The 230,686-nt window shown below is 31.9% G+C and carries 244 protein-coding genes, 1 tRNA gene and 1 pseudogene (2 of these 246 running past the window's edge); 212 read left to right on the top strand and 34 right to left on the bottom strand.

Translation table 11 applies throughout. The features are described 5' to 3' along the window. Positions 1–21, top strand: the final stretch of a protein-coding gene (locus tag ACNMOQ_RS09470; protein WP_064204109.1) for a DUF4064 domain-containing protein. 963 nt of this gene lie to the left of the window's left edge; only the last 21 of its 984 coding nucleotides appear in the window; its start codon lies off the left edge, out of view; its stop codon occupies positions 19–21. 54 nt (positions 22–75) lie between these two features. Further along, positions 76–633, top strand: coding sequence for a DUF4064 domain-containing protein (locus ACNMOQ_RS09465; protein WP_416349764.1), 558 nt, complete (start codon positions 76–78; stop codon positions 631–633). 110 nt (positions 634–743) lie between these two features. Here ACNMOQ_RS09465 and ACNMOQ_RS09460 read toward each other — a convergent pair whose 3' ends face one another. Beyond that, positions 744–1,355, bottom strand: coding sequence for a YktB family protein (locus ACNMOQ_RS09460; RefSeq protein WP_070045691.1), 612 nt, complete (start codon positions 1,353–1,355; stop codon positions 744–746). A gap of 106 nt (positions 1,356–1,461) precedes the next feature. Between ACNMOQ_RS09460 and ACNMOQ_RS09455 the strand changes: the two genes are divergently transcribed. After that, positions 1,462–2,286 (top strand): inositol monophosphatase family protein, encoded by an 825-nt coding sequence (locus tag ACNMOQ_RS09455; RefSeq protein WP_147641258.1) that lies wholly within the window; start codon positions 1,462–1,464, stop codon positions 2,284–2,286. A gap of 50 nt (positions 2,287–2,336) precedes the next feature. On the opposite strand, the gene ACNMOQ_RS09450 is transcribed toward ACNMOQ_RS09455, so the two are convergent. Beyond that, positions 2,337–2,522 (bottom strand): DUF5325 family protein, encoded by a 186-nt coding sequence (locus ACNMOQ_RS09450; protein WP_064204105.1) that lies wholly within the window; start codon positions 2,520–2,522, stop codon positions 2,337–2,339. Between the two features lie 210 nt (positions 2,523–2,732). Here ACNMOQ_RS09450 and typA point away from each other — a divergent pair, with 210 nt between their 5' ends. Further along, positions 2,733–4,580 carry a translational GTPase TypA gene (gene typA / locus ACNMOQ_RS09445; protein ID WP_064204104.1) on the top strand — a complete coding sequence of 616 codons (1,848 nt, stop codon included), beginning with the start codon at positions 2,733–2,735 and terminating at the stop codon, positions 4,578–4,580. Between the two features lie 5 nt (positions 4,581–4,585). Further along, positions 4,586–4,924 (top strand): YlaH-like family protein, encoded by a 339-nt coding sequence (locus ACNMOQ_RS09440; RefSeq protein WP_064204103.1) that lies wholly within the window; start codon positions 4,586–4,588, stop codon positions 4,922–4,924. A 381-nt stretch (positions 4,925–5,305) separates the two neighbouring features. On the opposite strand, the gene ACNMOQ_RS09435 is transcribed toward ACNMOQ_RS09440, so the two are convergent. Beyond that, positions 5,306–5,446, bottom strand: coding sequence for a DUF2197 domain-containing protein (locus tag ACNMOQ_RS09435; RefSeq protein ID WP_082892480.1), 141 nt, complete (start codon positions 5,444–5,446; stop codon positions 5,306–5,308). Positions 5,447–5,454: 8 nt separating this feature from the next. Continuing rightward, on the bottom strand, positions 5,455–5,937 hold the full coding sequence (locus ACNMOQ_RS09430; RefSeq protein ID WP_064204102.1) for a hypothetical protein: 483 nt from the start codon (positions 5,935–5,937) through the stop codon (positions 5,455–5,457). A 139-nt stretch (positions 5,938–6,076) separates the two neighbouring features. On the opposite strand from ACNMOQ_RS09430, the gene ACNMOQ_RS09425 reads away from it, so the two are divergent. The 3 genes from ACNMOQ_RS09425 to ACNMOQ_RS09415 all read left to right on the top strand — a co-directional run bounded on the left by ACNMOQ_RS09425 (position 6,077) and on the right by ACNMOQ_RS09415 (position 11,206). Then, positions 6,077–6,352, top strand: a complete 276-nt coding sequence (locus ACNMOQ_RS09425; protein ID WP_017001262.1) for an Fpa/YlaN family protein — start codon at positions 6,077–6,079, stop codon at positions 6,350–6,352. 66 nt (positions 6,353–6,418) lie between these two features. Beyond that, positions 6,419–7,618 carry an FtsW/RodA/SpoVE family cell cycle protein gene (locus ACNMOQ_RS09420; protein ID WP_416349763.1) on the top strand — a complete coding sequence of 400 codons (1,200 nt, stop codon included), beginning with the start codon at positions 6,419–6,421 and terminating at the stop codon, positions 7,616–7,618. 138 nt (positions 7,619–7,756) lie between these two features. Beyond that, a complete protein-coding gene (locus ACNMOQ_RS09415; protein WP_064204100.1) occupies positions 7,757–11,206 on the top strand; it encodes a pyruvate carboxylase in 3,450 nt (1,149 codons plus the stop codon). A gap of 93 nt (positions 11,207–11,299) precedes the next feature. On the opposite strand, the gene ACNMOQ_RS09410 is transcribed toward ACNMOQ_RS09415, so the two are convergent. Continuing rightward, a complete protein-coding gene (locus ACNMOQ_RS09410; RefSeq protein WP_017001122.1) occupies positions 11,300–12,214 on the bottom strand; it encodes a COX15/CtaA family protein in 915 nt (304 codons plus the stop codon). A gap of 363 nt (positions 12,215–12,577) precedes the next feature. Between ACNMOQ_RS09410 and cyoE the strand changes: the two genes are divergently transcribed. The 8 genes from cyoE to ACNMOQ_RS09370 all read left to right on the top strand — a co-directional run bounded on the left by cyoE (position 12,578) and on the right by ACNMOQ_RS09370 (position 20,620). Next, on the top strand, positions 12,578–13,483 hold the full coding sequence (cyoE, locus tag ACNMOQ_RS09405) for a heme o synthase (RefSeq protein WP_026023743.1): 906 nt from the start codon (positions 12,578–12,580) through the stop codon (positions 13,481–13,483). A gap of 38 nt (positions 13,484–13,521) precedes the next feature. Continuing rightward, positions 13,522–14,589, top strand: coding sequence for a cytochrome c oxidase subunit II (coxB, locus tag ACNMOQ_RS09400; protein WP_017001120.1), 1,068 nt, complete (start codon positions 13,522–13,524; stop codon positions 14,587–14,589). 23 nt (positions 14,590–14,612) lie between these two features. Further along, a complete protein-coding gene (gene ctaD / locus ACNMOQ_RS09395) occupies positions 14,613–16,514 on the top strand; it encodes a cytochrome c oxidase subunit I (RefSeq protein WP_017001119.1) in 1,902 nt (633 codons plus the stop codon). Next, entirely contained in the window at positions 16,514–17,143 is a 630-nt protein-coding gene (locus tag ACNMOQ_RS09390; protein ID WP_017001118.1) for a cytochrome c oxidase subunit 3, read from the top strand. Before ctaD ends, ACNMOQ_RS09390 begins: the two co-directional genes overlap by 1 nt. Before the next feature lies 1 nt (position 17,144). Then, positions 17,145–17,498, top strand: coding sequence for a cytochrome C oxidase subunit IV family protein (locus tag ACNMOQ_RS09385; RefSeq protein WP_017001117.1), 354 nt, complete (start codon positions 17,145–17,147; stop codon positions 17,496–17,498). A 167-nt stretch (positions 17,499–17,665) separates the two neighbouring features. Continuing rightward, positions 17,666–18,619, top strand: a complete 954-nt coding sequence (ctaG, locus tag ACNMOQ_RS09380) for a cytochrome c oxidase assembly factor CtaG (protein WP_017001116.1) — start codon at positions 17,666–17,668, stop codon at positions 18,617–18,619. Between the two features lie 11 nt (positions 18,620–18,630). After that, on the top strand, positions 18,631–19,092 hold the full coding sequence (locus ACNMOQ_RS09375) for a DUF420 domain-containing protein (protein WP_064204099.1): 462 nt from the start codon (positions 18,631–18,633) through the stop codon (positions 19,090–19,092). A gap of 325 nt (positions 19,093–19,417) precedes the next feature. Then, positions 19,418–20,620 carry an IS110 family RNA-guided transposase gene (locus ACNMOQ_RS09370; protein ID WP_308291679.1) on the top strand — a complete coding sequence of 401 codons (1,203 nt, stop codon included), beginning with the start codon at positions 19,418–19,420 and terminating at the stop codon, positions 20,618–20,620. Between the two features lie 274 nt (positions 20,621–20,894). Here ACNMOQ_RS09370 and ytvI read toward each other — a convergent pair whose 3' ends face one another. Continuing rightward, complete coding sequence (ytvI, locus tag ACNMOQ_RS09365; protein ID WP_064211126.1) at positions 20,895–21,941, bottom strand: sporulation integral membrane protein YtvI; 1,047 nt, start codon at positions 21,939–21,941, stop codon at positions 20,895–20,897. A gap of 86 nt (positions 21,942–22,027) precedes the next feature. Continuing rightward, on the bottom strand, positions 22,028–22,399 hold the full coding sequence (locus ACNMOQ_RS09360; protein ID WP_017000501.1) for a YugN family protein: 372 nt from the start codon (positions 22,397–22,399) through the stop codon (positions 22,028–22,030). 169 nt (positions 22,400–22,568) lie between these two features. Between ACNMOQ_RS09360 and ACNMOQ_RS09355 the strand changes: the two genes are divergently transcribed. Next, on the top strand, positions 22,569–23,630 hold the full coding sequence (locus ACNMOQ_RS09355) for a CAP-associated domain-containing protein (RefSeq protein ID WP_017000502.1): 1,062 nt from the start codon (positions 22,569–22,571) through the stop codon (positions 23,628–23,630). A 16-nt stretch (positions 23,631–23,646) separates the two neighbouring features. After that, positions 23,647–24,084, top strand: coding sequence for a YlbF/YmcA family competence regulator (locus ACNMOQ_RS09350; protein WP_017000503.1), 438 nt, complete (start codon positions 23,647–23,649; stop codon positions 24,082–24,084). 45 nt (positions 24,085–24,129) lie between these two features. Here the strand turns inward: ACNMOQ_RS09350 and ACNMOQ_RS09345 are convergent, their stop codons facing one another. Further along, complete coding sequence (locus tag ACNMOQ_RS09345; protein WP_017000504.1) at positions 24,130–25,044, bottom strand: glycerophosphodiester phosphodiesterase; 915 nt, start codon at positions 25,042–25,044, stop codon at positions 24,130–24,132. Between the two features lie 159 nt (positions 25,045–25,203). Between ACNMOQ_RS09345 and ACNMOQ_RS09340 the strand changes: the two genes are divergently transcribed. Next, the gene (locus ACNMOQ_RS09340; RefSeq protein WP_416349762.1) at positions 25,204–25,470 is read left to right on the top strand and encodes a DUF2129 domain-containing protein; all 267 of its coding nucleotides are present in this window, start codon (positions 25,204–25,206) and stop codon (positions 25,468–25,470) included. 1 nt (position 25,471) lies between these two features. Here the strand turns inward: ACNMOQ_RS09340 and ACNMOQ_RS09335 are convergent, their stop codons facing one another. Next, positions 25,472–25,861: a DUF7147 family protein gene (locus ACNMOQ_RS09335; RefSeq protein ID WP_017000506.1), complete on the bottom strand. Its 390-nt coding sequence runs from the start codon at positions 25,859–25,861 to the stop codon at positions 25,472–25,474. A 65-nt stretch (positions 25,862–25,926) separates the two neighbouring features. Here ACNMOQ_RS09335 and rsmD point away from each other — a divergent pair, with 65 nt between their 5' ends. After that, complete coding sequence (gene rsmD / locus ACNMOQ_RS09330; protein WP_416349761.1) at positions 25,927–26,490, top strand: 16S rRNA (guanine(966)-N(2))-methyltransferase RsmD; 564 nt, start codon at positions 25,927–25,929, stop codon at positions 26,488–26,490. Continuing rightward, a complete protein-coding gene (coaD, locus tag ACNMOQ_RS09325; RefSeq protein WP_064204094.1) occupies positions 26,483–26,974 on the top strand; it encodes a pantetheine-phosphate adenylyltransferase in 492 nt (163 codons plus the stop codon). The genes rsmD and coaD overlap by 8 nt, the downstream gene beginning before the upstream one ends. Before the next feature lie 54 nt (positions 26,975–27,028). Here the strand turns inward: coaD and ACNMOQ_RS09320 are convergent, their stop codons facing one another. Continuing rightward, positions 27,029–28,171, bottom strand: a complete 1,143-nt coding sequence (locus tag ACNMOQ_RS09320; protein WP_017000509.1) for a nucleotidyltransferase — start codon at positions 28,169–28,171, stop codon at positions 27,029–27,031. A 125-nt stretch (positions 28,172–28,296) separates the two neighbouring features. On the opposite strand from ACNMOQ_RS09320, the gene ACNMOQ_RS09315 reads away from it, so the two are divergent. The 5 genes from ACNMOQ_RS09315 to pheT all read left to right on the top strand — a co-directional run bounded on the left by ACNMOQ_RS09315 (position 28,297) and on the right by pheT (position 33,666). Next, on the top strand, positions 28,297–28,845 hold the full coding sequence (locus tag ACNMOQ_RS09315; RefSeq protein ID WP_017000510.1) for a YceD family protein: 549 nt from the start codon (positions 28,297–28,299) through the stop codon (positions 28,843–28,845). Positions 28,846–28,883: 38 nt separating this feature from the next. Continuing rightward, positions 28,884–29,057 (top strand): 50S ribosomal protein L32, encoded by a 174-nt coding sequence (rpmF, locus tag ACNMOQ_RS09310; RefSeq protein WP_017000511.1) that lies wholly within the window; start codon positions 28,884–28,886, stop codon positions 29,055–29,057. Positions 29,058–29,164: 107 nt separating this feature from the next. Further along, positions 29,165–29,905, top strand: a complete 741-nt coding sequence (locus ACNMOQ_RS09305; RefSeq protein ID WP_017000512.1) for a TrmH family RNA methyltransferase — start codon at positions 29,165–29,167, stop codon at positions 29,903–29,905. Between the two features lie 297 nt (positions 29,906–30,202). Beyond that, positions 30,203–31,261: a phenylalanine--tRNA ligase subunit alpha gene (gene pheS, locus ACNMOQ_RS09300; protein WP_064204092.1), complete on the top strand. Its 1,059-nt coding sequence runs from the start codon at positions 30,203–30,205 to the stop codon at positions 31,259–31,261. Continuing rightward, a complete protein-coding gene (gene pheT / locus ACNMOQ_RS09295; RefSeq protein ID WP_064204091.1) occupies positions 31,261–33,666 on the top strand; it encodes a phenylalanine--tRNA ligase subunit beta in 2,406 nt (801 codons plus the stop codon). The genes pheS and pheT overlap by 1 nt, the downstream gene beginning before the upstream one ends. 211 nt (positions 33,667–33,877) lie before the next feature. On the opposite strand, the gene rnhC is transcribed toward pheT, so the two are convergent. Beyond that, complete coding sequence (rnhC, locus tag ACNMOQ_RS09290) at positions 33,878–34,807, bottom strand: ribonuclease HIII (protein WP_017000516.1); 930 nt, start codon at positions 34,805–34,807, stop codon at positions 33,878–33,880. A 178-nt stretch (positions 34,808–34,985) separates the two neighbouring features. Here rnhC and zapA point away from each other — a divergent pair, with 178 nt between their 5' ends. The 19 genes and pseudogenes from zapA (at position 34,986) to ACNMOQ_RS09195 (ending at position 51,343) form a co-directional block, all read left to right on the top strand. Next, positions 34,986–35,258, top strand: a complete 273-nt coding sequence (zapA, locus tag ACNMOQ_RS09285; protein ID WP_017000517.1) for a cell division protein ZapA — start codon at positions 34,986–34,988, stop codon at positions 35,256–35,258. Further along, positions 35,255–35,782: a CvpA family protein gene (locus ACNMOQ_RS09280; protein ID WP_416349760.1), complete on the top strand. Its 528-nt coding sequence runs from the start codon at positions 35,255–35,257 to the stop codon at positions 35,780–35,782. Before zapA ends, ACNMOQ_RS09280 begins: the two co-directional genes overlap by 4 nt. Positions 35,783–35,842: 60 nt before the next feature. After that, positions 35,843–37,546 carry a DNA polymerase/3'-5' exonuclease PolX gene (gene polX, locus ACNMOQ_RS09275; RefSeq protein WP_416349759.1) on the top strand — a complete coding sequence of 568 codons (1,704 nt, stop codon included), beginning with the start codon at positions 35,843–35,845 and terminating at the stop codon, positions 37,544–37,546. 26 nt (positions 37,547–37,572) lie between these two features. Further along, positions 37,573–39,921: an endonuclease MutS2 gene (locus tag ACNMOQ_RS09270; RefSeq protein WP_416349758.1), complete on the top strand. Its 2,349-nt coding sequence runs from the start codon at positions 37,573–37,575 to the stop codon at positions 39,919–39,921. Positions 39,922–40,040: 119 nt separating this feature from the next. After that, on the top strand, positions 40,041–40,784 hold the full coding sequence (locus tag ACNMOQ_RS09265) for an enoyl-CoA hydratase/isomerase family protein (protein ID WP_135020769.1): 744 nt from the start codon (positions 40,041–40,043) through the stop codon (positions 40,782–40,784). Positions 40,785–40,895: 111 nt separating this feature from the next. Beyond that, the gene (trxA, locus tag ACNMOQ_RS09260; RefSeq protein WP_017000523.1) at positions 40,896–41,210 is read left to right on the top strand and encodes a thioredoxin; all 315 of its coding nucleotides are present in this window, start codon (positions 40,896–40,898) and stop codon (positions 41,208–41,210) included. Positions 41,211–41,478: 268 nt separating this feature from the next. Then, positions 41,479–43,266 carry an excinuclease ABC subunit UvrC gene (uvrC, locus tag ACNMOQ_RS09255; RefSeq protein WP_064204085.1) on the top strand — a complete coding sequence of 596 codons (1,788 nt, stop codon included), beginning with the start codon at positions 41,479–41,481 and terminating at the stop codon, positions 43,264–43,266. A gap of 187 nt (positions 43,267–43,453) precedes the next feature. Beyond that, entirely contained in the window at positions 43,454–44,065 is a 612-nt protein-coding gene (locus ACNMOQ_RS09250; RefSeq protein ID WP_416349757.1) for a succinate dehydrogenase cytochrome b558 subunit, read from the top strand. Between the two features lie 32 nt (positions 44,066–44,097). Continuing rightward, positions 44,098–45,861 (top strand): succinate dehydrogenase flavoprotein subunit, encoded by a 1,764-nt coding sequence (gene sdhA / locus ACNMOQ_RS09245; protein WP_017000526.1) that lies wholly within the window; start codon positions 44,098–44,100, stop codon positions 45,859–45,861. 2 nt (positions 45,862–45,863) lie between these two features. Further along, complete coding sequence (sdhB, locus tag ACNMOQ_RS09240; RefSeq protein ID WP_017000527.1) at positions 45,864–46,673, top strand: succinate dehydrogenase iron-sulfur subunit; 810 nt, start codon at positions 45,864–45,866, stop codon at positions 46,671–46,673. A gap of 215 nt (positions 46,674–46,888) precedes the next feature. Continuing rightward, the gene (locus tag ACNMOQ_RS09235; protein WP_064204083.1) at positions 46,889–47,323 is read left to right on the top strand and encodes a MarR family winged helix-turn-helix transcriptional regulator; all 435 of its coding nucleotides are present in this window, start codon (positions 46,889–46,891) and stop codon (positions 47,321–47,323) included. Beyond that, complete coding sequence (racE, locus tag ACNMOQ_RS09230) at positions 47,320–48,117, top strand: glutamate racemase (protein ID WP_017000529.1); 798 nt, start codon at positions 47,320–47,322, stop codon at positions 48,115–48,117. Before ACNMOQ_RS09235 ends, racE begins: the two co-directional genes overlap by 4 nt. A 12-nt stretch (positions 48,118–48,129) precedes the next feature. Further along, positions 48,130–48,714 (top strand): XTP/dITP diphosphatase, encoded by a 585-nt coding sequence (locus ACNMOQ_RS09225; protein ID WP_416349756.1) that lies wholly within the window; start codon positions 48,130–48,132, stop codon positions 48,712–48,714. Beyond that, positions 48,711–49,217, top strand: a complete 507-nt coding sequence (locus ACNMOQ_RS09220; RefSeq protein ID WP_182093856.1) for a metallophosphoesterase family protein — start codon at positions 48,711–48,713, stop codon at positions 49,215–49,217. Before ACNMOQ_RS09225 ends, ACNMOQ_RS09220 begins: the two co-directional genes overlap by 4 nt. 209 nt (positions 49,218–49,426) lie before the next feature. After that, positions 49,427–49,642: a hypothetical protein gene (locus ACNMOQ_RS09215; protein WP_017000532.1), complete on the top strand. Its 216-nt coding sequence runs from the start codon at positions 49,427–49,429 to the stop codon at positions 49,640–49,642. A 140-nt stretch (positions 49,643–49,782) separates the two neighbouring features. After that, positions 49,783–49,856 (top strand) — tRNA-Arg (locus tag ACNMOQ_RS09210). Positions 49,857–50,290: 434 nt separating this feature from the next. Further along, positions 50,291–50,491, top strand: a pseudogene (locus tag ACNMOQ_RS09205) (halocin C8 precursor-like protein); the annotation flags it as partial. A gap of 343 nt (positions 50,492–50,834) precedes the next feature. Continuing rightward, on the top strand, positions 50,835–50,960 hold the full coding sequence (locus tag ACNMOQ_RS09200) for a hypothetical protein (protein WP_261797320.1): 126 nt from the start codon (positions 50,835–50,837) through the stop codon (positions 50,958–50,960). 50 nt (positions 50,961–51,010) lie between these two features. After that, the gene (locus ACNMOQ_RS09195; protein ID WP_064204080.1) at positions 51,011–51,343 is read left to right on the top strand and encodes a hypothetical protein; all 333 of its coding nucleotides are present in this window, start codon (positions 51,011–51,013) and stop codon (positions 51,341–51,343) included. A 193-nt stretch (positions 51,344–51,536) separates the two neighbouring features. On the opposite strand, the gene ACNMOQ_RS09190 is transcribed toward ACNMOQ_RS09195, so the two are convergent. The 3 genes from ACNMOQ_RS09190 to ilvE form a co-directional block, all read right to left on the bottom strand. Continuing rightward, on the bottom strand, positions 51,537–51,707 hold the full coding sequence (locus ACNMOQ_RS09190) for a hypothetical protein (protein WP_147640602.1): 171 nt from the start codon (positions 51,705–51,707) through the stop codon (positions 51,537–51,539). A gap of 189 nt (positions 51,708–51,896) precedes the next feature. Continuing rightward, the gene (locus ACNMOQ_RS09185) at positions 51,897–52,022 is read right to left on the bottom strand and encodes a hypothetical protein (RefSeq protein WP_261797321.1); all 126 of its coding nucleotides are present in this window, start codon (positions 52,020–52,022) and stop codon (positions 51,897–51,899) included. Between the two features lie 114 nt (positions 52,023–52,136). Continuing rightward, positions 52,137–53,168 (bottom strand): branched-chain-amino-acid transaminase, encoded by a 1,032-nt coding sequence (gene ilvE, locus ACNMOQ_RS09180; protein WP_416349755.1) that lies wholly within the window; start codon positions 53,166–53,168, stop codon positions 52,137–52,139. Between the two features lie 278 nt (positions 53,169–53,446). Between ilvE and ACNMOQ_RS09175 the strand changes: the two genes are divergently transcribed. Then, on the top strand, positions 53,447–54,340 hold the full coding sequence (locus ACNMOQ_RS09175; RefSeq protein WP_235854134.1) for a YdcF family protein: 894 nt from the start codon (positions 53,447–53,449) through the stop codon (positions 54,338–54,340). A gap of 164 nt (positions 54,341–54,504) precedes the next feature. On the opposite strand, the gene ACNMOQ_RS09170 is transcribed toward ACNMOQ_RS09175, so the two are convergent. Beyond that, the gene (locus tag ACNMOQ_RS09170) at positions 54,505–54,945 is read right to left on the bottom strand and encodes an N-acetyltransferase (RefSeq protein WP_017000538.1); all 441 of its coding nucleotides are present in this window, start codon (positions 54,943–54,945) and stop codon (positions 54,505–54,507) included. A 134-nt stretch (positions 54,946–55,079) separates the two neighbouring features. Here ACNMOQ_RS09170 and bshC point away from each other — a divergent pair, with 134 nt between their 5' ends. The 32 genes from bshC to ACNMOQ_RS09010 all read left to right on the top strand — a co-directional run bounded on the left by bshC (position 55,080) and on the right by ACNMOQ_RS09010 (position 89,863). After that, positions 55,080–56,696 carry a bacillithiol biosynthesis cysteine-adding enzyme BshC gene (bshC, locus tag ACNMOQ_RS09165; RefSeq protein WP_416349754.1) on the top strand — a complete coding sequence of 539 codons (1,617 nt, stop codon included), beginning with the start codon at positions 55,080–55,082 and terminating at the stop codon, positions 56,694–56,696. 144 nt (positions 56,697–56,840) lie between these two features. Then, a complete protein-coding gene (gene mraZ / locus ACNMOQ_RS09160; RefSeq protein WP_416349753.1) occupies positions 56,841–57,272 on the top strand; it encodes a division/cell wall cluster transcriptional repressor MraZ in 432 nt (143 codons plus the stop codon). An 11-nt stretch (positions 57,273–57,283) separates the two neighbouring features. After that, complete coding sequence (rsmH, locus tag ACNMOQ_RS09155) at positions 57,284–58,219, top strand: 16S rRNA (cytosine(1402)-N(4))-methyltransferase RsmH (RefSeq protein ID WP_416349752.1); 936 nt, start codon at positions 57,284–57,286, stop codon at positions 58,217–58,219. Positions 58,220–58,238: 19 nt separating this feature from the next. Next, on the top strand, positions 58,239–58,619 hold the full coding sequence (gene ftsL, locus ACNMOQ_RS09150; protein WP_064204076.1) for a cell division protein FtsL: 381 nt from the start codon (positions 58,239–58,241) through the stop codon (positions 58,617–58,619). After that, a complete protein-coding gene (locus ACNMOQ_RS09145) occupies positions 58,606–60,876 on the top strand; it encodes a penicillin-binding protein (RefSeq protein ID WP_416349751.1) in 2,271 nt (756 codons plus the stop codon). Before ftsL ends, ACNMOQ_RS09145 begins: the two co-directional genes overlap by 14 nt. A 29-nt stretch (positions 60,877–60,905) precedes the next feature. Further along, the gene (gene mraY, locus ACNMOQ_RS09140; protein ID WP_416349750.1) at positions 60,906–61,871 is read left to right on the top strand and encodes a phospho-N-acetylmuramoyl-pentapeptide-transferase; all 966 of its coding nucleotides are present in this window, start codon (positions 60,906–60,908) and stop codon (positions 61,869–61,871) included. A 1-nt stretch (position 61,872) separates the two neighbouring features. Further along, positions 61,873–63,222, top strand: coding sequence for a UDP-N-acetylmuramoyl-L-alanine--D-glutamate ligase (gene murD / locus ACNMOQ_RS09135; RefSeq protein ID WP_064204074.1), 1,350 nt, complete (start codon positions 61,873–61,875; stop codon positions 63,220–63,222). Between the two features lie 26 nt (positions 63,223–63,248). Further along, on the top strand, positions 63,249–64,193 hold the full coding sequence (locus ACNMOQ_RS09130) for a cell division protein FtsQ/DivIB (protein WP_064204073.1): 945 nt from the start codon (positions 63,249–63,251) through the stop codon (positions 64,191–64,193). A gap of 108 nt (positions 64,194–64,301) precedes the next feature. Continuing rightward, a complete protein-coding gene (gene ftsA / locus ACNMOQ_RS09125; RefSeq protein WP_017000548.1) occupies positions 64,302–65,681 on the top strand; it encodes a cell division protein FtsA in 1,380 nt (459 codons plus the stop codon). A 28-nt stretch (positions 65,682–65,709) separates the two neighbouring features. Next, positions 65,710–66,867 (top strand): cell division protein FtsZ, encoded by a 1,158-nt coding sequence (ftsZ, locus tag ACNMOQ_RS09120; RefSeq protein ID WP_017000549.1) that lies wholly within the window; start codon positions 65,710–65,712, stop codon positions 66,865–66,867. 60 nt (positions 66,868–66,927) lie between these two features. Further along, positions 66,928–67,719, top strand: a complete 792-nt coding sequence (gene pgeF / locus ACNMOQ_RS09115) for a peptidoglycan editing factor PgeF (RefSeq protein WP_017000550.1) — start codon at positions 66,928–66,930, stop codon at positions 67,717–67,719. Between the two features lie 8 nt (positions 67,720–67,727). Further along, complete coding sequence (locus ACNMOQ_RS09110) at positions 67,728–68,399, top strand: YggS family pyridoxal phosphate-dependent enzyme (RefSeq protein WP_017000551.1); 672 nt, start codon at positions 67,728–67,730, stop codon at positions 68,397–68,399. Between the two features lie 12 nt (positions 68,400–68,411). Further along, on the top strand, positions 68,412–68,990 hold the full coding sequence (locus ACNMOQ_RS09105; protein ID WP_017000552.1) for a cell division protein SepF: 579 nt from the start codon (positions 68,412–68,414) through the stop codon (positions 68,988–68,990). Positions 68,991–69,002: 12 nt separating this feature from the next. Beyond that, positions 69,003–69,299: a YggT family protein gene (locus ACNMOQ_RS09100; RefSeq protein ID WP_239706155.1), complete on the top strand. Its 297-nt coding sequence runs from the start codon at positions 69,003–69,005 to the stop codon at positions 69,297–69,299. Between the two features lie 78 nt (positions 69,300–69,377). Then, positions 69,378–70,151, top strand: coding sequence for a YlmH family RNA-binding protein (locus ACNMOQ_RS09095; protein WP_416349749.1), 774 nt, complete (start codon positions 69,378–69,380; stop codon positions 70,149–70,151). An 18-nt stretch (positions 70,152–70,169) separates the two neighbouring features. Continuing rightward, the gene (locus tag ACNMOQ_RS09090) at positions 70,170–70,754 is read left to right on the top strand and encodes a DivIVA domain-containing protein (protein ID WP_017000559.1); all 585 of its coding nucleotides are present in this window, start codon (positions 70,170–70,172) and stop codon (positions 70,752–70,754) included. A gap of 193 nt (positions 70,755–70,947) precedes the next feature. After that, positions 70,948–73,698: an isoleucine--tRNA ligase gene (gene ileS / locus ACNMOQ_RS09085; RefSeq protein WP_064204070.1), complete on the top strand. Its 2,751-nt coding sequence runs from the start codon at positions 70,948–70,950 to the stop codon at positions 73,696–73,698. A 174-nt stretch (positions 73,699–73,872) separates the two neighbouring features. Beyond that, positions 73,873–74,352 carry a signal peptidase II gene (lspA, locus tag ACNMOQ_RS09080; protein WP_017000562.1) on the top strand — a complete coding sequence of 160 codons (480 nt, stop codon included), beginning with the start codon at positions 73,873–73,875 and terminating at the stop codon, positions 74,350–74,352. Further along, positions 74,349–75,272 (top strand): RluA family pseudouridine synthase, encoded by a 924-nt coding sequence (locus ACNMOQ_RS09075; RefSeq protein ID WP_064204069.1) that lies wholly within the window; start codon positions 74,349–74,351, stop codon positions 75,270–75,272. The genes lspA and ACNMOQ_RS09075 overlap by 4 nt, the downstream gene beginning before the upstream one ends. Before the next feature lie 206 nt (positions 75,273–75,478). Then, the gene (gene pyrR / locus ACNMOQ_RS09070) at positions 75,479–76,000 is read left to right on the top strand and encodes a bifunctional pyr operon transcriptional regulator/uracil phosphoribosyltransferase PyrR (RefSeq protein ID WP_017000567.1); all 522 of its coding nucleotides are present in this window, start codon (positions 75,479–75,481) and stop codon (positions 75,998–76,000) included. 147 nt (positions 76,001–76,147) lie between these two features. Continuing rightward, positions 76,148–77,449 (top strand): uracil permease, encoded by a 1,302-nt coding sequence (gene uraA, locus ACNMOQ_RS09065; RefSeq protein WP_017000569.1) that lies wholly within the window; start codon positions 76,148–76,150, stop codon positions 77,447–77,449. An 18-nt stretch (positions 77,450–77,467) separates the two neighbouring features. Next, the gene (locus tag ACNMOQ_RS09060; RefSeq protein WP_218688521.1) at positions 77,468–78,370 is read left to right on the top strand and encodes an aspartate carbamoyltransferase catalytic subunit; all 903 of its coding nucleotides are present in this window, start codon (positions 77,468–77,470) and stop codon (positions 78,368–78,370) included. Continuing rightward, positions 78,358–79,641 carry a dihydroorotase gene (locus tag ACNMOQ_RS09055; protein WP_064204067.1) on the top strand — a complete coding sequence of 428 codons (1,284 nt, stop codon included), beginning with the start codon at positions 78,358–78,360 and terminating at the stop codon, positions 79,639–79,641. The genes ACNMOQ_RS09060 and ACNMOQ_RS09055 overlap by 13 nt, the downstream gene beginning before the upstream one ends. Beyond that, complete coding sequence (locus ACNMOQ_RS09050) at positions 79,634–80,734, top strand: carbamoyl phosphate synthase small subunit (RefSeq protein WP_017000576.1); 1,101 nt, start codon at positions 79,634–79,636, stop codon at positions 80,732–80,734. The genes ACNMOQ_RS09055 and ACNMOQ_RS09050 overlap by 8 nt, the downstream gene beginning before the upstream one ends. Beyond that, the gene (gene carB, locus ACNMOQ_RS09045) at positions 80,727–83,900 is read left to right on the top strand and encodes a carbamoyl-phosphate synthase large subunit (protein ID WP_416349748.1); all 3,174 of its coding nucleotides are present in this window, start codon (positions 80,727–80,729) and stop codon (positions 83,898–83,900) included. Before ACNMOQ_RS09050 ends, carB begins: the two co-directional genes overlap by 8 nt. A gap of 12 nt (positions 83,901–83,912) precedes the next feature. Then, entirely contained in the window at positions 83,913–84,671 is a 759-nt protein-coding gene (locus tag ACNMOQ_RS09040; protein WP_017000579.1) for a dihydroorotate dehydrogenase electron transfer subunit, read from the top strand. Further along, positions 84,668–85,594, top strand: coding sequence for a dihydroorotate dehydrogenase (locus ACNMOQ_RS09035; protein ID WP_017000581.1), 927 nt, complete (start codon positions 84,668–84,670; stop codon positions 85,592–85,594). Before ACNMOQ_RS09040 ends, ACNMOQ_RS09035 begins: the two co-directional genes overlap by 4 nt. Next, the gene (gene pyrF, locus ACNMOQ_RS09030; RefSeq protein ID WP_017000583.1) at positions 85,595–86,287 is read left to right on the top strand and encodes an orotidine-5'-phosphate decarboxylase; all 693 of its coding nucleotides are present in this window, start codon (positions 85,595–85,597) and stop codon (positions 86,285–86,287) included. A 5-nt stretch (positions 86,288–86,292) separates the two neighbouring features. Then, positions 86,293–86,901, top strand: coding sequence for an orotate phosphoribosyltransferase (gene pyrE, locus ACNMOQ_RS09025; protein ID WP_026023706.1), 609 nt, complete (start codon positions 86,293–86,295; stop codon positions 86,899–86,901). A gap of 28 nt (positions 86,902–86,929) precedes the next feature. Continuing rightward, positions 86,930–87,208: a hypothetical protein gene (locus ACNMOQ_RS09020; protein WP_064204064.1), complete on the top strand. Its 279-nt coding sequence runs from the start codon at positions 86,930–86,932 to the stop codon at positions 87,206–87,208. Between the two features lie 325 nt (positions 87,209–87,533). Next, the gene (locus tag ACNMOQ_RS09015) at positions 87,534–89,129 is read left to right on the top strand and encodes a DASS family sodium-coupled anion symporter (protein WP_416349747.1); all 1,596 of its coding nucleotides are present in this window, start codon (positions 87,534–87,536) and stop codon (positions 89,127–89,129) included. A 326-nt stretch (positions 89,130–89,455) separates the two neighbouring features. Further along, a complete protein-coding gene (locus tag ACNMOQ_RS09010; protein ID WP_194200836.1) occupies positions 89,456–89,863 on the top strand; it encodes a VOC family protein in 408 nt (135 codons plus the stop codon). A 68-nt stretch (positions 89,864–89,931) separates the two neighbouring features. Here ACNMOQ_RS09010 and ACNMOQ_RS09005 read toward each other — a convergent pair whose 3' ends face one another. Further along, a complete protein-coding gene (locus ACNMOQ_RS09005) occupies positions 89,932–91,623 on the bottom strand; it encodes an Rqc2 family fibronectin-binding protein (protein WP_416349746.1) in 1,692 nt (563 codons plus the stop codon). Between the two features lie 173 nt (positions 91,624–91,796). On the opposite strand from ACNMOQ_RS09005, the gene gmk reads away from it, so the two are divergent. The 4 genes from gmk (at position 91,797) to priA (ending at position 96,424) form a co-directional block, all read left to right on the top strand. Further along, on the top strand, positions 91,797–92,420 hold the full coding sequence (gene gmk / locus ACNMOQ_RS09000) for a guanylate kinase (protein ID WP_017000160.1): 624 nt from the start codon (positions 91,797–91,799) through the stop codon (positions 92,418–92,420). Next, positions 92,420–92,620 carry a DNA-directed RNA polymerase subunit omega gene (gene rpoZ / locus ACNMOQ_RS08995; protein WP_017000158.1) on the top strand — a complete coding sequence of 67 codons (201 nt, stop codon included), beginning with the start codon at positions 92,420–92,422 and terminating at the stop codon, positions 92,618–92,620. The genes gmk and rpoZ overlap by 1 nt, the downstream gene beginning before the upstream one ends. Positions 92,621–92,816: 196 nt before the next feature. Next, positions 92,817–94,019: a bifunctional phosphopantothenoylcysteine decarboxylase/phosphopantothenate--cysteine ligase CoaBC gene (coaBC, locus tag ACNMOQ_RS08990; RefSeq protein ID WP_070045131.1), complete on the top strand. Its 1,203-nt coding sequence runs from the start codon at positions 92,817–92,819 to the stop codon at positions 94,017–94,019. After that, the gene (gene priA, locus ACNMOQ_RS08985) at positions 94,016–96,424 is read left to right on the top strand and encodes a primosomal protein N' (RefSeq protein WP_218705430.1); all 2,409 of its coding nucleotides are present in this window, start codon (positions 94,016–94,018) and stop codon (positions 96,422–96,424) included. The genes coaBC and priA overlap by 4 nt, the downstream gene beginning before the upstream one ends. A 100-nt stretch (positions 96,425–96,524) precedes the next feature. Here the strand turns inward: priA and ACNMOQ_RS08980 are convergent, their stop codons facing one another. The 6 genes from ACNMOQ_RS08980 to ACNMOQ_RS08955 all read right to left on the bottom strand — a co-directional run bounded on the left by ACNMOQ_RS08980 (position 96,525) and on the right by ACNMOQ_RS08955 (position 100,792). Continuing rightward, on the bottom strand, positions 96,525–97,727 hold the full coding sequence (locus ACNMOQ_RS08980; RefSeq protein ID WP_239706160.1) for a tyrosine-type recombinase/integrase: 1,203 nt from the start codon (positions 97,725–97,727) through the stop codon (positions 96,525–96,527). A gap of 11 nt (positions 97,728–97,738) precedes the next feature. Further along, positions 97,739–98,200, bottom strand: a complete 462-nt coding sequence (locus tag ACNMOQ_RS08975; RefSeq protein ID WP_282461051.1) for an ImmA/IrrE family metallo-endopeptidase — start codon at positions 98,198–98,200, stop codon at positions 97,739–97,741. 19 nt (positions 98,201–98,219) lie between these two features. Further along, the gene (locus ACNMOQ_RS08970) at positions 98,220–98,591 is read right to left on the bottom strand and encodes a hypothetical protein (protein WP_416349745.1); all 372 of its coding nucleotides are present in this window, start codon (positions 98,589–98,591) and stop codon (positions 98,220–98,222) included. 94 nt (positions 98,592–98,685) lie between these two features. Then, entirely contained in the window at positions 98,686–99,789 is a 1,104-nt protein-coding gene (locus ACNMOQ_RS08965; RefSeq protein WP_416349744.1) for a hypothetical protein, read from the bottom strand. Positions 99,790–99,999: 210 nt separating this feature from the next. Beyond that, complete coding sequence (locus tag ACNMOQ_RS08960; RefSeq protein ID WP_416349743.1) at positions 100,000–100,239, bottom strand: hypothetical protein; 240 nt, start codon at positions 100,237–100,239, stop codon at positions 100,000–100,002. A gap of 193 nt (positions 100,240–100,432) precedes the next feature. Then, positions 100,433–100,792, bottom strand: coding sequence for a helix-turn-helix domain-containing protein (locus ACNMOQ_RS08955; RefSeq protein ID WP_416349742.1), 360 nt, complete (start codon positions 100,790–100,792; stop codon positions 100,433–100,435). Positions 100,793–100,926: 134 nt separating this feature from the next. On the opposite strand from ACNMOQ_RS08955, the gene ACNMOQ_RS08950 reads away from it, so the two are divergent. The 3 genes from ACNMOQ_RS08950 (at position 100,927) to ACNMOQ_RS08940 (ending at position 101,827) form a co-directional block, all read left to right on the top strand. Beyond that, on the top strand, positions 100,927–101,142 hold the full coding sequence (locus ACNMOQ_RS08950; RefSeq protein WP_416349741.1) for a helix-turn-helix transcriptional regulator: 216 nt from the start codon (positions 100,927–100,929) through the stop codon (positions 101,140–101,142). A 203-nt stretch (positions 101,143–101,345) separates the two neighbouring features. Then, positions 101,346–101,609, top strand: coding sequence for a helix-turn-helix domain-containing protein (locus ACNMOQ_RS08945; RefSeq protein ID WP_135032826.1), 264 nt, complete (start codon positions 101,346–101,348; stop codon positions 101,607–101,609). A 14-nt stretch (positions 101,610–101,623) separates the two neighbouring features. Beyond that, positions 101,624–101,827 (top strand): hypothetical protein, encoded by a 204-nt coding sequence (locus ACNMOQ_RS08940; protein ID WP_416349740.1) that lies wholly within the window; start codon positions 101,624–101,626, stop codon positions 101,825–101,827. On the opposite strand, the gene ACNMOQ_RS08935 is transcribed toward ACNMOQ_RS08940, so the two are convergent. Then, complete coding sequence (locus tag ACNMOQ_RS08935; RefSeq protein WP_416349739.1) at positions 101,810–102,109, bottom strand: hypothetical protein; 300 nt, start codon at positions 102,107–102,109, stop codon at positions 101,810–101,812. The genes ACNMOQ_RS08940 and ACNMOQ_RS08935 overlap by 18 nt on opposite strands. A gap of 87 nt (positions 102,110–102,196) precedes the next feature. On the opposite strand from ACNMOQ_RS08935, the gene ACNMOQ_RS08930 reads away from it, so the two are divergent. From ACNMOQ_RS08930 to ACNMOQ_RS08640, 59 genes are all read left to right on the top strand, one after another. After that, complete coding sequence (locus ACNMOQ_RS08930; RefSeq protein ID WP_416349738.1) at positions 102,197–102,892, top strand: BRO family protein; 696 nt, start codon at positions 102,197–102,199, stop codon at positions 102,890–102,892. A gap of 187 nt (positions 102,893–103,079) precedes the next feature. Next, positions 103,080–103,583, top strand: a complete 504-nt coding sequence (locus ACNMOQ_RS08925; RefSeq protein ID WP_416349737.1) for a helix-turn-helix domain-containing protein — start codon at positions 103,080–103,082, stop codon at positions 103,581–103,583. Positions 103,584–103,593: 10 nt separating this feature from the next. Then, positions 103,594–103,770, top strand: a complete 177-nt coding sequence (locus tag ACNMOQ_RS08920) for a hypothetical protein (protein ID WP_167751623.1) — start codon at positions 103,594–103,596, stop codon at positions 103,768–103,770. Positions 103,771–103,877: 107 nt separating this feature from the next. Beyond that, positions 103,878–104,069, top strand: coding sequence for a hypothetical protein (locus tag ACNMOQ_RS08915; RefSeq protein WP_416349736.1), 192 nt, complete (start codon positions 103,878–103,880; stop codon positions 104,067–104,069). A 72-nt stretch (positions 104,070–104,141) separates the two neighbouring features. Then, positions 104,142–106,118, top strand: a complete 1,977-nt coding sequence (locus ACNMOQ_RS08910; protein WP_416349735.1) for a hypothetical protein — start codon at positions 104,142–104,144, stop codon at positions 106,116–106,118. 24 nt (positions 106,119–106,142) lie between these two features. Then, positions 106,143–106,922 carry a phage recombination protein Bet gene (gene bet / locus ACNMOQ_RS08905; RefSeq protein ID WP_416349734.1) on the top strand — a complete coding sequence of 260 codons (780 nt, stop codon included), beginning with the start codon at positions 106,143–106,145 and terminating at the stop codon, positions 106,920–106,922. Next, positions 106,912–107,625, top strand: coding sequence for an MBL fold metallo-hydrolase (locus tag ACNMOQ_RS08900; RefSeq protein WP_416349733.1), 714 nt, complete (start codon positions 106,912–106,914; stop codon positions 107,623–107,625). Before bet ends, ACNMOQ_RS08900 begins: the two co-directional genes overlap by 11 nt. A 15-nt stretch (positions 107,626–107,640) precedes the next feature. Next, entirely contained in the window at positions 107,641–108,408 is a 768-nt protein-coding gene (locus ACNMOQ_RS08895; protein ID WP_416349732.1) for a DnaD domain protein, read from the top strand. Positions 108,409–108,417: 9 nt separating this feature from the next. Further along, a complete protein-coding gene (locus ACNMOQ_RS08890) occupies positions 108,418–109,212 on the top strand; it encodes an ATP-binding protein (protein WP_416349731.1) in 795 nt (264 codons plus the stop codon). Further along, a complete protein-coding gene (locus ACNMOQ_RS08885; protein ID WP_239706178.1) occupies positions 109,209–109,391 on the top strand; it encodes a hypothetical protein in 183 nt (60 codons plus the stop codon). Before ACNMOQ_RS08890 ends, ACNMOQ_RS08885 begins: the two co-directional genes overlap by 4 nt. Further along, positions 109,388–109,882: a single-stranded DNA-binding protein gene (gene ssb / locus ACNMOQ_RS08880; protein WP_416349730.1), complete on the top strand. Its 495-nt coding sequence runs from the start codon at positions 109,388–109,390 to the stop codon at positions 109,880–109,882. The genes ACNMOQ_RS08885 and ssb overlap by 4 nt, the downstream gene beginning before the upstream one ends. A gap of 39 nt (positions 109,883–109,921) precedes the next feature. After that, positions 109,922–110,083 (top strand): hypothetical protein, encoded by a 162-nt coding sequence (locus ACNMOQ_RS08875; protein ID WP_416349729.1) that lies wholly within the window; start codon positions 109,922–109,924, stop codon positions 110,081–110,083. Between the two features lie 137 nt (positions 110,084–110,220). Then, positions 110,221–110,517, top strand: coding sequence for a hypothetical protein (locus ACNMOQ_RS08870; RefSeq protein ID WP_416349728.1), 297 nt, complete (start codon positions 110,221–110,223; stop codon positions 110,515–110,517). 2 nt (positions 110,518–110,519) lie between these two features. After that, entirely contained in the window at positions 110,520–110,741 is a 222-nt protein-coding gene (locus ACNMOQ_RS08865; RefSeq protein ID WP_416349727.1) for a hypothetical protein, read from the top strand. An 11-nt stretch (positions 110,742–110,752) separates the two neighbouring features. Continuing rightward, positions 110,753–111,214: a DUF3310 domain-containing protein gene (locus ACNMOQ_RS08860; protein WP_416349726.1), complete on the top strand. Its 462-nt coding sequence runs from the start codon at positions 110,753–110,755 to the stop codon at positions 111,212–111,214. Beyond that, entirely contained in the window at positions 111,215–111,439 is a 225-nt protein-coding gene (locus ACNMOQ_RS08855) for a hypothetical protein (protein WP_416349725.1), read from the top strand. A gap of 11 nt (positions 111,440–111,450) precedes the next feature. After that, complete coding sequence (locus ACNMOQ_RS08850) at positions 111,451–111,831, top strand: hypothetical protein (RefSeq protein ID WP_416349724.1); 381 nt, start codon at positions 111,451–111,453, stop codon at positions 111,829–111,831. Continuing rightward, entirely contained in the window at positions 111,832–112,059 is a 228-nt protein-coding gene (locus ACNMOQ_RS08845; protein ID WP_416349723.1) for a hypothetical protein, read from the top strand. Between the two features lie 2 nt (positions 112,060–112,061). Continuing rightward, complete coding sequence (locus ACNMOQ_RS08840) at positions 112,062–112,346, top strand: hypothetical protein (RefSeq protein ID WP_416349722.1); 285 nt, start codon at positions 112,062–112,064, stop codon at positions 112,344–112,346. 133 nt (positions 112,347–112,479) lie between these two features. Next, complete coding sequence (locus ACNMOQ_RS08835; protein WP_416350400.1) at positions 112,480–112,782, top strand: MazG-like family protein; 303 nt, start codon at positions 112,480–112,482, stop codon at positions 112,780–112,782. A 72-nt stretch (positions 112,783–112,854) separates the two neighbouring features. Beyond that, positions 112,855–113,124 carry a hypothetical protein gene (locus ACNMOQ_RS08830; protein WP_416349721.1) on the top strand — a complete coding sequence of 90 codons (270 nt, stop codon included), beginning with the start codon at positions 112,855–112,857 and terminating at the stop codon, positions 113,122–113,124. A gap of 173 nt (positions 113,125–113,297) precedes the next feature. Then, on the top strand, positions 113,298–113,471 hold the full coding sequence (locus tag ACNMOQ_RS08825; protein ID WP_016998694.1) for a hypothetical protein: 174 nt from the start codon (positions 113,298–113,300) through the stop codon (positions 113,469–113,471). After that, positions 113,468–113,629: a hypothetical protein gene (locus ACNMOQ_RS08820; protein WP_416349720.1), complete on the top strand. Its 162-nt coding sequence runs from the start codon at positions 113,468–113,470 to the stop codon at positions 113,627–113,629. Before ACNMOQ_RS08825 ends, ACNMOQ_RS08820 begins: the two co-directional genes overlap by 4 nt. A gap of 150 nt (positions 113,630–113,779) precedes the next feature. Continuing rightward, positions 113,780–113,932: a hypothetical protein gene (locus tag ACNMOQ_RS08815; protein ID WP_416349719.1), complete on the top strand. Its 153-nt coding sequence runs from the start codon at positions 113,780–113,782 to the stop codon at positions 113,930–113,932. Continuing rightward, positions 113,904–114,134, top strand: a complete 231-nt coding sequence (locus ACNMOQ_RS08810) for a hypothetical protein (RefSeq protein WP_416349718.1) — start codon at positions 113,904–113,906, stop codon at positions 114,132–114,134. The genes ACNMOQ_RS08815 and ACNMOQ_RS08810 overlap by 29 nt, the downstream gene beginning before the upstream one ends. After that, the gene (locus ACNMOQ_RS08805; protein WP_135032728.1) at positions 114,135–114,629 is read left to right on the top strand and encodes a Holliday junction resolvase RecU; all 495 of its coding nucleotides are present in this window, start codon (positions 114,135–114,137) and stop codon (positions 114,627–114,629) included. Positions 114,630–114,655: 26 nt separating this feature from the next. Beyond that, a complete protein-coding gene (locus ACNMOQ_RS08800) occupies positions 114,656–115,093 on the top strand; it encodes a hypothetical protein (RefSeq protein WP_416349717.1) in 438 nt (145 codons plus the stop codon). Positions 115,094–115,375: 282 nt separating this feature from the next. Then, positions 115,376–116,200 (top strand): hypothetical protein, encoded by an 825-nt coding sequence (locus ACNMOQ_RS08795; RefSeq protein WP_416349716.1) that lies wholly within the window; start codon positions 115,376–115,378, stop codon positions 116,198–116,200. Positions 116,201–116,247: 47 nt separating this feature from the next. Further along, a complete protein-coding gene (locus ACNMOQ_RS08790) occupies positions 116,248–116,433 on the top strand; it encodes a hypothetical protein (protein ID WP_416349715.1) in 186 nt (61 codons plus the stop codon). A 133-nt stretch (positions 116,434–116,566) separates the two neighbouring features. Next, on the top strand, positions 116,567–116,998 hold the full coding sequence (locus ACNMOQ_RS08785; RefSeq protein ID WP_208143884.1) for a terminase small subunit: 432 nt from the start codon (positions 116,567–116,569) through the stop codon (positions 116,996–116,998). Then, positions 116,995–118,275, top strand: a complete 1,281-nt coding sequence (locus tag ACNMOQ_RS08780; protein ID WP_416349714.1) for a PBSX family phage terminase large subunit — start codon at positions 116,995–116,997, stop codon at positions 118,273–118,275. Before ACNMOQ_RS08785 ends, ACNMOQ_RS08780 begins: the two co-directional genes overlap by 4 nt. An 11-nt stretch (positions 118,276–118,286) precedes the next feature. Beyond that, the gene (locus tag ACNMOQ_RS08775) at positions 118,287–119,903 is read left to right on the top strand and encodes a hypothetical protein (protein ID WP_416349713.1); all 1,617 of its coding nucleotides are present in this window, start codon (positions 118,287–118,289) and stop codon (positions 119,901–119,903) included. 8 nt (positions 119,904–119,911) lie between these two features. Further along, positions 119,912–120,961 carry a phage minor capsid protein gene (locus ACNMOQ_RS08770; RefSeq protein WP_239706197.1) on the top strand — a complete coding sequence of 350 codons (1,050 nt, stop codon included), beginning with the start codon at positions 119,912–119,914 and terminating at the stop codon, positions 120,959–120,961. A 210-nt stretch (positions 120,962–121,171) separates the two neighbouring features. Next, positions 121,172–121,783: a phage scaffolding protein gene (locus ACNMOQ_RS08765; protein WP_416349712.1), complete on the top strand. Its 612-nt coding sequence runs from the start codon at positions 121,172–121,174 to the stop codon at positions 121,781–121,783. A 2-nt stretch (positions 121,784–121,785) separates the two neighbouring features. Then, on the top strand, positions 121,786–122,157 hold the full coding sequence (locus tag ACNMOQ_RS08760; RefSeq protein ID WP_135032833.1) for a hypothetical protein: 372 nt from the start codon (positions 121,786–121,788) through the stop codon (positions 122,155–122,157). Between the two features lie 39 nt (positions 122,158–122,196). Beyond that, on the top strand, positions 122,197–123,222 hold the full coding sequence (locus tag ACNMOQ_RS08755) for a major capsid protein (protein WP_416349711.1): 1,026 nt from the start codon (positions 122,197–122,199) through the stop codon (positions 123,220–123,222). 80 nt (positions 123,223–123,302) lie between these two features. Then, positions 123,303–123,656 carry a hypothetical protein gene (locus ACNMOQ_RS08750; protein WP_216683189.1) on the top strand — a complete coding sequence of 118 codons (354 nt, stop codon included), beginning with the start codon at positions 123,303–123,305 and terminating at the stop codon, positions 123,654–123,656. Next, on the top strand, positions 123,653–123,991 hold the full coding sequence (locus ACNMOQ_RS08745) for a hypothetical protein (RefSeq protein WP_416349710.1): 339 nt from the start codon (positions 123,653–123,655) through the stop codon (positions 123,989–123,991). The genes ACNMOQ_RS08750 and ACNMOQ_RS08745 overlap by 4 nt, the downstream gene beginning before the upstream one ends. Further along, positions 123,992–124,477 carry an HK97 gp10 family phage protein gene (locus tag ACNMOQ_RS08740; protein WP_416349709.1) on the top strand — a complete coding sequence of 162 codons (486 nt, stop codon included), beginning with the start codon at positions 123,992–123,994 and terminating at the stop codon, positions 124,475–124,477. It begins immediately after the preceding gene. Beyond that, complete coding sequence (locus ACNMOQ_RS08735) at positions 124,478–124,888, top strand: hypothetical protein (RefSeq protein WP_416349708.1); 411 nt, start codon at positions 124,478–124,480, stop codon at positions 124,886–124,888. 37 nt (positions 124,889–124,925) lie between these two features. Next, a complete protein-coding gene (locus tag ACNMOQ_RS08730; RefSeq protein WP_416349707.1) occupies positions 124,926–125,528 on the top strand; it encodes a hypothetical protein in 603 nt (200 codons plus the stop codon). 94 nt (positions 125,529–125,622) lie between these two features. Further along, complete coding sequence (locus ACNMOQ_RS08725; RefSeq protein ID WP_416349706.1) at positions 125,623–126,126, top strand: Ig-like domain-containing protein; 504 nt, start codon at positions 125,623–125,625, stop codon at positions 126,124–126,126. A 74-nt stretch (positions 126,127–126,200) separates the two neighbouring features. Then, positions 126,201–126,752: a hypothetical protein gene (locus ACNMOQ_RS08720; protein WP_416349705.1), complete on the top strand. Its 552-nt coding sequence runs from the start codon at positions 126,201–126,203 to the stop codon at positions 126,750–126,752. A 110-nt stretch (positions 126,753–126,862) separates the two neighbouring features. Continuing rightward, positions 126,863–127,120, top strand: a complete 258-nt coding sequence (locus ACNMOQ_RS08715; RefSeq protein ID WP_135032851.1) for a hypothetical protein — start codon at positions 126,863–126,865, stop codon at positions 127,118–127,120. 33 nt (positions 127,121–127,153) lie between these two features. Then, positions 127,154–131,773 (top strand): tape measure protein, encoded by a 4,620-nt coding sequence (locus ACNMOQ_RS08710; RefSeq protein WP_416349704.1) that lies wholly within the window; start codon positions 127,154–127,156, stop codon positions 131,771–131,773. Then, a complete protein-coding gene (locus ACNMOQ_RS08705) occupies positions 131,774–132,616 on the top strand; it encodes a phage tail domain-containing protein (protein WP_239706208.1) in 843 nt (280 codons plus the stop codon). Positions 132,617–132,626: 10 nt separating this feature from the next. Continuing rightward, positions 132,627–134,207, top strand: a complete 1,581-nt coding sequence (locus ACNMOQ_RS08700) for a prophage endopeptidase tail family protein (RefSeq protein WP_416349703.1) — start codon at positions 132,627–132,629, stop codon at positions 134,205–134,207. Next, entirely contained in the window at positions 134,200–134,727 is a 528-nt protein-coding gene (locus tag ACNMOQ_RS08695) for a hypothetical protein (protein ID WP_416349702.1), read from the top strand. Before ACNMOQ_RS08700 ends, ACNMOQ_RS08695 begins: the two co-directional genes overlap by 8 nt. A gap of 12 nt (positions 134,728–134,739) precedes the next feature. Continuing rightward, entirely contained in the window at positions 134,740–136,449 is a 1,710-nt protein-coding gene (locus tag ACNMOQ_RS08690) for a phosphodiester glycosidase family protein (protein WP_416349701.1), read from the top strand. Positions 136,450–136,460: 11 nt separating this feature from the next. After that, a complete protein-coding gene (locus ACNMOQ_RS08685) occupies positions 136,461–138,101 on the top strand; it encodes a phage baseplate upper protein (RefSeq protein ID WP_416349700.1) in 1,641 nt (546 codons plus the stop codon). Beyond that, a complete protein-coding gene (locus tag ACNMOQ_RS08680) occupies positions 138,101–138,472 on the top strand; it encodes a hypothetical protein (protein WP_416349699.1) in 372 nt (123 codons plus the stop codon). The genes ACNMOQ_RS08685 and ACNMOQ_RS08680 overlap by 1 nt, the downstream gene beginning before the upstream one ends. After that, entirely contained in the window at positions 138,459–138,683 is a 225-nt protein-coding gene (locus ACNMOQ_RS08675; RefSeq protein ID WP_416349698.1) for an XkdX family protein, read from the top strand. The genes ACNMOQ_RS08680 and ACNMOQ_RS08675 overlap by 14 nt, the downstream gene beginning before the upstream one ends. A 68-nt stretch (positions 138,684–138,751) precedes the next feature. Further along, positions 138,752–139,075: a hypothetical protein gene (locus ACNMOQ_RS08670; protein WP_016998727.1), complete on the top strand. Its 324-nt coding sequence runs from the start codon at positions 138,752–138,754 to the stop codon at positions 139,073–139,075. A 10-nt stretch (positions 139,076–139,085) separates the two neighbouring features. Further along, positions 139,086–139,529 carry a hypothetical protein gene (locus ACNMOQ_RS08665; protein WP_416349697.1) on the top strand — a complete coding sequence of 148 codons (444 nt, stop codon included), beginning with the start codon at positions 139,086–139,088 and terminating at the stop codon, positions 139,527–139,529. Continuing rightward, a complete protein-coding gene (locus tag ACNMOQ_RS08660) occupies positions 139,530–139,838 on the top strand; it encodes a phage holin (protein ID WP_416349696.1) in 309 nt (102 codons plus the stop codon). A gap of 50 nt (positions 139,839–139,888) precedes the next feature. Then, complete coding sequence (locus ACNMOQ_RS08655; RefSeq protein WP_416349695.1) at positions 139,889–141,241, top strand: N-acetylmuramoyl-L-alanine amidase; 1,353 nt, start codon at positions 139,889–139,891, stop codon at positions 141,239–141,241. Between the two features lie 372 nt (positions 141,242–141,613). Further along, complete coding sequence (locus ACNMOQ_RS08650) at positions 141,614–142,120, top strand: Panacea domain-containing protein (RefSeq protein WP_282861753.1); 507 nt, start codon at positions 141,614–141,616, stop codon at positions 142,118–142,120. After that, positions 142,113–142,736 carry a hypothetical protein gene (locus ACNMOQ_RS08645; RefSeq protein WP_282861752.1) on the top strand — a complete coding sequence of 208 codons (624 nt, stop codon included), beginning with the start codon at positions 142,113–142,115 and terminating at the stop codon, positions 142,734–142,736. Before ACNMOQ_RS08650 ends, ACNMOQ_RS08645 begins: the two co-directional genes overlap by 8 nt. Positions 142,737–142,813: 77 nt before the next feature. Then, the gene (locus ACNMOQ_RS08640) at positions 142,814–143,350 is read left to right on the top strand and encodes a GNAT family N-acetyltransferase (RefSeq protein ID WP_416349694.1); all 537 of its coding nucleotides are present in this window, start codon (positions 142,814–142,816) and stop codon (positions 143,348–143,350) included. 66 nt (positions 143,351–143,416) lie between these two features. Here the strand turns inward: ACNMOQ_RS08640 and ACNMOQ_RS08635 are convergent, their stop codons facing one another. The 3 genes from ACNMOQ_RS08635 to ACNMOQ_RS08625 form a co-directional block, all read right to left on the bottom strand. Continuing rightward, positions 143,417–144,040 carry a hypothetical protein gene (locus tag ACNMOQ_RS08635; RefSeq protein WP_416349693.1) on the bottom strand — a complete coding sequence of 208 codons (624 nt, stop codon included), beginning with the start codon at positions 144,038–144,040 and terminating at the stop codon, positions 143,417–143,419. 106 nt (positions 144,041–144,146) lie between these two features. Then, positions 144,147–144,881, bottom strand: coding sequence for a hypothetical protein (locus tag ACNMOQ_RS08630; protein ID WP_416349692.1), 735 nt, complete (start codon positions 144,879–144,881; stop codon positions 144,147–144,149). Between the two features lie 46 nt (positions 144,882–144,927). Further along, complete coding sequence (locus ACNMOQ_RS08625) at positions 144,928–145,344, bottom strand: YolD-like family protein (protein ID WP_416349691.1); 417 nt, start codon at positions 145,342–145,344, stop codon at positions 144,928–144,930. 319 nt (positions 145,345–145,663) lie between these two features. On the opposite strand from ACNMOQ_RS08625, the gene ACNMOQ_RS08620 reads away from it, so the two are divergent. Continuing rightward, positions 145,664–147,865 carry a CDP-glycerol glycerophosphotransferase family protein gene (locus tag ACNMOQ_RS08620; protein WP_416349690.1) on the top strand — a complete coding sequence of 734 codons (2,202 nt, stop codon included), beginning with the start codon at positions 145,664–145,666 and terminating at the stop codon, positions 147,863–147,865. Between the two features lie 260 nt (positions 147,866–148,125). On the opposite strand, the gene ACNMOQ_RS08615 is transcribed toward ACNMOQ_RS08620, so the two are convergent. After that, positions 148,126–148,839: a c-type cytochrome gene (locus tag ACNMOQ_RS08615; RefSeq protein ID WP_416349689.1), complete on the bottom strand. Its 714-nt coding sequence runs from the start codon at positions 148,837–148,839 to the stop codon at positions 148,126–148,128. 275 nt (positions 148,840–149,114) lie between these two features. On the opposite strand from ACNMOQ_RS08615, the gene ACNMOQ_RS08610 reads away from it, so the two are divergent. The 15 genes from ACNMOQ_RS08610 (at position 149,115) to ACNMOQ_RS08540 (ending at position 165,041) form a co-directional block, all read left to right on the top strand. Further along, positions 149,115–150,293: an FtsW/RodA/SpoVE family cell cycle protein gene (locus ACNMOQ_RS08610; protein ID WP_416349688.1), complete on the top strand. Its 1,179-nt coding sequence runs from the start codon at positions 149,115–149,117 to the stop codon at positions 150,291–150,293. Positions 150,294–150,318: 25 nt separating this feature from the next. Beyond that, positions 150,319–151,251, top strand: coding sequence for an LCP family protein (locus ACNMOQ_RS08605; RefSeq protein ID WP_416349687.1), 933 nt, complete (start codon positions 150,319–150,321; stop codon positions 151,249–151,251). Positions 151,252–151,361: 110 nt separating this feature from the next. Continuing rightward, positions 151,362–151,850 (top strand): peptide deformylase, encoded by a 489-nt coding sequence (def, locus tag ACNMOQ_RS08600; protein ID WP_017000140.1) that lies wholly within the window; start codon positions 151,362–151,364, stop codon positions 151,848–151,850. Further along, the gene (gene fmt / locus ACNMOQ_RS08595) at positions 151,843–152,775 is read left to right on the top strand and encodes a methionyl-tRNA formyltransferase (protein WP_064204059.1); all 933 of its coding nucleotides are present in this window, start codon (positions 151,843–151,845) and stop codon (positions 152,773–152,775) included. The genes def and fmt overlap by 8 nt, the downstream gene beginning before the upstream one ends. Beyond that, a complete protein-coding gene (gene rsmB, locus ACNMOQ_RS08590; RefSeq protein WP_218688529.1) occupies positions 152,772–154,082 on the top strand; it encodes a 16S rRNA (cytosine(967)-C(5))-methyltransferase RsmB in 1,311 nt (436 codons plus the stop codon). Before fmt ends, rsmB begins: the two co-directional genes overlap by 4 nt. A 1-nt stretch (position 154,083) precedes the next feature. Continuing rightward, the gene (gene rlmN, locus ACNMOQ_RS08585) at positions 154,084–155,175 is read left to right on the top strand and encodes a dual-specificity RNA methyltransferase RlmN (RefSeq protein WP_017000134.1); all 1,092 of its coding nucleotides are present in this window, start codon (positions 154,084–154,086) and stop codon (positions 155,173–155,175) included. 3 nt (positions 155,176–155,178) lie between these two features. Beyond that, positions 155,179–155,925 carry a Stp1/IreP family PP2C-type Ser/Thr phosphatase gene (locus ACNMOQ_RS08580; RefSeq protein ID WP_026023681.1) on the top strand — a complete coding sequence of 249 codons (747 nt, stop codon included), beginning with the start codon at positions 155,179–155,181 and terminating at the stop codon, positions 155,923–155,925. Then, on the top strand, positions 155,922–157,913 hold the full coding sequence (gene pknB / locus ACNMOQ_RS08575; RefSeq protein WP_416349686.1) for a Stk1 family PASTA domain-containing Ser/Thr kinase: 1,992 nt from the start codon (positions 155,922–155,924) through the stop codon (positions 157,911–157,913). Before ACNMOQ_RS08580 ends, pknB begins: the two co-directional genes overlap by 4 nt. Before the next feature lie 165 nt (positions 157,914–158,078). Further along, a complete protein-coding gene (locus tag ACNMOQ_RS08570) occupies positions 158,079–159,269 on the top strand; it encodes a S41 family peptidase (RefSeq protein ID WP_135020925.1) in 1,191 nt (396 codons plus the stop codon). A gap of 75 nt (positions 159,270–159,344) precedes the next feature. Then, the gene (locus tag ACNMOQ_RS08565; RefSeq protein ID WP_017000129.1) at positions 159,345–160,625 is read left to right on the top strand and encodes a cytochrome P450; all 1,281 of its coding nucleotides are present in this window, start codon (positions 159,345–159,347) and stop codon (positions 160,623–160,625) included. 155 nt (positions 160,626–160,780) lie between these two features. Continuing rightward, a complete protein-coding gene (locus tag ACNMOQ_RS08560; RefSeq protein WP_416349685.1) occupies positions 160,781–161,461 on the top strand; it encodes a response regulator transcription factor in 681 nt (226 codons plus the stop codon). Further along, entirely contained in the window at positions 161,451–162,833 is a 1,383-nt protein-coding gene (locus tag ACNMOQ_RS08555; RefSeq protein WP_416349684.1) for a sensor histidine kinase, read from the top strand. Before ACNMOQ_RS08560 ends, ACNMOQ_RS08555 begins: the two co-directional genes overlap by 11 nt. A 41-nt stretch (positions 162,834–162,874) precedes the next feature. Then, entirely contained in the window at positions 162,875–163,750 is an 876-nt protein-coding gene (gene rsgA / locus ACNMOQ_RS08550; RefSeq protein WP_135031948.1) for a ribosome small subunit-dependent GTPase A, read from the top strand. Continuing rightward, the gene (rpe, locus tag ACNMOQ_RS08545) at positions 163,750–164,397 is read left to right on the top strand and encodes a ribulose-phosphate 3-epimerase (RefSeq protein ID WP_017000125.1); all 648 of its coding nucleotides are present in this window, start codon (positions 163,750–163,752) and stop codon (positions 164,395–164,397) included. Before rsgA ends, rpe begins: the two co-directional genes overlap by 1 nt. 2 nt (positions 164,398–164,399) lie before the next feature. Continuing rightward, complete coding sequence (locus tag ACNMOQ_RS08540; RefSeq protein WP_416349683.1) at positions 164,400–165,041, top strand: thiamine diphosphokinase; 642 nt, start codon at positions 164,400–164,402, stop codon at positions 165,039–165,041. A 54-nt stretch (positions 165,042–165,095) separates the two neighbouring features. Here ACNMOQ_RS08540 and rpmB read toward each other — a convergent pair whose 3' ends face one another. Beyond that, a complete protein-coding gene (rpmB, locus tag ACNMOQ_RS08535) occupies positions 165,096–165,284 on the bottom strand; it encodes a 50S ribosomal protein L28 (protein ID WP_017000124.1) in 189 nt (62 codons plus the stop codon). 311 nt (positions 165,285–165,595) lie between these two features. Between rpmB and ACNMOQ_RS08530 the strand changes: the two genes are divergently transcribed. The 22 genes from ACNMOQ_RS08530 (at position 165,596) to rplS (ending at position 186,596) form a co-directional block, all read left to right on the top strand. Next, on the top strand, positions 165,596–165,970 hold the full coding sequence (locus tag ACNMOQ_RS08530) for an Asp23/Gls24 family envelope stress response protein (protein WP_017000123.1): 375 nt from the start codon (positions 165,596–165,598) through the stop codon (positions 165,968–165,970). 15 nt (positions 165,971–165,985) lie between these two features. Next, entirely contained in the window at positions 165,986–167,635 is a 1,650-nt protein-coding gene (gene fakA / locus ACNMOQ_RS08525; RefSeq protein ID WP_017000122.1) for a fatty acid kinase catalytic subunit FakA, read from the top strand. 130 nt (positions 167,636–167,765) lie between these two features. Next, positions 167,766–168,425 carry an L-serine ammonia-lyase, iron-sulfur-dependent subunit beta gene (sdaAB, locus tag ACNMOQ_RS08520; RefSeq protein ID WP_017000121.1) on the top strand — a complete coding sequence of 220 codons (660 nt, stop codon included), beginning with the start codon at positions 167,766–167,768 and terminating at the stop codon, positions 168,423–168,425. Between the two features lie 19 nt (positions 168,426–168,444). Beyond that, on the top strand, positions 168,445–169,317 hold the full coding sequence (gene sdaAA, locus ACNMOQ_RS08515) for an L-serine ammonia-lyase, iron-sulfur-dependent, subunit alpha (RefSeq protein ID WP_416349682.1): 873 nt from the start codon (positions 168,445–168,447) through the stop codon (positions 169,315–169,317). A gap of 254 nt (positions 169,318–169,571) precedes the next feature. Further along, positions 169,572–171,611: an ATP-dependent DNA helicase RecG gene (gene recG / locus ACNMOQ_RS08510; protein WP_239723699.1), complete on the top strand. Its 2,040-nt coding sequence runs from the start codon at positions 169,572–169,574 to the stop codon at positions 171,609–171,611. Between the two features lie 58 nt (positions 171,612–171,669). Continuing rightward, on the top strand, positions 171,670–172,290 hold the full coding sequence (locus ACNMOQ_RS08505; protein ID WP_082892475.1) for a class A sortase: 621 nt from the start codon (positions 171,670–171,672) through the stop codon (positions 172,288–172,290). A 156-nt stretch (positions 172,291–172,446) separates the two neighbouring features. After that, a complete protein-coding gene (gene fapR / locus ACNMOQ_RS08500) occupies positions 172,447–173,016 on the top strand; it encodes a transcription factor FapR (RefSeq protein WP_026023680.1) in 570 nt (189 codons plus the stop codon). Continuing rightward, positions 173,009–173,995 carry a phosphate acyltransferase PlsX gene (gene plsX, locus ACNMOQ_RS08495; RefSeq protein WP_064204048.1) on the top strand — a complete coding sequence of 329 codons (987 nt, stop codon included), beginning with the start codon at positions 173,009–173,011 and terminating at the stop codon, positions 173,993–173,995. The genes fapR and plsX overlap by 8 nt, the downstream gene beginning before the upstream one ends. Continuing rightward, positions 173,988–174,908, top strand: coding sequence for an ACP S-malonyltransferase (fabD, locus tag ACNMOQ_RS08490; RefSeq protein ID WP_416349681.1), 921 nt, complete (start codon positions 173,988–173,990; stop codon positions 174,906–174,908). The genes plsX and fabD overlap by 8 nt, the downstream gene beginning before the upstream one ends. Continuing rightward, on the top strand, positions 174,908–175,645 hold the full coding sequence (gene fabG / locus ACNMOQ_RS08485; RefSeq protein WP_064211536.1) for a 3-oxoacyl-[acyl-carrier-protein] reductase: 738 nt from the start codon (positions 174,908–174,910) through the stop codon (positions 175,643–175,645). The genes fabD and fabG overlap by 1 nt, the downstream gene beginning before the upstream one ends. Positions 175,646–175,709: 64 nt before the next feature. Further along, the gene (locus ACNMOQ_RS08480; protein WP_017000113.1) at positions 175,710–175,943 is read left to right on the top strand and encodes an acyl carrier protein; all 234 of its coding nucleotides are present in this window, start codon (positions 175,710–175,712) and stop codon (positions 175,941–175,943) included. Between the two features lie 176 nt (positions 175,944–176,119). Next, the gene (locus ACNMOQ_RS08475; RefSeq protein WP_017000112.1) at positions 176,120–176,731 is read left to right on the top strand and encodes a CHAP domain-containing protein; all 612 of its coding nucleotides are present in this window, start codon (positions 176,120–176,122) and stop codon (positions 176,729–176,731) included. Positions 176,732–176,934: 203 nt separating this feature from the next. Further along, positions 176,935–177,654, top strand: a complete 720-nt coding sequence (gene rnc / locus ACNMOQ_RS08470) for a ribonuclease III (protein ID WP_017000111.1) — start codon at positions 176,935–176,937, stop codon at positions 177,652–177,654. Positions 177,655–177,664: 10 nt separating this feature from the next. Then, positions 177,665–181,231 (top strand): chromosome segregation protein SMC, encoded by a 3,567-nt coding sequence (gene smc, locus ACNMOQ_RS08465; protein ID WP_064204045.1) that lies wholly within the window; start codon positions 177,665–177,667, stop codon positions 181,229–181,231. Next, on the top strand, positions 181,228–182,403 hold the full coding sequence (gene ftsY / locus ACNMOQ_RS08460; protein WP_064211534.1) for a signal recognition particle-docking protein FtsY: 1,176 nt from the start codon (positions 181,228–181,230) through the stop codon (positions 182,401–182,403). The genes smc and ftsY overlap by 4 nt, the downstream gene beginning before the upstream one ends. Further along, positions 182,390–182,725, top strand: a complete 336-nt coding sequence (locus ACNMOQ_RS08455) for a putative DNA-binding protein (RefSeq protein ID WP_017000108.1) — start codon at positions 182,390–182,392, stop codon at positions 182,723–182,725. The genes ftsY and ACNMOQ_RS08455 overlap by 14 nt, the downstream gene beginning before the upstream one ends. An 11-nt stretch (positions 182,726–182,736) precedes the next feature. Beyond that, entirely contained in the window at positions 182,737–184,101 is a 1,365-nt protein-coding gene (gene ffh, locus ACNMOQ_RS08450) for a signal recognition particle protein (protein WP_064204043.1), read from the top strand. Between the two features lie 210 nt (positions 184,102–184,311). After that, entirely contained in the window at positions 184,312–184,587 is a 276-nt protein-coding gene (gene rpsP, locus ACNMOQ_RS08445; RefSeq protein ID WP_064211533.1) for a 30S ribosomal protein S16, read from the top strand. Between the two features lie 12 nt (positions 184,588–184,599). After that, positions 184,600–184,827 (top strand): KH domain-containing protein, encoded by a 228-nt coding sequence (locus ACNMOQ_RS08440; protein WP_016910740.1) that lies wholly within the window; start codon positions 184,600–184,602, stop codon positions 184,825–184,827. Between the two features lie 62 nt (positions 184,828–184,889). Next, positions 184,890–185,390 (top strand): ribosome maturation factor RimM, encoded by a 501-nt coding sequence (rimM, locus tag ACNMOQ_RS08435; RefSeq protein WP_017000105.1) that lies wholly within the window; start codon positions 184,890–184,892, stop codon positions 185,388–185,390. Next, on the top strand, positions 185,390–186,112 hold the full coding sequence (gene trmD, locus ACNMOQ_RS08430; RefSeq protein ID WP_017000104.1) for a tRNA (guanosine(37)-N1)-methyltransferase TrmD: 723 nt from the start codon (positions 185,390–185,392) through the stop codon (positions 186,110–186,112). The genes rimM and trmD overlap by 1 nt, the downstream gene beginning before the upstream one ends. Before the next feature lie 133 nt (positions 186,113–186,245). Next, on the top strand, positions 186,246–186,596 hold the full coding sequence (gene rplS / locus ACNMOQ_RS08425) for a 50S ribosomal protein L19 (protein ID WP_064204040.1): 351 nt from the start codon (positions 186,246–186,248) through the stop codon (positions 186,594–186,596). 359 nt (positions 186,597–186,955) lie between these two features. Here rplS and ACNMOQ_RS08420 read toward each other — a convergent pair whose 3' ends face one another. From ACNMOQ_RS08420 to ACNMOQ_RS08410, 3 genes are all read right to left on the bottom strand, one after another. Next, positions 186,956–189,526 (bottom strand): YfhO family protein, encoded by a 2,571-nt coding sequence (locus ACNMOQ_RS08420; RefSeq protein ID WP_416349680.1) that lies wholly within the window; start codon positions 189,524–189,526, stop codon positions 186,956–186,958. 128 nt (positions 189,527–189,654) lie between these two features. After that, positions 189,655–192,249, bottom strand: coding sequence for a YfhO family protein (locus tag ACNMOQ_RS08415; RefSeq protein WP_416349679.1), 2,595 nt, complete (start codon positions 192,247–192,249; stop codon positions 189,655–189,657). A gap of 16 nt (positions 192,250–192,265) precedes the next feature. Beyond that, a complete protein-coding gene (locus ACNMOQ_RS08410) occupies positions 192,266–193,204 on the bottom strand; it encodes a glycosyltransferase family 2 protein (RefSeq protein WP_416349678.1) in 939 nt (312 codons plus the stop codon). A 71-nt stretch (positions 193,205–193,275) separates the two neighbouring features. Here ACNMOQ_RS08410 and ylqF point away from each other — a divergent pair, with 71 nt between their 5' ends. From ylqF to infB, 28 genes are all read left to right on the top strand, one after another. Further along, positions 193,276–194,160, top strand: coding sequence for a ribosome biogenesis GTPase YlqF (ylqF, locus tag ACNMOQ_RS08405; RefSeq protein WP_017000099.1), 885 nt, complete (start codon positions 193,276–193,278; stop codon positions 194,158–194,160). Continuing rightward, the gene (locus ACNMOQ_RS08400; RefSeq protein ID WP_017000098.1) at positions 194,141–194,932 is read left to right on the top strand and encodes a ribonuclease HII; all 792 of its coding nucleotides are present in this window, start codon (positions 194,141–194,143) and stop codon (positions 194,930–194,932) included. The genes ylqF and ACNMOQ_RS08400 overlap by 20 nt, the downstream gene beginning before the upstream one ends. 89 nt (positions 194,933–195,021) lie before the next feature. After that, the gene (gene sucC / locus ACNMOQ_RS08395) at positions 195,022–196,188 is read left to right on the top strand and encodes an ADP-forming succinate--CoA ligase subunit beta (protein WP_416349677.1); all 1,167 of its coding nucleotides are present in this window, start codon (positions 195,022–195,024) and stop codon (positions 196,186–196,188) included. Between the two features lie 19 nt (positions 196,189–196,207). After that, entirely contained in the window at positions 196,208–197,116 is a 909-nt protein-coding gene (gene sucD / locus ACNMOQ_RS08390) for a succinate--CoA ligase subunit alpha (RefSeq protein WP_416349676.1), read from the top strand. 231 nt (positions 197,117–197,347) lie between these two features. Then, a complete protein-coding gene (locus ACNMOQ_RS08385) occupies positions 197,348–198,253 on the top strand; it encodes a nuclease-related domain-containing protein (protein WP_416349675.1) in 906 nt (301 codons plus the stop codon). 180 nt (positions 198,254–198,433) lie between these two features. Then, positions 198,434–199,600: an IS256 family transposase gene (locus ACNMOQ_RS08380; RefSeq protein WP_416349674.1), complete on the top strand. Its 1,167-nt coding sequence runs from the start codon at positions 198,434–198,436 to the stop codon at positions 199,598–199,600. Positions 199,601–200,187: 587 nt separating this feature from the next. Beyond that, entirely contained in the window at positions 200,188–201,060 is an 873-nt protein-coding gene (gene dprA, locus ACNMOQ_RS08375) for a DNA-processing protein DprA (RefSeq protein WP_239724860.1), read from the top strand. 106 nt (positions 201,061–201,166) lie between these two features. Then, positions 201,167–203,239: a type I DNA topoisomerase gene (topA, locus tag ACNMOQ_RS08370; protein ID WP_064211587.1), complete on the top strand. Its 2,073-nt coding sequence runs from the start codon at positions 201,167–201,169 to the stop codon at positions 203,237–203,239. A 184-nt stretch (positions 203,240–203,423) separates the two neighbouring features. Then, positions 203,424–204,728, top strand: a complete 1,305-nt coding sequence (gene trmFO, locus ACNMOQ_RS08365) for an FADH(2)-oxidizing methylenetetrahydrofolate--tRNA-(uracil(54)-C(5))-methyltransferase TrmFO (protein ID WP_064211586.1) — start codon at positions 203,424–203,426, stop codon at positions 204,726–204,728. A gap of 63 nt (positions 204,729–204,791) precedes the next feature. Next, on the top strand, positions 204,792–205,670 hold the full coding sequence (gene xerC, locus ACNMOQ_RS08360; protein WP_016998605.1) for a tyrosine recombinase XerC: 879 nt from the start codon (positions 204,792–204,794) through the stop codon (positions 205,668–205,670). A 12-nt stretch (positions 205,671–205,682) separates the two neighbouring features. Continuing rightward, complete coding sequence (gene hslV, locus ACNMOQ_RS08355; RefSeq protein ID WP_016998606.1) at positions 205,683–206,225, top strand: ATP-dependent protease subunit HslV; 543 nt, start codon at positions 205,683–205,685, stop codon at positions 206,223–206,225. A gap of 36 nt (positions 206,226–206,261) precedes the next feature. Beyond that, positions 206,262–207,644: an ATP-dependent protease ATPase subunit HslU gene (hslU, locus tag ACNMOQ_RS08350; protein ID WP_369964561.1), complete on the top strand. Its 1,383-nt coding sequence runs from the start codon at positions 206,262–206,264 to the stop codon at positions 207,642–207,644. An 18-nt stretch (positions 207,645–207,662) separates the two neighbouring features. After that, positions 207,663–208,436: a GTP-sensing pleiotropic transcriptional regulator CodY gene (gene codY, locus ACNMOQ_RS08345; RefSeq protein WP_016998608.1), complete on the top strand. Its 774-nt coding sequence runs from the start codon at positions 207,663–207,665 to the stop codon at positions 208,434–208,436. A 160-nt stretch (positions 208,437–208,596) separates the two neighbouring features. Then, positions 208,597–209,373: a 30S ribosomal protein S2 gene (rpsB, locus tag ACNMOQ_RS08340; RefSeq protein ID WP_016998609.1), complete on the top strand. Its 777-nt coding sequence runs from the start codon at positions 208,597–208,599 to the stop codon at positions 209,371–209,373. Positions 209,374–209,473: 100 nt separating this feature from the next. After that, positions 209,474–210,358 carry a translation elongation factor Ts gene (gene tsf, locus ACNMOQ_RS08335; protein WP_016998610.1) on the top strand — a complete coding sequence of 295 codons (885 nt, stop codon included), beginning with the start codon at positions 209,474–209,476 and terminating at the stop codon, positions 210,356–210,358. An 81-nt stretch (positions 210,359–210,439) separates the two neighbouring features. Further along, a complete protein-coding gene (gene pyrH / locus ACNMOQ_RS08330) occupies positions 210,440–211,162 on the top strand; it encodes a UMP kinase (RefSeq protein ID WP_016998611.1) in 723 nt (240 codons plus the stop codon). 18 nt (positions 211,163–211,180) lie between these two features. After that, positions 211,181–211,735, top strand: coding sequence for a ribosome recycling factor (gene frr, locus ACNMOQ_RS08325; protein WP_016998612.1), 555 nt, complete (start codon positions 211,181–211,183; stop codon positions 211,733–211,735). 139 nt (positions 211,736–211,874) lie between these two features. Next, positions 211,875–212,624: an isoprenyl transferase gene (locus tag ACNMOQ_RS08320; RefSeq protein WP_016998613.1), complete on the top strand. Its 750-nt coding sequence runs from the start codon at positions 211,875–211,877 to the stop codon at positions 212,622–212,624. Between the two features lie 11 nt (positions 212,625–212,635). Beyond that, entirely contained in the window at positions 212,636–213,418 is a 783-nt protein-coding gene (locus ACNMOQ_RS08315; protein WP_064204030.1) for a phosphatidate cytidylyltransferase, read from the top strand. Between the two features lie 15 nt (positions 213,419–213,433). Next, positions 213,434–214,564 (top strand): 1-deoxy-D-xylulose-5-phosphate reductoisomerase, encoded by a 1,131-nt coding sequence (gene dxr / locus ACNMOQ_RS08310; RefSeq protein WP_416349673.1) that lies wholly within the window; start codon positions 213,434–213,436, stop codon positions 214,562–214,564. Positions 214,565–214,566: 2 nt separating this feature from the next. Then, complete coding sequence (gene rseP, locus ACNMOQ_RS08305) at positions 214,567–215,853, top strand: RIP metalloprotease RseP (RefSeq protein ID WP_416349672.1); 1,287 nt, start codon at positions 214,567–214,569, stop codon at positions 215,851–215,853. 17 nt (positions 215,854–215,870) lie between these two features. Continuing rightward, positions 215,871–217,574, top strand: a complete 1,704-nt coding sequence (locus ACNMOQ_RS08300) for a proline--tRNA ligase (RefSeq protein ID WP_064211583.1) — start codon at positions 215,871–215,873, stop codon at positions 217,572–217,574. Between the two features lie 98 nt (positions 217,575–217,672). After that, positions 217,673–221,992 (top strand): PolC-type DNA polymerase III, encoded by a 4,320-nt coding sequence (locus ACNMOQ_RS08295; RefSeq protein ID WP_016998618.1) that lies wholly within the window; start codon positions 217,673–217,675, stop codon positions 221,990–221,992. A gap of 121 nt (positions 221,993–222,113) precedes the next feature. Next, the gene (rimP, locus tag ACNMOQ_RS08290; protein ID WP_016998619.1) at positions 222,114–222,581 is read left to right on the top strand and encodes a ribosome maturation factor RimP; all 468 of its coding nucleotides are present in this window, start codon (positions 222,114–222,116) and stop codon (positions 222,579–222,581) included. 18 nt (positions 222,582–222,599) lie between these two features. Further along, positions 222,600–223,667 carry a transcription termination factor NusA gene (gene nusA / locus ACNMOQ_RS08285; protein WP_016998620.1) on the top strand — a complete coding sequence of 356 codons (1,068 nt, stop codon included), beginning with the start codon at positions 222,600–222,602 and terminating at the stop codon, positions 223,665–223,667. Between the two features lie 17 nt (positions 223,668–223,684). Then, positions 223,685–223,969 (top strand): RNase P modulator RnpM, encoded by a 285-nt coding sequence (rnpM, locus tag ACNMOQ_RS08280; protein ID WP_064204026.1) that lies wholly within the window; start codon positions 223,685–223,687, stop codon positions 223,967–223,969. Beyond that, entirely contained in the window at positions 223,966–224,292 is a 327-nt protein-coding gene (locus tag ACNMOQ_RS08275; protein ID WP_016998622.1) for a ribosomal L7Ae/L30e/S12e/Gadd45 family protein, read from the top strand. Before rnpM ends, ACNMOQ_RS08275 begins: the two co-directional genes overlap by 4 nt. Before the next feature lie 4 nt (positions 224,293–224,296). Continuing rightward, entirely contained in the window at positions 224,297–226,417 is a 2,121-nt protein-coding gene (infB, locus tag ACNMOQ_RS08270; RefSeq protein ID WP_416349671.1) for a translation initiation factor IF-2, read from the top strand. A gap of 815 nt (positions 226,418–227,232) precedes the next feature. Here the strand turns inward: infB and arsB are convergent. From arsB to ACNMOQ_RS08255, 3 genes are all read right to left on the bottom strand, one after another. Continuing rightward, positions 227,233–228,522: an arsenite efflux transporter membrane subunit ArsB gene (gene arsB, locus ACNMOQ_RS08265; protein WP_016998624.1), complete on the bottom strand. Its 1,290-nt coding sequence runs from the start codon at positions 228,520–228,522 to the stop codon at positions 227,233–227,235. After that, positions 228,519–228,839, bottom strand: a complete 321-nt coding sequence (locus ACNMOQ_RS08260; protein WP_016998625.1) for an ArsR/SmtB family transcription factor — start codon at positions 228,837–228,839, stop codon at positions 228,519–228,521. Before ACNMOQ_RS08260 ends, arsB begins: the two co-directional genes overlap by 4 nt. Before the next feature lie 188 nt (positions 228,840–229,027). Continuing rightward, entirely contained in the window at positions 229,028–229,171 is a 144-nt protein-coding gene (locus ACNMOQ_RS08255; protein ID WP_016998626.1) for a putative metal homeostasis protein, read from the bottom strand. 323 nt (positions 229,172–229,494) lie between these two features. Between ACNMOQ_RS08255 and ACNMOQ_RS08250 the strand changes: the two genes are divergently transcribed. Together ACNMOQ_RS08250 and ACNMOQ_RS08245 are read left to right on the top strand one after the other, a co-directional pair. Next, positions 229,495–229,893 carry a hypothetical protein gene (locus ACNMOQ_RS08250; protein ID WP_135020954.1) on the top strand — a complete coding sequence of 133 codons (399 nt, stop codon included), beginning with the start codon at positions 229,495–229,497 and terminating at the stop codon, positions 229,891–229,893. Between the two features lie 26 nt (positions 229,894–229,919). After that, a protein-coding gene (locus tag ACNMOQ_RS08245) for a glycosyltransferase (protein WP_416349670.1) crosses the window boundary here: on the top strand, positions 229,920–230,686 show its beginning. The gene runs 1,765 nt beyond the window's last position; the window shows 767 of its 2,532 coding nt (coding positions 1–767); its start codon is at positions 229,920–229,922; the stop codon falls past the right edge of the window.

The following is a 230,686-nucleotide window of genomic DNA, read 5'->3' as shown; positions in this document are numbered from 1 at the left end:
AAAAATGATAATAAGGGTTGAATATTATAAATATCATTGAGATAATAATATTTGACAAATTCTAGGAGGCAAATAATGAAAAGAACAGTAGAGTATACTTTAATGATTATTAGCGCAGCAGTATCATTAATAGGTATAATATTTGGTTTTGTTTTTAAATCCCTTGTAAATTCTCCGGATTTTGTAAACCAATTTAAATCAGAATTTGAAAATACTTATAATGAGCAAGTTGAACAAGCTGGAGGTACAGCACAAAATATTTCAGCTGAGCAAGCATTAGATACATTTGCAAGCGTATCAAATTATGGTTTAATCGTATTAGCTATTAGCTTAATTTTAACAATTGTAGCTATTATTTTTATTAAGAAACAAAGAATATTATCAGGAGTATTAGCTATCGTGGCAGGACTATTATCTATATTCACTCTTAACATTATTTCTTTCTTATTATTAATTATCGCAGCGATTATGTTATTCGTTAGGAAAAATAAATCTAATCAACAATTTGAAGATGTGAATTTTCAAAATGATGTAAATGATAATGAAAATAATTTAAATTCTAATCAAAATCAACAAACATTTGATGAACAACAAAATAAAAAGAACAAAGATGATGATCCATATATTTATTAATAACTGATATATAATCATATAGAATGAGTTGTTCTTAAGTTTAAAAGAAATCAGGTTGAGACATTATAATGTCTCAACCTGATTTTATTATATATACAGTTGTAGTATGATTAGCTATAAAACTTTATTAATTCATCAAATGTTTCATCTAAAAATTCTGTAAATGCTTTATCAGTTTTAAGTATTTCGGATTGTGGATCCAAAGTTCTAGCTACAAAGAATTCTGCTTTTTTAATTTCTTTTAAACGTTTGATATGATGTTTTATATCATCAGTGGATAGTTCATTTATAGGTGTCTTATCAATTTTATAGTGGTCAAAGCATAGTGAATAATCTTTTGGTAATGATTCTAATAAATTTATGTTTTTATTTAAGAATTCAGCCATTAAACCTTTATCTTTATTCTCATGCATTACACCAAACATGATGAATAATTGTGATTCAAATAGACCTATTTGAAAATGAGGCAGCATCTTATAGCCTCGTTGGTTTGTAGCAAAAGCAACCCATGTGTCTTTAGGGGGGTTAACAGTTCTACGTGCATGCTTAGCCACGTGGTAGAAAAACTCATCACCTGTTTGTTCTGTTAAGTATTTACTATATCTTTCCCCTAAAGCATTTAATTGCGGTCTTACTTGTTCATCTAGTGCAGCCATTCTATTTTCTAAGCCTTCAACACTAAAAACTTTAAAATCTTTTTGTTTAAACGTATACTTAGTCATAGTTGTCCTCCTTATAACGGTAATACTATATACATATTTTATCATAATTCTATTTGAATATATAAAGAACAATGCTAATATAAAAAATAAATTAGGGGGTATTGTGATGGAAATTTATAAATTTGCATATCAAATTATTATAGAAGCTGGAAGACACATCAGAGAAACAATTGATGAAGAATTAGAAATAGAAACAAAATCAAACCCAAACGATCTCGTCACAAACATGGATAAAGAAACTGAGGAGCGTTTGTTTAATAATATAAAAGCCACTTACCCTGAACATTTTATATTAGGTGAGGAAGGTCACGGTAAAGATATTGAAAATACAAAAGGTGTATTGTGGATTATGGATCCAATAGATGGCACTTTAAATTTTGTACATCAAAAAGAAAATTTTGCGATTTCAATAGGTATATATATTGATGGTAAAAAATACGCAGGTTTTGTATATGACGTAATGAATGATAAAATGTATCATGCATTAGTAGGTAAAGGGGCATGGCAAAACGACAAGCAACTTAAGCAGATAGAAAATACTGAATTGAAATCAAGTTTGATTTCAACAAACCCTCTATGGCTGACGAAAGAAAAGTTATCTAAAATTTATATGCCAATTATAGATGAAGCTAGAAGTACACGTGCCTATGGATCAGCTGCTTTAGACTTTGTGCATGTAGCAAGAGGTATTACAAGTGCTTATTTAACAATGAGGTTACACCCTTGGGATTTTGCTGGTGGATTAATTATTGCAGAAGAGGTAGGGGCAGTGGTAACAAACTTGCTAGGACAATCTTTAAATATTTTAGAAGCTAATTCAATTGTGGTCGGAAATAAACAAATACATGATGAATTACTGACTCAATATTTCTTACCACATAAAGCATTACTAGAAGAAATTCATACGGAAAGATTTAAGAAAAATGGCTAAAAAAAAGATGCGAAACAAAGTCGCATCTTTTCTTGATTGTGTCGGTAAATTTATAGCCATCCATTTTCGCGATATTTCTTTTTAAGTGTAAAACCGTAACCCATAGTTGCAATAATTAATATAACCGCTAGCAACATAAAGAGTATAGATCCCTCTGCTAAAGCAAAACTAAACACTAAAAGGAAAAATGTTACAATTAAAGCAAGTAAAACAAAAATTGCTTTAGATTTTTTCATTTATATCCACCCTTTAACCGTTTTCATTATTATATTATGCGTTACATTTCTAGAAAAATCAACTATCAGCAATTAATCCATTTTTATAAAATAAATGGAAATTTGAGTAAAAGTGTTCGATAATGGTTATTTTTCTAGTGATGTATGTTATAATTATCAAGTTATAAATATAAGCCGAATAAATTTAAATTGGAGAGGAAAATTTTTTGCATGACTAATTTAAGAGAAAATGTACGTAACATTGCAATAATAGCCCACGTAGACCACGGGAAAACAACACTAGTAGATGAATTATTGAAACAATCAGGAATATTTCGTGAGAATGAACATATAGCAGAGCGAGCAATGGATTCAAATGATATTGAGAAAGAAAGAGGTATTACAATTTTAGCGAAAAATACGGGAATTGAATATAAAGATCACCGTATTAATATATTAGATACACCAGGCCACGCAGACTTCGGTGGTGAAGTTGAACGTATTATGAAAATGGTAGATGGTGTTGTATTAGTTGTTGACGCTTATGAGGGAACGATGCCTCAAACTAGATTTGTATTGAAAAAAGCGTTAGAACAAAATTTAAAACCAGTTGTCGTTGTTAATAAAATTGATAAACCTTCAGCTAGACCAGAACAAGTGGTAGATGAAGTATTAGACTTATTTATAGAGTTAGATGCGAATGACGATCAATTAGAATTCCCTGTAGTATACGCTTCAGCAATAAGTGGTACTGCAAGTTTAGACGCTGATCATCAAGATGAGAACATGCAGTGTCTATATGAAACAATATTAGATTATGTACCAGCACCAATTGATAATAGAGATGAGCCGTTACAATTCCAAGTAGCATTATTAGATTATAACGATTATGTCGGACGTATTGGTGTCGGACGTGTGTTCAGAGGTACAATTAAAGTTGGACAACAAGTATCACTAGTAAAACTTGATGGTACAATAAAACACTTTAGAGTATCAAAAATATTCGGTTTCTTTGGATTAAATCGTGTAGAAATTGATGAAGCTTATGCAGGTGATTTAATTGCATTAAGTGGGATGGAGGACATCAACGTTGGTGAGACAGTTACACCACAAGATAATGTAGAAGCATTACCTGTATTGCGTATTGATGAGCCAACATTAGAAATGACATTCTCTGTAAATAACTCTCCATTTGCTGGTAAAGAAGGTACTTATGTAACAGCACGTAAAATTGAAGAAAGATTAGAAACACAATTAGAAACGGATGTTTCATTACGTGTAACACCAACTGACTCTCCAGACGCATGGGTAGTAGCTGGACGTGGTGAACTACATTTATCAATATTAATTGAAAACATGCGCCGTGAAGGATTTGAATTACAAGTTTCTAAACCACAAGTTATTATTAAAGAAGTTGATGGCGTCAAATGTGAACCATATGAACGTGTTCAAATCGATACGCCTGATGAATATACAGGTTCAGTTATTGAATCATTAGGTTCACGTAAAGGTGAAATGTTAGATATGCAATCTAACGAAAATGGACAAACAAAATTAATCTTTTTAGTACCTGCAAGAGGATTAATCGGTTATACAACTGAATTTATGTCTATGACTCGTGGTTACGGTATTATAAACCATACATTCGATTCATACCGTCCAAACATTAAAGGCCGTATCGGTGGTAGAAGAAATGGTGTACTTGTATCTATCGACAAAGGTACAGCAAGTACTTACGCTATCTTAAACTTAGAAGACAGAGGCGTAAACTTCATGGAACCTGGTACAGAAGTGTATGAAGGTATGATTGTTGGAGAGAATAACCGTGAGAACGATTTATCTGTAAACATTACAAAAGTTAAAGCAGCTAACAATATACGTTCTGCTACAAAAGAACAAACAACAACAATGAAGAAACCTAGAATTTTAACTTTAGAAGAAGCATTAGAATACTTGAACGATGATGAATTAGTTGAAATTACACCTGAATCTATTCGCTTAAGAAAGAAAATTTTAGACAAAGCTGAAAGAGAACGCGCTCAAAAGAGACAGAAAATGGCTGAACAAGAAGAGGAGTGATATAGATGCTCTTTATCGCTAAAAATGTAAGTGTTAATCCAGAAGAAAGGCTTTCATTTTTTGGTAAATTATTTAGAGTAGATGAAAATCCAGAACTTGGTATGTGGCTTTTATTATTAACAATATTTGTATTAAGCGCTATTGTATATAATTTAGGCTTCGCTAGAAAATTAAAGTTTTGGCAAAACATAATTATCTATATTTTACTGTTTTTAGGTTGTTTATTATTGACGTTCCTTGCGGTATTCTTACCAGTAGGAGAAAGCTTAATAATAGCAGCAATTGTATTAGGTCTATATCGCTACCGTCTTCATAAAGAGCGAAGTAGAGAAAATCAACAATAAAATTACCCCCTAATTCGTTAATTGGATTATTAATAAATTAGGGGTTTTTTATATGAAATTAAATTTTTAAAATAGATAAAAATTAATTCAATATCATCTAGGAGAGTTTAGAGATCGTAACGTGCAAGAGATTTGAGACAAGCTCGTTACATTTTCTAACGGGCTAGTGGTTTTAAACAAACACGTTAGAGCGATATATTCTATAATTTTGTAAAGTTCTGACGCCTTGGGTAATAGTATGAGCGAAAGACTACAGGATCGAGCCATCTCTAGGTATGCATGCACTTTCAAAATCAGCAAAATAAATTCTCCTAATCCATTAAATGAAAATCACTCGGATTAGGAGAATTATTTTTTAAACAGTAAACCTTGAATGATATTTTATGATTTCGGTTTATCTAGTTTTGATTTACAATCATCGCACATATACGTACGAATTGGATGATTTCTAAGTCTCTTAGCTTCTTTAGATTTTGAATCAAGATTGACTATAGCATCGCATATAACGCATTTAACTTTCATAACCAAAATTATACGACCTCTATTTCGTCGACATAACTAAATTTGTCTTTGTATCCGTTTTCTTGATCATATGTGAAAGCGTCAATTTTACCATCGCTATATATCATTTTTCCTTCTTTAGAGAAATGGAAAAATAGATAAGGCCAATCGTCGATTGAAATTTCTAAAGAATCTTTGTCATTTTTTAATACAACTTTTGTTGCATCTTCATTTGGTTCAGAATTTTTTATAAAAGGCATTGCATTAATAACAAAAGTTTCTTTTAAGAATGATTGTCTTTTATAATTTGTTTCACTATTTAAAGTAGGGGGCATAGTAGCACCTTCTAAAATAGCTCTGTTCCAAGCTACATTGTTTTCAAATTCAATTGGTTTTTCACCATTGAAAATACCTTGTTCTAAATCTTCAATTTTTACTTTGCGATCGTCAAATATCCAAGTTGTTGCGTCTAAAGTAATATTAAATTTACAATTTCCTTTAATTTGTATCAATTTTTTCACTCCTATCAATATCACAATTCAATTTTAACACATTTATATTGATGAACCTTCTGTTTTTACTTGCAATTTTAAGATTTCTAAGCTAAAATTTTATAAGTATAGAACCTAAAAGATTAAGGGGGAGTATGTCATGCATTACGATTCAGAAATTTGTCAGAAGGCATATGACCAATTATATAACGATTCTGAAAAGATTCTTCAGTTAATTAAGGTGCAAATGGACAACTTAACTATGCCCTCATGCCCGTTATATGAAGAAGTTTTAGATACGCAGATGTTTGGTCTTCAAAAGGAAGTTGATTTTGCAGTACAAATTGGACTTGTTGATAGAGAAAAGGGTCAGACACTTATGGCAAGTTTAGAAAAGGAACTATCTAAATTGCATGATGCTTTCACAAATGCTTAAATGATACAAAGTCTAGAGAGGAGAAATCTTTCTTTAGACTTATTTTTTTAGAATTGGAATGAGTAGATGGACTATATTAAAAGATTTTTTCGCTACATAAAAAATTATTCTAAATACATAGATTTTACGTTGTTAATCGCGTATATCATTTTATGTTTCATTGGTTTAGTGATGGTTTATAGTGCGAGTATGGTTGCTGCAACTAAAGGCTCATTAACTGGTGGCGTACCGGTTGCAGGTAATTACTTTTTTATTAGGCAATTAATGTATTGTATTGTTGGATTTGGAATTGTATTTTTTATGTCATATTTTATGCACATAAATATACTGAAAAATAAACGTGTTCAACAAATCATGATTTTTAGTGTTTTTGGTTTATTAGTATTAACATTACTAATCGGAACAGAAATAAACGGATCAACAAGTTGGATAAATTTAGGATTTATGAATTTGCAGGCATCTGAAATTTTAAAGGTAGTTATGATTTTATACTTATCATTTATTATTGATAAGAGAAGAAATCGATTAAAGCAATTCAAATTAGCTTTGATGATGCCATTATTCTTAATTGGAACATGTATTGGTCTTGTATTATTACAAAATGATACTGGACAAGCTTTACTATTATGCATGATAGTATTGTGTGTCTTTGCTTATTCAGGAATAGGTATAAAAGCTATTTTAAAATGGTCAGGTCCGATTTTAGCAGGTGTTGTGTTATTGATTGTATTTAGTATTGTCTTTAAAGGCGGTATTTTATCTCAGCACCAAGCTGATAGGTTCCATGTAATGGAAAATCCATTTAATTATGAAACTGGTATTGGTTACCATTTAGCTAATTCATTGCTTGCTATAGGTAATGGAGGATTATTTGGTAAAGGTTTAGGTAATGGCGTTATGAAATTAGGTTATTTACCGGAACCGCACACCGATTTTATCTTCGCCGTTATTGCAGAAGAATTAGGTTTAGTAGGCGTATTATTTATAATTGGTTTGTTAATGTTTATTGTATATAAAGGATTTCTATATGCAGGTTTAACTGATTCATTCTTCTTTAAATTAGTTTGTGTTGGTATATCTAGTTATATTGGTGTACAAACATTTGTAAACTTAGGAGGAATTTCAGGTGCTATACCATTAACAGGTGTCCCATTACCATTTATGACTTTTGGTGGCTCATCCATGTTAAGTTTAAGTATAGCTATAGGAATTTTGCTATTAACTGCTAAACAAATCAAAATTGATAACATTGAGAGAAGGCGCTAAACTGCATATTTACTCAATCTAATTAATAATTTTTATAAAAAAAGCGTATTACAGTAGAATGTAATGCGTTTTTTTTATATAATGGACTAATACATCGTTTTTTGAAAATTCAAATACATTGAGGGGAGCCTTCAAATTATGAGCAAAATAAATAAATTATTAGTAGCCAATCGTGGTGAAATTGCGATTAGAATATTTAGGGCTGCAACAGAATTAGATATTGAAACAGTAGCAATTTATTCGAATGAAGATTTGGGAGCTTTACATAGGTATAAAGCGGATGAATCTTATTTAGTTGATGAAGATCTAGGACCGACGGAAAGTTACTTAGATATTGAAGCAATTATTAAAGTAGCAAAGAAAGCAGAAGTTGACGCTATCCATCCTGGATACGGCTTCTTAAGTGAAAATAAAACATTTGCTAAAAGATGTGCTGAGGAAGGTATTAAATTTATCGGGCCAGAACTTAAACATTTGGATATGTTTGGGGATAAGGTTAAAGCGAGAGCAACAGCACTAGATGCAGATTTACCAGTCATTCCTGGTACAGATGGTTCAGTTGAATCATTTGAAGAAGTAGAAGCATTTGCAAAAGAAAGTGGTTTTCCAATTATCATTAAAGCTATCTCAGGTGGCGGTGGTAAAGGAATGCGTATTGTTAATAGTGAAAGTGAGTTAGAAGACGCATACCAACGTGCTAAATCTGAAGCTGGAAAATCATTTGGGAATAGTGAAGTTTATGTGGAAAAATACATAGATCAACCTAAACATATAGAAGTGCAAATTATCGGAGATGAACATGGTAATTTAGTTCATTTATTCGAAAGAGATTGTTCAGTTCAACGTAGACATCAAAAAGTAGTTGAAGTAGCACCATCAGTTTCATTGAGTGACGAGTTAAGACATCGTATATGTAATTCAGCACTACATTTAATGAAAAAGATAGGGTATGTAAATGCGGGAACAGTTGAATTTCTTGTATCAGGTGATGAATACTACTTTATTGAAGTTAACCCACGTGTACAAGTAGAGCATACAATCACTGAAATGATAACTGGTATTGATATTGTAAAAACACAAATTTTAGTAGCAGCTGGTGAATCTTTATTTGGCGATGAAATTGAAATGCCTAAACAAGAAGATATCAAAACGCTAGGATATGCTATACAAAGTCGTATTACAACTGAAGATCCATTAAATGATTTCATGCCAGACACTGGTAAAATTATTGCGTATCGTTCAAGTGGCGGCTTCGGTGTAAGACTGGATGCTGGTGATGGATTTGAAGGTGCTGAAATTTCACCTTACTATGACTCATTACTCGTTAAAGTATCTACACATGCTATGTCGTTGAGACAAGCAACAGAAAAAATGCTTCGTTCTCTTAAAGAGATGAGAATTAGAGGTATTAAGACAAATATCCCATTCTTATACAATGTAGTAAATCATGAGAAATTTGCTAAAGGTAGTTATACAACTAAATTCTTAGAAAATAACCCAGAGTTATTTGATATTACGCCTTCACGAGATAGAGGTACTAAAACTTTACAATACATTGGGAATATTTCGGTTAATGGTTTTCCAAGTGTTAGAAAGCGTGAAAAACCACACTTCGAAAAAGTTAGGCTAGAAGAAATCTCTAATGAAGAAATTGCATCTTTATCAGGTACAAAACAAATATTAGAGCAACACGGTCCTGAAGGCGTAAGTAAATGGCTTAAAGAACAAGAAGAAGTATTGTTAACAGATACTACTTTTAGAGACGCACATCAGTCATTATTAGCTACGCGTATGCGTACTTATGATATGTTACAAATAGCGCCAGAAACAGCTAAATATTTAAATGATGCATTTTCATTAGAAATGTGGGGCGGTGCAACATTTGACGTTGCCTATAACTTCTTAAAAGAAAACCCATGGGAAAGATTAACGAGATTACGTAAAAAAATCCCTAATATTCTTTTCCAAATGTTATTAAGAGCATCTAATGCTGTTGGATATAAAAACTATCCTGATAACGTAATTGAAAAATTCGTTAAAGAAAGTGCAGATGCAGGCATCGACGTATTTAGAATATTTGATTCTCTAAACTGGTTAGATCAAATGAAAGTAGCCAATGAAGCGGTTCAAAAATCAGGTAAAATATCTGAAGGAGCAATATGTTACACAGGTGATATCTTAAACCCTGAAAGATCAAACGTTTATACGTTAGATTATTACATTAATTTAGCTAAAGAACTACAAAGCGAAGGTGTACACATTTTAGGAATTAAAGATATGGCTGGATTATTGAAACCAAAAGCTGCACATGAATTAATCGGTGAATTAAAAACACATATTGATATTCCTATACATTTACATACTCATGATACGAGTGGTAATGGTTTATTGGTTTATCAGAGTGCTATAAGAGCAGGTGTTGATGTAATAGATACAGCAGTAGCTAGTATGAGTGGTACAACATCTCAACCATCAGCGAACTCTTTATATTATGCTTTAAGTGGTAATGAAAGAGATGTAAGAACGAATATTGATGGTTTAGAAAGACTTTCACAATATTGGGATACAGTTAGAAACTATTATTCTGACTTTGAAAGTGACATTCGTTCACCACATACAGAAATTTATCAACATGAAATGCCTGGTGGACAATATTCAAACTTAAGTCAACAAGCGAAGAGCCTAGGATTAGGTGAACGTTTCAATGAAGTTAAAGACATGTACAAGCGTGTTAATTTATTATTCGGAGATATTGTCAAAGTTACACCATCATCTAAAGTTGTAGGGGATATGGCATTGTACATGGTTCAAAACGACTTGGATGAGGAAAGTGTCATTAAAAGAGGTCGTTCATTAGACTTCCCTGAATCTGTTGTTTCATTCTTTAAAGGTGAAATTGGACAACCGGTAAACGGCTTTAATAAAGAGTTACAAAAAGTTATATTAAAAGGTCAAACGCCTATCGAAAAACGACCGGGTGAATTATTAGAACCAGTAGACTTTGATAGCCTAAGAGAAGAATTACAAGAGAAACAACAAAGTGAAGTAACAGAACAAGATCTTATTAGTTATGCTATTTATCCAAAAGTATATGAACAATACATTAAGACTTACGAAAGTTTTGGTAATTTATCATTATTAGATACGCCTACGTTCTTATTCGGAATGGCTAAGAATGAAACTGTTGAGATTACGATTGATAAAGGTAAGATATTAATCGTTAAACTATTATCTATCGGACACGTATATGAAGATGGACATCGTTGGGTTTATTATGAGTTGAACGGTCAACCACGTAAAGTATATGTTAAAGATGAACATGTTAAAGTATCTGATGCTGTTCTTCAAAAAGCAGATTTAAGTAATGAATCTCACATCGGTGCGCAAATGCCTGGAACAATTTCAGAAGTAAAAGTGAGCAAAGGTGATGAAGTTAAACAAGGTGATGCATTGATTATTACTGAAGCGATGAAGATGGAAACAACAATCCAAGCACCATTTGATGGAACGATTTCTAACATCTATGTTTCTTCAGGAGATAGTATTCAGACGCATGATTTAATCATTACAATAGATAAAGCTGAATAGCAAAATATTTATATACAAATAAAAAGCACGTACCATGAATTTCATAGGTACGTGCTTTTTTGTTTGCTTAAAATATAAAGCAAATTCTATTATTTATTGATTTCGTCGTTTAGAACGAAGTATCAACATTATGAAGTAACATAGTAATCCAAACAACATTGTGATGAACAATGCATGGAACAATGCTATAAATATATTAACTCTTGTAAATATAGACAACGCTCCTGTTGTAACCTGTAAGCAAATTAGTATAAATGCTAAAGTCCAACCGTACTTAATTACACGATATTTAGCATAATTTCTGAAAGCGTAAATGAATATATACAGTATCCATATAAATATGAAAAATGCTAGGGCTCGGTGAGACATTTGAACCCACTCATAAAATGTTTGTGGTAATCCAGTGCTACCGCTATGACACAGTGGCCAACTTAAGCATGAAAGACTAGCATTAGCATGTCTAACAAGCGCACCTGAATAAATAACAAAGTATATAAAGAAAGTTACGGCATACGTGTGTATTTTTAAGTGTTTATCTATCACTAAACTAGTTGCTTCGAATTTTTTATCTACTTCATAAATAATTAGTGTTAGTAATAGGACGGATGCGAAACTGATTAAAGATATTCCGAAATGTAATGAAAGTATAAAATCATTTTGTTGCCATATTACAGCGGCAGCTCCAATAAGTGCTTGTAATAATATAAAAGCTATACTTGTGATACATAAAGGTCTTACTTCTTTAATATGTCCTAATTTTATCCAACTAATAATAGCTAATAAAGCGACAAGAATAAGTGCTAAACCTGATACACCTCTATGGGCTAATTCAATTATCGTTTCAATTGGCCAGTCCGATGGTATAACAGATCCATGACATAATGGCCAAGAACTTCCACAACCATCTTCAGAACCAGTCTTGGTTACTAAAGCGCCACCTAACTGCACAAACAGCATAACAATTGTTGCTAATGTAGCTAGCCATTTTAAAAATTTGTCATTAAACAATAAGAACACCTCTAATAAAATTATAATCCATATTTAAACTAATATAAAATGGGCTTTATTCTAAAATAAACCTTATTTATATTAAAAAATATGATAGAATTTAAGAGAAAGACGTATTAACAATAATTATTATATTAATACGATTCTAATTTAAACACTAATATCTATAGTATAACAATGAATACCCATTGTAAATGTTACACAATAATGACTTTTTAATGAACTCAAATTTTAGGGAAGTATAAAAATGTCAAAATTTTGTTTCAAAAATGTATAGATTATGTGACAATTTTCATATATCATTGAATATATATGTGAGAGATAACGGAAGGAGGGACAAAATTGCAACAAAATCAATATAGTGTGACGTCCGAAAAAGATATAGATAAAAGTCGTCTAACGTTATATGAAATTAAAGCCATCATTAAAATGGGACTTGTTCAAGGGAATTTAATACCTGCGTTTGCGGGTGCTTGGCTTGCGATTGTATTTGGTGGTTTCAACTTCTTCCACAGCTTGCCAGTTGTGTTATTAATGATTGTAGGTTCTACACTCATTATGGGTGGCGCTTGTGCGATCAATAATTACTACGACCAAGATATCGACTCCATCATGCCATCTAAACAAAAAAGACCAACTGTTAATGGACGAATTAGTAACAATAATTTACTTAAATTAAGCTTTGGCTTAATGATAGTAGGTGAAATCTTATTATTTATGATTAACATTCCTACAGGTATTATTGGATTACTGGGGATTTTCGGATACGTTGTCTTATACTCAATTTGGTCTAAAAGACACACAGTTTGGAATACTGTAATAGGTAGTTTTCCTGGCGCGATACCACCATTGATTGGTTGGGCAAGCATTGATCAAACATTAAGTCCACTTGCTTGGACGCTATTTTTAGTATTATTTGCTTGGCAACCAGCGCACTTCTATGCATTAGCTTATCGTCGAAAAGACGAATATGCTTTAGCGAAAATACCAATGCTACCAGCAGTCAAAAGCTTTACTAGAACACGCTTAAGTATGTTGTTATGGGTAGTACTATTATTACCTTTACCATTCTTAATGGCGCAATTAGGTACTGTTTTTGTAGTTATTGCTTCATTACTTAATATAGCTTGGTTACTATTAGCTTTATCTGGATTTAAAAAAGAAATTAACAAATCAAAATGGGCTACGAGTATGTTTGTTTTTTCTTTAAATTACCTTGTTATTTTCTTTGTTATGACAGTCATTGTTACTGTCGTACAATTAATATAATTAAATATGAATGAATGCATGAAAGAGGGGTTAAACGAATGAAGACACGTTTAAAAAACACGAAAATGTTCGGTTTACTTATCGCCCTGCTGTTTGTTCTAGCAGGTTGTGGTCAACCACATTTATCAGTTCTTCGCCCGGCAGGGGAAGTCGCTGATAAACAATTCTTTTTATTAATGCTTTCAATAGGCATTATGTTACTTGTTATTATTGTAGTCGTTATTATTTTCTTACTTGCGATGATTAAATTCCGTCGTAAAAAATTAGGTGAAGATTTTGTTCCTAAAGACGTAGAAGGTAATCACAAATTAGAATTAGTATGGACAATCATTCCTGTTATTTTACTTATTATCTTAGCTATACCTACAGTGATGCTTACATTCTCACTAGGTGATACTAAAGCGATTGATAAAGTCGACGAAAAAGGTAAGAGTAAAGAGCTTGTTATTGATGTAACTGCTAATCTTTATTGGTGGGAATTTAGTTATCCAAATGAAAAAATTGTTACCAGTCAAGAGCTTGTTGTTCCAACTGATCAAAAAGTTTACTTCAGATTACATTCAGCTGACGTAAAACACTCATTCTGGGTGCCAGCAGTTGGTGGTAAATTAGATACTAACGTAGAAGGCGTTAATAAATTCTACTTAGAATTTAATAATGATAAAGCAAAAGAAGTTAAAAATCTATTCTATGGTAAATGTGCTGAGTTATGTGGACCTTCACATGCTTTAATGGACTTTAAAGTTAAAGCTCTACCAAAAGATGATTTTGATAAATGGGTTAAAGATATGAAATCTGTTGAGAAACCTGTAGCTGCGACATCTAGTCAAGCTAAAGAAGGTGAAAAGGTATTTAATAAATCATGTGCTGGATGTCATGCTGTTACGCCAACAGGTGAGAAAGCTAAAGGTCCTAACCTTACAAACTTTGGTGACCGTGATCTAATTGCTGGATATTTAGACCATGATGAAAAGAACCTTAAAAAATGGATTAAAGACCCTGAAAGCATTAAGCCTGGTAATAAAATGACTGATCAATATAAAGTTTCTGATGAAGATATCGATGCTTTATCTGCCTACTTAATGGAACGAAAAGTTGATAAGTAAGAATTGAAAGGGAGGTTACTCTAGTGTCTACTCAAAGTAAAAAGGGGTTTGGATCGACTATTTGGGACTATTTAACAACAGTCGACCACAAAAAAATTGCTATTTTATATTTATTAGCTGGAGGATTATTCTTTGCTATCGGTGGTATAGAAGCAATGTTGATTCGTATCCAGTTAGCAGTGCCAGAGAACGACTTTGTTTCAGCTGGACTGTTTAATGAAATCATTACGATGCACGGTACAACTATGATATTCTTGGCCGCAATGCCATTACTATTCGGTTATATGAACGCAGTTGTTCCATTACAAATTGGTGCTCGAGATGTTGCGTTTCCATTCTTAAATGCATTAGGTTTCTGGCTATTCTTATTTGGAGGAATATTCTTAAACTTATCATGGATTTTAGGTGGAGCTCCAGATGCAGGTTGGACATCTTATGCAAGTTTGTCACTTGAATCTGCAGGACATGGTATTAACTTCTATGCACTAGGACTTCAAATTTCTGGTGCAGGTACTTTAATCGCTGGTATTAACTTTGTTGCTACAATTGTTAATATGAGAGCGCCTGGTATGACATATATGCGTATGCCACTAATGACATGGACAACATTTGTTGCTTCAACATTAATCGTATTCGCATTCCCACCGTTAACTATCGGTATATTCTTATTAATATTCGATAGAATGTTTGGAACGTCATTCTTTATTGCTTCACAAGGTGGTAACACAATAATTTGGGAACATTTATTCTGGATATTTGGACACCCAGAAGTATATATTTTAGTATTACCAGCTTTCGGTATATTCTCAGAGATTATACCTGTATTCGCTAGGAAACGTTTATTCGGTTATTCTGCAATGGTATTTGCTACTGTTTTAATCGGTTTCTTAGGATTCATGGTTTGGGCTCACCATATGTTTACAGTAGGCCTAGGACCAGTAGCTAACGCTATATTCGCAGTTGCAACAATGGCAATTGCCGTACCAACCGGTGTTAAAATATTCAACTGGCTATTAACTGTTTGGGGTGGTAGTGTTGAATTTACAACGCCAATGCTATATGCATTATTCTTTATTCCATCATTCGTTATGGGTGGGGTAACAGGTGTCATGCAAGCATCAGCTCCTGCTGACTATCAATTACATGACTCATACTTTATTGTTGCTCACTTCCACTACGTAATTGTTGGTGGTGTCGTGTTTGCCATATTAGCAGCTTTACACTATTGGTTCCCATTAATAGCTGGAAAGATGTTAAATGAAACATTAGGTAAAATTGGATTCTGGTTCTTCTTCACTGGGTTCCACTTAACATTCTTAATTCAGCACTTCTTAGGACTATGGGGAATGCCTCGTCGAGTATTTACATACTTACCAGGACAAGGATATGATATTCCTAACTTAGTTTCTTCAATAGGTGCTTTGCTAATGGCAATCGCTGTAATTGTTGAAACAATAAACGTTATTACGACATTAGCTAAAGGTGAAAAAGTTGGAAGAGATCCTTGGGGCGACGGACGTACACTAGAATGGGCTTTACCACTTCCGACACCACATTATAATTTTGCGCAAGTACCTTTAGTTCGTGGTTTAGATGCTCTTTGGATTGAGAAAAAACAAGGCGATGGAAAAATATTACCTGCTGAATCATTGGATGATATTCACATGCCTAACAACTCATTCATACCATTTTTACAAGCTTTCGGTTTATTCGTAGCTGCATTTGGTGCAATGTACTTTGCTGATGGTAAAGAATGGGCATTAGAAGCAGTAAAAGGATTAAACGAAAAACCATGGGCAGTTTACGTGTTAATCTTCGGTCTGGCAATCACTGCAGGCAGCATGATTTACAGATCACTTAAAGATGACCACGGTCATCATATAACTAAACAAGAGTTAATTGAGTATGAAAGGGGTGAGCGTTAATGGCACATGAAGAAGTAAAATTTACAGCTGAAAATTGGCCAGATCATCCTGAAACAGCATCAATGGAAGGTAAGAATAAAATAGTTGGTTTTTGGGTATTCCTTGGTGGTGAGGTCGCATTATTCGCTTCATTATTCGCAACCTACTTAGCTTTGAAAGATGCTGTGCCAAGTGAAGATCACTTATTAGCTAAAGATTTGTTCCATCTTCCATTAGCGTTCGTAATGACGATGTTATTATTAACGTCTTCATTAACTAGTGTTTATGCTTTGTATCATTTAAGAAACTTTAATGCTAAAGGTGTATTTATCTGGATTGGTATTACTGTCCTTTTAGGTTTAGGTTTCTTAGGTTTAGAAATTTATGAGTTTGTTGAGTATGTTCAACAAGGTCATACATTCCGTTCAAGTGCTTTCGGTAGCGCATTCTATTTCTTAGTAGGAACACACGGTTTCCACGTAATAATTGGTTTAGTGTGGTTAACAGCACTTGTACTTAGAAACAGAGCAAGAGGATTAAGTATTTATAATGCACACAAATTTAATACTGCTGCTTTGTATTGGCACTTTATTGACGTAGTATGGGTGTTCATCTTCACAGTAGTATACTTGATGGGAGCGTTAGGATAATATGAATCAACAAGTTAATCATGACGCAGAAGCGCTAAGATCATACAAGAGACGTAAAAGTACTCAAGAAATGCGTATGCAAGTTACTAACTTTGCAATAATGATTTTTGTTACATTTGTTGCCTTCGCTTTAGTAGCTGCAGAATTACCAAAAGAATTTGTTATCCCTGTAATACTAGGATTAGCTGTACTTCAAGTAGTATTACAATTCTATTATTTCATGCATATGAAAGCTGAAAAACATGGTGTATCTAAACTGTTTATGGTTGTAGGTTTATTCTTCGGATTATCATTCGTTGTAACATTCATTTATATTGTTTGGATAGGCGATCCTATTTTCGTTAAAAATAAATAATATTTAAAGACCCAAAACTTTGTTATATAAGTTTTGGGTCTTTATTTTATAGTAAAAAGTATTATATTGGTCATATCATTGTCATAACTAATTTTTGAGTTGGGTTGTTTAAGCGGTTATTAAATCATATAATAAAGATAATGACTTAATGAGGAAGTGTATTAAAGATGGGTGGTTTAACTTCAATATCAATGTTTGGTTTTTGGGCGAATTGGACACCATTCTTTTTTATAGGCGTATTATGTGTAATTATCTTATACTTTTTGATTTGTGGTAAATGGTATAAAGATATTCCAGGGGGAAGACCTTTAAAAAAGGGTGAAGCAACATTATTTGTTGTACTTATGTTAGCAATCTATCTACTTGAAGGTGGGCCAATAGATTTACTATCACATATTATTTTTAGTTTCCATATGCTTCAAATGGCCATATTATTTTTAATTATTGCACCATTAATGTTTTATGCAATACCTGAGTATATTGTGAAATATGTAGAAGAATTACCTGTAGTAAATAAAATTGTAAGTTTATTTACGAAGCCTTTGTTAGCTATTTTCTTATTTAACGGGTTGTTCTCTGTCTATCATATTCCACTTGTTTTGGATACATTAAAGCAAAATATCGTTTTACATGACATGTATACTATTTTGCTATTTATAAGTGCTTGGTTTATGTGGCATCCAATTTTCAACAAGCATATACCAGATGCACAGCATATGACTAACATCAAAAAGATTCTATATATATTCTTTATAGGCGTTCTATTGACACCGTCATGTGGTTTAATTATATTTAGTAATAGCGCTATGTATGACACATATACTTCAGGAGAAGCATGGTTAGGAGCTATGACTCTATGTGTACCAGCAGATACTTTAAACAGTGTTGTTCAAGGGGCTGGTATTTCAGGGCCTGAATACTTTACAAACTTCTCACCATTAGAAGACCAACAAACTGGTGGGGTTATTATGAAGGTGATGCAAGAAATTGTATTTGGTATTTATTTATACGTTATCTTTGTAAGATGGTTCAGATATGAACGCAAAAATGAAAGTCAAATAACAGAAGATAGCTTAAGAAAATTAGAAGAACAAAAAGCGTTATACAATCAATTTAGATAGGATGTAAAAACATGAATTTACCTATATTACCAACAATTAGTACAACATTTATAGTATTGAGCGCAATTTTAGTAGCTATTGGCTGGTATTTTATTGCACAAAGAAAAATTGAAACACATAAAAAATTCATGCTTTCAGCAGCAGTAGCAGCAGTAATTTTCTTTACTATTTATGCTAGTAGAACAATATTTATTGGAAATACCTCTTTTGGTGGTCCAGACAATATTAAAATTTACTACACTTTATTTTTAATATTCCATATTACTTTAGCTACGATTGGAGCAATCATGGGGATTATTACAATTTATCTTGGCTTAAAAAATAAATTAGATCTTCATCGAAAATTTGGACCAGTAACATCCATTATATGGTTCTCTACAGCAATTACAGGCGTAGCTGTATATCTATTATTATATGTTTTCTATCATGGTGGAGAAACGACATCAATGATTAAAGCAATACTTGGTTCTTAAATTTAGTATAAGTCTAGAAATTGAATATTGATATGTAAACTAAAAGGGATTAAGCAATAAATCCATTAAAACAAACATACTAAGATTAGCTATGAAGAAATCTATGACGATAGATTTTTTCATAGCTATTTTTTATAGTTATAGAGAGGAGTAGACTGTGCGATCTCTTGGGTTTGAAATCCGTAAAAAAAACTAGTCAGCTTTACTCTCGCCTTTTGAAATTCGATTGTAGTATGTTGGGTTCTCGAAACCGTGTATAGGAAAGTGAAATGAGAAAGGTTCAGTAAAGTTACAACTTCTCAAATTTATTAAGGAGGTTTTATTTATCGATTACTTAGGCATTGATATTAGTAAAAGAGATAGTGTGATTGCACACTATATTGATGAAAAATTCCAAAAGGAATTTACTATTCAAAATAACAAAAATGGTTATAATTATTTATTAAATTATTTGAATCGTGTAAATCAGCCCAAATTAATTTTTGAATCCACAGGTATATATTCAAGAGCTATGGTTCGGTTCTGTCGAGTTAACCAAATTAATTATATTGAGTTGAATCCTTTAGAAGCAAAGTTCAAAACAAGCTCTTTAAGGTCTTGGAAAACAGATCAATCAGACGCACATAAGTTAGCCCAAATAGCACCTTTTTTAAATGATTCCGATAGTTTAAATAATACAAATGATGATATTTACTTTGAATTACGTGAGCGTGCTCGATTTCATCTAGAATTCGAAAATGAACAAAATCGATTGAAAGTTGAAATTATTGAGATACTTCATCAAACATTTCCTGGCTTAGAAAAATTATTTAAAAATCGTTATTCAATGATTGCCTTAAATATCGCTGAAATATTTACTCATCCTGATTTTGTTCAACAAAATGATATGGAAAGTATCATTTCTACAATTTTAAAATCTACAGATAAAGGATTATCTCAACGAAAAGCAGAAAGTTATGGAGAAACACTTTTTAAATTAGCGAATGATAGTTACCCTAACGTCAATTCATCTTCGTTCCTAGTTAAAAAAGCACAATTATTAATTCAAAAATTGAAAAAGTCCATTGGACAATTATCACAATTAGATAAAGAAATGATTCAATTAGCTCAAGAACTTGACTGCTTTGAAATTATTTATTCTATACCAGGAATTGGAGATCTAACTGCAGCCATGATAATCGGTGAGCTTGGAGATATATCTCGATTCAAATCAAATAAACAGTTAAATGCTTTTGTAGGAATTGATATCAAACGATATCAATCTGGTGGGACACATTATAGAGATACCATCAATAAACGCGGTAATAAAAAGGCGAGACGCTTATTATTTTTGGTAATAATGAATATTATTCGTGGACAACATCGTTATAATAATCATATTGTAGATTATTACTATAAATTAAGAAAGCAGCCTAATGAGAAATCTCATAAGACTGCTGTTGTCGCATGTATTAATCGACTATTAAAAACATTTCATTATTTAATAATGAAACATAAACTATACGATTACGAAATGTCCCCACATTAAATCGTATAATCACATATAGTCTAACACCTTATTCAAAAAAATAAAATTGGACGGTCTTATTAAGTGATGACTATTTTAAACTTAAGCACTTGACTAATCGTAGGAAAGAGGCTGGGACATAAATACATGTCTCAGCCTCTTTGTTTTAATGGCAGTAGCTGACTAGGGTTAAAATTCACTTATATCGAGCATTTTTAACCTAGTCATCATTGCGGGGGTTGGGACTACGAAACCTTTTTAATAAAATGAGATTTCTTTCCCACTCTTTTGTAATTTATATTTTAAAGTCTGTTTTTATTAAACCGGATTCTAATATTGTTTTTATAACAATTAAAATGAGTGGGCCGATAAAGAATCCTAAGAATCCCATTAATTTTAATCCTATAAACATAGAAATAAGTGTTGGTAAAGGAGTTAATCCAACACCTGTACCAAATATTTTAGGTTCCAGTACTTTTCTTTGGACGAGTAGTACAATGGATAGAATAATGAGTTGTATGCCAAGAGTAGGGTCACCTACAATATAAGCGTATGCTGCCCATGGTATTGTAAATCCTGTAGCACCTACAATAGGTAATATATCTATAAACCAGATTAATAAACTTATAATGAATGCAGAATCTACACCTATAATTAATAGTCCTATATATGTGAATACCCAAGTAATAAAACTTAGTATAACTGTGGCTGTAATCATACCAAGTATTGAATGACTTATTTTATTATAGATTGTTATAACTTGAGTATAAGTATTTGGGTATAAATGCTTCTTTATGAATTTGTGAATATTAGGTATTTCTAGCATAAATAAAAATAATGCAACGAGAAAGACAACTAGACTAATTATGAATCCTGGTAAGGAGGAAACGACTTCAGTAATATTTTCAACACTAAAATAATGAGAAATAGAGTCTCTCATAGACGCGACAAAATTTTGTAATTCTTTGTTAATGGTAGTAGCCATTTCATCAGGTAATACTGCTTTCATTTTGTCGTTATATTGTTCGATTACTTTTATTAATTTATTTATTTTATTAGGTAAATCTTTAATGAATAGTACAATTTGGTCTATTAGTTTTGTTAAAAATAAATAGATTATGAACCCGCTTATTGTTAGTAGGGATGTATATATAATTATAACGCTCCATTTACGACTATTAATCTTGTTAGTTAGTCTTTTAATGAGTGGGTTAAAAGCTAGCGCTATAATGAACGCTGTGATTAAAGGTATAGATATCGGGATGATAAAATAAATAAATAAAATTGTTAATATTGCGATGATAAATATACTTATATTCCGTTTATTAATCCATTTTTTCATAAATGTACCTCTCAATTTTAGATGTAGATATAAATTAAGAGACGTGAAAAAATCACGTCTCTTAATTTACTGTTCAAAGTTGTTTTCTATTGTGTACTTAATGTGTTTAAAGCTTTAATATCTGACGTAATTCGTTCAATTAGTAAGTTGCAATGAGCAACTAAGTTATCTGGATAAACTTCATCATCACCGTACTCAACGCCAGTTGGATAATAATGTTTACCTAAATAAGGATCCATCAATTGGAGTGTTGCACTTTTTGCACCAACGTCCCCTTTAAGTGCATAACCTGGAACTCTTAAATAATATATGCCTTCACTTAATTCATATTTAAAATCATAAGTAATACGTTCATAGTCCCAGTGTCCGCCTGCAACAAAACCATGTTTATTCATAACATCTTGCAATAGTTCTTGTTCGATGATAACCTTTTCAAGACCTGTATTATCAAATACCATGTAATTTTCCTCCCTCTAAGTACCTTTAAGTTTATTTTATGATAAAAGCTTCAATGTTGCAATGTACATTTAAATTTAACATAAATATTCACATTTCAATTGATTTAACTAAAAACTTTACTGTAAAATGATATAATCATTATTAGGAGTAAAAAGAGGAGGTAAATAGTTGAAGAATATTATCATTAAAGTAATAGCAATCGCTATTTTAATCATTGTACTCTTTTATTTATTCTATTCTCCTAAATTAGAATTTGATGTCTTAAAGAACCCAAACTACTCACATGATAAAGCAAGTGAAAATTACTATGAGAAACAAGCTGAAAAGTCCACAGGTAATGCTAAGCTGAAAGAGGGCGTAGGGACTTATGTCTATGGTAGTATAGATGATGTCATTAAAGATTTAGGTCAACCAGATAGGGTATATAAGGCAGAGCACGATAGAAAGAATTATGTCTTTAAAAATAAGGAACATTATTATTTAGTTTCAACCAAAAATAATAAAGTGTCATCTGTATTTGCAACTGGTGAAAAAGTAGATGTATCACCAATTAAAATTAAACAAGATGCTACTAAATTATTTAATGGTACTAACATAGATATGGAACCAAACATAAATAGTTCGTATGGTGATTATCAAATTGAATTATCAGAAAGGGACATCAAAACTCAATTATTAGTTAAATATGGTGATGTTTATGCACAGGTATTAATTGATAGCGAAACAAATGAGGTTATGGGTGTTCAATTTATGGATTCAGACATAATTGTTGAGCAAGCGCCATTTTCTATGTCTAAAGTTTCAAATAAAGATAAAAAATTAAAACGTGCAGATCAACAAGATTTCCAAACACATATTAATAAAGATTTAACTTTATTAGAAATTGTAAATGAGTATAGAGAATTAAAAGGAATAACACCTTTAGATATAAATGATCAATTAACTTATATTACTCAAATGGAAGCGGATTTGATTGATAGTGACGTTGATGAAGAAGAGGCTGTAAAAACTTTAGAAGATGGTATAATGAAACATATCAATGATAAAAAAATTGAATATAACGCTATCAACCAAAACTTAGCATATAATTTTTATGATATGCCAACACTTGTTAATAGTTGGTTGAACAACAACAGTTATAGAGAGAAATTACTTGGAAGTCAATACGATGAATTTGGTGCAGGTAATTCTCGAGAATATTATTCACTTGTCTTCAAAGATAATAAATAATAAGGAGGTCATTGGGATGTTCACAGTTGAAACAGCTAATATTTTAGATCAATCCGATGAACTAAGTGCTTGTATTATGGAATCAGAAATTTACCAAGCTTATCGAGAAGCTAAATATAAATTAGAAACAGATTTAGAAGTAAAGATTTTAAGAAAGAAATTTGATCAAATCAAGTCACACTATGATGATTGTTTGAGGTTTGGAAGATATCATCCTGATTATAATAGAGTAATGAAAGAAACAAGACAGCAGAAGAGAGAATACGAAATGCACCCAGTCGTTTCCAACTTTAAAACTAAAGAAACAGAATTACAGAATTTATTGGATGAAGTTGTAAGCATTGTATCTTATTCTATATCAAACAATGTTAAAGTAGATACAGGTAATCCATTCTTTACTAGTGAGAGTCACGGTGGAGGATGTTCAACAGGCGGTTCATGCGGTTGTTCTTAATAAAACAGTCCGAGACATATATAAATGTCTCGGACTGTTTTATGTTTAATATTGTTTTTTAATTAAAAAGTGCGCTGTATCTGGTCTATCTGTAACGATAGTATGTGCACCTTTTTGAATTAAGTCATCCATAATATCTATTTGATTGATGACCCAATAACCAACGGCAATATTCAGTGAAGTTAAATATTGAATAAAGCCTTCTGAATCAAGTGGAAGACCTTTTGCATTTACAGGAATTTGGAATGTATCAGTTTTAGGTTGGTAAACATGTCCATAACCAGAATGATAAGCAGTATATGCTTTTGTTACTTCGTTTTGTCCTGTACCTAATGAAATAGTATCTTGAGCGTATAAATTAAATCTTTCTATTTGTTCATCATAAAAACTTGTAATATTTACACGATCTTCAACTTTTAATTCTGATATTAATCGGAATAAGTGTGAAGGTGCTAAACTTCCAGCATAAGATTCAGGATGGTCCTTGATATCGATGTTTACTAACACATCTTGGTATTCTGTTAATAATTCTTTAAGCGTAACGATTTTGGCTTTTTCATCGCCTCTATAAGGATGTTCATGGTTGATATCTTTATAGTGATATCCAAAGTCAAACTGACGTAACTCTTCTAAAGTGTGATCAGCTACTAAGCCAGAACCATTACTTGTTCGATCTACCGTTTCGTCATGTGTAACAACTAAGACTTCATCTTTTGTTAAACGAACATCAATTTCAAAACCAGTTACATTGTATTTTAATGCATGGTCAAAAGCTAGACGGGTATGTTCTGGTCTTAAAGCCATCCCACCTCGATGAGCGAAAATATAAGGTGCTGGTTGAGTAAAGAATGGTTTGATTTTGCGAGGTCTAACTTCACTAGTAGCTTTTGTAATAAGCCAAGAACCTGCAGCTATGCCTCCGATAAGACCTGTTGCTTTCATTAAATTAATTTTTGACATTTTATCCAATCCTTTCGAAATGCAATTAAAGACTTATATATATTCTATCAAATTGGTATGTGATATAAAAGCATGTAAGTTATGAGTGCAAGATTATCTTCTTTCAACATCATATATAAAATGCTAATATAAAAATAAAACATGAAGGGAGATATTGTCATGGAGCTAGTAGAGCGCATTAGTATTATTGTCTATTTAAAAAATATGAAACATGAAAGACAATTACGTAAATTCGGGAATATTTATTATTCTCATAAAAAAGAACAATATGTCATGCTTTATACAAATGAAGATAAAATAGATGACACTATCCAACATCTAATAAAATTAAAATATGTTAAAGATGTGAAAGTGTCACCATTTAAGAGTGTTAAGAGAGATTATTCAAATAAAAATGTTGAGAAAAAAGAATATTTGAACTTTTAATTTATTGTAACGGTGGCAAGTAACGTTCTAGTCTCAATACACCTTTTAAGTAAGTGAAGTAAAGTTCATCTTCTGCGAATTCAGACCGTGACTTTACGTCTAGACCTTTTACTTTTATGTCATATTCATTTGCCCATTGATTAATTAAATCGAATTTTTTGTTAGATTCTGGATACGGATATCTTATGCCTTCTAATATTGTATAGATAGCTTGAAAATGGTTCTCTTTAGTCGGTTTCATAATTATGCAAGCTGTTGATAGCTTCTCCTCAGATAAAGGCGTGTGGAGCATCAAAATATCAGAAATACGTTCGTGATTGTATTCAATGATTGTTTGAAATTCAAATAAATCCGTTAATCCATGTCCAATGACAATAAATGATTGCTTCATAAGGTAAACCTCGTTTTCATATAATATATAATTAGTATAGTTAATAATTTAAAATAAAGAAAGAGTTGATTCAATTGAGAGTTATTGGTGGAAAATATAAAAGGTTACATATAAATACAATTGAAGGCCAATCTACAAGACCAACTACCGATAAAGTAAAAGAAAGTATCTTCAATAGTTTACAAGACGTTGACGGGCTTGGCTTAGATTTGTTTGCAGGAAGTGGTGGGTTAGGTATTGAAGCATTATCAAGAGGATTAAACAAAGTTATTTTTGTAGATGGCAATTTTAAAGCGACAAAAATGATAAAAGAAAACTTGAATTTACTCAAAATCCCAGCTTCAGAGTATGAAGTGTATAAAAATGATGCTATTAGAGCTTTAAAAGCATTGAATAAAAGAGAAATTCGATTTGATTATATATTTTTAGATCCACCTTATAATAAAGACCTTATAAATAAATCATTAGAAAAAATTGAAGAATTTAATTTATTAAGTGCTAATGGTACAATTGTTTGTGAATTTGATAAATCAGAAAATATAAATACACGTCAGTTTGAAATCTTTAAAAAGTATGAATATGGTCTTACACATGTTATGTTGCTGACAAAAGGAGAGAACGATGTCTAAAAAAATAGCAGTAGTCCCAGGTAGTTTCGATCCAATTACTTTAGGACATATAGATATTATAAAAAGAAGCGCTAAAATATTTGATGAAGTACATGTCTCGGTATTAAAAAATTCTTCGAAAAAAGGTTTATTTACAAATGAAGAAAGAGTGGCATTAATAAAAGAAGCGGTCGAAGATGTACCTAATATCGTAGTACATACATTCCACGGCTTACTCGTTGATTTTTGTAGGGAAATCAATGCGACAACAATTGTTCGAGGATTGAGAGCTGTGAGTGATTTCGAATATGAAATGCAATTAACATCTATGAATAAAAAATTAGATGATGATATAGAAACATTATATATGATGACTAATAATAAGTATTCATTTATTAGTTCTAGTGTTGTAAAAGAAGTAGCGCAATACGATAGAGATGTTTCGGAGTTTGTTCCCGCCAATGTAAATAAAGCTTTAAAAGAAAAACGAGAGAACAACAAATAAACTTTGTGCGATATATACTAAAGCACGAAGTTTATTTCCATTAAATAAGTTTCACTATTTTTTTATATAAACATGTTGATTAAAGTCTGTTTCTGATTCTCCAGATACATACTGGTATAAAGATGTGGCTTTAATCTCATGTTCAAAATACGGAGCAGACTTTTTGTTAACATTAGTAATAATTGGTAATGGGCATGACTCTTGTATTTCTTTAATGTATTTTCTACCTTGTTCGGACATTGCTAATACACGAATTGCTTGTGGTTTATAAGAGTTTACATCTATATTTTTGATGTTGAGTAATGTAGCAGTTAGTAATCTTTGAATACGCGTCCAAGTATATCTTTTTGATTTAATGCGCGATACGAATTCATCGAAAGTCTGACTATCTTCTATTTCTTTCTTTAGTTTATATTCTAACCCTTCAGTCATCATATAAATTTCTTGTAATTCTTTTGTACTTGATCTCAAAATAGTCCATTTTAATAATGGGAAAAAATCATCCCAGTTTACACCTTTATGTGAACTTAATAAGTTAGAGCTAAATTCAGGTAAACTTAGTTTATATTGCTCATCATTTGAAAAGTATGCATTTCTTATTGAGGTTGCACTGGAAATGTGTGAGCGTTGATTTAAGCTTGAATCTAGAAATAAGTTGTCTTTTCGTTGTATAGTCACTGGTTCGATATTAAGGTCGTTGTTTATTATGTGTCTGACGTATTCTATAGCCAATAAATTATTAGAGCCTGATAATAACTTTGAATCTTGAATTAATTCAGAGATGATTCTAGGGTGAGATTTTCCTTCTTTAATCATTTCCTTATATCGTATATCATTTTTTATATCTTCAATTTGACTAATAGTCTCTTTAATATCATTAACGTTTCCTGACTCGCTACCAAAAGATAAATAATTACATTTAAATTGTTCTGCTATATCAACACCACCTTGAGCAAAAAGTTCTCCGGAAGATATTGCATAAATAAGTGGTAATTCCACTACTAAATCTACATATTGAACAGCCATTTTAGCACGTTGAAATTTATTCAAAATTGCTGGTTCTCCTCGCATCGTAAACGATCCACTCATAACAGCGACTGATACATCGCTGTTTGTTATGTTTTTAGATAGTTCAGCATGATAAACATGGCCATTATGAAACGGATTATACTCTGTAATTAAAGCAACACTTTTCATTTGCAATTCCCCTCATTTCACTTCATCATTAGTATTGTATCAGATAATGAATGTTAAGAAAAAATCTTGACAAACGTTGTCGTTAAGGTTACAATAATTTTTGTGTTTGTAAGAGGTGAACCTAGATGAAGTGGTCAATAACACAACTTAATAAATACCAAGACGAACCATTTACTTTTGATAAAGAAATCGATATGAAATATCTTACTGAACGAGTAGATGAACTTATCGATATATCTCCAATAAAAGTAACAGGAGACGTACAAGTGCGAATGCATGAGATAATTGTCAATCTTGACATTAGCGGTGTATTGACGTTACCATGTGCCCGTACTTTAAAGCCAGTAGATCTACCATTTGATACTACTTCAACGGAAATATTCGAATTAGATGAGTTTAGCGATGGTGATGAAGAAGAAGAAGACGGTCTTAGACATAAAGTCGAAGGCGGTATGATTAATTTATTACCGATTATCGAAGAACTCGTTATTTTAGAAAAGCCACAACGCGTATTTTCTGAAGGTAGTGAAGATATTTCAATGGCAGGCAATGGTTGGGAAGTTATTGGCGAAGATCAAATTGAATCAACTGAAACTTCAGATCAAGAAGATAGCGAACGTAAAGTTGATCCAAGACTTCAAAAATTACAACAATTCTTCGATGATGAAAAATAATCGAACTAGTGTTTATAAAATTTAAGGAGGAATTAAACATGGCAGTTCCAAAAAGAAGAACTTCAAAAGCAGCTAAAAGAAAACGTCGTACTCATTTCAAAATCTCAGTACCAGGCATGGTAGAATGTTCTAACTGTGGAGAAATGAAATTATCTCACCGTGTATGTAAAGCATGTGGATCATACAAAGGTAAAGAAGTCGTTTCTAAATAATAAGTTATATTACAACGTCCTTTTAAGGGCGTTTTTTTATTTATATGAAAATATGTGGTTATCATATATAATAGATACATAAGATTACGTAAACACGAGGAGATTATATGGAAGAAATCACTTCAGCACAAAATAATAAAATAAAACAAATTAATAAATTAAAGAAAAAGAAAGACAGAATAAAACAAGGGCAATTTCTTATTGAAGGTTATCATTTAGTTGAAGAAGCATTTCGCAGTCAACTAAAAATAAATTCTTTATTATCAGTAGATTTTTCAAGATTAGATGAACAAATTATAGATTATGCGGAAAATGCTTATATTATAAATTTTAAAGTAGCTGAAGCATTGTCGGACACAACTACACCACAAGGTATATTCGCTGTTGTTGATATTCCAAATTACGAAGCAGATGTTTTTAAACAAGTGCTTATTTTAGATAGAGTACAAGACCCTGGAAACATGGGGGCACTTATTCGTAATGCAGATGCGTCTGGTATGGATGCAGTTATTTATTCTAAAGGCAGTGCAGACCCTTATCAAGATAAGGTGTTAAGAGCATCACAAGGTAGCGTGTTCCATTTGCCAATCATTGAAGAAGATTTATTAACATTTATACAATCGTTTGATGGCAAAGTATTTGGAACGAGTTTACAGAACGCAGTGCCATATAACACTGTTGAAAAACAAGACAATTTTGCTTTAATTATGGGTAATGAAGGCAGTGGTGTTGATGAATCATTATTGCAAGAAACATTCCAGAACTTAAATATACCTATATATGGCCAAGCTGAAAGCTTAAATGTAGCTGTATCTAGTGGTATTTTACTCTATCACTTGAGAGGTTGACCATTCATGTATAATTTTATATAATGATTTCATAATCAATATGAGCTAATAAAAGGACGTAAATTAATGTTCGCGCATGAAAGGGAATGGATTCGTGACTGAAAAATCCTATGTTGTGACTTAATTTTTTTCATCCTTTTGGCAACTTAAAGAAATTTAAGTCGGAATGTAGATCCGTTATCAACATATAAGTGTATGCATGAGTATGTATAAATTTGGGTGGTACCACGGAAGACTTTCGTCCCTCTATTATTGAGGGGTGGAAGTCTTTTTTTTCGACTAAATAGGAGGATATATATGTCATTACGCGAGAAACTTTCAGATTTAAGACAAGAAGCGCTTGTTCGCATAAACGAAGCTAAAGCTGAAAGATCATTACAAGATGTTAAAGTAAATTACTTAGGTAAAAAAGGCGTTATTACAAGTTTGATGAAAGAAATGAAAGATTTACCTAAAGAAGAAAGACCAGAATTTGGTCAATTAGTTAACGAAGTACGTAACGCTGTTGAAGTTGAAATTGAATCTAAAAGAGAATTATTAGAAGAAGAAGCGTTAAATGAACAACTAGAGAATGAAACAATAGATGTAACTTTGCCTGGTAGAAAAGTGGCATTAGGAGCAAAACATCCTCTGACTAAAATTAATGAAGATTTAGAAGATTTATTTATTGGATTAGGATATGAAATCGTTGAAGGTTATGAAGTTGAATCGGACTATTATAACTTTGAAGCTTTAAATTTACCTAAATCACATCCAGCGAGAGACATGCAAGATACTTTCTATATTTCAGAAGAAGTTTTATTGCGTACACACACATCTCCAGTTCAAGCTAGAACTTTAGAAAAAAGAAATGGTAAAGGTCCAGTAAAAATTATTTGTCCAGGTAAAGTTTATAGACGAGATTCTGATGATGCAACACATAGTCATCAATTTACTCAAATCGAAGGGTTAGTAGTTGCAGAGAACATTAAAATGAGTGATTTAAAAGGTACTCTAGAACTATTGGTACGTAAATTATTTGGTAAAGATAGAGAAATACGTTTAAGACCAAGCTTCTTCCCATTTACAGAACCTTCAGTTGAAGTAGACGTATCCTGTTTTAAATGTAAAGGTAAAGGATGTAATGTGTGTAAACAAACTGGTTGGATAGAAGTATTAGGTTCAGGTATGGTACATCCTAACGTATTAGAAATGGCTGGGTTTGACTCAAATAAATATTCTGGATTTGCATTCGGATTAGGGCCAGATAGATTAGCTATGTTGAAATATGGAATTGAGGATATAAGACACTTCTATACTAATGATGTGAGATTTATAGAACAATTTAAGCCTGTAGAAGATGGTGGTGAAGCGTAATGTTAGTAAGTAAAGAATGGTTAAATGAATTTATAAAAATAGATGCTGGTATTGAAGAACTAGCAGAAAAAATAACAAGAAGTGGTATAGAAGTAGATAGCATTACGGACTATAGTAAAGATATTAAGAAATTAGTCGTAGGTCACGTCGTTTCTAAAGAAAAACATCCAGAAGCAGATAAATTAAATATTTGTAAAGTAGATGTTGGTGAAGAAGAACATGTACAAATTGTTTGTGGTGCGCCAAATGTCGATGAAGGCCAACATGTTATTGTTGTTAAAGTCGGTGGAAGATTGCCTGGCGGGGTTAAAATTAAAAGAGCTAAATTAAGAGGCGAAGTTTCTGAAGGCATGATTTGTTCTCTACAAGAAATTGGTATAGATCAAAACGTCTTACCTAAAAAGTATGCAGACGGTATTTATGTATTTTCAAATGAGCCAACACCAGGAAATGATGCGTTAGAAGCTTTATTATTAGATGATCAAGTAATGGACTTTGATTTAACACCTAATAGAGCTGACTGCTTAAGTATGCTAGGTGCTGCACATGAAGTTAGTGCTTTGTATGGTCAAGATATTAAGTATCCAAATACAAACGTTAATGAAACCACTGCAAAAGCTTCTGATGAACTATCAATTACTGTTGAAGATACAGAAGCGGTGCCGTTTTATTCAGCTAGAATAGTTAAAAATGTCACGATAGAACCATCACCAACTTGGCTACAATCAAGATTAATGAAATCAGGTATTCGTCCAATCAATAATGTAGTTGATGTTTCAAACTATGTATTGCTTGAATACGGTCAACCACTTCATATGTTTGATCAAGATCAAATTGGTTCTAAAGAAATTGTTGCTCGTTATGCTAAAGAGGAAGAAAAAATGACAACACTTGATGATGTTGAAAGAACTTTAAAAACTTCGGACATTGTAATTACTAACGGTAAAGAACCAATCGCAATAGCTGGTGTGATGGGTGGAGATTTTTCTGAAGTAACAGAAAACACTGTGAACGTTGTAATTGAAAGTGCATTATTCAATGCAACTAATATTCGTCAAACATCTAGAAGATTAGGTCTACGTAGTGAAGCATCAAATCGATTCGAAAAAGGTGTTGCAAGTGAAAGAGTACTTGAGGCATTAAATAGAGCAGCTTATTTATTACAAGAAATCGCAGGAGCAAAAGTGTTAAACGAAGTTGTATCGGACGGAACTTTACCTGCAACTTCTAAAGTAATCAGTATTTCAACACACGATGTGAATGAGTTAATTGGATTTAATTTATCGACAGACGAGATTGATACAATTTTCAATCGTTTAGGTTTCACTACTAATATTACAGGTGAAGACTTTGAAGTAACTGTTCCTTCAAGACGTAATGATATTACAATTAAAGCTGATTTAATCGAAGAAGTAGCGAGAATATACGGTTACGACCAATTGCCATCAACTTTACCAAACTTTGAAAATGCTACAGCAGGTTATTTAACAGATAATCAACTAAAAACACGTAAAGTAAAAGAAATTCTAGAAGGTGCAGGTTTAGACCAAGCGATAACATACTCTTTAGTGAGTAAAGATATAGCTACTCAATTTACAATCAATCAACATGATGTCGTTGAGTTGATGATGCCTATGAGTGAAGATCAAGCTGTTTTACGTCAAAGCATATTACCAAGATTGATTGATGCAACACGTTATAACGTTGCTAGAAAGAATAAAAATGTAGCATTATATGAATTAGGTAAAGTCTTTTATGGTAACGGTCAAGATGAGTTGCCAACTGAAGTGGAGTTCTTAAGTGGAATACTAACAGGACAATATTCAGGTAATCGTTGGCAACAAAAAGATGAACCAGTAGACTTTTATTTAGTAAAAGGCATCGTGGAACGTATTGCGGAACAATTAAATGTACGTTTTACATTTGAAACTACTAAAGTAGATTTATTACACCCAGGTAGAACAGCATATGTAAAGTTAGATGATGAAGTAATCGGCTTAATTGCAGAGCTGCATCCAACTGTAGAGAAAGAAAATGATTTAGACCGTACGTATGTTTTTGAACTAAACTTCACTAGAATATTAGAGCATCCAGTAGGTAAAATTGAATATGCACCTATACCAAGATTCCCAGGTGTATCAAGAGATGTTGCTTTAGTTGTAGGTACTGAAGTTTCAGCTTCTTCATTAATTAATACTATTAATGAAAATGGTGAAGAAATCTTAAATCATACAGAAGTATTTGACGTTTATGAAGGTGAACATATGGAAGAAGGCAAGAAATCAGTAGCTATCCGTATAGATTACTTAGATGTAAATGACACACTAACTGAAGAAAAAGTTACAGCTGTACACAATCAAATACTAAAAGCACTAGAACAACAAGGTGCCACGTTGAGATCATAATTAACAAAACAAAAACGCCAATCCATGAGTTTACAATTCACGGATTGGCGTTTTTCATTTCGATATTTATAATATTGAATGTTTACATGAGAATTATTATTTCTTTTTACGTTTACTCATTTTTGTAATTTGTTTTCCGATAAACCATATTAAATAACACATAATAAGAATGGCTAAGATAACTTGCCAACCTATAGTTATGAGCAGCATATTAATTTCTCCTTTTACGGTTAATTAAATCTAAAACTTTTTCTCTATTTTTAAAATGTTTTTTCGAGATTTTATCGAGTTGGTGCATATCATATCTCTGAGCGATTTTAGCAGCTTCTAAATCGACTTTACTACTAGCGCCTTTAGGTATAATCATATTTAAATCTTTCGCGATTTTATCCATATGTTTTACGAAAGCATATCTAGCGATAATGCTTGCTGCAGCTATAGCAATTGATTTTGATTCACCTTTTGTTTCAAAAAATGTAATATCTTTTCTAGGCATAGGGCTTGCTGTATAGCGTTCATATGTACTAGCTTGAACAAACTGGTCAATGACAATCTGTTCTAATTCATTTTCATCTATACGTGATATAACATTAGTAATTGCTTGGTTATGTAATACAGCTTTCATTTTTACTTGACTCCAACCGTCAAGTTGCTTTTTATTATAGTTATCATTATCAAGAACTATGAGCGAATGAGGACAAATTTCAATGATTTGCTCTGCTAACTGTACAATTTTAGCATCAGTCAGTGATTTAGAATCCATAACACCTATAGTTTTTAAAATTTCTGCATTTTTCTTGGAAACATAAGCTGCACAAACTGTTAATGGCCCAAAATAATCACCACTGCCTGCCTCATCGCTGCCTATAGTATTATGCTTGTCGAAATTATAAACTTTATTAGATGTACTAGTTTTTTGGGGTTGAGATGATTCGATTTTAATTCCAAGTAGTTGTGAAGCTACTTGTTCTGCATCTTTACCTTGAAACATAATTTTTTTAGAACGATAAATTTGTACTTGAGTACTTTTAATTTTTTTTCGTGCAATGGTACCATTAGGAAGACCAGTTGTTTCCATGTTATATTGATTAATTAAATGATTGATGGTTTGCGTGTCTATTACTTTAACGATATTTCCCACAATGTATATCCTGCCTTTAATATATTTTCTTAGTTAAGATTATCATAATTTTTTGGTAAAAACGAATATTCTATTGGGAAGTTAGTGGATTATCATACACAAATGAACATATGTCATGTATAATATATTATGATTAAGTATAGAATAATCCATTTATAATTTGAACAGGGGTAGTATAATGAGTGAAAACAAAAACAGAGTAACAGTAGTTATAAATGATCAACATTATACAATAATTGGAGAAGACGATCCATCTCATATTCGTTATGTAGCTGGTAGAGTAGATGAGAAGATTAAAGCATTGGGTCAATTAAATGCTGGGTTGGATACAACACGTAAATCAGTTCTCACTGCTGTAAATGTGATGCACGAGTATGTTAAATTGGAAGAAGAGAATGAAAAGCTCCAAGAAGAAATAAAACAATTAAAAAATAAAGGAAATTTAGAATGATTACATTACTAGTTATTATATGTTTAATATTAGGTGTCATCATTGGTTATAGAAGAAGTTTGGTATTAGAGTCTTTACATGCTATAAGTACAATTTCTGCACTTGTAGTAGCAGTAATTTGCTATGCGCCATTTAGTAAGCAATTACATCTTTTACTTCCTTATCCAAGTGCATCTACTGAAGGTACTAATGCAATATTTAAAAATATTAATAATGAGGATGCATTTTATAATATTATGGCAATTCTCATTTTATTTGTTTTGACTAAAATAATTTTACAAGTAATTTCTACTGTATTTGATTTTTATCATCAAATGGAATTCGGTGGTAAGTATGCGCGATACTTTGCTATGGTACTTGGTTTTATAGAAACATATATTATCGTGATTATAATACTTGCTACTGTTGCAGTGATACCTATACCTATGTTTATAGAAGCTTTACACCAATCTTCTGTAGGGAATCTTGTATTAACAAAAACACCATTCTTATCTGATTTGTTAGTAAATTGGCTTTCAAATTAATTGAATCATATTGAACTAAGTCATGGGCCAACCTATGACTTTTTTTACGGAGGAATAGATATGTTAACGAAAAAAGATATAGTGAAAATGCTTGAGACAATTGCAGTATATATGGAAATTAAAGGGGAGAATCCTTTTAAAGTATCAGCATATAGAAAAGCTAGTCAATCCTTAGAAACTGATGAAAGAACGATACAAGAAATTGATGATGTCACAACACTGAAAGGAATAGGTAAAGGTGTTGGAGAAGTAATTAATGAATATTTAGAAACAGGTAAACAAAGTTATTTAGATGAACTTAAAGAAGAAATACCAGAAGGCTTGATTCCGCTTTTAAAAATTCCAGGTCTTGGCAGTAAAAAAGTCGCAAAATTATACAAAGAATTAAATATAAAAAATAAAGAAGATTTAATAAAAGCTTGTGAAAATAATGAAGTCTCAGCTTTACCAGGTTTTGCTAAAAAAACGGAACAGAAGTTACTAGAAGAAGCTAAAGTTCTAGGACAAAGACCTGAACGTTATCCAATCAATACAATGATTAAAGCACACGAAGTGATTAATCGCTTTTTAGATGATATTGATGGCATAATTGAATATCATGTTGCGGGTAGTTTCAGAAGAATGAAAGAAACGAGCAAAGATTTAGACTATATTATTTCTACTGAAAATGAGATGGATGTTCAACAAGCGCTTTTACAATTCCCAGACATACAAGAACAAATTGCTGTAGGTAAAACTAAAGTCTCATTAGATATATTAATTGAAGAAGATGTAATAGGTGTAGACTTCAGAATGATTAAGCCTGAAGCTTTCTACCATACTTTGCAACATTTTACAGGTTCAAAAGATCATAATATAAGAATTAGGCAATTGGCTAAAGAAAGAAATGAAAAAGTAAGTGAATATGGTATTGAAGAAAGTAACGGTAATATAATTACTTATGATAATGAAAAAGCTATTTATAATCACTTCAATGTACCGTATGTTCCTCCAACTATGCGTGAAGATGGTACAGAATTTGATAAAGATATTAGTGATATTGTTCAATTAAGTGATATCAATGGTGATATCCATATGCATACAACTTATAGTGATGGTGCCTTTAAATTAGAAGAGATGATAGAAGCTGCGATAGAGAAAGGTTATCAATTCATATGTATAACTGATCATTCTAGAAGCCTTGCAGTAGCTAACGGATTATCTATAGATCGACTTTTAGAACAAAATGAAAAAATCAAACAATTAAACGAAAAATATAAAGAAATTGATATCTATAGTGGTACAGAAATGGACATTAAACCAGATGGTACTTTAGATTATCCTAACGAAGTATTAAAAGAATTAGATTATGTAATTGCTGCCATTCATCAAAGCTTTAATCAAACTGAAGAAGAAATTATGAATAGGTTAAGAAATGCATGTGAGAACCCATATGTAAGACATATAGCTCATCCTACAGGCCGTATTATAGGTAGAAGAGATAGTTATAAAGTTAATATTGAACAACTTATTGAGATGGCTAAAAAAACAAATACTGTTTTAGAATTAAATGCAAATCCACAAAGATTGGATTTAAATGCAGAAGTATTAAAAAAACATCCTGATTTAATGATTACTATTAATACAGACGCTCATCATATCGATCACTTTGATTTTATGAAATATGGCGTCGGTACTGCACAAAAAGGATGGGTCAAAAAAGACCAAGTTATAAATACTAAAGATCGTGATTCATTTAAAGAATGGATTCGTTCTAATAAATAATGTACAAATAGAAGAGGGAAGATAAAATGAATGAAAAAACATTAAAAGTTCTTGAATATCCCTTAATTATTCAAAAATTATCAGCTCATGCTACAAGTGACATTGCGACACGCTTAATTGAAGAGCTTAAACCAAGTGATGATTATGCATCTGTTCAACATAGTTTAAATGAAACGGATGAAATGACACAAATATATAATAAACATAGGGTGCCAGGATATTCAGGATTACAAGATATTAAATCTCTTGTAAGAAGGTCTGAAATAGGAAGTTTATTAAATGTCGAAGAACTTAATCAAATTAAAAGAAATATACAAGTTCAAAATAGATTTAAAACATTTTATGCAAGCATTGTAGAAGAAGATGAAGATATTCTGTATCCAATAATAGACGAACAAGTTTCTCGATTACCGGTGCTCAGTGAATTGTTAAATCAAATAAATGAACAATGTGATGAACATGACTTATTTGATACGGCTAGTCCTAAATTAGCGGAATTGAGATATCAAATTAAAAAAACGAACGACCGTATTAAATCAAGATTGGAACAAATGGTAAGATCTCAATCGAATCAGAAGAAATTATCAGATTCGATTGTTACAGTGAGAAATGATCGACATGTATTACCTGTTAAAGCTGAATACCGTCAAGATTTCAGTGGTATCGTACATGATCAGTCTGCATCCGGCCAAACTTTATATATAGAACCTAGTGCAATTGTTGAAATGCATAATCAGATTGCACAAGTAAAAGTGAAAGAAAAAGAAGAAAGGGATAGATTGCTATATATTCTTACAGAACTAGTTAGCGGTGTATCTTATGAATTACTAACAAGCACAGAAATAATGGGTCATTTAGATTTTATAACTGCTAAAGCCAAATTTTGTACGACTATAAAAGCAACAAAACCTATTCTTTCTGAAGATAGAGCTATATATTTACCTAAAGCAAGACATCCACTAATCAATGAAAATGAAGTGGTTAGCAATACGATTGAATTTAAGGAAGATATAAATGCTGTTATTATAACTGGTCCTAATACAGGCGGTAAGACAGTAACTTTAAAAACAGTTGGTTTGATCACATTAATGGCGCAATCTGGTTTATTAATTCCAACTTTAGACGGTTCAATCATTACAATATTTAAAAATGTATTTTGTGATATTGGTGACGAACAATCTATAGAGCAATCTCTATCTACTTTTTCATCACATATGAAGAATATTGTTAATATTATCGAGCACGCAGATAAAGATTCATTAATCTTATTTGATGAGCTTGGGGCAGGTACTGATCCAAGTGAGGGTGCTGCATTAGCGATGAGTATATTAGATTATACAATTGAAAGAGATGCATTAATAATGGCTACAACACATTATCCAGAACTTAAAGCTTATAGTTACAATAGAGACAAAGTGATGAATGCAAGTGTGGAATTTGATGTAGAGACTCTAAAACCAACTTATAAATTATTAATGGGTATACCGGGAAGATCTAATGCGTTTGAAATTTCGAAAAAACTAGGATTAAAAAATGAGTTAATTAATCATGCTAAATCACTAATTGGTCAAGATGAGAAAGAAATTAATGTCATGATTGAGTCGTTAGAAAAGAATGCTAAAACAGTGGAAAATGATAGAATTGAAGTGGAAAAATTAAAACAAGAATCACAAGAACTACATCAATCACTATCTCAAGAGTTACAACGTTTTGAAAAATTCAAGACTCAATTAATGGATGAAGCACGCAATAAAGCAAATCAAGAAGTGAAACAAAAAACTAGAGAAGCAGAAAATATTTTACAAGAATTGCGAGATATGAGAGATAAATCTGGCGCTGAAGTAAAAGAACATGAATTAATTGAACGCAAAAAACGTTTAGATAACCAATATACAGCAGAATCCATTAAACAGAATGTACAGAAAGAACGTCATGATAAAATAGAAGTAGGTGACGATGTTAAAGTATTATCGTATGGACAAAAAGGTGAAGTCATTGATATTGCTAGTGATGAGGAAGCGATTGTTCAGATGGGTATTCTCAAAATGAAAATAGAAATTAAAGATTTAGAGAAACTAGATAAGAAAAAACAACAACCACAAAAAGTCGTGCCAAGAACCAATAGATCTACTATAAAAATGGATTTAGACTTACGTGGTTATCGTTACGAAGAAGCTATGATAGAATTAGACCAATATCTTGATCAAGCAGTTTTATCAAATTATGGTACAGTAAATATTATTCATGGTAAAGGTACTGGTGCGTTACAAAAAGGTGTGACAGAACATTTGAAACGACATCGTTCAGTCGACAGCTTTAGGACAGGTATGCCTTCAGAAGGTGGATTTGGTGTTACTGTAGTGACATTGAAATAAGGAGGAAACATATTGGATAATTTTGATATGTATAAGCTTGCTAAAGTATTAATCGTTATTTCTGCTTTAACATTTATAGCAGGTATCGCTTATTTAATTTTCTTATAAGGAGAAGTGTCATGATAAAAACTAATATAGAACAAAATGTTTTGTTTATTGAACTTAATAATGGCCCTGTAAATGTTTTGAACGAAGCGGTTTTAAATCAAATTATAGGAGCTATAGAAGAAATAGGATTTGGCAATGATGTTAAAGTAATAGTAATTAAAGGGAATGAGAAATGTTTTTCAGCTGGAGCAGATATCAAATCATTCCTTGAACTATCCAAGCATGAAAGGTTAAATTTAGCTTCGACAAGTGCAAAACTATTTAGATTGATTAAAACATGCCACAAACCAGTAATTAGTTCTATTCACGGCGTATGCTTAGGCGGAGGTTTAGAATTGGCTTTAGCATGTGATATGAGAATTATAACGAATGACACTAAAGTAGGGTTACCAGAAGTTAATTTAGGTATTTTTCCTGGATTTGGTGGTGTGAGAAGGCTATCCGCAATGATAGGTCAACATAAAGCACTTCAAATCGCATTAACTGGAGATATGATAAAGCCTGAAGATGTATCACATTTATTTAATGATATTGTTGAACAAAATGAATTAGATAATGTAACGAAAGAGTTAGCCTTTAACATAGCGAGTAAATCATCAGATTCTATTAAAGTAATTAAGCAAATGTCTAATCTGGATATATCATTAGAAAGTGATCAAATTGAGGAAAGACATTTCGTAGATATCATTGAAACAGAAAATGCTCAAGAAGGAATTGACGCTTTTATTTCAAAAAGAACACCTAATTTTAAGTGATTGATTAACAGTACATCATGAAGTACAATACAGTGTGAGCAAACAACATGCATCGGTCTATGAACCGTGCTATACTCACTATATCATTAATTATCAAGGAGGATATTTCCTATGGCATTAGTAAAAGCAACTGATTCAAACTTTGACGAACAAATTAAAGAAGGCGTTAATTTAGTAGATTTCTGGGCACCTTGGTGTGGACCTTGTAAAATGATTGCACCAGTATTAGAAGATTTAGCTAAAGACGTTGAAGGTAAAGCAAATATAGTTAAATTAGATGTTGATGAAAACCAAGAAACAGCAGCTAAATATGAAGTGATGAGTATTCCTACATTAATCGTATTTAAAGACGGCGAACCTGTTGATAAAGTTGTAGGTTTCCAACCTAAAGAACAACTAGAGCAAGTTTTAGCTAAACATTATTAATCTTAAATCCAATCATCAGGCTGGGACATTAATCAATGTCTCAGCCTGATTTGTTATATTGGCAATAGATGACTGACTGGCTTACTAATGCGTTCCATTAACGTTTTATCAATACTAGTTAGAATTGCTAGAGTGGGACTATGAAATCTTATTTAAAAATTAGATTTTTATCCTACTCTTTTTACATTGTAAATAGAACGTATGTTTTGGTAGGCAGACGATTTATTGATATAATAATATTAAAAAGTTATAAAGGTAGGTGAATTTTGTGGAAGACTACCAAAAGAAAATTAAACAAAAACTAGAAGTTATACCTACAGAACCTGGTTGTTATATTATGAAAGATAGACACAATTCAGTAATATATGTTGGTAAAGCTAAACGTTTAAGAAATAGGGTTAGAAGCTATTTTACGGGAGCACATGATGAAAAAACAACACGTTTAGTCGGGGAAATAAGAGATTTCGAGTTTATCGTAACTTCTAGTGAAATAGAGTCTTTGTTACTAGAATTAAACTTAATTAAGAAGCATCAACCACGATATAATATTTTATTAAAAGATGACAAGAGTTATCCATTTATTAAAATAACAAATGAAGAACATCCACGTTTACTCGTAACACGCACAGTAAAGAAAAATTCAGGTAAATATTTTGGCCCTTATCCAAACGCATATGCAGCACAAGAAACTAAAAAGTTATTAGACAGAATATATCCACTTAGAAAATGCGTTACAATGCCTAATAAAGTTTGTCTTTATTATCATATCGGTCAATGTCTAGGTCCATGTGTTTATCCGGTTGAACAAGCTCAATATCAACAAATGATTAAAGAAATTACTGACTTTTTAAACGGTGATGATAAAACGATAGTGAATGATCTACACGATAAAATGAATGCAGCAAGTGAAGCATTAAAATTTGAAGAAGCAAAAGAATATAGAGATTTAATTAAGCATATTGAAATGTTGAATTATAAACAAAATATGATGTCAGCTGACATGACAATGCGAGATATCTTCGGTTATTCAGTAGATAAAGGTTGGATATGTATCCAAGTATTTTTCATTAGACAAGGTAAACTAATTGAAAGACAGGCTTCTATGATTCCAATTATTCAAACTGCTGAAGAAGAATTCTATACATTTATTGGTCAATTTTATACGTTGAACCAACATTTAACACCGAAAGAAATTCACATTCCAAAAAATCTAGACAAAAAAACAGTAGAGTCTGTTGTTGATTCAAAAGTTATTCAACCACAAAGAGGTAAGAAGAAAGAAATGGTAGATTTAGCAATTAAAAATGCTAATATTTCATTAAATAATAAATTCGAATTAATTGCTAAAGATGAATCTAGAACAATTAAAGCTATTGAGGATTTAGGAGATTCAATGGGAATACAAACACCTATTAGAATAGAAGCTTTTGATAATTCTAATATACAAGGTGTTCATCCTGTTTCTGTTATGATTGCTTTCGTAGATGGAAAACCAAGCAAGAAAGATTATCGAAAGTATAAAATTAAAACAGTTGATGGACCAGATGATTATAAATCAATGCAAGAAGCAGTTCGAAGACGTTATACGAGAGTATTAAAAGAAGGTTTACCAATTCCTGATTTAATTATAGTCGATGGTGGTAAAGGACACATGTCTTCAGTAAGAGAAGTTTTAGAAAATGAACTAGGCTTAGATATTCCAATAGCAGGGCTTAGCAAAAATGATAAACATCAAACTTCTGAGTTATTATATGGTACGCAAGCAGAAATTATACCACTAAAGAAAAATTCTCAAGCTTTTTATTTATTACAAAGAATTCAAGATGAAGTTCATAGATTTGCTATTACATTCCATCGATCAACAAGACAAAAAACTTCTTTAAAATCTGTATTAGATGAAATAGAAGGTATAGGACCAAAACGAAAACAAAATTTATTAAAACATTTTGGTTCAATTAAAAAAATGAGAGAATCTAATGAAGAAGAATTTATGAAAATTGGATTGCCTCAGAAAGTCGCCCACAACCTAAAAGTAAAACTTGATAGTAAAGAATAATATTACAATAGAAAATCCAATTATATGGGTATGAGAATAATTCTCATACCCAAAATCTTATGTAATAATGTTACAATATACATGTAATGCTCATTGTGTTTTTTTTAATACACATGTAATCGTTTTCAGTTATAAAAGAAAATATAGACACAATCGAGTTATAGATTAAAGTTAGGGGGGACTTCTTTTGGCGTCAAGCGAAAATCAGTTTATTTTACGTCGTATCCATTCAATGTTAGGTGTAATTCCTATAGGAATATTTTTGATTCAGCATTTGGTAATTAACCATTTTGCAACTATTAGTCCAGAGGCATTTAATAAAGCTTCAGACTTTATGTGGCATTTACCATTCAAAATCGTTTTAGAAGTGGTAATAATTTATATTCCTATATTATTCCACGCTATATATGGATTATACATAGCGTTTACAGCTAAAGAAAATGTAGGCAGACAATCATTATTTAGAAACTGGATGTTTTTATTCCAACGTATAACAGGTGTTATCTCGTTTATATTCATTGCTGTACACGTTTATCAAACGCGTATACAGGCAGCATTAGGACATCATATTGATTTTGATATGGTTTCAGATATATTATCTAATCCTATTTCAGTAACGTTATATGTTATCGGCGTAATAAGTGTTATATTCCATTTCTCAAATGGTTTATGGTCATTCTGTATCACTTGGGGGATCACACAATCGCCTAAGTCACAACGCTATATGACTTATGTAACATTATTCGTATTTATCGTTATTAGTATTATTGGCTTAAGAGCTATATTCGCGTTCGTATAAGATTTATACTTTTTAGGGGAGTGACAATTTTTATGGCAAACAACAAAATTATTGTTGTCGGTGGTGGTTTAGCTGGTTTAATGGCAACAATTAAAGCTGCGGAAAAAGGTGCACATGTTGACTTGTTCTCATTAGTACCAGTTAAACGTTCACACTCTGTTTGTGCTCAAGGTGGTATTAATGGTGCAGTTAATACTAAGGGTGAAGGTGACTCTACATCTATTCACTTCGATGATACTGTATATGGTGGGGACTTCCTTGCTAACCAAACACCGGTTAAAAGAATGACTGAAGCAGCACCAAGTATTATCCACTTATTAGATAGAATGGGCGTAATGTTTAACCGTACACCTGAAGGTCTTTTAGACTTCCGTAGATTTGGTGGAACATTATATCATAGAACAGCTTTTGCTGGTGCAACTACAGGACAACAATTACTATATGCATTAGATGAACAAGTTAGAAGATTCGAAGTACAAGGTTTAGTAACTAAATACGAAGGCTGGGAGTTTTTAGGCATTGTTAAAGATGACGAAGATGCAGCTCGCGGTATTATAGCTCAAAACTTAAAAACTGCTAAAATAGAATCATTTGGTTCAGACGCTGTTATTATGGCAACAGGTGGACCTGGTATTATCTTTGGTAAGTCAACAAACTCAATGATTAATACTGGTTCAGCTGCATCTGTTGTTTATCAACAAGGTGCTAAATACGCGAATGGTGAATTTATCCAAATTCACCCTACAGCAATTCCGGGCGATGATAAATTAAGATTAATGAGTGAGTCAGCTCGTGGTGAAGGTGGCCGTATTTGGACTTATAAAGACGGTAAACCTTGGTATTTCTTAGAAGAAAAATATCCTGACTATGGTAACTTAGTACCACGTGATATCGCAACTCGTGAAATATTTGATGTATGTGTAAACCAAAAATTAGGTATTAATGGCGAAAACATGGTATACCTAGATTTATCACATAAAGATGCTCATGAGTTAGATGTTAAACTTGGTGGTATAATTGAAATATATGAAAAATTCACTGGTGACGACCCTCGTAAAGTCCCAATGAAAATATTCCCAGCTGTTCACTATTCGATGGGCGGCATATGGGTAGACTTTGATCAAATGACCAATATTAAAGGTCTTTTCGCTGCAGGAGAATGTGACTTTTCTCAGCATGGTGGTAACAGATTAGGCGCTAACTCGTTATTATCTGCAATTTATGGCGGTATGGTAGCTGGTCCTAACGCAATGGAATACGTTAAAAATATCGAAACTTCATATACAGAGTTAGATGAAGAATTATATCAAAAACGTATTGACGAAGAACAAGAAAAATTCGATCACTTATTAAATCTAAAAGGTACTGAAAACGCATATAAATTACACAAAGAGCTAGGCGAAATTATGACGGCGAATGTAACAGTTGTACGTCATAATGACAAACTGTTAGAAACAGATAAGAAAATAGTAGAATTAATGGAAAGATATCAAGATATTGATATGGAAGATACGTCAACTTGGAGTAACCAAGCTGTATTCTTTACGCGTCAATTATGGAACATGTTAGTGCTTGCTAGGGTTATTACAATTGGTGCATACAATCGTAATGAATCTCGTGGTGCACATTACAAACCAGAATTCCCTGACCGTAATGATGAAGAATGGTTAAAAACTACAATAGCACAATTCAGAGGAGCTGAAGAGGCACCTGAATTTTCATATGAAGATGTTGATATTAGTCACATTGAACCTCGTAAACGAGATTACTCACAGAAATCTAAAGGAGGTAAATGATAATGGCAGACTCTCAAACAGTTGAACAAAATGCACAAGGACAAAATCAAGAAGACAAAACAATTACATTAATCATAACTCGTCAAGAAAATGACAAATCACAGTCATATGACGAAAAGTTTGTGATTCCATATAGACCAAACATGAACGTGATTGCAGCATTGATGGAAATCCAAAGAAATCCTGTTAACTCAAAAGGTGAAAAAACGACACCTGTGACATGGGATATGAACTGTCTTGAAGAAGTATGTGGTGCATGTTCCATGGTTATTAACGGTAAAGCGCGTCAATCATGTTCTGCAATAATTGATCAATTGGAACAACCTATAAAGCTTGAGCCAATGAAAGCATTCCCAGTAGTTCGTGATTTACAAGTAGATCGTTCTCGTATGTTTGATAACTTGAAAAAAGTACAAGCTTGGGTTCCAATCGATGGTACTTACGATTTAGGTCCTGGACCTCGTATGCCTGAGAAAAAACGACAAACAGCATATGAATTATCAAAATGTATGACATGTGGTGTTTGTTTAGAAGTATGTCCTAACATAAACGTAAATAATAATTTTATGGGGGCACAAGCTATTTCTCAAGTACGTCTTTTCAACTTACATCCAACAGGTAGTATGACAAAAGACGAAAGAATTAAAGCGTTGATGTCTGACGGTGGTATTCAAGAATGTGGTAGTTCACAAAACTGTGTGAATGCTTGTCCGAAAGGTATCCCATTAACTACATCAATTGCTTCAATGAACAGAGAAGCAACATTCCAAATGTTTAAATCATTCTTTGGTTCAGATCACCAAGTATATTAATATTATATATTAGTGCTGTGACATCATTGTCTAGTTTATATAAGCCAGTAAAAATTCTTGTATTTTTGAATTTTTACTGGCTCTTTTTATGCTTTAATATAAGGATGTTTATCTATACTAATAAGGCTTAATCAACGCATTTCATTAACTTCAAGTTATTTGATATGTTATTATAAAGTGTATAAGTAAGAAGTTGAAAAGAGGTACCATCGATTATGGAAGATATTACGAAACAGATTGAATATTCTCTAAGACATATTGTAGAAAGAACAAAATATACAGCGAGAACACAATTAAAACTTTATGATATTTCACCACCACAATTTATAACATTGCAATGGTTATATGAAAATGAAAATCTTACTATAGGTGAATTATCTAAAAAATTATTTTTAGCATATTCTACGACAACAGACATCATTGATAAATTAGAAAAGAAAGAGTTAGCAATGAGGATTCAATCTGTTGATGATAAAAGAGTTTTCCATGTTAAATTACTAGAAAAAGGCGAGCATTTAATTGACGAAGTGATTCACGCAAGACAAAGATATACGGAAGAATTATTGTCTGTTATGAATGACGAGGATAAAATCAAATTTAATGAAGCTTTAGATATCATGTTAAAAAGAATGAGAAGTGAAGACCAATGAACAAACCAATAGGCGTGATAGATTCAGGAGTCGGAGGCTTGACAGTAGCTAAGGAAATTATGAGACAATTACCAAATGAAACAATATATTATTTAGGTGATATTGGTAGATGTCCTTATGGTCCGAGGTCGAGAGAAGAAGTCAAAGAGTTTACTATACAGCTTGCTAATTTTTTAGTTAAAAAAGATATTAAAATGTTAGTTATAGCGTGTAATACAGCTACAGCTGTAGCATTAAAACCTTTACAGGAATTACTGTCTATACCAGTTGTAGGTGTAATAGATCCTGGTTCAAGAACTGCTATAATGACAACAAAAAATAATCGTGTTCTTGTATTAGGTACTGAAGGTACTATTAAATCTGAAGCATACAGAAGAAGTATTAAGACTATAAACCCTCAAGTAGAGGTAAAAGGCATTGCTTGTCCAGGATTTGTACCATTAGTTGAACAGATGAGATATAAAGACCCGACGATTACAAGTATCGTTATCCATCAGACATTGAAACAATGGAGATATGATGATTCAGATACAGTAATTCTAGGTTGTACACATTATCCATTGATTTATAATCAAATCAATCAATATTTTGATGGTGAAAAGTCTGTTATATCATCTGGTTTAGAAACAGCAAGGGAAGTAAGTGCGTTGTTAACTTTTAGCAATGAACATTCTTATTATACGCCAAACCCACAGCACAAATTCTTTGCCAATGGTGATGTTGAGCACATTACACGAACGATAACAGAATGGTTACATATAGAAAATGTAGAAGTAGAAAGAATAACATTGTAAGGGGAGACTACTATGAAAGACATTATAATTGCATCAAATAATAAAGGTAAAATTGAAGATTTTAAAGCGATATTTCCTAAAGCAAATGTGATAGGTATATCAGAAATTGCACCAGATTTTGATGTAGAAGAAACAGGTACAACTTTTGAAGAGAATGCTATCTTAAAATCAGAAACAGCTTCTAAAGCATTAAATAAAATTGTGATAGCAGATGATAGTGGATTGTCCGTTGAAGCTTTATACGGTGAGCCAGGTATATACTCAGCACGTTACGCTGGTGAACCTAAAGATGACCAAGCTAATATTGAAAAATTATTATCTAACTTAAAAGATAAAGAAAATAAAAATGCTGAATTTATATGTGCTATTGCTGTAAGTGAACCAGGAAAAGATACAGTAACTTATGTAGGAAAAGTACAAGGAGAAATAATAGATGAAAAAAGAGGAGAGAATGGATTTGGTTATGATCCAATATTCTTTGTGCCATCGTTAGATAAAACTATGGCAGAGTTAACTGCAGCTGAGAAAAGTGCAATTAGCCATAGAGGAAATGCTATTAAACTTATGAATGAAGATATAGGGGAGCGATTTCAATGAAATGGATAATTGTTAGTGATAATCACGGAGAGCAAGGTATACTTCATGAATTATATGACTATCATAAAGATGCAGATTTATTTTTACACTTAGGAGATTCTGAATTTAATTATGATGACAGTGAATTAAGTTTATTCAAGCGTGTAAAAGGGAATTGTGACTTTGACCCTCAATTTCCAATAGAAAATAGTGGAGAAATAGAGAATATTAAATATTTCTATACACACGGGCACAGATATGATATTAAATCAAATAGAGAAGTTTTAAGTGCACATGCAGCAAATGAAGGTGCTCAATTTGCATTTTATGGTCATAGTCATGTTGCATTATGTGAATCTATAAATGGAGTATATTGTATTAATCCTGGTAGTATATCGCAAACTAGAGGAGATTGGGAAGAAACATATGCGATTTTAGAATTCGATGAAAAAAGAGAAAATGTAAATTTATCATTCTTAAATAGAGATCATAAAGAACTAGAAAAACAATCACTAGCTCTGTAATATACTTTAAAAAGATATAATATGATTTGTAAAAATTAAGTATAAATGAATAGTTATAAATAAAACATGAGATATTCAAGAGAATATCTCATTTTAATTACAATTAAAGAATAAACTTTCATTTGTAAAATAAATGTTTTATAATATGACTATTAATTCACAGTAAATTTAAAAGATTTACAATTAATCAAAATCGGGAGCGGGTATAAATGGAAAGAACGCGTGTAACATCACTTATAAACAATGAAAAATTTTGTATAAATAAAGGTGAAGAAGATGAAGTACATCGTAATGAAAATATATACGTATTAAGCGCTTATGGACTTGTACATGCAAGTATAGTAGAAATCTTTGAAGATCAATCAATTTGCAGAGCAGATAAAGAAAATACAGTTAAAATAAATGATATCGTACTAACAGATTAATAAAAAAATCAAAATTTCACAAAAAGAGTGTAATAATACCTCGAAAGCGATTTAATAAACCTTTTTCTTTTTAAAAAGTATTGATTAAACTGCAGCAATTAGATATAATTATTCTTGTGTTAATAAATGAGTTAATAAATGTCCTGGTAGCTCAGTAGGATAGAGCAACGGCCTTCTAAGCCGTCGGTCGGGGGTTCGAATCCCTCTCAGGACGCTAATAAGTAAATTCCGTTACATCTCGTTACTAAAAACGAAGATGTAACGGAATTTTTTGTTTATAGTGAATTACTGTTTACTAAGGTAATTGCTCCGGAACTACACTAAAATAATTAGAATACTCATCGTCAATAAAGCAATTGGAATAAAGTAATATTGTTATTTATTATTTCCTTTTTTATTGCTTATAAATCTGAATAGTAAGCCAATAATTGCCATAATAATTAGGATAAAAGTGCTGATATTAATTATTGTTTTAAGTTGTTGATTGCTTACGAATATTGAATTAATGATTATACTAAGAGAAATAATGATAAATATTATTGTGAAAAATTATAAAGTTTATTAATATTTCATCAAATTCTTTCTACATTTTTCCAATTATGATAATGTAATACTTGAAACTATATAAAAATTGAAGAAGAATCTGTTGAAACTTTGCCACCTAAAAAACGTGGATGATATGAATGGGCAGTTGGTACATTATGTGGTACTGGCGGAGTAGGTGGAATTTGGGCAGTAGCTACTGCATTAGGCATTACTACAGGTTGGGGTGTATTTACATTAGCCAAAGTTTGCGGTCTAATAACATCTCTTGGTTGTACCGGGGCAACAAACTATATTTATAAATAAGAAATAGGCGATTACATGACAATGTTTATAATGATATTTCTTTTAGTATATTCAATTATAATTACTTTAATGTATTTCAATAAAAAGAAATAACTGATTTTATTGTGAGCATTATTATGCTTATTATTAAAGGTATTATAAAGACTTTTAGGATTTCTATATTTTTTTGAAGTATTGTCTCAACTATGATGTATATTATTATTAAGGAAGTTCAGGTTTTAGATCATCTAATTATTCTAATTATAGTGATTGTATAACTGATGAAGTTAGAAATAGTGTTAGTGTTTTAATTTCGACTAATACAGCAGCTACTGGTACTTTAACACAGGCAACAGTAGTTAAATTGTTAAAACAAGCTGGAAAATCAGCTATAAACGGTAATATCTATGGAATTGCAGCTCAAATTACGTGGGCAGATGCTAACTGTTCCTGTCATCATTCAAAAGTCGGTCAAGCTTTAGGTGGCTAGAATATAAAAAAACGGTTTTATTTATCTTGATATAAGGAAGTGTAATTTCTGTGAATAATGAAGAATTAGAGTCTAGACTTTTATTGATCAAACAATCAATTGATGTTTTACAAGAAGAGTTAGCACCTAACTTAAAAACAAGAGATTTAGTCTTGCTACGTTATGGTTTAACTGTTGATGAAATAAAAAAGTTAGATAATTATTTATTTAATTTAATGATGGATGAGTGTGATCTTACAAAGAAAGATTTTAAAGAAAAGCTATGTCAAATAAGAGAAGTCCCAGAACTTCCAGACAGACAAGTTGATGATATTTTGGAAGGTTATAAAAATAGTGGGCTTTATATAGAATTGATAGATAATATTTTAAAAGATGGTAATTAATTTTAGGGCTTTGTACGATTTCGTACAAAGCCTTTTTTAAAACAAATGAAACGAATTTCTTCTTGTTTTGATACTATGTAAACTACCCAGTGATAAGGGCGGTAGTTTTTACATTATCATATACATAGAAAAAGTGCATATCTACAGAGTGTAATTGAAGTAAATTGTTACTGACGTTTGGTCTTTTTTATTTTCAAGCTATCTCCATAATACAATCCATATCTAAATACATAATACCTTTATCCTCGTAATTTATAACTTGTAACGAGTTCATCATCTTATCAAACTTGTGTATCTTACATTTAAATTCTTTAATATACCCAATATGCCAGTAGTTAATAATAGAAACTGGGTTATAAAACATTTTTTCTAACAGTACATGATTTAAATTATGTAGGTCAGATTAACTTAATTCTCGTTTCTCAATCTTATTTTGATTATATAAGTGTTGATTAATTATTTCATATTGTTGTGCATAGTCTCAAATGGAGCCCACTTATTTATTCCACGTCCATTTTGTTTAGCAATGGGCTTATTGTTTTATACAAGTCATTTATGAGATTGCTCGTTTAATTATTAAAATGGCTATAATTATAACACTTGCACCGATTAGAAATTCTTTCTTTTCTTTTTTAGTTGTCTTGCGTACATTGATTTTTACTTTCATTGTTTTACTCACTGTTTGTCACCTCCGTATATATTAATAATATAACGTTAGTATGCGAACGCCAACTAAATTAAGTGTTTTATTATTTGCCAGTGGATCATCCTTTGTACAAGATTACTATATATTTTAAGCTTCAACTTCGTTTAATTGCTTTACATCTAATGTCCAATTAAATATATCTTCTGCTTTGCCTGTTTGTATGTCCTTATATGCTTTATATAATTGTTGAGTAATGCGTGATTTTTGATTGCTATTAAGTATTATCTCATTATTTAAGTGTGAAATTCTATTTACAGGCGTAATTGCTTTTAATGTGTCTGTGCAGAAGACTTCAGTTAAGATACCTTTGTCATTTGCTAATACGATATCTTCTATAGCTATTTCTTTTTCTGATACTTGATATCCGAGGTTATTAGTGAGTTTGATTATAGTTTGGCGCATAATTCCTGGTTTAATACTCCCATTTAATTTTGGAGTTACAATTTCATTATTGATTACGAAAAAGATGTTTTTGTTACTAACTTCTTCTATATATTTCTTTTCTATACCGTCTAACCATAGTACGTTATCATATCCTTTTTCTTGAGCTTGCTTTTGTGCTAAAAATTGTGAAGCAAAGCTGCCTCCAAATTGTGTGTAACCTGCGTCTCCTCTTATTGATTTTACAAGTTCTTGTTCCACATATAATGAAATAGCGTTTGGTAACGATTGATCTGATTGTTTTGGAATAGTTGAAACTATAATATTGAAATTATATTCTTCAGATTTGCTTACACCTAATTTACTTTCTGTAGCGTACATAAAGGGACGTATGTATATTGAGTTTTCTTCATTAATGTTTATAGAGCTATCAACATTGAGTAATTGGATTAGGGTATTAATCACAGGTTCTACTGGAATGGTGGGCATTTCTAATCTTGTTAAAGAATGATTGAATTTATTTAAGTGATCATATGGTTTGAAAATGGAGAAGTTATTTTTATCATTAAAGGCTATCATATCTTCGAAAACTGTTTGACCGTAATGTAAACATTGCGCGCTAGGTGAAATTGTTATGGGGGCATAAGGTCTTATTACGGGTTTTGACCAACCTATATCTGAGTGATACGACATGTTGATCATATATTCGGAAAATTTATTAATCGATTCATCATTCATTGTTATTGCCTCCTAAAAAGTTTATGTAATGTTGAATAGTATATCAGGTACATTGACCTAATACAATACGTTATTTGAATATTCTGATAATTAATAAAATGATTTTATTCTTTATTTTATGAATATTTTTCATTATGATGATATACTTTTATTGTTATGAGTAATGGGAAGGGGTGAGCATAATGACAGTGGGTATTGTTTTTTTAATAATATTTTTATTGAGTTTTAAAATAGAATTTCGCCAATATAAAAATGTTTATTTTCTAGCTATTATTTTTATGTCGGTTTTAATCAGTATATTTGTGAACCTAATCATCCCAAGTTTTGAATTAAATATGAATGTGAATTACTTATTAATTCTTAATATGTTTTATGGTGTATTAGTTATTGTAGTTATGCTGTTGTCACTTCTCAATACCAAAAAGAAAATTGCGAATGAAGGTAAATTTGTTAATAATATGCTTGTTTTAGGTTATGGTGTTTTTATTCTTATTAATTTCTTAATCATTAGTTTTAAGCCAGATTCAATTTTAAAATTTTATGAAGGTGTATGGATTGTATACGTATCACTAATATTCTATTACTTAAACATTATCTTCATATTTCAAAATCTTTATGCTTGGATCATAAGTGGGTTATCAAGAAAAAGAAAAAGTCATTTCATTATCGTTTTAGGAGCAGGCATTATAGAAGACAAAGTAACGCCATTACTTCAAGCAAGATTAGATAAAGCAATTAAAATAAAAAAGAAAAATTTAGATGCGGTGTTTATAGTAAGTGGAGGCCAAGGACCAGACGAAATTGTAAGTGAAGCAGAAGCTATGCGTAAATATTTGTTGAGTCAAGGGGTATCAAATAAAGATATTATTATGGAAGAAAAATCTACAAATACTAAAGAGAACCTTATATATTCTTATGATATTATGAAAAAATATGAAGTAAATCCGTTTGCGATTATTGTTTCGAATTATTTTCATATATTGAGAGCTGGATTTTTATCAAAGCAATTAAAGATTGATGCTACTGTTTCAGGTGGTGTTTCAAAGACATACTTTTATCCTAACACGTATGTTAGAGAATTCATGGCTTTGTTGGTCATGTTTAAGAAGACACATATAATCGCATTTTTATTGATAACAGCTTATGTTATATCGTACGTATTAACACAATAAGAGGGTGTCGCCTCTAAGACGAAAGAAATTTTAACTAAACACGTTATATCTAAATTTTAATTGACGACTATAACAAAATAGCATCTCATTTCTAACTGAATAAATCAGTGAAATGAGATGCTATTTATTTTAAGTTAGGAATTATATTCCAGACTGTTTTTTATTTAAGGAGTCCAAATTACAACGTCTTCTCCAGATTGATTTTGTTGCTCGATATCTTTAAATCCATGATTTACAAAGAAATCTTTAGATTGGTTACGTGCAATACATTTAATCGGTAGGCCATAGCTTTTAGCATAGTCTAATAATTGCAATCCGTAACCTCTGTCTTGATAATCTTTTAACACTTCTAGTTTCCATAAAATCAAATAATCACTAAAGTTAGGGAAATAAGTCTTCTCAACTTCATCTTGCTTGAATAAGCACATTCGAGCAACTAATTTATCCCCAACATAAATGCCGAAAAATGGTGAATCTGAACTTGCATCTATAATTTTGCCTTTTAGTTCTTCTACCATATATAAACCTTCGTTACCGAAGTTTCGGAATTGTTCAAATGCTTCTTCTGTTTTGTAATTAATTTGTAAATGTTCTACTTTTGCCATGATAATCCCCCTTGCTCTTTTCTTAATTATACTTCATTTATAACAAATTTTAAATTATAAGCCGTTAGATTGTTTTATTTAGCTATAATCTTTATACTTATTATAGTAATCAATTCTGAAGGAGAAAGACACGTATGGACTGTATAAAGACGTTAATTGATAAGCAAAATAGTTTCATAGATAGATACACTAATCAAAGTGAAGAAATACTGAATTTTTATGATTATAAGCCAGGCTTACAAGATGAATTCGTTAGACGAAGCGAGACATCTGCTAATGGTAGAGAAGAAATATTAGCACATGTTATAAGAAATTATATGTCTGATTTAACTTTATCAAAGGCTCAAGAAACTAATATTCAAAATTTAAGTAAAGGTCATAAAGTTGTAATTGGTGGTCAACAGGCGGGGTTGTTTACAGGACCACTTTATACATTTCATAAAATCATTTCTATCATTATTTTAGCTAAAGAGCAAAGTCGAAAATTAAATCAACCTATCATACCAGTATTTTGGATTGCTGGGGAAGATCATGATTTTGATGAAGTGAATCATACATACGCATATGACCGTATCACAAGACAGTTAAATAAAATCAAATATAATACTGTAGAACCACCAGAAAAAAGTGTTTCTGAATATGTATTTGACGAAGAGCTTATATTGAAAGCTTTAGATGATATGTTTAAATCTATTGGAGAAACAAAACATTCAAAAGATTTAAAATCGTTAATTACTCAAATAGTAAAGGATGCTCATTCATGGAGTGATATGTTTAAATATTTAACACATGAAATTTTTAAAGAATACGGTTTATTAGTAATTGATGCTCATCACCCAAGATTAAGAGAAATGGAAAAACCATTCTTCAAACAAATTATAAATAATTATAAACAAGTTGATGAAGCCTTCAGAACAACGCAAAATAATTTTGCAGAAGTTATCAAAAATCGCATGATTTTGACTGATACGAATGTACATTTATTCTATGAGTATAATGACAAACGTCAATTAATAATGGCGGATGAAAATGCTTTTTATTTAAGTAAGGATTCTGAGGTTGTATTTAGTGAAGATGAATTGCTACAACTAATAGATAATTACCCAGAGAGATTTTCTAATAATGTGGTAACAAGACCTCTTATGGAAGAATATTTATTTAATACTTTAAGCTTTATTGGTGGTCCAAGCGAAATAATCTATTGGGGAGAGTTAAAAGGTGTATTCAACGTATTAAATATTGAAATGCCAATTGTAACACCTAGAATGCGTATAAGTTATTTAACTCAAGAAGCGAAAAAAGCTATAGAATCATATGAACTAGATATAAATGATATTTTAATAGAGGGCGTACAAAGTGATAAAGATAAGTTTATACGTGCTCAAGCATCTGATGAAGTATTAAGAGAAATTGAAAAAATGAAAGATATACAAACATCATTCCACCATAAATTAATTGATGAAATCGGTGATGAATATCAAAATAGACAATTAATAGAAAAAAACAACAAAATTCATCAACATCAGTATCAGTACTTATTAGATCGATATTTACTGAATGTTGAAAGAGAAAACGAAATTAGTATGAGACATTTTGAAATAATAGAAAATACGTTACACCCTCACCAAGGTTTGCAAGAAAGAGTGTGGAATCCGGTACAAATTATGAATCAATTTGGGACAGATGTGTTCAGTCCCTCCACCTATCCACCACTTTGTTACACTTTCGAACATATAACAATAGAAGTATAGAAATATCAACGGTTACACCGAATTTACAGACTTGTAAATTCGGTGTTTTTTTTATGTATTGTACAAATTTTGAGAAAACTTGTATAAATAGTGGAGGATTGTGGGGGAATGTGGTAAATTATAAATAAGGTGAGGTGAAATAAAATGTTCATGGGTGAATATCAACATCAATTAGATACTAAAGGACGTATGATTGTACCTTCGAAATTTAGATATGATTTGAATGAACGTTTTATTATCACTAGAGGCCTAGATAAATGTCTGTTTGGTTATACACTTGAAGAGTGGGCACGCATCGAAGAAAAATTAAAAAACTTACCTATTACAAAAAAAGATGCACGTAAATTTATGAGAATGTTTTTCTCAGGTGCTGTTGAAGTTGAATTAGACAAACAAGGACGTATTAACATCCCGCAGAATTTAAGAACATATGCAAATTTAAGTAAAGAATGTACAGTAATTGGTGTTTCTAACAGAATTGAAATTTGGGATAGAAACACTTGGAATGATTTTTATGATGAATCTGAAGACAATTTTGAGGACATTGCAGAAGATCTCATCGATAATGATTTTTAGGAGTGGAGTAAATGTTTCATCACGTATCAGTACTATTAAGAGAAACAGTAGACAAATTAGACATAAAACCCGATGGTACATACGTAGATTGTACATTAGGTGGAGCTGGGCATAGTTTATACCTAGCCGAACAATTGAATGATGATGGTCATCTAATTGCAATCGATCAAGATGAGACGGCTATTCAACATGCTAAAAATATTTTGAAGGATCATATCCATAAAGTAACCTTTGTACAAGACAACTTTAGAAATTTAGAACATATATTAGAATCATTAGATATAAGCAAAGTAGATGGTGTGCTTTATGACTTGGGCGTTTCAAGTCCGCAACTTGATACTCCTGAAAGAGGTTTTAGTTATCATTATGATGCAAAGCTTGATATGAGAATGGACCAAACTCAATCACTATCTGCATATGAAGTGATAAACGAATGGCCGTATGAGCAACTTGTTAAAACATTTTTTAGATATGGTGAAGAGAAGTTCTCTAAACAAATAGCTAGAAAGATTGAAGCAAGACGAGAAAATGCTCCTATAGAAACGACTTTCGAACTAGTGGATTTGATAAAAGAAGGAATCCCAGCTGCTAAGCGTAGAAAAGGCGGACACCCAGCTAAAAGAGTGTTCCAAGCTGTGAGAATTGCAGTGAATGATGAGCTAGGAGCCTTTGAAGAATCTATTGAAGCAGCTATACAACATGTCAAAGTTGGTGGGAGGATTTCCGTTATCACTTTCCATTCTTTAGAAGATCGTTTGTGTAAACAAGTATTTCAAGAGTATGAAAAAGGGCCGGGTGTCCCAAGAGGATTACCAGTTGTACCTGAGGAATACCAACCTAAACTCAAAAGAGTTAACAGAAAGCCTATTATTTCTGATGACGAGGAACTTGAAGAAAATAACCGAGCAAGAAGTGCGAAGCTAAGAGTAGCAGAAATCTTAAAGTAGTTAGAGGAGTGGCAATTGAATGGCAGTAGAGAGAATATATCCAAATTATAGACCTGACGAGTGGCAAGAGCCACAAGTCGAACCGCAAAGAAAAAAAGTTACCAAAAGTAAAGTAGTTGGTATATCAAGGATAGAAAAGTTTGTATACATAACACTAATAACTATGATTGCGTTGATAAGTATTTATATGCTATCTTTAAAAATGGATGCGTACAATAATAAAACTCAAATTGCAGAATTAGATAATAAAATTGAAGAGCAAAAAACTACTAATGGTGATTTGAAAACAGAATCTATGAAGCAGTCATCATATGAACGTATCTACGAAAAAGCTGAAGACTATGGTCTTAAGTTGAATAACAACAATGTAAAGGTAGTGCGTAGTGATGCCAAAAATTAAAATAAAGAAAAATAAAATAGGAGCAGTCCTCTTAGTAAGTTTTTTCGGACTGCTCTTTTTTATATTGGTCTTAAGATATTCCTACCTCATGATCAGTGGACAAGCTGCTGGAGAGGATTTAGCATATAGAGCAAGTGAAAAATATTTAAGACAAACAGTTGCTCAACCTGAAAGAGGTAAAATTTATGACAGAAATGGAAAAGTGTTAGCAGAAGACACGGATAGTTATAAATTGGTCGCTATTCTAGATAAAAAAATGAGTAAAGATAGTGATAAACCGAGGCACGTAAAAGATAAAGAGAAAACAGCAAAAGAACTTTCGAAAATCTTAAAAATGGATGAAAAAGATGTATTAAAAAGGTTGAAAACTAAAAATGCTTTCCAAGTTGAATTTGGTCAAAAAGGAAAAGATTTAACTTATAAGCAAAAAACAGATATTGAGAAATTAAAACTTCCAGGTATTACTTTTGAAACCGAAAAGAAACGATTTTATCCAAATGGCAATTTTGCATCCCATCTTATAGGATTAGCTGATAAAGATCAGGAAACTAATAAGTTAACAGGTGTATATGGTGCTGAAAAAGTCTTTGATAGTTATCTAAAAGGTAAGACAGGTAAAAATTCTTATAAACAAGATATTTGGGGCATGTTAGTACCAAACTCAGAAGATAATATTGAAGCTAAAAATGGTGACGATGTACATCTAACATTAGATTCGAATATCCAAGTATTTGTTGAGAATGCATTAGATAAAATGGTTGATCGTTATGAACCAGAAGATTTATTTGCAGTTGTTATGGATGCTAAATCAGGTGAAATATTAGGCTATAGTCAACGACCGACATTTAATCCAGATACAAAAGAAGACTTTGGTAAAAAATGGGCGAATGATTTATATCAAAATACATATGAACCTGGTTCGACATTTAAAACGTACGGACTAGCTGCTGCAATTGAAGAAGGCAAATTCGAACCTAATAAAAAATTCAAAACAGGTCATAGAGAAATTGACGGATTTAAAATTTATGACTGGAACGATGATGGCTGGGGTAATATACCTATGACAACTGGATTCACATATTCAGCAAACACTTTAATGATGAAATTACAAGATTTAGTTGGTGCAGATAAAGCGAAAACTTATTATGAAAAATTCGGTTTTGGTAAGAAAACAGGAAGTTTATTCGATAGCGAAGCTCCTGGTAACATTGCATTTGATAATGAACTTCAAAGAAAAACATCTTCGTTTGGACAATCTACAACTGTAACGCCAATTCAAATGTTACAGGCAGAAACTGCGATTTTAAATCAAGGTAATATGTTACAACCATATTATGTTCAATCAATAAAAAATCAACAAACTAAAGAAACGATTAAAGAAGGTAAGAAAAAAGTAGTAGGTAATCCAATTTCAAAAGATACAGCTCAGAAAACGATGACTGAATTGGATAAAGTGGTAAATAGTAAAGACAGTAATGCAACCAATTACAAAATTGATGGATATCGTGTTGCTGGTAAGACAGGTACTGCACAAGTTCCTGACACTAAAGGTGGCGGATACGTAGATGGGGCTAATCCTTACTTTGTAAGTTTTATGGGGTATGCACCAGCTAAAGATCCAGAAGTAGTAGTTTATGCAGGTATGTCGCTAGCTAAGAAACGAGACTTAGAAGCTTATGAATATGGTGTTTCTCGTGGCTTTAATCCAATAATGGAGAATACATTGAAATATTTAGATGTAGAAGAAAGTGAAGGAAAAGAGAAAAATGACTCTTCAAAAATTCCAGATGTTGTTAATATGGAAACTAAAAAGGCTACAGACATTGTAAAAGGTAAGAAATTAGAACCTGTCGTTATCGGTAATGGAGAAAAAATAATAAAACAATTACCACTAAAAGATAAAAGCGTACAAGATAAAGAAAGAGTATTACTTGTGACAGATGGCGAACTAACAATGCCTAATACTGAAAAATGGACAAAACGTGATATATTAAAACTTCAAGAAGCGACTGGTATTAAAGCTGAAACAGAAGGTTCTGGTTATGTTAAAGAACAATCAGTAGATGAAAATCAAAAAATTAAATCAGGCACTGAAGTTAAATTTACGTTGTCTAATAATCATCCAAATGGAGATGATTCAATAGGGCAAGTACCAGAAGAAGATACAAGTGAAAAAGATAAAGAAGATAAAGAGAAAGATAATAAAGATAAAAAAGAAGAGAAATCGAATGATTCTAAAGAATCAGATGATTCCTGATAAATAAACAAAAGAAAAGGTGAACTATTATGAATTTTACGCTACCTGTCATTGCGTTTTTATTGACTTTGATTCTTGTACCAATACTTATCCCTACACTTAAAAAACTTAAGTTTGGGCAGAGTATAAGAGAAGAGGGTCCTCAAAGTCATATGAAAAAAACAGGCACACCAACAATGGGCGGATTGACATTTTTACTTTCTACCATTGTAGTGACGGTTATTGCATTATTTTTCGCTGACCAAATCGGACCACTAATTTTATTATTATTTGTCACAATAGGTTTTGGACTGATTGGTTTTATAGACGATTATATAATTGTCGTTAAAAAAAATAACCAAGGCTTAACGAGTAAACAGAAGTTTTTAGCTCAAATTGCAATAGCTGTAATATTTTATATTGTCAGTGTTGCGTTACCAAATTATCAATTTGAGTCAGCGATTAATATACCGTTTACTGATTGGTCATTACCGTTATCAGTATTCTATATCGTGTTTATTATATTTTGGCAAGTAGGATTTAGTAATGCTGTTAACTTAACTGATGGGTTAGATGGCTTATCGACTGGGCTATCTGTTATAGCATTTGCATTTTATGCAATATTGTCATTTGTTTTAGGTAAACCAGAAATAGGGTTATTCTGTTTAGTGATGTTAGCTAGTTTAATTGGATTCTTAATTTATAATAAGTATCCAGCAAAAGTATTTATGGGTGACACAGGTAGCTTGGCATTAGGCGGTATCTTTGCAACTATTTCTATTATGTTAAATCAAGAAATTACTTTATTATTGATCGGTTTTGTATTCGTTATTGAAACTTTATCTGTAATGCTACAAGTAACTTCGTATAAACTTACTGGAAAAAGAATATTTAAAATGAGTCCATTGCACCATCATTTTGAATTAGTAGGTTGGAGTGAATGGAAAGTTGTATTAGTATTTTGGGCTACTGGTATCATTACAGGGGCTATAGGTCTATGGATTGGAGTGATGTAAAGTGAAGCCATATACTGGATTGAAAGATAAGAACGTCTTGATTTTAGGGTTAGCAAAAAGTGGATATGAAAGTGCTAAGCTTTGTAAGAAACTAGGTGCAAACGTTATAGTAAATGATGGACAAGATTTAACGAACAATCCACATGCATTGGAGCTTGTAAATGATGGGATTAAAGTTATTAGTGGTGAACATCCACTGAGTTTATTGGATAATAATCCATTAATCGTTAAAAACCCAGGTATCCCATATAAAATTCCTTTATTACAAGAGGCATTAAATAAGAATTTAAAAATCATAACGGAAATTGAGTTAAGTTATTATATTTCTGAAGCGCCTATAATTGGTATCACAGGAACAAACGGGAAAACTACAGTTACTTCACTAATTGGTGATATGTTTGGAAACAGCAAAGTGAAAGGCCAAGTATCGGGCAATATAGGTGTTGTAGCATCGAAAGTAGCACAAGATGTGACGAAAGATGATTACCTAATTACTGAGTTATCGTCATTCCAACTTCTAGGAACGGTTGAATACAGGCCTCATATTGCAATTGTTACAAATATTTATTCAGCTCACTTAGATTATCATGGTTCATTAGAAGAGTATCAAAATGCTAAAAAGAATATATTTAAAAATCAAACTGAAGATGATTATCTAATATTTAATTATGAACAAAGACATCTTATTGACAAAGATGAAATTAAATCAAAGATTTTATATTTTTCAACAGAACAAGAGGTAAACGGGATATACATCAAAGACGATTATGTAGTATATAATGGTGTGCGTATTATTAACACGAATGACATTGTATTACCTGGTAAGCATAATTTAGAAAATGTATTAGTAGCAGTTCTCGCTTCTATTATATCCGGAGTAGATATCAAGTCTATAGTTCATACCCTTACTACATTCTCTGGGATAAAACATAGACTACAGTACATAGGAACAAACAGAGGTAATAAATATTACAATGATTCGAAAGCTACAAATACATTAGCAACAAGATTTGCGTTAAGCTCATTTAATTCACCAATTATTTGGTTATGTGGGGGATTAGATAGAGGTAATGATTTCGACGATTTAATTCCTTATATGGATAAAGTTAGATTAATGGTCACTTTTGGTGAAACAAAAGGTAAATTAAAAACTTTAGGTGCAAGTCAAGGTAAAGAAGTACTAGAAGCTAAAGATGTTAAAGGTGCTGTTGATTTAATACAAGATCATATTCAATCTAATGATGTTGTATTATTATCTCCCGCATGCGCAAGTTGGGATCAATACGATACATTTGAAGCACGTGGAGATGAATTTATTGAGAGTTTCCAAAAACATTTACCTTCATTCTAGAAAAATGGTTATAAGGAGTGACAACAGTGAGTAAGAGTTCTGATAAAAATGAAGATATTTTACAATTTGAAACGGCTACAGAAGATAAACACCTTAAAAGTCTAAAAACAAAAAGAAAGCGTAGACGACAAATTCAATTAGGCGTATTCATTGGTGTTATACTCCTTGTCTTGTTAGTAGTTTTATATATGTTTACGGATATCAGTAAAGTAGATAAAGTAGAAATTAATGGTGAAAAGCTTGTTGCTAAAAAAGATATCGAAAAAGCATTAAATATAAAATCTGATTCTAGAATTTATAATTTGCCAATGAGCGAAATGAAATCTAAGATTGAAAAAATCGAAGGTATTAAAAATGTTGAAATAAAGCGTCGTTTTCCTAATGATTTAATCGTAAATGTTAAAGAATATGAAACAATAGGCTTAATCAAAAATAAAAAAGGGTATGAACCACTATTGGAAAACGGTTCTACTATCAAAAAATTATCAACAGATTTACCAATCGATGTTCCGATTTTAAATGACTTCACTTCTAAAAAATTAAACAAAATTGTACCAGAGTTAAAGAAAGTAAAACCTAAAGTAAAATCAATGATTTCAGAAATTAATTATAAACCAGGTGAAAATAATCAAAATAGAATCCAAATGTTTATGACAGATAATGTAGAAGTTGTTGGAGATATTCAAACTTTTGCAAATAAAATTAACTATTATCCTAGCATATCTGATAAATTAGAGAGAGATAATACTGGAGAATTAAAAACACCAGGTTTTGTTGATTTACAAGTCGGTGCTACATTCTTACCATATGAATCTAAAGAACAACAAAAAGAGCGTGCAAATAAAGAAAGTGAACAAGAAGAAAATACAAAATCTGAGCAACAAAAGTTAGATCAAGCATTACAAGATTTATCAAAAGAACTAGAAAAATCTGATGAAGAACCAAAATCAACAGAAAAATCATCAGATTAACTAAAAATTCAACAAATAAACCTATTATTAGTTCACATTAAAACATCAATCATGTAAACTAAGAATAGTGTAAATTAGATTATCATGTCTTAGAGGAGGTGCCTATCGATGGAGGAACATTATTATATTAGTTTAGATATAGGTTCATCGAGTGTAAAAGTAATTGTAGGAGAAAAATTTCATAATGGCATTAACGTGATAGGTACAGGGCAAACGTTTACAAATGGAATAAGAAATGGTTGTATAGATGATTTTGATATTGCTAAGCAAGCAATTAAAGATACAATCAAAAAAGCGGCGATTGCTTCTGGAGTAGACATTAAAGAAGTTTTCTTAAAAATGCCTATCGTAAATACGGAAATATATGATGAAAAATATGAAATACCATTTGAAGGAACAGAAACAGAGATTGATGGTGCTCACATAGAATCTGTCTTAGAAGGCATAAGAGGATTGAATGACGTACCTGAAACCGAAGTTGTTGGGGTATTCCCAATGAAATTCATAGTAGACGATTTGCATGAAGTTTCAGACCCTAAAGAAATGGTTGCTACACAATCATTGAAGGTTGAAGCTGGTGTGATTGCAACATCTAAATCACTTTTAATCAATATAATTAAATGTGTAGAATCATGTGGTGTAGATGTATTAGAAGTATTCTCAGATGCTTATAATTATCAGTCAATCTTATCGCCAACAGAAGTTGAGTTAGGCGCTTGTGTCATTGATATAGGTGAAGATTTAACTCAAGTAGGTTTCTATGAACGAGGCAATCTTGTTGATGCGGATACAATTGAAATGGCAGGAAGAAGCATTACAACAGATATTGCTAAAGCATTAAATACTACATATGACAACGCTGAAAAAATCAAACAACAATATGGTCATTCATTCTATGACTCAGCATCTGATCAAGATGTTTTCAGTGTTGAGCAAATCAATGAAGAAGGTCACGCACAATTTACTCAAAAAGAATTAAGTGAAATTATTGAATCAAGAATGGAAGAAATTTTCTTCGATGTTTTTGATTTATTACAAGATATGGGTATTACAAATGTTAACGGTGGATTTATCGTAACTGGCGGTACTTCAAATCTATTAGGAATTAAAGAATTATTACAAGATATGGTGAACGAAAAAGTACGTATACACACACCATCTCAAATGGGAATTCGCAAACCAGAATTTACGTCAAGTATCTCTACCATATCTAGTGGAATTGTCTTTGATGAGCTACTAGATTATGTTACAATGAATAATTATGATGCGGATACAATTGAAGAAGAAACTTATGATGAAGTAAATCAAGAATCTAAAGCAAAACCTTATGAACAATGGTTTAAGAAAAAACAAAACAAAGACAAAAATAATGATACAAAAGCTTCAAGTTCTGGTAACGACAATCACTCCGAAGCTGATTATGATTCGGATAGTCAAGAAGAGAAGCCAAGTGTATTCAAGAAATTAATGAAATCGTTATTTGATTGATGGGTCATAAAGATTAGGAGGATAATAAATGTTAGAATTTGAGCAAGGATTTAATCATTTAGCTACTTTAAAAGTAATTGGTGTTGGTGGCGGCGGTAACAACGCTGTAAACCGTATGATAGACCATGGTATGAATAATGTAGAATTTATTTCTATTAACACAGATGGTCAAGCGTTAAACTTATCTAAAGCGTCATCAAAAATTCAAATTGGTGAAAAATTAACTCGAGGTTTAGGAGCAGGTGCTAACCCAGAAATTGGTAAAAAAGCTGCTGAAGAATCTCGTGAACAAATAGAAGATGCTATTCAAGGTGCAGATATGGTATTCGTAACTGCAGGTATGGGTGGCGGAACTGGTACAGGTGCTGCACCAGTTGTTGCTAAAATTGCTAAAGAAATGGGTGCATTAACAGTTGGTGTTGTTACTCGTCCATTTAGCTTTGAAGGTCGCAAACGTCAAACACAAGCTGCAGCTGGCGTAGAATCTATGAAAGCTTCAGTAGACACTTTAATCGTTATTCCTAACGATCGTTTATTAGATATTGTAGATAAATCTACACCTATGATGGAAGCTTTCAAAGAAGCAGACAATGTATTACGTCAAGGTGTACAAGGTATCTCTGATTTAATCGCTGTTTCTGGTGAAGTAAACTTAGACTTTGCAGACGTAAAAACGATTATGTCTAACCAAGGTTCAGCATTAATGGGTATCGGTGTTTCTTCTGGTGAAAATAGAGCAATTGAAGCGGCTAAGAAAGCAATTTCTTCTCCATTATTAGAAACATCTATCGTAGGCGCTCAAGGTGTCCTTATGAACATTACGGGTGGAGAATCACTATCTCTATTCGAAGCACAAGAAGCTGCTGATATCGTTCAAGATGCTGCTGACGAAGATGTTAACATGATATTTGGTACAGTTATTAATCCTGAATTACAAGACGAATTAGTCGTTACAGTAATTGCAACAGGTTTTAATGATAAACCTTCTAGTGCGCGCAAACCTCAAGGTGGCGGAGCATTTGGTGGAACTACAGAAGCACCTTCAAAAAGAGATGAAGGAGAGTCACTAGATAGAAAAGCTTCATTTGAAAGTAAACCTGCTGCAAATGAATCAACTGATGATAGTGATATTCCAAGTTTCATTCGAAATAGAGAAGATAGACGTTCTAGACGCTCTAGACGATAAATGAACTTTAAAAGTCATCAGGCATATGTCCTGATGACTTTTTTTATTAGGAGAGATAACATGGAAGAAATATTTAGTCAGCAAAATCACCACTTATCATATAATGTTCAAGAAAGACCTGATTTAACAATTGGGATCACAACAAGAACTGACGGTCACAGTCCTTACCCAAATAATGCTTTTAACATGGCGCGTTATATAGATGATAATCCAGAGAATATTACAAAACACCAAAGAGTATTAGCTGATGAGATTGGCTTCTCGTGTGATTCATGGGTGTTTCCAATCCAAACTCATGAAAATAAAATTCAAGAAGTTAAATCATCAGATAGAGGTAAAAATATATCAGAGCTTACTAACGAGTTATATGGATTAGATGGATTATACACTTATGAATCAAATATTTTACTGACAATGTGTTTTGCTGATTGCGTACCAATTTATTTGTATGATACGAATAGCGAGTATGTCGGACTTTGTCATGCAGGTTGGAGAGGAACTCAATCGCAAATCATTAAAGAGATGATTGAAAACTATAAAGGTGATATTGAGAACCTTAGAATTGTTATCGGTCCTTCAACTTCAAATAGTTATGAAATTAACGATGATATTTACAATAAATTTAAGTCTTTACCAATTGATTCATCTTTATATATTGAAAATAGAGGTCAGAATAAACATGGTATAGATTTGAAAAGAGCAAATGAATTGTTAGCTATATTTTATGGTGTAAAACCAGAACATATCGTTAAGACAAATCATTGTACAGCTAGTGAAACAGATAAGTTCTTTTCCTATAGAGTAGAACAAGGAAATACTGGAAGAATGCTTGCATTTATAGGTAGAAAGTAGGTATAATTTTGAAATCGGTAAAAGAAAATTTAGTAGATATAGAGTCACAAATTCGTAACAGTACTAAAGAATCAAGTTTTGAAACATCACCTCAAGTGATTGTTGTTACAAAATATGTTACAATAGACCGAGCTATAGAAGCTTATCAAGCTGGTTTAAGAAATTTCGGTGAAAATAGAATTGAAGGTTTCATTGAAAAGAAAAAGCAACTTCCTGATGATGCAATTATGCATTTTATTGGGTCTCTGCAAACAAGAAAAGTAAAAGAAGTCATTGATGACATCGATTACTTACACGCACTAGATAGGTTGAAATTAGCAAAAGAAATAGAAAAACGTGCCAATCATAAAGTTAAATGTTTTGTTCAAGTTAATGTTTCAGGTGAGGAATCTAAACACGGTATGTCACCAGAAGAAGTCATTCCTTTTATTAAAGAAATGGAAAATTTTGAACACATTGAAATTGTTGGTTTAATGACTATGGCACCACTAACCGAAGACAAAGAAAAATTAAGACAATATTTCAAACAACTAAGACTGTTAAAAGATAAAGTACAATCATTAAATCTAAGCTATGCACCATGTACAGAATTATCTATGGGCATGAGCAATGATTTTAATGAAGCAATAATAGAAGGTGCTTCATATGTTCGAATTGGTACAAAATTAGTTGGTGAATAAGGAGTGTAAATTATGGCTATTAAAGATGTGTTTAAAGGTTTCTTCATAGTAGATGATGAAGAGGAAGTATACGAAGAACCACGTCAAGAGCAAAGTAGAGCCCCCGAGCAAGAACAAAGCTCTCAAGAGAAAAAGAAAACAGCACAGAATACTTTAAAAAGTGTACCGTCACAACAGAATAATACAACAAGATATCAATCACAACGTTCACGTGATTTTAATAAACCTGAAAGGAAAGAAGCCATGAGTGAAAAACGTACAAATTCATCTCAAACAAATGTGGTGAGCATGGGTGGTAATATGGATTTTGCGCAAAATTCAAAAATGTGCTTGTTTGAACCAAGAGTATTTTCTGATACACAAGATATCGCAGATGAACTTAAAAATAGAAGAACAACACTAGTAAACTTACAAAGAATAGATAAAGTATCTGCTAAAAGAATAATCGATTTCTTAAGTGGAACAGTTTATGCTATCGGCGGTGACATTAGAAGAGTTGGGACAGATATTTTCTTGTGCACACCTGATAATGTTGAAGTTGCTGGATCAATCACAGAACAAATTGAACAAGTTGACCCTTATCAAGAATAGAGGAAATAGTATATGGATAGCGGATTATTAAGTACAATTTTAGGATTTGTATTGTTTGTTGTTAAAATTTATCAATATGGTATGATTGTTTACTTCTTAACATCTTGGTTACCTGGATTAAGAGAAGGAGCTATAGGACAATTTTTAGGTAAGATTTATGAACCGTTTTTAGAACCTTTCAGAAAAATGATTCCACCTCTAGGTATGTTAGACATATCTTCAATTGTGGCGTTTATTACTTTAAGTTTGTTCTATGTAGGTTTAATAAGCGTATTCAATATGTTTGTACCTGTAGTGCCAATCCTGTAAATTTAACATGAATGATATACTGTAATGGGATGGGACAATGCGCCCCTCCTTTTTTTATATATATTTAGAGGTGTAACAATGGATATCTATCAACATTTTAGAAAAGAAGAAAGAGAAGAAATTGATTTATTTATTAATAAATGTGAAATAGCAGAAAGAAATTATCAACATGTTCTTACGGACTTTTTAGACCCTCGAGAACAATACATTTTAGATACAATAGTTGGTAGTTTTGAAGGATTAAGAGTCCATTATTTTGGCGGAGGTAATGAGGCTGAAAGAAAGCGTGCAATAATTGCTCCTGATTACTTCACTCCAGAAGAAGAAGACTTTGAAATAGTATTAATCGAACTTAATTATCCAACTAAGTTTGTAACATTAACACATCGAAATATATTAGGAACGATAATGTCTCTAGGAATTGATCGTAATCAATTAGGTGATATTATTGTTAACGAAAAAATACAATTTGTTTTGACAAAAAGATTTGAATCATATATTATGTTAGAATTAACAAAAATTAAAGGTGCAGGAATCAAATTGAGTTCTATTCCTTTTCAAAATATGATACAATCAAATGAGAATTGGGTTACACGAGATACAACTGTGAGTGCTATGAGGCTTGATGTAATTGTAAAGCATATAACTAATATAAGTAGAGCGCTAAGCAAGAAACTCATAGAAGGTAAACGTGTAAAAGTCAATCATAGAGAGATTGAAAGAGTAGACTTTTTAGTCGAAGAGAATGATTTACTATCGATAAAAGGATACGGTCGTGCTAAGATTGTAGCCAATAACGGTGAATCAAAAAAAGGCAAATTACGTATAACATATCGTACTTTGTTTAAATAGTGCTAAGGAGGAAAACTGATGGCATTTACCCCAGAAAATATTAAACAAAAAGAATTTAGTAGAGTGCATAAAGGCTTAGATGAATCAGAAGTACGTCAATATCTAGAATCATTAAGCGATGAAATAGAAAAATTAAAATCAGAAAAAGCGCAATTACAAACATTAATAGATGATAAAGATGAAAATATTAATCGTTTTAGAGCGGTCGAAAACACAATTTCTGAAGCAATATTACAAGCTCAAAAAGCAGGCGAACAAACAAAGCATTCCGCTGAGCTAAAAGCTGATTCTATAGTTAAAGAAGCAGAAGGTAGAGCTAATATTATCATCAATGATGCTTTACAAAAAGCACGTAAAATAAGCTTCCAAACTGAAGATATGAAGAGACAATCTAAAGTATTTAGATCTCGTTTTCGTATGTTAGTAGAAGCGCAACTTGATTTGTTGAAGAATGATGATTGGGATTATTTATTAAATTATGATATTGATCAACAACAAGTTACTGAAGAAAATATTGACATTTTGCAAAAAGAAGAACAAAATAATCAAGAGAAGATTAATAATCAATCTATAGATAGTGATGAGGACGCGTCTAAAGAATAATTATAGTAGAAGCGAGCTAGGGATGGTGAAAGCCTAGTCGAATAATTTCTTTAGGTATCACCTTTTCATAAAATTATATATAGTTAATGAGTGAACTCTAAGTTGAGTTAATAAGGGTGGTACCGCGATTACTTCGTCCCTATTATTTCAACTTAGAGTTTTTTATTTTAATAATTGAAGGAGATTAAAACTTATGGACTACAAAGACACGTTACTTATGCCAAAAACAAGCTTCCCAATGAGAGGTGGACTTCCAAATAAGGAACCTCAAATTCAAGCTGAATGGGATGAAAAAGACTTATTTAATAAAATTTTAGAAAAAAATAAAGGTAAAACACCATTTATTTTGCATGACGGACCTCCTTACGCAAACGGTAATCTACACATGGGTCATGCATTGAATAAAATCTTAAAAGACTTTATTGTTCGTCATAAAGCAATGACTGGTTATTATGCACCTTATGTTCCAGGTTGGGACACACATGGCTTACCTATTGAACAAGCATTAACAAATAAAGGTGTTAAGCGTAAAGAAATGTCAGTCGCAGAATTTCGTGAAAAATGTGAAGAGTTTGCGCTTGAACAAATCGAAGTACAAAAATCTGACTTTAAACGTTTAGGTGTAAATGGTGATTGGCAAAACCCATATATTACTTTAAAACCTGAATTCGAAGCAGCTCAAATTCGCGTATTTGGAGAAATGGCAGCTAAAGGTTTAATTTATAAAGGTAAAAAACCAGTTTATTGGTCACCTTCAAGTGAATCATCTTTAGCAGAAGCTGAAATTGAATATAAAGATAAAAAATCACCATCTATTTATGTAGCTTTTAAAGTAGTTGATAGTAAAGGTGTTGTAGATGAAGATGCATCATTCGTTATCTGGACAACAACTCCATGGACAATTCCATCAAACTTAGGAATTGCTGTTAATCCTGAACTTACTTATGTACAAGTAAATGTTGAAGGTAAAAAATATGTAGTAGCAGAAGCGTTATTAGATGCTGTTTGTGAAGATTTAGACTGGAATAAAGAAACAATTGTTCGTGAAAAAGAATTTAAAGGTTCTGAACTTGAATATGTTACAGCGCAACATCCATTTATCGACAGAACATCATTAGTAATTTTAGGCGATCACGTAACTACAGACGCAGGTACTGGTTGTGTTCATACCGCACCTGGACACGGGGAAGATGACTATGTTATCGGACAAAAATATGATTTAGGTGTAATTAGCCCAATCGATGATAAAGGTGTTTTCACAGAAGAAGCAGGAGAGTTTGCAGGACAATTTTATGATAAAGCAAACAAAACAATTACAGAAAAATTAGATGAAGTTGGAGCACTATTAAAACTATCATTCTTCTCACATTCATATCCACATGACTGGCGTACGAAAAAACCGGTTATCTTTAGAGCGACTGAGCAATGGTTCGCTTCAATCAGTAAAGTAAGACAAGATATTTTAGATGCAATTGATACAACTAAATTTAAAATTGATTGGGGTAAAACACGTTTATACAACATGATTAGAGATAGAGGAGAATGGGTAATTTCTCGTCAAAGAGTTTGGGGCGTACCATTACCTGTATTCTATTCTGAAAATGGCGATATCATCATGACAGAAGAAACAATTAATCATGTTGCTGATTTATTCGAAAAACATGGATCTAATGTTTGGTTTGAAAGAGAAGCTAAAGATTTATTACCTGAAGGATTTACACATGAAGGTAGTCCTAACGGTGTATTCACTAAAGAAACAGATATTATGGATGTTTGGTTCGATTCAGGCTCTACGCACAGAGGAGTACTTGAAACTAGACCTGAATTATCCTACCCAGCTGATATTTATATTGAAGGAAGTGACCAATATAGAGGTTGGTTTAACTCTTCAATTACAACTTCAGTAGCAACAAGAGGCATTTCACCATATAAAATGTTACTTTCACACGGTTTTGTAATGGATGGTGAAGGTAAAAAAATGAGTAAATCTCTTGGTAATGTTATCGTACCAGATAAGATTGTTAAACAAATGGGTGCTGATATTGCTCGACTATGGGTGAGTAGTGTTGATTACTTGGCTGATGTTCGTATTTCTAATGAAATTTTAAAACAAACTTCAGATGTTTACCGTAAAATCAGAAATACATTCCGCTTCTTATTAGGAAACGTGAATGATTTTAACCCAGCAACTGATAGTGTTTCTTATGATGAAATGCTTGAAATCGATCAATACATGCATAACCGTTTAAATCAATTTATCGGTAAGACATTATCACATTATGAAGCTTACGACTATTTAGACATCTATCAAGATATTCAAAACTTTATCAACGTAGATTTAAGTAATTTCTACTTAGATTACGGTAAAGATATTTTATATATTGAAAAAGCAGACTCATTAAAACGTCGTAGTATGCAAACCGTATTATATGAGACATTAGTTAAATTAACTAAGTTATTAGCACCAATTATCCCACATACTGCAGATGAAATTTGGGGTCATATTCCACATGTTGAAGAAGAAAGTGTACATTTAACAGATATGCCTGAACCACATGAAATTGATACTGTATTAATGGAAAAATGGTCTCAATTCATGAAATTAAGAGACGATGTTAACAGAGCTCTAGAAGTAGCACGTAATGAAAAAGTAATTGGTAAATCATTAGAAGCGCATATTACTTTATCTAACTCATCTGAGTTTGATACTGTTGATTTCTTAAGTAAATTTAATGATTTAAATCAATTATTCATTGTATCAAAAGTTGACGTTGTAGATGAATTAACTGAAGGTACAGAATATGAATTAGTTAAAGTTAAAGTTGACCATGCAGAAGGTGAAAAATGTCAACGTTGTTGGAACTATTCAGATCAATTAGGTTCAGTTAATGGACTAGATCACTTATGTCCTCGTTGTCAATCAGTTGTAGCAACTTTAGGTTAATTATTTAATTTAAAAAACAATTTGTTGTGTAAATAAATACTCCTATTAAAGTTTTCACTTTAATAGGAGTATTTTTAATGTAATAACATAAAAATAGATGTTTAATATTATTTGTCAGATTAACAAACCTACCTGTTTATGTGGTAAAATAATCAAGATTGGAGTGAACAATAAATGCGTAAAGGTTATAATATTCCTATATGGAGTATTTTTATAGTTATAATTATAGCGTTAGACCAATTAACAAAATATATGATTGTAAAATCATTAGAAATTGGTGATTCTGTAAAAGTTATTAAAAATCTTTTATATATAACTTCTCATCGGAACGAAGGTGCTGCGTGGGGTATTCTTCAAGGGAAAATGTGGTTGTTCTATATTGTGACAATCGTTGTGTTAGTTATATTAATTATGTTCTTTAAAAGCGAAGGTTATGGAAAACCATTAATCCAATTCGGTCTGAGTTTATTAATAGCTGGTTCGATAGGTAATTTTATAGATCGATTGTTTAGAAGTGAAGTAGTAGATTTTATAGATACGTATATATTTGGTTATAATTTCCCGATATTTAATGTTGCAGATGCAGCTTTAACAATTGGTGTTATTGTATTAATTATTGTAATTTTATTTGAAGGCAAGGAGGAAAAAGCTTGAATACGTTTGAATTTAAAATAGAAACAGAGCAAGAAGCGGGCGTAAGAATTGATAAATTGTTACCTGAATTAAATCCAGATTGGTCAAGAAGTCAAATACAAGATTGGATTAAATTAGGTTTAGTTGAGGTAAACGGTAAAGTCGTAAAATCAAATTATAAAACTAAATTGAATGATACGATTGTTGCTACTGAAAAAGTAGTAGAAGAAGTAGACATAGTAGCAGAAGATTTAGGCATAGAGATATATTATGAAGATAAAGATGTTGCGGTAGTCTACAAGCCTAAAGGAATGGTAGTACATCCTGCTCCCGGACATTATACTGGAACTTTAGTAAATGGACTTATGTATGCTATAACAGATTTATCAGGCATTAATGGAGAAATTAGACCAGGTATTGTACATCGAATTGATAAAGATACTTCAGGTTTATTGATGGTAGCAAAAAATGATATTGCACATAGAGGACTAGTAGAACAATTAGTCGATAAGACAGTAACTAGAGAATATACTGCTTTAGTACATGGTCATATCCCTCACGAATTCGGTACTATTGAAGCGCCTATTGGTAGAAACCCAAAAGAGCGCCAAGAAATGGCTATCGTTGATGATGGCAAAGAAGCAGTAACGCATTTTAACGTGATAGAAAAATTCGACCAATATACATTGGTGAATTGTCAGCTTGAAACTGGGCGAACACACCAGATTAGAGTGCACATGAAACATATTGGTTACCCATTAGTAGGGGATCCAAAGTATGGTAGAAAGAAAACTTTAGATTTAGGCGGGCAAGCTTTACATGCAGGATTACTTGGATTTGAACATCCTATAACTGGAAAATATATCGAAAAAGAAGCACCTTTACCTGAATATTTCGAAGCGTTAATAGAAAAGTTAAGAAAAATAGAAGATAAAAAATAATTGTAATAATACTAGTTTAATTTCAGATATACTTTGACAATATACTAGAAAAACGATATTATAGTTTTAACAATTAAATCGTCTTTAACAGACAGTCCTGAGAGGCTGAGAAGACATATATGTGCGTGTGGACCTTTTTAAAGGTACCAGTATATACTCATGTCTTCTTAAAGACATGAGTATTTTTTTGTGGAAGGAGATTGAATATGGCTGAAAGAATGATTATGGATGATGCAGCAATCAATCGTGCTTTGACGAGAATGTCACATGAGATTTTAGAGAAAAACAAAGGCACGAAAGATATTGTATTATTAGGTGTGAAAACTAGAGGCGTACACTTAGCAAATAGAATTGAAAAGAAAATCAAATCTATAGAAGATGTGCAAGTGCCAACTGGCGAGATTGATGTCACACATTACCGAGATGATGTAGAACATAGTCAAATTAAAGTGAAATCATTTGATATCGAAGTAGATATTAATGATAAACATGTTATTATCGTCGATGACGTGTTATACACAGGTCGCACTGTTAGAGCTTCACTTGATGCTATATTAGACCATGCACGACCACGAAAAATCAGCTTAGCTACATTGGTAGATAGAGGTCATAGAGAGTTGCCTATTAGAGCAGATTACGTTGGTAAAAACGTACCAACTGCATCTAACGAATCAATAGTAGTAGAACTAGAAGAAATTGACGATAAAACAGCAGTAACATTAAATTAAATAATTCCTTTTAAATCAGTACGAGATACTGGCAAAGGAGCGTTTTTGTAACAGTCTACCTGTATATATTTGTATAGGTATAACTGTATACATAGATCCCTTTGCATATCTTGTAAAGGGATCTTTTTTTGAATAGGAGAATGGAAAATGACACACAACGAAGAAATGTTTGAACGCACGGTTGAACCTATTTTAGATGTAAATGAGAAACCAAAACCTTCTCAATGGTTTTTCTTAAGTTCACAGCACTTATTTGCAATGTTTGGAGCGACAGTATTAGTACCTTTCTTAACAGGATTACCTGTTTCAGCAGCATTAATCGCTTCGGGGCTTGGAACATTACTTTATATTCTAATTACTAAAGGAAAAATACCTGCATACTTAGGATCAAGTTTCGCGTTCATCACACCGATTATAGTCGGTCTTAAATCACACGACCTAGGCGAAATGTTAGTGGCTTTGTTCATGAGTGGTGTCCTTTATGTAATCATCGGATTGATTATAAGGCTTACAGGCACAGATTGGTTGCTGAATTTATTACCACCTGTTGTAGTAGGACCAGTAATTATGGTTATAGGACTTGGTTTAGCGCCAGTTGCTGTCAACATGGCAATGTACACTGATTCAAACGCAATGACTGGATACAGCGGTGTTTATATTACAGTGGCACTGATTACACTGATTACAACAATAATTGTTTCAGTATTCTTTAAAGGATTTTTATCAATCATACCAGTATTGATAGGTATTATTGTAGGTTACATTTCATCATTACTATACGGCATTGTTGATTTAGAACCGATAGCAAAAGCGAAATGGTTACAATTACCAGACATATACATGCCTTTTCATGATTACACACCTTCATTACAGTGGGGATTAATATTAATCATGTTACCGATTGTATTTGTAACGGTAAGTGAACATATTGGGCATCAAATAGTTATTAATAAAATTGTCGGTAAAAACTTTTTCAAAGAGCCAGGTTTACATCGATCATTAATCGGTGATGGCGTGTCAACTATGATGTCTTCTATTATAGGTGGACCTCCAAGTACAACATACGGAGAAAATATAGGTGTACTAGCAATTACAAAAATTTATAGTATATGGGTTATAGGAGGTGCAGCAGTCCTCGCACTTATTTTAGGCTTTGTTGGAAAGTTTACAGCTATGATTTCCACTATACCGACACCAGTCATGGGCGGTGTATCGATACTGTTATTCGGAATTATAGCTTCAAGTGGATTGAGGATGTTGGTAGAAAACAAAATTGACTTTGGTAACAATAGAAATTTAATTATAGCATCAGTAATTTTAGTACTAGGAATCGGAAAAGCACATCTAGATTTTACAGGTATCGGTATTCATTTGAATATTGAAGGGATGGCATTAGCAGCAACAGTTGGTATTTTACTGAATCTCATTTTACCCAAGAAAATAAAATAATTCTAGGAGGCGTTACCCTTGAAAAACATATTATCTATGGCTGATTTAACAAAAGACGAAATATTAAACATTATTCACAAAGCGCAGGATCTAAAAGAACAAGGTATAAGTTCAATTGATAAAAAAGCAACTGTAGCAAATTTATTCTTTGAAAATTCTACAAGAACGAAATGTAGTTTCGAAATGGCTGAAAGAAAATTAGGATTAGACATTTTACCATTTGAAACAAATACTTCATCTGTTCAGAAGGGTGAAACGCTATATGACACGTGTAAAACTCTCGAATCTATAGGAGTTGAAGCGCTGATCATCAGACATAGTGAAAATGAATATTATGAACCTTTAAAATCGCTTAATATACCTGTTATTAATGGAGGAGATGGAAGTGGACAACACCCAACTCAATCTTTACTGGATATTATGACGATTTATGAAGAGTATGGTTATTTTAGCGGGTTAAAAGTTTTAATTTCAGGAGATATTAAAAATTCAAGAGTAGCAAGAAGTAACGCTGACGCTTTAACAAAATTAGGTGCAGAAGTCATGTTCTCAGCTCCAGACCAATGGAAAGAACAGATTTCTGATATTCCTTATGTAAATATTGATGATGTTATTAATGAAATTGATGTGTGCATGTTGTTAAGAGTACAAAATGAAAGACATGATAAAGGTCAATCTTATAGCAAGTCTGAATATCATGTTGGTTATGGCCTTACAAAAGAAAGATACGAACAACTGAAAGATAGTGCAATTGTAATGCATCCTGCTCCGGTAAATCGAGGGGTCGAAATTGATACAAATTTAGTTGAAAGTCCAAAATCTCGCATTTTTAGACAAATGGAAAATGGTGTTTTCGTGAGAATGGCATGTATTCAAGAAGTACTTAATCATAAGGAGGAAAAAGTAAAATGTCACTTATAATCAAAAATGGAAAAATCTTATCTCAAGGTGAACTTGTGAAGAAAGATATACAAATAGAAGATGGTAAGATCAAAAGTATCGCTGATTCAATAGAAGAAGGAAATTTGAAAGTGATTGATGCTAAAGGACATTTTATTTCGCCAGGTTTTGTTGATGTCCATGTTCATTTAAGAGAACCAGGTGGAGAGCATAAAGAAACAATTGAAACAGGAACTAAAGCAGCGGCAAGAGGTGGTTTTACAACTGTATGTCCAATGCCTAACACTAAACCTGTTCCTGATTCAGTTGAAAATCTAGAAAAAATACATGACATTATAAATAAACATGCTGCTGTAAGAGTATTACCATACGCATCTATTACTGTGAGACAAGCAGGTAAAGAGCACGTAGATTTTAAAGCTTTAAAAGAAACAGGCATGTTCCAATTTACTGATGATGGTGTAGGAGTACAGACAGCTTCAATGATGTATGAAGCAATGATAGAAGCGGCTAAAATCAATAAAGCAATCGTTGCGCATTGTGAAGACAATTCACTTATTTACGGTGGAGCAATGCATGAAGGAAAACGTAGTAACGAACTTAACATACCAGGCATACCTTCAATATGTGAAGCTGTCCAAATTGCAAGAGATGTGTTATTAGCCGAAGCTGCTAATTGTCATTATCATGTGTGTCACGTTTCGACTAAAGAAAGTGTAAGAGTAATAAGAGATGCTAAAAAAGCTGGAATTAAAGTGACTGCAGAAGTAACACCACACCATTTATTGTTAACTGAAGACGATGTACCTGGAGACGACGCAATATACAAAATGAACCCACCATTAAGAGCAAAAGAAGACAGAGATGCTTTAATTGAAGGACTTATTGATGGAACAATTGATTGTATTGCAACAGATCACGCTCCGCATGCCAAAGAAGAAAAAGAAGCTTCTATGGTTGATGCACCATTTGGAATTGTAGGAAGCGAAACTGCTTTCCAATTGTTATATACGCATTTTGTTAAAACAGGAAAATTTACTCTAGAACAACTTGTTTCTTATTTAACAATAAAACCATCTGAAACATTCGATTTACCTTATGGACGACTTGAAGAAGGTGGCTATGCTGACCTTACGATAATAGATTTAGAATCAGAAAGACCAATTAAAGCTGAAGAATTTGCTTCTAAAAGTAGCAATACACCATTTATCGATGAAGTTGTATCAGGATACCCAATCATGACAATTTATGACGGTGAAATAGTTTATGAGGAGGCAGTAAAAAATGCGTAATAGAAGATACTTAGTTCTTGAAGATGGCACCATTTATAAAGGGTTTAAGTTAGGTTCAGATGAATTAACAATAGGAGAAATTGTATTTAATACAGCTATGACAGGTTATCAAGAAACAATTTCAGATCCATCATATACAGGTCAAATTATTACATTCACATATCCACTTATTGGGAATTATGGTTTTAACCGAGATGATTTTGAATCATTAACACTGACTTTAAATGGTGTAGTTGTTCGTGAAGCATGTCAAGAACCGAGTAACTTCAGATCTAGTAAAACACTAGATGAAACTTTGAAATTTTATAATATTCCAGGTATTTCCGGTGTTGACACAAGAAGTTTAACTAGAAAAATTAGAAACCACGGTGTTCTTAAAGCTGGTTTTACAGATAATGAAAACGAAATTGAAACAGTTATTCACAGATTGAAAAATGATACGTTAAGAACTGATGAAGTTGAACAAGTGTCATCTATTAGACCGTATATTTCAACAGGAGACGGATATAAAGTAGTACTGATTGACTATGGTAAAAAAGAAAATATTGTACGTGAGTTAAATAGAAGAGGTTGTGATGTGACAGTTGTACCATATCAAACATCTGTAGAAGAAATATTAAATATTGCCCCTGATGGCGTGATGGTTTCTAATGGTCCAGGTAATCCAGAGAATGTTAAAGAAACGCTAGATACGATTCAATCAATTATAGGAAAAATACCATTCTTTGGTATATGTTTAGGACATCAATTATTTGCACTATCACAAGGTGCAACTTCTTACAAAATGAAATTTGGTCATAGAGGTGCTAACCATCCTGTTATGAACTTAAGTACTGGAAAAGTTGATTTAACAAGTCAAAATCACGGCTACGCTATAGAAGAAGAATCAATCAAAAATACAAAATTAGAAATTACACATATCGCATTAAATGATCGTTCAATAGAAGGTCTGAAGCATAAAGAATATCCAGCTTTCTCTGTACAGTATCATCCGGAAGCTTCTCCAGGACCACATGATTCAAATTATTTATTCGATGAATTTATTGAAATGATTCAATTACATAAAGAGAAGGAGCGTAATATTAATGCCTAAACAAACAGATATAAAATCCATCTTAGTTATCGGTTCAGGTCCAATCATTATAGGACAAGCAGCTGAATTTGATTATGCAGGTACACAAGCTTGTCTAGCTCTAAAAGAAGAAGGATATAAAGTCATACTTGTTAACTCTAACCCAGCCACGATTATGACTGATACAGAAATTGCAGATACAGTATACATCGAACCTTTAACATTGGATTTTGTTAGTAGAATTTTAAGAAAAGAACAACCAGATGCACTATTACCAACATTAGGCGGTCAAACAGGTTTAAATATGGCAATTGAATTACATGAAAATGGTGTACTTGAAGAAAATAATGTTCGTTTGTTAGGTACGCAATTATCTTCCATCGCTCAAGCAGAAGACCGTGATTTATTCCGTAATTTAATGAATGAATTAAATGAGCCAGTACCGGAAAGTGATATTGTAAATGATTTAGACGCCGCCATCCAATTTGCGAATAAAGTAGGTTATCCTTTAATTGTTCGCCCAGCTTTTACGATGGGTGGAACAGGTGGCGGAATTTGTAATGATGAGACTGAATTAAGAGAAGTTGTTCAGAACGGTTTGAAATATAGTCCTGTAACTCAATGTTTAATTGAAAAATCAATAGCTGGATATAAAGAAATTGAATATGAAGTAATGCGAGATAAAAATGATAATGCCATTGTTGTGTGTAACATGGAAAATATTGACCCTGTTGGTATACATACTGGAGATTCAATCGTGGTGGCACCAAGTCAAACATTATCAGATGTTGAGTACCAAATGTTAAGAGATGTTTCATTAAAAATTATTAGAGCTTTAAAAATAGAAGGTGGATGTAATGTACAATTAGCACTTGATCCACATTCTTTAAATTATTATATCATCGAGGTTAATCCACGTGTATCTAGATCCTCTGCTTTAGCTTCAAAAGCAACGGGGTATCCGATTGCTAAATTGGCAGCTAAAATTGCAGTTGGTATGACATTAGATGAAATGCTGAACCCTGTTACAGGCACGTCATATGCAGCATTTGAGCCTGCTTTAGACTATGTTGTTTCTAAAATACCTAGATTTCCTTTTGATAAGTTCGACAAAGGTGAAAGACATTTAGGTACACAGATGAAAGCAACTGGAGAAGTTATGGCTATTGGAAGAACTTATGAAGAATCGCTTTTAAAAGCAATTCGCTCATTAGAATATGGCGTACATCATTTAGGATTACCTAATGGAGATGAATTTGAACTAAACTTCATAGAAGAAAGAATTAAAGCACAAGATGATGAAAGACTTTTCTTCATTGGAGAAGCAATTAGAAGAGGAACATCGTTAGAAAGAATTCATGAACTAACTGAAATTGACTACTTTTTCTTAAATAAATTTAAACACATTATTGAGATAGAACATGAACTTAAAGAAAATAAAGGGAATTTAGAATGTTTAATGTGGGCTAAACAGTATGGATTTAGTGACAAAGTGATTGCGCATAGATGGGAACAATCTGAACGTGAAATTTATGATTTAAGGCAACAACATCAAATCAATCCAGTTTATAAAACTGTCGATACGTGTGCAGCTGAGTTTGAATCTGAAACACCATATTTTTATGGCACTTATGAAGAAGAAAATGAATCAATAGTATCGGAGAAGGAAAAAATTATCGTTCTAGGTTCTGGTCCAATAAGAATCGGCCAAGGAGTAGAATTTGATTATGCAACAGTTCATGCAGTATGGGCGATACAAGAAGCTGGATATGAGGCAATAATTATAAATAATAATCCAGAAACTGTTTCGACTGATTTCTCAATTTCAGACAAACTATATTTTGAACCTTTAACAGAAGAAGATGTTATGAGTATTATTAATCATGAAGAACCAATTGGAGTAGTTGTTCAATTCGGAGGTCAAACTGCGATTAATTTAGCTGATAAACTTTCTGAAAAGGGCATTAAAATACTTGGTACTTCTTTAGAGGACTTAAATAGAGCAGAAGATAGAAAAGAATTCGAAGCTTTATTACAAAAAATAAATGTACCACAACCATTAGGAAAAACTGCAACATCTGTAGAAGAAGCAATAAAAAATGCGAATGAAATTGGTTACCCTGTCGTTGTGAGACCTTCATATGTACTAGGTGGTAGAGCAATGGAAATCGTATACGCTGAAGCGGAACTACGAAATTATATGGAGCAAGCTGTTAAAGCAAGCCCCGAACACCCAGTACTGATAGATAGATATTTAACAGGTAAAGAAATAGAAGTAGATGCAATATCAGACGGGGAAACAGTTGTTATACCAGGAATCATGGAACATATTGAAAGAGCTGGCGTTCACTCAGGAGATTCTATAGCAGTTTATCCACCACAAACTTTAACAGATGAAGAAATTAATATGTTAGTAGACTATACGACTAAATTAGCTAAAGGGCTAAACATTATCGGTTTAATCAATATTCAGTTTGTTTTATCTAAAGGTGAAGTCTTCGTACTTGAAGTTAACCCTAGAGCAAGTAGAACTGTGCCATTTTTAAGTAAAATAACGGACATTCCAATGGCTAAGTTAGCTACAAAAGCAATTACAAATATATCTTTAAAAGAACAAGGATATGAAAACGGATTAGTTCCTTACAAAGAAGGCGTGTATGTAAAAGCACCAGTATTCAGTTTTAGTAAATTGAAAAATGTAGATATTACTTTAGGACCTGAAATGAAATCAACAGGTGAAGTAATGGGGAAAGACTTAACGTTAGAAAAAGCATTGTATAAAGGTTTAACGGCAAGCGGATTAAAAGTACAAGATCAAGGTACAGCACTGTTTACTGTAAGTGATAAAGATAAAGAAGAAGCTTACATTATTGCAAAACGATTCCATGAAATAGGTTATAGAATTTTTGCAACTGAAGGAACATCAAAATATTTCCAAGAAAAAAATATACCAACTTATACTGTAGGAAAAATTGGTGGAGAACATGATTTGCTATCTGTTATTCAAAAAGGAGAAGTACAATTAGTCGTTAATACAATGACTAAAGGAAAAATTTATGAAAGAGATGGTTTCCAAATTCGTAGAGAATCGGTAGAGAACGGAATTCCTTGTTTAACGTCACTTGATACTGCAAACGCATTAGCAGATGTAATTGACAGTATGACATTTAAAACTGACCAAATGTAGAGGGGGATCACAATGTCTCATTTAATGACAGTTGTATCAAATAATCAAATTGCAGATGCTATTTATGAATTAAAAGTTTATGGTGATATTACGAAAAATATGAAAAAACCTGGCCAATTCGTACACATAAAGGCAGGTATGGGTACTGAACATATGTTAAGAAGGCCTATATCAATTTGTGAAGTGAATCGAGAAGATGAGACTTTCACAATGCTTTTTAGAAAAGAAGGGCAAGGAACTGAAAAAATTTCTAAACTAAAATCAGGAGATTCTATAGATGTTATTGCGCCTTTAGGTAATGGTTTTCCAGTGGAAGAAGCACAAAATACCGCTTTATTAGTAGGTGGCGGTATTGGTGTGCCTCCACTATATGAATTATCTAAACAACTTAATGCAAGAGGAATTAAAACAATTCACGTGTTAGGTTTCCAAAGCGCAAAAGATGCATTTTATGTTGAACAATTCGAATCTTTAGGAGAAACGTATATAAGTACGGTTGACGGAAGTTTAGGTACAAAAGGATTTGTTACAACTGTTATTGAACAATTAGAAACACCTTTCGATATATTTTATAGTTGTGGTCCCAAAGTGATGCTCAAAGCATTAAAAGCACAATTAAGTGATGTTAAAGGTTACATTTCTTTAGAAGAACGCATGGGTTGTGGGATTGGTGCATGTTACGCCTGCGTGTGCCATACTGATGATGATGTAGGTTATGTTAAAGTATGTACAGATGGACCAGTATTCGAAAAAGGAGCCGTTATCATATGAGTAGATTAAATGTAACACTACCAGGTTTAAATTTGAAAAATCCAATAATGCCAGCAAGTGGATGTTTTGCATTTGGTAAAGAATTTAGTCAGTTTTATGACTTATCAGAGCTTGGATCTATTATGATAAAAGCTGCTACTAAAGAAGCAAGATATGGGAACGAAACACCTCGTGTTGCCGAAACTGCTAGCGGAATGATAAATGCTATTGGATTACAAAATCCAGGGGTTCATCATATTATTGAACATGAGCTAAAATATTTAGAGCAATTTGATGTACCAATTATTGCTAACGTAGCTGGTTCAACAGAAGAAGAATATGTATATGTAGCAGAACACATTTCAAAATCACCTAACGTACATGCATTAGAATTAAATATTTCATGCCCAAACGTTAAAGAAGGTGGCATACAATTCGGAACAGTACCAGAAGTAGCAAGTGATTTAACGAAAAAGGTAAAAGAAGTATCTTCTGTTCCAGTGTATGTTAAACTATCTCCTAATGTTACGAACATTGTTGAAATGGCTAAAGCAATCGCTCAATATGCAGACGGAATCACGATGATTAACACTTTAGTTGGTCTACGTGTTGATGAAAAAACAGGAAAGCCGATAATAAGTAATATTGTTGGTGGTTTGAGCGGGCCAGCAATTAAACCTGTAGCTTTAAGAATGGTTTATGAAGTTAGTCAAAATATTGATATTCCAATCATTGCAATGGGTGGCGTTAGAACAGCTCAAGATGTAATCGACTATATATCAGTAGGTGCAGATGCAGTAGCAGTAGGAACAGCTAATTTTGAAAATCCTACAGTATGTAAAGAAATTATTGATGAATTACCAAGTTTATTAGATAAATTAGGGGTACAACATATTCACGAACTTAAAGGTAGAACATATAGACAAGAAGGAGTTGTAAAATAAATGAAAGATACACCAATTATTGCATTGGATTTTGCAACGCTGAAAGAAGTAGAAAATTTTTTAGACTTATTTGATGAACCACTATTTGTGAAAATTGGAATGGAACTATTTTTACAAAATGGTCCTGATACAATTAAAGCAATTAAGGATAGAGGACACGACATATTTTTAGATTTAAAGCTACATGACATACCAAATACTGTACAAAGTGCATTGGCGGGATTAGGAAAATTTAATATAGATCTTATTAATGTGCATGCAGCAGGTGGCATAGAAATGATGAAATCTGGTTTAAAAGGCCTGAAATCTACGAATCCTAACGCAAAATTAATAGCTGTAACGCAACTTACTTCTACTACTGAAGAACAAATGCAGAAAGAACAAAATATCCAAACATCTATAGAAGACTCAGTTGTACATTATGCTAAAAATACTAAAGATGCTGGTTTAGATGGGGTCGTATGTTCACCATTAGAATCTAAAATATTAAAAGAAACTCTTGGTAAAGAATTCTTGAAAGTAACACCGGGAATACGATTAGAAACGGATAAAACGCATGATCAACAACGTGTTACAACTCCAGAAGAAGCGAAAAATCTTGGTTCAACACATATTGTTGTAGGCCGTTCAATTACACAACATACGAATCCAGTGGAAAGATATCACGAAATATTACAAAGATGGAAAGGATAATGAACATGACTTCAAATATTGCACAATCATTATTAAAGATAAAGGCGGTTACACTTTCACCAGAGGATCCTTATACTTGGAGTTCAGGCATTAAATCGCCAATATACTGTGATAACAGAGTCACGTTAGCTTACCCTGAAATAAGAGAAGACATTTATAAAAGTTTAATTAATTTAATAAAAGAACATGCTAATGAAGTAGAAATTATTTCAGGGACTGCAACAGCTGGCATACCTCATGCTGCATTTATCGCCGATGATCTGAAGCTACCTATGAGTTATGTAAGATCAAAAAGCAAAGGGCATGGTAAAGGTAATCAAATTGAAGGTGCTTCAAGCAAAGGAAAAAAAGTTGTTGTCATTGAAGATTTAATTTCTACAGGTGGTTCTTCAATCAATGCAGTAGAAGCATTATTAGAAGATGGTGCTGAAGTTTTAGGTGTATTCGCAATATTTACATATGGTATTTCCAAAGCAGAAGAAGCATTTAACAAAATTAATGTTCCATTTTACACTTTATCAAACTATGATGAACTTGTAACTGTGGCAGAAAAAGAAGGATTTATAGAAAATAAAGATATTAAAACTTTAAAAGAATGGAAAGATACTTTATAATGAACTCATATAAAGGGGGCCGTATTTTATGGAAAGTGAACATCGTTTAACTGCTGAAGAAGAACGTGAGCAGATTAAAAAATGGGGACACATTAATGATTTTCTTAAAAAAGATTCTAACAAACCGGCGGACTTTGAGCATTCAAAAGTAAGAGACGACAATTTTAAAGAAAGAACCGGCTATACAAATAATACAAATGTAGACAGAGATAGAAGATATGATTTAGACGATAAAAACATTTTCAAAAGTATAAAAAAAGAACTAGAGAAGAACGGATTCTTTAATACAAAAGAACAAAACAATTAAAAAATTTAAATTATAGCTATTTCTGAGGCTGGGGCATATATACACGCCCCAGCCTCGATTCATTATAATGGCAGTAGCTGACTGGTTTGAAAATGCACTTATATCAAGCTTTTTCAACCCCAGTCATTCTTGCCGAGGTGGGACTACGAAATCTTTTTAATAAAATGAGATTTCTGGCCCACTCTTTTTTATAAATATATATATAATTTTATACTTCCGTATATATAAAAAGCATAAATATTATAATAATTTAATAAAAATAGTATTCTAAAGAAGTAATATTTGTTAAAATGTAAACGAATACAATTTAAGGGGATAGTAATATATGAAAGAAAAGGGAAATAAACTTACCGATAAGCTTTGGAAAGAAAGTGGAAGAACTAAAGAAATGTTAAAGTTCTTTTCAGCAGATGCATTAAAAGGACAAAAAGAACCAGAACCAAAGTTAAAAGCATATAATACAGCACAGTTAGTAGGATTAATTTTAGGGCCTTTATTATTTTTAATTGTCTTATTATTTGTTAGTCCACCAGGACTCAGCCAAAAAGGGGTTTATGTTATGGCTGTAACACTTTGGATTGCAGTTTGGTGGATTACAGAAGCTATCCCTATTCCGGCAACGAGTTTAATGCCTTTATTCCTATTTCCTTTAGGGGGCGTAATGGATAGCGAAACAGTGTCTAGCGCTTATGGGGATGACATCGTATTCTTATTCTTAGGTGGATTTATTATTGCTATTGCAATGGAAAGATGGAACTTACATACAAGGATTGCACTTGTTATCATTAAAAGTATCGGGACAAGTACAGGGCGAATTTTATTAGGATTTATGATTGCTACTGGTGCTTTATCGATGTTTGTGTCTAATACAGCAGCAGTAATGATCATAATTCCAATTGGTTTAGCTATTATTAAGGAAGCACATGAATTAACAACTGATGATTCTAAAGAACATCATTTATCACAATTTGAAAAATCGCTTGTTTTAGGTATCGGGTATGCCGGTACAATTGGTGGTTTAGGTACTTTAATTGGTACACCACCGTTAATTATTTTAAAAGGACAATATGAGAAAATATTTGGAGAAGAAATTAGTTTTGCCCAATGGATGGTTATGGGTGTGCCAGTAGTTATTATTTTATTAGCTATTACATGGGCATATTTAAACTTTGTGAAATTTAAACACGATATGAAGGAGCTACCAGGCGGTAAAGAAATAATTACAAAAGAATTGAAAGCTTTAGGTAAGACAACTTATGAAGAAAAAATCGTGTTAACATTATTCTGTTTAGCAGCATTTTTATGGGTATCAAGAGAATTTTTACTTTCACAATTTACATTTACAGAGCTTGTTAAAGATGGAACGATTTCAATGTTCGTTGCGGTATTATTATTCTTAGTGCCCGCAAAAAGAAAATTTGCTCGAATTTTAGATTGGTCTATTGCAAAAGACTTACCATGGGGTATTTTATTACTATTTGGTGGAGGTTTAGCTGTAGCATCAGCTATTACAGAAAGTGGTTTAGATAAATGGATGGGTAAACAAATATCTAGCCTTGAAGGTATTAACATCATCTTGATTATCTTTATTGTTACACTGTTCGTACTATTCTTAACTGAGATTACATCGAATACAGCTACAGCAACAATGATATTACCGATTTTAGCGACTATAGCAGTGGGTATACACATACATCCACTTGCGCTGATGATACCAGCGGCTATGGCAGCAAACTGTGCATTTATGTTACCAGTAGGTACACCACCGAATGCGATAGTATTTGGTACAGATAAAGTATCCATTCGAGAAATGGCGACAACAGGATTCTGGTTAAACTTATTCAGTTGTGTTGTAATCGTGATATTTGTTTGGTTCATGGTGCCATGGTTATTCGGCATCGATTTAATGTCTACTAAATAAAAAGTGCATAATTATTAAAAACTAATTTTATAAATTACAAATGGATTTATAAATAAAAAGCGTCACTCCGTTAATTCAAAATATGACGGAGTGGCGCTTCAGTTTGCTTTTAGCTTATTATTTTATAAAAGTTTTTATAATCAATGTTTATCCTAAGAACAATTTTATGAAGACATAACCTATAATGATGATTGCTAATAAGATGACAACCGGTAATAATAATGACAATGACATAATATCTCTCCTTTGTCTTTAAACCTTATAATGATTATACTCATTATATAAGATAAAAGAAACAATTTAAATACGTTAATGGAGTGAAACCAATGATACCTAAAATAACGACATTTTTAATGTTTAATGGTGAAGCGGAAGAAGCTATTAAATTTTATACATCTATTTTTAAAGATAGTGAAATACTAACTATGGTTAAGTATGACGAAGAAGGGCCAGGTGAACCTGGAACAGTACAACATTCTATATTTAAAATAAACGGTGAAATTTTTATGGCGATTGATCAAAGTAACGGAGTAGATATTGAAATGAACCCAGCAATGTCTTTATATGTTACTTGTGATAATGCTATGGAAATGGAAACCTTGTATTCAGAATTAAAGTCAGGCGGTGCTATTTTAATGCCTAAAACAGAAATACCCCCAACTTTTAGAGAATTCGCATGGGTACAAGATAAATACGGCGTTAATTTCCAATTAGCATTGCCAGAAAATCAATAAAAAATAGCAGTGAATTCTCCACCAACGTGGAATTTTCACTGCTATTTTTATAACTTTATTTTGGTAAATTATTTCTTTAATAATTTCTTTATATCATCATAGTCAGTTGTAACATATAGCGTCGATTGATGATCATAAGTTACAAATCCTGGCTTTGCTCCGCTTGGTTTGTGTACATTTTTAATTTCAGTATAGTCTACAGGTATTTGACCTGATTGACTTGCTTTTGAATAATATCCTGCAATCATTGCCGCTTCATTTATCGTTGTTTCTGTAGGCTCTGTATCTTGTATAACAACATGTGAACCTGGAATATCTTTAGTATGGAACCAAAGTTGGTTCTTTCTTGCGATACGATGTGTAAGATAATCGTTTTGTTTATTATTTTTACCTAATAATATTGTTTGACCATCAGATGATTCAAACGTTGTTAAAGTAATTTTATTAGATTTTTTCTTTTTATTATTTTTACGTCTTTTTACAAATCTTTGTTCTTCTAACTCTTCTCTAATATCATCAATATCTTCAACAGAAATATGTTTAAGTTGTTGTTCCAATGACTCGAAATATAGAATGTTAGATTGAGTAAGTTTAATTTGTTTTTCTAATTCTATTTCACGCGTTTTTAAACGGTTATATTGTTTATAATAATATTGTGCGTTCATAGAAGGTGATTTAGTTGGATCTAAAGGAATAGTAATAGGCTCGTTATTGTAATAATTAATTGTTTCTAACGATTCATCACCTTGTTTTATTTGATACATATTTGCTGTAATTAATTCACCATATAATTGTTGTATATCTTTAGTACTTGCTGCTTCTTGTTCGTTAATAAGTTTTTCTAACTTATGCTTATTCTTCTGTAAATGTTGGTCAACAATTTTAACTAAGTCTAATGCACGTTGTTTTACACGTTCTCGTTCTCCACGAGATTCATAAAAACGGTCTAAACATTCATGTAATGTGTTAAAACTTGTATAGTCTTGTCCATAAGAATGTAGAGGCATAAAATAGAAAACTTCTTTACCAGTTGAGTGGTTGTTATATATGACTGGCTTAGGTTCTTCCTTTACTTCGTTAATCACTTCATCGAATGTTTCTACAAGCGTACTTTGGTTCATGAACGGTCTTCTAGATACAATTTCTTTTGTGATAAGTGGACTAAATCCTTCGAATTGTTGAAGTAATTGTCTATCAATTTTACCAGAATTAAAATCAATATATTTATTAATATCGTCTACTTCAAAAGGATTCATTTTCTTAGTTGTAGGTGGATATTCATATTTAAAACCTGGCATAATCGTACGAGCAGTATTTGTATTGGGTGTATGATGTTTAAACCCATCTATAATTTTACGTTCACCATCTACTAAAATAATATTGCTATGTCTTCCCATTATTTCTAAAATGAGGGTACGTTTTCTTAAGTCACCAATTTCATCTCTTGAATGAATATCGATTTCAACTAATCTATCATTTCCAATTTGCGTTATCGCCTGTATGATACCACCATCGAGATGTTTTCTTAAAACTCTTAAGAACATCGGTGGCTCAAAAGGATTCTCTAGTTTTTCTTCAGTAAGATGAAATCTACTAAAATTAGCATGCGTAGATAATAATAAATGATTATTCTTTCTTTCACTACGAATTGTTAAAATAATAGTGTCGTTACTTGGTTCTGTTATTTTATGAATTCGCCCAGTTACGAGCGATTGTATATCTTCTACTATCTTTCTTGTAAATAAGCCATCAAAAGCCATTTGCATTCACACCTTTTTAAAAAGTCAATTTATTGTAACATGTAAGGGATTAAATGAGTATATTTCTGTTTAAAGTTTACAACCTCTCTAGCCATACAGAATTGAAGTATGGTAAGATATAAAAAACAAAATGATGATAAATCGTTAGTATTCATTAGGAAAGGTCGTTTGACATGAACATAGAAAAAGGGTTACTGATTGTTCTCTCAGGTCCGTCTGGTGTCGGAAAAGGAACAGTAAGAAAATCAATCTTTGATGATCCTAGTACCGATTTTAAATATTCTATCTCAATGACTACAAGGAATATGCGTCCAGGTGAAACTGATGGCGTAGATTATTTCTTTAAATCAAGAGAAGAATTTGAAGCTTTAATTGCCGATGATCAATTTATAGAGTATGCTGAATATGTAGGTAATTATTATGGTACACCTGTACAATATGTAAGGGATACAATGGATAACGGATATGATGTATTTTTAGAAATTGAAGTGGAAGGCGCTAAACAAGTTAGAAAGAAGTTTCCTGAAGCTTTATTTATATTCTTAGCTCCACCAAGTTTAGAGCATTTAAAAGAAAGACTTGTTGGTAGAGGCACAGAATCGAATGAAATTATTCAAAATCGTATTACTGAAGCCCGTAAAGAAGTAGAAATGATGAATCTTTACGATTATGTTGTCGTGAACGACGAAGTAGAATTAGCGAAAGCACGTATTCAATCAATTGTTGAAGCTGAACATTTGAAAAGAGAACGTGTAGAAGCTAGATATAGAAAAATGATATTGGAGGCAAAAAAATAATGTTATATCCAGCACAAAATGAACTTAAAGATAGTATTAACTCTAAATATTTAATCGTAACAACAGCTGCAAAGAGAGCACGTGAACTTCAAGAATATCCTGATAGTTTATTATTAGATGAGTATCGTTCTCTTAAAAATGTAGGACAAGCACTTGAAGAGATTGCAGCTCATAAAGTACAAGCTAAACTACAAGATTAATATCTCCATAATATCAGCAGGCTGGGACATTATCATGTCTCAGCCTTGTTTATTATATAGACAGTAGCTGATTGGACTGGAAATGCGCTTATAACATACTTTATTCAATTTAATATATAGATTGAATTCATGACAGTATAAATTAAAGAATGTATAATAAGTGTTAATAATAATTGTAATTTGGAGGCGTACACAAATGAAGAATATACTTCTAGCTGTTACTGGTGGCATAGCTGCCTATAAAGCGATTGATTTAACAAGTAAATTAACACAAAACGGATACGTAGTGAGAGTGATGTTAACTGAAAATGCCCAACAATTTGTTACTCCTCTAGCTTTCCAAGCAATCAGCCGTAATCATGTTTATACAGATACTTTTGACGAAAAAGATGTTAGTGAAATACAACATATTACTATAGCAGATTGGGCTGATGCTGTTATTGTTGCGCCTGCTACTGCAAATACTATTAGTAAGTTGGCAAATGGGTTAGCAGATAATATGGTCACATCTACATTACTAGCGACTACAGCGCCTGTATTTATCGCACCAGCGATGAATGTTCATATGTTGGAACATCCTTCTATAGTAGCGAACATGGCTAAATTGAGAGAGTATGGTTATAAATTTATTGCACCTGGAGAAGGATATTTAGCATGTGGTTATGTAGCCAAAGGAAGAATGGAAGAACCGATTACAATATTAACGATTATTGATGATTATTTTAAAGAAAATTTAAACCTTCAAACTTTTTCATTACAAGGCAAAAAAGTTTTGATAACTGCAGGTCCGACTATAGAAAAAGTTGATGCAGTAAGATACTTTACAAATCGCTCTAGTGGAAAGATGGGTTATGCACTGGCTGAAGCAGCAAGGGACCTAGGTGCCGAAGTTATATTAGTAAGTGGAGAAACTCAATTGTCTCAGCCTAAAGGTGTGGAATACGTCCAAATTACAAGTGCGGAAGATATGTTTCAAGCTGTGAAACAGTACAAAGATAATATGGATATGATTATTAAAGCAGCAGCTGTAGCTGACTATACTCCAGTTGAAACATCAGATAAGAAAATGAAAAAGCAAGATGGCGACCTTGAATTAGTCTTTAAACGAACGACAGATATTTTAAAATATTTAGGTGAACATAAACAAAATCAATATTTAGTTGGTTTTGCAGCAGAAACCGACAATGTAGAAAAATATGCTATGGGTAAATTAAAAAAGAAAAATGCTGATGTGATTATTTCTAATCATGTTGCAAATCAGGAAATTGGATTTAAATCTTCTGATAACGAAGTTGAAATGTTCTTTGCTAATGGAGATAGAGTACCATTTAAGAAAGAATCTAAACAAAAAATAGCATTTAAAATTTTAAACGAAATTGCAAGTAGGTGGAATTCTTGATAGCTCATGTAGTAGTAGATATACCTTCTAAAAATGTAGATAAAACGTTCGATTACAAAATACCACAAGACATTGAAGAAATCGTTAAAGTTGGTGTGCGTGTAGAAGTGCCATTTGGTTCAAGAAAAATCCAAGGCTTTGTTATCGACATTAGTGAACATTTATCTAGTGATATAGATGCCTCTAAATTAAAATCAATAATAAGAGTTAAAGATTTTAAACCAGAACTTACATCTGAATTGATTAAGTTAAGTGAATGGATGGCGAATTTTCATTTAGTTAAACGTATATCCGCTCTAGAAATCATGTTGCCAAGCGCTGTGAAAGCAAAATACCAAAAAGTTTATCAAGTAAATGACCCAGAACCTTTACCGGCAGAATTGTTAAATACCTTCAATAAAGAAGGTATTTTAACTTTTGATCAAGCTCAGAAACTACAAATTGTTTCAGAGCTTGAACATTTTGTAGATAAAGAAATATTGTCTAAAGATACGATTGTAGGTCAACAATTAACGCGTAAATATGCAACATGTGTACGGATTATACCGACTGATAGATTAGATGAAATATTGGAAGCTATTAGTAAAAAGGAAAAACAATTAGATGTGTTAAATTATTTGATAGAGCATCGTCATGAGGATGTGTTGTTAAGAACATTAAAAGAAGAAGGATTTTCAAATTCTAGTATTCAAACACTTGTGAAAAATCAAGTATTGGAAAAATATGAAGCGATCGTTAATCGTGATCCGTATGAGAACAGAATATTCGAAAAAGAAAATAATAAAGAACTTACTGAAGCACAGCAATCAGCTTTCGAAAATATAGATAAATCAGTTTCAAATGAAGAATCAAAGACATTTCTATTACACGGTGTCACAGGTTCAGGTAAAACTGAAGTGTATTTACAAACGATAGAAAACGTCCTTAATCGAGGTGAACAAGCAATAATGCTTGTTCCTGAAATTGCATTGACGCCACAAATGGTTAATAGATTCAAAGCGAGATTTGGTGATGAAGTTGCAGTTCTTCATTCAGGCTTATCAAAAGGCGAAAAGTATGATGAATGGCAAAAAATTAGAGATGGTAAGGCGAGCGTTTCAGTCGGTGCTAGATCAAGTGTCTTTGCACCATTTGAAAATTTAGGTCTTATTATAATTGACGAGGAACATGAATCGACATATAAACAAGAAGATTATCCAAGATATCATGCCCGTGAAATTGCCATATGGAGAAGTGAATATCATAATTGTCCTGTTGTGCTAGGCTCAGCAACGCCAAGTTTAGAAACATTTGCACGCGCAGAAAAAGGTGTTTATCATTATTTAGGATTACCAGACAGAGTGAATTTGCAAAAAATGCCTGAAATAGCGTTAGTGGATATGAGAGAAGAACTTCAAGCAGGGAACCGTTCAATGTTCTCTGAACCATTAACAAGAGCGATTCAAGATAGAATCAATAAAAATGAACAAATCGTATTGTTCTTAAACAGAAGAGGGCATTCGTCATTTGTATTATGTAGAGATTGTGGACATGTACCGCAATGTCCAAATTGTGATATTTCATTAACTTATCATAAAACAACAGATGATTTAAAATGTCATTATTGTGGATATAGTGAACCGATGCCACCGACTTGTCCAAGTTGTGGTAGTGAACATATTAGACAAATGGGTGTGGGTACACAAAAGGTTGAAGAACTTATATATGAAACATTCGATAATGCCAAAGTTATTCGAATGGACGTAGATACTACGTCTAAAAAAGGCGCCCATGAGCGACTGTTAAATGCATTTGGAAATCAAGAAGCAAATATATTATTAGGAACACAGATGATTGCTAAAGGATTAGACTTTGAAAATATAACATTAGTCGGAGTTCTAAATGCAGATACAATGTTGAACTTGCCTGATTTTAGATCAAGCGAAAAAACATTCCAACTCTTAACACAAGTAGCAGGGCGTGCAGGAAGACATGAGAAGACTGGAGAAGTAATGATACAAACGTATAATCCAGAACATTACGCTATTCTAGACGTAACTAAAAATGATTACTTATCTTTTTATGAAAAAGAAATGAAATTCAGACAAGTAGGAAGATATCCACCATATTACTTCCTTGTTAACTTGACCATTAGTCATTTCGATAAAAGAAAAGTATTAAAAGCATCGAAACATATACATGATATTTTAGTACAACATGTGACGCCACAATCATTTGTGTTGGGTCCTTCACCAAGTCCGTTATCACGTATTAACAATCAACATAGATTCCAAATACTTATTAAATTTAAAAGCGAACCAGGGCTACTTACAGCACTGCAATACTTAGATGACTACTATCACGAACAATACATGAAAGATAAACTATCATTAGAGATTGATATAAATCCGCAAATGATGATGTAGAATTTTTCTATAAATGCTTTTATATCAGTGACTGTAGGTGTTTAATCGCCTTGCTACAAACTAGCAAGGGCAATTAAAGGGCAGAATCAGACGTTTTTCGTTAAGATGGTATACTTTCTAATTTTTCAACGAGTAACTTATCCATCTTTTCTGTAACGTGTGTATACACTTTTATTGTTGTTTTTTCATCGGTATGTCCTACACGTTTCATGATTGCTTTTAATGAAATATTCATTTCAACGAGTAAACTTATATGAGTGTGTCTAAAAGTATGAGTAGTAATATGTTTATCTAATTCTAGGTTCTTAGCAGCAATAGCTAAGAGCCTATTTATTTTGTGTGAATAAAGTGGGTTACCACCAGCTGTAGTAAATATAAATCCTCTATCATTATATTTATCATGCCATTGAGCCATTTTTTTGTGATCTAATATAACTGATTTTAGTATTTCACATGACCGTTTATTAATTGTTATCACTCTATGAGAACCTTTAGTCTTTGCTGTATCTTTATAACCATAACCTTCTTTATATTTAATCCAATGTATTGTCCCGTTTACTGTAATTGTTTTGTTATTTAGATCAATATTAGAAACTTGAAGCGCCTGTACTTCACCAACTCTTAAACCTGTTAAAGCTTGAAGTTCTATAATACTTGCAACTAAGAATTTAAGTCTTTTATTATTATATTTACTATTAAGAATGTTATCTCTAATTTTTAATACAGTATTCATTTCCAGATAGTTATATTGTTTTTGTTCTTCTTTTTCTATTTCATCGATAGTTTTAGCTTTTTTAGGTATAGTGACATCATTATAAATAATTTTTAAATTGGTTTTATAATAACTGTCAGCGTGTTTAAGTATGTTATTAAGAATATTAGAAATTCGTATTGCAACGTTTGATTTATAATTATCAAAAACATCTAATATTAAAGTTTGTAAAAATGGAAAATCAATTTTACTTAATAATACATTGCTATCAATTGATTCTTTTAAATGTTTAACTAATGTTTTGTGGTTTTTTAATGTGGTAGCTTTTATACCTGACGTTTTTATATGCAAACTAAACCACTGATTTATAACTTCATGAAAAGTAACATCTTCTATCTTCATAGAATCTTTAGATAATGTTTGGCTTATTTTTTCATCCAGTAATTTTATTGCTTCTCTTTTAGATTGTTTATTATTAGTATTTAAAACAACACTAGTTCGTTTCCATTTATTCGTGTAAGTATCTTTAAATTTTTCATAATAACGATATTGTGTTTTGCCATCTTTGTTCTTAAATTTTTCTATCCACATGTATATACCTCCTAAATCGATTTAACGCCTACTAGACGATGCGTTTTACTTCTATTCATTAGTAACTCCAAACGTCGATAAGCGTCCTTAAATGGCACTCTAAAATACTCTATAATTAAATCTACAGTCCATAAATTATTAGTTACTATTAAACGTTCAGGCATACGTAATAATAATGAAAATTTTTCAGCTTCAGCTTCTTGTTTATAATTAAATAAACTTTTCATTTTTGTTTGATTACCAAAATGCATGTAGAAATGAGCAAACTCATGACAAAATTCATTCCACATATTTTCAGAACTATCGTTTCTAACGCATATGACATCTCTATTTCTAATTTTTGCATATAATGTAGTAGGCGAGTTATAGACTACTATAATGTTATATATGCTACTTATATAATCAATATTCAAATCGCTTCTATCCAAAATTGTATATGCTGTAATTTCGTTAACAACGTCTTCCACTCTCATAAAATAACCTCCCCCGATATTAATCAAATGATCTAATTAATTTAATAACCTTGCCGATGATATTAATGTTATTTATATCTTCGATAGGGTGGGTTGTATTATCAATAGAAACATAGTTAGATAGTTTTTTAATTTCAAAGTGTTCTTCATCGCAAAATCTTATTTCAGCTACATATTTCGAAAAAGGTGTACCATTAAATTCATCATCGAGTATTACTATATCTCTATCAAATAATAATGGTTCTATATTATCTGTATTATCAAAGTAGATACAGATACCTTTATCATTATTCTCAATTCTCTTATTATCTTTTGAAGTAGCAAAATTAGTAATATCCATTCTAAATTGTTTATATCTTTCTGGTATTTCAATTAAAGTGTTCGTATTCATGTTAAATTCCTCCTAATATTAGAACGTATGTTCGGTTTAAAGTTGTAATAAAAGCCGACCAGTATATTTAGTGGTCAGCTAAATTTAAAATTTATTAAAATTCTAATCTTAGTTTCTTTTCTTCAAATGTGACATCCATAGATTCATCGTCAAACATTTCAGGCAGTATAAAATCTAGCCATTCTATATTGTCTGCAGTGGATGTTTCCAATTCATAATAAATCATTCCACTTGATTTAACTTTTCCCTTTAGTTCAGTTTTAATTAATTTTTTTGGCGTGATTAATGATGGTTCTATTTGTTCTTGGTTATTTGTTACAATCTCTGCTTGATCGATAAAATATTCACTTGGTGTTTCAGATGTATTTTCAAGTTCAAGTTCTATTCCTAATACATACGCTGTATCTCCTGTAGAATAGTTTTCGAAGTTGTATTCATTTTCTTCTGTAACTTTAACTTTATATGTTTTCATTTCTTTAAAGTTTACATTTAAATTACCAACAGGTTGTGTATAAGTAATATCTTCAGATTTAACTTCTTTAAAATCATCTTCGGTGTACATAGATTCTGATTGTTCTTCATCACTATCTTGTGTAAAATCATTAGTTTCATCCTCTAAAGATTCTTCTTTATCTAATAAATCCATTAATTTTTCTATTTTTTCATTTGTTTTTTTATTTAAAGTTTTTGTGACTTCGTCATCATCTATTTCATTATTTGTATATTCCGAAAAGCGTTCTTCACCTAATTTTATTTGTTCATCAAATTTTGAGTCTGATATTTTATCATTTGAATAGTCTTTCAAGGCGTCTGACATTATTCTAAGACCTTCAGTAAAACCTTTATTAACTGAATTAAATGTATGAATTGGTTCTTTGTATTTCTTAGTAATTTTCATATCTTTTGTTTCTTTTTTAAATGTAGTCCTAGATTTTTCTAAAGCATTTGCTGATTTGGTATATTCAGAAATAATTTCTTCATCGATTACATCATCGGGATTAGTTTCACTTAAATAATTCATAAGATTATAAATTTCATCTACAGTTTTGTAAGTATATTTGTGATATTGATCAACAAATTTTTCGTGTTGATTATTTGTTTCAGAATTTTGTTTTGTATTTTTTCCCTCTTCGGTGTTATCTCCACATGCTCCTAACAACAAAGTTATTGATAAGGTAGCTATTAATATCTTTTTCATTTATGCATCTCCTTGTATTTTAATTTATATTTAAAACATTAATTGTTATAATGAATGGGATATTGGGCGCTCGTGGTCATATTATTGTTCTCATACTCAATGACTATGCGTTGCACTTTCTAACTACTTTTACTGAGTTTGTTAGCTTAGCTCAAAGTTACCATATCTAAAAATTAGACTTAGGTTTTCTTTGAATTCACCCAATACATACTATATATTACTATATAGTAGGGCAATTATTTTACCAGTAAACGGACTAGTAGCTTTAATTCCTAGGCTAGATGTTGGTACTGTTGAACGAGAGAATGTACTTTCTAAAGATGTTAGATTCTTGATAGTTGAACCATTCCCTTCGCTTATTAGTTTATAAGAACCAGATGGTGCAATTGCTTTACCTAAAATTTTAGATACTTTGGTAGCAGTTCCGTTGCTCAATTGTGTTATCGCCACCGTTTTTTATCGGTGGCTTCTTTGTGTTTCCACAAAGTTCAGCATATGTGTTTATCCCATTAATATTTACAACAATATTAATTTGTCACTTTTTATTGATAGTGTAATAAAAAATAAATGTCTAATAATTTAATACAATATAATTTTGTCTAAAAAAATATAAGCTGAATAAGATCAGTTTATATTTTTCTTTCTATTTTTCGCCTTTTGCACGTTTATCTTTCTCTATATAATAGTCTGTTAGGTCAGATATTTCTTTCATGATTTCTTTCTTTCGTTCTTCAGAAAGTTCATCCCAACCTTCTTTATCGGAGAACATTAATACTTCGGCATCTTCTAGTAAGTTTGTACTTTCTTTCTTTTCTCTACCATGTAATTCATCAAGAGTAACATCAAATAAATCTGCGAGTTTATATTGAAGTGAAACATCCGGAGTTCTAGTACCTTTTTCATATGCTGTATATGCCGGTCTTGAAACATCTAATATTTTTGAAACTTCTAATTGAGTCATTTTCTTTTTCTTTCTTAAGGATGTTAAATTTTCATGTAACACTTTGTTCACCTCTTTAAATATATTGTAACTCATTGTTACACTTAAAATAAGTATCGATTTGAAACTTTAGTGTTGACAATGTAACATATTGAAACTATAATAAATGTAACGAATTGAAACAGGAGGTGCTGAAAATGAATTGGATAACAGATAGACGAAAAATTCTTGGGTTAACACAACAAGAAGTTGCAGATAAAAGCGATATCGATAGAGCTTACCTTTCACTTATAGAAACAGGTAAAAGAAGCCCGAGTGTTGTGGTAGCTAAAAGATTAGCTTTAACTTTACAAGTTGACTGGACTATTTTTTTTGACCAACAAGGTAACGAATTGAAACAACCTTGTAATTAGAACATATGATTTATTCGACTAACTTAATAATACGAAAAAATAAGTGAACATGATAGACCAGTCAGTTCACGGTTGGCGTTCTAGTAGAGCGTTTACGAGCGAGAGTGAGCGATGATAAGAGCCACACTTAAATACATTAAATAGTCATTGCGAGGACTAAATGTTGTATTAGAACGCCAACAAAAGAAAAGGAGGAATATACAATGCCAAAACTTATTACACCACCAAATCAAAGTAACACATTAACTGGGGAAGAAAAATTTGTTGAACAAGTATATGCAAAGCCTGCTCATTTACACAAATTATGTGGGATAGGTAGAAGTACAGTTTATAAGTTGTTAAAAGAATACGATGAAGATGATAAGGGCGTTAAAGAATTATATGTAAGTTTATCTCCTACACTCACATTAGTAGATATTCAAAAGTTTAAGCAATACCTAAACCAACGACACAAAAAATGGATTTAAAGGAGGAGATTAAGTTGAAACTAAAACAAATTTTAAAAATAACACTCCTAATCATCATCTTGGCGGAGGAGATTAAGAGTGTTAAAGGAAAATACGTTGATTCAAATGATTTCAGGACATTATCAAACCCATGTTTAAAAATTTCAAACTATGATGGGAAATTAAAGATGACCCAACTAGATAATCATGGTAAAGAACAATTATTGTATTCTAGGTAAATATTTACCATCTTTCATCTTGTCGAGCTCCCAATTAGTTTTCACTATTACATTATGACGAGTATTGATGCTTATAGTTTTAAAACCATTATGGTAATCGGTTTTGATAATTGTAATTGGATAAGGAACATCTTGGTCGTATATAAAATCGACATCAGCATAATCTTCTATTGTTTCATGGTTGTCGAGAGATACCCAAGGAGTTTCAATCGTAAGGTCAAAATCAGACGACTTATCGAATTTGTACTCAAATGGATATTCTTTGCTATCAGGAATATTCATATTTTCTCACCACACTTCCATAATAAATTAAATTAATTGTACCAAATCAAAATAATAAATCTATAACAAATTAAGGAGGTCATTTTAATGACAAATGAATTACAAATTTTTAAGAATTCTAGTTTTGGAAATTTAGAAGTTTTAACAATAGAAGGTAAGCAATTGTTCCCAGCAATTAAAGTAGCTGAAATATTAGGTTATTCAAATCCTCGGAAAGCAGTAAGAGATCATACTAAAGAACGTGGGGTAACGATTCGTTCCGTCATCGATTCTCTAGGACGTAATCAAGATAAAAAGTTTATTGATGAAGGTAATTTATACAGACTAATTACTAAATCAAAACTACCACAAGCAGAACAATTTGAAGAGTGGGTATTTGATGATGTTTTACCAACATTAAGAAAAACTGGTTCATATCAAGCAAAACCTTTAACAACATCACAACAAATTCAGTTAATAGCTCAAGGAAACACAGAATTAGATGAAAGAGTAACAGCAATAGAAGAAAACTATCCAATAATGCATGGAGAAGCAAAGCATATTCAAAAATTAGTGGCAATTAAAGTAGCTGAAATTGTAAGAAACAAATTCAATGGGTACTACAAAGCAGTTTCTAAAAAGTTATTCGCAGAATTATACAAAAGTATTAAAAATGTTTTTCAAGTTACAACGTATACAAGTATCCCTAGAGGTCGATATCAAGAAGCAGTGAAATATGTAGAAAGATGGCAACCATCATATGAAACAGTATATCAATTGGAACAAGAACTTAAAGAAGCATAAAAAAATAACTGAACTAGGTGACCAAACCTAGTCCAGTTGCACTCAACGACCAAATTGAGATTTTAGAACACATCATTTATTCGACCAAATGATGATACTTATATATTAACGCATGACTTGTGAACTTTAAAGGCAGAACAGTTAACCAAACAATACAAAAATATAGATTATAGAGAGGATTTTTAAAATGACACACGTAATTAATAGACAAATCGAACGAAGGGGAATTACGCAACAGAGTTTGGCAGATATGGGTTTAACTACAAAAAGTAATGTATCAATGATGGTTAAAGGAGATAGAAATATTTCATCTGACACTTACAGAGCATTCGCAACAAACAGTAATGACGGTGTGTTTGTAACAGATACATTAAATGAGTTTTCAAATGGTTTTTCAACACCAGCGCATAATGACGAAGTTTACTATGATCACCCTGGATTAATTAAAAACCAGTTAATCAAAGAAATGAAAGAAGCCATCTACGCTTTAGAAAACTGTAGTTTCTTGAAACGACCAGAATTCATGAGCAGAGAAGAAAAAGACAATGTTTTATCAACGATGTCTGAATGTAAAGACGTATTGTTTCAAGGACAAATGTTTCTAAACAAAGCATGTGAACATATTGAACAAAATCCTAGAAATGTAGCAAAAGCACATGAACAGAAATTAAAAATGGAACGCAGAATATAGGAGGGATTAAATGAATATTTTAAAGTATCCGTTATTAACATTAGTACTTGTTATTGAGTTCTTTATTATATCAAGTTTTTCAGTCACACCAATAGAACATTCATTAATGTTTTGGTTAGCTACAGTAATGTTTTTCGAAATGTTCGACCACTTATTCAACGATTTGAATAACGAAGAAGATATTTAAAGGAGGGATCTAAATGTTAGAAGTAGGAGAAAGACGTTATAGCAATTTTCAATTACAAGGTTTTTGGTTTGAGAAAGAAGTTTTTTTACTACGGTGACTATGTCGATATGAAAATTACATGTAATAGAACAGAGCAATTAGTCGTATCAGCTTGTTTCACGTCTGCTGATGATTATGAAACGCAGAAAGAAAACATCATAGCAATGTTAAATGACTATCTAGACAAAAATACGACCGAAAATGAAAGATTATTTAATTACTTGACCAGTAATAATTGGAACCATGATTTATTCGACTAAAAAAAGACACCTAAAAAAGGTGTCCGACTAAGAAATTCACTTATTTATATTATACCACAGGAGGAGAAAGATATGGATATTAAGTTAATCAAATTAGTACTTGATAACTTTAAAGGTGCTAAACACTTCGAATTAAATGCTGAAGGTAAGGACATAGTAGTAAGGGGAGAAAATAACACAGGTAAGACAACAATAGCAGATGCTTTTTATTGGTTGCTATTCAATAAAGACAGTAAAGGTAGCACAAAGTTTGCAATTAAAACATTAGATAACGTAGGCGATGAAATTAACAACCTTAAACACAGTGTCTATGCAGTATTAAAAATAGATGGCAAAGAGCAACATATCAAAAAGACTTATTCAGAAAAGTGGACTAGAAAACGTGGACAAGCAAAATCTAGCTTTACTGGACATGAAACTGTATACGAACTAGGTGCTACAGAAGAAGAGCTAACACCTAAAAAATTAAAAGACTTTAATGAGTTCATTAACTCAATCATAAGTGATGAACAAATATTCAAACTAACGACTAATCCATTTTGGTTTAACAGTTTAAAACAAGATGAACGTAAAAATATTCTAATGAGTTTGGTTGATGAGGTTACAGATGAAGATGTAATCAAATCAGATACTAAATTAAAGGAACTTAAAAAGTTGTTGGGCGATGGATCATTAGAAGATTTTAAAGCAAGAATAAAAAGAAATAAGAAAGCTATCAATGACGATTTAAAAGCAATACCTGTTCGTGTAGATGAAATTAATCATAATATGCCAGACGTACAAAAGTATGATAAAGACAAATTAGAAAAAGAATTAGCTAGTATCAACGAAGAAATAAAAGCCATAGATGGACAAATTAAAGATATTGAAAATGGATTATCTGTAGAAAAAATAGAAAAAGATATTAAATCTAAACAACTAGAAATTCAATATTTGATTGATAATCATGATGGCGACAGTAGACGCAAACTTACGTCATTGAACAATGAAGAATCAGAAAAGGAAAGAGCAGTAGCTGTAAAACGTAGAGACTTAAGTAATTTAAAAGCTGAATTACAAAGAAATGAAAGTGAAATGGAAGAACAAAACGAAAATTTTAAAAATCTCGGAACTAAGCATAAAGAATTAGTAAATGAACAAAAAGAATTTACAACTGCAACTGTCTGTGATTGTTGTGGTCAAGATATACCAGCACATATGCAAGAAGAAGCTATTAAGAAGATGGAAGAAAGCTACAACGCTGATAAGTCAGAAACATTAGAAAAAATACAATCAGACGGTATTGAAATCAGAAACAGAGTTAAATATCTTTCAGAACAAAATGATGAAATTGAAAAGTCTATGGAAACAATCAAGAAAGAGATTAATAAAGATACTCAATCTATAGATGAACTTAAAGAAGAAATAAAAGTTTTAGAAAGTAATAACACAAGAGTTGAAGATACAGACGAATACAAGCAAATAGATAGTGATATTCAAGCACTTAAAGAACAAAAGGGACAATCTATTCAAAGTATCAGTGATGATGTTAACGGCTTAATTGAGAGCAAAAAAGAGCCGTTACTCAATCAACAAAGAGATATCAAACAAAAACTTGATGATATTCAGCTCAGTCAAAGAGCAATAGAAAGAATTGACGAATTAGAAAGTAGACAAGAACAGTTAGCACAAGAATATAACGATTTAGAACATGCAACATTCTTAACAGAAGAATTTACTAAACAAAAAGTAAAACTAATGGAAAGTTCAATTAATGACAAGTTTGAGATTACTAAATTCAAACTATTCAACGTGCTAATCAATGAAGGTGTAGAAGATGTTTGTATAGCATTACACAATGGTGTTCCTTATGACAGTGGATTAAACAACGCAGCAAGAATAAATGTAGGTTTAGACATCATTAACGCTTTATCTAAACACTATAATTTCTATGCACCAATCATGATTGATAACGCTGAATCTGTTACAGACGTACACGAAACAATGTCACAACAAATTCAATTAGAAGTAAGTAAAAAAGATAAAGAGTTAACAGTAGAAGTAATTTAACAAAAATTAATGGAGGAATTTATAATGACAAATCAAAATCAAGTAGCAGAAAAAATGAGTACAACATATGAGGTAAACGGTGAAACAGTTAAATTATCACCTGGAATTATTAAAAAGTATTTAGTTAGAGGTAACAAAGAAGTTAATGATCAAGAAATTATGATGTTCTTATCACTATGTAAGTATCAGAAACTAAATCCATTCTTAAACGAAGCATACCTAGTTAAATTCGGTGGTGATGCTCAAATCATAGTAGGTAAAGAAGCATTTATGAAACGTGCAGAATCTAACACTAAATATAAAGGTATTGAAGCTGGAATTATTGTAGAACGTAATAACGAATTACACGAGATTGAAGGTGCAGTTAAGCTTAAAAACGACCAATTAATTGGTGGTTGGGCAAAGGTATATAGATCTGATAGAGATATGCCAGTTGTATCTAAAGTATCAGTCGAAGAGTATGACAAGAAACAATCTACTTGGAAACAGATGCCATTAACAATGATTAGAAAGACAGCTATCGTAAATGCTTTACGTGAAGCGTTTCCTGAAAACTTAGGTGCTATGTATACCGAAGAAGAAAGTATTCAACCAATTAATATGAATGATGATGTACAAAAAGAAATTAACCAAAACGCTAATAAAACAGCAATTGATATTCCTAAAGAGGAACCGCAAAAAGTAGAAAAAACACAAGAAAAAGAAAAGGTAGAAGTTGAACAACCTAAATTTGAAGAAGTAAAAGAGCCTGAACAAGCTAAGCAATCAATATTTGATAAAGGATTGTTCGGTAATGAAAATTAATTGTATTGGTAGTGGTTCCAGTGGGAACTGCTACCACATTACAGATGGAGATACTGAAATACTACTTGAATGTGGTTTTAATTTTAAAACAATACAAAAGGCTTTGAACTTCAAATTAAACAGTATTTCAGCTTGTTTAATCAGTCACAGTCATAGTGATCACATTAAAGGTTTAAAAGAAATAATGAATTATGGAATTGATTGTTATATAGGTGATTTAGAAAAACAATATTTAATCAAGAATGACAAACGATACAACAACTTTAGATTAAAAGGTATTCAACCATTAGAACATTTTAGGGTAGAGACATTTACGATATTACCCTTTGATGTGCAGCATGACACAGAACAACCTTTAGGGTATCTCATCCAGTCAGACAATGGTGACAAGCTGTTGTTTGCTACTGATACCTATTACATCAAATATACCTTTACAGGTCTTACACACCTATTAATTGAGTGTAATAACAGTATAGAAATATTAAATAGAAATGTTGAAACAGGTCTTCTTAATCACTCGTTAAAGAAAAGAATTAGAAAAAGTCATTTTAGTTTAGAGAACGTTATAGAATTCATTAAAGATTGTGACTTATCGCAGTTAAAAGAAGTTTATCTAATACATTTATCTGATAGTAATTCAGATGAAAAACTATTTAAGAAATCAATCCAAAGAGTAACAGGGCGACCTGTATATGTATTTTAAGAAGGGAGTAAAACTATGACAGAACAAATTAAAACATCCATAACTGGCTATGGGCTTGTATTCAAGAGGGTTATGAAAGATACGAAGTTAAATATTGAAGCAAAAGCTTTATATGCTTATTTATCTTCATATGCTGGTTCAGATCAAAGTGCTTTTCCTAGCGTTGAACTTATATGTCATGAATTAGATATAAGCAAAAACAGGTTCAGAAAGTATAGAAAACAATTAGAGGATAATGGCTATTTAAATATTGAACGTGTAAAGAGTAATAACTTGTATGGAAAAAATTTATACACATTAAATCATGAACCTCGACCACTTCAAAATAGAGCGGTCGAAAGTGAAGCGCTCGAAAATAGAGCGATGAAAAATAGAGCGCTCGAAAACCTTACTACTACAAGTAACAGTTTTACAAGTAACAGTTTTACAAGTAACAATATTACAAATAACAGTGAGAAGAATAACAGTAGTAGTAAGCAGCAGTCGCCATTCGACTTCTATCAAGCTAATGGTTTTGGAGTTCTTAAACCTTATATTGCAGAACAAATCAGCGCTTGGATAGATGATTTCAAAGAGTATGGCAATGAAATAGTTATTGAAGCTATGAAAGAAGCGTTAAACAATAATGTATCAACTTGGAACTATGTTAATTCAATACTGAAATCATGGAACAACGATGGAGTTAAAACGGTAGAAGATATATCAGCAAGAAACAAAAAACGTAGTAAACAAGAAGAAATAGCAGATGAAGATAATCCTTATCTCCAATTTTTTAATAATTGAGGTGATTAAATGAATGATTTATTCAATCTAAAAATAGCTAATAAATTGGAACAAAAGACGCAACCTAAATTAATTGAGGAAGCAACTTGTGAGAAATGTGGCAGGCACTATGAAGAATATCAATTTAAAAGTGGTTACACATATAGGCTAGGTTGTGATTGCGAGATGATAGAACACGCTAAACAAATGACAAACAATTTTAAACAACGTCAGAAACAAATTGAAATTAATAAGATATTTAGTTTTTCAAGTGAAAACGAAGAAACAAAACATGCAACATTTGAAACTTATATACCTGAAAACGAAAATCAAGAAAAAGCGAAAGTCACATGTGAAAGATACGCTAATTCGTTTAATACAGAAAACAAACAATCGCTTTTACTACAGGGTTCATTCGGATTAGGAAAATCACATTTAGCAATGTCTATCTTAAAAGAAGTGAAAAGCAAAAAATATTCAGTACTCTTCATCAATTTAACTGAACTCATTTCGATGTTTAGATCTACCTTTGATAAAGACAATGAATATACAGAGACAGAATTAGAAAAAGCGATAGGTCAGGTCGATTTAATGGTGTTTGATGACTTTGGAATGAACGTTACTGATTATGGCATGTCAAAACTATTTCAGATTGCTGAAAGTAGAGTTGGCAAACATAACATTATAACTACTAATTTATCTATTAAAGAACTAACTAAAACAAAAGACCAGCAACGATTGTTTAGTAGATTAATGTCAAATACCACAGGCATAACATTAGAAGGCAATGACCATCGAATGAAGGGATTTAGGAATCTAACATGATAACAATACAAAAACTAATTGAAAGATTAAATTGCAGTGAAGTATACGCTCGTAAATTCATGATTATGTGTAACTTTGACCAAGACTTAATTAGAAAAGAATTACAAAGACAAATACACAAAAGAGAAACAACACCGGCAATAACAATAAATAAACCATTGGAGGAAATAACAATATGATCAATTCTGTAACGCTTGTTGGAAGATTAACGAAAGATCCAGAACTAAGAACTACACCTAGTGGGGTTGAAGTAGGCAACTTCACATTAGCAATCAATCGCAACTTCACAAATCAAAATGGAGAACGTGAAGCTGATTTTATTAACTGTATCGTATTTAAAAAGCAAGCAGTAAATGTAAATCAATATTTATCAAAAGGAAAGTTAGCAGGCGTAGTTGGACGTATTCAAACAAGAAGTTATGAAAACAAAGAAGGACAAAAAGTATATGTAACAGAGGTGGTATGTGACAACGTTCAGTTCTTAGAGCCTAAAGATAGTCAAAATGGTTCAAATTCATATCAAAATAGACAAACTTATCAAAATACGAACAACAACACTCAAAACGGACAAAGCGTTCAAAAAGGGCAAAATAAAGCAAATTACGACCAACAGAATAATCCATTTGCGAATGGTAATGATTTAGCAGATGAAGGTTATCCATTTGATTAGATTTTAGAACATATCCTTTATTCGATACGAGGTGGAGAAATGACAGCCACGATATTTAAATTATCCGAAGCAGTTAAACAAAACTATAAATTGAAACGTCCATTAATTGACCAATTTAAGACGTTTTTAAAGAGTATTAAACAATCTGGCCACTACGTCAGTGACACAGACTCATTGCAGTGGTTTATGAGAAAAAAATGACGTATACGGTTTTATACTATACGTCGGATTAACTACTGAAAATGAATTGAGAGTAACGATGTCAGTTGAAAAACATAGACTCGTATCAAATCGAAAGAATTTAAATAAATTAAACGACCAAATGGAGTGTGTGAAAGATGATTAAAAAATATGACTATACAAAAGATGATATTGAAATCGCTGAAGAGAATGGTATTAGTTTAAGTACTTTTTACCAACGCTTAAGGTATGGGTGGTCAGCTAATAAAGCTAGATCATATCCAATAAGAAATCATACAAGAAACAAAGATGTGTATGCAGACGAACGTTTTAAACCTAGAAAACATAAAAAAGATTATTCTAAACCAAAACCATGGTTAGACAAGTATCCTCAAGTAACTGAATTTGGAGATTATGCTCAAAAGTTATTTAAAGATTGTTGTGGGAGTTGGTAAGTATGATTACGAAAGTGTATGACGATAAATCTTGCTATGAAGTCGGTCGAGACGGTGTCGGCAATATCACAGAATGGCGAGTAAATGTCGATGTCGTTGATATATACAGAATAGCTGATGAAAACGGAAAGTTATTAGCTTTTAAAGATTATATCAATAAGAATTACAAAATTGAACATACTGAAAAATTAACTAAAAAACAATTATCTATTTTTGATATATAGGAGGAATCGTAATGAAATTCAAAGCAGGCGATAGAGTGCATGTGACGAGGTTGAATACTAATGAAGTAGATTTTTATGCGACTTTAAAAGATTATAATGATGGACACCCTTTTATCTTAAGTAATTGTAGTGACGGAAGATTTGAATGTTGTTCTGTATTCAAACCAAACACAGGGGAAGTCGGATTAAATAGGTGGGACTACTACGTCCTAGCAGAAGATGAAGAAGATACGGAAGAGCCAGTTGTTCAACACACAACAGACCCAGTCAACCATCCAGACCATTATAACTATGGTGAGATTGAGATTATAGATTTCATCGACCAAGTATCAGAACATTATAACCCAGTTGTGGCAGTACACATTGCGAACGCTATTAAATATTTAAGTAGAGCACCACATAAGAATGGCAAAGAAGATATCGAAAAAGCTCGTTGGTACATTGAGCGTGCTTATCAGAAGTGGAGTAATTGAATGATAACTAAAATATCTGACAAAGACGACACATACCAAGTAGGTGTGAACAACGTAGGTTACATTACAGAATGGTCGGTTGGCAAAGATACAGTCGATATATTCCGTATAGCAGATGAGAACGACAAGATAATTGTATTTCATGGTTTTACGCACAATGATTATGTGGTTGAACATGATGACGAGCCAGTAGCTGATGGGCAGATGAGTATATTTGAATTTTAGGAGGAAACAATATGCCGACAATAAAACGAAAAGTAGAGATGAACTTACCAGAGTTGATTGAGTGGTTGTGGAAAAGTAAAAAGAGTGTTTATAAAGTAACGTCAAATATGAATGGTGTTGTTAAGTTAGAACCTTATGGGTTAATTACATTTTCTAGTGGAGACTTTTATCCTGAGGAAACTTTCACAGTAGAAGTCGAGGAAGAGATTACGGAAGATACAAAAATTCATAAGATGATTGAGTTAAGTGATAAAGGACTGTTAGGTGGAACGGGGCTATATATAAATAGCACGGTTAATCAAGCTAAAACAAATAAATCATTAGCATTCTATATTGTGAATGATGACTTAACAATGACGTTAATTTGGAAAAACGGAAGGTTGGTGGATTAGATGGTAACAATCAAACACACACGAGAGTCAATTGAAAAGTTGGAACAAGAACGTGAGCAGTTTAAGCAACAACGTGACTCTCTTATAAAAGATGTGAAAGCACAAAGAGATTTACTCAATGACTTCTCAAAGTTCATTCACAGAAAAGTAGAAGCTTGTCCAGGTAAACCAGAGTATATGGATTTCAGAGATAGACTAAAAGAATTAGGGATAAGGGAGCGTGAGTGACTATGGAGTATGAGTATGAGAGAGGAATTATCGGTATGTTAGGAGGCATAGAAGATAGGCATCTCATAGATTTAAGCGACCATAAACAAGAACTCAAAGAAGTCTACGCTAAAGCAAAAGCGTTTGATGAAATTAGAAACGTTGATAAGGACTTCTATAAAGAATATGGATATTACCCAAATGAAGAAGAATGGTGGTATGACGCAAGTAATATTATTGAAAAATACGAAGAATTACATGGAGGACATATAAATGACACAACCAAAAGGATTAATCCAACACATTAATGCTAGATGTTATGAATTATATAAAAACGGTGTGAGTGTAGAAGAAATATCAGAGGAAGTCGGCATACCTCAATTACTTGTTAAAAAATCAATACGCAGAATAAAGATGAACGAAAAATTAAAGGAGAAAACAATGAATGAACTAATTAAATCAGTTGAACAATGGAGTGAAGATAAAGGTTTAGATCAAGGTAACAGCTTTAGTCAATTTGCTAAGAGTGCAGAAGAATTAGGCGAGGTAGCAAGTGCTTTATGCAGAAACGACAAAGACTTATTAAGGGACGGTATAGGCGATGTAGTTGTAACACTTATCATTCTTGCACAACAGAATGGAATGGACTTACACGAATGTCTAAACACTGCTTACGATGAAATTAAAGGAAGAACGGGAGTAACAACAGAAGATGGACGATTCATTAAAGAAAGTGACTTGTAAGGATAAGGGTGGCGAAAGCTACCCAGACATTTTAGAAAGAGTACGGGATATTTTGAATAGGGAGTGAACGTAATGAATGAACCATTAAATATCATATTATGGGGCGTAGCTATATTTGTAGTACTTATGCTTTTAAGTTATCTATTGCCAATTTTAATTCTTGGCATAGTTGGTATAGCAAACTTATTTGTGATAGCTAAAGAACATAGAGAACTAAAGAAAGCGCATAAGAAAGCATTTGAGGAACGTAGAAAAAGTAATTTAGAAACAAGGCAATTAGAAAGAGAGAAGTTTGATGGAATTAAAGAGAAAGTAGAATCAGAGTTAAACGAACATTTTTAATTAAAAAGATGCGAAATAATTTCAGAAAATTAAATCGATAAGTATTGATGAATAATAGGAAATATAAGTAAAATTAAGGGATGAAAGGGATTTAATTATTTTACAAATTATGTCTATAATTATAGTGAATTAATTAATCATTGTAATGATGTTTTTACAGAGGGGGAAATAAAATGTGGAAGTTAAAAGAATTCAGAATATGGGGCAAAGATAGAGAAATTATTAATGATTTTATGGAGGTAAATAAAATAAATCTATTTAAAGTTGTTGGATATAGAGTTGTTAAAAATGATGAATATATACCTAATACAATTATGCTTATTAAATATTGGGAGGAAGATCAATGAAATTATTTATAACACCGTTATTAATAGCAGCAATCGGAATTTACATGTATTACAAACGTGCTTGTGTACAAGATGAAGTTGATGCACCAATAGATTATGAATCGGATAAATATAAAGAAGCAGAAGCATTCTTCAGTGGATTGGGGAGGATATTATGATTTTATATATGACGTTGCAAACGGTAATTATTATCTATCTCACTGTAGTAATAGCGACAAAAAGGCGTGATACGACATGATTATACCATTAATTATATTTGGAGCAGTATTTGTAGGATTAGTTATTACAGCGATAAAGGAGTGAATAACATGTGGATTATATTAACAATACTATTAGCAATAACATGTATGTGGTTGATTAAAGTTAACAAAGACTTGATTGATAGAAACGAACTTTTGTTAGCTGAAATGTTAGTCGAAAAAATAGAAGAACATGAAAAGAACAATAAAAAAGGAGAGTGAGATGGTGGAAGCTAAAGAAATAAAAGAGTTATTCCATATGTGTATTATAGATACCGACAGAGAAACAGCTGGTAAAGTTTATGTTATATATCCAACACATGTAAAGTTAGACAACACCCGTATATTTAAGCACATAACAGAGACTGGACATTTGTTATCGGAAGGATTTAAAAACAGACACTTTATTGAATGGGGCGATTAATTGAATAGAAAACAGGCTAATCGTGGTAAATGGTTTGAAACAGTTATAGGCAACGTAAACAGGGTTTATAAGCACAAAGGTATAGCAATCATTGATAAAGTAGCAACGCCTATTAGTTATAACACCAGAACAGGTAAAGCACGCTATCAAGAAAAGAGTACCGTTGATTTTGTAGGTTGCGATAACAAAGGTAGATACATAGCCTTTGACACGAAAGAAGTGAAACTAAAGAATTTACCTTTTAAAAATGTGAGTGATCATCAAGTTAAGTATTTGACCGATACTAAGAAAATGGGTGCTGACGCATTCTTACTTGTATTATTCAGATTCAATGACAGTTGTTTTAAATTAGATATCGACCAATTCATTGATTTCAAGAAACAAAATGAACGAAAAAGCATACCATATGAATGGTTTGAAGAACATGCCGAATTAGTTAGGAGTGGTAATGGCGTAATTTACGACTATTTACACGATGTTGACCACATCAAATAATTAAACTAATCGGAGGAATTGAACACATGACTTATTCGACTAATAATATTTATAAAGTAGAAACGAAAGAAAAAGCACTGGAACTAATTCATAACTATTATAATAACGCTAATACATTGATTTTATATAATAATGAATACCAAGAATCTGTAGGAGGACCTAACACATCTAAGTATGGTATTGAAGCTAGTTTGCCAAAGGGTAACGGAACTGATACTACACCTTTTTTATATGAGATAGATCGTAGACAAAAAAGGGATAAATTTTTTCTTAAACTAGAAAGAAAGCTATATCCAGTACAAATGGCAAAACAATTCATAAAGGACGACACAGAAGAACTTGTATTAGAAATGAGAATGGACGGTAAGTCGTTAAAAAAGATTTATGAGATGACAGGAATAAGTAAAACACAACAGTATAAAATATATGACAAAATAGCTGAAGATATAGTAAAACATTCTTGATTTACCGAAGTTACCAAAGTTACCAAAATAACCGTTTTAATCATTATTTACGATAGTTGCCTATAATATAAGGTTTACCCTAAACTGGGAGGTAGGACGGAGCGTTGAACATTCAATCAGACAAACTGGTTAAGTTTGCTCGGCGCTCTACACAGCCTTACGGCTATTGTCCATATCCTTTCTATAATCCTATATATTAATTAAATCCATCTAGCAAATGTTAGGTGGATTTCGTATAATTAAGTTGTGTTAAATTATTATGTTGGATAAGGGGAAGGACTAATGGAGGATTTATTTAATATTGAATATTTAAAGAATAATGTAGAGGTAATACCATTATCTACTGCTATAATTGCTTTATTTGGGTTATTAATTACTACATTACTTAAGCTGTTTTTGGAATTGGTGGTTAATAAAAAGAAAATTAAAGCAGATGTGATATCAAAGTCTAGGGTTGAATGGATACAAGATATAAGAGCAGTATTTTCAGAGTATTTTGTTATGCTAGATAATTTAATCCTCTTGTCTCAGAAAATTCATAATACAAAAGAAAAAATAAACAAATTAGAAGAATCAATAATATATAAGGATGAATATATTATTAAACGAGATATACCTTTGGATAAAGAAGAGACTCTATTTGAAACTATAGATGATGTCATAAAAGATAAAGATGAAAATTATGCTGATGTTAACGCTATGTATAACAAAAAAATCGATCAACTTGTTATAGATGATAAAAAATTTCAATCAATATTTTGGAAAAAGTATTTAGAATTTGAACAAAAACATATGCTAATAGAGTTATATCTACCTGATAAACCTAAAAAGCATACTTTAATTAAAAAGGTTGATGAACATCGAATTATTAAAGATAAGATTAATAATATAATTAATCTTATCTTACGTAATATTTATATCAAAGCAAATAAAAATTCAAAAGCCAATTATATAAATAGTGAATTAAGTGAATATATACTAAAAGCCGATGAAGAAAATAAAGATGACATTTCATTTAAAACGTTAAAGATGCAATCTAAAGAAATAATTGATTATGTTAGCCAATATCTTAAGAAAGAATGGAATCGCACGAAAAAGAATAAATGATATCCAACACTCACTAACGTGGGTGTTTTTTATTAGGAGTTGAACATATGAAAGTAATGGTGGTAGTAGCAGGTGCTTTAAAAGGTATTAGAAAAGTAAATAATGATTGTCACTTAATTGCGATGATTAAGAGATTAAAGAACGATGCTAACGCAAGTAAAGTATTAATTGATTATGATCCAATTGTTAAAGGCGATAAAGATTACGATATAGAAATAGAGTTGATTACATGATGAGTTTTAAATATGTGATTAACTCTATTTTTTATATACAAGCACATTTGCATTTGGTAATTATGAAAGTATTTAAAGTTGAGGAATTAAAATAAATTAAAGTTTAGTAACGTGAGAGTTGGTGGTAGATGAAATGAAACTTACAAGAAAACAACAGTTGTTTGCAGATGAGTATATTAGAACAGGTAACATATATCAGTCGGCTATTAGTGCTGGCTATAGTCATAACTATGCAAATAAGAATGGCAGTAAGATGTTGGGAAATGTTGGGATAAAATCTTATATTGATGCAAGACTAGAGGAATTGAGAAAAGAAAGCATTGCTGAACAAGATGAGATACTACAGTATTTAACGTCAGTCATGAGAGGTAAAGAACAAGACGAGGAATTAATGCTTGTTCCTACCGGTGACTTTATGAGTGAAGTAGAAAGACATGAGAAGCGTGCTGATATAGTTGCTAGAACTAAGGCTGCTGAATTATTAGGTAAACGTTACGCTATGTGGACTGAAAAGCAAGAAGTAGAACATAGTGGCGCAGTTACGTTTGTAGATGATATAGAATGACAAACATAAAGAAACTATCAGAACTATTACCTGTGGAATTTCACAAGTCATGGAAAGCAGCTAAAGACCCAAATATATTACACATTGTTGAAAAAGGTGGACGTGGTAGTGGTAAATCAACTGATCTAGCAATTATTATTGTTCAACTGATTATGAGATACCCAGTTAACGCTGTTTGTATACGTAAAGTAGATAACACGATTGAATTATCGATATATGAGCAGTTGAAGTGGGCTATTAGTCATCAAGGTGTTTCACATTTATTTAAAGTAACTAAATCGCCTATGAGAATTACTTATATACCTAGAGGGAATTATATTGCTTTTAGAGGTGCTAAAGACCCAGAAAGAATTAAATCATTGAAAGATGCTAACTTTCCATTCGCTATTGGTTGGATTGAAGAATTAGCAGAGTTTAAAACAGAAGATGAAGTAAAGACCATCACTAACTCACTATTACGTGGAGAGTTGGACGATGGTCTTTTTTATAAATTCTTTTATAGTTACAACCCACCAAAAAGAAAACAATCGTGGGTTAATAAAAAGTATGAATCATCTATTCAACCAGACAATACTTTTGTACATCACAGTACATACAAAGATAACCAACACATTTCAAAACAGTTTGTAGAAGAAGCAGAGGCAACTAAGATGAAAAGTGAAATGAGATATAGATGGGAGTACTTAGGAGAAGCAATAGGTAGTGGTGTTGTACCATTTGATAATTTACAAATTGAAACAATACCCGATGACTTGTACAACTCATTCGATAACATTCGTAACGCAGTTGACTTTGGTTATGCTACAGATCCATTGGCGTTTGTTAGATGGCATTATGATAAAAAGAAAAATGTCATTTACGCAGTTGATGAATACTATGGGCAAAAGATATCTAACCGTGAGTTGGCTAAATGGTTAACTCGTAAAAAATATCAGTCAGATACAATCTTTGCTGATAGCGCAGAGCCTAAGAGTATTGATGAACTAAAGAATGAACATGATATCAAACGTATTAAAGGTGTTAAGAAAGGTCCAGACAGCGTTGAATACGGAGAGCAATGGCTTGATGATTTAGACGCAATTATTATAGATCCAAATAGAACACCTAACATAGCAAAAGAATTCGAGAACATAGATTATGAAACTGATAAAGACGGTAACCCTAAACCAAGATTAGAAGATAAAGATAACCATACGATTGATGCTACTAGATATGCCTTTAGTGAAGACATGAAGAAGAAACCTAAGGCTATGATTTCATCAACAACAATGTGGTAAGGAGGTAGACAATGACAGAGTTAAAAACATTTTCACAAGAAGATATATTAAATACACATGGCGATATGTTTTTATATAGAGATTTGTATGATGGTTTCCATTCAAAGTTATTTGATAGAGCGAAGAACTTAATAGCTAATGGAGAGATAGTTGACCGTATTGAGTATGGAGAAGTAAAAGCACAGAACGTTCAGACACCATATATCGTGGTTAACATTTGTAAGATGATTGTTGATATACCAACATTGTTCATTACTAGATCAATGGGTAAGTTACAAACCAATTACCCTATTAATGAGATTGAAGATGATGAAGACTTCGAAACTGACGAACAGCATATCGAGGGAACGAATGATGATACATTCAACAGTGAACTCTTTGACCTACAACAAGAAACACTTGAACAAATCGAAGTCAATTCAAACTTTAACAAACATCATGGTATGAATATAAAGCAATGGCAAATAGACGGTGGCATTGTTGCAGTACCTGAACTTGTGAATGGACAAGTAAAGCTATCGTTTAAAGAACGTAATGTGTATTACGAATTAGAAGATGGTAAGACATATCAACTAAGATATATTGTTGAACGTGAAGAAGAAAAGTATGTCCATGTTCATGAAGAAGTAGAAGGCACAGACGAATTAACAGGTAGTCATACAGTTTATAAGATGGATGACAACGGAGACTTGCACCTTGTTGATGATGAAGAAATCATATTCGATATAACAAAGCTTGAAAGAGACCAACGTCAATACATTTTAAAAGGTCGTAAGCGAACGTTATTTGTTTACCTACCTTTCAATCCAACGTTCATGAATCAGTACGGTAGAAGCACACTAATGGGTCAAGAAGGTAAACAAGATGAAGTTAACTGGACAATGACCAGAACAGCACAAGTATTTGAACGTAATGGTAAGCCTAGAATATCTGTATCAAAAGAAGTCATGGATAGATTAATCCAAGTATCCCAAGAAAGATATGGTGTAGATAATAAGTTCGACCATCGAGATTTAGAAGTCACAACAATTGATGAAGATGGACAGTCATTACAAATACATCAGATTGATATTGCTAAAATTGGCGACATTTCTTACGTGAAAGACATTATCAAAATGATGTTAATGGAAACACAGACGAGTGAGAAAGCAATCGACTTCTTTACATCAGAAGGCGCACAAGCACAATCTGGTACTGCTAAGTTTTACGACTTATTCTTATCTATTATGAAATCTGAACAAATGAGAGATGAGTATGTAGAGTTCATTCAACAAGGCGTTGAGAACTGTATGTGGTTACTTAACCAAGATAATCCAGACATCATTATTGAGAAACCAATCATCGTTCAAAAAGATATGATGCCAGTTACTTCAAAAGAAACGACAACAATCAATAATCAAAGTTATGCTGCAGGTACGCAATCACTTGAACAAACAGTTCGTAATAATAATCCAGATAAATCTGAAGAATGGATTATGGAAGAAGTTGAAAAGATTGAAGGAGAAAGAACATCACAAGATAGCATGTCATTGTTCAGAGGTAATATGACAGGGTTAAACTTCAATGACAACAAAGACGAAGAAGAAGAAATAGATCCAGTTGAAGAAGAACTTAAAGAATTGGAGTAGGTGATTGAATGAAACTAGAACAAATAAAGCCTACAGTTGAATTCCTACAGAATGAAATATTAAAGCTTATACAAAATGTCGACCTTACAAGTGATAAAGAAAAACAAATCATGTTCAGAAACATTGAAGATTTAATCAATCAGTTTGGAACAGACGTAATAGAGTTTGTTGAACCTGAACTTGCTAAGATTTACGAAAGAGAATTGAAGTTAGCAACCAATCAATTACAACAACAAGGCGTTTCCTTATCAAACGAACTCAATTCACAAGTTCATCTCAGCGCCTTAGCAAACATCACAAGCGATACAATGATGGACTTAGAAGCAGCATTCAGACAAGCCTATCTCACAACAATTACTGCAATCAATGAAACATTAAAAGAAGTTCAATCAGATATTTCTAGAGGCATCTTATACGGTCAAAATCGTAGAAAGATAATTCAAAGGGTATCTGATTCTTTTGTTAATGGAGGTATGAAGTCATTTAGGACAATAGACAACAAGCTATTGCCTTTAGATTTCTACACAGAAACAGTTGTTAGAACGAAATTAAGCACTGCTAGAACACACGCTCATGTTAATCACTACTTAGCTACTGGCAATGATTTAGTACATGTTGTTGGCGATTTAAATACATGTAGTGAGTGTGCTAAATATCGTGACAGAGTATTTTCATTAACTGGTAAGGATGATAGATTCCCACAATTAGACGTGAGAGATATCATTCCAGTACATCCTAACTGTAAGTGTTCAGTTAGACCTTTTGTTATTGAACATAAGTCACAAGATGAAATCAATAAGTACGTTGCTAAAGGTAAAGACTTTAATCCTAATCTTGACCCACGAACTAAAAAGCAAAGAGAAAGTTACGAACGTGATCAACAACTTAAACGTAAGGCAAGACAAGAAATGAAGGACTATAACAGTATCAAAGCAATACTAGGAGATGACGCACCTAAAACATTAGGCGCTTATCGAAGAATGAAACGTGCTAACAGTACTGGTTATGTGAAGATGAAAAAGAAATTAAGAGTTGCTAGACAAGAAATGAAAGGTTAGAAGTAAATTAAACCGACAGTCGTGAGATTGCCGGTTATTTTTATGCGTTCATTTACCCATAAGGAAGTGATCCACAAATATCTCATGACGGTGGTATTCCGTTTGACCTGTTTCGTAAGTCATTAAAAGACGATGTCGCAAGTACAAGCGATATTGTGCAAATCCATTCGGTGTCGAACATCGTTAACAAAACGTAAGGAGAGAATGAATATGAACAGAGAAACATTGAAAGCCTTAGGACTATCAGATGAACAAATAGATAAAGTAATGGCTGAACACGGTAAATCAGTAAGTGATAAACAATCACAAATTGATGAAACAAATAACAAAGTTAAAGAATTAGAGAACGACAAAGAAAGTTTATCTAAACAAGTTACAGCACTTGAAAAGAAAGCCAATGATTACAATTCGCTTGAAGAGAAGAATAACCAACTTCAAGAAGAAATCAAAGACTACAAAGTTAAAGTAGCAACAAATGATTTAGATAAACAAATCTTAAAAGAAGTATCTAAAGACGCTCATGACCCAGACGATGTATTCTTATTTATCGATAAAGATAAATTCAATCGTGATGAAGAAACTGGAGAGATTACTAACTTTAATGATGTTATGCAAGAGTTACGTAGTTCAAAAGCTTATCTATTTAATCAATCTAGCAACCCTGCTGGAAGTGAAAGCAACCCAGAAGAGAAAGAAGAGAAGTCAGGCAATCCCGAATACAAATCTGGTGGACAACAAGGCAACGGTAAGCAAAAAGTTGATTATAGCAAACGTGGTAAAGAACTTGCTGAATCAATCTATGGAAAAAATAAGGAGGAATAATAATGAATTTAAAACCTAAAGTAGTATCAGAAGATTTAGAGTTTCCAAGTTTCTTAAGAGATGCTAAAAATCTTGAATGGACGGTTGGTAACATTACGTTAGACGCTTCTAAATTATCAAAAGGACAAGAGGTTAAAGGTGGAACTGCAGTATTTAAAAACACTGATTCAGGTTTCTATGAGTTAGTAGAAGAATCTACACCAGAAACAATGTCAGCAGCAGTTTTAACATCACGTTCAGTAACGATTGATGATGTTGAAGTTAATGAATCAGTACCAGCTTTACGTAAAGCATCTGTGTACGAGGAACTATTAACAGGTGTTACAGACAATTTCAAAAAAGCTACACAAGGACGCATTACATTCGACGTGTAAGACGTCCTATTTTTATGCAAAATTAAGGAGGAATAATAAATGCCAAATATTACAGATCATTCAGATTTACAACAAGCTACATTACAATCGTTTGTAGAAAATGTTGAGCCACAACGTACAAGACGTTTAGAAAGTGTATTCCCAACTGAACAGACATTCGATATCAATGTTGTTTATGACATTATCGAGAAGACGGGAATTAAAGCAGCATCTATCATTGGATTTGATTCAGGTACACCTTTAAGAGATAAAGGTTCAATTAAACAAGCAATGGCTAAGCTAACTAAAATTGCTCATGCTTATAATTACACAGAAGAAGAAATGTATAAGTATTTAAATCCACGTTCAACATCAGAAGTAGATGCTTTAATTCGTGATGTTTTAATTAGTGTCGGCGATTTAAAAGAAGGTGTTGAAGAAACAAAAGAACTTATCCGTGCTGGAATGGTTTATCGTGGAGAGTTCGATTATGAAGATCCAAAAACGAACGTTAGAATCAAATTCGATTTAGATTTAGATGATAACAATAAAATTTCAGCTGGAGATTTCTCTCGTGAAGATGTAAATCCATTAGAAGTATTACAAGAACAAGTGGAAACATATAAAGACAATAACCGTCAAAAAGCACCTGCTTATATGGTTATGACTTCAAAAACGTTATCTAAGATTAAACGCAATCCAAACGTTGTATTTGAAATCTATGGTAAAGATACTGGACGTAGTTTAGTAAAAGATTCAGATTTACTTGAAATGTTTAGTGAATTGAAACTGCCCACACTAGATATTGAGGATGGACAAGTAACGATTGATGGTATTGAAGGAGATATCACTAAACAATTATTAGAAGATGACAAAGTTGTTATGCATGCTGACAAACTAGGTAAAACATTAGTTGGACCTGCTGCAGATAATAATTTTGCTATTGGTTTATATGTTGTAAGTGTTGTCTCTCAAGACCCAGTTGGAGAGAAAACAATCGTTGGAGAAGTAGCAATGCCAGTATTACAAGACTTAAAAGGTATTTCTATTTTGACTGCAAACGAAGAAGCAGACGAAACGCCCTAAACCACCCCAAAAGGTTGAGGTAACAGCTAATGCTAAATCTGTTGTTATCTCGGCAGAATAGGGGCAATTGAGGTGATAAAATGCTTAACATTGAAAAGGTAAGAAAATATATCGATGAAATGCCACCTAATGAGTTGATAGATGACATAGCAGAAAACTTACTTGATAAGTATATCTTTGACGCTTACGAGGATATCAATTCGTTATATCCAATGATAGACATCACTGAACGAATGATTGTTAAACAACTTTTGTACAAACTCGAAGGAGAATCAAATGGTTACGCTATGTTAAAAAGACAAGGTGTTGAGACACAAAAAATAAATGATGCTAGCGTAACGATGTCTGACAATCTACTTGATCCTTATGTATTATTCCTGATTAATCAACAATTACAAACTAAATCTGTAGGTCATATAGGTAGATTAATATGATTATTTATAAAGATAAGGTCAATGTCATTGTGCCAATGGTCGATATGAATGGCAATCAGACGAAAGATGATTACGGTAAACCAGTAACTGAAAAGGTATTAACCAAAGCACACGTTAGATATAGTATTCAAAATATCTATAATGCTGATAGTGAAGAATACACGTCCGTTACACAAGTTTATATCCCTTTTTCTGATACCACTTCTAATATCGATTTAAATGCCCGTATTGAGCATATAACACCTAAGAATACAAAAGTATTAGGACAAGTTAAAAAGCTTGAATATGGGCAAGATATATCGGGAAAAGCACACTTTGTTAAAGGCTATATGTAGATGGCAGATTTTAAGTTCAATATTGAATGGGATGGACTTCGAGAATTACAAAATGAGTTTAGGACAATGAATAAACGTTTTAGCCTTATATTGCTAGATGAAATGGATAAAATTGGTTTAACTTGTGAAGATTATGCTAAAGCATTAGCCCCACGTGATAGTGGCGAACTAGAAGATAGCATTCATTCTACACAAGCAAGAGTAGAAGGTAGGTCATTCGTTGTTTATGTTGGAACGAATATGGAATATGCAACCTATGTTCACGAACTAAATAATGTTAGACCGGTTGGAGATAAATATGAACGTGGTGTGAAATATCCAAACTATTATATAAGAGGACGAGGAACAGGAACCCGTCAAAAACCAAGTGTAAAAGGATATCAGCCAGGTCGTAAATTTCTACAGCGTGCCGTTATTTTAACTGACCAACATTTTGAAAAAGCAATGGAAAGAGCGCTAGAACGATTACTTGAAGGAGGTAGTTAGATGATCCAACGCGCTATTAAAAATATATTAGATGATAAATTACCTGACTTAGAGTGGACAGTAGATTATCGTACTAAACCTTCAGAAACTGGTGTTGTCTATTACGATGGTGGTTATCCTCCAGATAGAAGTGATATGAAATCACATTTGATGAATTATCAAGTAGAAATCAGAAGTGAAAGTTTCGATAAAGCTACTAATCGAGCATTTGATAGCTATAAAGCTATACATGGTATAACGAATAAAGTAATGAAAGTACCTGTCTATGAAGATGGAGAGTTACTAAGAACAGACAAACATTTTGTTCAATACATTTATGCAGAATCGCCACCAATTAGAGTTGGCGTAAGCAATGACAATATGATTTATACAATAAACTTTTTAGCACTTATTTTGCCTTATTGCGAATGAGTGCTTTTTTAATACCCAATTTTAAGGAGGAATTATAATGCCAGAAGAAAAAATTAGTTATGAATTTGGTATGGGAGATTTCATTTTTGATGAAGGCTTAGATACTGAAATTAGATTTGACGGTAAATTATGTGAAGATGGTTCATTACTACAAGCAGAAGGTGGAGAACTAACTTTAGAACCAGAATTAACAGACATTACTATGGCTGACTTTGGTGATACTAACTATGACCAAGTTGTTGTTGGTTGGAATGGTACAGCCACTTTAGTAGCAGCTAAATCTACTTTAGATGTAATTAGTAAAACGTTGAGTGGTACTGTTTCATTCGACCGTGATGGAAAGGTTGTATCAGTGACTGATGCTCCAATAGGTGCCTCATTACGTGCAGGTGCTAGAACATTAACTATTCACCCACGACAAATGGGTGATGATAAGTCGGAAGATATCTTCATTCACAAAATCGCTAACGCAAGTGGAATGACTAAAGCATTCGCTAATGAACAAGGTAATTACGAAATGGAATTTACGATGTTCCCTAAAGATTGTGCCGATGCTAATAAACCAAATAACTATTTCTATATTGGTGAAGACCCAGACAAATTAGGAGAAGGTGCTGAAGAAGAACCAGAAACACCCTAATACTCCCCAAAATGTAGTAGTGGATGCTGATATTAATACGGCATCTATTACTGCTGAATAGGGGCTTTTAAATAATCACTAAGGAGGTTGTAGAATGGCTGATACTTTAAAAGTATACAAAGGCGATGATGTAGTAGGTTCTGGTGAACGTGGAGAAGATGGTAAAGCAAAAGTCACAATTGATGGCTTAGACGCTAATACCGATTATCCAAAAGGAACTTATCAAGCATCGTTTGAAAATGAGAACGGTGAGAGTGAGAAAGTCGATATACAAGCTTTCAAAACAAAATCTATCGCAGTTACAGGCGTAACAATTGCACCTAAAACTGCAAGCGTTGATGTAGACGCTACAACTAAATTAAATAGTACGGTTGCACCATCAACTGCTACAAATAAATCAGTATCATATAAAAGTTCTGATGAAGCAGTAGCTACAGTATCAAGCAACGGTACAGTAACTGGTGTTGCAGAAGGTGACGCAACTATTACGGTTACAACACAGGACGGTAATAAATCAGATACTGCAACGGTAACAGTTAACGCAGTTGAAGAACCAGAGCCTGAACCGGAACCAGAAGAACCAGGTACAGAAGAATAAAGAATGAGTAAGGCAGTCAAAGCACTGCCTTTTTTATTTGTTTTTTAATTTATATATCAAAGGAGAAATGACAAATGGCACAAGTTGAAATCAAAACATATGAAGGTAATAAACAAGTTACAGAAACACAAGAAATTAAAGAAATGGGATTAAAACAAATTAAAGGTGTAGCTAAAGAAATTAATAAATTAGTTAAAGATGTTAATACAAACGATCATCTTAAAAATGCTTTAGATAGTTTCTTTAAAAAGCGTAATGAAATTGTAGAAGAAAACAAACGACTACATCAAGAAGCATTAGAAAAAGGATTAGATAACTATTATCAAACTAATGAATCTGAAGCATTTAAGCAAGTAGGCGCTCAATTCTTTATAGATGTATCAGGTTCTTTTGAACTAATTTTAGAAAACGCTCCAGAATCATTACAAAACTTAATTTCAATTGCTTCAGGTATACATTATGAAAAGTTAGGAGAACAAAACATTTATACATTCCTAGATGTTGTAGATGCAGTTGTAGAAGTTAATGATATTCCTAAATTAATTGAACGTTTAAAAAAGTCCAAAGACGCTTATTCAACGGTAATCAAAGCGATATTCCCGAAAAAGGAAGAGACGAACAAGTAAATCGCACTGATGTACAGATTGAAGAAGCCGTCATATTTAAATTAAGTAAAGAACTCGGTGGGCGTGAAGAAGTTTTAAACACGCCTTTCAATGAGTTGTTGGCTCATTTAATGACGCATTTTGATAATGAAGAACGTCTAGCAGAGAAAGAACAAACAGATTACTACATGAACTTTATCGCAATGTTAAATAGTAATCCTCAATCAAAAGAAGATATGAAAAATGTTAAGAATTTCTTAAAAGAAATTAAACCGAATAAGAAATCAAAACAGTCTTCTAAACCAGCTAAGAAATATCAATGGAATGAAAGAGTTCAAAAGAAAATTGAAGCAATAGAAGCTAAAAAACGTGCTGAACAAAATATGTAAATTAAAAAATAAATAAAAGAAGGGAGGGTTCTTATGGCAACTGTTAAGGAGTTGCAAGCAAAGTTTACCTCCAGTGCTAGTGGTATGGAATCTGCTTTCACTACTATGGCAAACAAGCTTAATGATATTGAGAAAGCGTCAGACCGTGCTGCAACATCAATGGAAAAAAATATGTCTAGAGGTATGAACAGAGTATTCAAAACCGGTGAAGGCTTTAAAAGAGTTAGTGGTACGCTTGAAACGATATCTAAGAAATCTGTTGAAATGGGCGACAATCTAACTAAGAAAATAACGAAACCAGCAATGATAGCTGGTGGTGCTTTAGCTAGTATAACGATTGGTAAAGGTTTTGGAAGATTAGTCGAAATAGATAATGCTCAAGCTAAACTAGACGGTTTAGGACATAGTGGTAAAGATGTAAAAGGCATTATGAACAACGCCTTAGAATCAGTTAAAGGTACATCATTTGGATTAGGTGAAGCAGCAACGACTGCATCTAGCGCAGTTGCAGCAGGTATTGAACCAGGTAAAGAATTAACAAGATATTTAAGTCTTACAGGAGATGCTGCTGCTATTGCTGGTACAAGTATGGGAGAAATGGGATCTATTATAAACAAAGTTCAAACTTCGAACAAAACATATAATGGAGAACTACAACAACTTTCTGAACGTGGTATACCTATCTATCAATGGATAGCTAAAGAGGCAAACGTAACTGCTGATGCTGTATTTGATATGGCTAGTGATGGAAAAATATCGAGTGAGATGTTCTTAAATGCTATTGAAACAAATATTGGTGGCGCAGCTAAGAAAATGGGTGCAAAATCATTCACTGCTGGTTTTGCTAACATGTGGGCTGCAGTCGGTCGACTAGGTGCTTCATTTCTTGATGCTGGAGGAAAAGGTGGAGGTTTCTTCTCTAAAATGAAACCACTTATGGCAGAGTTTACGAACTCATTAGACGGTATGGAATCCACTGCAGCTAAATGGGGAGAATCTTTAGGCAGAGCTTTCGATAAAATTATTGAAGGTATAAGAGGTATTATAGGCTGGTATAACAGTCTTGATAAAAATACACAGAAACTTATTAATAGTGTTATGAAATGGAGTGCTTTAACACTTGTTGCAATTGGTCCTATTCTAAAGATACTTGGTAGATTAACAGGGGTAATTGCCGCCGTCTTTGGTCCATTCGGTAAGTTTTTACAGTTTATCGCTAAGTTTAGTACTGCTTCTAAAAGTGCTGAAGGTGCTATTGCTGGTATTACAAAAGTATTTCCTAAATTAGGTTCTGCACTTGGACTTATCACAGGTCCAGTAGGTTGGATCACATTAGGAATTATTGCTTTAGGGACTGCATTTGTAGTTGCTTACAAGAAATCAGAAACATTTAGAGATATTGTTAACAAAGTAGTTGAAGGTGTTAAAAACGCATTTGGAACTTTAGCGCAAGTGATTAAAGGTTTCTTCCAACTATTCAAAGGAAACGGACAAGATGGCATTATAACACTAAGCAAAATATTACCACCAAATGTTGTTCAAGGTTTAACTATATTTGTTGATAGTGTTAAAGCGAACTTCTTTAAAATGGTTGAAGCTATAAAACAATTCGCAACAGTAATAGGTAATGAAATAAAACAGTTTTGGTCTGAAAATGGTGCTCAAATAACAGAAGCAGTTAAGAACGTAGGTTCAATTATTAGTACTGTTTTTAATTTTATTTGGGGAAACGTTATAAAACCAATTATGACTTTGATTTGGAATCTCATGAAACTGTTATGGCCAGCTATAAAATTCCTGATCATTTCTACATGGGAAAATATAAAAGGCGTAATAAAAGGCGCTCTAAATGTCATAATGGGCTTAATCAAAGTATTTAGTGGTTTATTCACTGGCGATTTCAAAAAAATGTGGGAAGGTATAAAACAAGTATTTGTTGGGGCAGTACAATTATTATGGAATTTAATACAACTATACTTTGTCGGTAAAATACTCGGAGTTGCTAGAGGCTTTATTGGTTTATTTAAAGGTGCTTTTGTTGGTCTATGGAATTTCATAAAATCATTGTTCACTAGAAGTTTAAGTGCCATAGTTAATGGTGTAAGAACGGCATTTACCAACACACTAAATATAACAAAAATAATTTATACAAGTATGAATAAGTTTTTAGTATGGATTTGGACAATGATTAAAAACTTCGTTGTTAAAATGGCTACAAACATATGGCTTGGGGTTAGAAACAGGTTTACTAATTTACTGAAAAGTATACGATCTATATTCAATAATGTTCGCAATTTTTTAGTTCAATTGTGGACTAATGTAAAAAATAGAATTGTAGATTTAGCACAAGCTATATGGAGTAATGTCAGAGCTAAATTCATGGCTTTATTTAATTCTATTAAAACTATATTTACGTCTGTTCGTAAATTCTTGGTTAATTTATGGACGAATTTAAAGAATAGAATAGTGAATATTGCACAGTTAATTTGGACAAGTGTTAAAAATAAGTTCATCGGTTTATGGAACAGTATAAAGTATATTTTCAATACAATAAGAAACTTTTCAGTGAATTTATGGAACTCTTTAAAAAATAAAGTGATTTCAATTGTTCAGAATTTATGGAATGGTGTTAAGAATAGATTTACAGGTTTATGGAATAGTATAAAAAACATTTTAACTCGCACATTCGAATTTTCTAAAAATATTTGGAATAACATAAAAGATAAAGCTGTAAGTATGGCTACAACCATGAAAAATAGTGTGGTTGATACCTTTAAAAGAATGAGAGATGGTATTAAAGGATTTGTCGGTGGCATTAAAGATATGGTAATAGGCATGAAAGATAGTGTCGTTGATAATGCTAAGAAATTAGCAGAAGGAATTAAGAAACATGCTATAGGTGGTCTTAATTTAATGATTAAAGGTGTAAACCTTGTTGGAGATAAATTAGGTTTAGGAAAAGAAATGATTAAACCTATAAAATTATCAACGGGTACACGTAATGGTGCTATTGCAAGTGATACTATGGCAGTTGTTGGAGATAAAGGTCGAGGTAATGGACCTAATGGTTTTAGACACGAAACAATACGTTATCCTAATGGTAAAACTGTAATCACTCCAGATACTGATACACTTGCCTATCTTCCTAAAGGTACAGTTGTAGATAATGGACAACAGACATATGCAAGTATGAATGGATTACCGAGATTTGCTGATGGTACTGGTTTATTCAGTTCTATCGCGAAAAAAACAGGTGCTTTCTTAGGTAAAAAAGCTGGGGAAAATCCAGATAAAGTTAAAAAAGTAAGTGATGGCGTAGAAGGTGTTAAAAATACTGGTAAGGCTGTGAAAGATAAATTTGATTCAGTAATTGGAGATGTCTTTGATTATATTGAAAACCCTGGAAAATTAGTTAATAAAGTTATGGATATGATGGGTGTTGACTTTAGCGCTATTAAAGCTATACCTGGACAAATGATGGGTTCGATGTACAAAAAGCTAACTAATGGTGTTAAAAATCTATTCACGAAGTGGTTTGATGAAACAAGTGGTGGCGATATTGATGGTACAGGAATCTTAAGTAAAGGTGTAACTTATGGATACAGCCCTGATAAACCATTGCCTGGGTATCCATTATCAATCAATGGTGGACGACATTATGGTATAGATACACCTCATATATTTGAGAAAATACAAGCACCAATGAGTGGAAAAGCTACAAAACAACACGATGTTGGTGGGGGTAATATTCTTCGTCTTGCTGCAGGTAAAATTGCAATGTATTTTGTTCACTTAAGCAAGATTTTAAAAGAAGGTATGGTTAAAAAAGGAGAAGACATAGCAGTCACTGGTAATAGTGGTGCTTTTACAACAGGTGCTCACTTGCACACACAAGTTGAAAAAGGACCTACACCTTATCTAACAAACACTAATACATTAGATCCAGTGAAAGTTCTAAAAGGTATGGGTGGAAACACAAAAGGTGGAAACTTTAAAGGAACAATTGTCAAAGCGCTAAAAGCAGCTGGTTTACCAACTACTGCAGCATATATTAATGCATGGTCTAAACAAATTATGACTGAATCTGGTGGAGATCCTAATGCTATCGGTGGTACTGATGGATATAGTCACGGTCGTGCAACTGGGCTTGTGCAAGTTAAACCAACTACATTCCAAGCTATGAAAGGTAAGGGAATGAACGACATCATGAACCCACTTCATAACTTGGTTGCTGGTATGAACTGGTCTAAATATGCTTATGGCTCAAATATATTAGATTATATTGGTCATGGTCATGGTTACGCAAACGGTGGCATCGTTAATTCTCCACAAATGGCGTGGCTTGCTGAAGGTGGATTTAGTGAATCAGTTATTAGTCATGATCCATCTATGAAAGCACGTAGTAAAGTATTATACGATAAAACTGGAGACATGCTTGGATTTAATGAAGACACTGAACTATTACGTGAAATCATTGAACAAATCAGTGTTGGTAATCAACTACAATCTGTTAATAACAGAGACACAAATAGAATCGCTAACAAAGATTCAAATGTATATTTAGATGGAAAAGAAATCACAAAATCAGTAAGTAGCAAACAAGGAAATATGGCAAGAAATGTAGGTTATAACTTAGGTTTAGGTGGTGTATAAATGACGTGTCAAAACAATAAATGGGTAAAATTAATGATGGAAAATGAAACGGTCAATCTCTTAGAGAATGACCGTTTTGACTTTTTAGGGTTTGATAAACCTGAAGTAAATGGAAAAACAGAATACAAAGAATTTAATGCTATAGATGGTGCGTTACCTTCTGTTACAACGTTCGGACCATTTGAATTAACATTAAAGTTTAGATATACCGGATTAGATAGTATAGATCTAGAGTTATTTTGTTTCGAGTTAGAACAAAAAATTCAAAAAGACAAACCATATTACTTAATTTTCAGTAAGATGCCAGGATTGAAATTTGCAGTGTTACCAACTCCTAAAGTGAATCCATCGCCTTTTGCTATTAGATTTAGTGATATCGAAATAACTTTTACAGTATTTAAAGGATGTTCTGAATCCTTAGTGACAACAGATGAATTTTCTTTAAATAGTGATCATTGGCAATTCGGTAATGGATTGATAACTGATCCAAATATAAAATATAAACATCATAAAAGATATTTTCAAATTTATAACGGTTCTTCGTTTAAAGTAAATCCTATTCATAGACACCAACTAATTATAACAATGAACATAAACGCACCTAATGGCTTTACGCTACACAACAAGACAACAGGCGATAAATTCTTATACAAGAAAAAGGTACGTGATACTGACACATTGGTATTAAATGGTGTATATCCATTCAAGAATAAACAACATTGTGGTATAGACACCAACCATGAATATATAACGCTTGCCGAAGGGTATAACGATTTTGAAGTATTAGGCGATGGTGTAGAAGTCAAGGAAATCAAATTCACATTCAATTTTGTGTATAGGTAGGTGATGATATTTGGAAAACTTAATCGTATTAGACCGTAAGCGTACAATGGCTGAAATACTCATCGACTTTGATTACAGTTCATTTAAATATGAGTATGAGAAGAATAACGAGCGCCAAATATCATTCACTGCTTATAAAACAAATATGAACGCTGATGTGTTCAACATGTTACAAAACGAGGCTATTCTACAGTGGAAAGGTCAAAACTATATTATTAAATCAACATCCGTTAAGTCGGATAATATTACGCTTGTCAATGAAGTAGTTGGCAAGCATATTTTTATGGAGTTTCAAAACCATTATGTAGATAAAGATTTAGAAAACGAAGAAATGAACAGTGATGACACAGAAGAAATCAAACCTAGTTACACATTAGAGCAGTATTTGGACTTTGGATTCAGAGGTAACCCATTAGGCTTTAAATATGTAATTAAAGGCAACTTTAATAAACGTGTTGTGATTGATGAACTAGGAGATAAAAACGGTTTAGAATATTTGGTAGAAGGTGCAGAGTTATTTGGTTATATCTACTTTGCAGATAACAAAACTATTTATATATATGACGAGGCAACATTTTATGAACATTCTAATGAAGTTATTCGATATAAATACAATACAGATGATGTACAAGCGTCTGTAAGTACAACAGAAATGAAAACATTTATTGAGGGTTATGGTAAGAAGAAAACTGCTAAAGAAACAAAGAACTACAACCCTATCAAGACACCAGCACTTACGTTTAAAGGCAACTTTATTAAAACAGGTACATGGCGAACAGAAACAGTTGGCGCGTCATTTGAGGTACAAGTCGACTGTCGTTGGGGCAATGAAACTTTAATGTTCAACTTTAAAAAAGGTGAAAAAGGTGGCGTATGGGACTTCTATTTAGATGGTGAGTTCTATGAAACGATGAGTGCTTGGAGTAGAAGAACGGTCACTGAACCATTAGTCATTGCTAAAAACTTATCCAAAGGCAAACACACATTTAGAGGTGTATTCAAAGGTAAAGATTCAACTGTGAATTATAAAGATAACAAACCAACAGGATATGTCGGTACTGAAAAATCAAACATACTTAATGTGACAGCTGTGTTGAAAGGTAAGGATATTTACCACTATTATGCGTCAGTTAAATCTAATAATTACGATGTATTCGGTCACATGAAAGCACCCACTGTGTTTGATGACAACGTTGGTAGTAAAGCAGAACTAGAAGAATTGTTACGTGAGCAATTGGTTGATGAACCAGTTATCGAAGTATCAACAAACTACTTAGGTAGCGAAGAAGATAAACATTATATAGAAAATGACATGATAAAAGAAAATTCTATTGTTTATTTAAAACATCAAGCGTTAGGCTTTGATACTGATCTAAAAGTTGTGAAGTTAACGGAAAGTCATCCACTTATGAATGAACCAGTTGAAATAGATTTCAGCAATGCACCTAAAGACATTATTCAAATACAACAACTGATTAATCGTAACATTAAAAATGTTAAGAACGCCTTAAAGTATGGTACGAGTACAACGGTTAACGTATCAAGTGGCGTTAGTTGGGTATCGACAGGAGTGGTAACAGTAGATGAGTAAAAATATAGAAATCAAAATGGCATCGGATAATGGCGAACAATTTTATACACGAGCGCATGTTGATGGATTAGATGGGTTTGAGGAATACTATCAAAACTTGTTAACAGTAGCCGACAACTTAGCATCATTCCAAGCTGACCATATTCAAGATACGGGTTGGTTAGATTATGAAGTTGGCACAAGTGGAAAAAACGAAATTTATTCAGATGACGGTTTTAAGTGTGGTATACGTCAAATTCATTATGTGTATGGTAATGCTAAAACGGGACAAAGATATGTCACTCAAAAAATGATACGTGTCAATATCCGTAACTTTGCTAACGGTCAACAGGTTGCACAATTACCAAGTGGGTTTATGAAATACACTCAAACATTTTACTCACGTTCTGGTACTGGCAGACAACCTATTATGGTTGAGATTAGGTCAAGTGGTGCAGTTAACGTTTATATAGATAGTTCTAACCAGTCTGGTAGTAATAACAACAACTGGATATATGCACAATTCGAGTGGACAGAATAAAGGAGGGTTTAAATGGAACGATATAAAGATAATTTCCCTAGAAAAGTAAATGACCAGTTTAGGGGTAATGTGATAGAAAATGCTAGAATGTCACAAAAAGACAGAGAAACCCTATATAAAATAGCAAGAGAATATCAGCAAGATAAAAAATCAAGTGAAATCAAACACGGTAATTCTACCGTTGAGAAAGAATTAAAATCATTACGTAATCAAGTAAAGTCACAAATCATTGGTGCAAATGGCAATGCTACTGCCGAAGTAAAAGACATGCGTGTTGATACTAAAGGACAGTTACATGACCTTGCACAAGATAGATTAAATGAAGATTTTAACCGTATAGGTGACATAGCAGACGCAGCAAAAGAAACGGCTGATGTGTTAGAAAATAAAATGAACAGTGGTGCTTATTATAATGAAGTATCACATTTCAAAGGTCGCAAGTTTGATACAACATATTATATTACACATATTCCACACTTAGATAGTAATGGTAATATAATTAAATTAAGACGTGGTATTAACGGCAATGACCCTAATAAACCAGAGCATATCACACCATCTCAATGGGCAAGAAAGACGAAAGCAACATTTGTCAGTAACGCTAGTACAGGTAGTGGATCACAACAAAAATTACACGGACAACAAATCTATAACGGTCAAATATTAGATAGTATTAAAGGTGATGAATATGACGAAATCAATAGCAGATGGACGCTAGCGATTGGCGATGATAATTCATTAACATCATTCCCACCTGATGTACAAGCTAGTGAGATACGCAATCAAGGCTATAACAATACAATAAGTGGCTTTGGCCCTATCATTTCAGACGGTAAAATCATAGCAAAAGATAATGACTACAGTCCAAGCACAATATTAAGTCATCCAAGGCAAGCGATTGCACAATTACCAAACAAAGACCTAATATTCTTTAGTTGTGACGGACGAGAAAACAACGCAGATGACATGATAGAAAAAGGCATGACATTAACCGAAGTAGCTGAAACATTACTCGATCATTATGACATTCAATTTGCTTACAACCTGGACGGTGGTGGTAGTGCATCATCTGTTGTACGTTCACATAAGTTAAACAAATCAATGGACGTGCGTAAAACTGAAGAACGTAAAGTATTAGACTTCTTATATATAGGTCGTGATACCGTACAATTACGTGACCAAGATATGCAAAATGCTTATCAAGATATTGGCGAAGTAAGAGATATGGTGCAAGAAGTAAGAGGTATGTTATACAGCTTTAGACGTACAAGTGGTAAAGAGTTTGGAATAACAGGTTATGACAAATATACAGGTTACTTGTCGTTTGATGAAGAAGGCAATCCGAAGAAAAAGTTTTACATGGGTACAGAAGGCTTTAGAATGTTTGACTATGATACAGGGAGAACATGGTTCAGAGTGTTACCAGACTTTATGCAGTTCATGGGTAAAGCACTTGCAGTTAACTATTCTGCGCCACCACTTGTTACAGACCTAAATAACATTGAATTAGGTGGCACATATTATGCACAAAGAAGTGCTAAAGGCTCACCATATCCAAACGCAAGTAGTTGTGTTGTAACGCAATATAACATCACTTATTCATTAAAAGATGATGATACAACAGCCTTTCAATTCGCAGTACCGTTTGCACGTTCGCAGAATGTAAGAATGAAGCGCAGAACATATGCACAAGGCGCTTGGTCTAGTTGGGTAGATGTATAAGGAGGGATTAAATGTATAACAAAGAAGGTCGTATACAGTTAGAAACAACAGCACATATACAAAATAGATTAGATACGAACATACAATTTTATAATACCGATATAGGGACTGCCGACTTAGTTTTCAATATAACTAGAAACGGTAGTCCTTTATTAGTGAGTTCAGAAAACGCTGATGTATTCTTAATATTAAAGAATGGCAAGAATTACATTGTAGATAACGTTGAACCAACTGACCCTATGAACGGGCGTTTGAAGTATACAATACCAAATGAATTCTTAGGCTTAACTGGTAAAGTAAATGGTCAACTGTATATCGCAGTACATGGCAAAGAGGATATTGTCACAGAAGTAGAGTTTAGTTTTAAAATTGCTGATAGTTTAATTAACACAATACCAGCAGTTGATAAACTCAACGAGATTAGAACGTTCCAAGAGTTCAGAGAAAACATAATGACCACTATTAATGAGATTAACGAAGCATTAGCTAATGGTGAAGATTATGTATCTCAAATGGAAGCAACTAAATCTAGTGGTATGAAAGCGTTGAATGATAGAACAACGCAAGCAATAGAAGAAATCACAACCTTAGTTGGTACATCCACACAAGAGATAACTGACTTGAAAGAAAACACAATAACTGAATTAGATGACAAAGGTAATCAAATCAAAGCTGATATTGAACAATTAAATCAATATGATACGAGTAATTGGCAGAAGTACAAGTTAACTAATGATGATGGAAATAGAAAAACAAAATCTAATATTGATATTTTAACTTTAGAAACTGGCTTTTACGAAATATGGGAATGTACTAACGCACCACTGAATGATACAGGTATTTATAATGTTATTGTTTTTGGTAAAAATGGAAGGAAATTTATACTTGCAACACATAGTTATCAAAATAGGACTTTTATAAATACTATCCATACTAATGGAGATATAAGGGGTTGGAAAGAACTAACAAAAGACAACACTCGTCAATGGCTCGGTACACTAGGTTCAGAATCGAGTGGCTATAATAGTGTGTTAGATTTACCACCTGGCTATTACGAATGTACTATTCCATCAGATGCTACTTCTGTAGACGCACCACAAGACCCTAACGGTGGTTCTTACATTGCTGAAATCGAAGTATATGAGGGTAACAGTGGCAGAAAACAATACAAGTTGATACCTAGTTATCTCAATGATGAATACCGTGCTACTGAGCATACAAACGGTGATTTTAGAGGTTGGAAAAAAGTACAGAACGAAGAAGAATACAACGCCTTATTCAATGACACAGGCTGGATAGATTGGAATACAATGAACGGGGCGACTAAGAGAGATACGGATAATCCGAACGCATTACGTTGTCAAAGACGTGTCAGAACGGTTAACGGTGTTAAGATTGCGCATTTAAGAGTGAACGTGAATAATCTTGAGTCTGGCATGGTCTTAGGTCAAATACCGTCTGATATGTCACCTAAAATACAAAATTTTTATGTGAGAACGCCTGTAAATATGAACCCAGCTGTACTATTAGTTGATATAGATGGCACACTTAAATTTTATAATAATTTAAATGACCGTGATAAATGGTTACCAGGTCATTATATTGTTGGAGAAGTATCATGGATAATTGACGATATCGGAGGTGGTCAATAATGCTTACCGTTTACTTATACGATGGCACACCTATTGATGTATGGAGTGATTATGATATACCAGAAAACAGTACATTAATACCACCTACTGACGGACTATATCAACCTATTCAGTTTGACCCAGAAACAGAAACATGGAGTGGGGGAAATGGCTATATCCCCGAACCAGAGGAACCTGTAGAACCACCAACTTCACCAGACCCAACACTTGTTATGATTGCGCAAGCTAATATGACTATTGCTAAACAATCTAGTCTGATTAAAGACCAAGAGAAGTTAATCAAAGCACAAAACCAACAAATTGCTGATAGTTATATGGCACTAGCTAAACAAAATAAAAAGAAAGAGAGTGATAAAGATGGTAACGAGTAACGATATATTCCCACCTTTTTCTACTATTCAATATCTATACGACAACAATGCTTATACTGATCTAGATATTTATACATTTGTTGAACTTGAATGTTTAACCAAAGAACAATACAGAGAAATCACAGGGAACCCATTCCCACAAGCAGTGGACGAACCAACAAACATAAACGTTCACGCACATTCATATCAAGCAACAATCGAGGCAGAATAAATCACAAGGCGCTTACTTAGGTAGGCGTCTTTTTATATATAAATAACTTATAGAGAGTGGGTGTCAGATTGATTGATGACATGAGCAACGAAGATTTGAAAGACCCAACTAAATTACGGCTTGTCATTAAAGATTTAAAAAAGAATTTAAGTGATGCGAGAAAAGAGTTATTGAAATTGGATACTGTCATTTCAGAAGATGAAAAGGGATTAAAATGGCTAGTCCATGACTTAATCGATGATGTTGAAACGATTGACGATAAATTAAATGGTTTGTTAGATGCTCAAAAAGACACCCGTAAAACGGTAAAAAATACAATCCTTTCTGGGAGTATAGGGACTGCTATAACCATTATAGTAGGTTTCGTACTCAAGCAGTTAGGCATATGGTAGGTGATTAAAAATGAGAAAACTAGCGACTATAGAACAGATTAATATTCTTTATGCACCTTACTTCGCACTAACATTATTTTTCGCTGAAGAACTGTTTTATAGAGAACAATCTGAATTATATAAGTCTTTATTAAAAGTGATACCCAGTCAAATTGGCTGGTGTATCTTCGCTTTGATTATTACAGGACTATATATACTGTCCATGTTCTTTAAATATCATGGTTTATCAATGTTTGTAAATGGCATAAGTGGTATTTTCTTCACATTAATTTCAGTGACATATTTATTCACATATCCAAATATAGGATTGGCCATTTTTGCATTAGTTGGGTTTAAGAGTTTCCAAGAAGTTTTCAAGATAAGCAATAAGCACGAACAAGACAAAACAGAAAAGTATAAGAAAGAAATTAACTCAAAAGGTTCTATTCATGAATACGAGAAGGAGGAAATATAAATGAAGAATGTAGACGCAGGAACACTCACAAGAATTATTGTATTAATGTTAGCTTTAATTAACCAGGGGTTAGCTTTAAGTGGCTTTAACCCTATACCAGTAGATGAAGATGCGCTTTATCAATTTATTTCTATGGCGTTTATGGGTGTAGCAAGTTTATGGGCGTGGTGGAAAAACAACCCTGTGACTAAAGAGGCTAAATGGGCAGATGAGAAGAAAGATAAATATAAAGCCGAAAAGAAAATGGCTAAGGCATCAGGCTACGCACCCGTGACAGAAGAACCAGTTGACGGATTAAAAAATAAATAAAAATTTAGGCAACCTTTTATGGGTTGTCTTTTTTTAATGAGGTGAATTAAATGGCAGTTACAAAAACAAAAGCACAAGCCCATGCTTATATGAATAAGTTAGTCGGTAAAGGTTGGGACTTTGATAATGCTTATGGTTGGCAATGTTTTGATTTGGTTAACTTTTATTGGAACTATTTAACGGGTGGTCAATTATACGGGTTATATGCTAAAGATATACCATTCAAAAATAACTTTAATGGATTAGCAACAGTTTATGAGAATACACCTTCATTTTTACCACAAAAAGGCGATATTGTTGTTTGGAATGGTAACTGGGGAGAAGGTGCAGGGCATGTAGCTATTGTTCAATCTGCAAATATTAATACTTTTGTTTCGCTAGATCAGAACTGGTGGGGCGGTGGAAAAAATAAAACAGAAGTGGCACAATATATTAATCATACGTATGATTTCCCTATGTATTTCATTAGACCACATTACAAAGCTAAATCTACAGTTAAAGATAAAGTGACAAGTGTTGTTAAACCAAACACTAAACCAAAAACTAAGAAGAAATTTGTTCTTGTTGCAGGTCATGGTTATAATGACCCTGGTGCTACAGGTAATGGTACGAATGAACGTGATTTCATTAGAAAAAATATCATTGATAATGTAGCAAAGTATTTAAGACAAGCAGGTCACACAGTTACGTTATATGATAAGAAACAAGATATGTATCAAGATACGGCTTACGGTTATAATAGAGGCGATAAAAAGAAATATGGTCTATATTGGGTTAAGAACAAACTTAAACCTGATGGCGTCATTGAATTTCACTTAGACAGTGCAAGTCCTAGTGCTAGTGGTGGTCATGTGATTAAAAATGCTTATGCAGCTGATAGTATTGATAAAGGTTTACAGAAAGCATTAGAAGAAACAGTAGGGACAATCAGAGGTATTACAACACGAAATGATTTACTCAATGCTAACGTAGCTTATAGTGAGAATATTAACTATCGACTAATAGAAATGGGCTTTATTACGAGTAAGAAAGATATGAATTATATTAAAAATAATCTACAACATTTCACTAAAAAACTTGCAGAAGGTATTCATGGTAAGCCTATCGGTGGTTCAGCAGCAGGGAAGAAGAAAAAGATTACTTGGAAATGGCCAGGGCGATTTACAGCAAATACATTGATTAAAGTACGTAAGAACCCTGGATTAAAAGGTAAACAAGTACCAAAATCTGACTGGATTCAAGCAGGTCAATGGGTAGACTTTATTTCTGTAACTAAGAAAGATGGATACTGGTGGGTACGTTTCAAATATCCAACTAATCCAGGTGCTGGTTATTTCTATTGTGCAGTTTGTGAAATAAAGGATAAAGAAGAAAAGATTAAGAAAGAGAAATATTGGGGCTAGATTAAGTGGAAGAAATAAATCACTCACTCGCCATATGTAACATACTATATTATGAAACCCTACTTAGCGGGAACTAGGTAGGGTTGTTTGGTTTATAAATATTTTTAGTGGTATAAAAGAAGTGTGTATTAATACATTTTTCGTTTTATATCATTACCTTTTGGCACCTCACATAATAGTGGGGTGCTTGTTTTATTTTGTGTAAAGTACCAAACTAATTAGTAGATTTTATTAATTTATTTCTATTTAATATTAACTTTTTGACCAAAATGGTATAATATATTAAAGATGGATGTAACTATAGGTAACTATTTGTTGCATTTGGTAGTATATCTTAGTAAATAAGGTATGTTATTAAGGAGGGGAAATGTTATGACTAATAATTATTTAACTACAATTGACAATATTATTGGATTAATGAAAGAAGAAATACAAGATATTTCACCACTTAGATTACAAAAAACTTTGTATTTCCTATATGCATATTATGGCGCTTCATATGGTAATATGAGTAACAGTAAAGAATTTGAATTTACAACTGACGATAAGTTTAACTTACCAAAATATTTATTTGAAGGTAAATTTGAGGCATGGCAATATGGTCCAGTTATAAGAGAAGTATATACAAACAATAAACATAATAATGTTTATAATGATATGGTATTTAATATCGACGACTTCAATGGTACTGATGAAACTATGAAGAAAGAAATTACTGAATATTTAAGAGAAATTATACGTAGCACATATAAAGTGAGCGACTTTGGTTTAGTAGAGAGAACTCACGAAGATAAAGAGTGGCAGGAAAAAATAAGAACACAAGGTGAAATGGATAACGATGCTATTATAAGTGAATATATTGAGGTAGTAAATGCCTAGATTTAATTCAGGATTTAATAAAAGAAAACAAGTAGTTATAGAAAATAAAGAATTCATACCGAATAGAGATGAATTTAACTCTAACAAAATTGATTTTGATTTGAGTAAAAGAAAAGAAAAAGAAATCATTTTCTTTAATGAAAGTGTAAAATCTTCTATTACTAATTCTAATTTAAAATTCACAAATTTTATTTCTGATCATAAACAACAAAATAAAATTAATATTATACAAAAGTTTTCGGATGACTTAACGTTAATTAAAGATAGAGTAACCTCACTGGAATATGATAGTAGGATGCTATCTATTTTTACATTATACTTAGAAGGTGAAACTAGAGAAATTATTAAGGAAAACTACTTAGTAAAAAGTGATATACGTGGCCCACTTGAAACACAAGATGCACTTAGAGTTTATTGGTTTTATGATTTAGAAGATGAAAATATAAAAATAATTTGCATGGATCCTCAACATTTAGTATTACCCAGTAAACATAATGGTAAAACTAAAGAACAGATGAAGATTGAAACATTTAACGAAACTGTTAATAGTAAGAAACACTGTATTAGTAAATATTTTCAAAATAAAAAATCAAGTAATACTATTTATATAACATAACTAAACCCACCTTAATTGGTGGGTGTTTTTTTTAATGGGATAGTTAAAATTTATTTAAAATTAAGAAGGTGATTATTTTGGAAAAAGTATCAATTAGAGTTACAGAAAATATATTATTAAGAGATGCGAAATTAAGTGATATTGATGATTACTTAAGGGTCCCATTTGATGAAGAACTTTTAACAATGTATGGATCAACACTAGATTATCGAACTGAAAAATCTAGAGAAAAAGCTGAATTAATGATTAAAGAAATAAAAAGTAACCCTTTAGAATGGGTAATTGATTATGACGGTAATTTTATTGGACAAGTTAATTTAAAAGTTGAAAAAGAAGATAATAAAGCGAGATTTGCTATCGGCATATTTAATCCAAATTATTGGGATAAAAGTATTGGTACTGATGTCACAAAATCAATATTAAAATATGGTTTTACTACATTAAATTTAAATAAAATTTATTTAAGAGTATTGGACTATAACGAACGTGCTATTAAGTCTTATAAAAAATCTGGCTTTATTGAAGAAGGTCGAGATAGAAAAGGTGCTTTAATAAATAATCAATATCATACAGATATATACATGGGGATATTGAAAGCTGAATATAAAGACTAAACCCACCATTACGGTGGGTTATTTATAATTCTCAACGTCAATAAAGCAATTGGAATAAAAAATATATTATTTAGCTATAAAACTAGAAATTGTGTTTTTTGAAACAATAACGTTTTTATGACCTATTCTTAGATTTGGTGTTAATTCTATTGTTTCTTTATGTCCTTTAGTTTTTATTTGTACTTTTTTGGATTCAATTGGATTTGTTTCTGTTGTATAAAAAAGTACAAATTGGTTTTTAAGTAATGTTATTTTTTCGTTTTTATTATATATATGGCCTATATCTTTTAGTTCAACAAAATTTATAGGAGTTATATTATTTGATTCCTTATCTAAATATTTTATGATTTCTAATTCACAATCTCTAGAGCCTAATATACATACATAATTCGGGTTTTTATCTAAAGTGATTTCGGCTACAATTTTATTTTTTAAGTCTTTTATTTCTGGTATTAATTGAGATTCTAGGCCGTATTTTTCTTCTAATTTTTCTTTTTTAGTATTTTCTATTTCATGAAATACATCTTTAGTGGTTGTACGTACTATTATTGGTAATTTAGTTGTTTTTTGAATAAAGAGATATAAACCTAGTTTTATTATTATGTAAATTACCGCAATACCAGAGCTTAGACCACCTAGAAAAATTAGAAAATTTATAAATGGTGTAATTATTTGAAGTGAGTTTCCCATTATTTAATGCTCCTTTTTTAAAACGAGTGAAACGAGTTTCTTCTTGTCTTAATATTATATAAAACACCCAAACATGTCACTGGGTGGTATTTTTTTGCGTCTAAAACTATAAATCTACAGATTCAGTATTATTAGAGTAAAAAACTATAATATTTTTCAATAATTTTTCTGCATTTTCAGATTCTGAAATAATAGTGATAATTGAAAAAAGTAAATGATATTCTCTGAATAAATCATCTGGTTTAGTAAAAGATAGATGATTAGGGTGGTTTAAGATTAATAATTGAAACCTCTTGATATCGTATATAAAATTATTTATTTTTATTTGTTCTTTATCTTTTAAATAGATGCTATCAGAAGATGTTGTATGCTGATTCACTTCTTTTATAGTGTTATTTAAGTGATTATTTATTTCATATTTCTCAATACAATCTAAAAATATTTGAATACTGGTATAAAGATTGGGGTGATTCTCACTAATATATTTTATGTTGTCCCTCTTTAGCGGCTCAGTAATTTCTTGTTTATTTTTATTAATAGCTTCAATAGAGTACAATAGAAAAATTAATTTGTGGTTAGAAAACTTGTCTTTTTCTTCAAAGTAAGTCTGAGCTAATTTTTTTCGTATATTTAGATACACTTTTTCACTTTTTTTATTCTCTTTTTTTGTTTGATTATAAAACCCAAGATAAGCTATGAGAATAGTTAAAATCATACCTAATATTGTTGTTAACCTAGGATATGGATATAAAAAGTATTCAATTTGATTTCTAAAAAAATATAATAAGACTAGACTACTAATAATGATTATTAATAGCTTGTGTTCTTTAAAATGATTCAATTCTTACCACCTTATTCTTTCTTAATATTTCACTTTTATTATCATCTTACTCTATCTCCAGAATACAATCCATATCTAAGTACATAATGCCTTTATCTTCATAATTAATAACCTGCAATGAGTTCATCATCTTATCAAATTTGTGTATTTCACACTTCAAATCTTTAATATATCCATTATGCCAGTATTTAATAGTAGAAACTGGGTTATAAAACATCTTTTCTAATAATACATTGTTTAAGTCCGCTATGGCAGATTCGCTTAATTCTGGTTTCTCAATCTTATCTTGATCACGTATGTGTTGATTAATTTCTTCATATTGTTGTGGCATAGTCGCAAATGGCGCCCATTTAATCATTCCACGTCCATGTGGTATACGTGGGTTAAGATATTCTCTTGGTATCTTTCTATAATCTGTTTCGTATTTATATGGTTCTGGTATATCATGGTTAATGACTTTCATATAATCACCTCATAAACATTATACGAACAAACGTTCTATTTTGTAAAGAAAAGATCAACGTTTCCATTTATGAATTGTTCGATTCTACCATATTATATAAAAATACATAAATTTTAATGATTTTAGTTATAAAAATTCAATTAAATGTTACTATATTAAATAAAGGATCAATTTTACAAAATTAATTGCGAAGAAGGTTATAATATTGAAAATAGTAAAAATATTTAATGAATTATGTAATATTTCTAAACAAACAAATGATTATATAAGGTTGAATCTTTTTGGTTCTAATAACAATATATACATATCTAAAAATTTATTGAATGAAAATGAATATTTATTATGCAGAGTTAATGAAGCAGTTCCTAATGGTATATTATCCATTATAAAACATAATAATTTAAACTATTATATACATATTAAAAATAATGAAATTTACGTAACCCCTTATATAAATGGTAATACTAATAGAAGTATTGATATTAAGTACGAAAAAATTTATGAAGGATATGAAATAGAAAAAAACAAATATTCATACAAAATTACAGATCAAGTAGGTAATGAACATGTTATTGGAAACGAAATATTTTTAACAGGCCATAATATAATAGATACTTTAGAAAGAACGGAAAACACACAAAAATATATATATTTAAAATTCACATATGAAAATATTGTTTCATTTTTAGAATATACATTAGCAACTACTCAGTTTTCTTTCAAAACATCTTGTATAAAAGTTATTGATTCAACAGAACAATTTAAAATATTAATGAAATCAAATAATACTTTTAAATTAAATGATGAATCTAATCAAATAATTAAAATTAATAATTTGTTAAAGAATAAAATCCAGGAAATAACATTAAAGAATAACGTCAAAAATTTCAAACCAATAATCATAAAAATCAATAATCGAGTTTTTGTACTATCTCATATTAAAAATCAGATAGTTAAAATAGAATATGATACAAGAGCAAACTTATTATTTAATTCAACATTTATATCATCAAAAGCAACTAGAAGAGGCATAGAGTATTCGGGAACGATTTATTATAAATATCGTAGCGATGTTAAGATAGATAATGTTGTAACTAATGACGGACTTTTAATGGCAAAAATAGAATGGCTTAGTTTAAAAGATTTTAAGTTTACTATTACAAACGATAATTTAGGTAAACTTAAAGAGTTACATAATAATTTGTATTTCGCACATGGTAATACTATTATTCATTCTTTAAACATATTTAATCATTTAGAAATTATTAATAAGGTAGAAGGTGTTAAAGTTTATAAAAAGAATGCTTATGTATCTAGAATAAGCTTAGTTAATAATTTAGTTATTACAGCTACTCCGAAACTACCTATATATAATAATTTAAATAAATTAAAGATAAAGATCGCCAACAAAACAGCTAAAGTTATTAATCTTTTCAAAAATGTAAATGTAAACCTATATTTCGAAAAAAATACCTCTAACGCCTCTGAGTCAGGTTTCGCCGTTTTTGAAAGTGTAAAAAAAGATAAAGAAATTAAATCAGTAAATAAATTTATAATTGATTCTAAATTTGAAGGGTTTAATAGACTTAAGGATAAATATAAAAACGATCTTGTAAGACGTTACTCTTTCAAACATTATTTATATTTATTCATAGCAGACAATTTTATTTCAAGCGAGTTAAGTAATCATGTTTTGGCTATCAGAGTATACGATAATTTATTAGCCAATAAAATAACTAAAACACCTTTATACTTCTTGCAACACGGAATAATGTTTGCCAAACCAGTGGATAACCCTATGGCTTTAGGTTTTCATAAAGAGAATCAAACAAATAATTTGAAAAAGAGTGTCATAAGTTCTGATTTGGAAGCACAAGAATTTTATAAAATGGGCTACGACAAAAATGATTTAATGAAAACAGGTTTACCAAAGCTAGATCAAGCAAACTTGAATAAAGAGGCCAGTAAAATCGCTTTTATGCCAACATGGAGATATTGGGAAGAAGCTTATGTTATTAATAATGAAATTGAAAAAACCTCTTATTATAAATCTTTGATTGAAGTAATTGAGACTTTTGAAAAAGCTGGTCTTTTAGATAAACTTTTAATTGTTCCACATAATAAGTTTGCTGATTATATTAAACAAAATTTAAAGAAATATAAGCACATAATAAATACTAATCCTTCTGAAGCTTTGAAAGAATCTAAAATATTCATTACAGATTATTCTTCTATTATTTATGATGCTATTTATAGAGGAGCTTATCCTATTTTCTATTGGAAAGAAAAAGATTATTTAATAGAAAATTATAAAGCGATACCACCAGTTAATGACAAAAATGCACCAGGGGATATCGCATATAGTGAAAAAGAGTTAATAGAATATGTAAATAAAGCAATAAATAACAATTATAAAGTGGCTAGTGATATAAAAGAAAAATATTTAAAAATTAATGAATTTGATGATAATAAAAATACAGAGCGAGTTATTAATGAATTGAAAAAAGAAAGAGTTCTATGATTTATTAATGGGTCAAACGAAATGTTACAAAAAAATATTTATTAAGAGGGAAAATAAAGGGCATATTTTATAAACAACAACACAAAGGTATGAAATTTTTAGAATTAATATCATGAAAAAAGCCAGTATCTACAACATTCTATAGACACTGGCAATAAGTTATAAAATTAGTTGAGTAATCCGCAAATGATGATGTAGAAGTTATATATAGCACCAATTAACTCCTCTAACTTTAAAATAAGCTAGAGGGGTTAAATCAATTATTTAGAACTTACTTCTTCTAATTCCTGCCAATCATAATCATGATTTAATATTTGTTCCCTTTCTTTTTCAGAAATTTTATCGTCAGGTTCTCCACCTTTTGGATAAAATTTTTCTTTTGATTTATTTACAAACTTTGGTCTATCTTGCGTCAATATATAAGCAGTTATGTCTGAAGCTTCTTGTTTGCTCAACGTTCCTTCTTCACCAAAAGGCATATTATGGTAAATGAAGTCATACATTTTTGAAAATCTACTCATACCTGCACCAGTATTAAATGAGTCTGGTCCCCATAACGATGGTTCAGTAAATGGGGCACTCGATGAACCATTGCCATGACAAGATAAACAATTATTTCTATCGAATGCCTTTTTCCCTTTATCAACATTTGGTTCAGGTATATTTTTTGCTTGTTCTATCTCTGGTGCTTCAGATTTTTTAACGTCTTCACTAATAAAATCTAAATAAGCTACCATTGCTTTCATTTCCTCACTATTTTCTTTGATAGGTTTTCCATTCATACTCCTAGCAAAACATCCATTAATTCGCTCTTTAAGTGAAACATCTCTACCTTCACGATCTCTGTATTGTGGGTATTTTTTAGAGACACCTTCTAGAGAAAGAGCATTTCCATTTCCTCCTTGAGCATGACAACTCGTACAAGCTAATTTGTTTCCAACATGCTCAGGCATTTTAGAGTTGGTATAAATCATTAATTCTTTATCTTTACGTAATAACTTACCTTTTTCAGTGTTAGGGTCAGTCGTCCGAACTGATTTTACTGAACTTTCTTTTTCTGATTTTTTTCGTCGTTAGAACATGCAATAATTTAACTAAATTGTATTTTTGCATTTTGAAATAATTTTATTTAATTCCATTATTTATTTCAATATATATTTGTTGAATAAAACAATAATGATATTTAGGTTATCCTAAAATATGTTTGACTAACATAATAAAAAAAGTTACGATTGTTTGAGAATGTGGGGTGTATAAAATTAGATTTAAAAATTATAATAAAATAAATAAAAATGTGGATAAAAGTATTTTATTTTGTTATTTAATATTGGGGATTATAGGAATTATATTTATTTACAGCGCAAGTATGGTTCCTGCACGAATGGGTTCATTAACAAATGGAAATATAATTAATAGTAATCATTTTATGGTCAGGCAATCTATATTTTTATTTGTAGGTACTTTAATTGTTCTATTTATTGCTTATTTTGTGGACATTGATGCTTTAAAAGCGAAAGCATTTCAACAATTTATTATTATCGGTGTCATCATTTTACTTATTATTACCTTGATTTTAGGAAGTGAAATTAATGGTTCTAAAAATTGGCTTAATTTAGGTTTTTTCAGCATACAATCTTCAGAATTTCTAAAGTTAGCCTCTATCATATATCTTTCATACATAATCGATAAAAAAATGTCCCAAGCAAGGATATATAACATTAAAACTTTATTACCCCCATTGTTTATGCTAGGTTTTGGTTTAGTTTTAATCTTAGTTCAAGGTGATTTAGGCGGCACAATATTAAATATTGGTATTATATTGTTTATTTTAATGTATTCAGATATAAAAAATATTGTGAAAGTTCAATTATTCGGTTCGATTTCACTGCCATTTGTAATCTATTTAATTTACACATTAATATTTGATACAAAAAATACATACAGATTGAATCGAATTAAAGTAATCATGGAACCATTTAAATATGAAAATGGTGAAGGTTATCAACTATCTAATTCTTTATTAGCAATTGGTAATGGCGGCGTTACTGGTCAAGGTATGGGGAACGGCATTATGAAATTAGGTTATTTACCTGAACCACACACAGATTTTATATTTTCAGTTTTAGCTGAAGAAGCAGGTTTAATAGGGGTTATCGCAGTTATAGCATTATATATGTATATAACATTTAAAGGGATTATATACGCTAATACGACTAAAAATAATTACTACAAAATAATTTGTATAGGTGTAGTTAGTTATTTATTTTTACAAGTATTCATTAATTTAGCTGGAATATCAGGAATAATACCTTTAACAGGTGTTACACTTCCTTTATTAAGTTATGGAGGTTCTTCTCTTTTAAGTATCAGTGTTGCTTTCGGGCTATTACTCGCTACTACTAAAAAGATAAATATGGAAAAGATATAGAAACTGATAAATAGGGAGCGAAAACATGAAATTAACAAGAAAAGGTAAAATTGTCATAGCATTGTTTATCATCTTGGTTATAGGATCAACAATAACGATTTATGTAAAATCAAGACTGAACCAATTCAATGTTAATGTTCAAGAAAGGATAGGCACTAAAGAAGAACAAAAAGAATCCGTAGATAAAATTAAAAATAAAAAACCTTTATCAATTGCAATTTTTGGTGTTGATACTGATGAAAAAAGAGACGAAGAAAATATAGGGCAAAGAACTGATTCGATGTTGATTGCATCAGTTAATCCTAAAGAAGAAACTACAAAGCTTTTAACATTACCTAGAGATACAAACGTTTATATTAATGATATAGATAGAAACGAAAAAATAGCACATGCCTATGCATATGGAGGCGCTAAGACAGCAATAGATACAATCAAGAATAATTTTGACATACCAATAGATGGTTATATAACAATTGATATGGATGGGTTCGAAGAAATTATAGATATTATTGATGGTATAGAAGTTACAAGCAATGCTTCATTTTCTTTTAATGGGTCAACATTTAAAGAAGGAAAGAAAACTAATCTTAACGGCAAACAAGCACTTGATTATGTTAGAAGTAGGAAACAAGAGGGTGCTGGTGGAGATGAAGGTAGAACAGCGAGGCAAAGACAAGTTATTGAAGCTGTGTCACAAAAAGTGACGAAAAGTAAAAATGTTATAACATTAAATAAAATTTTAAAAGCAAGCGAAAAAAATGTTAAGTCGAATTATTCGGCAGGAGATTTTAAAAATTTATATGAAAGCTATAAAAAAGGTGCAAATCATATTGATAAATTGTCATTAGATGGAATGAATCAAATAGAAGATGATGGTATATGGTATTTTGAACCTGACGAGCAATCTAAGAAAACTATAATAGAAGAATATAAAACCAATTTACAAATAGATACATAATGGTATTTGTATAAAGTGTTTTTAAAATTTTAAAAAGGCAGTTATAGCTGTCTTTTTTATTTGTTTTAAGTTATAATTATACGATGAGTTTTTATAAAGGAGCGATAGATATGGCTGTAAAACCACTTGTTACTGCCCCCAATCCAATTTTAAATAGAGAAGTTAAAGATGTCGTAAATTTTGATGAATCAATAAAGCAATTAATTGCTGATTTAGAAGATACAATGTTTGATAATGATGGTGTTGGAATTGCCGCGCCACAAATTGGTGTTGATTTAAAAGTTGCGCTTGTTGATATGGAGCAAGATGGTATTTTGCAGCTTATAAACCCAACTATTTTAACACAATCTGAAAAAACTGAAACAGATGTAGAAGGTTGTCTCAGCGTTCCGGGTGTTTATGGTGAGGTTGAAAGAAGTGTCATGATTACTGTTAAGAGTAAAGATTTAAATGGTAATGATGTAGAATTAACTGCATATGATGATATTGCGAGAATTATTTTACACGAGATTGATCATTTATATGGTGAGTTGTTTACAGATAAAATGACGAGAGAAGTTAGTGAAGAAGAGTTAGAGGAGATGTATAAGGATGAGTAAAATTGTTTTTATGGGTACGCCTGATTTTTCTACAGGTGTGTTAGAGATGCTTATTCAAGAGTATGATGTAATTGCAGTTGTAACACAACCAGACCGTCCTGTTGGCAGAAAGAAGATACTAACACCACCACCAGTTAAAAAGGTAGCATTAGAACATAATATACCTGTATATCAACCTGAAAAACTGAATAATTCTTCTGAATTAGAAGAAATCATTAACTTAAAACCTGATTTAATCGTGACAGCTGCATTTGGCCAATTATTACCTAAATCTTTGCTTGATGCGCCAAAACATAAAGCAATCAATGTGCATGCTTCATTGTTACCTAAATATAGAGGTGGCGCGCCAATTCATTATGCTGTAATGAATGGAGAGAAAAAAACAGGAATTACGATTATGTACATGGCAGAAAAATTAGATGCAGGAAATATTATTAGTCAAGACGAAGTTGAAATACTTGAAAATGACACAGTAGGAGAAGTTCACGATAAACTAGCAACACTTGGGACAGACTTGTTGAAGAGAACTTTACCTACTATTTTTAATGGTACTAATGATAGCATTGTTCAAGACGACAGTTTAGCTACATTTGCATCGAATATTTCTAGAGAAGACGAACGAATTGATTGGACTAAAGATGCTCAAACAATTCACAATCACATTCGCGGATTATCACCTTGGCCGGTTGCTTATACGACTATGGACGGTAAAAACTTAAAGCTATGGCGTAGTGAAATCGTTGAGAATGTCAAAGGTGAACCAGGTGAAATCATTGAAACGACTAAAGATGCAATTATTGTTGCGACTGGTTCCGAAGATGGCGTTGCTTTAACTGAAATACAATTAGCAGGTAAAAAACGTGTAAAAACACGTGATTATATAAGCGGATTACAATCCAAAATTGATGGGACAAAATTAATATGATGAATAATAATGTAAGATATGTTGCTTTAACGATATTAGACGACGTACTAACAGGTGAAGCATACAGTAATCTACAGCTTAATGAAGCAATTAAAAATGAAGCTGTATCAAAAAAAGATATAGGCTTATTAACTGAGCTTGTATATGGAACAATACAAAGAAAAATCACTTTGGAATACTTAATAGAACCTTTTATACAAACTAAATTAAAAGGTTGGATGAAACGTTTATTAATCATGAGCGCATATCAATATGTTTATTTAGATAAAGTGCCAGATCATGCAATTATTAACGAAGCCGTAAACATAGCAAAAAACCGTGGTGACCTGCATAATAGTAAAGCTATAAACGCTATACTTAGAAGTTTCATGGCAGCACCTTTGAGAACATTTGATGAAATTAAACATGATGACAAAAGGTTATCAGTTGAAGCTAGTGTGCCTCTATGGTTAACAAAACATTGGATTACTCATTTTGGTTATGAAAAAACAAAAGAAATGTGTTTATTAAGTTTAACGCCTCCTGATACAACGGTAAGAGTGAATACGACAAGAATTACAGTTCCAGAAGCTATTGAAAGATTGGAAAGTAACGGTTATACTGTCGAATTAGATAAAGATATTGAACGTTGTTTGCACATTAAAGGTGAACCAATAGTGAACGATCGATTATTTAAAGACGGACTTCTTTCAGTTCAAGATAAAAGTTCAATGTTCGTAGCTGAAATAATGAATGTTAAAGAAGGTAGTACTGTATTAGATGCTTGTAGTGCACCTGGAGGAAAAACGTGTCATATAGCTGAAATGCTTAACCAAACTGGTAAAGTTGATGCTTATGATATTCATCCACATAAAATCGATTTGATTGATTTTAATGTTAAAAAATTAAGACTTAAAAATGTAAATACTGATGTTCATGACGCTACGCAACCATTTAATCAAACTTATGATTATATTTTAGTTGATGCGCCATGTAGTGGGTTTGGGGTAATGAGAAGAAAACCTGAAATCAAATATGAAAAAACATCAAAAGATGTAGAAGCATTATGGCATTTACAATTGGAAATTTTAGAAAATGCAAGTAAATCTTTAGCACCTGGTGGAGAACTTGTTTATTCAACATGTACGATTGAACAAATGGAAAATGAAAACGTTGTTTATTCATTTTTAAAAGCTAATAAAGACTTTGAATTCTCGACTTTTATAGACCCAAGAACTAATCAAGAAACGAAAACGTTACAATTACTCCCTCAAGATTATAATTCTGATGGATTCTTTATTACTAAAGTGAAAAGAAAGGAAAGATAATATGCCCGCAATACAGAAAAAGCGTAATAAATTTATGCCTAACTTTGAAAGACCTTCAATATATTCTTTACAGTTGGGAGAATTGGAAGATTGGTTAGTAGAACAATCAGAACCAAAATTTAGAGCAAAACAAATTTTTGATTGGCTGTATGTAAAAAGAATAAATTCTTTTAGCGAAATGACAAATTTATCAAAAGAATTAAGAGAAAAATTAGCTCAATCATTTGAAATCACTACATTAGAAGTAGCAGTTAAACAAGAAAGTAAAGATGGCACGATAAAATTTTTATTTGAACTTCAAGATGGGTACACAATTGAAACAGTTTTAATGAGACATGAGTATGGTAATTCCGTTTGTGTAACGACTCAAGTAGGTTGTCGTATCGGTTGTACATTCTGTGCATCATCTATAGGTGGATTAAAACGTAACTTAGAAGCGGGAGAAATTGTATCTCAAGTTCTAACAGTACAAAAAGCACTTGATGAAACTGATGAGAGAGTAAGCCAAGTTGTTATTATGGGTATTGGTGAACCATTTGAGAACTATGATGAAATGATGGGCTTCTTAAAAATTATTAACCATGACAAAGGTTTAAATATTGGTGCGCGTCACATTACAGTTTCAACTTCAGGTATCATTCCAAAAATTTACGATTTCGCAAATGAATCATTACAAATTAACTTTGCTTTAAGTTTACATGCTGCTGATAATGAAACACGTTCAAGATTAATGCCAATTAACAGAGCATATGATTTAGATAAATTAATGGAAGCTATTGAATATTACGTAGAAAAAACTAATCGTCGTATAACATTTGAATATGGTTTATTTGGAGGCGTGAATGACCAAGTTCATCATGCGAGACAACTAGCAGAAATGATTAAACATTTAAATTGCCATGTGAATTTAATTCCAGTAAATCATGTACCAGAGCGCGACTATGTTAAAACAACAAAAGAAGATATCTTTAAATTCGAAAATGAATTAAAAAGAAGAGGTATCAATGCTACAATTAGACGTAACCAAGGTGCAGACATTGATGCTGCATGCGGACAATTAAGAGCAAAAGAGCGAAAAGAAGAAACGAGGTAACAAATCATGGAAGCACGTTTTTTTACAGATGTCGGTCAATTTCGGGAACAAAATGAAGATGCAGGTGGAATCTATGTAAACCAGACTGGTCAAGAATTACTTGTAATTTGTGATGGAATGGGAGGCCACGCTGCAGGAGAAGTTGCAAGTCAATTTGTGAATGATTCACTTAAAGAAAGATTCGAAAATGAAAATTATATTGAATTTGAACAAGCTGAAGCATGGTTGAAATCGAACTTATCAGAAATCAATAGACATTTATATAACGAATCGATGAGCCACGATGCATATAGAGGCATGGGAACTACATGTGTTTGTGTATTAATTTACGAAAAAGATGTCGTAGTGGCAAATATTGGTGATTCACGTGCTTACTTGATTAATAATCGAGAAATGATGCAATTAACAGATGATCATACATTTGTTAATCATCTTGTTTCGATTGGAGAAATAACAAAAGAAGAAGCATTTACTCATCCACAAAAAAATATTATTACTAAAGTTATGGGTACAGATAAACGTGTTATCGCCGATGTATTTTATTTTAATACTAAATTCTACGATTATTTATTATTAAATTCAGACGGTTTAACAGATTATTTACATGAAAATGATGTTCAAGAAATTATCATGTCTCATGAAGGAACAGTTGATGAAATAGGTAAAGATTTGATAGACGCTACCATTAACGCCGAAGGGAAAGATAATATTTCACTTATATTATGTCCATTCGAAGGTGGAAAAATATGATAGGTCGCATAATCGCCGGTCGCTATGAGTTTGTGAAGTATTTAGGTGGCGGTGGTATGAGCAATGTTTATTTAGCAAAAGATAATATATTAGATCGTAAAGTTGCAGTAAAGGTTATCAATATACCGCCTTATGAAAAAGAAAAAACTGTCGAACGTTTCGAAAGAGAAGTTCAAAACACAACAATCTTAAGCCACAATAATATTGTGAACGTCTTAGATGTTGAAGAAGATGATAATTGTTACTATTTAGTAATGGAATATATAGAAGGACCAACTTTGAAAGAATATTTAATTAAAGAAGGTCGATTATCTGCTGAAGAAGCGATTGAAATGACGCTTCAAATATTAAAGGGTATTGCTCATGCACATCATCACCGAATTATCCATCGCGATATAAAACCACAAAATATTTTAATGACTCAACATGGCACTTTAAAAATATTAGATTTTGGAATTGCTAGAGCTTTAAGTGAAACAGCATTAACTGAAACCAACCATGTAATGGGATCGGTACAATATTTGTCTCCTGAACAAGCTAAAGGTCAATCTACAGATGAATCTTCAGATATATACTCAATCGGTATTGTACTTTATGAATTACTAACTGGTCATCCACCTTTTAGTGGAGAAACGCCAGTTAGTGTGGCAATTAAACATATTCAAGAAGAAATACCATCTGTGAAAGAAGAACGACCATCTATCCCACAAAGCGTTGAAAATGTAATAATGAAAGCAACTCAAAAGGAAAAAGCTTTAAGATATCGAGATACAGACGAAATGTATTTTGATTTACAGACAGCTTTGGATGATGAAAGAAAAGATGAAACGCCAAGATATAATACAAATTCTGAGACAAAGGCGATACCAGTTGTTAAATCAGAAAGTTCCAATGAACATACAAAAGCTGTACCTGATGCTTCGGCGTCTAACAGTCAGACTAATTCAGCTCAAAACAATGAAAGTAGTAAACCAAAACGTAAAAAGAGCAAATGGTTGATTATATTTGTTCCGATTTTATTAGTGTTCATGCTTTTAGGCGCTATTGGTTTTGCTTTGACTGCTCCTAAGTATGAAGATGTACCAAATTTACTTGGTAAATCTAGAGGTGAAGCAATGGCGCTAATAGATGAAAAAGGTCTGAGAAAAGGCAAAATTACAGAAGATTTCAGTAATAATTTCAAAGAAGGCGAAGTAATGAAAGTTTCGCCAAAAGTAGGAACAAGAGTTAAAGAAATGACTAAAGTTGATTTAGTGATTTCTAAAGGTATAGAAACTTTTACAGTCGAAGACTATATTGGGAAATCCAGTGAAGAAATTAAAGAAAAACTAGAGAAAAGCGGTTTTGATTCTGTAAGAATAAAAGAGGAATATGATAGTGCTACTGAAGGGTCTATAATTAATCAAAGTATTGAGCCAGGCAGTAAAGTTGTGCCTAAAGATACCACGATTATTTTAACTAAATCTATTGGTGTTGAACAAGCTTTTGTAAAAGATTATACAGGTGAAAATATAGATACTGCTAAATCTGAATTAGAGGATTTAGGATTTAAAGTAGAAACTAAAGAAGTAGATTCTAAAAAGTCAAAAGACACTATCGTTAAACAGTCATATAAAAATGTACAATTACCTGTAGATTCAACAATATACTTTAATATATCTAATGGTAAAAAAGAAAAATCGGATTCAGATGAAGAAAATTCAAAAGATGAAGACAAAGATGATGAAGATAGTTTAAGTGATAAAATGTATAATCAAACAGTTTATATACCTTTTACAGGTTCTGATAGTAAAAAAGGTCAAAAAGTAGAAATATTTATTAAAGATAAATCACATAAAATAAAAGATGCTACTGAAACTTTCACTATTAAAAAAGATACAACCAAAACTTTAAATTTCGTAATACCTGAAGATGAATCAGCAGAGTATCGTGTTGTAGTAGACGGCAAAGAAATAGAAAGTAACGAGATTGATTATGATGATTTCTAAAACATTTAAATTTTAAAATGTCCAAGACATTTATAAGTAGTAAAAGTTCTGTTATTAAGGATTTTTACTACTTTTTTATTAGGGGGAATTAACGAATTTAAAAAATAATTGATTTCAGCAGTTGTTATTAGTAAAATTTAGAAAACGGTTATGAGGTGAATGAAAATGTTGCCATATGTATCAATATTTGAATATATTCATAAACAAGTTGAACATAATATAAATACACAAGAATCTATACTTGAAGTATATAAAGAGTATAAAAATATAGTGAACTCACCTCAACTAACAGATAAAGTGTTTATCGAAGTGATTAATAATTATTTCTATGATGCAAACATAAAGTATAGTAGCTTAACAGCCTTAAAAGAACAAAAGCAACAAGTTGGATTTAAAGTAAGAGCTACTAAAGATGCTTTAATTGTCATTGAAGTAACGGATGACCTGAGATTTGTAGTAGGTGATGAAATTACAGCTCTTTCAGGAGATGGAATTGAATATTGTCGAAAAAGATATCATCGTATTTTAGGTGAGGAACCTTATCATCGTGAAGATTGGCATCATATTTTAACATTGCAAAATGATGTTGATATAAATAGAAGTCATCAATCTTACCATTTCGAATTAAAAAAGTATATATTCAAAGAAGAGGCACAAATTCGAATTTATGAAAGAGATGAAATTCCAATTGTAAATATTAAAGGTAATATTTCATTTGAACAAACAATTGATGCATTATATCAATTATCAAAAATTAAAAGTTCTCGAATCATATTTGACGTAAGAAATGCGAATTTCGACAGATTAAGCATCGCTGAATTTTTAATACCATATTTTTATGAGGTTGGCTTACGCTCGCAAGTTGGAACTAATGAAGCGCAAGTTGAAACTACAATTGAAAAACATACAAATTTATTTATAAGAAAACTTGAAAAGCTGTATAAAGAGTCTGAAGAAATGAATGAACAAGCTTTTTATCAAAATATTATCGATCAAACAGAAGGAAATTGGCAATATTTTGATGATAATCAAATTGAATTCACAGGACTAAGTCGCTTTGAAGATATAACAATTATAATAGACAAAGATACAGAGATGGCTGCAGAATGGTTTGTTCAAAAAGTTCAAAATTCAAACATAGTTAACGTAATTGGTAGACCTACAAAAGGTGATTTATCATATATGGATTTGGTTGAGGAGAAGATAGACCAACGTTTTCTATTAAGCTATCCTGTTTATAATCTAAAAAGAAAAAATTATGATTCAATGGTCTATCCAAATGAGCTCATTGAATGGTCAAAAAGACACGCATTATATGATTACGATATTAAATTTGCTATTAATAATAGATGTTAATTGATTATTTCGTCAGAAAATGAAATAATATGAAAGTATATGAAATTTACAATAATTTAGGGGGCAATCATATTTATGGGTAAGAATATACCAAGAGAACGAGGTCTTGATAATACTATTACAGTATTGAAAGAAGCGTACGAATATGTACCAAATAGACTTGAAAAACATAACACAAATATTTTTGAATTAAGAGCATTAGGTGGACGTAGAACTGTCGTAATAAGTGGTAAAGAAGCTGCTGAATTATTCTATAATAATGATTTAATTGAAAGACAAGGAACACTACCTAAACGTATTGTAAATACTTTGTTTGGTAAAGGTGCTATACATACTACTGGCGGCAAAAAACATATTGATCGTAAAGCACTATTTATGTCTTTAATGACTGAAGAGAACTTAGAGTATTTAAGAGAACTAACACGTAATCATTGGTTCATGAATACTGAGCGTATGGAAAGAATGGACGAAGTGAATGTTTATAAAGAATCGATCTTAATGCTAACAAAAATTGGCTTTAGATGGGCTGGTATTATTGCTTCTCCTGAAGAAATCGAACAATGTGCAGCAGATATGGATACAATGATTGATTCATTTAAAAATATCGGCACAGTATTTAAAGGATATAGAGAAGCTAAACAAGCAAGAGATCGTGTAGAGACTTTCCTTGAAAATCAAATTATTGCTGTTCGTGAAGGTAAAATAAACCCACCACAAGGTACAGCATTATACGAATTTAGTCATTGGGAAGATTTCGAAGGTAACTTAATGGATTCTAGATTATGTTCTATTGATTTAATGAACGTTGTTCGTCCATTAGTTGCGATTAACCGTTTTGTAAGCTTTGGTGTAAAAGCTTTCCATGATTATCCTGGTGAAGCAGAACGCGTCTTTAATAATGAAGATGACTACGCTTATAAATTTATCCAAGAAGTTAGAAGATTCTATCCATTCGTACCTTATTTACCAGGTAAAGCTGCGGTAGATATTGATTTTGAAGGTTATACAATCGAAAAAGATACTTTCTTAGTATTAGATATTTACGGTACATTACACAGAGAAGGTCTATGGGAAAATCCTGAAAGATTCTATCCTAACCGCTTTAACGATTGGGACGGTAGTCCATTCGACTTAATTCCGCAAGGCGGCGGAGATTATTACACAAATCACCGTTGTGCTGGTGAATGGATGACAATAATTATAATGGAAGAAACAATGAAATATTTCGCTCAAAATATTTCTTACGATGTTAAAAAAGATCAAGATACCTCTGTTAATTTAAATAAATTACCTGGTCGTGTTGTTGACGGAATGATTATCACAAATGTTAACGCACTAGTTAACCGTAACGTATAAAATGAAAGTGATTTTATAAATGATAATGTATATGAGGCTGAGACATTTATTTTATGTCCTAGCCTCATATTTTTTCATAAATTAAATAGAAAAATAAGGTATTATGAGAAATTTTTATTCAATTTTTGGTATGATAGGAAGTAAGAGGTGATAGCTTGGTTAACTGTTTAGTTGTAGATGATGATCGATTTATTTTGAATGATTTAAAAAGAGAAATAGAGCGTGAAAATATACATGTTATTACGAGTTTAAATGGAGAAGAAGCTTTAGATGTTGTAGAGCATCAACATATAGATATTGCTGTTGTTGATATTATGATGCCAGGTATTGATGGGTTTGAACTTTGTAAAATGTTAAAAGACAGCTTTGATGTACCAGTCATTATGTTAACTGCTCGGGATGAACTTAGTGATAAAGAAAATGCATTTTTAGCTGGTACGGACGATTACGTTACTAAACCATTTGAAATGAAAGAATTAATTTTTAGAATTAAAGCTGTTCTTAGAAGGTTTCAAATTAATACTTCTAACGAATTGAAAATAGGCAATACTACAGTTAATTCTATCGATATGGAAATAACCATTAATCAAAAATCAATGCTACTACCCAAAAAGGAATTTACACTATTAGATTATTTAATGAGAAACAAAGATAAAGTGTTACAAAGAGAACGCATTATAGAAGTTGTTTGGGGATTAGATTTCGAAGGTGATGAAAGAACGTTAGATGTTCATGTTAAACGTTTAAGAAAAAGACTTGAAAAATTAAATAGCGACGTGCTTATTAAAACTGTAAGAGGTGTTGGTTATAAGGTGGTGCTAGAAGTTGAAGTTTAAATCATTAGCTCAGCGTATCACCATTTATACGATTGTAGTAATGATAATAAGTTCTGTTCTAGGATTCGTTTTAACCAATATTTATTATCATATAGATTTGAAAAATAAAAACGACCAAAAAGTCATGCAAACTTTAAAAAAAGTACAAAAATATATTGATGATGATGAAGGTGTATCTTTGGATACATATTTAAATCACGTCAGTGATTTGCATTATCAAGCCATTCTATATGATGAAAAACAAAAAGCTACTTACTATGGTGATTCATTTAGGAAATTTAATTTAGACAAAGGTGAAGTTACGAAAGTTTTAGATGGTAAAGATTATCATGGAATAAAACAAAGACCATTTAATATTTTTATAACAGGCTTTTTTGACAATGAAACGAGGAATACAGTAGGTCTTAAAATCAATCATAATGGAGAACATTATGCCTTATTCATGAGACCAAGCGTAGGGACGATGTTAGGTGAATTTAGAGTATTCTTAGCGATATTACTTGTTTTATTAATTATAATTTCACTCATACTAGTTATGTTCTCTAGCTATTCGTTAACAACGCCAATTAGAAGGTTGATGCGAACAACTAAAGCTATAGGTAAGGGTAATTTTGATGTTGATATTAAAGTAACTCGTGATGATGAAATTGGAGTACTTCAACAAAGATTTATAAGAATGAGAGATGAATTAAAACAACTAGATACAATGCGTCAATCTTTCGTTCAAAATGTATCCCATGAAATTAAATCACCATTACAATCAATTTTAAGCTTACTAAGAGAACTTGAACACGAAGAAAACGCAGATAAGAGAACTCAAATTATTGAAGATATTTATAGCAGAGCTTATAGATTGAGTAATTTGACGAAGCAACTGTTATTGTTATCTGAATTAGATAACAGTGAACATTTAACTTTTGATGATGATATAGAGCTAGATAAGTTATTAAAAGACATAGTGAGAAATTTAAATTATTTTATTGATGAAAAAGATATGTCAGTTATGTTTGATTTAGAAGAAATAAATATTAAAGGGAACTCTAAGTTGCTATATCAAGCATTTTATAATATTTTAAACAATGCTATTAAATATTCACCAGAATTTAGTATGATTCAAATTAAATTATTTTATGATGAAAACAAAACGTATGTTTCTATCATCGATGAAGGTTTCGGCATGTCACCAGAACAACTATCACAAATGAAAGATAGATTTTATAAAGGTGATCAATCACATAATATCCATGCAGACAGCAATGGTTTAGGATTATCTATAGTAGAATCAATTATCCAATATCATGATGCAGATATCGATATAAAAAGTGAGATTGATGAAGGAACTGAAGTCGTGGTATCGTTTAAGAAACCATAAACTTATAGTTAGCTATAATAAAAAAATAGGTAGGTGTTAAATTGAAAACAGGTCGTATAATAAAATCGATTAGCGGTGATTATTCGGTTCAAACTGAAGATGGAGTTTATATAACAAAAGCTAGAGGTTTATTTCGTAAAAAGAAAACATCACCAACAGTTGGGGATATTGTTGATTTTCAAGTAGAGAATGAAACTGGTGGCTATATTCAACATATTCATGAAAGAGAGAATATATTACTAAGACCTCCTGTGTCGAACATTAATAAAGTAATTGTAGTGATGAGCGCAGTAGAACCAGAACTGAGTCAACAGCTTTTGGACCGTTTTTTAGTCGTAGTTCATTCATATAATATTTCACCAGTCATATGTGTCACAAAAAAAGACTTGGCTACTGATAAACAAAGCGCACAGATTAAACAGTTGTTAAATGAATATAAAATGATTGGCTATGAAACAATTTTTGTCGGTAATGACGATGATTTGTCATTAACAATCAAACCGCTCATAAAAGGTATTATCGTCTTAAGTGGTCAGTCAGGTGTAGGAAAGTCATCTATGATGAATCGATTATTTGAAGACTTAAATATTGAAACAAACAAGATTTCTAAAGCATTAAATAGAGGAAAACATACTACTAGACATGTCGAACTTTTTGAAATGGAAGATGGATTTTTGGCTGATACTCCAGGGTTTAGTGCATTGGATTTTTCTCATATTGAAAAAGAAGATTTAACAAATTATTTTCCTGAATTTGAAGAAGTAAAATCAGAATGTAAATTTAGAAATTGTACACATATTAACGAACCAAAGTGCGCAGTTAAAACTTTAATCGAAGAAAGAGAATTTTATAAAACGAGATATAATCATTATGTAGCGTTATTCGAAGAAATACAAAATAGAAAGGTAAGATATTAATGGTCAAAATAGCACCGTCACTATTAGCATGTGATTTTTCAATTTTAAAAGAAGAAGTAGATAAAGTTCGTGAAAGTGGAGCAGATATATTACATTTTGACGTGATGGATGGACAATTTGTTCCTAACATTTCAATAGGGTTACCAATACTAGAATCATTAAGAAAAATAACTGATATGACGATTGATACACACTTGATGATTGAAGATCCAGAACAAATGATTGATTTATTCTGTGAAGCTGGTAGTGACATGGTTTCAGTTCATTATGAAGCAACACCGCATATCCATAGAGCTATTCAACAAATAAAGTCACATGATAAATTAGCTGGAGTCGTTATCAACCCAGGAACGCCTGTGCAGTTAATAGCTCAAATATTACAAGATGTTGATTTTGTATTAATCATGACAGTTAATCCTGGGTTTGGTGGCCAATCATTCATAGAAACAACTTTAGATAAAATAGAATGGTTAAATGAGTACAGACAAGAACACGGTTTAAACTTTGAAATAGAGGTCGATGGTGGTATCAACGAAACCACAAGTGCTCAATGCATAGATAAGGGCGCTGATATATTAGTAGCAGGATCTTATTATTTTAAACATGATGATTATAAGCAACCTGTACTTAAATTAAAGGGTGATTAACTTTGAAAGTAAAATTATTATGTAGCGTAAGAAATATTCCATCTAATCTATTTGATGATAAAAATGTAGACTGGATCGGTGTAGATAGAGGCACTTTAGAGTTGGTTAACAATCAAATCAAGCCTGTATCAGCAGTTGGGGATTTTGATTCTGTTAATGAACAAGAGTTAGAACAAATAAGGAAAGCTATAGATGTTTACCCCGTCAAGAAAGAAAAAGATGATACAGATTTAGCGTTAGCAGTAAATTTAGCGGTTGATATGGGATATACTGAAATAGAAATTTATGGCGCAACAGGTGGCAGATTAGATCACTATATGGGCGCGGTTCAAATTTTAACAAAACCAGAATTTTTAAAGCAAGATTTTAAAATTTCACTTATTGATCAACAAAATCATATAAGTATTTTAAAACCTGGGAAACACGAAATATTTAGAGTAGAAGATATGACTTATGTATCATTTGTACCTTTAAATACAGGTATTAGAATTAAATTGGATGAATTGAAATATGAATTGCCGTTTACAACACTAGATCAAGGTTCTACGTTAACCATTAGCAATGAGTTTAAAGAGGGATTGGAACGAGGTTTCGTACAAGTTGAGTTAGGAAATGTATTAATTATTCAAAGTAAAGACATATAAAAAAAGAGAACCTTCCACACAAAGGTTCTCTTTACTATATGTGACTTATATTCATTAAACGCGTGTAACTTTACCTGATTTAAGAGCACGAGCAGAAACCCATACACGTTTAGGTTTACCGTCAACTAAAATTCTAACTTTTTGTAAGTTAGCGTTCCAACGACGTTTGTTAGCATTTAATGCGTGAGAACGATGGTTACCCGTTCTAGCTTTACGACCTGTTACGAAACATTCTTTAGCCATAAATATCCTCCTTTAATGAAATATAAATACACATTTATTTACGTTTACACACTTTAATAATATAACACGCGTATTATGCCATTTCAATATCTAATTTACAAAAATAAGAAAAAATATCAACAAATTTCGCTAAAAGTATTTTAAAGTTGAGTTTATTTGTTATAATTATATCTTGTGAAAACGTTGCTTACGTAAAAACAATAAAATGATGAATTCTTGCGATTTGAATGTTATTTTAAGTATAATTAAAAAGAACATAAATAATGAAGATAAATACGTATATATTCTAGATTATTAGGAGGGACGAAATCATGACTTTAGAAATTACAAATGAGTATGGCAGTATCGATATATCAAATGATGTTATTGCAACATTAGCAGGCGGAGCTGCTGTAGAATGTTATGGTATTGTTGGAATGGCAAGTAAGCATCAAGTAAGAGATGGAATTGCTGAGATTTTAGGGCGAGATAATTACTCTAAAGGCGTTATCGTATCTCAAAATGAAGGTGTGCTTGACGTTGATATGTATATAATTGTGAGTTATGGAACTAAAATTTCAGAAATAGCAAACAATGTTCAATCTGCTGTTAAATATACTTTGGAGCAATCATTAAAATTAAAAGTCAACGCAGTAAACATATATATCCAAGGTGTTCGTGTGATTAATGATGATGAGGAAGCATAGGGAGGCAATTAGAGTATGAAAAAGATTGACGGCAAATTGTTTGCTGATATGATCGTTCAAGGATCAGATAGTTTATCAAACAATGCAGATTTTGTAGATTCTTTAAACGTATTTCCAGTTCCAGATGGTGATACAGGTACAAACATGAATTTATCTATGTCATCGGGCGCAGGTGAAGTGAAAACCCAAAACAGCGCACATATAGGAGAAGTAGGAAAAGTTTTCTCTAAAGGTTTATTGATGGGAGCGCGAGGAAACTCAGGCGTAATATTATCCCAGTTATTTAGAGGTTTTTCTAAATCAATTGAAAATGAAAATGAAATAGATGCTATACAATTTGCTAAAGCGTTCCAAGCAGGTGTTAATACAGCGTATAAAGCTGTTATGAAACCTGTTGAGGGTACAATACTAACAGTAGCAAGAGAAGCTGGTGAGGCTGCTGTAAAATCGGCTGAGACAACAGATGATATTATTACTGTAATGGAAGCGGTTATTGAATCAGGTCAAGTAGCACTAGATAATACACCAAACCAACTACCTGTACTTAAAGAAGTAGGTGTTGTCGATAGTGGTGGTCAAGGTTTGATGTTTGTTTATGAAGGATTCCTTGCTACTTTAAAAGGAGAAAAAATAGCTCCAAACAGAGAAAAAGTAGATACTGACGAATTTATAAATGATGATCATGATTTTGGCGGCATTATCGATACAGAAGATATTGTTTATGGTTACTGTACAGAAATTATGGTGCGATTCGATAAAGATAAAAAACCATTTGATGAAGAACAATTTAGACAAGATATGAGTGAATTTGGTGATTCATTATTAGTTATTTCTGATGATGAAATTGTTAAAGTCCATGTACACTCAGAAACGCCTGGTGAAGTGTTAACTTACGGTAGCCAATATGGTGAACTTATTAAAATGAAAATTGAAAACATGCGCGAACAACACAGAGAAGTGTTAAGAAAAAGTGCAGATAAAAAAATAAAACAAGAAAAACAAGAAGAAATTGACACTGCAGTGATTACAATTTCAATGGGTGACGGTATCACTAAATTATTTAAATCGCTTGGTGCAACTCATGTAATTAGCGGTGGACAAACTATGAATCCATCGACTGAAGACATTGTAAAAGTAGTAAAAGAATCTGGTTGTAAGAAAGCAATTATTCTACCAAATAATAAAAATATCATTATGGCAGCTGAACAAGTTGAACAATTAGTTGATATTCCAGTAGCTGTCGTTACATCTAAGACTGTATCACAAGGTTTATCAGCAATGTTAAACTTCAATTTAGAGCAGTCTATAGAAGAAAACAAAGCACAAATGGAAGATGCAATGCAATTCGTTAAATCTGGATCTGTTACTTATGCGGTAAGAGATACAAATATTGATGGTATCACAATCAAAAAAGGCGAATTCATGGGAATTAATGAAGGTAAAATTAAAGTAAGTGATTCTGATCATGTAGCCGTTAGTCAAAAGTTAATTGATGATATGCTAGATGAAGATAGTGAGATTTTAACAATCATTAAAGGTGAAGATGCAACTGACGAAGAAGTGAGTAAACTAGAAAGTTATGTTGAAGAACACTATGAAGATGTTGAAATTGAAGTACATCAAGGTGATCAACCTATTTATTCATTCTTATTCTCAGTTGAATAATTAAAAGCAATGAAGAACAACAATGTTAATAATTTGACGTTGTTGTTTTTTCTGTTTTAAAACGCTTACAAAATTTAGTAAAGTTGTTATAATGGTATGGTGAAATCAAAAGAGAAATGAGTGATAATTGATGAAATATACAAGTGTCTTTGACATTATAGGTCCTGTTATGGTTGGACCATCATCATCTCATACTGCTGGGGCAGTTAGAATCGGCTTAATAGCTAGAGGGCTTTTTAATGGGAAGCCGAAGCATGTAGATATATATTTATATGGTTCTTTTATGGAAACTTATAAAGGACATGGAACAGATGTCGCACTTGTGGGTGGTCTTTTAGGATACGATACAGACGATGATAGAATTAAAACAAGTCTAAAAGATGCAGAACAACAAGGTATTGAGGTTAATTTTATAGAGATGTTCGAAGAAAGATCACATCCTAACACTGCGATTATTAGTATGCGTAATGAAGAATTAGAAATTTCAGTAGAAGGTATTTCTATTGGTGGCGGTAAAGTTGAAATTGTTGCCATCAATGGATTTAAGATAGCAATCAGTGGTAATTATCCAGCGTTACTTGTCTTTCATAAAGATACTTTTGGGACAATTGGGAAAGTTACAAATGTCTTTGGTGAATATCGAATTAATGTTGGTAGTATGCAAGTAGCTCGTAAAGAAAAAGGTGAACTCGCTTTAATGACTTGTGAATTGGACGATGATATACCACAAGAAGTATTAAACAAAATACAAGAAATTGACGGCGTACAAACTGTGTCATTAATGGGGTAAGTTAAAAAGGAGGGTTATAATGTTTCAAAGTGTAAAAGAACTTATAGAAATATGTGAAAAAGAAAATAAAAAAATATACGAAGTTATGATCGAACAAGAAATAAGCGTAACAAAGCTCTCCAAAGAAGAAGTGTATAAAAATATGGAACGCAACCTTGATACAATGGAGAAAGCTATAGAGCGTGGTATTAATGGTGTAACTTCCACTACAGGATTAACTGGTATGGATGCTGTATTATTACAAGATTATTTAGAAAGCGGTAAATCACTTTCTGGAGACTTAATGATAGATGCTGTAAGTAAAGCAGTCGCGACTAATGAAGTAAATGCAGCGATGGGTAAAATATGTGCAACGCCAACAGCAGGGTCTGCTGGTGTAGCGCCCGGCGTATTGTTTGCATTAAAAAAACGCCTGAATCCATCAAGAGAAGATATGATTCATTTTCTATTCACAACAGGAGCATTTGGTTTTGTTGTTGCTAATAATGCTTCAATTTCTGGTGCTGCAGGCGGTTGTCAAGCTGAAGTTGGATCTGCAGCAGCAATGAGTGCAGCAGCTACAGTTGAAATGGCTGGAGGTACACCACAACAGTCTGCTGAAGCATTTGCGATCAGCCTGAAAAACATGCTTGGATTAGTATGTGATCCAGTAGCCGGTCTTGTAGAAGTACCATGTGTTAAACGTAATGCTGTTGGTGCTTCAAATGCTATTATTTCAGCTGATATGGCATTAGCAGGTGTAACGTCACGAATACCTACAGATGAAGTAATCGAAGCTATGTACAAAATAGGGCAAACAATGCCTTCAGCGCTTCGAGAAACAGGTAGAGGTGGCTTAGCAGGTACACCAACAGGTGAAAGATTGAAACAAGAAATCTTCGGAAATTCATAAACAATAAAAGTGCTATGTGAAAGGATTACAATCCTGATTTCATAGTAAAGCTCCTAATCCGTTGTTTTTAGATAACGGCTTAGGAGCTTTTATTTATATCTTCGGTATTGAAAGTATATGTTTATGTAGGTGCTTTTTATGTACATATTATTTCAGGGAAACTACTATTATCTTGTCTCATGTCTTTCTTAACAATTGGTTTAATAAATATAAATGTTCTATAATAGTAGTATTAATTAATTTAGGTGATAAAAATGAAAAAGCAACATCTGATATATACTAATCACACACTACAAGAATTAAAAGGTGTTGGCCCGAAAAGTCTTCAATTATTGAATGAGTTAAATATTCATACATTAGAAGATTTAGTTTTGTATTTACCGACACGTTATGAAGATGAATCTGTTATTAATTTAAATGAAGCATCAGATGGTGATGTCGTGACGGTTACAGGAGAAGTTTATTCATCTCCAACAGTAGCTTTTTTTGGTAGAAATCGTTCGAAACTCACATGTCATATGATGATAAATAATATTGCAGTAAAAGTGACTTTCTTTAATCAACCATATTTGAAAAAACGTCTAGTAATGGGCCAAACTGTAACTGTAAAAGGAAAATGGGAGCATAAAAAGCAGATTATTACTGGACAGAAAGTAATGGCCGAAAGACAAGAAGGTGGCAATACATTAACGCCAATATATCGTTTGAAAGAAGGACTAAAGCAAAAGCAACTTAATAAATATATTGAACAAGCATTAAGTTTAGTAGATATTGACGAATGGTTATCAGAAGATTTAATTAGTAAATATAAATTGATGTCTTTAAAAGATGTTATTCCAATTTTACATAGACCAATAGAGTTTGATTATTTAAAAATGGCGCGTCGAACTTTTGCTTTTAATGAGCTATTTTTATTCCAACTTAAAATGAAGTGGTTAAGTAAGCTTGAAAAAGAAGCAAACAAAATTGAAGGTTTAAATTATAATGTTCAAGATGTTAAAGAATTTATAGATACGTTGCCATTTGAATTAACAGATGCTCAAAAGAGTAGCGTGAACGAGATTTTCAGAGATTTAAAAGCACCTATAAAGATGCACAGACTTTTACAAGGTGATGTTGGTTCAGGAAAAACAGTTGTGGCTGCTATTGCTATTTATGCAATGTTTAATGCGAATAAACAAAGTGCATTAATGGTCCCTACAGAAATTTTGGCAGAACAACATGCTATTAGTTTAGACGAGTTATTTGGAGGTCGTTTGAACGTGGCTTTATTAACCAGTTCGGTAAAAGGTAAAAAAAGAAAGCTTTTACTTGAACAATTAAGAGCTGGACAAGTAGATATATTAGTAGGTACACATGCTCTTATACAAGATGATGTTGAATTTAATGATATTGGTTTAGTTATTATTGATGAACAACATAGATTTGGTGTGAATCAACGTAAAAAGTTGAGAGAAAAAGGTGCAGATACAAATGTATTATTTATGACTGCGACACCCATCCCTAGAACGTTATCTATATCAGCTTTTGGAGAAATGGATGTCTCCTCTATTAAACAAATGCCCAAAGGTCGTAAGGAAATCATCACTTCGTGGGCAAAACACGATGAAATCGATAGTGTGTTAAATCAGCTTAATAGTGAGATAGTTAAAGGTAGACAAGCTTATGTAATATGTCCACTCATTGAAGAGAGCGAAGCATTAGATGTCCAAAATGTTACCGCTATATATGAACAACTACAATTGAAGTTTGGATCTGAAAAAGTTGGTTTACTCCACGGTAAAATGACATCGGATGAAAAAGACCATATTATGAATCGATTTAGCAATAATGAAATTGCTATTTTAGTTTCTACAACTGTGGTTGAAGTAGGTGTTAACGTTCCAAATGCTACGTTTATGATAATATATGATGCTGATAGATTTGGATTATCGACACTACATCAATTAAGAGGAAGAGTAGGAAGAAGTAATCATCAAAGTTACTGTACACTTGTTGCTTCACCAAAAACTGAAAGTGGTGTTGAACGAATGCATATTATGACAGAATCTACAGATGGTTTCTATTTATCTGAAAGGGATTTAGAAATGCGTGGCCCTGGTGATTTCTTTGGTGTTAAACAAAGTGGTTTACCAGACTTTAGAGTAGCAAATATAGTGGAAGACTATAGAATGCTTGAAGTAGCGAGAGATGAAGCAAGTGAATTGGTTCAATCGGGTGAGTTTTTCAAACCTAAATATGATAAATTGAGACTGTTAGTACAAGAAACAATGGAAGAGCAAAATTTCGATTGACAAGAGAAAGCCGATTGTATAAATTTAAATTACCATTATTTGAGAGTAGGTAAGTATTATGAGATGGGTATTAAGAACAATTGGTGTTTTACTCATTTTAGTATCGATCACGATATTCTTTTGGAATGACGTTAGAACATACTTTACAGAACGCGTAAATGATAAAGTGATTACTTCATACGAAAATCAAGATAATAAAGTAAAAGTAAATCCTGTTGAATCTTGGATTACGAAGACGGAAATGAATGAGCTTGAAATAAATGATAATATGGTTGGTTATTTAAAAATACCGACAGCCGATATTAATGAGCCGATTTTTAAAGGTCCTGCAACAGAACAAAATTTAAAAAATGGTTTATCGTTAGTAGATGAAGGTGAAAAACTTACAGAACAAAATGTTGCAATAGCTGGTCATAGAGTCGAAGGTGCTGGTATTCGCTTTAACTATTTGGATAGAGCGAAAATTGGAGATAAAGTAGAATTGATTACTAAAGAAGGTAAAAAAACATTTAAAATTGATAATATTAAAAATGTTAAGCCAACACAAGTAGAAGTATTAAATGAGCATAAAGATAAGCCAAACCAACTCACTTTAATTACATGTGATTCTTATAATCCTGATACTTTATTGTTTGAAGAACGTATGATTTACACAGCAATTGAAGAAAAAAGTGCATAATTAAGACCAAGCGAGTGAAAAAAATAAATTTCACTCGTTTTTTATTGTATAATTTGTTGAGAATATTGTCGTGCCCGTGTTAGTATAAATAAGGTAGGTCATGATAGCAGGTGCTAATTATAGCTATAAGTACATAATAGAATGGATTTGGATGAGATGAAATTAACAAAAGCAAATCGTCAGAAAGAACTTACAAATCGATTAAAAGAAGAACCGTTTGTTACTGACGAAACGTTAAGTGAATATTTTAATGTAAGCATCCAAACTATTAGATTAGATAGAATGGAGCTTGGCATTCCTGAATTAAGGCGTCGTATTAAAGACGTTGCAACAAAACAACATGATGAAATTAAATCATTACCGATAGAAGATGTAATTGGTGAAATTATAGACATAGAATTAGATAAATCCGCAATTTCACTTTTAGATATTAAAGATGAACATGTTTTTACAAGAAATAAAATTGCGAGAGGGCACTATATATTCGCCCAAGCAAATTCTCTATGTGTTGCACTTATTAATGATGAATTAGCTTTAACGACTAAAGGTTCTGTACAATTTATAAAGTCAGTTAAGTTGAATGAGCGAGTAATTGCTAAAGCTACGGTGATTAATAAATCTAAACATATTGCTAAAGTTGATGTAACAAGTACAGTGCATGGAGAGACAGTATTTAAAGGACAATTTGAAATGTATTATGCAAGCGAGGGTGAAAAAAATGGTTAAAATTGCGGTAGATATGATGGGTGGAGATGAAGCTCCAGATATCGTAATAGAAGCGGTAAAAAATGCCGTAAATGATTTTCCAGATTTAGAAATATTACTTTTTGGTGATGAAAAGAAATATAATTTTGAACATGAACGTATCACTTTTACACATACTGATGAGAAGATAACAATGGATGATGAACCTGTAAGAGCTATAAAAAGAAAGAAAAACGCATCTATGGTATTAATGGCTCAGGCTGTGAAAGAAGGTAAGGCAGAAGGTTGTGTATCTGCGGGGAATACAGGAGCGTTGATGAGTAGTGGCTTATTTATTGTTGGAAGAATTAAAGGCATAGAAAGACCAGCGCTTGTCGCAACATTCCCTACGGTTACGGGTAAAGGTTTTGTGTTTTTAGATATTGGTGCGAATTCTGATGCTAAACCTGAACATTTAGTGCAATATGCAAAAATGGGCGAAATTTATGCTAAACAAGTTAGAAGCATTGATAACCCTTCATTAGCTTTGCTGAACATTGGTACTGAAGAATCAAAAGGTAATCAACAAACTAAAAAGACATACCAATTATTAAAACAAGAAAGTTTTGATAATTTTATTGGAAACGTAGAGTCAAAATCTTTATTATTAGATGCATGTGATGTTGTTGTTGCAGATGGTTATAGTGGTAATATGGTCTTAAAAACAATCGAAGGTACTGCTAGTGCTATTTTTAAAATGATGAAAGAAGCAATGTTTTCATCAACTAAAAATAAACTCGCTGCATTGACATTAAAAAAAGACATCAATAAAATTCGTGATAAAATGGATTATGCAGAATATGGCGGTTCTGTGTTACTAGGATTAAATGGCGTTGTAGTAAAAGCGCATGGTTCTTCTAATGAGCGTGCATTTTATAACGCGATAAGACAAGCAAAACTCGCTGCAGATACAAAAATCGTAGATAAAATGAGAAAGGCAGTAGGTGATGTAATTGAGTAAAATAGCAATCATGTTTCCTGGTCAAGGATCACAAAAAGTAGGTATGGCAGAAGATTTATACCAAACAGATATCAACGCTACTTCTATCCTAGATAGAGCTAATGAATCATTATCATTCGATTTATTAGATGTAATGTTTAAAGATTCAGAAGGTATATTAGGTTTAACTGAATATACGCAACCAGCTTTATTAACACATAGTACTGCACTGATGAATACTTTAAAAGATATAAACTATGATTATGCTTTAGGACACAGTTTAGGTGAATACTCTGCATTAGTATCAGAAGGCGTATTAAAATTTGAAGATGCAGTTCAAATTGTACATAAGCGTGGACTATTAATGTCTGAAGCATTCCCTCAAGGCGTAGGTTCAATGGCTGCAGTATTAGGATTAAATATTGATGAAGTTAGAGAAATTTGTGGAAAATTATCAACAGAAGATGAAATAATAGAACCAGCGAACATAAACTGTCCTGGTCAGATTGTAGTTTCTGGTCACACAACTTTAATTGAAAAATTAGTATCAGAAGGTAAATCATTAGGTGCTAAACGTGTTATGCCATTAAAAGTATCTGGTCCTTTCCATTCTTCTATGATGAAAACTATTGCTGCAGATTTCAAAGCATACATAGATCAATTTGAATGGCACGACGCAGAACACCCAATTGTACAAAACGTTCATGCTAAACCAGAAACAGATCATAACGTAATTAAAGAAAATATGGTAAAACAATTGTTCTCACCAGTTGAATATAGTCAATCCATTGAATATTTAATTGCAGATGGCGTTGATCACTTTATAGAAATAGGTCCAAACAAAGTTTTATCAGGAATTGTTAAAAAAATAAGCAGAGATGTTAAAATAACTTCAATTCAAACAATTGATGATGTTAAAGGATGGAATGAATAATGACAAAAACTGCACTTGTAACAGGCGCTTCTCGAGGCATAGGTAAAAAAATAGCATTACAACTAGGTGAAGAAGGTTATAACGTTGTAGTCAATTATGCTGGGAATAAAGAAAAAGCAGAAAAAGTTGTCTCTGAAATAAAAACTTTCGGCGTAGACGCATTCGCAATACAAGCTAACGTAAGCGAACAAGACGAAGTAAAAGCAATGATTAAAGAAACATTAAATCAATTTGGAACCATCGACGTACTTGTAAATAATGCTGGTATCACACGTGATAACTTACTTATGAGAATGAAACAAAACGAGTGGGATGATGTAATCAATACAAACTTAAAAGGTGTATTTAACTGTGTACAAGCAGTTACAAGACCGATGTTAAAACAAAAATCAGGACGTATTATTAACTTGTCTAGTGTAGTAGGTTCAGTAGGTAACCCAGGACAAATTAACTACGTTGCAACAAAATCAGGTGTAGAAGGTATGACGAAAACATTCGCTCGTGAATTAGCATCTCGAGGCATTACATGTAATGCTGTTGCACCAGGATTTATTGTTTCTGATATGACTGATCAATTATCAGATGAGTTAAAAGAACAAATGAAATCACAGATACCTTTAGATCGTTTTGGTGAAGATAGTGATATTGCGCACACAGTAGCATTTTTAGCGAGTGAAAAAGCAAATTACATTACTGGCCAAACAATTCATGTTAACGGTGGCATGTACATGCAATAATTTGGTATTATTCATGTTAGTGTGAAATATAAAAGATTTAAATTATTTAAAGGAGGTGAATGGAATGGCAAGTTTCGATAAAGTAAAAGACATTATTGTAGATCGTCTAGGAGTAGACGCTGAAAAAGTAACACCTGAAGCTTCATTTAAAGATGATTTAGGTGCTGATTCTCTAGATATTGCTGAATTAGTAATGGAATTAGAAGATGAATTTGATATGGAAATCCCTGATGAGGAAGCAGAAAAAATCAACACAGTTGGTGACGCTGTTAAATATATTGAATCATTAGAGAAATAATCCACTTTACAAAATCCCGTAGGTATATGCCTAACGGGATTTTTTATATGCTGATATAGTTAGTTTTAAATCACTCATACACAAATGATGAACTATTCACATATCTATTATTATGTTAAAATGTTGTAATTATTCCATATGGAATAATTACTATACATAAATCATAAGGGGGATATATGAAAGGTAACAGAAAATTTTTATTAACGATGGCACTTACGAGTTTGGCAGTTTTGAATTTGAATGCTCAAGTTGATGCAAAGGAAGGTACCTCAAAAGATAAATCACCTAAGATACAGAATATTGAAGTTGATCATAGAAATTATGATAAAAAAGCAAGTAAAGTTAAGGAAGAAGCAACTAAGTCTTCATCAGCTGCAATGGATTATATAAATTCATTAGAAGGTAAAGGGTGGGACTTCGATGGCTATTATGGTTGGCAATGTTTCGATTTAGTTAATTATTATTGGAATTATTTATATGGTCATGGTTTACATGGTGACTACGCTAAAGATATACCTACTGAAAATGACTTTACAGGTGAGGCAACTGTTTATAAAAACACGCCATCTTTTGTGGCTAAACCAGGTGACATTGTTGTATTTAATGAAGATTTTGGCTCAGGAGCGGGCCATACAGCTATTGTTACAAATGGTAATGCTGATGGTAATTTAAATCAATTCCAAAGCTTAGATCAAAACTGGTATGGTGGCGGTGAAGATAAGACAGAAGTAGCTCAACGTATTACTCATAATTATGAAACAGAAATGTGGTTTATTAGACCGAATTAATATGTTAAAGGTATAAATGTAAAGCTTTTCTTAAAATACTCTTAATCTGTTATTTATTAATTTTTAGATTAGGAGTATTTTTATGTATTTTTGCTCAATAGTTTACGATTGTTGTCTAGATAAATAAGTTTATGATAATATTCTTTTTTTTTTATGATATTTAACGTAAAATAGATAGGAAACATAATGTTAGGAGGAAACAAATGTCTAAGAACAAATCTCAAATCATAATGCAATTCAAAGTTAAATTTGATCAGTTTATGTCTAATCTAGATATTGAATTTGAAAATTATGATATTTATATTCAAGCTTTTTCGCATTCTAGTTTTATTAATGATTTTAAACTGGATAAATTAAGTCATAATGAACGTTTAGAATTTTTAGGAGATGCGGTGTTAGAATTGACGGTGTCACAGTTTTTGTATAAGAAATTTCCATTATTGCCTGAAGGTAAGTTAACTAAACTGCGCGCATCAATTGTATGTGAACCATCACTTGTAACATTTGCAATGAGTTTGAACATGAACGAATTATTACTTCTTGGTAAAGGCGAAGAGAAGACCGGCGGACGTGAACGCCCGTCTTTAATTGCTGATGCTTTTGAATCGTTTGTAGGTGCATTGTATTTGGACAAGGGAATTGAAAGTGTAGAAACCTTTTTAAATAAGGTGGTTTACCCTCATGTTATAGATGATAATTATACCGCTAATAGAGATTATAAGACTGAGCTTCAAGAGTTCATGCATAGACGTAATAAAGGTGTCATTACTTATCATCTACTCGATGAAAGTGGACCAGCTCATCACAAGTTATTTACCTCAGAGGTGTTATTAAATGGGGAAGCTTTAGAAATTGGTGAAGGTCGAACGAAGAAAGAATCTGAACAAAATGCAGCTAAAAAAGCGCTGAATAATAGTCGTTAAGGAGTAATTTATGGTTTATTTAAAGTCGATAGATGCATACGGATTTAAATCATTTGCAGAAAATACACATGTTGAATTCGATAATGGTGTAACTGCAATAGTCGGCCCAAATGGTAGTGGTAAAAGTAATATAACGGACGCTATAAAATGGGTGCTTGGTGAACAATCTGCCAAGAGTCTTCGAGGATCGAAGATGGAAGATATTATTTTTAATGGATCTAAAGAACGAAAAAAATGTCAATATGCTGAAGTGAAATTAACTTTAGACAATCATTCTAGAAAACTTAATATAGATGAAGACACAATTACAGTTGAAAGAAGATTATATCGTAATGGTGACAGTGAGTATTATCTTAATAATGAAAGAACTCGATTGAAATCTATATTAGATTTATTTTTAGATTCTGGTTTAGGTAAAGAAGCTTTTAGCATTATATCTCAAGGGAAAGTTGATGAAGTATTAAATGCTAAACCTAGCGATAGACGTTATTTAATTGAAGAAGCTGCTGGTGTACTTAAATATAAAAAACGTAAAAAAGAAGCGACTACTAAACTTGAAGAAACAGAGCAAAATTTAAACCGAGTTGAAGATATAGTATTCGATTTAGAAGCACGTGTAGAACCTTTAAGGGAAGAAGCAGCAATTGCTGAAGAATATCTTTCTTTGAAAGAAGAAATGAAAAAGAGTGATATTACAGTTACTGTTTATGATATTCAAAGCTTAAATAAAGATTTTAAACAATTAGAAACTGATATAGAACATTTCCAAGCACAAAAAAATCAAAAGACTTCTGAATTAGATGGATTAACATTTAAGTTGAATGATAAGAAAAAGAATCGTGATCAAATTTCATTTAAAATACAAGAATCTAATAAAGCTTTAGTAGAAGCGACAGAATCATTAGAGCGTTACACAGGTCAATTAGAAGTTTTAAAAGAAAGACAAAAAAATAGTGATGCTACAAATGAAAGATTAGAAGAAGATAAAAACCTTACGCAATCTCGTATTGATAAAATAACTAATCAAATTAAAGAAATCGATGTTGAACTATCTTCATTTAAGGAAAAACAACAAGTAATGCTTCAAGAGATTAATCAACTTGAAAGCCAACTTTCTAATAATGAAGGTTCTTTCGAGGAACGTATTGAAGAACTGAAAGATCAATATTATCAATTAATGACAGAACAATCTGATATAAATAATGATATTAGATTTTTAGAAGATAAATTAGCAACTCATCAAGAAAAACAATCAAGGTTAGATGGTCGTCAAAAAGAAGTATATGATCATTTACAAAATGTCTGGAAAGAGAAAGAAACAGTAAGTAAACAATTAGAACAAATTGAAACGGATTTGAAAGAAACAACGGAAAAATATAAATCTGATTACGCGATTTTAAAAGAGAAAGAAACAGAGTATAAAGAGTCTGAATCTAAACTTTATCAAGCATATAGATACACTGAACAAATGAAAACACGTATTAATACACTTAAGAGTATGCAAGAAGATTATTCTGGTTTTTATTCTGGTGTAAAGCATGTACTAAAGGAAAAATCTTTAAAAGGCATTGAAGGAGCAGTAGCTGAAATTATTGATACGCCTACGCAGTTAACTACAGCAGTTGAAATTGCGCTTGGAGCTTCATTACAGCATATTATTGTTCGAGAAGAGAAAGATGCAAGATTAGCGATTAAATATTTAAAAGATAAAAAGTTAGGTAGAGCAACATTTTTACCAATGAATGTCATCAAAAAGAGATTTATACCAGATAATGTAGTAAATCAAATTAAAAACAGTCCTGGATTTGTTACAGTAGCATCAGAAGGTGTCCAGTTTGATGAACAGTATCGCAATATAGTAGAGCATTTATTAGGTAGTACGATTATTGCGGAAAGTTTAGAAACTGCTAATGAGCTAGCTAGAACAATTCAATTTAAACATAGAATTGTAACACTAGATGGAGATATTATTACTCCTGGAGGTGCGATGACTGGTGGAGGTAAAGAGAAAAAAGCGAGTCTCTTATCTCAAAAAGATGAACTTAAGACAACTGAAGATAAATACCATAACTTTATGAAACAGACAACACAAGTAGAATCAAAAGTTAAAAATTTAAAAGAAGAAATTCAACAATTAGAAAAAACTCTTTCAGAAACACAAGAAAAAGGCACGGAGCTTAGAGCAAGTGAACACGAAGTGACATTGCAGTTAGATTCTATTTTAGCAAAAGAAAAACGTTTAATAGATGAAAATGAAACGTTCGAGTTTGAAAAGAACGATGGTTATAATTTCATAAAAGGGCAAGAAACTTTAAAAGAAAAACAATCATTACTTGTTGAAATTCAAGGGCGCCTTAAGTCAATAGATGAAGAAATCAATCAATTAAACGCATCGTTATCTAATAACAAAGATAGTGAAAAAACGATACAAAATTTATTAAATGAAAAACGATCAAACCTCGCAGTGGAAAAAGAGAGAAATCGTCTGAAAGTACAGGATAAAAAACGGTTAACTGAGGATTTAAATGAAAATGAAAATACATTAACAAAAATTTTAGATCAAATTGAATTAGTTAACTCGGATGAATACAGTGGTACTAGTCAGTTTGATGAAGTTGAAAAACATATAGAACAAAGTACTAATACAAAACTTGAAATAGAAACGAAAATGTCAGAACAACAAGATATGTATAGAGCTATTCAAGAAGAAATTCAAAAACTTGAGGAAGACATAGAAACATTAAGACAAAGTATTTCTGGAATAGAAACAGGTCTACAAGATATGGTAAGTAAACATTCGAAAATAGATATAATGATTGAACACCAGTTGACGCACTTAAGTGATACGTATCAACTTACATTTGAAAAAGCTGAGTCGATGTATGAAATGCCCGAAGATATTTCAGAAGCACGTAAAACAGTTAAACTCACTAAAATGTCTATCGAAGAATTAGGTCATGTTAATTTGAATGCTATCGAGCAATTTAAAGAGGTTAATGATAGGTATACTTTCTTAAGTGATCAAAGAACAGATTTACTAGAAGCTAAAGAAACACTAGAACAAGTAATATTAGAAATGGATAGTGAAGTATCTACACGATTTAAAGAAACATTTGATGAAGTGAATCAACATTTTGGTAACGTATTTAAAACTTTATTTAATGGTGGTAGAGCTGAACTTCAATTGACTGATAAAGATATACTTGATTCAGGCGTGGAAATTGTTGTACAACCACCAGGCAAAAATAGACAGTACTTATCTTTATTAAGCGGTGGAGAACGTGCACTATCAGCAATTAGCTTGTTATTTGCTATTTTGAAAGTACGAACAGCGCCATTTGTTATACTAGATGAAGTTGAAGCAGCGCTTGATGAACATAATGTTATTAGATATGCTGAGTACTTGAATAAACTAAAAGCAGATACACAATTTATTGTTATTACACATAGAAAAGGTACAATGTCATACGCAGATAGTTTATATGGTGTGACGATGCAAGAGGCAGGTATATCTAAACTTGTGAGTGTTAACTTAAAATCAATTAAAGATGAAGAATTGGAGGCATTGCAGTCATGAGTTTTTTTAAACGATTAAAAAATAAATTTGCACCAAGCGATGAAGTAAAAAAAGATGAAATTGAAACTAAAGAGGAACAACCTATAGAAGATTTACCTCCCGAATCAAATGAAAAACAAAATCCTGAAGCGGTAGAACTTAATGATGGTTTAATGTCTTTAGATGAATTTGAAGAGTGGGAATCAGAACAACTAGGTGCTAAATTTAAGCAAGGTCTAGAAAAATCTAGAGAGAATTTCCAAAACAAATTAAATGACTTGTTAGCTGTTTACAGAAAAGTCGACGAAGATTTCTTTGAAGCGTTAGAAGAAATGTTAATTCAAGCAGACGTAGGATTTAATACAGTAATGGAACTTGTTGATGAGCTACGTATGGAAGCTAAACGCCAAAACATTACTGAAACAGAAGAGCTTAGAGAAGTAATTGTAGAAAAAATCGTAGACATATATGTTCAAGGTGATCAAGAGATTGACCGCATGGACATTGAGGATGACAGATTAAACGTTATATTGATGGTCGGTGTTAATGGAGTTGGAAAAACGACTACAATCGGTAAATTAGCGCATAGATATAAACAAGAAGGTAAAAAAGTAATATTAGCCGCTGGTGACACTTTCCGTGCAGGTGCAATTGAACAATTACAAGTATGGGGAGAAAGAGTTGGCGTTGAAGTCATCAGTCAAAAAGAAGGCTCAGATCCAGCTGCGGTAATGTATGATGCAGTTAACGCTGCTAAAAGTCGTGGAGCGGATGTTTTAATTTGTGATACAGCTGGAAGATTACAAAACAAAGCGAACTTGATGAATGAATTACAGAAAGTAAGAAAAGTTATAGATCGTAATATTCCTGGTGCACCACACGAAGTATTGTTAGCTTTAGATGCAACGACAGGTCAGAATGCTTTATCTCAAGCCAAATCATTTAAAGAAGTAACTCAAGTAACAGGTATTGTGTTAACTAAGCTTGACGGTACAGCAAAAGGTGGTATTGTATTAGCCATACGTAATGAACTACAAATTCCAGTTAAATTTGTAGGATTAGGTGAAAAAATGGATGATTTACAACCATTTGATGCTGAAAGTTACGTATATGGGTTATTTGCTGATATGATTGAATCAAATGAAAGTGTTGAAAATACAACTGAAGAAGTGGATGAAGATGAAAGAAAATAATGATTTAATCAAAACAATGCGCATGAATTATCTGTTTGATTTTTATCAAGGATTATTAACTGAAAAGCAACGCAACTATTTAGAACTATATTATTTGGAAGATTATGCTTTAAGTGAAATTGCAGAGACTTATCAAGTGAGTCGACAAGCTGTATATGATAATATAAAACGGACAGATGAGTTGTTAGAAGAATATGAAACGAAATTGCAACTCTTTAAAAAATTTAAAGAAAGACAGTCTATAATACAAGAATTAAAAAGATTGTCATCAGATAATCAAGAAATTAAGCAAGCTATAAAACGCTTAGAGATTCTTGAATAGGAGGAGAAATTATGGCATTTGAAGGTTTATCCGAGAGACTTCAAGCCACGATGCAACGCATCAAAGGTAAAGGTAAGGTAACTGAACAAGATATTAAAGCAATGATGCGTGAAGTACGTTTAGCATTATTAGAAGCAGACGTTAACTTTAAAGTCGTAAAGAAATTTGTTAACACTGTTTCAGAACGTGCCCTTGGCGCAGATGTTATGCAATCTTTAACACCTGGACAACAAGTTATTAAAATTGTTCAAGATGAATTAACAGCTTTAATGGGTGGAGAAAACAGCAAAATTAATATGAGTACTAAGCCACCAACAGTGGTGATGATGGTTGGTTTACAAGGTGCAGGTAAAACGACAACTGCTGGTAAATTAGCTATGCTAATGAGAAAAAATTATAATAAAAAGCCTTTATTAGTAGCATGTGATATTTATAGACCGGCTGCTATTCAACAATTACAAACAGTTGGTAAACAAATAGATGTCCCTGTCTATACTGAAGGAGATCAAGTAAGTCCTAAAGAAATTACGGAAAATGCATTAAAATATGCTAAAGAAGAACACTTGGATTTTGTTATCATTGATACAGCTGGACGACTTCATATTGATGAAGCATTAATGAATGAGTTGGTTGATGTGAAAGAAGTTTCTACACCTGATGAAATCATGTTAGTTGTAGATGCAATGACTGGTCAAGATGCTGTAAATGTAGCAGAATCATTTGATGAAACTTTAGATATTTCAGGTGTTACATTAACGAAACTAGACGGAGACACACGTGGTGGTGCTGCGCTATCTATTCGTTCTGTAACTGAAAAACCTATTAAATTTATCGGTATGAGTGAAAAATTAGATGGACTTGAATTATTCCATCCAGAACGTATGGCATCTAGAATCTTAGGTATGGGTGATGTATTAAGTTTAATCGAAAAAGCTCAACAAGGTGTAGATGAAACAAAAGCTAAAGAATTAGAAAAGAAAATGAGAACTTCTGCGTTTACATTCGATGATTTCTTAGATCAGCTAGAGCAAGTTAAAGACTTAGGTCCATTAGATGATTTAATGAACATGATACCTGGAGCTAATAAAATGAAGGGTATGAAAAATGCAAACATGGATCCTAAACAAATAGATAATGTTCAAGCTATTATTAGATCTATGACATTAGAAGAAAGAAGTAATCCAGAAATACTGAACGTTTCTAGAAAACGTCGTATCGCTAAAGGTTCTGGTCGTTCATTACAAGAAGTGAATAGATTGATTAAACAATTTGGCGAAATGAAAAAAATGATGAAACAATTTACTGGTAGCAATAAAAAAGGTAAAAAAGGCAAAAAAGGTAGCAATCCATTCCAAGGAATGAATTTACCATTTTAATTTAAAATAAATTCTCCTAATTCGTTAATTAAATATATAAGGGATTAGGAGAATTATTTTGAGTATGGTTAGATAGAAATCCATCTTTTTATAAACAAATTTTAGACAAATTTAAATTGGTAAAGAGAAAACACTTTACAAACTTTTTATATCCTGTTATAGTATTTACTTGTAGAAAAGAAATTATAAATGAGTGAGGAGTTTTTAAACATGGCAGTTAAAATTCGTTTAACACGCAAGGGTTCAAAAAGAAACCCATTTTATCGTATAGTAGTAGCAGATGCACGTTCTCCACGTGATGGTCGTATTATCGAACCAATCGGTACTTATGATCCAGTTGCTAAATCAGGTTCAATTGTTAAAATTGATGAAGAATTAGCTTTAAAATGGTTAAAAGATGGAGCAAAACCAACTGATACAGTTCGTGATATCTTATCAACACACGGTATCATGGAAAAATACCATAATTCTAAACTTTCTAAGTAAAGATAGATTATAATGGAAAAATTAATACAAACAATTATAGTACCGCTCGTAGATTATCCGGAGAACATCAATATATCTAAAGATGAACAAGATTCTAGCATTACGTTCAATATAGACGTTCATGAAGAAGACATTGGCAGAATTATTGGTAAGAAGGGCAGAATGATTAAAGCAATTCGTACAATTGTGTCTGGTTCAATGAACGAGTATGGAAAGAAAGTGTTTGTAGAGGTTAATTAAGAGTGCCTACTTTGGTGCTCTTTTTTATTGTTGATAAAACAACAGTTAGGAGGCAATGCTAGATGAACGTTGAAATTGGGAAAATCGTAAATACGCATGGAATCAAAGGTGAAGTCAAAGTAATGTCTGAATCAGATTTTACTGATGAAAGATTTCAACCTGGTCAACATGTAACAGTTAAACATAGTAAAGAGGAACAAACTTTTGTAATCGCATCTCACAGAATGCATAAAAATTTTCATTTATTAACGTTTGAAGGTGTTCAAAACATAAACGAAATTGAGCACTTAAAAGGCTCTAAAATTTTTCAAGAGCAAGAAAATGATGCAATTGAATTAGATGAAAATGAATATTATTATTCAGATATAATCGGTTGTACAGTATTCGTCGAAAAAGATGCAATTGGAGAAGTAGCAGAAATTTTTGAAACTGGTGCAAATGATGTGTGGGTGGTTAAAGGAGAGAAAGAGTATCTCATTCCTTATATTGAAGATGTTGTTAAAGACATAGACATTGAAAATAAATCAATCAGAATAGAACCGATGGAAGGTTTATTAGACTAATGAAAATTGATTATTTAACTTTATTCCCTGAAATGTACGAAGGTGTTCTTAATCATTCTATTATGAAAAGAGCTCAAGATAAAAATATCGTATCATTTAATACAGTGAATTTTAGAGATTATGCAAATAACAAACATTCACAAGTAGATGATTATCCATACGGTGGCGGACAAGGTATGGTATTGAAACCAGAACCAATCTTTAACGCCTTGGAAGATTTAGATAAAACACCAGATACAAGAGTTATTTTAATGTGCCCTCAAGGAGAACCGTTTACACAGGAAAAAGCTGAATCATTATCTGAAAGTGAACACATTGTGTTTATATGCGGTCATTATGAAGGATATGATGAAAGAATTAGAACGCATTGTGTAACAGATGAAATATCAATAGGTGACTATGTATTGACTGGCGGAGAGCTAGCGAGCATGACAATGACAGACGCAATTGTAAGATTAGTACCAGGAGTTTTAGGAAATCAAGTATCTCATGAAGATGATTCATTTTCATCTGGTTTACTTGAACACCCACAATATACAAGACCGGCTGATTATCAAGGCATGAAAGTTCCTGATGTATTGTTATCAGGGAATCATGCAAACATCGACAAGTGGAGACATGAACAATCTCTATTAAGAACTTTGGAAAGAAGACCGGATTTATTAGAGCAATATCCACTAACTGAAAAAGACAAAAAAATTCTAAACAACAATAAAAAATAGATTGAATGAAAATAAGCATTATGATATAGTATTATAAGTGTGTGAGCACAAAATCACTATGATCCGCTGCCAGCATTGAATGTATTTTAAATTTATTATTGGGCAAGAACATAGTCAGAAGGAGAGAATATAAATGAGTAATCATAAGTTAATCGAAGCAGTAACTAAAGACCAATTACGTACGGATATTCCTACATTCCGCGCAGGTGACACTTTACGTGTACACGTACGTATCGTTGAGGGTAGCCGTGAGCGTATCCAAGTATTCGAAGGTGTAGTAATCAAACGTCGTGGTGGCGGAATTTCAGAAACATTTACAGTTCGTAAATTATCTTACGGTGTTGGAGTTGAACGTACATTCCCAGTACACACTCCGAAAATCGAAAAGATCGAAGTTAAACGTCGCGGTAAAGTACGTCGTGCGAAACTTTACTACTTACGTAGCTTACGTGGTAAAGCTGCTCGTATTAAAGAAATTAGATAAATTAAAATATAAGGATTTGTCCTTTATTTTAAGTAGAAAACCGGCTGAGACATTTTGTCTTAGCCGGTTTTGTTTTTTAATTTTGAGTCAGAGAAAAAGTGAATTCATGAGTATAACTTAATCCAATAAGAGGTGCTCTACTTGGATTATTGTCATAGTTAGTCCAACAAAAGGTGATCTAATTGGATTATTGCATTAGTTAATCCAACAAAAGGTACACTGCATCATCATATTATTGAAACTATTAAAGCATTAAGTAATTTAAGGATGTATATTAAAATTCAAAATTTAAAAAATAGAAAACCTCCACACTATTTGATTTAACAAACATTGTGGAGGTTTTATTTTGAGAAAGAAATTTATATTTTAGAATCTTTTTTACGTATAGTTTTACGAAATACAATTAATAGTATGACACCTATAAACATTGCGACCATACTCGTTTTAAATAATGGCGGTTGATAAGTAATGATAACTTTCTTTTGACCTTTTTCAACAGGAATACTAGACATAATATAATTTACTTTCTTTATATCTACAGGTTTCCCATCAACGGTAGCTTTCAATCCTTCTCTATAAACAAGTGGCATGACAAGATGACCAGAAGGGTGTCGTTTCATATCAATTTGGTAGTGATTATTTTTATTGTGAAACTTAATATCTTGATTTTTACTTTGCTTCACAGCATTTTTTAAAGTTGAATAATCTTCTCCTTGAATTGATTTTAAATCGAAATGATAAGTGCCTTTTTTAAGTTTGATATGCACAGTATTTTGAGCCCTTATATTTGCTGTAGTTGTATGGCTCGGTCTTACATAAGTATATGATAATTTATGCCTGAAAATTTTATGTTCATTCACTTTAATGTAATAATTTTTGTCTTTTGGTTTCTTGATCTCAGCATCTATCATAAAATATAAATCTTTATATTTTTCTGAAGTGTCTTTAGGTAGATTAATTGTTAAACCACCGCCATCTTTTGTAACAGTTAATTCTTTATTGTCTAGTTTTGCATTGTTATACGAAATTTTAGACGAATCAAGTAAATCTTTTGGCTGTTTAATTTGTTCTTTTGAGTCTTTATGATTATCAATCATTCCATTTAACATAGCATGTTCTTTAACTAGTGGTGTATTTAAATTTTTATCATTAAATACTTTATTAACAACTCGAGCACTAGGTAGTTTTTTTGTATTTTCATATATCCGATTAGTTCTATCTTGATCCTTATACGAATCAATTCTCTCAGTGTTAGTAGGGTAATGTAAGTCGTTCTTATCCTTGATTACGTAATCGACGTTAAACAAGCTGTTTAAGTTACTTCTTTCTGAAAAGCCAGCATAATAACTATTGCTATTTTTAGGCATACTCACAAATAAATCTTTTTCATAAAACTTTAATATATCTGCATTGTATATACTGCTATACAGTTTTGTGCTATTAAAGTTATAGTACATAGGTGAATTGACTGTGATTGGGCGCAACATATCGATTCTTCTTAAATCATCTATTTTATTTTCTTTTAAATGATTAATTTTAGAAGCTGTTTTCTCTGTATATATATGAGAATCTTTAATGGAATCCTTCTTAGGTGTATATTTTGAAAGTATTTTATTTTGATAGTCATAAATTAAAGCAAATTGACTCGCCATTAAAACGATACAAATAAGAATATTAATATATTGGTGTTTATAAGTTATTTTAAACAATAGTAAAATGCATAAAATAGGTACAAAAATTAACCAATAATAAAATGTTTGTTGCCAAATAGCTGTTACTAAAATAGAGGTAATAGGTAATATTGACGCTAATAAAAACTGTTTAATCGTTATTAATTTAATGTGTTGTACTACCATAGCGGTTAAAATAGCAGTAGATAACGCTAGAGCGTAAACCCATCTTCTTTGAGGCATTGAGAACCCGTTAAAAAATGAATCGAAATATGGTGATAGTGAGCCAATAAGACATATGATTGTAGCTATAGCAAAAAGCTTAAAATAATACTTTTTATATAAAGGGCGTAAAAATAAAGCAGTAACAGATAAGAAAGAAATAGTAATATAAAATCCACCATATAATACATTATATTGTTTTATAAATGGGATTATTAAATCAACATTATTATTCATGATACTTCGGTCATTTTCTAAGTAAGATAAAACACCTTGAACGAATCCAAAATTACCAATTAAAAAGGCAATAAATACTGAAACGATTGTATAGATGAATTTTTGCTTTATATTTACGATGTCTTTTTCATATTTAAATATAATTCTATATAACACATAGAATACTAAAATGATAAATTGATAATAAGTAAAATAAAAATTAGATGTTATTGTGATTGCAATAGCTATAATGAGTACTGTAGGTTTTTTTTGGGTAAATAATCGCTCAATTCCTAATAATGCTAAAGGAAGATAAAACATAACATCACTGAAAAACGACCATGTAAAAGTAAAGTAATAATACACAGTTGACCAAGCGTATATAATACTTCCTGCAAAGGCTAATACTCTATTTAAATGATATTTTAATAATAATAAGTATGTAATAAAAATAATACATGCACATTTAAAGATAGCAATCACAATTTGGTTGGTTAATACAGTATTTAGCAGGTCCTGTGATTGTGAAAAAAATTGATAAGCTAGAACGAATACAATTCCTATCCAAGCAAATGGTGAGGTAGCGTAATAATAACTTAGATCAGAGAAGTAGTCTCCTCCTAATCCAAAATCAATATTATAAAACATTGTAAATAGTTTAGCATGTTGTATGAGATATATTTGAAAAGGTATCATTTGTTTTAATCCATCACCAATACTTGTATATAAATAATCATAATTCACAAATTTATAGATAGTTGGTATATAAAAAATTATCGCGCAAAATAATGTAATGAATATTAAATAGATGATTTTTTTCATTTTGTCCCTCTTTGTTATGTGATATATAATTAGTTTATTATTCCCATATAATGGTATCATCAAACTTTTATAGTTTGAAAAAGCATACATATGAACAAGTTTTAAATTGTATATGTATGCTTTTGATACTAACTTTTATTCACTTTTCTTGTATATAAACATGATAATATTATCGAAATAATGGATACGAAAATCATAGTTTTAAAGAAAGGTGGTTTATATTGTATTTTAATATGTTTACTATTTTTAGACACGTTTACACCAGTCATAATATGATTCACTTTCTCGACTTGAACTTCTTTATTATCTACAGTAGCAGCCATACCATTTCTATAAGGGATATTAATGACTGCCATGCCACCACTGTGATTATTTAAATCAATATCAATAGCGCCATTTTCTTCTTTATAAGAATAATTTTTCTTTTTGTTTGCGGATTTTAAAGTTTTGTAATCTTCTCCATACAATCCTTGTAATTTTAGATTATATGTTCCGTTCGTTAAAGCAATAAATATTTTACCATCACTAGTAACAGGTACCCTATATAATAAATCATCTTGTAACATTCTATACTTTGAATCCTCAAACAAGCGATTATTAGAATAATCATTGATTTGAATAGAGAAGTTAGATTGTGGTGGTTTTCTCTCAAGATGTAGCATTAAATACATATCTTTATATTTTTTAGCAATCTCTTTAGGAAGTGTAATTGTTAAACCATCACCATTTTTAGGAACAGTTAAAATATTGTTTTTATATTTTGAATTTCGTTCTGTAATATTCGTTTGATTTAATAAATTAGGTGCATTTTTAATTTGTGAATAATCACTACTATGACTATCAGTAATAACGCCATTTATCATCGCATGTTCTTCATCTAAAGGTGTTTTAAGTTGTTTTTGATTATAATACTTATTAGTAACTTTAACAGCAGGTAACATTTCTTTGTTTTTTAATATTTGATATTTACCGTCATTACTTACAACTTTAAAGTTAGCAGGTGATTCTTTTTCATAACTTTTCTTCATAAGGTATTTAGTTGACCATAAACTATATAAATTAGATCTATTTTGCATATTACTATAACGGCTTAAAGATTCATTTTTCAAATTAATTTTAGCTTTGGAAAATAAATAATCATATAATTGACCATCAAAAATACTTGAATATAAACTCATACCTTTAAATTGCTGGTACATAGGTGTATTGTCTTGTTCTAAAACGCGCCAAGCTATTCTTTCATCACTTTGTGTATTTTGCTTGATGTCATCTATATGAGCACGTTGTAATCCACTATCAAAAGTACTCGCTTGAATAAAGAATGTATTTGCTCTTCTTTCATGGTCTTCATGATAGATTTGGTTTTTACTATGTTCTTTGGATACTAAAAATGATAGTAACAGAACGCCAAAAACATAAATAATCATTATTAAAGTTTTGTACGATTTCATGATTAACACAAATAATCCAATAATAAATAATACTGGTAACATCCAAATCCAAATAACATAATCTTTAGTGATCAAATAGCTAGATAATATAACAATGAAGCTCGGAATACAGGTGAATATATATGTTTTTAAGGATAAGGATTTAAAATAATATATATATTGTGCTATAAGCCCACTAGAGAAGAAAGTAAGTAAATAATGCCATCTTTTCTGAGGGGCTGAGAATCCGTTAAATACACTATCTATAAAAGGTATAAAGCTAGCAATAATGAATAGAATTGTAAATATACTAAACATCCGGTAGAAATAATTTTTATAAAGTTTAAAAGTTAACAAAGCTTGAATAGTTAAAAATAATACGACAATTAAATAGTTATCGTAAAAAATATTGTCGTGTTTTGTGAAATCAGATAATAAAGGTATTTCACCTTGATAAGTCGCTCTATTATTGCCTATAAAACCTCTTGCTGAATGGAAAAATATCATAATACTACAGCCAAAACCTAGTATACTTGCGATGAAAAATACTTTGAACTGTTGCCATTTAAGTACTACATCGTCTTTATGTTTAAAAGTAAATCGATAAATAAAATATAAAATTCCTATTAAAACTTGATAATAAGCAAAATAGAAATTATTAATAAAAGTAAGAGCAACAATTAAGATAAACATTCCAATTTTTTTATTTTTTAAAAATCGTTCTATACTTAATAAAAGTAAGGGTAATAAAATAAAAACATCACTAAAAAACGGCCAGTATACTGTAAATCTAAAGTATATAGGTGACACAGCAAATAGAAAGGCTGATACTACAGAGCTTAAACGATTTAAACCGATTTTTTTAGTGTAAAAGTAGACTGATATCATAATTAAAAAAGATTTTATAATAGATAATACAATAGCGTTTTGTGCCCAAAAAAGCATGCGCTCTGTATCAAAATTAAATATGAATGAGCTAATCCAGATAACAATGACATTTATAATAAATAAGATATTAGTAGAGAAATAGTAAGCAAAATCAGTTAACATATCTCCACCTAAACCTAAATCTGTTGTGTAGAAGAATGAGCCTTTTGTCCAATGCTCATATAAAAACATTTGTATAGGTAACATTTGTTCAATACCATCATTTGGTCCAGTGAAAATCACGCCATCTTTAAAATATCTATATATGACATAACCATGTCCTAAAATAGCTAATAGCCCAAGCAAAAGAATAAATTTAATTGTAGATTGTTTAGTATGTAAGAATTTTTTAAATCGTTTTATCATATAGGTCACCTGTTACTCATTCATCTATATTGTTATTTTTCATATTCGTTTGATCTATTATATACTTTGGACGATTTTTAGTTTCATAATATATTCTACCAATATATTCTCCTATAACACCAAGGCTGAATAATTGTAAACTACCTAAGAATAAAATGGCGGAAATAATCGTAAAGTAACCAGGTTCTTCGATTCCGTGTAACACGATATTTATAAATGTGATTAAAATGTACAATAAACATACCACCATTGTAACTCCACTTAAATAAAAACAAATCCTTAAAGGTTTATTATTAAAACTAATTACGCCATCCATTGCATAATCTAATAATTTAAAGAAAGAGAATTTAGATTTCCCTTGATTTCTATCTTTATGATTAAATGTAATAGTTGTTTTAGAAAAGCCTACCCATTCAAATATCCCTTTTGAAAATCTATTATATTCAGTTAAATTTAAAATAGCTTGTAAAACATTTTTAGAAATTAAACGAAAGTCACCTTCGCCACTTTTAAACTTAACATCAACAATATACTTAGAAAGTTTATAAAAAGCATTGGCTGGAATACGTTTTAAAAATGATTCATTTTCTCTATTTCTCGAAGCTACAACTTGATGATAGCCTTCTTCATATAATTTAATGAATTCAGGTATCAATTCAGGAGGATGTTGCATATCTGAATCCATAATAATTGTTGCATCACCATTTGCGTGTTCTAATCCGCAAAACATTGCTGACTCTTTACCGAAGTTCTTGGAGAAAGAAATGTATTTAACATTAGAATCAGAATTCGCTAAAGTTTTCATCATATTTAATGAATTGTCTGTAGAACCATCATTTATAAAAATAAGTTCAAAGTCATATGGTAAATTAACAAAGACGTTCGCAACTTTTTCATGTAAAATAGAGATATTAGTATCCTCATTGAAAACGGGTACTACAATTGAAATTAACATAACAAACCTCCTATATAGATATGGTAAATATATCACATTTCTATAGTTTAGAATAAGAAAGGATAATATAAATGACAATACAATGGTTTCCAGGTCATATGGCCAAAGCTAGAAGAGAAGTAACTGAACAATTAAAAATGGTAGATGTTGTATTCGAACTCGTTGATGCTAGAATACCACTTTCGTCAAGAAATCCAATGATTGATGAAATCATAAACCAAAAACCTAGAGTTGTAATACTCAATAAAAAAGATATGTCTAAACAAAGTGAAACAGATAAGTGGACACAATACTTTAAAAATGAAGGGTTCTTTCCTGTTCAAATTGATTCAAAACACGGTAAACATTTAAATGAATTAATGAAAGCTGCAAAAGCTGCAACTAAAGATAAATTCGATAGAGAACGTAGGAAAGGGTTGCGTCCTAGAGCAATCAGAGCGATGATTGTTGGTATTCCGAACGTAGGAAAATCAACGCTCATTAATAAATTAGCCAAAAAAACGATGGCTAAAACAGGAAACACACCAGGAGTTACAAAAAAGCAACAATGGATAAAAGTCGGTAAAGAATTAGAATTGCTAGATACACCAGGTATATTATGGCCAAGATTTGAAGATCAAGCAATTGGTAAAAAATTGAGTCTTACTGGCGCAATTAAAGATAGCATAGTGCACTTAGATGAAGTAGCAATTTATGGATTAAATTTCTTGATTGAAAACGACCCTGAAAAATTACAAAAATTTTATCAAATAGAATTAACAGAAGAAAATGATGTTGTAGAATTATTTGACCAAATTGGTAAAAGAAGAGGCATGCTGAAAAGAGGAAATGAAATAGACTATGAAGCAGTTACAGAACTTTTAATTAGAGATTTAAGAAATGCTAAAATCGGTAATTATTGCTTTGATATATATGAAGAAATGAAGGATAGTCTCTATGAAACAAAAGACAATTAAAGAAATATCTATTGAAATCAATGAATATAAAAGCTTTGAAGATGTAGAAACTTCAATTTATAAAGACGATTTAAGAAAAGGTGTTCAAGCAGCTTTAAATAAAAAGCAAAAACAGATAGAACAGCTACAAAAATTAGAAACACAATATTTAAGAATGAGCGAATATGAAAACAAATTGTTAGAGAATAGTAGCGATGCTTTAATATGTGGTATTGATGAAGTAGGAAGAGGTCCACTAGCTGGGCCAGTTGTTGCCAGTGCGGTGATATTGGAACCAGGGCACAATTATATCGGTATAACAGATTCTAAAGCTTTATCTCAAATGAAACGTGAATTATTCGAACAACAAATTCATGCACAAGCTTTATCAGTCGGCATAGGAATAGCAACTGTAGAAGAAATAGACGAACTAAATATTTATCAAGCAACAAAAGTTGCGATGTTAAGAGCTATTGAACAATTAAATGTGAAACCAGATCATTTACTAATTGATGCTATGCAATTAGATATTGATATACCTCAAACTTCTATAGTAAAAGGGGATGCCAATAGTGTATCTATTGCTGCAGCAAGTGTAATTGCAAAGGAATATCGTGATCGTTTAATGAATGATTATAATAGCCAATATCCTGGATATGAATTTGATAAAAATAAAGGTTACGGTACAAAAGCTCATTTAGAAGGTGTAGAGAACTATGGAATAACACCAATTCATCGGTTATCTTTCGAACCAATTAAGACAAAAGTGAAATATTATTCTAACAATTCCTGAAATTAGACCATCCTTGTTTACAATAACGCTTACATTTTCTATAATTGAATAGTAAGCAAACATTAATGTATGTATTAGGAGGATGGAGAATGAATATCCATGAGTATCAAGGTAAAGAGATTTTTCGCTCTATGGGCGTAGCTGTACCTAATGGTTCAGTGGCTTTTTCACCTACTGAAGCAGTAGAAAAAGCAAAAGAATTAGATTCAAATGTATATGTAGTGAAAGCGCAAATCCATGCCGGTGGGCGTGGTAAAGCTGGTGGGGTTAAAATTGCTAAGTCTATTGATGAAGTTCGCGAGTATGCGAAAGAATTATTAGGCAAAGTACTTGTAACACATCAAACTGGCCCAGAAGGTAAAGAAGTAAAACGACTTTTAATTGAAGAAGGTTGCGATATTCAAAAAGAATACTACATCGGTTTTGTAATCGACAGAGCAACTGATCGTATTACATTAATGGCATCTGAAGAAGGCGGAACTGAAATTGAAGAAGTTGCAGCTGCAACTCCTGAAAAAATCTTCAAAGAAGTAATTGATCCAGTAACTGGTTTAATGCCTTATCAAGCAAGAAGAATAGCTTTCAATATTAACATTCCAAAAGAATCAGTTAATAAAGCTGTAAAATTAATGATGTCTTTATATAATGTGTTTGTAGAAAAAGATTGTTCAATTGTTGAAATCAATCCACTTGTAACAACACGTGACGGTGAAGTTTTAGCACTTGATGCAAAAGTGAACTTTGACGATAACGCTTTATTCAGACATAAAGATATCGTTGAAATGCGTGACTTAGAAGAAGAAGACGAAAAAGAAATCGAAGCATCTAAATATGATTTATCATATATTGCATTAGATGGAAATATTGGTTGTATGGTAAACGGAGCTGGTTTAGCTATGGCTACGATGGATACAATTAATCACTTCGGCGGCAATCCGGCTAACTTCCTTGACGTGGGGGGCGGCGCTACGAAAGAAAAAGTTACTGAAGCATTTAAAATTATATTAGGAGATTCTAAAGTACAAGGTATTTTCGTAAATATCTTCGGTGGAATTATGAAATGTGATGTTATTGCGGAAGGTATCGTAGCTGCTGTTAAAGAAGTTTCATTAGATATGCCTTTAGTAGTTAGACTTGAAGGTACTAATGTAGAACAAGGTAAAAAAATCTTAAAAGAATCTGGTTTAGCAATCGAACCTGCATCTATCATGGCTGACGGTGCTCAAAAAATTGTTAAATTAGTTCAAGAACGATAAGAGAAAGGCGGAGAGTTACGTGAGTGTATTTATCGATAAAGATACGAAAGTGTTAGTACAAGGTATTACTGGTGCAACAGCACTTTTCCATACAAAACAAATGTTAGACTACGGTACACAAATCGTTGCAGGTGTTACACCTGGTAAAGGCGGCCAAGTAGTTGAAGGTGTACCTGTATTTAATACTATAGAAGAAGCGGTAGAAGAAACAGGTGCTACAGTTTCAGTTATTTATGTACCAGCACCATTTGCTGCAGATGCAATCATTGAAAGTGCAGATGCAGAATTAGATTTAGCTATTTGTATTACTGAACATATTCCAGTTATAGATATGATCAAAGTTAAACGTTACTTAGACGGTAAGAAGACACGATTAGTAGGACCAAACTGTCCTGGCGTTATCACTGCTGACGAATGTAAAATAGGTATTATGCCTGGTTACATCCATAAAAAAGGCCATGTAGGTGTTGTATCACGTTCTGGTACATTAACTTACGAAGCAGTACATCAATTAACACAAGCTGGTATCGGTCAAACAACAGCAGTTGGTATTGGCGGAGACCCAGTAAACGGAACAGACTTCATTGACGTGCTAAAAGCTTTCAATGAAGACGATGAAACATATGCTGTTGTAATGATTGGTGAAATTGGTGGAACAGCGGAAGAAGAAGCAGCTGAATGGATTAAAGCTAATATGAACAAACCAGTAGTTGGCTTTATCGGAGGACAAACAGCCCCTCCAGGTAAACGTATGGGACACGCTGGTGCAATCATTTCGGGTGGTAAAGGTACTGCATCAGAAAAAATCAAAACACTTAATGAATGTGGTGTTGATACAGCAGATACACCATCAGTTATTGCAGAAACATTAATAAACCGTATCAAAAAAGAAGACGGTCTATATGACAAATGCTTAACAATCAAATAATTTAAAATAATATAGAATAAGTACAGTGAATAACAATCAATATTCGCTGTGCTTATTTAGTGTTTTCTTTTTAAAGAAAAAAGTTAAATATTATTTCATAATTTTAATCTATGCCCTTAAAAATTAGTAATTATCTATTTTTAAGGGCATTTTTTATGTAAAAAGATAAGATAGACAACGATAAAAAGAGATATTATAATAAATGTAAAAAAATGACATAAGGAGTGAGCGATGAATAATAATACAGAAGCACTATATTTAAAATCTTTAGAATCTAGGTATGATAATGATTATGAGACACGAAATAAATTAATGGGATTAGAAGGCGAATTAATTGTAAATAAAACATTGGAAAATATTAATTATGTCGTTTATGCTCATAATCTAGAATTTACAGTCGATAAGAAATTTCAGGTCGATTTTTTAATTGTCCATAATAACCAGATAAGTATATTAGAAGTTAAACATTATTATGGAGACTTCCATTTTTTCAACTCTTACATGCAAAGTTCATCAAATAACACTTATCCACTTCCGTTTAAGCAGCTTAATATAGCGAAAAACAACCTCCAAAAACTATGCGATGAAATAAATATTAATCTCCCAATTCAAGAATATTTAATCTTTTCGAATCCCACATTTACGGCTCAATCTACTATTCCAAATAAATCTCAAGTCTTATTAAGATCAGAATTCTATAAATTCTCTAAACTTTTTCAATCATTTCAAGTAGCGAAAGATAAAGCGATATTAAATCAAATACTTCAAAAACAAAAAAGGTTTTCTCAACAATTTAAAAGTATTAAAAAAACTGAATTCAGTCTAATTAAGAAAGGGATTAAATGCCCTAACTGTAAAAACCTAAATACAATGGTTGTCGAAAAGCGAAAGAAAGTGACTACTTGTATTTGTTGTGAAAAAGATTTTAAAAGAAATGAATTATACTATTTTAATATTAGAGAACTAGCAATTATTAAAGGTGAAGAAGGATTTACTTTAGCCGAAGCAATGGAATGGTGTGATGCAGAAAATATATATACAATTCGCAGAGTTTGTAATAAATACTTTGAATCTAAAGGGCAACGATACAAGAAATATACATTAAAAGAGAATGAGATAGCGAAAGAAGTGCTCTAACGTGCAAGACGGATAGAACAAGCTCGTTAGAAAACGTAACATGCAAGAGTGAGGAAACAAGCCCGTTAGCGTATAAAAATCGAATATGTCCATATAATTGTGTAATAAAAAAAGAGCCAAATATAGCTCACTTTAGTACAATGTAATCGACTAAGAAAATATTGTAGAGGTGACCTATATATGACTCAGTTAAATATTAACGTAGACTTTGAAGAATTGGCAAGTGCTATTTTAGAAAGTAATTTAAATACTGCTATGAAAAGTATAGCTGTAACTGTATTAAATGCTTATATGGAAATGGAAAGAGATCAGTTTGTGAACGCTGATTTCAAACAAAAGCATCCTGAAAGGGTTGCACAACGAAATGGCTACTATGAACGTGATTTTATGATTCCAGTCGGAACACTTCATTTAAAAGTACCTAGAACGCGTGATGGCGAATTTACAACTGAAGTTTTTGATCAATATTCTCGCTCTGATCAATCACTGATTTTAGCGATGATAGAAGCTTATATTAATGGCGTTTCAACTAGAAACATCACGAAAATTGTAGAGGCTCTGGCAGGTAAATCTGTTTCGAAATCTACGATTTCAGAAGTTATGAAAAATATTGACCCCGATATTCAAAAGTGGTCGAGTAGACCTATTACTAGTCATCAGTACAGATATGTATTTGTTGATGCCATGCATATTAAAGTTAGAGAGAATAATAAAATAGTTTCTAAAGGAGTTTATATAGCTATGGGAGTAAATGAACTTAAAAGACGTGAAATTATTGGTTTTAAAATTTCTAATCAAGAATCTGAACAGGCTTGGTCTGAGTTCTTTGAAGATTTAAGAATGCGTGGCCTCACAACTCCTGAGCTCATTATTTCTGATGCACATTCTGGTCTTATTAAGTCTATTAAATCACAATTTATAGATTCAACTTGGCAACGTTGTACATTTCATCTTCTTAAAAACATCATTGAAAGATTCCCAAAAAAGAATTCACAAGAGGCAAGAACATTACTTAAATCTATTTTTCAAGCTCCTACATATCAACATGCGCTTGAAAGTAAAAATGAATTTGTAACTAAGTATGAAAATAATCCTAAGTATTCAGAAGCTTTAAATATATTAGATCAGGGCTTCGAAGATGCCACACAGTTTTATAGATTTCCAGCACAACACCATAAGAATATACGAACTACTAACTCTATTGAAAATATAAATATGCAGCTTAGAAAAAGAGAGAAAGTCATTAAGACTTTCCCTAACCTAGACTCAGCTTTTAGATTAATTGGTGCATTACTCATGGATATTCAAGAAAATCTAGATAATGCTAAAAGACCTTTTATTCCTTAAACTTACTACTTATTTTTGAAAAATAAGTAGAGATTAACAAAATGAATTTGCTAAAAATCAAACAGATTTATTTTGATAATACATTCTAAAAAACCAAAGGTTGATTACTTCTAAAGATATTACACATAAATATGGACTTGACTTAAAAATCAGTTGAAACTTAAAAAAAACGAATGAAATATAGCGAAAGAAGTGCTCTAACGTGCAAGATGGATAGAACAAGCTCGTTAGAAAACGTAACGTGCACGAGCGAAAAACAAGCCCGTTAACGCATAAAGATCAGTTGAAACTTAAAAAAATCCAATGAAATATAGCGAAAGAAGTGCTCTAACGTGCAAGACGGATAGAACAAGCTCGTTAGAAAACGTAACGTGCACGAGTAAAAAAACAAGCCCGTTAGCGCATAATCTGCAAGACAAATATAACAAGCTCGTTAGAAAATGTAACATGCAAGAGTGAAAAAACAAGCCTGTTAACGCACGCAAAACACATCAAAACAATAATAAACCTCAAATTCAAATCAATATCCACTACACAATCCACTATTCCAACCTCACATATTCTACACTATAGAAGGAGCAATAATTATGAATTTTAATCAAGAAATAGTTTTAAAATTAACTTACGCTGGTTTTACGACTAGGCATTTACATAAAATGTTAAGTTATGATACAAGTTTAAATTTTATTGATGATCATGATGAGTTCTTAAATTTCATTTCCAAATCGAATTTTAATTATAATAAAATGTTTGCAATGTATAATAGGTATCGAGATAGTGATATAGAGGAGCTAGTAAAAAACATCGAAGCTCAGAATATTAAATTTGTCTTTTCTAACCAGTCGGGTTATCCTAATTTACTGAAGCAGATTTACGATTATCCATTAATGTTATTTGGGCAAGGTGATATGAATTTATTAAATCATTCAAAAATGCTCGCAATTGTTGGTTCTCGTAAAGCAACTACCTATACTGAACGGATTTGTGATACATTAATACCAAGTTTAGTTAAAGCTAATATCACGATTGTATCTGGTTTAGCAATGGGCGCGGATTATTTCGCTCATCTAAAAACTATAGATCAAGGTGGTCACACGATTGGTGTTGCGGCTTTTGGACTGAATTACCATTATCCAAAATCTACAGATTATATAAATTTGTTTATGAGAAAGCATCATTTAGTAATAAGTGAATATTATCCTAATGTTAAGTTACAGAAATGGCGTTTTCCTGAGAGAAACAGAATTATAAGCGGTTTGTCTCAAGGCGTTTTAGTTACTGAAGCAAATGAACGAAGTGGATCACTTATTACAATTGATCAAGCGTTAGATCAAAATCGTAATGTTTATTGTTGTCCTGGTACTATATTCCAGAGCTTGAGTAAAGGCGTAAATAAACGAATTCAAGAAGGTGCTAAACTTATACAAACGCCTGAAGATATACTTGAAGATTTTAGGTAAAATGGAACAAATTGAAAGGTTTGAAAAAATATTTTAATTGACAAAGCTGAATTTATCAGTTTATCATTTACATTTGTAATCAATAGAATAGCAAGGGGGAGTTACTTTGGCAGAAAATCTTGTCATTGTCGAATCGCCTGCAAAAGCTAAAACCATTGAAAAATATTTAGGAAAAAAATATAAAGTCATCGCTTCTATGGGGCATGTTAGAGATTTGCCTCGTAGTCAAATGGGTGTAGATGTAGAAAATTATTATGAACCTAGATATATAACTATTCGAGGTAAAGGACCAGTCGTTAAAGATTTAAAACGTCATGCAAAAAAAGCTAAAAACGTTTATCTTGCGAGTGACCCTGACCGAGAAGGTGAAGCGATTGCTTGGCATTTAGCACATATATTAGATATAGATGAAAATAAAAAATCACGAGTAGTATTTAATGAAATTACGAAAGATGCTGTAAAAGAAAGTTTTAAGCATCCAAGAGAAATCGAACATGAGTTAGTTGATGCTCAACAAGCACGTAGAATATTAGATAGACTAGTGGGTTATAATATATCACCAGTTTTATGGAAGAAAGTGAAAAAAGGTTTATCTGCAGGACGTGTTCAATCAGTAGCATTACGACTTGTGATTGATCGTGAAAATGAAATTAATAACTTTAAACCTGAAGAGTATTGGACAATAGAAGGTTTATTCAAACATAAAACAAAAACGTTTTCTGCTAAATTCTTACATGAGAAAAGCAAACCAGTTAAGTTGAAAAATGAAGGTGATGTTAAAAAAATCACAACACAATTAGATGGGGACAAATTTGAAGTTACACAAGTAACGAAAAAAGAAAAATTAAGACACCCCGCTAAATCATTTACAACTTCTTCATTACAACAAGAAGCTTCGCGTAAATTGAATTTCAAAGCTAGAAAAACAATGATGCTTGCTCAACAATTATATGAAGGTATAGATCTTAAAAAGCAAGGTACTGTCGGGTTAATCACATATATGAGAACTGACTCCACACGTATATCAGAAACAGCACAAGCTGAAGCAGCAACATTTATTGAAAATGAATATGGTAAAGAATATTTATCAAAAGCAAAAGCTACTAAAGGTAAACAAGGTGCACAAGATGCCCACGAAGCAGTAAGACCTACAAGTGTTGCTAGAACGCCAGAACAAATGAAGGCATTTTTATCTAGAGATCAACATAGATTGTACAAGTTGATATGGGAAAGATTTATGGCGAGTCAAATGGCTCCTGCAATAGCAGATACAGTAGCTGCAGATATAACGCAAGGCGATTTAAAATTCAGAGCAAATGGTCAAACGATTAAATTTAAAGGTTTCATGAAAGTATATGTTGAAGCTAAAGATGATCAAGATGAAGAGAAAGATGGTAAATTGCCTCCATTAGAAAAAGGAGATATCGTTACTGCTGAGAAAATTGATCCTAAACAACACTTTACGCAACCACCACCAAGATATACGGAAGCGCGTTTAGTAAAAACAATGGAAGAATTAAAAATTGGTAGACCATCTACTTATGCTCCAACAATTGACACAATACAAAAACGAAATTACGTCAAACTTGACCAAAAACGTTTTATACCAACTGAACTTGGTGAAATTGTTCATGAATCAGTGAAAGAATACTTCCCTGAAATTATCGATGTAGACTTTACAGTTAATATGGAAACACTATTAGATAAAGTCGCTGAAGGCGAAATAGAATGGAAGAAAGTTATCGACATGTTCTATGAGAACTTCAAAATTGATGTTGCTAGAGCAGAAGAAGAAATGGAAAAAATAGAAATTAAAGATGAGCCTGCAGGAGAAGATTGTGAATTATGCGGTTCACCTATGGTTTATAAAATGGGAAGATACGGGAAGTTTATGGCTTGTTCTAATTTCCCTGAGTGTAGAAATACAAAAGCAATTATTAAAACGATTGGTGTTAAATGTCCGAAGTGTAAAGAAGGCGAAGTGGTAGAGCGTAAGTCTAAGAAAAATCGTATTTTCTTCGGTTGCTCAAGATATCCTGAATGTGATTATACATCATGGGATAGACCATTAGATCGTTCATGTCCAAAATGTGATACAGTTTTAGTTGAACGTAAAAAAGGAAAATCTGCACAAGTTATTTGTCCAAATTGTGATTATAAAGAACAAGAACAGAAATAATGTGTGAAGTGCAAAAAGTTATCGGTATAGATAATTTTTTGCACTTGTTTTTTTGTTTATTGGTAAAAACAGTAAATTGTCACTAATTTTTAAAAATTTGCTTTAGTTTATTATTTGATTAAATTCAGATTTGTTATACAATTCAATATGGAATATAAAAATGTGGAAATAGGAGGCATTTAATATGACTTCAATAAATGTTATTGGCGCTGGTCTAGCTGGGTCGGAAGCGGCTTATCAAATCGCCAAAAAAGGGATAAATGTTAACTTATATGAAATGAGGCCAGTCAAAAATACGCCAGCTCATCATACTGATAAATTTGCTGAATTAGTTTGTTCTAATTCTTTGAGAGGTAATCAACTTACAAATGCTGTTGGTGTTCTAAAGGAAGAAATGAGACAACTCGATTCACTTATTATAAGAGCTGCTGATAATGCACGTGTTCCTGCGGGAGGAGCATTGGCTGTAGATAGACATGATTTTGCGGGGTATATTACTGATACTTTAAGAAATCATCCTAACATAACTGTAATGAATGAAGAGATTACAAAAATACCTGATGGGCCAACAATTATAGCAACTGGACCTCTTACAACACAAAGTTTGACACAAGAAATTATCAATATTACTGGGGAAGAACAATTATATTTCTACGATGCAGCTGCACCAATCATTGAGAAAGATTCAATTGATATGGATAAAGTTTATTTGAAATCGCGCTATGATAAAGGTGACGCGGCATATTTAAATTGTCCAATGACAGAAGAAGAATTTGATAGATTTTATGAAGCGCTTATTCAAGCAGAAGTAGTACCTTTAAAGGAATTTGAGAAAGAAATTTATTTTGAAGGGTGTATGCCTTTTGAAGTCATGGCTGAAAGAGGTAAGAAAACTCTTTTATTTGGGCCAATGAAGCCAGTAGGTTTAGAAGATCCTAAGACGGGGAAACGTCCATATGCAGTGGTTCAATTACGACAAGATGATGCAGCAGGCACGCTATATAATATTGTAGGTTTTCAAACACATTTAAAATGGGGCGCTCAAAAAGAAGTGATTTCATTGATTCCTGGATTAGAAAATGTTGATATTGTACGTTATGGCGTTATGCATAGAAATACTTTCATTAATTCGCCGAACGCGTTAAAAGAAACTTACCAATTGAAATCACGTAATGACTTATTCTTTGCTGGTCAAATGACTGGAGTTGAAGGATACGTAGAAAGTGCAGCGAGTGGTTTAATTGCAGGTATTAATGCGAGTAAATTAGTATCGAATTTGGAACCAATAGTATTCCCAAGAGAAACAATTATCGGTAGTATGGCTTACTATATTACACATGCAAATAATAACAAAAACTTCCAACCGATGAATGCTAACTTTGGTCTCTTACCTACATTAGAAAAACGTATAAAAGATAAAAAAGAACGTTATGAAAAGCTAGCAAATCGTGCATTGAAACACTTAGATTCATTTAAAGTAATGTTATAGTAAATTATTTTAAGATTTATAATAATTGTGATACAATTCAGATAAATTGAGGAGTGAGTATAAATGCATGCTATAGAACAACAATTCTTAAATATGTTAATGTATGAAAAACACTTTTCTACGCATACATTGAATGCTTATGAACTTGATTTAATTGAATTTAACAATTTCTTGAAGACGGAACATTTGTCATTAAAAGAATTTGAATATAAGGATGCAAGGAGATACCTTGCATTTTTGTATGATAAAGAGCATAAACGTACAAGTGTATCACGTAAAATCTCAACACTGAGATCTTTATACCAATATTGGATGAGTGTAGACAGTGATATACAAAACCCGTTTATTCAACTTGTTCATCCTAAAAAAGAACATCATTTACCAAGTTTCTTCTATGAAGAAGAAATGGAAAAACTATTTGAAACATTAAATGATGGAAAAAGAACAAATATTAGAGACAAAGTCATATTGGAATTATTATATGCAACAGGAATTCGTGTTTCAGAATTAGTTCATATTCAATTAGATGATATAGATTTGGATTATTCTTTTGTGAAAGTATTAGGAAAAGGTAATAAAGAAAGAGTTGTACCTTTTGGTGAATATTGTCAAAGTGCAATAATAGATTATATTGATAATTTTAGAAGTCAGTTAAAAATAGACCATGATTATTTAATTGTTAATATGCGTGGACAAGCTATTACTGAGCGTGGCATAAGATATGCTTTGAATGAAATTGTTAAACGTACTCAAGGCGTTTATCATATTCACCCCCATAAATTGCGCCATACATTCGCGACACATTTATTAAATCAAGGTGCAGATATGAGAACAGTTCAAAGTTTATTAGGTCATGAAAGTTTGTCTACAACGAGTCAATATACACATGTTACAAAAGATCAATTAAGAAAAGTATATTTATCTGCACATCCCCGTGCATAAAGGAGAATTAAAATGAGTTCAACATTACATGCTACAACAATATTTGCAATTAGACACAATGGACATTCTGCAATGGCAGGAGATGGACAAGTGACATTAGGCGAACAAGTTATCATGAAACAAACTGCTAGAAAAGTGCGTAGACTTTATCATGATAAAGTTGTTGCTGGTTTTGCTGGTAGTGTTGCCGATGCGTTTACATTATTTGAAAAATTTGAAGTTAAGTTACAAGAATATAGTGGTAATTTAACGAGAGCTGCTGTAGAGCTTGCCCAAGAGTGGAGAGGCGACAAAATGTTGCGTCAGTTAGAGGCAATGTTAATCGTTATGAATGAAACGGATCTACTTGTAGTAAGTGGTACTGGCGAAGTGATAGAACCTGATGATGGCATAATCGCCATCGGATCTGGTGGGAACTATGCGCTAAGCGCTGGTCGGGCATTGAAATCATATGCCCCTAATTTATCAGCTAGAGAAATTGCTGAAGCTTCATTGAATACTGCAGCAGATATTTGTGTATTTACTAACCATGAAATCAGAGTAGAAGAAATTTAAATGGAGGGTTCCAGGTTGTCACAAAATCAATTAAAAATGACACCACATGATATTGTTGATCGTTTAAATGATCACATCATTGGTCAACAAGATGCAAAACGAAAAGTTGCAATTGCATTAAGAAACAGATATAGAAGAAGTTTATTAGAAGAACAGTTAAGAAATGAAATCATCCCTAAAAATATATTGATGATTGGACCAACAGGTGTTGGTAAAACAGAAATTGCTAGAAGAATGGCTAGACTTGTAGGTGCACCATTTGTAAAAGTTGAAGCAACAAAATTCACAGAAGTCGGATATGTCGGACGTGATGTGGAAAGTATGATACGTGATTTAGTTGAAGTTGGTCGACGTATCGTTAAAGAAGAAAAGAAAAAAGGCGTATTAGAGGATGCAAAGAAAAAAGCGAATGAACGTTTAGTGAAACTACTCGTTCCGAGCATGAAGAAAAAAGCTCAAACTAATACAGGTAATCCATTAGAATCTTTATTCGGCGGTCAATTTCCAAACTTTAATCAACAACAAGAAGAGGAAGAAGCACCAACAGAAGAAATCAAAACAAAACGTGAAGATATAAAGAAACAACTTCTTAATGGAGAATTAGAAGAGGAAATAGTAAAAATTAAAGTAGAACAAGAACAACAATCATTAGGCATGATGGGTATGGAAAATAATCCGCAAATGCAAGACATGCTTTCTCAAATGATGCCGAAGAAAAAAATAGAAAGAAACTTGCCTGTTAAATCTGCTAGAAAAATCTTAATCGACGAAATTGCGAATGAATTAATCGATCAAGAATCAGTGAACGAAGAAGCAATTCAACTTACTGAACAAATGGGCATGGTCTTTATAGATGAAATTGATAAAATTGCAGTAAGTAATAACAGTGGTGGACAAGATGTTTCACGACAAGGTGTACAAAGAGATATTTTACCAATTGTTGAAGGTAGTGTAATCCAAACTAAATATGGTTCTGTGAATACTGAACATATTTTATTTATTGGCGCAGGTGCCTTCCACATGTCGAAACCGAGCGATTTAATCCCAGAATTACAAGGGAGATTCCCAATTCGTGTTGAGTTAGAAAGTTTAACTACAGAAGATTTTGTGAAAATATTAAAAGAACCAAAACAATCTCTTCTTGAACAATATAAAGCATTACTTGAAACTGAAATGGTTACTATAAACTTTACAGATGATGCAATTAACAGATTAGCTGAGATTGCATTCCAAGTTAATCAAGAAACAGATAATATTGGTGCTCGAAGATTACACACGATATTAGAAAAAATGTTAGAAGACTTATCTTTTGAAGCTTCTAATATGCCAAATGCAGTAGTAGATATTACACCTGAATATGTAAATCAAAAATTAGAATCAATCGCAACGAATAAAGATTTAAGTGCATTTATATTATAAAAAAGGAGCAAAAATTAAATGAGTTTATTATCAAAGACAAGAGAATTAAATACATTACTACAAAAACATAAAGGGATAGCTGTAGATTTTAAAGACATGGCTAAAACAATAAGTGATGTAACAGTAACAAATGTTTTTATCGTTTCAAGAAGAGGTAAAATTTTAGGTTCAAGTTTAAATGAATTATTAAGCAATGATAGAATTATACAAATGTTAGAAGATAGACATATACCAAAAGAATACACTGACCAATTAATGCACGTAAGCCAAACTAAAGAAAACATTGGAATTGATGATGTGTTAACTGTTTTCCCACCAGAAAACAAAGAATTATTTGAAGATAGCCAAACAACTATTTTCCCAATTTTAGGTGGCGGTGAACGCTTAGGTACATTGGTTGTTGGACGTGTTACTCAAGACTTTAACGATAACGATTTAGTTTTAGGTGAATATGCAGCGACTGTTATCGGTATGGAAATATTAAGAGAAAAGCATAACGAAATTGAACAAGAAGCTCGAGATAAAGCTGCTATTAATATGGCAATCAACTCTTTATCTTATTCTGAAAGAGAAGCAATTGAACATATCTTTGAAGAATTAGGTGCTCCAGAAGGATTACTAGTTGCATCTAAAGTAGCTGACCGTGTTGGTATAACTAGATCAGTTATTGTAAATGCTTTAAGAAAACTTGAAAGTGCTGGCGTTATTGAATCACGCTCGTTAGGTATGAAGGGTACGTTCATAAGAATTAAAAAAGAACGTTTCTTAGATGAGTTAGGAATAACTAAATAAAAATACTTGATGAGTTAAGCTAAATATGATATATTTAACAACGGCTGAAAAAGTCAAATTCACACATATTCACGTAAATTATAGTTTGGTGCAACATTTTAATTGTTGTTACTATAATATGTGATTATGGCGGAATAAAACCAATTAGGAGGAATTTATTATGGCAGTTATCTCAATGAAACAATTGCTAGAAGCAGGAGTTCACTTCGGTCACCAAACACGCCGTTGGAACCCAAAAATGAAAAAGTATATCTTTACTGAAAGAAACGGTATCTACATTATCGACCTACAAAAAACAGTTAAAAAAGTTGATGAAGCATACAACTTTATTAAATCTGTTTCAGAAGAAGGCGGTAAAGTATTATTCGTAGGTACTAAAAAACAAGCACAAGAGTCAGTTAAAGAAGAAGCTGAACGTGCTGGTCACTACTACGTTAACCAAAGATGGTTAGGTGGTATCTTAACTAACTATAAAACAATTTCTAAACGTGTAAAACGTATTTCTGAAATTGAAAAAATGGAAGAAGACGGTACATTTGATGTACTACCTAAAAAAGAAGTTGTAGAAATTAAAAAAGAATACGACCGTTTAATCAAATTCTTAGGCGGTATTCGTGATATGAAATCAATGCCTCAAGCATTATTCGTAGTTGACCCTCGTAAAGAGCGTAACGCAATTGCTGAAGCACACAAATTAAACATTCCAATCGTTGGTATTGTTGATACAAACTGTGATCCAGATGAAATCGACTATGTTATCCCTGCGAACGATGATGCTATCCGTGCTGTTAAATTGTTAACTGGTAAAATGGCAGATGCTATTATTGAAGGTCAACAAGGCGTTTCAAATGAAGATGTTGCTGAAGAGCAAAACATCGACTTAAACGAAACTGAACAAGCACCTAAAGAAGAATCAACTGAAACTACTGAAGCATAATTTCAAAAAGGTGATAAGGTTCTATAACTTATCACCTTTTTTTAGAAAGAATTACTAAATTTTTTATAATTGATTATTTATATAAATGGAGGAATTTAATATGGCTATATCAGCTAAACTTGTCAAAGAATTACGTGAAAAAACTGGCGCAGGTATGATGGACTGTAAAAAAGCTTTAACAGAAACAGATGGTGACATCGATAAAGCGGTAGACTTTTTACGTGAAAAAGGAATTGCTAAAGCAGCTAAAAAAGCTGACCGTGTAGCAGCAGAAGGTACAACATATGTTGCTTCTAAAGGTAACGAAGCTGTAATCCTTGAATTAAACTCTGAAACTGACTTTGTTGCTCGTAACGAAGGTTTCCAAAACTTAGTAAAAGAAATGGCTGATCATATTCTTGAAGTTAAACCAGCTGATGTTGATGAATTAAACGCTTCTAAATTAGCTAATGGACAAACTGTAGAAGAAAAAATGAATGAAGCTATTTCAACTATTGGTGAAAAATTAACTTTACGTAGATTCACTATAAAAACTAAAACAGATAACGATGCATTCGGCGAATACCTACACATGGGTGGACGTATCGGTGTGTTAACTCTTGTTGAAGGTTCTACTAATGCTGAAGCTGCTAAAGACGTTGCTATGCACATCGCAGCTTTAAACCCTAAATTTGTTTCTCGTGACCAAGTTTCTGAAGAAGAATTAGAGCACGAAAAAGAAATTCTTAAACAACAAGCATTAAACGAAGGCAAACCTGAAAATATCGTTGAAAAAATGGTAGAAGGTAGAATGCGTAAATATTTAGAAGAAATCTGTGCTGTAGACCAAGCATTTGTTAAAAACCCAGATCAAACTGTTGCTGAATTCTTGAAAACAGATGGCGGCGTGCTTGTAGATTTCGTTCGTTACGAAGTTGGGGAAGGTATCGAAAAACGTTCTGATAACTTTGCTGATGAAGTAAAAGGACAAATGGGAGGTAACTAAGGTTACCTTTTGAAAGAAGACACGTCTTGTGTCTTCTTTCGTTATATTAAGACCTAATTATAAGCATAGAGAGGGATCGAGATGACAAAAAATTCTAAATATAAACGCGTCGTTCTTAAATTAAGTGGAGAAGCCTTAGCCGGAGATTCAGGTTTTGGTATTAACCCAGTTGTAATAAAAAGTATTGCTCAACAAGTTTCAGAAGTAGCTCAAATGGACTGCGAAGTTGCAGTTATTGTTGGTGGCGGAAACATTTGGAGAGGAAAAACAGGTAGCGATTTAGGGATGGATCGCGGTACAGCTGATTATATGGGTATGTTGGCGACAGTAATGAATGCTCTAGCTTTACAAGACAGTTTAGAACAATTGGACTGTGATACAAGAGTATTAACATCAATAGAAATGAAACAAGTTGCAGAGCCTTATATTAGAAGACGTGCAATCCGTCATTTAGAAAAAAAGAGAGTCGTTATATTTGCAGCAGGTATCGGCAATCCGTATTTCTCAACTGATACAACTGCAGCATTAAGAGCTGCTGAAGTTGAAGCTGATGTTATCTTAATGGGTAAAAATAATGTAGATGGTGTTTATTCTGCTGACCCTAAAAAAGATCCTAATGCAGAAAAATACGAAAGATTGACATATATTCAAATGTTACAAGAAGGATTACAAGTGATGGATTCAACTGCATCATCGTTTTGTATGGACAACGACATCCCACTTGTTGTATTCTCGATAATGGAAGAAGGAAATATTAAACGTGCCGTTCAAGGTGAAGAAATCGGTACGATTATTACAAAATAAACACGAGGTGTAAATTCCATGGCAGATGTTATTAAAGAAACAAAGTCAAAAATGAATAAAACAATAGAAAGCTTTAGTAGAGATTTAGCTGGGATTAGAACTGGTCATGCAAATGCGAATCTTTTAGACAGAGTGAATGTTGAGTATTATGGTGTACCAACACCAATTCAACAATTAGCTGGTATATCTGTACCAGAAGCTCGTTTGTTAGTTGTTCAACCATATGATAAATCTTCTGTTGAAGATGTATTGAAAGCAATTAATGCAGCAAATCTTGGGGTAAACCCAACAAGTGATGGTACAGTAATTAGAATCACTGTTCCTGCATTAACTGAAGAAAGAAGAAAAGAATTAGTTAAAGAAGCTAAAAAAGAAGCTGAAAACGCTAAAGTTGCAATCCGTAATGTAAGACGTGATTCAAACGAAGACTTGAAAAAACAAGAAAAAAATGGCGACATTTCAGAAGATGACTTAAGAACTCAAACTGACAAAGTTCAAGAAGTAACAGACGACTTCATTAAGCAAATAGATGACTTAACTACTGAAAAAGAAAAAGATATTCTAGAAATCTAAAGATATGGGCTGTACCAAATCAGACTTTGGTACAGTTTTTTTCTTTATATACACAGAATGCTTCTTTTTGTGATAAAATGTATTACGATATGTTTAATTCAAATACATATAAATTCGCGTTTGTTTGATGGAGGACGCTATGATAAAAAAGTTTATAAAGCAAAAACAACAAATAAATAATGATAATATTTTAACTATTCCAGAACATATAGCAATCATAATGGATGGAAATGGACGATGGGCTAAAAATAAAAAAATGCCCCGAATAAAAGGCCATTATGAAGGGATGCAAACTGTTAAAAAAATCACGAGAAAAGCTAATGATTTAGGTGTGAAATACTTAACGTTATATGCTTTTTCAACTGAAAATTGGAGTAGACCCGAAGACGAAGTCAATTATATTATGAAATTGCCAGTAGATTTCTTAAAAACATTTTTACCAGAACTAATCGAAAAAAATGTAAAAGTATCGACTATAGGTTTTTCAGATCAATTGCCGAATCATACTAAAAAAGCAATAAATGAGGCAATTAATAAAACAAAAGATAATACAGGATTAAATTTAATTTTTGCTTTAAATTACGGTGGAAGAGCAGAAATTTTAAATGCAGTTAAAAAACTATATCAAGAAATCGATGCGGGTCGTATGTCTATAGATGATTTAACAGAAAAAAATATAGAGGATAATTTATTTACTTCAGACATTCCTGATCCAGAATTATTAATACGTACATCTGGAGAGGAAAGATTGAGTAATTTCTTAATATGGCAATCATCATATAGTGAATTTGTATTTACTAAAACACTATGGCCAGATTTCGATGAACAATCACTTATAGATTGTTTAAAAATTTATCAGTCAAGACAACGTAGGTTTGGTGGGCTGTAAAGGAGAAAAAAATGAAAACAAGAACAATATCCGCAATCGTTGCGTTGGCTGTATTTCTCCCAGTTGTAATTTATGGGGGAGTACCTGTCATAATACTCGCTTATTTACTTGCGTTAATTGCGCTCAAAGAAATACTAAATATGAATAATTTAACGATTATTTCAATACCGGGCTTTTTGTCGGTTGCTTCATTATGTATTATTTTATTACCGCAAGAGCTTATACAACATAATATAGAATTTCAACTACAATTGTTGATTATTATGAGCTTCTTGATGTTAAGCTACACTGTTATGTCTAAGAACAGGTTTAATTTTATGGACGCCGCTTTTTGTACGCTCTCAGTTGTTTATATAGGTATTGGCTTTATGTATTTTTACGAAACTAGAGAGCATGGTTTACACTTCATACTGTTCGCATTATTAGTCGTATGGTTAACAGATACAGGTGCATATATATTTGGTCGATTGTTTGGTAAACATAAATTATGGCCTCTTATAAGTCCAAATAAGACTATTGAAGGTTTTATTGGCGGTATTATTTCTAGCTTAATTGTTGCTGTTATTTTTGGACAATCTTTTGATATGCATGTATCATTATGGTTACTTATTCCATTAACGATGTTATTAAGCATGTTTGGACAATTAGGCGATTTAGTGGAATCAGGGTTGAAGCGTCATTTTGGTGTGAAAGACTCAGGGAATGTTATGCCAGGACATGGTGGTATACTTGATAGGTTTGATAGCTTTATCTTTGTCTTACCTTTATTGAACTTATTCCTATTTCAAATGTAAGATGAGGTGAATCAAGTGAAAAACATTGCTATTTTAGGAGCAAGTGGCTCGATTGGTCAACAAGCGTTAGATGTTATAAGAGAGCATGCAACTGATTTTAATTTAGTTGCATTTTCTGTTGGAAAAAATATCGCGTACGCACAGAATATTATAAACGAGTTCAAACCTGATATCGTATCTGTACAATATGAAGAAGATATAGAAAAACTTAGCCATTTAGATGTAGAAATAGTTTACGGTGATAAAGGGTTATTAGCAGTTTCAACATATCACAAAACAGATTTGTTATTGAATTCAATTCTAGGTAGTATAGGTTTAAAGCCGACAATGGCTGCTATTGAAGCTGGAATTGATATTGCTTTAGCTAATAAAGAAACTTTAGTAGTGGCTGGCGAACTTGTTATGAACAAAGCGAAAGAAAAAAACGTTAAAATATTGCCTGTCGATTCTGAGCATTCTGCTATATTCCAATGTTTACACGGTGAAAATAATCAAAATATTAATAAGCTTATCATTACAGCAAGTGGTGGTTCGTTTAGAGATTTAACTCGAGATGAGTTGAAAGATGTTACGTTAGAAGATGCTTTAAATCATCCTAATTGGTCTATGGGTCAAAAAATCACAATTGATTCAGCAACTATGATGAATAAAGGTCTGGAAGTCATTGAGGCTAAATGGTTATTTGATTTAAATATCGATCAAATTGAAACGATACTCCATAAAGAGAGTATTATACATTCTATGGTTGAATTTAATGATTCTAGCATTATAGCACAGCTTGGTACCCCTGATATGAGAACGCCTATCCAATATGCTTTTACATATCCAGAAAGAGCACCTAGAGATGCAGAGAGGCTTAATTTAGCACAAATAGGTCAACTAAATTTCAAAGAGATGGATTTTAATAGATTTAAATGTATTAAATTGGCTTATAAAGCACTTAGTATAGGTGGTACGATGCCAGTAGTGTTAAACGCTGTGAATGAAGTAGCAGTAGGGAAGTTTTTGAATAAGGAAATATCATTTTTAGATATAGAACCAATGATAGAGAAAGAAATGAAAGAGCATCAAGTAATAGCATCTCCAGATTTAGATACTATTTTAAAAATTGATGCAGCATATAAATCTAAGGATTACGGGGTGTAAGCGTGATTTATACAATATTAGCATTTATATTTGTATTTGGTCTCTTAGTTACAGTACATGAATATGGCCATATGTTTTTTGCTAAGCGAGCGGGCATTATGTGCCCTGAATTTGCTATAGGCATGGGCCCGAAAATATATTCTTATAAGAAAAATGTGACGTTGTATACGATTAGACTATTACCAGTTGGTGGTTATGTCAGAATGGCCGGTGATGGCTTAGAACAAAATCCACTAACACCTGGTATGCACATCGCAATTAAATTGAATGATCAAAATGAAATTACTCATGTTATTATGGACGATCAACATAAATTCCAACAAATTGAGCATATAGAAATTAAAGATAGCGATTTTGAAAAGGATATTTATATTGAAGGTATAACTGCAAGTGATGAAGAAAGACATCATTTTAAAATTGCGAGAGAAGCATATTTTGTTCAAAATGGTGATTTAATTCAAATAGCACCTAAAGATAGACAATTAATGAGTAAAAAGCCTTACCAAAGATTTTTAACATTGTTTGCAGGGCCATTATTCAACTTTATTTTAGCTCTAGTTATTTTTATAGGTTTAGCTTATTGGAGTGGCGTACCTACAAATGACCCTGTGTTTGGTGATTTAGAAAAAGGTGGTCCTGCACAAATAGCAGGTATTAAAAAGGGCGATGAAATAAAGACAGTTGATGGTAAGAAAATAGATAAGTTTACCGATATTCAACCAATATTTAAAGAAAAGAAAGAAAATCCAGTTGAAATAAAAGTAGATCGTGATGGTCAGGAAAAATCTTTTAAAGTTGCAGCTGAAAAACGAAAATTAGAAGTAGCGAAAGATGAGTACGAAACAAAATATATGATTGGTGTAGCGCAACCTACTGAACATACTGTATTTGGGCCACTATTAGCAGGTATTGAAAAAACTGTAGTAGCAGGTAAAGTTATTTTCTTAGCAGTAACTAATTTGATAGGCAGTATATTTACAGGTGACTTCTCGTTTGACATGTTGAATGGCCCAGTTGGAATATACAGTAATGTTGATACAGTTGTTAAACAAGGATTTGTTACATTAATGGGCTTTACAGCTTTACTAAGTGTTAACTTAGGTATAATGAATTTACTACCTATACCAGCTTTGGATGGTGGTAGATTACTATTTGTTATATATGAAATGATATTTAGAAAGCCGATTAACAAGAAGGCCGAAATGGTAATGTTATCTATTGGGGCTGTATTTTTAATATTCGTGATGATTATGGTTACGTGGAATGACATTCAACGGTACTTCATGTAACGAACAGGAGGAAAAAAATGAAACAATCAAAAGTATTTATACCTACACTGAGAGAAGAACCAGCTGAAGCTGAATCAATCAGTCATAAATTTCTACTTAAATCTGGTATGATCAAACAAAATGCTAGAGGTATATATAGTTATTTACCTACTGCTAAACGTGTATTAAATAAAATTGAACGAATTGTTCGAGAAGAAATGGAAAGAATTGATGGCGTTGAAGTTCTAATGCCTGTACTTCAACCTTCAGAATTATGGGAAGAATCAGGTAGATGGGAAGCTTACGGTTCAGAATTAATGAGATTAAAAGACCGAAATAATCGTGACTTTGCTCTTGGACCAACACATGAGGAAATTATTACATCATTAGTACGTGATGAATTGAAATCATATAAACGTTTACCAATAACATTATTCCAAATTCAATCTAAATTTAGAGATGAAAAACGCCCACGTTTCGGTTTATTACGTGGAAGAGAGTTTATCATGAAGGATGCGTATTCTTTCCATTCTGATGAAGAGTCATTAGATGAAACATATAACGATATGTATAATGCGTATCATAATATATTTACTAGAGTTGGGCTGAAATTCAGACCTGTGTTAGCCGATTCCGGCGCAATTGGTGGCGATCATACACACGAATTTATGGCGTTAGCTGAAATTGGTGAAGACACAATCGTTTATAGTGATTCAACTGATTTTGCAGCAAATATTGAAAAAGCTGAAGTCGTGTATACACCAAACCCTGAACATACAGAAATTAAAGAATTAGAAAAAGTAGAAACACCTGATGTAAAAACTGCACAGGCGTTAGCAGACTTCTTAAATGTAACGTTAGATAGAATCATTAAATCTATGATTATTAAAGTTGATGACGAGTATGTCATGATATTAATTAGAGGTCATCATGAATTAAATGATGTTAAGTTGAAATCATTCTTTAAAACTGAAAATATTGAGTTAGCAACTGAAACAGAAATAGAAAATATTATGGGAGCAAAACCAGGTAGCTTAGGCCCAGTTAATGTTGATAAAATAAAAATTTATGCTGACCAATTTATACAAGATATTAATAACCTTGCAGTAGGTGCTAACGAAGATGGCTATCATTATTTAAATGCTAACGTTGATAGAGACTTTAAAGTTGAAGCATATGGTGACTTTAGATTTATACTTGAAGGTGAAGCTTTGCCTAATAACTTAGGGAATGCAAAATTCGCTGAAGGTATAGAGGTTGGACAAGTGTTTAAACTTGGTACAAAATATTCAGAAAGCATGAATGCTACATTCCTTAACGAGCAAGGAAGAGCACAACCATTAATTATGGGGTGCTACGGTGTAGGTATTTCTAGAACTTTATCAGCAGTTATAGAACAACACCATGATGATAATGGTATTATATGGCCAAAAGCAATTTCACCATATGATTTACATTTAATCGCAATTAATCCTAAACAGGAAGCACAAAAAGAACTTTCAGATCAAATATATGAACAATTAAGAGAGAAATTTGATGTTTTATATGATGATCGTAAAGAACGTGCTGGCGTTAAATTTAACGACGCTGATTTAATTGGATTACCTGTTCGTATTATGGTTGGTAAAAAAGCTTCTGAAGGTATAGTAGAAGTGAAACGCCGTGATAATACGGAAAGCCAAGAAGTACATGTTGATGAAATTGAAGAAGTAATCAAAGCATATTACGATGCAGTGAAATAAACTGATAAGAAGTATAAAATCTGATATAATATAAGATATTTAAAGAGGCTAATATGAAAAATAGCCTCTTTTTCATTTTGATGAAGGTGGTCGTGCAATTGTCAATGACAGGAAAAGAAAAATTCCAAACGTTACTCACACAATTGAACATAACAGATGAACTTGATAAAGAAATAGTTGGACAAGGTGAATTAACACGTATAAATGTCTCTCAATCTAAAAGATTATGGCATTTTTATATAAAGTTACCATACTATTTATCAAGTGAAATGTATCTAGTTTTTACAAATCAACTGCAAAGTGTATTTCAAAGCATTGCACAAGTTGATTGGACAATTGAAGTGGAAAATAAGGAACAAATAGATGAGCATATCTTAAAATATATGCCACATTGTATAGATGGTACGGGTATTAGTGATAAAGTTAAACATCAGTTAAAACAAAAGCCTATTATTTTCTCTGATGATGTAGTTAAAGTGCAAGTGAATAATGATGTTGAACGTGATTATTTTGAAAAAAGAGTGAATGGCTCTTTAGTTCAAGCACTGAAGAAATGCGGATTTAACATCAGTCGTGTTGTATTTGAAACGATGGATAATGAAGAACAAATGAGAAGAGAGTTGGAATCATTTGAAGCTCATATTCAACAAGAAGATGAAGAAGCAGCACGCATTGCATCTGAGAAAATGGAAAGAATGAAGAAAGAGAAAGCCGAATCTGGCGGAGATGAAAATGCTGTTGCTAGATGTCAAATAGGTAAAGATATTACTGTAGATAGTATTAGAAAAATTGAAGATATTATTGAAGAAGAATTCAAAGTTGCACTAGAAGGTGTGATATTTGATATAGAAATGAAAGAGTTGAAGAGTGGTAGACATATTGTAACGTTAAAAATTACAGACTACACAGATTCACTTATATTAAAAATGTTTACGCGCAAAGGTAAAGATGATTTAGAGCACTTCAAAGCGTTAAAAGTAGGTACTTGGGTTCGTGCTCAAGGTAGAATTGAACAAGATCAATTTATTAGAGATCTTGTCATGATGATGACAGATATACATGAAATTAAAAAAGCACCTAAACTTGATAAAGCACCAGATAAGCGTGTTGAACTACATTTACATACATCAATGAGTCAAATGGATGGTATTACTCACATCGGTAAATACGTAGAACAAGCTGCTAAATGGGGTCATAAAGCAATCGCAATAACTGACCACAACGGTGTACAAGGATACCCAGATGCCCACGCAGCTGCGTTGAAAAATGATATAAAAATGATTTATGGCATGGAAGGTATGCTTGTCGATGACGGTGTACCAATTGCATATAAATCACAAGATATTCCTTTAAAGACAGCTACTTATATAGTATTTGACGTTGAGACAACGGGTTTATCCAGTCAATATGATCAAATTATTGAGTTAGCAGCAGTTAAAGTGAGAAATGGTGAAGTAGTAGACACATTTGAACGATTTTCAGATCCTGGTGAACGTTTATCAGAAACGATTAAAAACTTAACTGGAATTACAGATGAAATGCTTCAAGGACAACCGGATATAGAGACAGTTCTGAGAGATTTCCACGAATTTGTTGGTGATGCAATTTATATCGCCCATAACGCTTCGTTTGATATGGGCTTTATTGATACAGGTTTTGAAAAAATAGGTCTTGGTGCAACTAAAAATGCTGTTATCGATACATTAGAATTATCAAGAACTGTGAATACAGAGTATGGTAAACACGGGTTGAACTTCTTAGCTAAAAAGTATGGCGTCGAGTTAACTCAACACCATAGAGCTATTTACGATGCTGAAACAACAGCACATATTTTTATAAAAATGTTAAAACAGCTCGAAGAGTTAGAGGTATATAATCATAATGAAATTAATGACAGACTTTCCAATGACGAAGCGTATAAGAGAGCTAGACCATCTCATGTTACGTTAATCGTCCAAAACCAAGTTGGCCTTAAAAACTTATTCAAAATTGTAAGTGCTTCGTTAGTAGACTATTTTTATCGTACACCGCGAATACCGCGTTCATTATTAAATGAGCACCGAGAAGGTATACTTGTTGGAAGTGCGTGTGACGAAGGTGAAGTATTTACAACAGTTATGCAAAAAGACCAAAATGAAGTTGAAAAAGTAGCCCAATATTATGATTATATTGAAGTTCAACCTAAAAGCCTTTACCAAGGTTTATTAGATAGAGAGCTTATAAAAGATAACGAAACAATGGAAGAAATTTATCATAGAATATTAAGTGTGGGCGAAAAATTAAACATTCCAGTTATTGCTACAGGAAATGCGCATTATTTATATGAACAAGATGCAATAGCTCGAAAAATACTTATCGCCTCACAGCCAGGTAATCCATTAAATCGTCAAACTTTACCTAAAGCACACTTTAGAACTACAGATGAAATGCTAGATGAGTTCCATTTCTTAGGTGAAGAGAAAGCTTATGAGATTGTCGTTAAGAATAGTAATGACTTAGCTGATCGTTTAGAAACTGTTGTACCAATTAAAGATGAGTTATATACACCGAATATGGAAGGTGCCAACGAAGAAATTCGAGAAATGAGTTACAATAATGCAAGAGCCTTATACGGAGAAGATTTACCACAAATCGTAATAGACCGTTTAGAGAAAGAACTTGAAAGTATTATTGGTAACGGATTTGCTGTTATTTATTTAATATCACAAAGATTGGTTAAGAAGTCATTAAACGATGGATACCTAGTAGGGTCACGTGGTTCAGTCGGATCTAGCTTTGTAGCTACTATGACTGAAATTACAGAAGTTAACCCATTGCCACCACATTATATATGCCCTAAATGTAAAGAAAGTCACTTCTTTGACGATGGTTCTGTAGGTTCAGGATTCGACTTACCAGATAAAAAATGTGAAAAATGCGATGTCGAAATGATTAAAGAAGGACAAGATATTCCTTTTGAAACATTCTTAGGTTTCAAAGGAGACAAAGTACCGGATATTGACTTAAACTTTAGTGGTGAATATCAGCCTGAAGCACATAATTATACTAAAGAGTTATTTGGTGAAGATAAAGTATTCAGAGCTGGTACAATAGGTACAGTTGCCGAAAAGACTGCTTTCGGATATGTAAAAGGTTATTTAAACGACCAAGGTATTCATAAAAGAGGGGCAGAGGTTGACCGATTAGTTAAAGGTTGTACAGGTGTTAAGAGAACAACTGGTCAGCACCCAGGAGGTATTATTGTAGTACCTGACTATATGGATATATATGATTTTACACCGATACAATATCCAGCCGATGATCAAAAATCAGCGTGGAAAACAACACACTTTGACTTCCATTCTATTCACGATAATATTCTTAAATTGGATATACTTGGACACGATGATCCAACAATGATTAGAATGTTACAAGACTTATCTGGGATAGATCCTAAGACCATTCCAGTAGATGATAAAGAAACAATGAGAATTTTCAGTACGCCTGAATCATTAGGTGTAACTGAAGAAGATATTTTATGTAAAACTGGAACATTTGGCGTACCTGAATTTGGTACAGGCTTTGTTAGACAAATGCTAGAAGATACAAAACCAACGACATTCTCTGAACTTGTACAAATATCAGGATTATCTCACGGTACGGACGTTTGGTTAGGTAACGCACAAGATTTAATTAAAGCTGGTACTTGTGATTTATCAAGTGTTATCGGTTGTCGTGACGATATTATGGTTTATTTAATGTATAATGGGCTAGAACCGTCGCTTGCCTTTAAAATAATGGAGGCAGTACGTAAAGGTAAAGGGTTAACAGATGAATTCGAAGAAGCTATGAAAGAAAATAATGTGCCTGATTGGTATTTAGACTCATGTAAAAAAATTAAGTACATGTTCCCTAAAGCCCACGCTGCTGCATATGTATTAATGGCTTTAAGAATTGCATACTTTAAAGTGCATTACCCACTTTACTATTACGCTAGTTACTTTACTGTACGTGCAACAGATTTTGATTTAAAAACTATGACTAGGGATAAAGAGTCAATTAAAACAGTAATAAAAGAATACTATAGCCGATTCCATGAATTAGCTAAAAAAGAAAAAGATGTATTGACTGTATTAGAAATCGCAAACGAAATGGCACACCGTGGATTTAGAATACAACCAGTTAGCTTGGAGAAAAGTGATTCATTTGAATTTAAGATTGAAGGAGATACTTTAATTCCTCCATTCATTGCTGTTCCAGGTCTAGGTGAAAACGTTGCGAAAAGAATCGTCGAAACAAGAGAAGAAGGACCGTTTTTAGCAAAAGAAGATTTAAATAAAAAAGCGGGTGTTTCTCAGAAAGTTATTGAGTATTTAGATGAGTTAGGTTCACTGCCAAATATGCCTGATAAAGCTCAGCTTTCTATTTTTGATTTGTAACGTATATCCTTGAGCATGCCTGATTTATGTGATATACTATTATTGCTTAAAATAATACTCTGACGTTAAAAGAGTGGGACCTTTCCCGCTCTTTTCTGTTTGTATTAAGAGGGAGGTCATTATGAGTAAAGTTGCAGCACAAGTTGAGGAAATTATTCAACCAATACTCGAAACGTTAAATTATGAATTAGTAGATGTAGAATACGTTAAAGAAGGGCAAGATTACTATCTACGTATTGCAATTGATAAAGACGGTGGCGTTGATTTAAACGATTGCACAATTGCCTCTGAAAAGATAAGTGAAGTTATGGATAAAGAAGACCCTATTAAAGAGCCGTATTTTATGGATGTATCTTCTCCAGGTGCGGAACGTCCGTTGAAAAAAGAAAAAGACTATCAAAATGCAATTGAGCAACCTGTATTTATCTCTTTATACGAACATGTTGAAGGAGATAAAGAATGGTTAGGCGTTTTAAAAGAAGTAACTGAAGAAACGATAACACTTGAAGTGAAAATTAAAACAAGAACTAAAAATGTCACGTTGCCTCGCAAAAAAATTGCAAAAGCACGTCGATCCGTAATGTTATAATATAAAGGAGGATACATTGTGAAAAGTAATGAATTATTACTTGCAATTGAATACCTTGAAAAGGAAAAAAGAATACCACGAGAGGTATTAATTGATGCAATAGAAGCGGCTTTAATTACAGCTTATAAAAAAAATTACGATAGTGCCAAAAATGTTAGAATTGAATTAAATTTAGACGAAGGTACTTACAAAGTAATTTCTAGGAAAGATGTTGTTGAAGACGTTGAAGACTATAAAGGTCAAGTAGCTTTAGACACAGCTTTATTATCTAACCCAGCATATGAAATTGGAGATGTATACGAAGAAGACGTTACACCTAGAGATTTCGGTCGTGTCGGTGCACAAGCAGCAAAACAAGCTGTTATGCAACGTTTAAGAGATGCTGAAAGAGGAATTCTTTATGATGAATTTATCGATAAAGAAGATGATATTGTAACAGGTGTAATTGACCGTGTAGATCACCGTTATGTTTATGTTAATTTAGGTCGTACAGAAGCTGTACTTTCAGAAGCTGAAAGAAGTCCTAATGAACAATATTTACCGAACGAACGCATAAAAGTTTATGTAAACAAAGTTGAACAAACTACTAAAGGACCACAAATTTTTGTATCACGCACTCATCCAGGGCTTTTAAAGCGTCTATTTGAGCAAGAAGTACCAGAAATATATGATGGTACTGTTATTGTTAAATCAGTAGCAAGAGAAGCTGGTGACCGTTCTAAAATCAGTGTAACATCAGATAATGGTGATATTGATGCTGTTGGTGCATGTGTTGGTGCTAAAGGTGTTCGTGTTGAAGCTGTAGTTAATGAATTAGGTGGAGAAAAAATTGATATTGTAGAATGGGACGAAGATCCAAGAGTGTTCGTAAGAAATGCTTTAAGTCCTTCTCAAGTTGTCGAAGTTTTAGTTGATGAAGAGAACCAATCTACAACAGTTGTTGTACCAGATTATCAATTATCTTTAGCTATTGGTAAAAGAGGGCAAAACGCACGTCTTGCTGCTAAATTAACTGGTTGGAAAATTGATATAAAATCAGAATCAGACGCAAGAGAAGCTGGAATTATTTCAACTGAAGAATCATAAAGTGAGGTGATTTTGTCATGAAAAAGAAAAAAATACCAATGCGCAAATGTATACTTTCAAATGAAATGAAACCTAAAAATGATATGATTCGTGTAGTAAAGAATAAAGAAGGCGAAATCAAAGCTGACGCTACAGGTAAAGCACCTGGACGTGGCGCATATGTTTCAAAAGATTTAGAAATCGTAGAAAAAGCACAAGAACAAGGTAAGTTGGAACGCTATTTTGATAGCAATAAATCAACACTTGAACCTGTGTATAAAGAAATCATTCGATTAATCTATCGAGAGCGTATACCTAAATGAATATAAGTAAAAAAGATCAAATTTTAAACCTTCTTGGACTAGCGACAAGAGCTAGAAAAATTAAGACTGGTGAAGAAATTGTTATAAGCGAAATAAGACGAGGAAATGTAAAACTTGTCATACTTTCAGAAGATGCTGCAGCAAACGTTACAAAAAATATAAAAAATAAATGTGCAACTTATCATGTAACACTTTTAACATTTGCTACACGCTTTGAATTAGGCTACGCAATTGGAAAAGAAAGCAGAGTGGTGTTGGGCATAACTGACATTGGATTTAGCAAGAAGCTAAAAACGATGATTCATGATTTTCATGAGGAGTGAGTATATGAGTAAAAAAAGAATATATGAGTATGCAAAAGAAGTTAACTTAAAGAGTAAAGATATTATAGATGAATTAAAGAAAAACGGTGTAGAAGTATCAAATCACATGCAAGCACTAGAGGAGAACGACATTAAAACATTAAATAAAGCGTTTAAAAAACAAGAGGCAACTAAGCCAGAAACAACTAAAAAAGAACAAACAAGTACTCACGCAAATTCAAATAAACCAAACAATAATCAATCAAATCAAAACAACAAGAACAATAAAAATAACAACAAGCCAAAAAATAAAAAACAACAAAAGAAAAATCAAAAGAATAATAAACAAAGTAACCAACAACAGCCTAAAGAAGTTGTACAAGAAACACCTTCATTAATTACTTATGAAGAAGGTATCACAGTTGGTGAACTATCTGAAAAAATTAATAAAGATGCTTCAGAAATTATTAAAAAATTATTCTTACTTGGTATTGTTGCGAACATTAACCAAGCATTAGACACTGAAACTGTAGAATTGATTTGTGCGGATTATGATATTGAAGCTGAATTAGAAGTACATGTTGATGCAACAGATTTAGAAAATTATTTCGAAGATGAAGAAGCTGATGATGCTCGATTAGTAGAACGTCCAGCAGTTGTAACAATTATGGGACACGTTGACCACGGTAAAACAACATTACTAGATTCAATTCGTCACACTCGTGTTACAGCTGGTGAAGCGGGCGGTATTACTCAACATATCGGTGCTTACCAAATCGAAAACAACGACAAAAAAATCACATTCTTAGATACACCAGGACATGCTGCGTTTACAACTATGCGTGCACGTGGTGCCCAAGTAACTGATATTACTGTATTAGTAGTAGCAGCTGATGATGGTGTAATGCCTCAAACTATTGAAGCGATTAACCATGCTAAAGCAGCAGAAGTACCTATTATTGTTGCAGTAAACAAAGTTGATAAACCAACAGCAAATCCAGACAGAGTAAAACAAGAACTTGGTGAGCATGGATTATTCCCTGAAGACTGGGGTGGCGATACAATATTCGTTCACTTATCTGCTATACAACGTGAAGGAATAGACGAATTGTTAGAAATGATTGGTCTGGTTTCTGAAATTGAAGAATTAAAAGCTAATCCTGACCGTGCAGCAGTTGGTACTGTAATCGAAGCAGAATTAGATAAATCTCGCGGACCTGCCGCTTCTTTATTAGTACAAAATGGTACATTAGAAGTTGGAGATTCACTTGTAGTTGGTAACACATATGGACGTGTACGTGCTATGGTGAGTGACTTAGGTAAGCGTATCAAAACAGCTGGTCCATCTACACCTGTTGAAATTACAGGTTTACATGATGTACCACAAGCTGGAGATAGATTTGTAGTATTCAAAAACGAAAAACAAGCTCGTCAAATTGGTGAAAAACGTCAACAAGAAAATATCTTGAAACAACGTCAAGATAGTAAGAGTGTTTCTTTAGATAACTTGTTCGAACAAATGAAACAAGGTGAAATGAAAGACTTAAATATTATTATTAAAGGTGATGTACAAGGTTCAGTAGAAGCTTTAGCAGCATCATTAATGAAAATTGACGTTGACGGTGTAAACGTACGTATTATTCATACAGCAGTAGGTGCAATTAACGCATCTGACGTTACATTGGCAGCAGCATCAAATGGTATTATTATTGGATTTAACGTAAGACCAGATGCAGGCGCTAAACGTGCAGCAGAAGAAGAAAACGTAGATATGAGATTACACCGCATTATCTATAAAGTAATCGAAGAAATCGAATCAGCTATGAAAGGATTATTAGATCCTGAATACGAAGAACAAGTAATTGGACAAGCTGAAGTACGTCAAACGTTCAAAGTATCAAAAGTTGGTACGATTGCAGGTAGTTATGTAACAGATGGTAAAATTACTAGAGATGCAAGCGTACGTATCATTCGTGACGGAATCGTAATCTTTGAAGGTGAATTAGATACATTAAAACGTTACAAAGATGACGCTAAAGAAGTTGCGACTGGATATGAATGTGGTATCACTATTGAAAAATTCAATGACATTAAAGAAGGCGACATTTTTGAAGCGTTCAAGATGGTTGAAATTGAAAGAAAATAATAATTATAAAAGCAGGGAAGAATCTATAAAGATAGATTCTTCCCTGCTTTTTTTAGTTAAAAATGAGTTGATATTTTAGTTGGATTTACAATTACGTAAATCCAATTATATGCGCCCTTATTGGATTTTCTACCTCAATAATCCAAGTAGACACACTTTTATTGGATTTTCTATAACAATAAACCAAGTACGCACACTTTTATTGGATTTACTAAGACAATAATCCAACTAAACATGCTCTTATTGTATTTTCTACTTCAATAATCCAAGTAGACACACTTTTATTGGATTTACTCCGACAATAATCCAATTAACCATACTCTTATTGGATTTACTAAGGCAATAATCCAAGTAGACACACTTTTATTGGATTTACTCCGACAATAATCCAACTACCCACACTTTTATTGGATTTTCTATAACAATAATCCAAGTAGACATACTTTATTGGATTTACTCCGACAATAATCCAACTAAACATGCTCTTATTGTATTTTCTACTTCAATAATCCAAGTAGACACACTTTTATTGGATTAATTAAGATAATAATCTAACTATGCACACTTTTATTGGATTTTCTACCTCAATAATCCAAGTAAATGCACCTTTATAAAGTGCAACCCAAAAGTTGAACCAAAAATAAAGGAGTTTCGTATATCTTCTCGAGGAAAATGCAAAGTAAAAAGCGAATTAGTAATTGTCTTAATGGCAATAAATATAAGAAAAACAGTAGAAATTCAATTTTAATAATGAATTTCTACTGTCTTTGGATTTTTAGGATATTTATATATCAGATCCCTCTAAATTATAAACTTTAAAAAATAAGCATTGTAATATACAGTCCTAATAAAGTAATGAATAGCACAGGGATGGTAATGATAATACCTGTTTTAAAGTATGTTCCCCATTTTATTTTGACACCTTTTTGTGTTAAAACGTGTAACCACAATAATGTTGCTAATGAACCAATTGGTGTTATTTTTGGTCCTAAGTCGGAACCTATAACGTTTGCGTATACCATGCTTTCTTTAATTAAGCCTATTGTATTTGATTGATCAATTGCTATAGCATCTATCAAAACTGTTGGCATATTATTCATGACAGAAGAAAGAAATGCTGCGATAAAGCCCATTCCCATAATACTACTAAATAAGCCATAACCGGCAATATAGTTTAATATATCAGCCAGTATTGTAGTAATCCCTACATTTTTTAATCCAAAGACTACTAAGTACATACCAATAGAAAAAATAACAATGTTCCATGGTGCACCTTTAATAACTGATCTAGTATTAACAGCAGGGGATCTTCTTGCAAGAATCAAGAAGATGATAGCTATTATACCCGCTATAATTGAAACAGGTATATTGATAAATTCACTCACTAAATATCCAGCTAAAAGTACAATTAATACAATCCAAGAAATATTAAATAATTTTTTATCTTTAATCGCTTCATGTGGTGCTTTTATATGAGTAGCATCAAATGTTTTAGGTATAGACGTTCTAAAATATAACCACAATACAACTATACTAGCGATTAAAGAAAAGATATTAGGGATAATCATTCGACCTAAATATTCTAAGAAACTTATATTGAAGTAGTCAGCAGATACGATGTTCACTAAGTTACTTACGATTAAAGGTAAAGAAGTTGTATCAGCTATAAATCCACTCGCTATAATAAATGGAAATATAACTTTCTTGTCGAAACCTAAATGACGAACCATCGCTAAGACTATAGGTGTTAAAATTAACGCAGCTCCATCGTTAGCGAAAAACGCAGCTACAATTGAACCGAGTAACATAATGTATACAAACATTTTAATACCATTGCCTTTTGATGCTTTAACCATATGTATAGCAGACCATTCAAAGAAACCAATTTCATCTAGAATAAGAGAAATTAAAATAACTGCTACAAATGTTAAAGTAGCATTCCAAACAATACCCGTAACTTCAAAGACATCAGAAAAACTGACAACACCAGTAATGATAGCTACAATAGCGCCAACTAAAGCAGTAATACCAATATCTAGTCCTTTAGGTTGCCAAATTACAAAAATTAAAGTAATAAGAAAAATGGCGATTGCAAGTATAGTCATGAGTTACATTCACCTTTCTTCATATCCTTACAAATACATTGATGATTAGATGTATGAATAAGCTCAATATTAGAGTTAATTTCTGTTAACAATTCATCATTTAATTTATAAAACCGCTTATTACCATCTTTTCTAGTAAAAACTAGATTCTGATCCACTAAAGATTTCATATGATGACTGAGCGTAGGCTGAGAAAATTCAAAATGTTCCAGAATGTCACAAGCACAAAGCTCACCACAAGATAATAAATCGATAATTTCTAATCTACTAGGATCAGCTAAAACTTTTAATAATGATGCTATTTCTTTATAAGACATATTAAATCCTCCTTAACATTATATAGAATACCATCTATATAGATACATGTATATATTAAGTGGAAGAAAATTTAAAAATAATAAAAGCCAACCATTAAATGATTGGCTTTTGTTATTTTGGTTTTTGGCTTTAGGGCATTTATGACTTAATTCATTGAAATTAGATCGTGATTAAATTTATACGTAAATTATGAAGCGGCATTATTTTGAATGTTTTTGATTCTAGCAGCGCGTTTGAAGTTTTTTATTATTTTCAACGCTCTTTTACGCGTCTTGATGTTTGGACTTCTCAAATTACGACGAGCTGTTTGTATGTCTGTTTTTTCTGCCATATCGAATCCTCCTTTTATTAAAACGTAATTATTACGATTTAATTTTATATCTTTTTCTTTTATTTTGCAATACTTATTTCTAATTATATTGATAATGACTATATTACTATTTTTGGAAAAGTATAAATTGAATTTACATTATTAACATATACTTAATAAAGTTATGATAATCTTTGATAAATGGTTATAAATAGATTTGATGATATAAAGGGGATTTATTATGGAAATTAATTTGAATATATCATAAATAAACTTAGATATATTAGAGTTGATTAGAAGATATTCGATATGAGTTAACCAAAATAAAAAGAGGGGATTACACAATGACTAATTTAGAATTATCTTTAATAGATTACAAAATAGAAAAGATAACAATTAATACTTTAGAAGATTTGAATAGTTTGAGGAATATTCATGAAGAAATTGACATGATTGACTGTACAGTACTTTGTTATGACGTTAATTTACAAAGTATAATTGATATACTCTCACGATACAGTAATAAACATTTTAAAATAAAAATTCTTATAAATGTTTATGAAAACATACATATAAATGAACTTTCAGTTGATGGATTTTTAATTAAAAATATACAAATTGAAGGTCGTTACCTAATATTTAATTTGTATTCTACCGAACTATTAAATGTACAAAAATCCACTAATCAACAAATTTTAGAAAAAATACCTCACATGATAAGTAGAAAAACTAAATTTCGTTAAATTTTAAATAGAAAGTTGGTTAAGTGATGAATGAAACAATAAAATTTGATAAAGGTATTTCTATTATTATTCCGATTCACGAAGGCATGACTTATATAGAGGGGTTAATAAAAAACTTAAATAATTTAATTGTAAAAGAAGCAAAATTCGAAGTGATTTTTGTATTAAATGGTGTATTTGAAGAAACTTATCAATATTTAATTCATCATGTTGACCATATGAATTTTAAACATTTAGTTTTAATCAGTGATGAAACGGGAGCTTCTAAAGCAAGAAATTTAGGGATGCAATACGTAAAATATTCACATACAACTTTTCTCGACGTTGATGACTTTATTTCTTCGAATTATATAGAAGAAAGTTTTCAATTACTTAAAGAAGATACAATTTTAGTAACTCAAATTCATGATATGTTAAATGATGGATCGATTGTTAAAAATAATCCAGTGAACTTACCTTTAATAAAGTACAAAGAAACAGGTTATAGTTTATTCAATATACACGCTATTTTAGGCATTACAACTTGTAAGTTTATACCTAGTCATTACTTAGAGGCAGTAAATTTTAATCCTACTTTGTTAAGTGGTGAAGACACTGTTTTCTATTGTTATTTATATGCAAAATTCAATCCGAAAATAGAAGTTATCAATCTGGATAAAGAAGTCGTATATTACCGTCTACTGAATGAAAATTCAGTTTCAAGAGGCAAATTTTCTTATGATTTTAATATTGCTCAAAGGTTAGATGTATTAGATACTTTGGATAAATTATTAGAAAGTAATTTACATTCTAG

The organism is Mammaliicoccus lentus, assembly GCF_947036595.1.
Taxonomy (GTDB): Bacteria; Bacillota; Bacilli; order Staphylococcales; family Staphylococcaceae; genus Mammaliicoccus; species Mammaliicoccus lentus.
This window is presented reverse-complemented; position numbering and strand designations above follow the sequence as displayed.

Excerpts from the sequence above, each read along its gene's own strand:
- ACNMOQ_RS08750 (WP_216683189.1), top strand. The coding sequence starts at position 123,303 with ATGCTTAACATTGAAAAGGTAAGAAAATATATCGATGAAATGCCACCT.
- rpoZ (WP_017000158.1), top strand. The coding sequence starts at position 92,420 with ATGTTATATCCAGCACAAAATGAACTTAAAGATAGTATTAACTCTAAA.
- ACNMOQ_RS08870 (WP_416349728.1), top strand. The coding sequence starts at position 110,221 with ATGATTAAAAAATATGACTATACAAAAGATGATATTGAAATCGCTGAA.
- ctaG (WP_017001116.1), top strand. The coding sequence starts at position 17,666 with ATGGGTGGTTTAACTTCAATATCAATGTTTGGTTTTTGGGCGAATTGG.
- trmFO (WP_064211586.1), top strand. The coding sequence starts at position 203,424 with ATGACTTCAATAAATGTTATTGGCGCTGGTCTAGCTGGGTCGGAAGCG.
- ftsZ (WP_017000549.1), top strand. The coding sequence starts at position 65,710 with ATGTTAGAATTTGAGCAAGGATTTAATCATTTAGCTACTTTAAAAGTA.
- pheS (WP_064204092.1), top strand. The coding sequence starts at position 30,203 with ATGTCATTACGCGAGAAACTTTCAGATTTAAGACAAGAAGCGCTTGTT.
- ACNMOQ_RS08705 (WP_239706208.1), top strand. The coding sequence starts at position 131,774 with ATGACGTGTCAAAACAATAAATGGGTAAAATTAATGATGGAAAATGAA.
- infB (WP_416349671.1), top strand. The coding sequence starts at position 224,297 with ATGAGTAAAAAAAGAATATATGAGTATGCAAAAGAAGTTAACTTAAAG.
- ACNMOQ_RS08770 (WP_239706197.1), top strand. The coding sequence starts at position 119,912 with ATGAAACTAGAACAAATAAAGCCTACAGTTGAATTCCTACAGAATGAA.
- ACNMOQ_RS08685 (WP_416349700.1), top strand. The coding sequence starts at position 136,461 with ATGTATAACAAAGAAGGTCGTATACAGTTAGAAACAACAGCACATATA.
- ACNMOQ_RS08675 (WP_416349698.1), top strand. The coding sequence starts at position 138,459 with ATGGTAACGAGTAACGATATATTCCCACCTTTTTCTACTATTCAATAT.
- ACNMOQ_RS08320 (WP_016998613.1), top strand. The coding sequence starts at position 211,875 with ATGATAAAAAAGTTTATAAAGCAAAAACAACAAATAAATAATGATAAT.
- ACNMOQ_RS08275 (WP_016998622.1), top strand. The coding sequence starts at position 223,966 with ATGAATATAAGTAAAAAAGATCAAATTTTAAACCTTCTTGGACTAGCG.
- ACNMOQ_RS08505 (WP_082892475.1), top strand. The coding sequence starts at position 171,670 with ATGAGATGGGTATTAAGAACAATTGGTGTTTTACTCATTTTAGTATCG.
- ACNMOQ_RS08765 (WP_416349712.1), top strand. The coding sequence starts at position 121,172 with ATGAACAGAGAAACATTGAAAGCCTTAGGACTATCAGATGAACAAATA.
- ACNMOQ_RS08255 (WP_016998626.1), bottom strand. The coding sequence starts at position 229,171 with ATGGCAGAAAAAACAGACATACAAACAGCTCGTCGTAATTTGAGAAGT.
- ACNMOQ_RS09340 (WP_416349762.1), top strand. The coding sequence starts at position 25,204 with ATGGAGCTAGTAGAGCGCATTAGTATTATTGTCTATTTAAAAAATATG.
- sdaAB (WP_017000121.1), top strand. The coding sequence starts at position 167,766 with ATGAAATATACAAGTGTCTTTGACATTATAGGTCCTGTTATGGTTGGA.
- rplS (WP_064204040.1), top strand. The coding sequence starts at position 186,246 with ATGAGTAATCATAAGTTAATCGAAGCAGTAACTAAAGACCAATTACGT.
- ACNMOQ_RS09090 (WP_017000559.1), top strand. The coding sequence starts at position 70,170 with ATGGCATTTACCCCAGAAAATATTAAACAAAAAGAATTTAGTAGAGTG.
- dprA (WP_239724860.1), top strand. The coding sequence starts at position 200,188 with ATGAATTTTAATCAAGAAATAGTTTTAAAATTAACTTACGCTGGTTTT.
- ACNMOQ_RS09175 (WP_235854134.1), top strand. The coding sequence starts at position 53,447 with ATGTCGGTTTTAATCAGTATATTTGTGAACCTAATCATCCCAAGTTTT.
- ACNMOQ_RS08790 (WP_416349715.1), top strand. The coding sequence starts at position 116,248 with ATGAAAGTAATGGTGGTAGTAGCAGGTGCTTTAAAAGGTATTAGAAAA.
- frr (WP_016998612.1), top strand. The coding sequence starts at position 211,181 with ATGGCAGATGTTATTAAAGAAACAAAGTCAAAAATGAATAAAACAATA.
- ACNMOQ_RS09020 (WP_064204064.1), top strand. The coding sequence starts at position 86,930 with ATGGAAAGTGAACATCGTTTAACTGCTGAAGAAGAACGTGAGCAGATT.
- ytvI (WP_064211126.1), bottom strand. The coding sequence starts at position 21,941 with ATGAAAAAATGGATTAATAAACGGAATATAAGTATATTTATCATCGCA.
- ACNMOQ_RS09235 (WP_064204083.1), top strand. The coding sequence starts at position 46,889 with ATGGAAGATATTACGAAACAGATTGAATATTCTCTAAGACATATTGTA.
- ACNMOQ_RS08840 (WP_416349722.1), top strand. The coding sequence starts at position 112,062 with ATGGAGTATGAGTATGAGAGAGGAATTATCGGTATGTTAGGAGGCATA.
- ACNMOQ_RS09145 (WP_416349751.1), top strand. The coding sequence starts at position 58,606 with ATGCCAAAAATTAAAATAAAGAAAAATAAAATAGGAGCAGTCCTCTTA.
- ACNMOQ_RS08410 (WP_416349678.1), bottom strand. The coding sequence starts at position 193,204 with ATGTTAATTTCAATTGTAGTACCCGTTTTCAATGAGGATACTAATATC.
- ACNMOQ_RS08440 (WP_016910740.1), top strand. The coding sequence starts at position 184,600 with ATGGAAAAATTAATACAAACAATTATAGTACCGCTCGTAGATTATCCG.
- pyrR (WP_017000567.1), top strand. The coding sequence starts at position 75,479 with ATGGCTGAAAGAATGATTATGGATGATGCAGCAATCAATCGTGCTTTG.
- lspA (WP_017000562.1), top strand. The coding sequence starts at position 73,873 with ATGCGTAAAGGTTATAATATTCCTATATGGAGTATTTTTATAGTTATA.
- ACNMOQ_RS08920 (WP_167751623.1), top strand. The coding sequence starts at position 103,594 with ATGAATATTTTAAAGTATCCGTTATTAACATTAGTACTTGTTATTGAG.
- ACNMOQ_RS08635 (WP_416349693.1), bottom strand. The coding sequence starts at position 144,040 with ATGGGAAACTCACTTCAAATAATTACACCATTTATAAATTTTCTAATT.
- ACNMOQ_RS09265 (WP_135020769.1), top strand. The coding sequence starts at position 40,041 with ATGATAAAAACTAATATAGAACAAAATGTTTTGTTTATTGAACTTAAT.
- ACNMOQ_RS08910 (WP_416349735.1), top strand. The coding sequence starts at position 104,142 with ATGGATATTAAGTTAATCAAATTAGTACTTGATAACTTTAAAGGTGCT.
- ACNMOQ_RS08385 (WP_416349675.1), top strand. The coding sequence starts at position 197,348 with ATGAATAATAATACAGAAGCACTATATTTAAAATCTTTAGAATCTAGG.
- hslV (WP_016998606.1), top strand. The coding sequence starts at position 205,683 with ATGAGTTCAACATTACATGCTACAACAATATTTGCAATTAGACACAAT.
- ACNMOQ_RS08400 (WP_017000098.1), top strand. The coding sequence starts at position 194,141 with ATGAAACAAAAGACAATTAAAGAAATATCTATTGAAATCAATGAATAT.
- ACNMOQ_RS08730 (WP_416349707.1), top strand. The coding sequence starts at position 124,926 with ATGCCAGAAGAAAAAATTAGTTATGAATTTGGTATGGGAGATTTCATT.
- fabG (WP_064211536.1), top strand. The coding sequence starts at position 174,908 with ATGACAAAAACTGCACTTGTAACAGGCGCTTCTCGAGGCATAGGTAAA.
- ACNMOQ_RS09455 (WP_147641258.1), top strand. The coding sequence starts at position 1,462 with ATGGAAATTTATAAATTTGCATATCAAATTATTATAGAAGCTGGAAGA.
- ACNMOQ_RS08825 (WP_016998694.1), top strand. The coding sequence starts at position 113,298 with ATGTGGAAGTTAAAAGAATTCAGAATATGGGGCAAAGATAGAGAAATT.
- ACNMOQ_RS08915 (WP_416349736.1), top strand. The coding sequence starts at position 103,878 with ATGAAAATTACATGTAATAGAACAGAGCAATTAGTCGTATCAGCTTGT.
- ACNMOQ_RS09360 (WP_017000501.1), bottom strand. The coding sequence starts at position 22,399 with ATGGTATTTGATAATACAGGTCTTGAAAAGGTTATCATCGAACAAGAA.
- ACNMOQ_RS08605 (WP_416349687.1), top strand. The coding sequence starts at position 150,319 with ATGAAATTAACAAGAAAAGGTAAAATTGTCATAGCATTGTTTATCATC.
- ACNMOQ_RS08815 (WP_416349719.1), top strand. The coding sequence starts at position 113,780 with ATGTGGATTATATTAACAATACTATTAGCAATAACATGTATGTGGTTG.
- polX (WP_416349759.1), top strand. The coding sequence starts at position 35,843 with ATGTTAACGAAAAAAGATATAGTGAAAATGCTTGAGACAATTGCAGTA.
- ACNMOQ_RS08820 (WP_416349720.1), top strand. The coding sequence starts at position 113,468 with ATGAAATTATTTATAACACCGTTATTAATAGCAGCAATCGGAATTTAC.
- rpsB (WP_016998609.1), top strand. The coding sequence starts at position 208,597 with ATGGCAGTTATCTCAATGAAACAATTGCTAGAAGCAGGAGTTCACTTC.
- ACNMOQ_RS08480 (WP_017000113.1), top strand. The coding sequence starts at position 175,710 with ATGGCAAGTTTCGATAAAGTAAAAGACATTATTGTAGATCGTCTAGGA.
- ACNMOQ_RS09035 (WP_017000581.1), top strand. The coding sequence starts at position 84,668 with ATGAGTAGATTAAATGTAACACTACCAGGTTTAAATTTGAAAAATCCA.
- sucC (WP_416349677.1), top strand. The coding sequence starts at position 195,022 with ATGAATATCCATGAGTATCAAGGTAAAGAGATTTTTCGCTCTATGGGC.
- ACNMOQ_RS09100 (WP_239706155.1), top strand. The coding sequence starts at position 69,003 with ATGGATAGCGGATTATTAAGTACAATTTTAGGATTTGTATTGTTTGTT.
- fmt (WP_064204059.1), top strand. The coding sequence starts at position 151,843 with ATGAGTAAAATTGTTTTTATGGGTACGCCTGATTTTTCTACAGGTGTG.
- ACNMOQ_RS08735 (WP_416349708.1), top strand. The coding sequence starts at position 124,478 with ATGATCCAACGCGCTATTAAAAATATATTAGATGATAAATTACCTGAC.
- ACNMOQ_RS08530 (WP_017000123.1), top strand. The coding sequence starts at position 165,596 with ATGACTTTAGAAATTACAAATGAGTATGGCAGTATCGATATATCAAAT.
- gmk (WP_017000160.1), top strand. The coding sequence starts at position 91,797 with ATGAACATAGAAAAAGGGTTACTGATTGTTCTCTCAGGTCCGTCTGGT.
- ACNMOQ_RS09095 (WP_416349749.1), top strand. The coding sequence starts at position 69,378 with ATGGATATCTATCAACATTTTAGAAAAGAAGAAAGAGAAGAAATTGAT.
- ACNMOQ_RS09270 (WP_416349758.1), top strand. The coding sequence starts at position 37,573 with ATGAATGAAAAAACATTAAAAGTTCTTGAATATCCCTTAATTATTCAA.
- ssb (WP_416349730.1), top strand. The coding sequence starts at position 109,388 with ATGATCAATTCTGTAACGCTTGTTGGAAGATTAACGAAAGATCCAGAA.
- codY (WP_016998608.1), top strand. The coding sequence starts at position 207,663 with ATGAGTTTATTATCAAAGACAAGAGAATTAAATACATTACTACAAAAA.
- ACNMOQ_RS08865 (WP_416349727.1), top strand. The coding sequence starts at position 110,520 with ATGATTACGAAAGTGTATGACGATAAATCTTGCTATGAAGTCGGTCGA.
- trxA (WP_017000523.1), top strand. The coding sequence starts at position 40,896 with ATGGCATTAGTAAAAGCAACTGATTCAAACTTTGACGAACAAATTAAA.
- ACNMOQ_RS09375 (WP_064204099.1), top strand. The coding sequence starts at position 18,631 with ATGAATTTACCTATATTACCAACAATTAGTACAACATTTATAGTATTG.
- coaBC (WP_070045131.1), top strand. The coding sequence starts at position 92,817 with ATGAAGAATATACTTCTAGCTGTTACTGGTGGCATAGCTGCCTATAAA.
- rimM (WP_017000105.1), top strand. The coding sequence starts at position 184,890 with ATGAACGTTGAAATTGGGAAAATCGTAAATACGCATGGAATCAAAGGT.
- ACNMOQ_RS09050 (WP_017000576.1), top strand. The coding sequence starts at position 79,634 with ATGCGTAATAGAAGATACTTAGTTCTTGAAGATGGCACCATTTATAAA.
- ACNMOQ_RS08565 (WP_017000129.1), top strand. The coding sequence starts at position 159,345 with ATGGGTAAGAATATACCAAGAGAACGAGGTCTTGATAATACTATTACA.
- ACNMOQ_RS08300 (WP_064211583.1), top strand. The coding sequence starts at position 215,871 with ATGAAACAATCAAAAGTATTTATACCTACACTGAGAGAAGAACCAGCT.
- ACNMOQ_RS08850 (WP_416349724.1), top strand. The coding sequence starts at position 111,451 with ATGCCGACAATAAAACGAAAAGTAGAGATGAACTTACCAGAGTTGATT.
- ACNMOQ_RS08775 (WP_416349713.1), top strand. The coding sequence starts at position 118,287 with ATGACAGAGTTAAAAACATTTTCACAAGAAGATATATTAAATACACAT.
- ACNMOQ_RS08665 (WP_416349697.1), top strand. The coding sequence starts at position 139,086 with ATGAGAAAACTAGCGACTATAGAACAGATTAATATTCTTTATGCACCT.
- ACNMOQ_RS08970 (WP_416349745.1), bottom strand. The coding sequence starts at position 98,591 with ATGAATACGAACACTTTAATTGAAATACCAGAAAGATATAAACAATTT.
- ACNMOQ_RS09435 (WP_082892480.1), bottom strand. The coding sequence starts at position 5,446 with ATGAAAGTTAAATGCGTTATATGCGATGCTATAGTCAATCTTGATTCA.
- pheT (WP_064204091.1), top strand. The coding sequence starts at position 31,261 with ATGTTAGTAAGTAAAGAATGGTTAAATGAATTTATAAAAATAGATGCT.
- sdaAA (WP_416349682.1), top strand. The coding sequence starts at position 168,445 with ATGTTTCAAAGTGTAAAAGAACTTATAGAAATATGTGAAAAAGAAAAT.
- ACNMOQ_RS08890 (WP_416349731.1), top strand. The coding sequence starts at position 108,418 with ATGAATGATTTATTCAATCTAAAAATAGCTAATAAATTGGAACAAAAG.
- ACNMOQ_RS08835 (WP_416350400.1), top strand. The coding sequence starts at position 112,480 with ATGAATGAACTAATTAAATCAGTTGAACAATGGAGTGAAGATAAAGGT.
- ftsL (WP_064204076.1), top strand. The coding sequence starts at position 58,239 with ATGGCAGTAGAGAGAATATATCCAAATTATAGACCTGACGAGTGGCAA.
- ACNMOQ_RS08875 (WP_416349729.1), top strand. The coding sequence starts at position 109,922 with ATGACAGCCACGATATTTAAATTATCCGAAGCAGTTAAACAAAACTAT.
- ACNMOQ_RS08930 (WP_416349738.1), top strand. The coding sequence starts at position 102,197 with ATGACAAATGAATTACAAATTTTTAAGAATTCTAGTTTTGGAAATTTA.
- ACNMOQ_RS08690 (WP_416349701.1), top strand. The coding sequence starts at position 134,740 with ATGGAACGATATAAAGATAATTTCCCTAGAAAAGTAAATGACCAGTTT.
- def (WP_017000140.1), top strand. The coding sequence starts at position 151,362 with ATGGCTGTAAAACCACTTGTTACTGCCCCCAATCCAATTTTAAATAGA.
- smc (WP_064204045.1), top strand. The coding sequence starts at position 177,665 with ATGGTTTATTTAAAGTCGATAGATGCATACGGATTTAAATCATTTGCA.
- ACNMOQ_RS08315 (WP_064204030.1), top strand. The coding sequence starts at position 212,636 with ATGAAAACAAGAACAATATCCGCAATCGTTGCGTTGGCTGTATTTCTC.
- ACNMOQ_RS09105 (WP_017000552.1), top strand. The coding sequence starts at position 68,412 with ATGGCTATTAAAGATGTGTTTAAAGGTTTCTTCATAGTAGATGATGAA.
- uraA (WP_017000569.1), top strand. The coding sequence starts at position 76,148 with ATGACACACAACGAAGAAATGTTTGAACGCACGGTTGAACCTATTTTA.
- rpmF (WP_017000511.1), top strand. The coding sequence starts at position 28,884 with ATGGCAGTTCCAAAAAGAAGAACTTCAAAAGCAGCTAAAAGAAAACGT.
- ylqF (WP_017000099.1), top strand. The coding sequence starts at position 193,276 with ATGACAATACAATGGTTTCCAGGTCATATGGCCAAAGCTAGAAGAGAA.
- recG (WP_239723699.1), top strand. The coding sequence starts at position 169,572 with ATGAAAAAGCAACATCTGATATATACTAATCACACACTACAAGAATTA.
- ACNMOQ_RS08415 (WP_416349679.1), bottom strand. The coding sequence starts at position 192,249 with ATGATAAAACGATTTAAAAAATTCTTACATACTAAACAATCTACAATT.
- ACNMOQ_RS08740 (WP_416349709.1), top strand. The coding sequence starts at position 123,992 with ATGGCAGATTTTAAGTTCAATATTGAATGGGATGGACTTCGAGAATTA.
- pgeF (WP_017000550.1), top strand. The coding sequence starts at position 66,928 with ATGGAAGAAATATTTAGTCAGCAAAATCACCACTTATCATATAATGTT.
- rpmB (WP_017000124.1), bottom strand. The coding sequence starts at position 165,284 with ATGGCTAAAGAATGTTTCGTAACAGGTCGTAAAGCTAGAACGGGTAAC.
- ACNMOQ_RS08965 (WP_416349744.1), bottom strand. The coding sequence starts at position 99,789 with ATGAAAAAGATATTAATAGCTACCTTATCAATAACTTTGTTGTTAGGA.
- ACNMOQ_RS08625 (WP_416349691.1), bottom strand. The coding sequence starts at position 145,344 with ATGAAAGTCATTAACCATGATATACCAGAACCATATAAATACGAAACA.
- zapA (WP_017000517.1), top strand. The coding sequence starts at position 34,986 with ATGAGTGAAAACAAAAACAGAGTAACAGTAGTTATAAATGATCAACAT.
- ACNMOQ_RS08795 (WP_416349716.1), top strand. The coding sequence starts at position 115,376 with ATGGAGGATTTATTTAATATTGAATATTTAAAGAATAATGTAGAGGTA.
- ACNMOQ_RS08950 (WP_416349741.1), top strand. The coding sequence starts at position 100,927 with ATGAATTGGATAACAGATAGACGAAAAATTCTTGGGTTAACACAACAA.
- xerC (WP_016998605.1), top strand. The coding sequence starts at position 204,792 with ATGCATGCTATAGAACAACAATTCTTAAATATGTTAATGTATGAAAAA.
- ACNMOQ_RS09040 (WP_017000579.1), top strand. The coding sequence starts at position 83,913 with ATGTCTCATTTAATGACAGTTGTATCAAATAATCAAATTGCAGATGCT.
- ACNMOQ_RS08810 (WP_416349718.1), top strand. The coding sequence starts at position 113,904 with ATGAAAAGAACAATAAAAAAGGAGAGTGAGATGGTGGAAGCTAAAGAA.
- mraY (WP_416349750.1), top strand. The coding sequence starts at position 60,906 with ATGAATTTTACGCTACCTGTCATTGCGTTTTTATTGACTTTGATTCTT.
- rlmN (WP_017000134.1), top strand. The coding sequence starts at position 154,084 with ATGCCCGCAATACAGAAAAAGCGTAATAAATTTATGCCTAACTTTGAA.
- ACNMOQ_RS08885 (WP_239706178.1), top strand. The coding sequence starts at position 109,209 with ATGATAACAATACAAAAACTAATTGAAAGATTAAATTGCAGTGAAGTA.
- ACNMOQ_RS09305 (WP_017000512.1), top strand. The coding sequence starts at position 29,165 with ATGGAAGAAATCACTTCAGCACAAAATAATAAAATAAAACAAATTAAT.
- fapR (WP_026023680.1), top strand. The coding sequence starts at position 172,447 with ATGAAATTAACAAAAGCAAATCGTCAGAAAGAACTTACAAATCGATTA.
- ACNMOQ_RS08855 (WP_416349725.1), top strand. The coding sequence starts at position 111,215 with ATGATAACTAAAATATCTGACAAAGACGACACATACCAAGTAGGTGTG.
- ACNMOQ_RS08785 (WP_208143884.1), top strand. The coding sequence starts at position 116,567 with ATGAAACTTACAAGAAAACAACAGTTGTTTGCAGATGAGTATATTAGA.
- tsf (WP_016998610.1), top strand. The coding sequence starts at position 209,474 with ATGGCTATATCAGCTAAACTTGTCAAAGAATTACGTGAAAAAACTGGC.
- ACNMOQ_RS08695 (WP_416349702.1), top strand. The coding sequence starts at position 134,200 with ATGAGTAAAAATATAGAAATCAAAATGGCATCGGATAATGGCGAACAA.
- ACNMOQ_RS09420 (WP_416349763.1), top strand. The coding sequence starts at position 6,419 with ATGGACTATATTAAAAGATTTTTTCGCTACATAAAAAATTATTCTAAA.
- ACNMOQ_RS09385 (WP_017001117.1), top strand. The coding sequence starts at position 17,145 with ATGAATCAACAAGTTAATCATGACGCAGAAGCGCTAAGATCATACAAG.
- ACNMOQ_RS08760 (WP_135032833.1), top strand. The coding sequence starts at position 121,786 with ATGAATTTAAAACCTAAAGTAGTATCAGAAGATTTAGAGTTTCCAAGT.
- arsB (WP_016998624.1), bottom strand. The coding sequence starts at position 228,522 with ATGACTATACTTGCAATCGCCATTTTTCTTATTACTTTAATTTTTGTA.
- bshC (WP_416349754.1), top strand. The coding sequence starts at position 55,080 with ATGGACTGTATAAAGACGTTAATTGATAAGCAAAATAGTTTCATAGAT.
- ACNMOQ_RS08980 (WP_239706160.1), bottom strand. The coding sequence starts at position 97,727 with ATGTGGATAGAAAAATTTAAGAACAAAGATGGCAAAACACAATATCGT.
- ACNMOQ_RS09225 (WP_416349756.1), top strand. The coding sequence starts at position 48,130 with ATGAAAGACATTATAATTGCATCAAATAATAAAGGTAAAATTGAAGAT.
- ACNMOQ_RS09415 (WP_064204100.1), top strand. The coding sequence starts at position 7,757 with ATGAGCAAAATAAATAAATTATTAGTAGCCAATCGTGGTGAAATTGCG.
- ACNMOQ_RS09005 (WP_416349746.1), bottom strand. The coding sequence starts at position 91,623 with ATGGCTTTTGATGGCTTATTTACAAGAAAGATAGTAGAAGATATACAA.
- ACNMOQ_RS09425 (WP_017001262.1), top strand. The coding sequence starts at position 6,077 with ATGCATTACGATTCAGAAATTTGTCAGAAGGCATATGACCAATTATAT.
- ACNMOQ_RS09335 (WP_017000506.1), bottom strand. The coding sequence starts at position 25,861 with ATGAAGCAATCATTTATTGTCATTGGACATGGATTAACGGATTTATTT.
- coaD (WP_064204094.1), top strand. The coding sequence starts at position 26,483 with ATGTCTAAAAAAATAGCAGTAGTCCCAGGTAGTTTCGATCCAATTACT.
- ffh (WP_064204043.1), top strand. The coding sequence starts at position 182,737 with ATGGCATTTGAAGGTTTATCCGAGAGACTTCAAGCCACGATGCAACGC.
- ACNMOQ_RS08860 (WP_416349726.1), top strand. The coding sequence starts at position 110,753 with ATGAAATTCAAAGCAGGCGATAGAGTGCATGTGACGAGGTTGAATACT.
- ACNMOQ_RS08645 (WP_282861752.1), top strand. The coding sequence starts at position 142,113 with ATGCCTAGATTTAATTCAGGATTTAATAAAAGAAAACAAGTAGTTATA.
- rnc (WP_017000111.1), top strand. The coding sequence starts at position 176,935 with ATGTCTAAGAACAAATCTCAAATCATAATGCAATTCAAAGTTAAATTT.
- ACNMOQ_RS08900 (WP_416349733.1), top strand. The coding sequence starts at position 106,912 with ATGAAAATTAATTGTATTGGTAGTGGTTCCAGTGGGAACTGCTACCAC.
- rsmH (WP_416349752.1), top strand. The coding sequence starts at position 57,284 with ATGTTTCATCACGTATCAGTACTATTAAGAGAAACAGTAGACAAATTA.
- ACNMOQ_RS09390 (WP_017001118.1), top strand. The coding sequence starts at position 16,514 with ATGGCACATGAAGAAGTAAAATTTACAGCTGAAAATTGGCCAGATCAT.
- ACNMOQ_RS09460 (WP_070045691.1), bottom strand. The coding sequence starts at position 1,355 with ATGACTAAGTATACGTTTAAACAAAAAGATTTTAAAGTTTTTAGTGTT.
- ACNMOQ_RS08715 (WP_135032851.1), top strand. The coding sequence starts at position 126,863 with ATGACGCATTTTGATAATGAAGAACGTCTAGCAGAGAAAGAACAAACA.
- ACNMOQ_RS08895 (WP_416349732.1), top strand. The coding sequence starts at position 107,641 with ATGACAGAACAAATTAAAACATCCATAACTGGCTATGGGCTTGTATTC.
- ACNMOQ_RS08745 (WP_416349710.1), top strand. The coding sequence starts at position 123,653 with ATGATTATTTATAAAGATAAGGTCAATGTCATTGTGCCAATGGTCGAT.
- ftsA (WP_017000548.1), top strand. The coding sequence starts at position 64,302 with ATGGAGGAACATTATTATATTAGTTTAGATATAGGTTCATCGAGTGTA.
- ACNMOQ_RS09010 (WP_194200836.1), top strand. The coding sequence starts at position 89,456 with ATGATACCTAAAATAACGACATTTTTAATGTTTAATGGTGAAGCGGAA.
- rsmB (WP_218688529.1), top strand. The coding sequence starts at position 152,772 with ATGATGAATAATAATGTAAGATATGTTGCTTTAACGATATTAGACGAC.
- ACNMOQ_RS08420 (WP_416349680.1), bottom strand. The coding sequence starts at position 189,526 with ATGAAAAAAATCATCTATTTAATATTCATTACATTATTTTGCGCGATA.
- ACNMOQ_RS08830 (WP_416349721.1), top strand. The coding sequence starts at position 112,855 with ATGAATGAACCATTAAATATCATATTATGGGGCGTAGCTATATTTGTA.
- ACNMOQ_RS08250 (WP_135020954.1), top strand. The coding sequence starts at position 229,495 with ATGACTAATTTAGAATTATCTTTAATAGATTACAAAATAGAAAAGATA.
- sdhB (WP_017000527.1), top strand. The coding sequence starts at position 45,864 with ATGGCAGACTCTCAAACAGTTGAACAAAATGCACAAGGACAAAATCAA.
- ileS (WP_064204070.1), top strand. The coding sequence starts at position 70,948 with ATGGACTACAAAGACACGTTACTTATGCCAAAAACAAGCTTCCCAATG.
- rpsP (WP_064211533.1), top strand. The coding sequence starts at position 184,312 with ATGGCAGTTAAAATTCGTTTAACACGCAAGGGTTCAAAAAGAAACCCA.
- hslU (WP_369964561.1), top strand. The coding sequence starts at position 206,262 with ATGACACCACATGATATTGTTGATCGTTTAAATGATCACATCATTGGT.
- ilvE (WP_416349755.1), bottom strand. The coding sequence starts at position 53,168 with ATGAATGATGAATCGATTAATAAATTTTCCGAATATATGATCAACATG.
- ACNMOQ_RS08680 (WP_416349699.1), top strand. The coding sequence starts at position 138,101 with ATGCTTACCGTTTACTTATACGATGGCACACCTATTGATGTATGGAGT.
- ftsY (WP_064211534.1), top strand. The coding sequence starts at position 181,228 with ATGAGTTTTTTTAAACGATTAAAAAATAAATTTGCACCAAGCGATGAA.
- ACNMOQ_RS09280 (WP_416349760.1), top strand. The coding sequence starts at position 35,255 with ATGATTACATTACTAGTTATTATATGTTTAATATTAGGTGTCATCATT.
- ACNMOQ_RS08475 (WP_017000112.1), top strand. The coding sequence starts at position 176,120 with ATGAAAGGTAACAGAAAATTTTTATTAACGATGGCACTTACGAGTTTG.
- ACNMOQ_RS09215 (WP_017000532.1), top strand. The coding sequence starts at position 49,427 with ATGGAAAGAACGCGTGTAACATCACTTATAAACAATGAAAAATTTTGT.
- ACNMOQ_RS09350 (WP_017000503.1), top strand. The coding sequence starts at position 23,647 with ATGTTCACAGTTGAAACAGCTAATATTTTAGATCAATCCGATGAACTA.
- coxB (WP_017001120.1), top strand. The coding sequence starts at position 13,522 with ATGAAGACACGTTTAAAAAACACGAAAATGTTCGGTTTACTTATCGCC.
- ACNMOQ_RS08660 (WP_416349696.1), top strand. The coding sequence starts at position 139,530 with ATGAAGAATGTAGACGCAGGAACACTCACAAGAATTATTGTATTAATG.
- bet (WP_416349734.1), top strand. The coding sequence starts at position 106,143 with ATGACAAATCAAAATCAAGTAGCAGAAAAAATGAGTACAACATATGAG.
- ACNMOQ_RS08755 (WP_416349711.1), top strand. The coding sequence starts at position 122,197 with ATGCCAAATATTACAGATCATTCAGATTTACAACAAGCTACATTACAA.
- trmD (WP_017000104.1), top strand. The coding sequence starts at position 185,390 with ATGAAAATTGATTATTTAACTTTATTCCCTGAAATGTACGAAGGTGTT.
- racE (WP_017000529.1), top strand. The coding sequence starts at position 47,320 with ATGAACAAACCAATAGGCGTGATAGATTCAGGAGTCGGAGGCTTGACA.
- ACNMOQ_RS09190 (WP_147640602.1), bottom strand. The coding sequence starts at position 51,707 with ATGTTTTATAACCCAGTTTCTATTATTAACTACTGGCATATTGGGTAT.
- ACNMOQ_RS08845 (WP_416349723.1), top strand. The coding sequence starts at position 111,832 with ATGGTAACAATCAAACACACACGAGAGTCAATTGAAAAGTTGGAACAA.
- ACNMOQ_RS09345 (WP_017000504.1), bottom strand. The coding sequence starts at position 25,044 with ATGTCAAAAATTAATTTAATGAAAGCAACAGGTCTTATCGGAGGCATA.
- ACNMOQ_RS08935 (WP_416349739.1), bottom strand. The coding sequence starts at position 102,109 with ATGAATATTCCTGATAGCAAAGAATATCCATTTGAGTACAAATTCGAT.
- ACNMOQ_RS09465 (WP_416349764.1), top strand. The coding sequence starts at position 76 with ATGAAAAGAACAGTAGAGTATACTTTAATGATTATTAGCGCAGCAGTA.
- rnpM (WP_064204026.1), top strand. The coding sequence starts at position 223,685 with ATGAAAAAGAAAAAAATACCAATGCGCAAATGTATACTTTCAAATGAA.
- ACNMOQ_RS09440 (WP_064204103.1), top strand. The coding sequence starts at position 4,586 with ATGCTCTTTATCGCTAAAAATGTAAGTGTTAATCCAGAAGAAAGGCTT.
- ACNMOQ_RS08655 (WP_416349695.1), top strand. The coding sequence starts at position 139,889 with ATGGCAGTTACAAAAACAAAAGCACAAGCCCATGCTTATATGAATAAG.
- ACNMOQ_RS08650 (WP_282861753.1), top strand. The coding sequence starts at position 141,614 with ATGACTAATAATTATTTAACTACAATTGACAATATTATTGGATTAATG.
- ACNMOQ_RS09220 (WP_182093856.1), top strand. The coding sequence starts at position 48,711 with ATGAAATGGATAATTGTTAGTGATAATCACGGAGAGCAAGGTATACTT.
- ACNMOQ_RS08925 (WP_416349737.1), top strand. The coding sequence starts at position 103,080 with ATGACACACGTAATTAATAGACAAATCGAACGAAGGGGAATTACGCAA.
- ACNMOQ_RS09320 (WP_017000509.1), bottom strand. The coding sequence starts at position 28,171 with ATGAAAAGTGTTGCTTTAATTACAGAGTATAATCCGTTTCATAATGGC.
- ACNMOQ_RS08780 (WP_416349714.1), top strand. The coding sequence starts at position 116,995 with ATGACAAACATAAAGAAACTATCAGAACTATTACCTGTGGAATTTCAC.
- pknB (WP_416349686.1), top strand. The coding sequence starts at position 155,922 with ATGATAGGTCGCATAATCGCCGGTCGCTATGAGTTTGTGAAGTATTTA.
- ACNMOQ_RS09315 (WP_017000510.1), top strand. The coding sequence starts at position 28,297 with ATGAAGTGGTCAATAACACAACTTAATAAATACCAAGACGAACCATTT.
- ACNMOQ_RS08800 (WP_416349717.1), top strand. The coding sequence starts at position 114,656 with ATGACTTATTCGACTAATAATATTTATAAAGTAGAAACGAAAGAAAAA.
- ACNMOQ_RS09055 (WP_064204067.1), top strand. The coding sequence starts at position 78,358 with ATGTCACTTATAATCAAAAATGGAAAAATCTTATCTCAAGGTGAACTT.
- ACNMOQ_RS08455 (WP_017000108.1), top strand. The coding sequence starts at position 182,390 with ATGAAAGAAAATAATGATTTAATCAAAACAATGCGCATGAATTATCTG.
- ACNMOQ_RS08615 (WP_416349689.1), bottom strand. The coding sequence starts at position 148,839 with ATGATTTATACCAACTCTAAAATGCCTGAGCATGTTGGAAACAAATTA.
- rimP (WP_016998619.1), top strand. The coding sequence starts at position 222,114 with ATGAGTAAAGTTGCAGCACAAGTTGAGGAAATTATTCAACCAATACTC.
- ACNMOQ_RS09450 (WP_064204105.1), bottom strand. The coding sequence starts at position 2,522 with ATGAAAAAATCTAAAGCAATTTTTGTTTTACTTGCTTTAATTGTAACA.
- carB (WP_416349748.1), top strand. The coding sequence starts at position 80,727 with ATGCCTAAACAAACAGATATAAAATCCATCTTAGTTATCGGTTCAGGT.
- ACNMOQ_RS08380 (WP_416349674.1), top strand. The coding sequence starts at position 198,434 with ATGACTCAGTTAAATATTAACGTAGACTTTGAAGAATTGGCAAGTGCT.
- ACNMOQ_RS08260 (WP_016998625.1), bottom strand. The coding sequence starts at position 228,839 with ATGTCTTATAAAGAAATAGCATCATTATTAAAAGTTTTAGCTGATCCT.
- ACNMOQ_RS08720 (WP_416349705.1), top strand. The coding sequence starts at position 126,201 with ATGGCACAAGTTGAAATCAAAACATATGAAGGTAATAAACAAGTTACA.
- ACNMOQ_RS08725 (WP_416349706.1), top strand. The coding sequence starts at position 125,623 with ATGGCTGATACTTTAAAAGTATACAAAGGCGATGATGTAGTAGGTTCT.
- ACNMOQ_RS08975 (WP_282461051.1), bottom strand. The coding sequence starts at position 98,200 with ATGAGAGTGGAAGACGTTGTTAACGAAATTACAGCATATACAATTTTG.
- ACNMOQ_RS09170 (WP_017000538.1), bottom strand. The coding sequence starts at position 54,945 with ATGGCAAAAGTAGAACATTTACAAATTAATTACAAAACAGAAGAAGCA.
- typA (WP_064204104.1), top strand. The coding sequence starts at position 2,733 with ATGACTAATTTAAGAGAAAATGTACGTAACATTGCAATAATAGCCCAC.
- pyrH (WP_016998611.1), top strand. The coding sequence starts at position 210,440 with ATGACAAAAAATTCTAAATATAAACGCGTCGTTCTTAAATTAAGTGGA.
- rpe (WP_017000125.1), top strand. The coding sequence starts at position 163,750 with ATGGTCAAAATAGCACCGTCACTATTAGCATGTGATTTTTCAATTTTA.
- pyrF (WP_017000583.1), top strand. The coding sequence starts at position 85,595 with ATGAAAGATACACCAATTATTGCATTGGATTTTGCAACGCTGAAAGAA.
- plsX (WP_064204048.1), top strand. The coding sequence starts at position 173,009 with ATGGTTAAAATTGCGGTAGATATGATGGGTGGAGATGAAGCTCCAGAT.
- ACNMOQ_RS09015 (WP_416349747.1), top strand. The coding sequence starts at position 87,534 with ATGAAAGAAAAGGGAAATAAACTTACCGATAAGCTTTGGAAAGAAAGT.
- ACNMOQ_RS08710 (WP_416349704.1), top strand. The coding sequence starts at position 127,154 with ATGGCAACTGTTAAGGAGTTGCAAGCAAAGTTTACCTCCAGTGCTAGT.
- sdhA (WP_017000526.1), top strand. The coding sequence starts at position 44,098 with ATGGCAAACAACAAAATTATTGTTGTCGGTGGTGGTTTAGCTGGTTTA.
- fakA (WP_017000122.1), top strand. The coding sequence starts at position 165,986 with ATGAAAAAGATTGACGGCAAATTGTTTGCTGATATGATCGTTCAAGGA.
- ACNMOQ_RS08945 (WP_135032826.1), top strand. The coding sequence starts at position 101,346 with ATGCCAAAACTTATTACACCACCAAATCAAAGTAACACATTAACTGGG.
- mraZ (WP_416349753.1), top strand. The coding sequence starts at position 56,841 with ATGTTCATGGGTGAATATCAACATCAATTAGATACTAAAGGACGTATG.
- pyrE (WP_026023706.1), top strand. The coding sequence starts at position 86,293 with ATGACTTCAAATATTGCACAATCATTATTAAAGATAAAGGCGGTTACA.
- ACNMOQ_RS08570 (WP_135020925.1), top strand. The coding sequence starts at position 158,079 with ATGTTGCCATATGTATCAATATTTGAATATATTCATAAACAAGTTGAA.